Genomic DNA, 168,916 nt, shown 5'->3' with positions numbered 1-168,916 from the left:
TGGTCCCACTCCTTCCCATCCCGAACAGGACAGTGAAACACCTTAGCGCCGATGATAGTGCAGATTACCTGTGTGAAAGTAGGTCATTGCCAGACACCCCATTAGTAGTAAAGATGCTGTAAACAAAACCCCCGTACTCGAAAGAGGCGGGGGTTTTGCTTTGCGCGGAAGAAATGCACGTGTCAGTGCAACTACAAAATCAAGCTTCTGTGGTTTGCTGTCGAGTTACGCGATAAAGCGTTGCTAACCCGACCTACGCGAGGTGAATCTTGCACGTTCAAGCCGTTAACTTGGCCTACGCGAAGTAAATTAGGGATTTAATTGGCGGATTCTTAATGGTTTCTGCAAATGAAATATTAATGATGGTTTTATTGATAAAGGATTGGTGTTTTTATATTGCCATCATTACTCACATAGAGAGATCTGATGGTGAATTTCTTTCAAAGAGTAGTGCTAAGTATTTAGATAAAAAAATGGCTTCCTATGCAGGAAGCCATTTTTATTGAATCTTATATCCGCTTATTTCTGTACTGCTTCTACTGCGATGCTGAGCTTAACGTCATCACCGATATTAGGTACATATGTACTCATACCAAATTCGCTGCGTTTGATTGTTGCGCTAGCATTTGCACCGCAAGCGGGCTTTTTCATCATTGGGTGCATATCACATTTAAAATTGCTAACTACTAATGTGAGTGGCTTGGTTACACCTAGCAAAGTGAAGTTGCCATCAACAGCAACTAATTTGTCACCTTCAAATACCAATTTATTGGATTTGAAAGTCATTGCTGGGAATTTTTCTGTATTGAAAAAATCCGGGCCTTTAACGTGTGCATCACGTTTTTCCCAACCGCTATTGAGGCTGCGTGTATCAATACTGATATCTACGCTGCCGGTTTTCTTTTCTGCATCTAGCGTGATGGTGCCGCTTGATTTATCGAAGCGCCCATTTTGAATTGAAAAGCCCATATGGCTTAATTCAAAGCTAGGGTAGGTATGTGATGGGTCTAATTGGTATACAACAGGTGCGGCAAATGCAGTGCTGGTTAAACCTGCTAATAATGCTGTGGCGATAAAACGCTTCATCTTCTGACTCCAGTGGGTGGGTACAACTTATTTGCCAGCAAGGCCAGCAAGGGTGATTTTAAATTTAACGGTCACTTGGTCTGCTACGGTATCAGTATCTGCCCACATGCCATCACCTAATTTATATTGCAATCGTAAAATAGGTAAATTGCCTTCTACAACCAGATTACCTGCTTCTGGTTTGGCTGTGAGCTGGGTAGTTACATCACGGCTGATGCCTTTAATGGTTAATTTGCCTTTTGCTTCAAATTTATTATTACCCAGCGATTTGACACTGCTGGAAATAAAGGTCGCTTTAGGGAAGCTAGCAACGTCAAACCATGCTTTCTTTTTTGCTTCTGTATTGCCGTCGCTACCACCCACATCGATGCTGGCTAAATCGACGGTAATTTCGGCTTGGGCTTTTTCTGGCTTGGCAGGGTCAAAATCTACTTTGGCGGCAAAGCTTTTAAAGCCGCCATCAACTGAGACGCCCATTTGTTTAAAGTTGAAATCAACTTTACTTTTTTGTGGGACGAGTGTCTGGGCTGCACTTGCAGAGAAGCTCAGTGCGGTAAGTAGTGTAGCGCTAAGAATATGACGAATCACTGTATTCTCCTGGGGCAAATTAAAATGGTTTAGGTAAGTGAAATAGTTGTTTATTTTTTTCGTAAAAAAGGCAGCATTCGGGCCAGAATGGCATCTTTATCAATGAAGTGATGCTTGAGAGCTGCTGCAACATGTAGCCCAATTAATACCAGTAATGCAGTTGCAAACAGGCCGTGGCTATTGGCAAATAATTCGGCAAGTTCTGCATTTTTTGCAATCAGATCAGGCAATTGCCAGAGGCCCAGATAAACAACTGGAAATCCTTTTGCTGAGCTCATAAGCCAGCCAGAAAGGGGCATGGCAAACATCAGAAGATAAAGCAGGTGATGCACGGCGGTGGACAGCTTGCTTTGCCATGCTGGCAGGCTAGGATCGGCGCTGGGTGCACCTTTGATTTTTAACCAGATGAGACGAATAGCTACTAAGCCTAGCACAGTGATGCCTGCCCATTTGTGCCACGAGATGACTTTGAATTTGGCTGGCGATAGTGACATTTCTTCCATGGTCCACGCGAGCCCAAAGGCCGTACAGATGAGGAGGGCTACTAACCAGTGCAGTAGAATCTGGATGCCATCGTATTGTGTTTTACTCATTTTATTCACTATTTAATAGGGTCTGGGTTGGCTAAATGATAATCGCTTAGTCTTGAAACTTGCTGCGAAGTTCCGCGAATGTGTTAGTCATTTCAACCAGTTTTTGCTCAGGCAGATCAGAAAAAAAAGGGCGGATGTATTCCAGATGCCGGGTAAATGTATTTTCAAATAGAACCTCACCTTTGGGGCTTAGATAAACCCGAAAACTGCGTCTGTCTTCGCTGATGGTTTCCCGGTTGATGATCCCGCGTGTTTCTAAGCGATCAAGTACCCCTGTGAGTGTTCCCTTTGTGATGAGTGTTTTTTCACCTAATTCACGGCAGCTCATCCCTTGTGTATTGCCAAGCGTAGCAATGATGTCAAATTGCGCAGGTGTTAAATCCATCGCACGGATGTGCCGATTGGATAATTGCTCAAAAGCTTGATAGCAGCGAACCAGTTCACGGATGGTGACTTGGAAGTTTTCCATGACATAGCGCTTTTATTGTTCGTGTTAGTACTGTTTATATCAGAACAAAAAAAATGCTGCAAGACAGGTGGATCACTCACTAGGAATTAGGATAGATGACTTTGTTGAAATACGAGTATTTCAAGAATGGAGGCCATGAAGCAAAAGATATTGAGATTTTGATATGAAGCGCTGGAAATGCAGCGCAAGCGAGGGCTGCGAAGCGGCCCTCGGGAATAGCTGAATGGATTAATGCGCCATATTAAATGCGGTGCGCAAATGTTTGGCAACACCGGATTCTTCATTACTACCAATTGTTAATACATCAGGCAGGGCGGCCACAAGGCGTGGATTAGCATTGCTCATGAGTCGTGGGTGTCCTGCGGTTTGCAGCAATTCCAGATCATTTTGTCCATCGCCAAAGGCAATACATTGCTCGGTTGAAAGGCCTAAGCGCTCTAAGACTACTTGTAGGGCATGACCTTTGGAGACGCCTGCTGCCATGACTTCTAGGCAATCAGGCATAGAAAAGGTGATATAGAGCGTGTTGCCGAATCGCTCACGTAGTTTTTTTTCTACGCTGAGCAGATGTTCGTGATCGCCAATATAGAGCACTTTCGCGACGCCTTCGCCGTGGTGTTTGGCCAGCTCGCTGATCTGATAGCTAAAGCCAGAGTCCTGATGCATATCGAGTAAATATTGGCTGTGCTGATCGATTAACCATGCATCATCAAGATAAAAATTGAGCAAGGTACCTGCTGCAAATTCGGCTTGTGATAATTCCTGCACGACAGATGCTTGAATATTCTCCGCATGGATCAGTTGGTTTTCAGGGCCATGAATACGCGCGCCATTGGATGTAATCAGGTGAGCGTGGATACCCAGCACATCACGAATACCCATCACGTCTAAATAATGACGGCCTGTGGCAATGACAAATTGAACACCGTTTTTTTCTAACTGTTGCAAAGTGTCTGCGGTATAGGCATCGACCATATGTGCGTTATTAAGTAAGGTGCCATCAAGGTCGGAGGCGATAAGCTGATACATCGTGGGCAATCCGGTTGATTCTGGGAGCATTGATTCTAACTTCTATCGTATAGGCTTTGCGCTTGTAAAAATGCCAAATAAAACTAATTAAAAACCCGATCCCGGTAAAGCGAGGTGGCTTAATTCTTCAACCGTTGAGCTGCGTCCTAACAGGGCATTGCGGTGGGGGAAGCGGCCAAAGCGCTGAATCACGGCGTGATGTTTGACAGCGTAATCATAAAACCCCTGTAATTGCGGCTCATTTTGCCATTGGCTCATCAAGGAAAGCGTCAGCTCTTGGTCGGCTAAGTTTTCGGAATGTTCTAAAGGTAAATAGATAAATAACTGTTCCAGCGCTTGAAGCTCGGTATTCAATCCTGCATGAATCATGCTTTTAGCTGCTTGCAACGCCAGATGATCGTAGGCAAAAGAGCGAGCGCTATTTCTGAAGATATTGCGAGGAAACTGATCCAGCAAAATAATATAGGCCAAACCGTGGTGAGGTGTTTCTAGCCAGTGATTCAGCTCGCCCTGTGCTGCGGCTTCAACTGTGGCTAGAAATTTCGTACTGATTTGGGCATCAAATTCTGCATCTTTTCGAAACCATTCTGCTCGGATGTCTAGTTGCTCGCCAAACCAAAAAGAGAGGACATCATCAGGATTCATCGTTGCACCGTAAGCAGTTTAGATAGTGGGTTACAATACGCCGTTTTAGCCCAGCTTGCGTGGGGAGTGTTATGCAAAATGTTGTAGATGTGATCGTAATTGGGGCCGGCGCGGCTGGAATGATGTGTGCTGCAACTGCCGGGCAGAGGGGCCGAAAAGTCGTGCTGATCGATCATGCTACAAAGCTGGCTGAAAAGATTCGTATTTCTGGTGGTGGGCGTTGTAATTTTACTAATTTGAACACGCTGGCAAGCTGTTATCAATCAGAAAACCCGCATTTTGTAAAATCTGCGCTTAAGCAATACAGCCAGTTTGATTTTATCAAAATGGTTGAATCATATGGTTTGGGCTATTACGAAAAAACCTTGGGCCAGCTTTTTTGCGATCAAGGCTCGCAAGCCATTATCGATATGCTGAAAGCCGAAGTGGATCTGGGCGGTGTGATCTGGCGTATGGATACAGGCATTGTGGCTATTCAAAAGACAGATACTGGTTTTGAGGTGATCACAAGCAGAGAAACCTGGCTCTGCAGCTCTTTAGTCGTTGCCTGTGGCGGTTTATCGATTCCACCTATTGGTGCAACGGGCTTGGGTTATGAGATTGCAAAACAATTTGATATACCCGTACTGCCTCTGGCCGCAGCCTTGGTGCCGCTCACTTTTCAGCCACAAGATTTATGGACTGATTTAGCAGGGGTGGCGATCGAAGACACGATCGTGAGCTGTGGTGGTATGCAATTCAGAGAGGCGATCTTGCTGACCCATAAGGGTTTATCTGGCCCCGCTATTTTACAAATATCCAGCTACTGGCGAGCAGGCGATTCGCTGGAAATTGATTTATTGCCGGATGTTGATTTTGATGAAATTTGGGTGGCAGCCAATCGTGATGCCTTAATCAGCACTATTCTTTCTGAGCGATTGCCCAAGCGCCTTGTGCAGGCATGGATGGCAGAGTGGGGAGATATCAAGCCACTGAAACAATATTCGCCTAAAGAATTATTGGCGATAGCAGAAAGCTTTCATTGCTGGCGCATCGTGCCTTCAGGTTCAGTTGGGTATAAAAAAGCGGAGGTGACGCGCGGTGGGGTGGATACGCAGGCGCTATCGTCTAAGACCATGGAATCGCGCCAAATAGCGGGTTTGTTCTTTATTGGTGAAGTGGTGGATGTGACCGGCTGGCTGGGCGGATACAACTTTCAATGGGCTTGGTCATCAGGTTATGTTGCAGGATTGAATTCCTAGGTGTATAACTAAATCTCCAGCGACAGCAAAAGGAGATCGAATGAATAGTTTCCAAGAAGTGCTGTTTGCGGAGGTGCAGTTGGCCCCCGTTGCGACACGGCTAATGTGTCGTTTTGCTGGATGCCTGTAGTGCAGTGAAGGCACAGAACCAAGCCATCACATGAAGGCCATCAGGTGTCGTAGTAAATGCTCTTTGCGTGTATTAGATGTAAGTACTGTTAAGGTTGTTGTAGCTGTAGATGTGGCCGTACCGTAGTATTTTTTGTACGTGTTTTTCCTGTAGCTGCTGTTGAAGTGAAAGTTGTTTTTATTAACATTAACCTTCAGTTTTGTATTTCATCTGTTTTACCGCAAGAAGCAACGGAGCGCACTCGCGCTCCGTTGTCGTTTCTGCTCGCCGTAAAAAAGGATTAATGTGGGAAGAATAGCGTCATAAGTAGTCTGGCGGTGATTGGCCCCAGCACCAGCATTTTTTCTTTACCGCAGATCTACTGAATAGGCCGCGCTATTTCTTAGCAAAGGTGTTACAGCGGCTGACCGAGCCGCTATCTAATCCCTGTTTAAACCAATACATCCGCTGTTCAGAGCTGCCATGAGTAAATGCATCAGGCGTGATTGCTTGCCCTGCACTCTGTTGCAAGGTGTCATCACCAATGGCATTGGCCGCAGCTAAGCCTTCTTCAATATCGCCAGGCTCAAGCAGTTTATTTTGTGCCGCATAGTGGCCCCATACGCCAGCTAAGCAATCTGCTTGCAGTTCAAGTTTTACAGAGAGAGCATTGGCTTGCTTTTTTGAAACCTGCTGTTGTTTCTGGTGGACTTTGCCAGAAATACCGGAGATATTTTGCACATGATGGCCCACTTCATGAGCCAGAACATAGGCATTGGCAAAATCCCCTGGTGCACCATAACGTTTGGCTAGCTCGTCATAAAAGCTGAGGTCGATATAAATTTTTTTATCGGCGGAGCAATAAAAGGGGCCCATTGCAGACGAAGCGCCACCACAAGCTGATTCCACTTTTTCTCTGAATAAATGTAGCTTGGGCTGCTCATAGGCTGTGGCAAAGGCTTCTGGGTAAATTTTATTCCAGACGTCTTCTGTTGAGGCCAAAATGCTGCTGGCAAATTCGCTGGCTTGATCTTTAACGGCTTCGCGCTTAGCGGGTACTTGCTGAGTGCGTGGCGGGCTGGCGCTTTGATTGGCGATAAGGCCTAAAACTTGCAAAGGATTTTGCCCAAGCAGCAGGCTAATCACAGCCACAATAACCACGCCACCGATACCCAGTTGCCCAATAGGCAAGCCGCCCGCCCTGCCGCTGCTGGCGTCATCATTGCGATGATCTTCGACATTATCGCTACGTCGTAAGTCTTGCCAGCGCATCGCGAGCTCCCAAGTTTTAAATCACTTCGCTTAAACCAAGCACATCCTGCATATTAAACAGGCCTGTTTTCTTGTCATTTAAAAAGCGTGCGGCGCGGACAGAGCCTTGGGCATAAATCGTACGGTTAGATGCCTTATGCGAGATTTCGATCCGCTCACCCATTCCCGCAAAAATAACCGTGTGATCCCCAATTACATCACCGCCACGTAGCGTGGCAAAGCCAATGCTGGAGGGATCTCGTTCACCCGTAATACCTTGCCGGTCGTAAACCGCGCATTCATCAAGGCTACGGCCTAAAGCACTAGCAACCGCATCACCTAGCATCAAGGCTGTACCGGAAGGCGCATCGACTTTCATGCGGTGGTGCATTTCCAGAATTTCGATGTCGTAACCGGTATTGAGTGTTTTAGCTGCTACTTCAAGAAGCTTAACGAGCAGATTAACGCCTGCACTCATATTGTAGGCGTGCACAATCGCAATTTGATGAGCAGCGGCTTCAATGGCGGCTTTTCCTGCCTCCTCAAAGCCTGTGGTGCCAATAATCATATTTACGCCGTGCGTCTGGCAGGCTGCTAAATGTTGCAACGTGCCTTCTGGCCGAGTGAAATCGATTAAAACATCTGCACCTGCCAGACTCGCGAAGTCAGCACTAATGTTTACACCACAACTTTTACCAAGAAAAGCCGCTGCATCTTTGCCGATTGCAGGGCTGTTTTCACGATCCAGCGCAGTAAAAAGCTGGCAATCAGGCTGGGCTAATACGGCTTCAATCAGCATTTGGCCCATGCGGCCGCTGCTGCCAGCAATGGCGATTTTAATCGTCATAAGGCTTATTCCTTGCTGCTGGGGGCGGAGCTTACGCTACTTGCTGCAGAGGCTTGAGCAGGTAGAAATTTGACGGCTGCCGGTAATGTTTCACCCGCAAAGCTCACCAAGCTATCTCCTTCAAAAACAAGGAAAAAGCTCTTTTTTTCTTTTAGCTGACCGCCGCGTGCATCGCTATAAAGGTAGTCCCAGCGATTGGCATGGAAGGGATCATTCAGCAAAGGGGTGCCTAAGAGAAAACGCACTTGCGAGCGCGTCATGCCTTTTTTGAGCTGAGCCACCTGATCGGCTGTAATCTCGTTCCCTTGGGGGATGTCGAGCTTATAAGGTGTAAGAAAATTAGCAACACTGCACGCCGAGGTCATCAGCGCGATAGGGAGCAACAAAATAAGTACTTTTGCCTTCATCATGGGCGATATTCTTCCAGAGCGGGTTGGAGTGACCAACTTAAACGCTATATCATAACCTGATCTGGCCGCTTGCCGAAGCATATAGCCTAAATCAGGGAGATAACACATGAGTAAAGCAAACGAATTAAAAGAGATGGGTCTGAAGGCGACAGGGCCTCGTCTGAAAATTTTGAACTTATTTGAGACAGGTGAGCAGCGCCATATGACAGCGGAAGATGTCTACCGTCTGTTGCTGGCTGACAACTTAGATATTGGACTTGCGACGGTTTACCGTGTGCTGACTCAATTTGAGCAAGCAGGTATTTTGGTACGCCACCATTTTGAAACAGGTAAATCGGTGTTTGAGCTGAGCGCAGGTGGTCATCATGATCACTTGGTTTGCGTGAAGTGCGGTCAGGTTGAAGAATTTTATGATCCAGAAATTGAAAAACGCCAGGATGCCATCGCCAAAGATCACGGCTTTGATATTCAGGATCACGAAATGTATCTGTATGGTATTTGCGCTAAATGTAAGGCCGTATAATTTGTGATTTCATGGCTTGATCATCGTTTGCAATTTCCTGCGCTCTCAAAGGCTTTGCAAGAACCCAACGGTTTGCTGGCAGCCGGCGGTGATTTATCACCTCGGCGTGTGCTGGCGGCTTACGCATCCGGCATCTTTCCTTGGTTTATGCCGGACGAGCCTATTTTGTGGTGGAGCCCCAATCCACGGATGGTGCTTTTTCCCGATGAGCTGCATATCCCCAAATCGCTGGATAAAGTATTGCGTAATCGCTCCTATGAAGTGCGCTTTGATACCGTCTTTAATGAGGTCATGCAGGGCTGTGCTGCACCGCGCGATGGCGAGGCGGCCACATGGATCAGCGCTGAGATCTGTGCCAGCTACGGCGCTTTACACCGCGCTGGCTGGGCGCACTCCGCAGAGTGTTGGATCGACGGCGAGCTGGCTGGCGGTTTATATGGTATTGCCATCGGCAAAATGTTCTACGGTGAATCCATGTTTACCAGAAAGCCTGATGCTTCAAAAATAGCTTTTGTGCATTTGGTGCGTTATTTACAGCAGCAGGGTTTTGGCTTGATCGATTGTCAGATGCGTACCGATCATCTGGCTCGGTTCGGCGCGCGGGAGATTTTGCGCGATGAGTTTATGGAAAGGCTTAAACGGTTGATCCAGGCTCCTCATCTTGCCGGGCCTTGGTCTTATCAACACAGGGTAGATGGATGAATGATTCACTGCGTACGCGCACTACTCAGTTGCAGTTTTATACCACTGCCACTTATGAGTGCAGCTATTTGGATAGCCAGGTGGCCCGATCACAAGTGGCAGTGCCTGCTGAGCTCATTGATCGCCATGCCTATAGCCAGCTGGTGCAGCATGGCTTTCGGCGCAGTGGCTTGTTTGTGTACCGGCCTTGGTGCGATCACTGTAAAGCCTGTGTACCCGTTCGCTTGCCGGTGGCTCAATTTAAGCCGGATAGGGCGCAACGCCGTGCACAAAAACAGCATGCTGGCTTGCAAGTGAGGGTGCTGGGCCTAGAGTATTTAGAATCACATTATTTATTGTACCAGCGCTATCAAATGGCTCGTCATGCAGGCGGTGGAATGGATCAGGATAATCGCGAGCAATATCAAAATTTTATATTAAAAAGTAATGTTACGAGTTTCTTAGCAGAGTTCAGTCAGGATAATGAAGTGCAAATGGTCAGTCTGATTGATCAGTTAGAAGATGGTATTTCATCGGTCTATACCTTTTATAATCCGGATCTGGCAGGAACAAGCTTTGGTGTGTTTAATATTCTTTGGCAAATTAGTCTGGCCAAAGAAATGCAGCTTCCTTATGTTTATCTTGGTTATTGGATTGATCAGTGCCGGAAAATGGCTTACAAAGTGCGCTATAAGCCCATAGAAGGTTTGTTAGATGGTCGTTGGCAATCTTTACCGTTCGCGTCTTTGTTTTAAATAATACCTTTATTATCTATCTTGTTTTTTTGTGGCAATTCGACGGTTTTTTCAATCTTCTATCATAATTGCTACATCTAATTGTGCAACGCAATACAAGATGAATCAGAGCTGCTAACATCTATTTGATGATGAGTGGCTAAGAGACAGCAAAGATGAAGATCCGGGTGGTGTTTAATCAAAAAGGGGGAGTGGGGAAGTCGACCATTACCGTTAATTTGGCCGCGGCAGCTGCAAAAGCAGGCAGGCGCGTGCTGCTTGTTGATCTCGACCCGCAGGGCAATTCAAGCCATTATTTATTGGGCGCAGGTGTCGATCTGGCTAAGCCTGGCTTGTTTGAGTTTTTTGATCAGGTGCTTAATTTCAGTATGTATGCCAAAGCCACTCGTCAGTTTGTGCATCGCACACCTTTTGAGCGTTTATCGATTCTTCCCTCGAATGCCTTGATTGCAGAATTAGAATCAAAATTAGAATCCCGGCACAAAATATATAAATTGCGCGAAGCACTGCATGAATTGGCCGACGATTATGATGAGGTATGGCTGGATACGCCACCTGCTTTAAATTTCTTTACGCTTTCTGCGCTGATTTCTGCGCAAGCTTGTTTGATTCCGTTTGATTGTGATGAGTTTTCACGCCATGCTTTATTGGGTTTGATTGATAGGGTGGCCGAAATTCGTAATGATCATAATGCTGATTTAGTTGTTGAAGGGATTATTGTTAATCAATATCAAGCCCGTGCCAGCTTACCCGCACGAATGGTGGCCGAATTAAAAGAGCAGGGCTTGCCGGTATTAGATGTATTTTTGAGTGCTTCTGTGAAAGTGCGGGAATCTCATGAAAGAGCAATTCCTTTATTAATTCTTGATCCCAGCCATAAATTATCACAGCAGTTTAGTGCTTTATATGACTTACTTAGATAACAATACGTAAGAAAAATTTGCTCAAGCTCCGGCTGTGCTTGTTTAAGAAGCGATAAACAAGCTTGTATGCTAGAAAGCTTGAATAGAGGCTTTGTGCGTAAAGAAGGAGACATCATGCAAGAGCGGGCAAGGGTACTTATCGTTGATGATGAACCCTTTAATCTGGAAATATTGTCCGAGCATCTGGGAGATGCTGGCTATGAAGTGGTCGTGGCTGAAGATGGCGAGGTTGCTTGGGATATTTTATCGCAAGACCGTGCTTTTGATACGGTGCTGCTTGATAGGATGATGCCGCGTATGGATGGCATGGCGTTGCTGGCTCGTTTACGCCAGCAGCCAGAGTTTGAACATCTGCCGGTGATTATGCAAACGGCAGTGGGCGCGGCAGAAAACGTGCGCGAAGGGCTGGCAGCTGGGGCATATTACTATCTGATTAAGCCATTTCAGCGTGACATGTTGCTGGCGATTGTAGCAGCGGCGGTTAATTTTCATCGTGAAAAAAGCCAGCTGGATGCGCAATTAGCCGCTCAAGCCAGCTCTTACCAGCTGCTGATGAAAGGTGAGTTTCATTTCCAAACGCTGGAAGAAGCACGTCACCTTACTTTGTTACTTTCAAATGCTTGCCCGGAACCGCAGCGGGTGGCGTTAGGTTTGTCAGAGTTATTGGTGAATGCAGTAGAGCATGGCAATTTGGCAATTAGCTATGCTGAAAAAACACGGCTTTTACAGCATGGTTGCTGGCAAGACGAAGTGGAAGCCCGTTTAACTTTGCCTGAATATCAAAAGCGTAAAGTAAAAGTCGCTTTTTATCGGGAAGACAAAGATATTATCTTTACCATTACCGATGAGGGAAATGGCTTTGAGTGGCAACCGTTTTTGGAAATGTCACCGGAGCGTGCTTTTGATCCGCATGGGCGGGGAATTTCTATGGCTCGGATGCTCTCGTTTCAATCGGTGGAATATAAAGGCAGCGGTAATCAGGTGATTGCGCGGGTTCACTCTTTAGCTGTGGAATGAGTGATTGAAATCAATTGAAAAACATAAAGCCGGCTTGATGCCGGCTTTATGTTTTCCTTAACCGCCATGCCATTAGCTTGTTTTGTTGTATTAAGCCTTAGGATGCTTACTCTAAGACTTCTACGGCCATTCCTTCACTGATGATTCCGCCCTTTTCGACATTGATATTCTGACCAAATAAAACGCCTGCTGCAGTTCTACGGTATTTAACTAATGTGCGTAATGGTTCTTGATCGCTGGATTTTTCGCCGGTTTGTGGGTCTATGGTGGTAAAGACACAGCGCTCACAAGGCTTGATAAAATTAAAAATCACGTCGCCAATGCGGATTTTCTTCCAGCCGTCTTCTGCAAAGGCTGCGCCGCCACGCACAATTAAATTAGGGCGAAAGCGCTGCATCGACAGGCTGCGGCCAACACGCTCGCTGAGATCCCCAAGGGAAGCTTCGCCAATAAGTAGTAAGGGATGACCATCGACAAAGGCAATAGGCACGTCGGTGGAGCTGTGGCGATTAAGCTCAAAGCCAGCCCAAAGTAACACCACTTGTTCACCCAAATAGGCAGATAGCCAAGCATCTGCATTGCTTGCGCCATGACGGGCTGTGAAGTCGCTTTCCCAAACACTGGCAGGGTGAAGCTGGCTAAATAGCGAAGTGGCAACAAAGAGCGTGGGCATGCCGGGGGCGTTCAGAGTTAGCCCGTCATCGCTAGGTTCTGCAGACAGCAATACCAGCTTGGGAAACTCCCTGCCTGTTACCAGCTTGCCATTAGGCTGGGCGATCATCCATGTGCGATCAAAAGGCAGGCCACTGCTGAGTACTTCGCTCTGTTGCAGGCGTTGCCCCCGGCTAGATTTAATCGGGTAGCGGTAAAGGCCTGTGAGTCTTATTGGCATGGCATAAGCTCTGTAAAAATACTTACGTTAACTGAATATAAGATAACAAACAATAGCTTTTAACTTGCTTAATGGTCTGTGGGTTGATGCCAATAATGTGGATGAGCATGCCGCCAGCGGGTTAATTTAATTTTTTCTCCCACATCAAAAATCAGTGCACCTGTTTGATCTGTGCGTAAATTTTGTGCTTGGGCGGCGGCATAGCGGGCGGTGATTTCTGGCTTAGGATGGCCGAAGCGATTTAAATATGCGGCGGAATAAATGGCGTATTGCGGGGAGGTTTGTTTAACAAATGGGATGGATGAAGATGTTTTACTGCCGTGATGCGGCACAAGCAAAATATCAATTTCCCCTAAACCCTGTTCAATTAAGCGTGCTTCTTCATGCTTGCCGATATCCGCAGGAATTAATAAGCGATGCTGGCCGTTATCGATGAGTAAAACACAGCTTTGGGCGTTGTCACTGCGGGCTGTGTTTTGTTCGTTTGGCCAAATAAAGCGAAAGTGCACTTTATCCCAGACCCATGTTGTACCTGTTTGGCAGCGCTGTCTGTTGGCCTTCTGGCTGGCCCAGAGTGGATGATCGTCTGGCAGGCTGTGCCAAATGAGCGGGCTGGGCATATTTTTAAGCAGTGGCTCGGCTGCGCCAATATGATCGTTATCGTTATGCGATAGGACGAGCGCGTCTAGTTGGCGAATGTGGGCGCTGCGTAAAGCGGGCAGTAAGACACGCTCGCCATTAGGTAACTGGCCTGTATCAAATAACAGCTGATGTTGGGCGGTTTGCACTAAAACGGCGAGACCCTGGCCAACATCCAATACGGTGGCGCGGTATTGTCCTGGCTGGATGCTGCCGGAGCTACTGATAAATAGCGGCAGGCAGCAGATTAGCCCCAGCCGCCTCGCCGGTATGCCACGGGGCAAGAGCAACAGCATCACTCCGAATGCGGCGGGTAAAAGGGTGACGGGGCCGGGCATATTGAAGGCAATGGTGGGCAGCGCTGTACACCATTGCAGCAGATAGTCTGTGGCGGCAAAAAGCCGTTCTGCACCGTAGAGTAAATAGCCGGAAGGATCGAGCAAGCCAGCCAAAGCAAGAGGCGTAATAAAGATGCTGACAATCGGAATAGCAAAAGCATTCGCGAGCGGCGAAACCAATGGTAGTTGGCCAAACACCACTAATAAAACAGGAGCAGAAGCCAAAGTGGCCGCTGCTTGGCTGCTGACCCATGTTTTCCATTTTGCACTCTTGCCCAGTTGATTACTGCCAGCCCAAAGGAGTGCACCCACCGTGAGGTAGGACAACCAAAAGCCAATGGATAAAACGGCAAACGGGTCGATGACAACAGTAACTAAGAGCGCTGCGGCCCAAATGGCACTGATGGCGCTGGCTTGGGCTCGCCACAAGCAGATTGCAGCAATGCTTAGCATAAATAGGGTGCGTTGCGTGGGGATGGCCATCCCTGCCAGCAGGCAATAGCAAAACGCGGTGATGACTCCGGCAATGAGTGCGGCGCGCTGGGCAGCAAAGTGCACAGCAAGCAGAGGAATTCGTCGCCAGAGGCCGTTGCAGATTGCGGCGGCCATCGCGGCAAGCAGGGTGATATGTAATCCGGAAATGCTGATTAAATGGGTGACGCCGGTTGCGGCAAAGCGTTGCCACTGCTCAGGCGGAATGGCGCCCTGATCGCCTACAGTCAGCGCAATAATGACGCCACGATAAGGAGCATCGGGCAGAGCATGATGAATGCGCTCACGTAAATGGGCACGTATCCGGTGCAGCCCGGCGCTTTTTTCTGCAAGTAGCACGCCTGATTTAACGGTGCCTGTTGCTCCAATATTTTGCTGTAAAAACCAGCTTTCCAAATCAAAGCTACCGGGGTTGCTTTGTCCGTGAACTTGCTTGAGCTTGACCAAAAACCGCCAATGCTCCCCTGCTTTAACCCGATCGGCTTGGCCGTACCATTGCAATTGAATTTTGCTGGGCAAGCGCGGGTCGGTCGCATCAGGCTTAAATAAAAAGCGTGTACCAAAACGGCTGGCTTGAGGCAAATCGCTCACAAAGCCTGTTATCTCAATGATTTGTTGCTCAAGGGCTGGATTGAGGCGATCTGCCATGCGGGTTTGCGCACGCCAATTGGCCCATGAAAAGCCGAGTGCTAGCAGGCTGAGCATTAAAAATAGTTGAGAAAACCGCCAGCGGCTGAGCAAAAAAAACAATGCTGCAATGCTGAGCCCAGGCCAGAGCAGGGGCAAGCTGGGCTGGGCTTGCAATAGGCAAACACCACAGATAAAGCTGGCAATCAGCAATAGATAAGTAATTAGCATAAATTAGCTTAGCAGCTGATTACGATACTTTTACTGGAAAGCCTATCCGAGGGATAGGGCGTGATTAATTGATAAAATGTAAGCTGCTATTGTGGGCTTAAAGTCAGCCTGGCAATCGCTACTTCCATGACATAGTCTATTGATTAAGTTGTTTATTGCAGCAGGGTCAAAGGAGTGCGGTTATGTACCAACTGTATATCGGTAGCAAAAATTACTCGTCATGGTCACTACGTCCTTGGATATTACTTAAGCATTTTAATATTGAATTTGTCGAAATGACTGCGCCGCTGGATGGTGAGCAAGCTTATCGCGAATACCTAGAAAGCGGCTTGGTTCCTTGTCTTTATGATAAGGAATTTAATGTGTGGGATTGTTTGGCGATGGCTGAATATTTAGCCGAAAGCCATCCACAAATGTGGCCCGAACATACAAGAGCCAGAGCCAGAGCGCGCTGTATTTCGGCTGAAATGCACTCGGGATTTTCTAATTTACGCTGTGTATTACCCATGAATATTAAGCTTCGTGTACAAGGTGGCGATTTAGCATTGAGTGCTAAGCGCGATATTGAGCGAATTTGCAGCATTTGGCGTGAGGCTCGTCAATTAGCAGGAACCGGGCCTTATTTATTTGGCGCTTTTTCTATTGCCGACGCCATGTACGCCCCCATAGTATGGCGCTTGCATTGCTACAACGTGCCCTTGCCTGATGATGCGGCAATTTACCGGGATGTCATGCTAGCGCATCCGGCAATGCAGGAGTGGGAGCGGGGCGCATTGGCTGAAACTTTGATACTGACGCAAGAAGATATGCTGTCAGAAGCGTTTGGCGGGCGCAGGTAGTTTGCACAATAGAGCGTGCCGGGCTTGCTTCGGGTTTCCAAAGGGCAAAGCGGCCTGATAAACTCCCTCCATGGAAAATTTTGACGCAGATGTCATCATCGTTGGTGGTGGTTTAGTGGGCAGCGCCTTAGCTTTGGCGCTTAAAGACACCGCACTGACGGTTTTGTTAATAGAAGGCCGGCAACCCGCTTGGGATTGGCCTCAGGATTCCTGGGATCAACGTATCTACGCCATTAGCCGCGCAAGCCGGCAAATGTTGCAGCGCATTGGTGCGTGGCAGCGTTTAGATGCCGATCGCTTGCAAGCCACCTCGTGTATGAAAATCTTTGGCGATGCCCATGGGGTTTCCCTGCAATTTGATGCGCTTGAAGCGGGCGTTGATGAGCTGGCATTTATGCTGGAAAATCGTGAATTGCAAAAAGCGCTCTGGCATGGCCTGCAAGAGTCTGCTCAAATTCATATTCGTACCCCCGCTAGCCCTGTAAAGCTCACGACCGATCAAACGGGTGCAACGCTGACGCTGGCTGATGGTCAGCCATTGCGCGCCCGCCTAGTGGTTGGTGCTGATGGGGCTAATTCTTGGGTGCGTAGTCAGTTGGCCATTGAACCGCAGGTGATGCCGTATCAGCAGTTTGGTGTGGTGGCTAATTTTGAGATTGAAAAGCCTCATCTGGGTGTGGCTCATCAATGGTTTATGCCTGATGGTGTGCTCGCATGGCTGCCGCTGGCTGGCCAGCGGATGTCGATGGTGTGGTCTTGTAGCGATGAAAAGCGGGCGGAACTTATGGCGCTTTCGCCTGCCGAATTATGCGAATGCGTTGCCGCTGCGGGTGGCGCTCGTCTCGGTGCTTTGCAATTGATCAGCGCAGCAGCTGCATTTCCTTTGCGATTAAATCATCTGCCTGAAACGGTGCGCGATAAAGTAGTGTTGATCGGCGATGCCGCTCATACTGTACATCCTCTTGCTGGGCAGGGCGTTAATCTGGGTTTTGGCGATGTGGCCGAATTAGCCGCACGATTAGCTCAGACACCTGTAAATCGCATTGGTGATTATTTGTTACTGCGACGCTATGAGCGTGCTAGGCGTGAAGCGGTTTACACCATGCAAGGTGTGTGTCATGGTTTGCAAAAGTTATTTAATAATACAAATCCCCTGCTTAAAACTTTGAGGAATCTGGGTTTAGGGGCCACTAATCAATTACCATGGCTTAAAAGACAATTAATCCGCCATGCCATGGACGCCTGAGGTTGTTATGAATATGAAATCTGTGACTCGTATTTTAATTGCCAGCGGTTTTATCGCTTTAACAGCATGCTCTGCATCTGCTGATAATTCGATTAATCAGCTGAAACAAAAATTGGCAAAGCAATTGCCGGGCCGTGAAATCACTTCGGTTAATACCACTCCTATGAAAGGGATTTATGAAGTGGTCATTGGTAAACGCCAGATTGTGTATACCGATATCAAAGGTGAGTATATTTTAGCGGGCGATATGATTGATCTGGCTAAAAAAAGCAGCCTGACTGAACAGCGCGCGGCTGAATTACAAAAAACCGACTTTAGCAAATTACCGCTGGAGCAGGCATTTAAAGACGTGCGTGGCAACGGCTCACGTGTTCTGGCCGTATTTTCTGATCCAGATTGCCCTTATTGCAAACGCTTAGAGCGCGAAAGCTTAAATGGCCTGACTAATGTCACGATTTATACTTTCCTGATGCCTTTAAGCATTCACCCGGATGCAGAGCGTAAATCAAAAGTGATTTGGTGTGCTGCAGATAAACAAGCTGCCTGGAGCAATTTTATGCTTAAGGATCAAGCCCTAGATGGTAAGGCTGATTGTGAAAACCCAGTTGAAAAAAATATGAAACTGGCGGAAAGCTTAGGAATTACTGGCACGCCTGCGCTGATTTTTAAATCAGGCCAGATTGTATCGGGTGCGATTCCTAAAGAGCAGATTGAAGAGTTACTCTCTGCTAAGTAATTGATGTTGGTCAATAAAAATAGCCAAGCAATGCTTGGCTATTTTTTTGAGCTATTCTATTTTCTTAATTCTTTTTTGCCTGAAGTACTGCGTGTTGGCATAAAAATGATCGTCTTGCTCTGGCCACCATTGGGGAATGCCTAAGTAAGGCAGTGGCGGCAACTGGCGGGGCTTTTGCAATTGATCGTTATTTAAAAAGTGAGCTAATTCCTGATCAAGCAGCAGGCATTGCTCTGTGATTTCTTTTTCAAAGAAATCAGGGTGCACTTTTATAGGCCAGCATTTGCCGCTTAAACCTAAAAAGGGCGTAAGCAGATTTTCATAATTGGCATGGCCAAAGCAAATGGCATTGATTTTACCCCCCCAATCTGCCCGATGCGTGTGAAATAAATCGTGCCAGTGATGATCAATCAGTAATTGCAAAAGCACATCATCACAATAGGGCAGAATCAGCCCGCATTCATCCAGTAATGTTGCTGCATCACGAATGGGCCCGCGTGGGCGATCGGCAGAAAAATGCCGCATATGCAAGGCACTGATTGCACTTTTACTTTGTGGAAATGCACACCAGACCAGCGCATTAAAGCAATCGTGCCAGTTGTTTTCCCGAGTGGCGACCTGACCTTTTTGGGCGATTTCGATCTCGTAATAATCAGTGAGCACTTCAGGGGCCACAAAGCGAATGGCTAAGCCTTGCTGATTGCGGGCAGGCGGGCCAATGGCATCCCAGTCGGCATGGCTGGGAAAATGCTCAAATTGTTTAATGAGTCTAAGCAACGGTGCATAGGGGGCTTGCCGGGAGAAAAAATCAATTGGCCACATAGATATCGATTAAGTACGGCTGCAAAAAAAGTGAGCGGATTAAAACACAAGTCATTAAAAGAACAAAGCCGCACAGGGCGGCTTTGTTGATTATTGCAGCAAGCGTGAGGCAGAACGGCTATTGCCCTGCTTGTTTTGCAATTTTTTACAGTGCAGCAAGCGCTGCTGTGTAGTTTGGCTCTTCTTTGATTTCAGAAACCAATTCTGCGTGTAAGACTTGATTGTTTTCATCAAGTACAACAACGGCACGGGCGGATACGCCAGCTAATGGGCCGCTGATGATTTCAACGCCGTAGTGGCTTAAGAATTCACGGCCACGCATGGTGGATAAGCTGGTGACGTTTTCTAAGCCTTCAGCACCGCAAAAACGGCTTTGTGCAAAAGGTAAATCAGCGGAAATGCACAGCACGACCGCGTTTTCTAAGCCGGAAGCGGTTTCGTTGAAACGACGCACCGAAGCGGCACATACACCGGTATCCACGCTTGGGAAAATATTCAGGATTTTTCTTTTACCTGCAAAAGTAGCGAGGGTGGCATCAGATAAATCTTTTGCAACAAGGCTAAAGTCTGGTGCCGTATCGCCCACTTTAGGGAAAGAACCTTTGATTTCGATGGCGTTGCCGCCAAGAGTCACTGCAGACATAGAGATCTCCGTTTTGTGGCTATTAGTGTATTCATTACGATAACAATTATCTATTGTGAAGGCGCTCAATAGCAAGCTTTAAGAGCATAAGTCTGCAATATGACAGGCGTTTAAATTAAGCTGCCTTTTACTTCTGGAGCGGGTTTATAGGTAGCTAGATGCTTGGATCGTAGCGCTCTAATTGTGCAATTTGCTCGGCATCATCAATGATTTCTTCTTCCGCTTCTTCTTCAATGGGCGGGAATAAACATTCAGCCATCGTGCCGTAATCGGGCTCAAAGCTCAGATCAGAGACTAACTCGCTATACATCACGATATCAGCGGCGTTCACACCAATCAGCGCAGTGGCCATAAAACCAGAAAGCGGGATATCGGTAATCATCACGCCATAGTCTTTGTGAAAATCCCGGCCACGCAACGTGCATAGGAGCTGCACCCGGCGAAAGCGCTCTTGTTCCATTGCCCGGCTTAAGGCGTAAGGGGTGTCAACAGAAATCACTAAGATGACACAATCAGGCCAGTCTACGGACAGGCGCTCCAGCTGGCGGGCAATGATAAGACCAATGGCGCTGTCAATACTGGGGATCACCGCGATCACTTTGGGTTTGCCCGCAAAGCGTGATAGCGGAACGTCGATCATGCCTGAATCGACGAGCAAAAAGCTGTGGGCATATTCGCCTACAACGGGGAAATGGCCCCCAACATTAATTTCAGTATGGTTTAGTAAAATAGTAGCCATGACCGATCCCATGCATTGATTGAGTGATATAGATTAGTTTTAAATACCTAGTCTTGCTATCGATTCAAGACAAAGTTAGGGGTAAAACCAATAGATGGAGTAAGCAGTAGAGTGCAGCTCGCCTAAATCGATTTGCAAAAAGGCACGCAAATCGTCCTGGGCATCAAATTTCAGGCGTTTTTTATCGGCAGCACTCAGGTATTCGCTAGGCTTAAATACTTTTTTGAGTACGATGCGTTCTTGATCGTCGGTCAGCGTGACTTCCAGCATGGGCAGGGCTTGCTCGTACTGAGCCAGGTTTCGCAAGGTGGCATTCAGCTGAATAATATTGGGAAACTCGGGCACATAGCTAAGCTCTGACCATTCTGAGCGCAGCATTTCTGCATTCTCAGGCAGCGGCATAGTGCAGCCCAGCGCTTGGCAGGCAAGAATAAGCTTGGGCCGCAGCCAAGGAAACTCCATCGAAATTTGTGTGCGCTGCTGATAACCCAGCTGCGCTATAAAGCTGAGCATCAGAATAATACTGATCCCGATCAATAGCGCTTGCCATTTGGAGCGGGGTGGCGGCTCAAGTAAGCCCTCTTCGTCACCCGTATAAATGGGGCGATAATCGTGATGGCTTTCTTCAGAGGGATGATTTTCTTCAATTAGAGCTGCCGGTTTACTCACTGGCTCTGGCGGTGCTTTGATTTCAATGTCAATCACCGGTCCGTGGTTGTCGGGGCCTGTGATATCAAAATCCACTTCAATCTGTGGTGCGGGGTCGGGCACGATGCGCTTGGGCCGCGTTACCGGTGGTGCCGGGCTGGCCACAGCAGGGCTTGGCGGCGCTGCGGGTGGTGGCTCGGCCGCGGCTTCGCTTGATATATTGGCTGTAGGCGTAGTAGCGGCTGTGATGATCTGTGCAGCCTGTGGCTTTGCAGTAGCCATAGTGGGCGTGCTGATCGTTTCTGCGACCTGCTCGCTTTCAATGCATTCTTTGGCATTAAAGACAAAGGCGCAGCGCCCACAGCGAACCTTGCCGCGGTGGGCTTGCAACTGCGCTTCCGTTACACGAAAAGCGGTTTGGCAGTTTGGGCAACGGGTAATATCGTTCATTTATTTACGAATGCCTGACAAACACACCCAGCCGTCTTCCTGTTGCGGCGCATTCATGGCAAACCACTGGCTGTAAATGGCGATTACCTCATCTGCCTGCTCGGCCAGAATGCCCGATAAAGCGATGCGGCCAGCTGTTTTCACTTTTGCAGCCAGCATAGGCGCTAAGGCTTTGAGGGGATTAGTCAGAATATTGGCAATCACCACATCATAAGTGTCTGCTGGCTCTGCATCGGGTAAGTAAAACTGCACTTCAACCGCATTTTGCTCCGCATTTTGTCTTGATGCGGTCATCGCTTGTGGATCGATATCGACCCCTGCCGCAGAAGCTGCGCCAAGCTTCATACCCGCAATGGCTAAAATTCCAGAGCCACAACCGTAATCCAGCAGCTTTTCACCGCCAGCAAGATGGCTATCTAGCCATTTTAAGCAAAGGCGTGTTGTTGGATGGCTACCCGTACCAAAAGCCAGGCCCGGATCGAGCTGAATGCTGATTGCGCCTGCATCAGGGCATTCATGCCAGGTAGGGGTAATCCAGAGGCGATCAGAAATAGCAATCGGATTAAATTGTGATTGGGTGAGGCGCACCCAGTCTTGTTCTTCCACACGCACCACATCGTAGGGTGGGACGGCTAATTTCAATGTATTACTCGCCGCGATGACAATCAGGCGGGTATCAATGTCTTCGTCAAACAGGGCGAGCACCACGCTGTTTTCCCACATCTGATCGACCGGCTCACCCGGCTCACCAAAGATCGGCTTTTCTGCATCAGTGCCCGCGGCAGCGTCTTCCACACTGACAGACAATGCACCCAGATCAAAAAGTGCGTCAGAAAAGCGTTCAGCTTGGGATGATTCAGTGGTGATGCGTAGTTCTTGCCAGGGCATTTTGCTTACCTAATAGAGATTCTCGGCGGTATTGTCGCATTCCCGCCTTCTTTTGAGAACGTTTTTGCAGTGTTCTGGTGATTATAGTGCCCCTGCAAAGCGCAAATAAGGCCTTGTTAGTATTTTGCAGGGCGCATCAGGCTTGCTTTTATTTAGGAAACCCAAGGCTTAAACCTTATTCAGGCTTTCCCTAGGCTTATTTAAATATTGATATGGCTCAATATTTAGATGACATTTTATCTGCAAAATTCTTTCTAAACAGTCAGGGAGAGACGCGAAATGTCAGTATTTTTTGAGTGGAACGATGAGTTGTCGGTTGGTATTCAGGAAATTGATGAGCAGCACAAGGTGTTGATCGATTTACTTAATGAGCTACATGATGCCATTCGCTTGCATCATGGCAGCGAGGCATCGGTGCTTATTCTGGGGCGCCTTGCCGATTACACCCGGACGCACTTTACGGTAGAAGAAAGCCTGATGCGTATTTTAGGCTACCCCGATTACGATGCACATAAGCAACATCATGAAGATTTAATAAAGCAAATGAATAGCCTGCAAGCTCGCCTGGCAGGGGGCGAGGCGGTTACTTTTGAATTGATGCATTTTTTAAGAAACTGGCTGACCAATCATATTATGGAAGGCGATAAGCGCTATACCGAGCATTTTTTATCCCGCGGAGCACAAGCAACCTGGCATAAAAAAAGCTGGCTGGAGCGTTTCTGGGCCAAGTAAATGATGTGTTAAGTGGCGGTTTTGTGCGGCAAGCCTCTGTTTTTCTTTATCCTAGGGGCTGCTGATGATTCGCTTTTATCTGGCCGACTATTCTGTTTGGCTAAAGTTCCCTTTTATTTTCGTAAAAAGCAAAGTTGCCTAGGTCAAAATGCAGGACATGCGGTTTTAAAGCGGTTTTGATGACGGCAAGCAAAAAAGCTGGGTAGATTTTGTGTGGTTCACCCGCTAGAATGGGCCGCTTTGCTTTATTGACACGGAACCAACCCGATATGTTCATTGCACCCGCGTATGCAACAGGCGCCGCACCTGCGGCAGGAATGGACTTTATGTCTTTTCTTCCTATGATCGTGATTTTTGTTTTGTTCTACTTTATGTTGATTCGTCCACAACAAAAACGCGCTAAAGAACAACAAGCCATGCTGGCTGCTCTGGCTAAAGGCGATGAAGTGGTTACCAGTGGTGGTATGGCTGGCCGCATCACCAAGGTGAACGAGCAATATGTCACTCTTGAATTAGCTGATGGCGTAGAAATCCTGTTCCAACGTGCTGCAATTGCAGCGCGTTTGGAAAAAGGCACTATTAAAAATAACAAGTAAAGCCAATAAGGCGGTGCAGTTTGTGCTAACAACTGCACCGCCTTTTGTGCATTTCTGGGTCCTGCCATGAATCGCTACCCGCTTTGGAAATACCTAATAATTATTCTGTCCGTTGCTTTGGCAACGCTCTACACCCTGCCTAATCTGTTTGGTGAAAGCCCGGCAGTACAAATTGCCAGCGTTCGTGCCACGGTGAAGGTAGACGCCGCGCTGCAGCAAAGTGCTGAAGCCATTTTAAAGAGCGCCGGTGTAAAAACCGAAGATGTGCTCCTTGATAGCAATTCGGTGAAATTTCGCTTTAAAGATACGGAAATCCAGTTAAAGGCTAAAGAGCTGTTACAAGCTAAGCTGGGCGATGATTACAGCGTGGCTTTAAACCTCTTGTCGGATACACCGTCTTGGCTGACCAAGATCGGGGCTAAGCCGATGTCTCTGGGACTGGATTTACGCGGTGGTGTGCACTTCTTGCTTGAAGTGGATATGAAAGCTGCCGTTGATAAAGCTTTAGAGAAAACCGCAGGTGATGTACGCCGTGAGCTAAAAGAAAAGAAAATTCGCTACGGCCGGATTGTATCAACCCGCGACAGCGTTGAAGTGCAGCTGCGCGATGATGAAACGACCAAAGAAGCGGTTAAAGTTTTACGCAAAGTCTTGCTACAGCGCCAGATTGATGTACGTGAGAATAAGATTGTCATTTCTTATTCTCCGGAAGCATTACAGCAATTAAAAACCGACGCGGTCAAACAAAATATCACCACCCTGCATAATCGGGTGAATGAGCTGGGCGTGGCTGAGCCAGTGATTCAACAGCAAGGTGAAGGCCGTATCGTGGTGCAATTGCCAGGTGTGCAAGATACCTCGAAGGCTAAAGATATTCTGGGCCGTACTGCCACGCTGGAAGTGCGCATGGTGGAAGACGATCAAGCCAAAATGACCGATGCACTGAATGGCAATGTCCCTGCTGGCTTTGAGCTATTAAGCGAGCGCGGCAGCGATGGACAGAATCGTCCAATTTTGCTGAAAAAAGAAGTAGAGCTGACGGGGGATAATATCAGCGACGCGCAAGCGGGCTTTGATGATCAAAACTCGGCTGCGGTACATATTGGCCTTGATTCCACAGGTGCTGCCATCTTTAAAACGCTGACCAAAGAAAACATTGGTAAGCGCATGGCAATGGTTCTGGTTGAAAAAGGCAAGGGCGAAGTGGTTACTGCGCCGGTGATTCGTTCTGAAATTGGTGGTGGCCGCGTGCAGATTTCTGGCTCGATGGGCGTTGCCGAAGCGAACGATACTGCGCTGCTACTGCGCGCGGGCTCGCTTGCTGCACCCATGAATATTGTTGAAGAACGCACCATTGGCCCAAGTCTGGGACAAGACAATATCACCAAGGGTTTTCACTCAACCTTATATGGTTTTCTTGCGATCTCCATCTTTATGATGATCTATTACCGTGTATTTGGTGTGGTATCGACGGTTTCATTGGCTGCCAATTTATTGTTCCTGCTGGCGATGTTGTCCTTACTGGGTGTGACCTTAACGCTGCCGGGTATCGCGGCGATTGCCTTAGCGCTGGGGATGGCAATTGATGCCAACGTGCTGATTAACGAGCGGGTGCGCGAAGAGCTGCGCTCCGGTATGACACCACAAGCCTCGATTCATAATGGGTATAGCCATGCTTTTGCCACTATTTTGGATTCCAATGTCACCACCTTGATCGCTGGCCTAGCGCTGTTGATTTTTGGCTCGGGTGCGGTACGTGGTTTTGCTTGGGTACATTGCATCGGGATCTTAACGTCGATGTATAGCGCGGTGTTTGTATCTCGCGGCATCATTAACCTCATTTATGGCGGCCGTCGCGTTTCTACGCTGGCTGTGTAAGGGTGCATCGCAATGATTGAATTTTTTCATATAAAGCGTGATATCCCGTTTATGAGCTACGGCAAGCTCACAACGGCGATTTCGCTGGCAACCTTTGTTTTGGCGGTCGCGTTTCTGGTGATGAAGGGCCTGAATCTGGGCGTGGAATTTACCGGTGGTACGGTGATGGAGCTGCGCTATAGCCAGTCGGTTGATTTAAACCAAGTTCGGGAAAAAGTAGAGGGTTTAAAGTACGGCGAAGCGCAGGTGCAGTCTTTGGGAACCACGCGCGATGTGATGGTGCGTATTCCTAATATCAAAACCAAAACCAGTGCTCAGTTATCGAACGAAGTGCTGAACCTGCTTAAAGCGGATCGCGCTGATGTAGAGCTGCGTAAAGTTGAGTTTATTGGCCCGTCTGTGGGGAGTGAGCTGGTTACTCATGGCGCAACGGCTATTTTGCTGGTGTGTGTGGGGATTATTGCTTACTTAGCGATTCGCTTTGAATGGCGCTTCGCGGTATCGGCAGTGATTGCCAATATGCACGACGTGATCATTATTTTGGGTTGCTTTGCGCTATTTCAGTGGGAGTTCACTTTGACCGTGCTGGCGGGTATTCTGGCTGTGCTGGGTTATTCGGTCAATGAATCAGTGGTGGTGTTCGATCGGATTCGCGAGAATTTCCGCAAGCCAAACTTGCGTGGTAAAACAGTGCCGCAGGTGATTGATAACGCCATTACTGCCACGATCAGCCGAACCCTTATTACTCACGGCTCTACTGAGTGTATGGTTTTATCCATGCTGATTTTTGGTGGTGCTGCATTGCATGGCTTTGCGATGGCACTGACCATTGGCATTGTATTTGGTATCTATTCATCGGTCTTGGTGGCGTCGCCGCTTTTACTGATGCTGGGTGTCACGCGCGAAAATATGATTAAGCCGGTTAGAATTAAAGAAGAAGCGGTGGTTTAAGTTTTTGCCTTACGCTTAACTCTACGCCGACGAGTATATCGTCGGCGTTTTTGTGTTTAGCAAGCCGTTGAAAAATGAATACCACCATTGATGATGCGTGTTAAAAAAGATTCAGATTATCAAGGAATTGCGGCCCCTTACTATTTTTTGCCTTGTGATATTTTTCAACGGTCTATTTGGAGAGAAAAGATGGAATTTAACCCCATTGATGTTTTTTTACACCTTGATGTGTATTTAGCCCAACTGATTGCTCAATATGGCAACTGGGTTTATGCACTGTTGTTTTCGGTTATTTTTGTCGAAACCGGCGTGGTGATCATGCCTTTTCTGCCCGGTGACTCGCTGTTGTTTGTAGCCGGTATGCTGGCTGGCGGCGGGCATATGAATTTGTATTTACTGATGGGGCTATTATTTACCGCTGCGGTTTTAGGCGATGCGGTTAATTACACCATTGGCCGTTATTTTGGCCATAAGCTCTTTGCCAATAAAGATTCTAAAATATTTCGCCAGGATTATTTGCAAAAAACCCATGCTTTTTATGAAAGGCACGGTGGCAAGACTATTATTCTGGCGCGCTTTGTGCCGATTGTGCGCACCTTTGCGCCTTTTGTGGCCGGTATGGCCGAGATGAGCTATCACCGCTTTTTGATGTTTAATCTGATTGGTGCTGCGGTTTGGGTGGTTTCCTTGCTTTATGCAGGTTACTTTCTGGGTGGCATCCCTTTCATTGCTAAAAATATTGGCTCAATTGCAATTGCTCTGGTGCTGATTCCTGCCATGCCCGTGGTGATTGAATTTATTAAAATGAAATTTGCTAAGACAGAAGCGTAAGTTGGCCTTTTTTAGCCAAGCAATACTCGGATGCTGCTAGGGCATTCGAGGCCGCAGGGGCAGCTTTGCCCTGATTTACGAGTAAATCTTTTTACCCAATAGCAGCCGCGCTAAAGATATAACTTGGATGACTCTGATGCCATCCAGGATCATTTTATATAGTTGTAAATAGTACTTATAAGGACTCAATGAGCAAATCCTTTCATACCGAAAAAGCAGCTATGCGCGCTGCTTTTGATAAAGCAGCAACAAGCTACGATGCGGCCGCTATTTTGCAGCGCGAAGTGGCTGATCGTATGTTTGAACGTTTGGATTACATCAAAGTTAACCCTGTCACCGTATTAGATGCAGGTTGCGGTACAGGCTACTGTGCGCCGCAATTACAAACGCTCTACAAAGATGCTCAGCTGATCGAGCTGGATTTAGCACCGGGCATGTTGCAAGTGGCCAAAGCTAAAGAGGGCGGTGGTTTAAAAAAGCTTTGGGCAAGTTTGCGTGGCCAAGGCGCGGCTTATCTTTGCGCCGATATTGAATCTTTGCCGCTGGCGGATGAATCAGTTGATGTGATTTGGTCTAGCCTTACCCTGCAATGGTGTAATGAGCCGGATGCCGCATTTGCAGAATTTACCCGTGTTTTAAAGCCCGGTGGCCTGTTGATGTTTTCTACCCTTGGCCCGGATACGCTCAAAGAATTGCGCGCGTCTTTTGCTGCGGTGGATAACAAAGAACATGTGAATCGCTTTATCGACATGCACGACCTTGGTGATGCTTTAGTCAAAAATGGCCTGAGCACGCCGGTGATGGATATGGAATACCTCACAATGACTTACGAGAGTGCCAAGGCCATCATGCAAGATTTAAAAGACATCGGCGCACATAATGTAGCGGAAGGCCGCTCGCGGGGCATGCTGGGCAAGGCAGCGTGGCAAAAAATAGTGGCGAAATACGAGACATTTAGGCGAGATGGTTTGCTGCCATGTACCTACGAAGTGGTTTACGGCCATGCATGGAAGCCACTCACCAAGCCTGCCAAAAAGAATGCCGATGGTAGCCAGATTATTGAATTTCGGCCGAGGCAAGCATGATCGGGCAAATGTATTTTGTGACTGGCACCGATACCGATGTCGGTAAAACGATTGCTACAGCCCAGCTCTTGCGTGGTTTTGTTGCTACAGGGCAATCGGCAGTAGGGATGAAGCCGGTGGCTGCGGGTTGCGAGTGGCGGAACGGCAAGCTTTGGAATAGTGATGTGGCTGCGCATGCTGCCGCATCGAATATTGCAGCACCTGCCCATTTGGCTTGCCCCTATCTGTTTGAAGCGCCCATTTCGCCGCATTTAGTCGCTAAAGATGCGGGCCGGGTTTTAGATTTGGATTTGATGGTGAGCGCTGCCGAACAGTTGCAAACGTTAGCCGATGTGGTGCTGGTGGAAGGCGCGGGTGGTTGGTATGCGCCCTTGTCCGAAGATGCATCTATGGCCGATTTAGCTAAGCGCTTGCAAGCGCCTGTGATCTTGGTGGTGGGCATGCGCTTGGGCTGCTTAAACCATGCCATGCTGAGCGCTGAGGCCATTTTAGCGGCAGGTTTACCATTGGCTGGCTGGATTGCCAATCAGGTCGATTCAGAAATGCCGCGTTATGCCGATAATGTGCAATATCTGCAAACACATTTGCCAGCGCCTTTATTGGCAGAAATTGCTTATTCAGTGGATGCACAAAATCGGGCTTTGTCAGCTAAATCAATAGAAGCGCTTGCTTGTAGAGTAGGTGCAAAGCACACTATAAATAATTGAAAGGATATAAACCGGATGCTAAGAGCCTTATTGTGCATGTGTTGCTTTTTCTTATTGGCGGCTTGTTCCAAACCGCAGTTTCAAGGTACAGATATTGGTGGGGGCGCGTTGGGTGGCGAATTTACTTTAAGCGATCACACCGGTAAAACGCGTTCTTTGGCAGATTTTAAAGATAAGGTAGTGGTGATTTTCTTTGGTTATACCCATTGCCCCGATGTTTGCCCGACCACCATGATTGAATTAAAAAACGCAATGCAGCAATTAGGTAGTAAAGCCGATCAGGTACAAGTTTTATTTGTTTCGGTTGATCCAGAGCGAGATACTAAAGAAGTATTAAAGCAGTATGTGCCGGTTTTTGATTCACGGTTTTTAGGCCTGAGCGGTACAGCGGCACAATTAGCCGAGGTGGCAGGGCGCTATAAAATCATTTATCAAAAGCAAATGAGCAGTAGTGGCGATTACACGGTTGATCATAGTGCAGGTAGTTATTTGTTAGATAAAAACGGCAAGCCACGTGTAATGGTAAGCTACGGAGCTGGAGCCAGTGTTTTTGTACATGATTTAACACTTTTGCTGAATGAATAATTAATTAAGGCGAGAAATCCGTGGGTGAAAGCGAGCAAGTCAGTCCGATTTCGGATGGTGAAGAAATTGAGGCTTATCGGATCACCGCCCCGATGGAGATCGGCGCTGTGTTGCGCACGCTGGCGCAGCGCGGCACCTTTATCACCATCTATTTAAACGAAGGTCGGGAATTGATTTTATCTCGCATTCTTGATGTTGATATCAAAGGTAAAACCTTTGTGTTTGATGTTGGGGGAAATGCTGAATCAAATCAGATATTGCTTAATTCTGCTCGCTCTTTAGTACTGGCCGTGCCTGACGGAGTAAAAATACAATTTGCAGTGGGCATTGTACGAAATTGCCAGCACGAGGGCGGGCCCGCATTAAGTACTGTTTTTCCGGCGGATTTAATTAAATTACAACGCCGCGAGTATTATCGCCTGCCTACACCGCTGGCCCGGCCTTATCGCTGCCAATTATTATTTGCTAATGGCACGCGTGAATGGCTGAATGTGCATGATGTTTCTTTGGGGGGAATTGGGGCTTGGGTGCCAAATGAGCTTAAAGCCCTGATTGAAAGAGGCAATGTGTATAACGAAATCTCTTTTGATTTTGGCCCGGCAGGCATCATGAAGCTGAATTTTGAAGTGCGTTCCTTGCGTCAGCTAGAGCAGCGCCCCGGGCATTTTGCTTGGATGATGGGCTGCCAGTTTGTGAATCTGCCAAGGCAAATAGAAGCAAATATTCAAAGATTAATGTCGCAACTGGAAGCAGAAAGAAAGGCATTAACCGGTTAATTTTTTTGATATTCACACAAAAAAGGGGCGAGATAAATCGCCCCTTTTTTTATTTTCCTGATTATGTCTCTTGTTCAAACGTATTATAAATATCGTAGGGCGGGTGAAACCCGCCGAGCTTTGCAATGAAATATGAAAAACGGCGGATTTCACCCGCCCTACAAATTCAAAAATCGAGCACCACCCTCAAAAAATCGATTTACACATAGATGATTGAGCAAGAGGCATAGTCAGGCTTATTTTTGTTTTAGAAATTGCTCAGTCGTGGGCCATTTTAATTGCAGCCTGAGTTCTTTCTTTAAACGGATATTTTTTAGCCGCCGTGATTCATTTAAAAACGACATCAAGCTGGCCGACAATACCGCTGGGGCATCTTGGCGTTGAATGCGTGGCGGATGGGGCTGGCCCAGATAGTCCGCAACTTGATCAAAATAATCGCCCATTTTATGCGGCTGATCGTCCACCACATTAATGGCTCGTAATGGCTTGCCGCGAAACAGCGCAATACTTACCGCATGTGCTAAATCATCAGCATGGATATGGTTAGACCAGCTATCGTCCGAGCTAATCAGCGCAGGTGTGGCTTGCATAATGCGCTGCACAGGTAAGCGCTCGCTGGCGTAAATGCCAGGGGCACGTAAGATCGCTAGTTTGATTTTTTGCGATCTGGCCCACGCTTTCAAGCTGTTTTCTGCCGCCACTCGGCGAATCGCTCTGGCCGATTGCGCAGAGAGGGGCTGGGTTTCAGCCACCCATTCACCCTTGCAATCACCATAAACGCCACTGGTGCTGATGTAGGCAAGGTGACGAGGTGTTAGAATTGCCGACTTATCAAAGCCGGTGTAGCGCTCCATCTTGGCGATAAAGCGCTTGCAGCGCACATCATCCACACCATCACCCGCCGGCGGCGCACTATAAATAACCCAGCGGGCAAGGCCAGATAAGCGCTTAAGGCTTGCGGCCTGATCTAAGTCGCATGACACGGGGATGACCCCAAGCTCACGTAGCTTGGCAGCTGCCTCAGTGCTACGCGCAGTGGCATACACTTTAAAACGTTGAGTTAACCAAGGCAGGGCGCGGATAACAACATCGCCGCACCCTATAATAAGTAATCGATTTTTTCGCATAGCGGATCGCAATGAGCAAGCAACTTACTATTCTACCAAGTGGCCAGCAAATCGCCATGAATGATGATGAAACTATTCTAGATGCGGCTATGCGTGGCGGCTTTAATATGGCTTACGGCTGTAAAAATGGCGCATGTGGCTCGTGCAAAGGTCGGGTGATTACCGGTGAAGTTACCCATGGCGATCATGCTGAAAGCGCTTTAACCGCGATGGAGCGTGAAAACGGCTATGCGCTATTTTGCTGCGCCAGCACCGATGCCGATATCACCATTGAGTGTAAAGAAGTCACCGCCAGCAAAGATATTCAAATTAAAACGCTGCCATGTCGTGTGCAAACTATAGATAAAGTCTCGCACGATGTGGCCGTGTTGTCTTTAAAGCTGCCAAGCAGCGAAAAGCTGGCCTTTATGGCGGGGCAATATATTGATATCCACACCAAAAACGGCAAAAAACGCTCGTTTTCAATTGCGAATGCGCCGCACGACGCTGAATATCTGCAGCTGCATATTCGTCATGTCGCGGGTGGTGAGTTTTCCGATTACGTATGGAACACCATGAAAGAGCGCGAAATCATGCGCTTTACCGGCCCGTTGGGCTCGTTCTTCTTGCGTGAAGACAGCGATAAACCAATTTTACTTATTGCAACCGGCACGGGCTTTGCGCCGATCAAGGGGATTCTGGAGCACGCTTTTAACAACGGCATCCAGCGCGAAATCGTTTTATATTGGGGCGCACGCACTCTGACCGATATTTATATGCCTGAGCTACCGTCTGAATGGCAGCAAACGCATCCTAACTTCACTTTTATCCCTGTTTTGTCTGAGCCTAGCGAAAGCGACGCATGGAATGGCCGCACGGGGCTGGTGCATGAGGCGGTGATGAATGACTTTGCTAATCTTGAAGGCTACCAAGTTTATGCCTGCGGTGCGCCGGTGATGGTGGAAGCGGCCTACACCCATTGTGTTTCACGCAGTTTGCCCAGTGATGAATTCTTCTCTGATGCCTTCTTTACTTCCAAGGACTTAGCGAAATAGTTCGGCTTAAAGCTTGCCTTAATGGGCCTGATGAATTATTCTGCGTGCCGTTGCCGATGTAGCTCAGTTGGTAGAGCACCTGACTTGTAATCAGGGGGTCGCGAGTTCGATTCCTGCCGTCGGCACCAGAAAATATTTAAGGGTAAGTTTTGCTTATCTGGCCGTTTAAGTTGTAAAGTTTTACGCCGATGTAGCTCAGTTGGTAGAGCACCTGACTTGTAATCAGGGGGTCGCGAGTTCGATTCCTGCCGTCGGCACCAGTACTACAGCAGTAAAACCTAAGTATCTTTAGGTGTTGTAAAGTTTATGCCGATGTAGCTCAGTTGGTAGAGCACCTGACTTGTAATCAGGGGGTCGCGAGTTCGATTCCTGCCGTCGGCACCAGTATTAACAAAAAGGCCTCAGCTTATGCTGAGGCCTTTTTGCATTTACGCTTCACGAAAGTTTGGAGAGTCGCCCTGCTCGGGATAGAATCGATCCATCTTGAGTTAATTAAATAAGTGAAGAAAAATGGCTATACGCACTGTCATTAAAATGGGCGATCCGCTGTTGCTTGAGCAAGCTGCTCCAGTCGAGACGTTTGGTACGCCTGAATTACACAGCCTGATTAGCGACCTATTCGACACCATGCAGGCTACCGGTGGTGTGGGGATTGCTGCACCGCAGATTGGTGTGAGCTTGCAGGTGGTGATTTTTGGCTTTGATATGAGTGATCGCTACCCAGAGGCCGAAGCAGTGCCGATGACGGTGTTGATCAATCCTGTGCTTACGCCGCTTAGTGATGAAATGGTCGATGGCTGGGAAGGCTGCTTATCAGTGCCAGGCTTACGTGGCGAAGTGCCGCGTTATACCCAGCTGCGTTATCAGGGATTTGATGCCGAGGGTCAGATCATTGATCGCACCGTCAGCGGTTTTCACGCGCGCGTGGTGCAGCATGAGTGCGATCATTTAAATGGCATTTTATATCCGCAGCGGATTAAGGATTTGCGGCGCTTTGGCTATACCGACACGATGTTCCCTGAGCTAGCCTCATGATGTCCCTCTTTTATACGCGTAAGGACTAAGCATGCGTTGCTGGCTTTTCTTATTACTATGCGGCCACGCCATAGCGGGGCCTTTGATGGTGGAGTCTCGCACTATGGCCTGGAAAGCCAAGGCAGAAGATGCGCCTCTCTACGCTGCGGGCTGGGCCAGAGGCGATATCAAAATGCCGTATCTGCTGGGCGGGACTGATGTGGCAAATCGGATTAACGATGTTTTGTATTTATCGGTAGTGGGTATTGCGGCTCCGCTTAAAGCCGGAAAAACTTTTCAGCTTACTGAAAGCAGCGGTGAGCTGGATGGCACTGCATCACTGGATTTTAGCGTGCTGCGTAATGATGGGCGGATTTTCTCGCTGGCGATGAATGCAGAAGGTTGCGGCGCATATTGCGAATCCTATGTGCGTAGCTATAGCTTTGATACAGCAACAGGGCGGGCACTAAGCGCTGTTGATTTGTTTACGCCTAGCGGCTTAGCTGTTGTAGCAAAAGCGATGCAGGCAGAGCGTAAGCGTCGTTATATGGCGCAGATAAAGGACTTAAAGCGGCAACAAGCTGAGTTGAAGCGCAGCCAGCGGGGTGATTTGAGTGATATTGAAGAGCGGATTGCTTTTAATGAAGAGTGCCTGGGGCGAGAGCGCCAGCAAAATAGCCCGCAGCAGGATGTGCTTCGTTATATGCGGTTTTCATTGCCCAAAAATAAAGCCGCTGTTTTTAGCTCTGGGCGCTGCAGTGCGCATGTGAATCGTGCGCTGGATGACGTGGATGAGGTCGATTTAGTCCTTTTGCCTAAGGACTTGGCTGGCTTGCTAAATGCTTATGGCAAGGCTCTTTTATTAGAGCAAGCCAAGGCAGCGCCTCCCGATGATTTATTTGAGCAGGTTTTACACGGAAAAATCGGCAATGCGGCTATCACCATGCGGCTTAATCGCCCCTATGAGGATGGCTCTTTTTCTGGCGTGTATTACTACGAAAAATACCACAAAGTGCTTTCTTTGCGCGGGATAAAAAAAGGCAGCAATTTAGAGTTGACCGAGCAGCTGGCAGAGAGCGATCAGGCTAAAATCAATTTAGATATCACAGCTGCTCAGTGGTTTGGGCAGTGGCTTGGAAACAATAAGCAAGTGCCTGTCATCTTAGGCTGGTAAAACGCGTTGGCAGATGAGGCTGCTCATCTATCTTGGATAAAGGAAGCTAAATCAATGAGTGCTTTGGAAGTAGTAGAAATTAAAGCGTTTATTCCTGCTAAAGACTATGCAATATCTAAGCAGTTTTATCAGGATATGGGTTTTACTCTGGCCTCTGATACAGAGGGTGTTGCATATTTTCATTACGGTAATTGCAGCTTTTTACTGCAAGATTTTTATGAAAAAGATCATGCAGAAAATTTTATGATGCATTTATTGGTTAAAGATGTGGCGGCATGGCATGCACATTTAATGGCACAAGATATGGTGAGCAAATATCAAATTCATATCTCTGATATAGAAACACAGCCTTGGAAAATGCTCGACTTTACAGTAACAGACCCTAGTGGCGTGCTCTGGAGAATTGGCCAGAATATTGCATAGTTTTACAGGGGTGGCTTTAGCCAATCCTATCAACTTAAGCAAAACCTGCGGGAAATGATGCTTTTGTAGGTTGGGTTAGCAGGTTTATTCGCCTGTTTAAAGGGCGGATAAACCAGCGTAACCCAACATTGATGCGCACACAGAATGTTGGGTTACGCGATAAAGCCCGCTAACCCAATCTACGAATTCTCCTTAAGTTGATAGGAGTGGATAAAAGATGCCACGGCCTCCGAAACATTAATACTTTTTCTGCCATGCCGATTTATTAATCAGCAGCGCCAGCAGCATAATCCCCCCGCCAATCATCAAACGTGGAATATCCTGCGCCTGATGCCAGAAGATTAAATTAATTATCAGCCCCACCGGAATATGCATATTATTCATCGCGCCTAAAGTGCCTGCATCGACTAAGCACGCGCCTTTATTCCACCAGTAAAAACCAAGCGCTGATGCGGCAAGGCCTAAGAAGGCTAATACTGCGAATTCCTCCATATGCTGAGGAAGTTTACTGGCATCACCAAAAATTAAAAATGAGGGCAGGGTAACCAGCAGTGCGCCAAGGAAGAAATAGCCAAAGCTGGCTGATTGCGGCTGTTGATCCGGGTAGTATTTATTTAAATATCGATATCCCACTTGCCCAGCGGCAAAGGTGAGATTAGCCAGCTGCAATAATAAAAAGCCATTTAAGGCATGGCTATCAATTTGATTGTAGCGAATCACCAAAGAGCCTAATACGGCGATTAAAGCTGCGGCTAAGGCGCGGGGATTAAAATGCTTTTGCAATAAATCGTCGAGCAGGGTGATATAAATTGGCGTGAAAATCGTAAACAGCAGCACCTCTGCCACGCTTAAAAATTGGAATGACCGATAAAGGCATAAATAGGTGATGCCAAATTGCAGCGCGCCAGCGGCCATCGTGCCCAATTTGCGTACCGTGCTAATGCCTGCCCAGCGGGTAAAGGGCAGAAAAACAAGGCCCGCGATGGCAACACGGCTAAGCACTGCAAAATCGCTATCAACATGGCCTGCCAGAAATACGCCAATAAGATTAAACGATAGAGCCCAAACAACGGTGATAAAGGCGAGATAAGGCAAGAATCTGATCCTTTTCAGCAAAGCTTCTGATTTTAACCGGTTTGCTGCTTTGTAAGCGTGATAAACCGCCATTCTTTTATCTATTCACTTATTCATGTAAACAGGAATTAAGCCAGCAAAGGAATGCTTACAGAAGTTGCCGTACTGCGGCTTGTAATCTAAAAAGAATGGGTAGTTTTAATAAATTAACATACGCTAATTTAACGTAGTTTCGGCTGAGTTGCCTTGCTGATTGATATAGTTTTGCAGCAGAGTGCGCTGTAAATATAGTCTGATGTCAGCGGGCATTTAGGCGGGGCCTTGTACTCACCATTTTGGAGTGTCATCGCAATGAAGATAAGCCATAAAGTAGGTCTGGCTGCTGCGCTGGTATTGTTGCTGACTGCCAGTTTGCTCTCTATCAGCCAAATTAATCAGATACGCGGCACTTTACGTAGCCAGGCCGAATCCACGATTACAGAATCGAGTAATGTACTCGCTAGGCAAATTGAAAACTGGCTGAATGGCAAATTGCAGCTAATTGATTTGGTGGCCCAAAATATTGATGCCAAATACAGCAATGAGCAAATTGAGCAGTCTTTTGCTCTGCCCGGTTTAAAAGATCAATTTTTATTAATGTTTGGTGGCTTGGAAGAAAATGGTGGTAAGCGGATTACCAATGATCCGACGTGGAATCCACCAGAGTGGGATGCACGTAAACGCCCTTGGTATCCTGTGGCCAAAGCAGCGGCTAAGGCGGTGCTTACCGAACCCTATGCGGATGCAGGATCGGGTGAGATTTTAATTTCTGCGGTGGCCAGATTCTCTGATAAAGGGGAATTTAAAGGCGCTTTCGGTGGAGATTTAAGTCTTAAAACGGTTTCAGATGCGGTAAATACGCTGGATTATAATCATGCGGGTTATGCTTTTTTGCTGAGTAAATCAGGCAAAATTATTTCTCATCCCAAGCCGGAATTAAATGGTAAAAGCTATAGCGATTTATTTGATGGCAGCAGCCCTGCATTGGAAAAAACCTTAAGCTCTGCTCAAGGAAGTGGTAAAAAACTTTTAGTCTCTTTTACGCCCCTGAGCAATCTAAAAGGTATGGATTGGTATATCGGGGTAGTGCTGGATGAAGAAATATTAATGGCAGAAGCCAATGCGCTCAGCTGGCGCTCTGCGGTTGGAACGATCGTTGGCGTATTGATTAGTATGCTGGTTTTGGGTTTTTTAATGGCTAAATTACTTAAGCCACTTGAACATTTAAATCAATCCTTGCATGAAATTAATCGGGGGGAAGGAGATTTAACCAGCCGCTTGCCCATTGTGGGTAACGATGAAATTGCCCATGTTTCTCAAGAATTTAATTACTTTTTACAAACCTTGCAGACCTTAATCAGCGAAGTAAAAAATAGCTCGGTTTTGGTCAGGGAAAGTACGGTTTTTACTTCTGATGCGGCCAATCAAGCGTCCGGGCGCTTGCAAGTGCAATTGCAAGAGCTGGATCAGCTTGCAGTTTCTATGCAGGATATGTCGGCAAAAGCAGAAGAAGTGGCAAGTAATGCACAGGCTGCAGCGCAAGCGGCAGTGACGGCGAATGATGAAACTGAAAGTGGTGTGGCCTTGGTATCCCGCTCTACAGAGGCGATTCAGCGCCTTGCCGATGAAATGAACGACACCAGCCAAGCGATTAATGAATTGGCTAAATTAAGTCAGAATATTGAATCTATTTTATCGGTTATTACCAGTATTGCGGACCAAACGAATTTACTTGCGCTGAACGCGGCGATTGAAGCGGCCCGAGCCGGGGAAGCCGGGCGGGGGTTTGCTGTGGTGGCCGATGAAGTGCGTAAATTAGCCTCGCTTACCCAGCAATCTACACGGGAGATTCGCGAGATGATTGATCAATTGCGCACCGGTGTGAAGCAGGCTGAAGAGAGAATGCAGCAAAGCAGTAATACCGCCAGTATTACGGCCACTGAGGCGGGGGCTGCAAATGAAATGCTAGGCCGAATTAGAGAGGGCATTACCCGGATTAATAATATGAATTTGCAAATTGCTATTGCTGCCGGTGAGCAAAGCTCAACCACCGAAGTGATTAACCGCAATACCACTAATATCCGGGATATTAGTCATGCCGTAGCGAATGGGGCAGATAGCCAAGTGAAGCAATGTGCCGTTATGGTTGATCAGGTCAGTAATCAGGATCAATTATTAGACCGGTTTAAAGTGTAATGATGGGCATCACCGCTACAGATCAGGGGTGATGCCTATTTTATTGATTGTTTAGATTGGAAACGCACCTACGCGTTTTAATGTGCCTGAACCCATCATAGATAAATGAGTTTGCGGATCGCCATAGTACTGAATATTGCCCGAGCCAGCCACGCTGGCACTCAGTTTGTTTTGCGCGGCCACAATAATTTGACCCGATCCCGCTACGCTAAGGCTCACTTCTTTGGCTTTTAATTGTGCAGTATCAATTCGGCCAGAGCCGCCAATAGAAATAGACAGCTTATTTGTCATGCCAGCCGCTTTAAATGAACCGCTGCCGCCTAAAGAGAGATCCAGCCCCTCATTTTTTAATGATTGAATTGCTGCACCACCTGAGCCACCTAAATTGACGCTTAAATCAGCAGCATCTAGTTTGTCCAGCAGGATTTTTCCTGAGCCGCCTACATTAATACTGAATTTTTTTGCACTCAATACAGGGGCGGTGATCATGCCAGAGCCGCTTAAATTAAGGCTATTAATATTCTTGACGTGCACAATAATATTGAGTGTTTTCGTTTCTAAATCAAATTTCTTATGGCGGATTTTAAGTGTGCCATTTTCAATGATGGTTTCAATAACCGGAATAATATTATCGTCGCTTTCAATACTGATGCTTTCGGTATTGTCCTGGATAACTTCTACCCGGCCAGTGGTTTCACTGCTAATGGCTGTAAAAGCAGCAAGCGGGCGAGTTTGTTTTTCTATTTTTCCAGAACCCTGAATTGTTTTAGTGAATAGGGAGAAGGCGTGGGCGCTGCTAAATTGAAAAACAAACAGGCCTAGAAAGATGAGGCGAGCGAGGCGGTTCATTTTTATTCCTTACGTTAGTTGTAGAGATAATCCGCTTAAACTGTTAATAATTATGACATGGTCGTAAGTGTTTGGCTGTAGCAATGCGATGCGCTGCGTAAAGCGTGGCATAGATTGTCGTTTTAGTTGCCTAGTTTGCAACTGGCCTGTAGTTGGAAATCCCTGCAGCCACATGGGCAGTTGGCGCAACGCTGGCGGCTGAATCGCAGTGGCCGGTTTGGTCATCAAAAAATAAATCAGGCGCAAATACTTTGAGGAAAGGCCCTTTTTCTAAGCCACCTAAAAAGTAAGCCTCATCCACTTGAATATTCCAGCTCATCAGGGTGCGGATTGCCCGCTCATGAGCGGGTGCGCTGCGTGCCGTTACAAGGGCCGTGCGGATTTTCATGGGCGAGTCGCCAGCATCTTGTTGCAGGCGGTGCAAGGCTTGTAGAAAGGATTTGAATGGGCCGGGTGGTAAAGGCTGCTGAACTTTAGCGCTTTCATGCGCCTGAAAAGCGAGCAAGCCATCTTGCTGGAAAACACGCTCGGCTTCATCTGAAAACAGCACTGCATCGCCATCAAAAGCGATGCGAATTTCATCGGGGTGTTGTTCGGCGCTGGCCGACTTTGGATAAACCCGTGCTGCAGCAAAATCGGCTGCTAGCGCATCGCGCACATCGGCCTCGTCGGCAGATAAAAACAGATTAGCCTGCAAAGGCTTTAAAAATGACCACGCTGGCCGCCCGCGAGTAAACACCCCCCGCAGCAGTGGCAAGCCGTGGGTGTAGCAGGATTTAAATACGCGTAAGCCGCTAACCGGATCGTTGCGCGAAAGAATCACCACTTCCACCCGCTGATGCTCCGGGCTATTAAAGGCTAGCAGTTTTTTGACCAGCGAATAAGCCATACCGGGCGCAGCAGGCTCGTCGATTTTATCCAGCTGTAAGGCCATATAAGGCTGATCGTCTGCCTGATCAAAGATTTGATTTTCGGCTTCAAAATCAAACAGAGCGCGGGATGAAATGGCAATAACTAACTGACCGTCTAACGATGCAGGCATGGGTTGTCTTTTTATGTGGAAGGATTGAGTTTAGGCAAAAATGTAAGTGCTGTGATGGTTTTTTGCAAGTTAGATATGAGACTTTGGCAGGCGGTATTGTTTACGGTAGCTAGCGGGTGAGTTGCCTTTTAGCTCGCTAAACTTACGATAAAACTGGCTAAGGCTGGGAAAGCCACTGTCTTGGGCTAAAGCAGGAATAGATTGCTCGCTGCTGAGCAAAAGCTGGCAGGCGTGGCTGATGCGTATTTGAGCCAGCAGGGCGCTAAAGCTGGTTTTCATTTGCTCAGCAAACAGACGTTTGATGGTGGTGGTGCTGGCTTTGGCGGCAATGGCTAAATCGTTAAGTGTTACTTGCTGGGCAAAATGAGCTTGTAAATAGCCAAGCGCGGCATTTAAGCGCCGGTCTTGCACATCACGCAGTGGCTCACCTTGCAAAAGCCGCTGTTCTGGGTCTTGTTGTAAGTGGGATAAAATCTCTAGCAGGCAAGTTAGCCGTGCTAGGCCACGTAGCTCGTGCAGTTGAGTAAAACGCGGTGCAAGTTCGGCGCAGATGGTCTGGCTAAAAATCACTCCCATACGGATTTGACCCAACCATTGGCAAAGCGGCAATAGCTCGGGTGCGCCTTGCTTGGCTAAGGTTTGTAACCAGCCAAGCGTAAAGTAAGCCACTTGCACTTCTTTTGAGCCGCCTTCCGCTGCTGAGGACCAGGTATGTGCTTGGTTAGGAGCAACGAGGGCTAAATCTAACTCGGTAAATGGGCTGGCATCGCTGCCGATATAGCGTGTGCCGTAGGCGTGCTGGGTGAAGGTGAGCTCGAACTCTGGGTGGTAATGCCACTGAAATGGGCATATCTGATCTTTGGTGTAATGATACTGCCAGCCTTGCCCCTGAGTGCTTCTCACCCATTCTCTGATTAACATCTTGCTGCTCGAATATGGAATGAGCTGATTGTAGAAGAAATAGATCTGGCTCTGGAACTTTAAGCAAAAAATATAGGGCAGAATTTGCGCATTCAAAGGAGATTTGCATGAGCAATACGATGGTCTTAATGGCGCGCGCTTTTATATTTGATATGGATGGCACACTGGTTGATTCATCAAGCAAGGTAGAAGAGGTCTGGTCTGCTTGGTGTCAGAAGCAGGGTGTGGATTTAAATCAGGTGATGGCGATTCAGCAGGGCGTGCGTTCAGAAGACACGATCCGCTGTGTTGCTCCCCATCTGGATGCCGCTCAAGAAGGGCGCTGGGTTGATCAATACCAGTCGGGTGATTGCGAAGGGATTATAGAAATCCCCGGAGCCGCCAAACTACTTGCCGCCTTGCCCGAGGCTTGCTGGACGGTGGCCACTTCGGCGGGCTTAGCGCTGGCCAGTAATCGATTGGGCTATTGCCAGCTGCCCGTGCCTCCACATATTGTGTGTGCAGAAGACGTCAGCGCAGGTAAGCCAGACCCTCAAGCCTATCTTTTGGCGGCTAGCCGATTAAATTTTGCACCGAGCGATTGCATTGCTTTTGAAGATGCACCCGCAGGCGTAGCCAGTGCCTTGGCTGCAGGCTGCGCCGTGGTGCAGATTGGCGGAGCACATAAATTGCATCCAGATGTCTTGGCGGTGTTGCCAGATTGGCAGGGTGTAACGGTGGCGGTGGATAATGGGTCTTTATTCTTGAGTCTTCCAAAATGAGCACTTTGAATTTACTGGGCTTTGCTGCTGGAGCTTGCACTACTGCGGCATTTATTCCGCAAGTGTGGCAGGTGTGGTCTACCCGCTCTGCAAAAGATATTTCGCTGGGTATGTATCTGGTGTTTGTAATGGGGGTGCTGCTCTGGCTGGTTTATGGCGTATTTACCAAAGAGCTACCGCTGATTATTGCCAACGCCATTACGCTTGCCCTCGCTGGGGCGGTATTGGGAATGAAATTGTATTTTGAGCGGAAGTAATTATGAGGGCGAGCCGGTACTTATTAGGGCGCGCAAGGACTTGCATGCCCTGTACTCGCCTTCTCCTTTGCACTGCTTAATCCAGCACCGCCTCAATCTCAGATGCAAAGGCAATGGCCATTCCGCCAGAGCCAATATTAACCCCGGCGGTGGTGCTCATTTCGCAAAGCAGCAATTGCACGGCGTATTGTTTGCAGGCGTGTTTTAATTTTTGATAGGCAGGCATATCGGTGACTACAGCAGGATCGCCGCCGTAGCTTACGCAAATGGTGGGTGCAATCAGGCCGCGTTCAAGATGAGCTTGGGCTAAAGAAAATAGCTTTTCTACACCCGCATTAAAGCCATGAATGCGTGCAACCGGTGTTGTTTCGCCGCGATAGGCGCGCACAACGGGTTTAATATCTAATGCGCTGCCCAGTGCATAGGATAAAAAGCCCACACTTTTATCGCCTTTACGCCGTGCCTGATGGCGTAATTGGCCTAAATCGGCAGGCATTAAAAAACCTTGTGCGGTTTGTGTTAATCGCTCTATATGCTTGGCTATTTCTGAGCAGGGTGCTTGCAGGCTAATTAAACGGGCCACTTCTGCCACTACTAAGCCTTGGCCGGCAAAAATATTGGCGCTATCAAATACCCGTAATGAAAAAGGCTTGGTGATATGGGCTTGTTCCCGAATAGGCCGGTATTCGGTGAGAACGGTTCTGGCTGCCTGGCTGCAATGATTAAAAATTTGGCTGCGGGATTGCATTACCGTTAAGCAAAATACGGAATCAAATTCTAAAACAAGACGTGATAAAAATAACTCGCGGATTTGCTCGGCGGATAAGGGCTCTGATTCAAAATCAGCAACACCTGCCGCAGCTTGGCGGCGATAAAAATCGCGTGTAGCAGCGGGGTCACGGTTGTCAATAAAAGTGCTGTCATTGCCATGAATGGTAATTGGCAAAATAACAATCTGGTGCTGATCTAAAAAATCGCGAGGTAAATCGCAGCAGGAGTCCGTGACTAAGCCAATACGCATTGTTATCTCCTCAGGGGCATGATTTAGAATGACCGTCTTATGCGGTCTTTAAAACAAGGCAGTGCATTTTAAACGCATGATTTAGAGATATGCGCAATGCAATTTATCACCATCATCTCAGTTCTATTACAGGGATAAACCCTTATAAAAATAATTCGGTCATAAAATCATGTTCTGCTGCTTTGTCAAGATTCGAAAATATGCTTTTAAAACAAGGCCTATTTACTTGCTTTGAGTGTCCGCTCAATATTTGCCCCTGCAACGATGCAGAGGTGTTTTACAATAATCCTTTTTGCCCTTCACGGAGACTTCAGCCATGCCCGTTAATCTGCCTACACTCGATCCTAGCCAGCTTTATCCTGTTGCCGGAGTAGAACTCGGTATTGCCTCGGCAGGCGTTAAAACGGTTGGCCGTAAAGATGTGCTGGTGATGCGATTAGCCAAGGGCAGTCGCGCTGCTGGGGTGTTTACACTGAATAAATTTTGCGCCGCACCGGTGCGTATTTGCCGCAGCCATCTCGCCGACACGGGCGAGATTCGTGCCCTTGTGGTGAATACCGGCAATGCCAATGCGGGCACGGGTTTGGATGGCTATGAGCGCGCTAAAGAAATCTGCTTTGCACTGGCTGAGCGCTTGGATATCAGCCCGGCGCAAGTGCTGCCGTTTTCCACCGGCGTAATTTTAGAGCCACTACCGGCCGCTAAAATCATTGGGGCACTGGATGCGGCCATTAGCGATCTAAAACCAGCGAATTGGTTTGAGGCCGCCAATGCCATCATGACTACCGATGTGGCGCCTAAAGCCGCGAGCAAGAAAATTGTGCTGGATGGCAAAACCGTGACTCTGACTGGGATTAGCAAGGGCGCGGGCATGATTCACCCGAATATGGCGACCATGTTGGGCTATCTGGCCACCGACGCCGCCGTATCGCAGGCCGTGTTGCAAGAATTAGTCAGCTGGTCGGCGGATCGCTCGTTTAACTCGATCACGGTGGATGGTGACACCAGCACCAACGACAGTTTTATTTTGATGGCTACAGGGCAAGCGGGTAACGCCGAAGTGGCAGACACCCGCAGCGCAGATTTTATAACGCTGCGCGATGCGGTATTGGAAATCAGCCAAACACTGGCTAAAGCGATCATTCGCGATGGCGAAGGCGCAACCAAGTTCATCACCATTAATGTAGAAGGCGGCACCACTAGGGCTGAATGCAAGGCCGTTGGCTACGCCATTGGCAGATCGCCTTTGGTGAAAACAGCATTCTTTGCTTCTGATCCTAATCTGGGCCGTATTTTGTGCGCGATCGGTTATTCGCAAGTTGAAAATCTGGATGTGGATAAGCTGGAGGTGTGGCTGGATGACGTGTTGGTCGCCAAAGACGGTGGCCGCTATGCTGGCTATAAGGAAGAAGATGGCCAGCGCGTGCTGAAGCAATCCGAAATCAGCATTACTGTAAAACTAAACCGTGGGCTGGAGTCTGCCACCATCTGGACTTGCGATTTCTCTTACGACTACGTAAAAATTAATGCGGATTATCGTAGCTAAAATGTAGGGTGGGCACGTTGTTGTGCCCACGCATTAACCAAAGTCTGAATGTATGGCGAGTGGCAAATATTCTACTCTAATTAATCTTTAAAGAAGTAAATGGTGAAGTGGTTTTAACTCATCTGTGTATTTTTTTATGTGTTTTTAGAGCGTAATGACTAAGCCGCTTCTATTTTCTGATATCAATCTATTTGACACAAAGATTAGACGAATTCTCGCTATTTTCCTGCCTTAAGATCCCCTTGCTTATTTGTTATTTTAACGCTGTGTTCTCATTCCCTATCTGATATCCCCTGTTATGCGTTAAAAAGTGCAATTAACGTTTAGCGATTAAAAAACTATTTATGTATTTCTCAATTCTTATTTACTCTGCTTGCTTCCAAAAGTATGATGTTTGACTTTATTACTACTTTGGTAATTAGGAATAACAATGAAGCTACATATAGTTTTTTCTAAGCTTACGGCTGTTGTGTTGCTATCCTCTTTGGCTGGATGTGCTACGGAAAGCTCACATTCTTTGTCTGTTGCAAAGGTGGAAAGCGCCGCAAGGCCTTATGCAGGCGTGCGCACACCTGTTTCGGTGGGTAAATTCGAAAACCGATCTAGCTATATGCGCGGTATTTTTTCTGATGGTGTAGATCGGATGGGCAGCCAGACCAAAACGATTTTAATCAGCCATTTACAGCAGACAAATCGATTTAATGTTTTAGATCGCGATAATCTGGAAGAAATGAAGCAGGAATCAGCTCTAAAGAAGCAAGCTCAAAGCTTAAAAGGGGCTGATTATGTGATTACCGGTGATGTTACCGAGTTTGGCCGTAAGGATGTCGGTGATCAGCAGTTATTTGGTTTGCTGGGCCGTGGTAAATCACAGGTTGCTTATGCCAAAGTTAGCTTAAATATCGTTAACGTTACAACGTCTGAAGTGGTTTTTTCGAGCCAAGGGGCAGGTGAATACAGCTTATCTAATCGAGAGATTATTGGGTTTGGTGGCACGGCTAGCTACGATTCGACGCTAAATGGCAAGGTGCTGGATCTGGCTGTGCGCGAAGCGGTCAATCACTTAGTACAGGCGATGGATAGCGGCACTTGGACTCCTAATAAATAATTGATTGGCACAATGATGAAGAATAAATTTATAAAACAGCGTGCTTGCGCTCTTTTGGCGGGTCTTTTGCTTGCCGCTTGCAGTACGCCAGCTAAGACTCTGTATCAGTGGGAAGGCTACCAGCCACAGGTGTATGAGTATTTAAAAGGCCAAGGGCCGGAGGCTCAGATCAGCATTCTTGAAGCCGATCTGCAAAAAATCCATGCCAAAGGCAATCGGCCGCCGCCTGGATATCATGCGCATCTGGGCTTGTTGTATTCCAGTATTGGCAAGCTTGATCGAGTTGAGAAAGAGTTTCAGACAGAGAAAGAGTTGTTTCCTGAGTCTGCGACTTATATGGATTTCTTGCTGAAAAAAACCAAGCTGTAAGAGGGATATGATGTTAAAGATTGTGAAATTAGTTGCTTGTCTATCTGCTCTGATGCTGGCTACAGGCTGCGCTACGCCAAAGAAATATGACTATACGGCACTGAAAGAAAGCCGGCCTCGCTCCATTTTGGTTTTGCCTCCGCTGAATGAGTCACCCGATGTGAATGCAACGTATAGCATGTTGTCACAGGTATCGTATCCATTGGCAGAGGCTGGTTATTATGTATTACCCGTTACTTTAGCCAATGAAACTTTTAAGCAAAATGGTTTGAGTAATGCTGCAGAAATTCATGCCGTATCAACGAATAAGTTAAAAGAGATTTTTGGTGCAGATGCTGCGCTCTATATCACGATTAGCAAGTACGGTACGACCTACATGATTCTTGATAGCGTGACTGAAGTGACTGCAAATGCCAAGCTGGTGGATTTGAAAACCGGCAAGGTGTTATGGACAGGGCTTGCATCCGCATCAAGTGGTGAATCGAGTAATTCAGGAGGGGGCATTATTGCTGTGTTGGTCACTGCGGCCATTAAGCAGATTGTTAATAGTGTGACAGATGCTGGCCATCCGATTGCGGGTATTGCGAGCAATAGGCTGCTATCGGCAGGCCGTCCTAGTGGTCTTTTATATGGCCCACGCTCTGCTCATTATGAAAAGGATGTTATCAATTAATTTTTGATTACAGCGTAAAAAATGCCAGCTCCACTTTGTGTGGGCTGGCATTTTTTTGATTTGCTCAAGAAGCCTGACTTAGTACTGGCATGAGCGGCTTATCACTTGGCGGTGGCTTAAGCCTTCTTCAAAAAACAAGCCTTCAGCATAAAATTGCCCGCATCCATACGGCAATCTACTTCATGATCACCGCCAGACACCAAGCGGATGCTTTTTACTTTAGAGCCTTGTTTCAGCACGGTGGAGGTGCCTTTTACTTTTAAATCTTTAATCAAAACAACGGCATCGCCATCAAGCAATACAGTGCCGTTAGAATCTTTTACGATCGTATCGTCGCTGTCATCGCTCGCCACTTCTTGCATAGGCCACTCAAAACCACAGTCTGCACAAATATAGTTATCTGCGTCCGGGTAAGTGTTTTCTAGGGTGCATTGTGGGCAAGCAGGGATATTAGACATGATGTTGTTTCTACTAAGTTGATTCAGATCTGCTGGATTATAACAGCTGGCCTCATTCAGTATTTTGGCAGCGCTGCTGGTATATATGTGTACTTTGCACTTTTTTGCGGCTGCTCAATGGTTAGATGGGTTTGGATTTATTTTCATCAAACAGAAAAGGGGGTCATTGCTTTAATGGCCCCTTCTGCGCTTAGTTAAGATTATTAGCGTGAGCGGAAGCGAATCCCCAGGCCATTGATGTATTCGCTGCTATGGCCAAAAAAGCCAATGATTTCATTTTGTGTCGGTACAGTAAAATTGAATGGTTTTAAGTTGCTCACGGATTCTGCGTTACCAATTTCTTGTAGCAAGCGCTTATTGGTGCGAATCTTAAGCTGCGCAATACAGGTGACATTGCCAAATTGATATTGGCCATATTGGCCAGATACCTCGGTAATATATTCATCATCGGCAAAAGTGATGGTGATCAGCTGCCCGCCATTGCCGCCATGTTGTGGCATGGTTTGTGTGCCATATACAGCTTGTATTGCATCGATGATCTTGCCTGAACGGATATTAAGCCGCGTGAGTTTGGCATTGGCAGCGGGTTTATCGTCAAAGTTTCTGCTTTGCTCGCCAGCCGGTCCTTCTTGCCAGCGTGCCAGCCATTCTTCATGGATTTGCGCTTTAAAGTCTAAATACGTCCAATCTGAATCTGGATCAAACTGCTTGATTTTCCCATCTTCAATGTAATCAAAGTATTCATAATGCTGGGTGTTATCAGCTTCGTAGCGATAAGACTGGATTGTTGCGCAGAATTGATCTCCCTTGGGTTTTGGGTTAAATAATTGGTGAATCTGATAATAATCAGGAGTCAGAAAGGTGACTTCTTCTGTCTGGACGGTTACTTTTCCCCAAGGCGTTAAAATTTGGGGGCTGAGTGCTGCAAACCAAGACACCTGAATTTGCCCATACAATACTTTAATCACGGCACAGGCATCGCCGTGATCATGAATAGGCGAGCCATTGCCAGCGGGCCATATTTCTAATACATAGGGCTGGCCAGGGGAGTCCCCCAGATTGGTATCGATAGTGACGCGCAAGTAGCCAAATTCGGCCGGTTTTTCAGCTAGTTTTTTGTAGCAAATACAACCAGGTGTCAGGATGGAGCGCTGGATGGCTTCGGGAAAATCAGGGAAGTCAGTAGGGCGCAAGCTCATTCCCTCACCGGCAACATTTGAATAAAGGTGCTGGCAAGCTTCTGGCAGATCCGAGATCACACTAATCTTATTTTCAGCCAGTAGCTCCAGCGTGACCGCATCCATAGAAACAATATATGGGGATGGATCAAGATTTACAGGAATGGAGAGTAGCTGCAGCTTAGTTAACTCGGTATTTTGTACATCAATGTTCTTGATCTCTGCGGTATTAAGCTGCTTATCTGATGTCTGTGCCCAGCTGTATTCAAAGAGCATGAGCGTGCGCAGCATCTCGCCTTTGCCATAGCGAATTCGTTTGTTATTGGTGTCCAAGCTTAGCCAGTAGGGTTGGATCTCACCGCTAGGGTTGAGCCCTATGGCTGCTTGTTTGGCGATTTCCATACCGTTGTAGAGTAGCCGGATTCCGCTGGCTTCAATTTCAAGGCGGATGGCGTTGCTATTGTCGCTTTTTAGTTCGATGGCAAATGCTTTGAAGATGCTGGGCTGAACCGATACCGTTCCTTGCCCTTTTACTGGAAACTTGGCGGTGTTGCTGCCTTCTAGCGAACTATGGATCAGATGCTGTACTTGCTGATATGGCGTGGTAGCGAGCTTCATGTTGACCTCTTAAAAGTTGTTGGTACTTAGCCAGGTTTGAATTATTACAGTGCCGATTGCAGGCATATATCGGTTTACACGGTTTGGTAAGTGAATAAACCCCGCCAATATTTCTATTTTTTGAAAGAATAATATTTACATTAAGTAAGTTTTATTTGTAATTAATTTACAAAAAACTTACTTTAATAAATATTAAAAATGATGATAGTTCTTAATTTTTACTTTGTTAAAAATAAATGAGGCAAGAGAGTCTGGGCGTAGCAAGTCGATCATTTATCCACAGGCTAGGTTGATCTGATGTGGGAAAGATAATATTCAGAGACAGGGGAGCGGGCATAAAAAAACCCCAAGCCTCGCAGCTTGGGGTTTTTAAAGGATTAACTATTCAAGCATTAAAACGCTGGAACAATCGCGCCTTTGTATTTTTCGGTGATAAACGCTTTAACTGCCGGGCTGTTTAAGGCTGCGATCAGTTTTTTCATGGCCGGGCTGGCTGCGTTATCCGGGCGGGCTACCAGGATGTTGGCGTAAGGTGATTGTGCGCCTTCGATGGCCAGTGCATCTTTGCTTGGGTTAAGGTTGGCTGCAAGTGCGTAATTAGTGTTGATCAGGGCGACATCAACCTGAGTCAGCACGCGTGGCAGGGTGGCGGCTTCCAGCTCACGGAATTTCAGCTTCTTGCTGTTTTCTACGATATCACGGCTGGTAGACAGAATGTTTTTGCTGTCTTTTAGCTTAATAATGCCCGCTTTTTCCAGCAGCAAGAGTGCGCGGCCGCCGTTGGTGGCGTCGTTAGGAATGGCAACGGTTGCGCCTTCGCTCAAATCTTTGAGTGATTTTACTTTGCTGGAGTACGCGCCAAATGGCTCTACATGCACCAGAGCAACACTTTGCAAGCGTGTGCCTTTGCCTTTATTGAATTCATCCAAGTAAGGCTTGTGCTGGAAGAAATTAGCATCTAGGCGTTTTTCTGCCAATTGCACATTCGGCTGCACGTAATCGGTAAACACTTTGATCTTTAGCTCTACGCCTTCTTTAGCCAGCTGTGGTTTTACAAATTCCAGCAGTTCTGCATGAGGAACAGCAGTTGCACCAATGGTGAGTGTATCGGCGGCTTGGGTATTAAAGGCTAAGGCCGCGGTCAGTAGTGCAATGATCTTTTTCATAAAAGTTTATTTCCTAGAAAGGTAAACACCAGAGAGCTGTTCATGTTTTAAGACATTCATCAGAGCAAAAGTTCGGCCATCATGCGGGCTGATTATTTGCGGCTAAAGTGCGTGACCAAACGATCGCCCACCATTTGTAAGATCTGTACCAGTATCAGCAGCAAGATGACCGTTACTACCATCACATCGGTTTGAAAGCGCTGATAGCCAAAGCGAATCGCTAAGTCCCCAAGGCCGCCGCCGCCGATCACACCTGACATCGCTGCATAAGAGACTAAGGTAATGGCTGTTACGGTAATGGCGGCTAAAATCCCCGGAAGTGCTTCAGGTAGTAAGGCGCCAAATACGATCTGCCTTGTGCTCGCCCCCATAGATTGGGTGGCTTCGATAATGCCACGGTCTACTTCTCGCAGCGCGGTTTCAACTAAGCGGGCGAAGAAGGGCGTGGCACCGACTACCAAAGGCGGGATTGCGCCAGCTACGCCCAGTGAGGTGCCTGCAATCAGTACTGTAAACGGGATCATGATAATCAGTAAGATCACAAACGGCACAGAGCGCAGCACGTTGACCAGAAATGATAAAACTCCGTAAACCGCAGGCTGATCAAGCAGCTGGCGTTTGCCGGTTAGAAACAGCAAGACACCCAGCGGCAGGCCAAGCACCAGCGTAAATACTAAAGAGCCTGCCAGCATCATCAGCGTATCTTGCCCTGCCAGCCAGATTTCTACCCAATCAATATTAGCGGTCAGTTGATTAAAGAATTCCATTAGCGTAATACCTCTACATCGATCCCTTCCGCGCTAAAGCGGGCGAGAGCCGCGTCTACATCGTGGCCGCTCAGGGCAAGGGTAAGCTGGCCGCAAGGCGTATCTTTAATTCGCTCGATACGGCCAGCTAAAATACTGAAATCTACCGCGCAATCTCTGGCCACCGAGCCAAGAATAGGTTGGTAAGTCGATTCGCCAATAAAGGTCAGGCGCACGATTTTGCCTTCAACATGCTGGTAATCATCGTACTGCTTGTTTTCATCGATATGCTCGGCTTCAAATACAAAGCGGCGGGTGGTTGGGTGCTTGGGGTGCAAGAATACTTGCGTGACCGGGCCTTCTTCCACAATCAAGCCGCCATCAATGACCGCCACGCGATCGCAAATACTGCGGATGACATCCATTTCATGGGTGATTAAGACAATAGTCAGTCCTAGCCGCTTATTAATATCGAGCAATAATTGCAAAACAGATTGTGTGGTTTGCGGATCGAGTGCGCTGGTGGCTTCGTCGCAGAGCAGCACTTTAGGGCGATTAGCCAGTGCGCGAGCAATACCGACGCGCTGTTTTTGCCCGCCGGATAATTGTGCCGGGTATTTATCACGATGATCGGTGAGGCCCACGAGCGCCAGCAATTCATCCACGCGCTGCGCGATTTGCGCTTTATTGAGCGCGCCGGCAATTTTTAAGGGGAAGGCAACGTTTTCGGCTATGGTTTTGGAGCCAAGCAAATTAAAATGCTGGAAAATCATGCCTACTTGCTGACGCAGGCCACGCAGGGCCGAGGCATTTAGCTCGGTGACATCCTCGCCATCTAGCAAAATGCGCCCGCCAGTAGGGCGCTCTAAGAGATTGATTAGGCGAATCAGCGTGGATTTACCCGCGCCAGAATGACCAATAATGCCAAATACAGAACCAGCTGTAACCGATAAAGACACACCAGCAAGTGCCGGGATATCACGGCCATCAACCCGATATGCCTTGCTGACGTTTTCAAGTTTAATCACGGTAATGCAAACCTTGTGGGCTTAATTTATAAAATTGATTGCCCTTGGCAGGCGTTTTTTAAGCTGCTCAGAGCAAGCTGCAAGCAGGCAGGTGGTGATTTTAATGCCCAATCATATAATTCCAAAATCTTTAATATGATATGTAAAGTAGCAAAAAACATAAAACGGCCAGACAGTGTGTTGTCGGGCCGTTTTTTAATGCAGTAGCCCGGCTGGGGCTTGAGTATTTTCGGCGCTGCTAAGCGCTGAATTTGTAAGGATTATACGCGTTTCAAACAGGCTCTCGTGATAAAGGTCATTTTAAATCACTACCGCCTTAAGATAAACAAGCTGTTTTCCCATAAAAGAATACGGGACGATGACTTGGCTTGGTGGCTAAAACACTTGTTCTTGCCATTTTTGCAGCGCAGCCAGCGCCAGTTGATGGTTGGCGATGACTTGCTGCTTGATTGTTGCATCATCGGGCTGGCTTTCCAGCAAGCTGAGGCTATCGCTCAGCTGGTTTGCGGCAATTTGCCCGGCAATGCCTTTGGCACTATGTACATGGCGCTGGCGGGTTTCCAGATTGTTTTCTTGCTCCAGCATGCTAAGCAACTGGCCGATTCTATCTAAGCCTTTTTGCGCCATATGGGCGCATTTTTCTATGGGATAAGCCAAGGCCCTTGCGGCTTGCTCCAGATCTAGTACCGCTGGTTTTGGCTCGTACAGCGGGGCGGTTTGGTTTTGCAGGGCAGCAAACAGTGATTCACGATGAAAGGGTTTGCCTATCCACAGATCAATGCCTGCGGCTGCCAGTTGATTTGCTTGCGGTGAATGTCCGGCGCTTACGAGCAAAATGCGGCCTTTAAATCCCAAAGCCCGAATGCTGCGCGAGACTTGCATGCCATTAAGTAAGGGCATGTGGTAATCCAGCAAAATGGTATCGGCATCACAATGATTCCGCCAGGTGCTGAGGGCGCTCAGGCCATCTTCGCAGGCACTGACTTTGGCTCCTACGCTGATTAATAAGTCGGTTAATAGCTCACGATTAATTTCTTGATCTTCTGCAATTAGAATATGTCGTCCATCTAATCGCCCAATCGCTTTAAGAGGCACATTGGGTTTGCTGCTGCTGGCTTGATTGAGTACGGGCACCTGCACTGTAAAGTGCGCGCCGTGGCCCAAGCTGCTGCTTAATTGAATATTGCCGCCCATTAGCTCTGCAAAATCTTTGCAAATAGATAAACCCAGCCCAGCACCTCCCGCACGCTTACCCAGCCATGTTTGCTCGAAAGGTGAGAAAACTTTCTGGCAGTCTTCGGCGGCAATGCCCGGCCCGCTATCGATGACTTCTGCCCGCATAAAGCACTGGCTGTCTTGCTGCCTAGCGCTGAGTATTAAACACACGCTGCCTGCTTCGGTAAATTTAATGGCATTGCCGATCAGATTGACTAAAATTTGCCGCAACTTACCTGCGTCTAAGACAAAATCGCCTTCTAAGCTGCACTGAATACTGAAAACTAACCCTTTAGATTTGGCTTGTTCTTCAAACAGGGCTTGCAGCTGCCTGATCAGCACATCAATAGATATTGTGCTTTCATCCAGCTCTGCCAGCCCGACTTCCAGCTTGCTGACATTAAGCACATTAGCAATTAGGCTTAATAAATAATCACCGCTGTCGGCAATGCGCAACAGGCTTTGTAATTGAGGTGGATTAAGCGATGTATCGTGTTTTAAGCGATCTACATAGCCCAAAATCGAGGTGAGCGGGGTGCGGATTTCATGGCTTACATGGGCTAAGAAATTGCTCTTGGCAAGGCTGGCGGCTTCAGCATCTCGGCGGGCTAAATCCAGCTCATGAGTGCGTTGCATCACTAGCGCTTCTAATTCAGAGGCTTCTCTTTCCAGCTGCAGGCGATAGGCTTTTTCCAGCCGCTCTTTTTGCCGGTTGATTTCGGCCACGCGCAAAGCCATGGCCGTGCTAAAGAGAATGACTTCAATGGCAATAGAGATTGAATTAAAGCGGGCAGTAAACGCGCTGTGATCGATTAGCGCCAGCCCGCGTAAACCCCAAGTAACAATAATAGATATCGTATAAATGGCCCAGGCAAGCGCAAATAACCTAGCCCCCGAAACGCCGTAGCGCACCGCATAAAGGCTGGCCGCCACATAAAGCAAAAAGCCGACGCCACCGATTTCTAAAGCCAGCAGGGCAAATTGAATAAATCCTGTGAGCGCACCCAGCGTGCTGAGCGCCCCACAGGCAATAATGCCCTTGAGTGCAATATCCAGCCTTGGGGTGATTTGAGGTGTTTTTAGATAAAGCCTTACAAACTGTGCCGAAAAAATATAATACAGCCCGCTTAATGTGTATAAGAGCGTCAGGCTATAGTGCCCTTGCCATAAGAGTAAGGGTAAAACGCCGGTGGCACTTAAATGGGCCAGCGTGAGTGCAAGTAGCTTTAAGCCGTAAAAAAGAAAAGTTTGATCTCTTGCCGCAGAAAAAACGGCAAGGGCCACAAAAGACATCAGGAGCATGATGCCGAGCATGGCTCCCCAGAACAGCATTTCATGGTTATTGGCTTGCAGAAAGTTGCGCTCTCCCCACACCCGGATATCCGACATAACCGGCCCGGCCATCTCTTTATGCTCGCTGTACACCACTTTAATCAGTACTTCTAAGCTGGTTTTAGCAGGAGTTTTCTGCAAAAAAATCGGCCTGATCGTTGCCAGTGGCCTGCTTAGCCCGCTTTGCTCGGTGCGAAAGTGTTGCACCTGCCATGCTTTTTCGCCTTTGTTGCGGGTGTAAAGGCTTACTGCGCCAATTTGTGCTTCGGTATATTCCAGATAATTACTGATATCCCCCCCGCTGGGGTTCTCCAGATTAAAAGAAAACCAGATTGCATTCCGTGAATAGCCAAGCGTATGCATTAGCCCTGCTGGCACTTGAAAGCGCCCTGCATCACGTTGCTGAACCACTCCTTCAAGATCTAGATTTCTGCTGGGATCTTGCCATATCAGTAATTCTTGTTCGAGATGAGCGCCAGCCAGATTGTCACGCACAATCAGGGCAGAGGCGGGGGCCGCCAATAGCAAAGACAGCAGGATGCTGCTTAAGGTTAAAAAAATATTTGTCAGGATATTCAAGGTATATTTCTTAGTAAAAGCATGCGATATGTTTTCTTTTTATGATTAAAAACTTTCTATAAAATAAACATAAAATAACAAAACAGTAATTATTTGCGCTAAAATGACGATTGGGTCGTTATAAATGCGTATGGCATTATTTTGCTCAGTTTAGCTTAATGTTTCAATCTCTTTGAGGCTTGCTTGGCCGCAGTGGCTAAATTGGCCTGTGCCCGCGTAGATTGCTTACATTATTAATGAATATTTATGATGCAGGAATAAGAATAAAATTGTGATGTCAAGAATGAATGCCCCAATCTGGTCTGATGCAACACTCGACCAGCTGAAGATGAGCGCAGATCCGCTGGCTGATCAGTGTATGCGCGATCTTATCCTTGCTGGCAACATCAGCAAGACGAATCAGATTTTAGCTCAACTTGATGTAGACAAAGCTTGGCCGGATGATACCCCGCCTAAGTTACTGGCTTATTTAGAAGCCACTGCCAGCTTGTCTGACGAGGTAGATTTTGCCCGTCTGGAGCGCGCTCAATCCTTTTTTACGGCTTACGGAATCCCCTTTGGTATTAGCCTGATGTGCCGCTCGTTGCCTGTGCTCTATGCTGGCCGCGTAGGCGGAGCGCAGCTATTGGCGGCTACTGGCCAGCTGAGTGGGCATTTTGAGCGCAGGGCCTCGGAAACACTGCGCTTTATTCTGAATGTGGCCGAGCCGGGTAGCCTTAGCCCTCAAGGGAAAGGCCTGCTTACTATCCGGAAAGTACGCCTGATGCACGCGGCCATCCGGCATTTTGCCCGTTCCAAACAAAGAGACTCGCAAGATAGCTGGCACGCAGATTGGGGTATGCCAATTAATCAGGAAGAATTAATCGGCACGATGCTGGCATTCTCTTTTCAGGCGCTTGAAGGCATGCGGGTATTGGGTGTAAAAGTCAGCCAAAAGCAGGAAGACGATCAGCTTTATTTATGGAGAGTGATCGGCCGGGCGCTGGGGATTAATCCGGATGCCATGCCTGTTAACGCTAGCCAGGCCAGAGAAGTATGGAAAGCGCTGGAACGGCGTAATTTTGGTTCATCCGATGCCGGGCATTTGCTCACTCAAGCCCATATTGCTTTTTTACAGGCTAATTTACCGGATCTGGCGGCGGGGCTTGTGCCTGAGCTGATGACAAAACTGCTAGGGCGTCGCAATGCGCATTTTCTTGGTTTGCAAAAAAAGCAAGCCTGGGGTTGGGTGCTAGATTTACTGCGCTTTATTTTTCGCTTGAAAAGCCGTTTAGCCAATAGCTCGCACACTGCTGAGAGCTTTATGCGGGAGTATGGCGAGTTTTTTATGGAAGCATTGCAAAAGCACTGGGCAGGCCCTTATCCGGGACGCGCGTTTCAGATCCCCGATCAATTGCGCGCACCTGCTACTGCCCCGCAGGAATACCAAAGGAGTGAGGTGTGATTTTAGTTGCAAGCGGCATCAATAATCCCGATGCCTGGCTCAATACCGTGAGTGTAGACGGCAGCTTATATACCCCCGTACAGCTCACTTTATTTGCCCTTGGTTGCCTGCTGTGGGTAGTGGCTTATATATTAATTTTATTACAGGCCAAACGGCATCAATGCGTTGAAATGGCGGTGATTGCCGCAGCAAGTAATTTAGCTTGGGAATTTGTATGGGGCGTTATATTGCGCACCGATATGGGTTTATTTTTAGTCTGGACCTACCGGGCGTGGCTGTTTTTTGATTTGTTTATTTTTTGGCAAGTATTAAAGCTAGGGCTAGGCCAATTTACTACGCCCCTGTTTAAGCGCTATTACCAGCCGATTGTGTGGGGCAGCGTGGTTTTCTTTATTTTGCTGTATTGGAGCATGGCGCTTTCCGGTATTGAAACGCCTATCGGCGCACGCTCTGCCTATATCTGCCAATTTATTATCAGCCTGCTTTGCTTAATTCTATTGGTACAACAACCCTCCACCATTGGCTATGCATGGGCGATTGCTTGGACGCGTACTTTGGGGACGGGCTTGGTTTCTGTATTTATGTATCTGCATTACCCTCATGATTACTTTATCTTAACCCTAGCTGTGGCCTCGACATTATTGGACTTGGGGTATTGTGGGTATTTGTTGGGGGTGAGGAAGAGGTAGGGATGAGTGGAGTAAGGCCATTAGTAGTTTGACGGATTAGGAGGGGATTTAAAATGTCAGAAGCTCTTCTTCGTGAGCTGGCCAATCAACTTTTGAGAGAGCAATTTTACGCACTGTGGCCAGTCTATTTATCGATGGCAGCAATAGCTCTAGTTGTTGGTTTTACAGGTTCTTATTTTGGGTCTTATGCGAAAAAACGTGGTGAAGCATTGGCTACTAAATCTGACTTTGATTTTTTATTAACTCAAGTAAAGGCAACCACTGTTGTTGCTGAAGAAGTAAAAGCTAGTGTGGCTCATGCTGATTGGGCAACTCGTGAGCAGAAAACTTTACGTCGTATCAAATTAGAGGAGCTTTTGCACGCTGTTCATGAAGTACAGGCTTGGCAGGAATTAGATTGTAATACCAGACTTTATGACAATAGAAATAATATCAGCCAATCCCCTCTGCCTCGGCTAGAAGTTATTGCGGGCCTTTATTTTCCTGAGCTTCAACAAGCTATATATGACTATGGGAGAAGTCACGGATTGATGAGTCAAGCAGTGAATCAGGCAAAATTAAATCTTTTACGCGTGGGTAATGATCTGCACTTGCAGCAAGAAGTTTTGCAGTCTTTTGCAAATGAACGGCTATTAATCTATCAAGAACAACTTGGTTTTGTTGGGGTGATTCAAATGCAAGCTAGGAAAATCATGAGGCAATTAGTTGGTTTATGAATGGTTTTATGACTTGAATTAAAGAGGCCAGGCTTGATTTAATCATTAATAGTGAATCGGTTTTTTTATAGGGTGTACAACGACGCAGTCGGAGCGCAGAAAGCGGTGCACAAGAAAAACGACTTGCACACCCTATGAAAAGCAGCTTTTTTGTTATGTTTTCACCCTTAGTTTCAGGTCTTTCATTTTGAATCAAAAAAGACCAGCTCCCATTGTTTCTAGTTTTTCGCTCATAGCTCTACAAAAATCTAGTCAAAAAGCCAGCCGATGCTGGCTTTTTGACTTTAAGGCAAGAGCAAATGCTTGTGATGGGTTGCAAAAGGTTTCTTTTTGCGCCATTATAAGACCAATCTACATAGGAGTAGTGACATGTCCATTGCATTGAAGTTATCGGATGAACTGGTCGATTTGGCGCGGGCGCATGCCATAGTTATGCATCGCTCTGTGCCTAAGCAGATTGAGTATTGGGCGCGCTTGGGCAAGATGGTGGAAGAAAACCCTGATTTGCCGCTACCGTTTATTCAAGAAACATTGCTTGGCAAAGCGCAAGCTGAAGCTGGGCAGACTGCTGAATATCAATTCGGGGTTTAGTAAGGATGCGTATTCGCACGGCCCTGACGTTTGATAAAGTCGCTAAAAAATTACACGCTCAAGAGAAAGCCAGCTTGGACGATGCTGTGCGGGCTATTGTGGCCGACCCTAGTGTGGGGGAGGCGAAGAAGGGCGATTTACTGGGTGTGTTTGTGTATAAATTTAAAATAAACCGCCAAGAAACGCTCTTGTCCTACAGCGTAAGTGGGGAGGATTTATTGCTTCTGGCCTTGGGGACGCATGAAAACTATTACCGCGATTTAAAGCGCTTAAATAGCTAAGAGATCATGTGATTACAGAAGCCTGCGAGTGCTGGCTTGTTGCATGTCTGGGGATTGCGTCTGTGGTGGCGTTAATTAGTAATGATAACGGCACTGCGCAATCACCAAAGCTTCATTGTGTATGCAATAAACCAGCCGATGCTCGTCAGTGATGCGGCGTGACCAAAAGCCGCTGTATTGGTGTTTTAGCGGCTCTGGTTTGCCTATACCCGCAAAGGGTTGGCGTTGGGTTTCTTTGATCAGTAGGTTAATTCGTTTGAGTATCGCTTTATCCGTGCTTTGCCAGTACAGATAATCATCCCATGTGGCTTCATCCCACCTAATCTGCATCAAGCAGATTCCGCTCTTGGCTGATTCCTGACCGAATCCGTGTAATGGATTCGTTGAGACGCTGAGCATTGGCGGGGCTGCGTGCTAGATAGGCGGTTTCTTCCATGGCTTCGTAGTCTTCCAGTGCCATGATCACCACAGGTTTGCCGCGCTGTGTAGTCACAACAACGGGGCTGCGGTCATCGTTGACTTGGCGCATGACGTCAGCGAGATGTTGGCGGGTGTAGCTGTAGGTGAGGGCGTGCATGATGTTTCCTGAGCTTGCTATCTATGTACAAAAGATAGTACATCATGGCGCAGAAGTAAAATCAGTGCAAGGTGAACATATTGTTTTTTAAAGGAATATGCGCCGATGTGGTGTGCAATATCCGGCGCAATAAGCTTCTAAGCAAGGTTTACCGCTTAGAAGCTTGATTGACGCCTACACGTGCATGTGCCTAGCCTTTCCCCGCCAACGCCCTTGCAATCTTATTTCTCGGCACGGTGGTGCGTGGCACTTTTCCGCTGAACCATACCCGTACATCATCGTCCAGACCAATGCCGTGCATATAGTTGTACAGCGCTTTATTCAGCGCTACGCCAAGGGCGTCGTGGTCGACCCCGGTTGGGTCGATAAATCCCACATCATTTTTAGCGAATGTCACTTCGGGTAGCGGCAGCAGGGTGATGCCGTATTCTTCCGGGTTTTGGCCCACTGGCGAGTGCACGGTGCAGGCAAAGCGGTGGAAGAAGCCGGATTGGATGCAGCCCTCAGCAAACAGCTGACGCACGTATTCCAGCGCATCGACGGTATCTTGCACGGTTTGCGTGGGGAAGCCATACATCAGGTAAGCGTGCACCAGAATACCGGCGTCGGTAAACGAGCGGGTGACTCGGGCGACTTGATCGATGGAAACGCCTTTTTTCATCAGCGTCAGCAATCGATCTGAGGCGACTTCCAGCCCGCCAGAGATGGCGATACAGCCGCTATCGGCAAGCGATTGGCACAGCTCGGCGCTGAATGATTTTTCAAAGCGGATATTGCCCCACCAAGAAATCGCCAAATTGCGCTTTTGTAATTCTGCCGCCAGTGTTTTCAGTGCTTTAGGCGGGGCAGCTTCGTCAACAAAGTGAAAGCCGGTCTGGCCGGTTTCAGCAATAATTTCTTCGATACGATCGACGAGGGTAGCCGCCGATGCGCCGTCGTAGCGGGATATATAGTCGAGGCTGACATCGCAAAAGCTGCATTTTTTCCAGTAGCAACCATGCGCCACCGTCAGCTTATTCCAGCGCCCATCTGACCACAGCCTGTGCATGGGGTTCAGCATATCTAGGAGAGATAAGTAACGATCAATTGGCAAGCCATCCCACGTTGGGGTTCCGACTTCGGCAAAGGCGATATCTGGCTCTACAAAGTTAATATATTTGACTGCCCCATCGTTTCTGACAAAGGTGCGCACCAGGCGCTGCTGGCTTCGTTTGCCTGCTAGATGATCGAGCAGCGCCAACAGTGGTCGTTCGCCATCATCTAGCGTTACATAATCAAAATAATCAAATACGCGCGGGTCAGACATCTCGCGCAGCTCGGTATTCACAAAGCCACCACCCAGCGCCAGCACGATGCTTGGATCATGTGCCTTAATCGCCTGGGCAATTCTGAATGCCGCGTATACCGCGCCGGGGAAGGGCACAGACACCAAAACAATGGTAGGGGCGTGCTTTTTAATCGATGCCAGCGTAAGTTCCAGCAGCGTGGTATCGACCAAATTCAGCGGCGCGTCCAAGGCTTGCGCCAGCGGATCAAAGCTCGGTTGGCTGGATGCGAGCGATTCTGCATAGCGCACAAATTCAAAACGCGGGTCGACCGCATCGCGCAGCACATCTGAAATATCGTTTAGATAAAGCGTCGCTAAATGCCGTGCTCTATCTTGCATGCCCAGCGCGCCAAAGGCCCATGCCAGAGGGTCTCCACCTTCGTCGTCCACATACACATCTAGCGATTCAAAACGCGAACCCTCGGGCAGAAACTGCCGCGAGCAAATACGGTGGCCCACGGTGGAATCCTTGCCTTGCAAAAAGGCAATGGCGGGGCTGATGGTGGCAAGGTAGAGATCAAACTGGTCAACAAATGCCTGCACCTGAAAAGTGCGTTGATGCTCGGGCAAGGCGTCAATACAGGCTTTAACAGCCAGCAGGCCTGCCTTAGAAAACAACTTGAGTACCAGCGCCAGCGCTAAGTCTTCCTGCACCGCATCGATATTTCTTGAGCGTAAAAAACCGGTGATATAGGCGGTGGAAGGGTAGGGAGTATTGAGCTGAGTCATCGGCGGGATAACAGACAGCACGCGGGGCGTTAGCATAACAAGATCCAGATAGGGGTAAAACGGCAGCCAGAATAGGGGGCCGCCACAACCCGCCATTGTAACCCGCCAGCGGCTCGTCATCGATGTGGATTACTAAGGGCAAAAAGATCTGTAGACACAGAGCTAATAAAGATCACGGAGAACACAGAGAAAACCAAACTATGGGTGTAATGCCGTTCACTTAAGCGGTTTTGTTTGAGTTCCCCCCTTTGTAAAGGGGGGCTAGGGGGATTTGCAGTTGATGTTGGGCTTAAAATAAGCAAAAAACTCAAGGCAAATCCCCCTCGGGCCCCCTCAGCCCCCTTTTTCTAAGGGGGAAGCAAAACCAATACCTTAAGTGAACGGCATTAAAACTATGGGTGGCGTATTTATTCTGTGTGGGTCTTCCAGGCAAGGGGCACGCATTAATCCTATCAACTCAAGTGAAATGTTACTCGCAGGGCGGGTGCACGCCGCGAGCAAAGCTGAAAAGTACGCGGGTTGCACCCGCCCTACGATGATTCAATACTTGCCATTGTGCGGGTAGCACCATGACATCTGGCTAGATTGTGGGGTATGAAGGGGCGCAGACAAACAGGACTCAAGCTTGCCTTAGGTTTTCTCTGTGTGCTCTGTGTTCTCATTGATCTTTGTGTCTGCAGATCTTAGGTTTTAAATCTTTAAAGCTACAGTTTGTTGCGCAATTATTCTTGAGTAAGCAATCCTATATCTATTAAAGTAGCTCTTTGCTGCAGTTCTGGCTCTTTTCTCTGGTTTTTCTATGTCTACTCCCAATACTTCACGCGGTGTTTTGTTTACTGTGCTGGCCTTTATTATTTGGGGCTTGTTTCCGCTTTATTGGAAATCTTTGCATGGCATTGATGCCTTGCAGATTATCTCGCACCGTATTGTGTGGTCTGGGGTTTTTGTGGCGGTGATTTTGATGCTGCAAAAGAACTGGAGCTGGCTGCTACCAAGTATTAAAAATCCCCGCGTGCTGGGTGTATTTGCGCTGTCTTCTTTTCTATTGTCGGTGAATTGGTTGTTGTATATCTGGGCGGTGAACGAGAACAGAGTGGTGGATGCCAGCTTGGGTTATTTTATTAATCCGTTGATTAATGTTTTGCTAGGCAGATTGTTTTTGGGTGAACAGCTTAGCCGCTCGCAAAGCTTTGCCGTAGGCCTTGCTGCGATAGGCGTGCTGTGGATTACCATTGCCGCAGGCACGTTGCCGTGGATTGCGCTGTGCTTGGGTTTGAGTTTTGGCGTGTATGGTTTGCTGCGTAAAAGAGCCAGCTTGCCTTCTTTAGAGGGGTTAGCATTAGAAACTTTCTTAATGACCCCCTTTGCATTGGCGGCTTTGCTTTGGTTTCACTCACAGGGGCAGGGCGCACTAGGCAATATCAGTTTTAATACCGATCTTTTATTAATGGGCGCAGGTGTTGTGACGGCCCTACCGTTGTTGATGTTTGCCTCAGGTGCCAGAACGCTGAAGCTGGCTACCGTGGGCGTCATCCAATATATCGGCCCTAGCTTGCAATTATTGTTGGGGGTATGGCTGTATCAAGAGCCTTTTGGCACGGATCGTATGATTGGCTTTTCACTGATCTGGGCCGCGCTGATTATTTATTCTGCAGCGGGTTTGATGAGCTATTGGAAGTCGACCCGCTTGGCTGATCAAGCGGCGTGATATTGCGTCATTTGTAGGGCGGGTGCAATCCGCGAGCCATGTTGAAAATATGTGGGTTGCACCCGCCCTACGATGGCCTTAGCGTGCATAAGTATCTACACAACTTTAGGTGGTGCTTCAGCTGCAGCTTCCCCCTTTGTTAAAGGGGGATTGAGGGGGATTTGAATTAGCTTTGTTTGCTGCCTTTTTCTAATGATATGCCGTGCCAAATCCCCCCTAACCCCCCTTTTTCAAAGGGGGGAGAAGTACAATGCTCAGCGCGGGCACGTTTTTGTGCCCACGCTAAGCTGCCCTACCTTCCCTTCATCAACAGCTTTCTCACCGGCGTTGGCAGGCCTAATTCCAGCGCTTCTGCTTTACTAAACCAGCCCAGATGATCTTCGTGGGTGATGGCGGTTTGGCTGGTGACGCTGCCCGGCAGTGGGGTGATAGTGAGGCGGAAATGAGTGAAGACGTGGACGAAGTCTTCCCCCGCGCTATCAAACTCTACATTAAGGCCAAAGCGCTGCTGACAGGCGTTGCTGGCGTCCAGCGTGGAGGTGGCTTCCGGCAGGCTCCACAGACCTCCCCAAATACCGCTAGGTGGGCGACGCTCGAGCAGGATCTTGCCGCTACGCTCTACCATCATCAGCACAGTTTGCCGCTCAGGCGATATTTTTTTCGGCTTAGGCGTGGGTAGCTCGGCTTGGCGGCCTTGCTGGCGGGCAAGGCAATCTGCCTGCACTGGGCAGACGATGCAGGCTGGCTTTTTGGGCGTGCAAATGGTGGCGCCCAAATCCATCAGGCTTTGGGTGTAGCGCTCAATACCGCTATCGGGCAGCAGATTTGTCGCTAGCTGCCATAGCTCTCTTTCAACTGCTTTGGTGCCCGGATAGCCGCTGATGCCAGCCCAGCGTGCCAGTACGCGTTTTACATTGCCATCCAAAATGGCGGCTTGTGCGCCAAAGCTGAAGGCGGCAATGGCTGCTGCCGTCGATGGCCCCACGCCGGGTAGCTCGGCGAGCAGGGCCGGCGTACAGGGAAACTGGCCTTCAAAGCGCTCCATTACCATTTGCGCGGCTTTATGAAGATTGCGGGCGCGGCTGTAGTAGCCAAGGCCGCTCCATCTGGCGAGTACATCGTCCGAGCTGGCCGCTGCTAGGCTGGCGACATCCGGAAAGCGTTCTAAAAATTGCTGGTAATAGGGGATGACGGTGGCGACCTGAGTTTGCTGCAGCATAATTTCGCTCAGCCAAACGCGGTAAGGGTCAGACACTTGCCAAGGTAGATTGTGGCGGCCGTGCACGGCCTGCCAAGCGATTAAACGCTGGGAAAAATCGCTCATTTATTGGGCTTTTCTGTCTTTTTAGGTGTGGATTTATTGGTTTTTTTTGCTGCGGCATCCGCTGCTTTTTTATCCGCAGCCGCTTTAGCTGCTTTCTGGGTTGCTGCTTGTGCCAGTGCTTTTCGCTTGGCTGCGGCTTCTGCCGCTTGTGTTTCAGAGGCGGCTTTTTGCTTCAGTAAAATTTGCTCTTTTAAGCTGGCGTAATCGATATGGTATTCGGGGGCATTTAGCGCGCCAGAAAGTTGGATAGGCAGCGTTAACCCTGATAAGCCTTTTAGCTCAGGCACTTTGGGGTTCGCACTGGCGCTCATACTGTAATTGATGGCATTGCTGTTTAAGTCGAGTGTGCCACCGCCATTGAGCTTTAGAATACCGGCCGTAACCGATAAATCGTTATTGCTGGCAACGCCGTGTTTTAGCACAAGGGTAGAGCGTAATTCGCTAAAGCTGGTTTTGGCTTCCAGATTAAGCGAAGGTCGTGCTTCGCCGTTCATTAAACTGATTTGGCGGCTGGCTGTGCGTAGCAGCGCTTCTAAGTCGATACCCCGCACTGCGCCCTGATTTAATAAGAGCCGCACATTGCCACCCGCAGTGCGGCGCAAATCGCTGAGCTGATTGCCCACGGCAGACACGTCTAAATCCAAATGGCCACGGCCTTCAAAACGGCTGGTGTCGATGGCATCGGCGAGCAGGGCATTGATATTCATATTGGCGAGCTTTTGCTGTACGCGGAAAGAAGCGCTTTTCTTGCTGGCGTCGACTTCTAAGCTACCTGTGAGCTGGCCTTCATAAAGGTTTGCAGCCAAAGGGTTTAAATTAAGTTTGCGGTTTTTTGCTGCAAATTCCAGAGAGATATCATTGATATGCAATTTTTGCATCGCCAGCTCGCCAATCTTAAGCTTGCCGCTGGCATCCAGATTATTCAGCCACCAAAAATCAAAAGGCTTATCGGGATTCACTGTTTTTGCCCCTGCTGCTACGACGGGCAAGTAAGGCGATAAATCGAGTTTGTTTAAATCAACGTCTACAGCGTAATGGGGGCGAACAAAGTCTTTGACTTCGATTTGCGCTTTAACCGGCGATTTATCCAGCTGCCCTTGGCTATTAAGGCTGAGCGATTCTGCTTGTAAATTAAGCGTACCTGCGCCGTTTAGATCTAGCCCGATTGCGCCGCGCGGCAGATTACGGTTGGTGTAGCTACCGATCAGGCGATAGGCAGGCAATCTTGCGATACTGCCATTGAGTAATTCTAATGGGCTGGCAAAAGACAGGGCCAAGTTTTGCTCTGGACTATTTAATTTGACTTCAAAGCTGGCCGTCTCTGTGCGCAGCAAGCCTTGCGCCAAGCCTGCCAGCTTAGGAATAGTGGCTTTAGCACTCAGTTGCCCGCTTGGGCTTTGCATATCTACATTTAATTTCAGGCGATTAAGATTAAGCGCGTCTTTAGCAATAATGATTTCCGGCACATCCAGCTCACCCTTCCAGTTTTGTCCGGCACGTTGGCCGGATGCGCTTAATTTAAGCTCACCGCCATTAAAGCGCAGCGGTTGCCAGCCATAAACCAAATTGCCCACGGCGCTGACTTTTACATCTTGCAGGCGCAGCTCTGGTGAGCTGCCCCCTTTTTGTTCTAGCTCAAGCATTAAGTCAGCAAATAGTAAGCGATTGTCCGCCTCGTGGTAACGCATGGCAGCAGTGGCATTTAAGCTGCCTTGCCATTGCACTGGCCGATTGCTGTCACCAATTAGCAACATACCATCTAAATCTAAGCGCCCGGCCTTAGGGTCGGATAGGTTTTTCATGGTGAGGTTGAGGCGTGATATCCGCAGGCTTTCGCCTAAAAACTCATCAGAAAGTTTAAATGCGGCTTCGGTAAAATGAACGGTATCGAGCGAGAAACTCAGCTCTTTAGTCTGTGCTTTAGGTGTAAGTAAATCTTCAAAATTATAAGTGCCATCTTCACGGCGAATCACATTCAGCTCTGGCTTTTCAAAATCCAGCGCTTTGATTTTTCCTTTACCGATGAGCAAAGGCCAAAGGCTTAGCTCTACACGAACCCGATCGGCATGCGAGAAAATAGTGGCTTCGCCAGGCTCAGTCAGCGTGACATTATCTAAAAGTAATGCAGGCTGGGGCAGCAAGACAAAGCGAGCGTCACCGCGTATGGTGAGTTGCCGCTTGGTGTCTTTTTCCAGCATGCCGGATAGCTCACTTTTGATCAGGTCAAAAGAGATAAAATACGGCAAGGTGCCAAGCAGCGTCACAAGCATGACGAGCAAAAGCAGGCAAATTCGGAAGGGGCGAGAGTGTCGCCAATCTATAGTAGGACGATGCATGCGGGGATTATCCCGAAGACATGGATTAATTTCAAAGTTAAGATTGCTAAAAATTTTCACACACGGGAGAAAAACATGGCTCAAGCCACAGAAATCAAGGTTCGCGGCTATCATTTGGATTTATATGGTCATGTTAATAACGCACGCTATTTAGAGTTTTTAGAAGAAGCTCGCTGGGCATTAGTTGATGAAAGTGGTGGTTTAGAGTGGTTTACTCAGGAAAAGCTGGCTTTAGTGATTAGCCGGATTGATATTCGTTATAAGCGCCCGGCCACGATGGGTGATGTGCTGAGAATAGAAACACGTATGGTTCATTTAAGCGAAAAAGAAGGGATTATTCATCAGCGTATTGTGCGGGTAGATAATGATAAATTGGTGGCCGAAGCAGATGTAACCATTGCGGTTATTCATGCAAATACGCCCGGTGCTATGCCGCTTGATGGTGAATTGGGCCGTCGTTTGCAAGAGATGATGAATGTTTAAAAGATTGCACAGCGGCTTATTACTGCTTGCGCTACTGACAGGCTGCGCTAGTTTTCCCAGCCAGTTTGAAAAGCCTACCGTCAGCCTTGCAGGCTTGAGTGTGGCTGAAATTGGCTTACTAGAGCAGCGTTTTGTGCTGAATTTGCGAGTGACCAACCCTAATGATATTTCTGTGGTGATTAATGGTGTGCAGCTCAGCCTTGATGTAAATGGCAAGCCTTTTGCGGATGGCGTTTCTAGTGATGCGGTCACTTTACCTAAGCTAGGCTCGGTTGTGGTGAAGCTGAATGTCACCACCTCTTTGAACACTTTTATCCAACAATTTAATGCTCTGCAAGCAAGTGGCAAGCCAATCGCCTATCGTATTAAAGGTAAACTGTTTCTACCATTACGTCCTGATGGTGTAAGCTTTGAGCGTCAGGGAGAAGTAAACTTACCTTAATCTGGAAACAAAACAATGAGTGATCATGCTGCAGCACCGGCAAACCCACATGAAGGACATGAGGTTGATGGCTCTCCCAGCCCTTCTTTTTTGGAGAAAAACCGCCTGAAGCTGATTATAGGGGGTGGTTTTATTGGCTTTCTTTTAGTGCTTATTATTGGTATTGCAATTGGCATGACTAAGCGTAATTTTGAAAGAACGCAATATATCGAGCAAATTGCGCGTTTGAAGGTTTCTTTTGAAGAAACCATTGAGACGCGCAAAGAGTTGGAAACAAAAATTAATGAATTAAAAAAAGAAGTAAAAGAAAAGAAAATTGAAGCAGAAGAGCTCGAAGTTAAAGTCGAAGATTTAGAGCGTCGTAGCGGGGCTAAAGCGGGTAGCAGCAGCGAGCACGCTGCTCCTGCTGCGCATGGTGAAGCGCCCAAAGCGGGGGCAGATATTAAGCCAGCTGGCGGCGGCTATGTGAAGTTTGGCGGTGGTGATTGTGTGCTGCCAGCGGGAGGCGGTAAGGGCAGTGCGGCGTGGAAAGAATGTATGAAGCAAAACAGCAGTACTCCTGCCAAACCTGCAGAAAGCACTGCTAAACCAGCGGCTAAGCATGAAGAGCCTGCCGGGCATTAAATGATTGATGGTGGGGTTAGCGTGTGTAGAGGCTGTTGATTGTGTCTAAGCTGGGCGGTGTGGCACCGTGGTGCATGCAGGCGGCGGCACCGCTGGCGATTGCAAAAAAGAGATGCTCGCGGGTTTCGCGCTCCGGCCAGCTTATCAGGCTATAAATTAGCCCGCCTATCGATGCATCTCCTGCGCCAACACTATCTGCTACCTGCACCTGAATAGCGTCTGCAGTAACGATGTCATTAGTGGTAAACAAAGATGCACCATTGGCGCCTCTGGTATACAAAATATGCGCTTGTGGATTCCAGCTTCTGAGTGTTGTAAACGCGTGATCAAGATCATTGCTACGAAATAATCTGACGAGATCTTCGTCAGACACCTTAATTACATCGGCCAGCTCGCTCATTGTTCTGAAAGTGTCATCGTATTGCTCATCCATCAGAATTCTGTGATTAGGATCGTAGCTAATCTTTACCCCTTGGGTTTTTAAGTTTTTTGCCAGAGTAACTAGCTTGGTGGCTAAAGGCTGGCGAGCAAGGCTGATCCCGCCAAAATGCACCCAGCGCACATTGTTTTGCCAGCCGGAGGGCAAGGTTTGCGGGTCAAAATATAAATCGGCCGAATCGTTGCCCACAAAAAAGTATTGTGGCGGCTTGGCGGATGGCACTATGGCCATTAGCGGTGCTTTATCCCGCTGCTGTAAAAAACGTAAATCCAGCCCAGCTGCGAGCGATGCCTGATACAGATCCTCGCCAAAACAATCTTTGCTGATTGCGCCAGCAAAAGCACTAGGCAGGCCAAAGCTTGCCAGCACGCGCGCTACATTCCACGTTGAGCCACCCACTTTACTGACCCAGTTTTCGCCATCAAGGCGAATCATATCGGTGAGCGCTTCGCCAGCGGCTATAAAAATAGGGAAAGTGTGAGGGGCGGAGGAGGGCATGCAGAGGCCTTGTAATCATTAGAAATAGTGTGTTGAGTGGAGCTAGGTTTGATCATATTTATAATCTGAAGCAAATAGCTTAATTTAGATCTAGTTTTTCTTTGTGTTCTCTGTGGTTCAAAATTTTGGTTAAGCTATTAAGGCGGTGCGCAAGAAATGCGTTTGCACACCCTATAAAATCACTTTTTTCATGACATGAAGTCTCGTTTTTCTCTGTGAAACTCCGTGCCCTCTGTGTTCTCCGTGGTTCAAGATGTGGGTTTTGTTCCGTAATCTTGAGTTAGCCATCTAGTTTTAAAAACAAATCGCGGTCAGGGGCAAAGTTGGCGTAGAGCGGCAGCAGTGCGCCTCCTAAGGCGCGAGCGTCAGATCCTATCGTGCCTGCCAAAACTTGCGGCGGCACGACGCCTTCCCAGTTGAAATCTTGCATGGAAGTGACCACGGCTTGAATCAGTGCTTCTTTGACGGCGCTACAAAAGCAGCCGTCTAAAATTACGCCTTCTAAATCCAGTAGGCAGCTGCTGTTCAGCATGGCAAAGGCAATGGGCGGGGCGGTTTCGGCTATCCAAGCTTGGGTATGCGGCCAATAGGCAGCGCTGGCGGCGCGCTCATCACTGGTGGCTCTGCCATCCAACCCCGCCGCGATAAAGCGGCTTTCCAGTTTGTAGAGCGAGGCCACATTCAGTAGTTGTGGGCTGTTCGCGCTGCCTGTTATTCCTAGCGATAATGACCCTAAAGCACCCGCATTGCCGTGTTTGCCGATATGTAAATGGCTGTCTAGCACCAAGCCGCCGCCGATAAAAGTATCGACAAATACATAGATAAAATTACGCACATCGCGTCCGCGCCCAGCCACTAGCTCGGCTACGCAGGCGGCGGTGGTGTCTTTAATCGATTGCACCGGCAGGCCGGTGAGGGCGGCGATTTCTGTCTTGAGCTGAAAACGCTCCCAGCGGGCGACAACGTCTGCATCCAGCCCTAGTAGCTGCTGCCAGCCGCCGATATGCAGTGGTGCTGCAATGCCTATACCCTGCACGCGCTCCCACAAATGAGGGCTGAGCTTGGCTTTGATTTTGACTAGGCAATCGGCAAGATGCGTCAGAATTTGTTCGGGATCAGCAAAGCTATAGCTTAGATTCCAGCGTTCACGCACCGTGCAGGTAAAATCTACCAGTAAGATATCTAAGCTGCGGCGGCCTACTTTTACGCCGATGGCAAACGCGCCATCGGGGTTGAGCGCTAGTGGCACCGAGGGCTGGCCTACTTTGCCGCGCAGTGGGGTTTCTTTGATAAGTAATTCGTCTTCGAGCAGCCGCTTGGTAATCAGCGAGATCGATTGCGCAGTTAAGCGGGTAAGCCTGGCAATCTCTGCCCCCGGCAGGCGGCCATTGAGCCGAATCGCTTGCAGCACAACACGTTCGTTGTACTGGCGCATGCCGCCTTGAGACGAGCCCCTTGGCTTGAGATTACTGGCTGCGGCGGATGCTTTATCCGGCGAGAGGCTCACAAATCACTCCTTTTTTAAGTATGAAATTGCCGTAAGGCTGCAATTCGCCCGTTAGCACAATCGCGTAAGCTTGCTTCACGCGTTCATAGAAAGCAAATCGCTCTATCGCTTCGCATTGGCTTTCTTGTGCATGGCCGTCATCGTATAGCTCGCTAATCACATGCTTTTGTAGTGCGCTGCACCATCCGGTGGGTTGATGGCTGACTTGCATAAAGGCAATCGGCTGGCTGACATCTTGATCAAGGGGCAGTAAGCTCATCACCGCTTTTACCGTACGGGCAATACCGACGCCAGAAAGGTGGATCAGGGGCTTGCCCGCTGCCAGCGAGGCCGCTGTAAAGTTGGCATCGGCAATCACAATCTCGTTACCGTGGCCCATTTCAGCCAGTACCTTGAGTAATTCTGGTGTGAGGAGTGGGTCTATTCCTTTAAGCATCGTGTTCTCCTTGGGGTTTTCTGGCTGGGGGCTGAGCTTGCGTAGGGCGGGTGAAACCCACCGTGTTTGCTGTATTTCATAGGGTGTGCAAACGCTTTTCTTGCATATTGTTTTTACAATTCTGCGGCTTTTGCCACGGTGCGTAACGCCTCTGGCGTTTTGCACCCTATAAGCTCAAACACCGGCGCGGCTAGGTTTTATAGGGTGTGCAAGTTGTTTTTATTGCGCACCGCTTCTAAGCAAACCCAATCTGCTGAATACACACGGCTGCAACTGCTTGTTTCCCTCGTTATTTATTCTTATCTTGTGCCTAATTCGCTAGCCACTCTGCCGGTATATCTTCGGGCTTCATGGCACCCGTCATCACCGCTACGGCGTCGCTCATGGTGATGGCTTTGGGGTTGAGGATGGCGGCGCGGCGGCCTAAGCGGGCGACGTGGATGCGGTCGGCTATTTCAAAGACATGCGGCATATTGTGGCTGATTAAAACCACCGGCAGGCCGCGGTCGCGCACATTGCGGATGAGTTCTAGCACCATATTGCCTTCTTTTACACCCAGCGCTGCGGTGGGTTCGTCCATGATCACTACGTGGCGGGCAAAGGCTGCGGCACGGGCGACGGCAACGCCCTGGCGCTGGCCACCAGAGAGCGTTTCTACGGCTTGCGTCATCGAGCGAATGCCGATTTTTAGCGCTTGCATATAGTCAATGCTGTCTTTAAGCATGCGTTTTTTATCCAGAAAACCAAGGCTGCCTAGAAAGCCTGCGCGGCGGATTTCGCGGCCCATAAATAAGTTTTCGGCAATGGTCATGGCGGGGGCCACGGCTAAGTCTTGGTAAACGGTTTCGATGCCGGCACGGCGCGCTTCGATGGGGCTTTTAAAGCAGACGCTTTGGCCATCGAGCAAAATTTCGCCACTATCTGGCGTGGTAGCGCCAGATAGGGCTTTGATTAGGGAGGATTTACCCGCGCCATTGTCGCCAATCACGGCCAGAATTTCTCCGGCGCGCAGCTCAAAATCAGCGCCATCCAGGGCGACGACTTGTCCATAGTGTTTGACGAGGCCTTTGGCTTCAATTACCAAAGGGGGGCGTTCTGTGTTCTGGCTCATTAGCGGCCTCCTTTGCGGGACAATTGATCGGTGGCCACAGCCAGAATAACCAAAATGCCGGTAATTAAAATTTGGTAAACCGACGACACGCCCATCAGCGTGAGGCCATTACGGAATACACCCACAATCATTGCGCCAATTAAAGAGCCAATAATCACGCCACGCCCACCAAACAAGCTGGTGCCACCAAGCACCACGGCGGTGATGGCATCAAGGTTTTCTGTTTGCCCGGCGTTGGGGTCGCCCACGCCAGTACGCGCTACCGAAAGCACCGATGCCACGCCGTAGCACAGCCCTGCCAGCACATACACCATCAGGATGACGCGGTGGGTGGCAATGCCGGTGAGGCGAGTGGCTTCCGGGTTATTACCCACGGCATAAATATGGCGGCCTTGTGCGGTTTCCCTTAACCAGATCCAGCTGAGTGCATAGCAGGCCAGCATCAGCACGGTGCCATAGGCGACTTGGGTTTGGCCGATGCCAAAAGTGTTGCCAAAAAAGGTCATGGCGACGGGTAAATCGGTAATGGTTTGTGAGCCTGAATAAAGCTGGGTAATGGCAAAAGCGATATTCATGGTGCCGAGTGTCACAATAAAAGGCGGCAATTTAATACGGGTAACGAGCAGGCCATTCAGTAATCCAAAGCCTGCGGTCACGGCAAGACCGATTGAAATGGCAACAATAGGGTGTAAGCCATAATCATTCGCCACTTTGGTCATCACCACGCCGCCAAGCGCCATCACCATGCCACAGGATAGATCGATGCCGGCAGTTAAAATAATCAGTGTCTGGCCAATTGCAATCAGCCCCACCACCATAATTTGCTGCAAAATTAGCGAAAAATTCGCGCCGGTTAAAAACTGCTCGCTTTGAAACGAGAAAAAACCGCAAGCCAGCAGCAGAGCCAAAAATGGCCCTAGAGTACCGATAGACGGGATGTGATCTTTCCAGCTCGGCATAGATAACCTCTATATGTTTGAAGTGCGGCAGGCATACCGATCAGCTATTGCTGGGCCTGTATGCCTGCAGATGGCTGTTTACTTATTGCCCCAGCACATATCCATGCCGGTTTTACTGTCTTTGCTATCTACGCCAGCAACCGCTTTATTGGCGATCAGGGTGACACCGGTATCGGTATAGCCCGATGGTTTTTTGCCGGTTTTTGCGTATTCAACACCCGCAGCTACGCCCATTGCGGCCATTTTTAGCGGGTACTGCTGCGAGGTAGCGGCGAGCTTGCCGTTTTTAAGATCTTTAATCCCTTGGCAACCACCATCTACCGAAACAATCAGTACGCCTTTTTCTTTACCGGCTTTTTTCAGTGCATTAAATGCACCGGCGGCGGCTGGCTCGTTAATGGTGTAAACCAGATTGATATCCGGATTTTTTTGCAGGCAGTTTTCCATGGCGGTCTGGCCTTTGGCCTGATCGCCAAAGCTGTCTGCCATACAAACCACACCGGCGGGCTTGGCTAATTCATTGTTTTTGGCGTCAAAGGATTGCAAGCCAAAGCCTTGTAAAAAGCCATTGTGGCGTTGCGCACCGACGGGGTGGCCGGGCAGTAAATCGAGTGTGGCGATTTTGGCTGGTTTGCCCGCAAACGTGGCCTTGGCATATTCACCGATCAATACACCCGCTTTAAAGTTATCGGTTGCAAAGAGCGCATCGGTAGCGTTTGCTGGGTCGGTTGGGCTATCAAGCGCAATAATCAGCACGCCTTTTTCGCGGGCTTTTTTTATGGTGGGCACAATCGCTTTGGAATCACTCGGGGTAATCAGAATGGTTTTGGCCCCAGCAGCAATCATGTTTTCAATGGCGGTGACTTGGCCTGCATTATCGCCATCGGCCTTGCCCGAGGCAGAAAGCAACTTTGCACCTTTGGCTTTTGCCTCGGCAGTGGCTCCCTCTTTCATTTTTACAAAGAAAGGATTGGTTTCAGTTTTAGTAATCAGGCCAATGACTGGCTCGCTGGCAAAAACGGGTGCGGCGATAAAGGCAAGGGCAATACAGATACGGGTTTGCAGCATTTCTCTTCTCCAAAGAATAGGCAGTCTGGCCTGAGGGTTACCCCATCAAATCGGCGTTTTTGATAAATCACTCGGTTTGATTTAATCGATACTAAGCTCGGGTTTTTAATAAATCAATAGGGTTTATTTATAGGAAAACCCTTATAAAACAGTTGTTTAATTGTGTATTGCTTAGCAATTAATCAGATTGAAATAATAGAGAAACTGAGGCCGCGCGCGGCTTTAGCGGCTAGAGGCATGCAATAACCTAGTAGAAAAACGAGGGATAATATTTTTTCGTATAGGCCAGATAAACGGCAGAATACTGTGGTTTATTTAGCTAAGCGGAGTAAGCCGATCATTATTTATGCCTAAGAATAAAGGGCAATGGATCGTTTGCAGGGGGATTGAACTAATGGGGCAGCAAGGCTGACGGCTATAATGTCCTGCTTATGGATGAGCGATTTGTTTTTAAGGTTTATGTATGAAAATTTCACTTTTATTATGGGTTTGCTTACTTGCTACGCCCGCTTTTGCTGCCAAGGTTTATCAATGGCGAGATGCAGATGGCCGGGTGTTTTATTCAGATCAGCCTGCGCCGGGTCAAAATGTACGGGAAAGGCATATTCGCGTGCAAAGCAGCGCAGCTAGCCAGCCGCAAGATCAGGCCGCTATGGTGCTGTATGTTGCACCAGAATGTGGCAAGCCTTGTAGCGATGCGGTAGAGCTGCTCGATAGCCGTAAAATTAATTACGAGCTAAAAAACCCCAGCCGTTCAGAGCCACAGATGATTGAGTTTATTAATCTGGTTGGCAGCCTTTCTGTTCGTACCCCTGTGCTGGTGATGGGCAAAAAAGTGCTTAGCCCTTGGGATAAGCTGATTTGGAGCGCAACGTTGAATAAAGCGGGTTTTCCTGTGCTAGAGAAGAAAAACGCCTCGCAAGCAAAATAAATCTAGCTATACCTATGTGATGCCCTGAGCTTTGTTGATGTTGTTTGGCTTAGCGCAAATCAACGTCAACAGAGCTCGCCAGGATCATGATCTATGCACAAATCGATCCGTATTGTGTTGGCAAGCTGCGCGGTGATAGGGGCCAGCTGTCTGGGCTTGCATTTTTGTGCGGGGGCCGATGAGTTATATCGTGATGTATTTCATCGGCTGGCTGGGGCGCGTGCACCCGCATCGCACGTGGTTTTGCTGACGGTAGATGACGCTACGCTGGCGCAATATCCCGATACCCCTCTTGCATTTTTTTCCCCTTTATTTGCTCGTGCAGCTCAAACCGCTATTGATGCGGGAGCCAAAGTGATTGCGCTCGACTTTATGCTCGGCATCAGCGCAGAGCAATGGTTGGCCGAACATGAAAGCCCCAAGGCGGGGGATTTTGATCAGCCCATACGCGCCTTGATTGGACAAGAATCACTCTTACTGCCTGCACTGAAACAGGCCGATCGCTTACAGCTGCCTGCTACGGCTTACACCATTGCCGTTCCTGATTTTGATTTAGCCCACCATCTGGGGCGGGTTGATTTACCTGCGGATGGTGACGGTATTGTGCGGCGTATTCCTCTAGTTTGGCATGACGAGGCTGAAGGAAGCCCTGTGCTATCCATGCCCTTGCTGTTGGCTTTGCGCTACAGCAATCAGCAGGCTAAGGCAAAAAACTGGCACTTGGGCGGGCAGGTGATTGATCGAAGCTCATCACCGCAACGCATTGCATGGCTGGGGCCGCCTGGCACCGTGCCGCAAATTGCCATGCACCGTTTATTGGCTAAGCAAGCTTTACAAGATCCGCAAGTTTTAGCGCTCAAAGGTAAGGCTTTAGTGCTGGGCGGCGCGTATACGGGGATGCAGGATTGGCATCTCACGCCTTATGGCATGGGCATGGGTCATGCCCTGATGAGTGGCCCGGAAATACTGGCGCAGAGTGCCGAAATGTTGCTCTCTGGCAGGCGATTGATGACGTCCTCCATCTATTGGCAATATCTCAGCTTGCTGTTGATTGCGCTGAGCCTTTTATACGGATTTATTTTGCTTAATCATAAATGGCTGCTACCAACGGGAATACTGATTTTACTATTACCTATTGCTGTAGCTTATCTGGCGTTTTTGCAAGATCTACTTTGGCCGGTATTCCCCGTGCAAATCGCCATTGCCAGCGCAATGCTGGCAGCCATTTTATTAAAGCTGAACAGAGCCGCGCGTAAACAACGCTATTTAACTGAATTATTTGGCCGTTTTGTGTCCCCTGCGATTGTGAAGCAAATGGCCGAGAGCGATACCATGCCGGTGATGGGTGGGGAGCGCGTGGTGGCGACGGTGCTGTTTTGTGATATTCGCAGCTTTACCAGTTTGTCTGAACTCTTAAAGCCCGAAGATGTGGTGGAGCTACTGAACGCGTGGTTTGAGCGTGCCTGCGCCATCGCCTGGCAATACGGCGGCACGGTAGATAAGCTGATTGGTGACGCGATGATGGTGGAATTCGGCACGCCGCTGCGCCATCTTGATCATGCCCACCGAGCCGTTGCTGCTGGTTTGGCTCTGGAAGCCGCCGCACATGAGATGTCGGCTTGGGTAGATCAGCGCTTCCCCGCTCATTCTTTTTCTGACTTTGCGATTGGGGTGGGCTTACACACCGGCCCCTTAGTGATTGGCAATATTGGTTCTAGCTTAAAAACTGATTACACCGCCATAGGAGACACGGTCAATGTGGCGGCACGCTTAGAAGGCTTGGGTAAAACACTGGGCTGTGTGGTGGTGGCAAGCCACGAAACGGTGCAGGCCGTGGCGGGCATTGTTACGGGCGATGCCACTACTTTATTGGTGAAGGGCCGGGCTGAGCCGGTGGTGGTTTATGCCGTGCATGGTCTGGGTATGGCTTCCAATAAGGAGCAAGAACATGAAATGGATTCACGCTAGTGTATGGCTATGGCTGGCTATGGCGAGCTTTGCTGCTGAAAATATTGTGGTGTTAAAAACAAGGCAAGCCTTACAGCTTAGCAATAAGGGAGAAGCCAAAGTATTAAAGCCCTATGTAAAGCTACTTGCCGGCGATCAGCTGCTGTTACCGGAGGCTGCCGAAGTGCAGCTAGTGTGGATCGATTCTGGCCGCCATGAAATCTGGCAAGGCCCCGCACGCTTAAAACTCTTGAGCGATGCAGCAGAAGAGAGCAATCACAAGCCCGCAGCACAGATTAAAACCCTGCCCGCTACGCTGCGTAGCCATTTGGGGCAGGTGGGCGGCACGCTTACGTCGATTAAACAAATGGGCGGCATTATTAATGTGCGGGCCGTGAGTGAGTCGGATGAAAGCGGCGCCATTGCAGAGCAGGCTCGTAAGGAATTAGATGCGGATAATCCATCTGCCGATTTGTTTTTATTACAAGAGCAATGGAATGCCCAAAATTGGAGCGCCGTTTATAAAACCTTAAAACGCTTGCAAGTGCTTGACCCCAAAAACCCTGAGCTGGCGGCGGTACTGAAGCACTTAGAGCAGAAAATGGCACGCTAGTCGGGCTGGGCGTGTGCGGTTTTTTACAATGTATAAGCTGATGATGCCTCTTGCTCAATGGACACTGTGTAAATGGGTTTTTTGAGTGCTGGAATTGGTTTTTGAATTTGTAGGGCGGGTGAAACCCGCGAGCGATGCCGAATAAATACGCGGGTTTCACCCGCCCTACGATATTTATAATGAGATTGAGCAAGAGGCATAATCAGGATGTATAAAGCCGCTACTAAGTGCATTTAAGGATGGTTTTGTTATTACCCTCGTACGGGGTTTTTACCGATTAAGTGAGTGGATGCTGTCTTGTTTGTATATATAGTGGTCAGATTTTTTGATTAATTACACGTAATTTTGTAATGTAAGTTATTGAAATTATTAAAAATAATGTCAGCAAGCCGCCCATCATTAATCTATTGGAACATGGCTTAAACATTACTAACCTCCAAAGAACTTTATTCGCCCAACTTGGCCAGTGATCCTCGCTGATGCCAAGAGCATCTTTGGAGAGCACGTAATGAAAGCGACACTCGCATTATCTATCTTGGCAGCGGCCGTTCTTAGTGCATGTGGCGGAGGTGGTGGTGGCTCGGATACGGCCTCTGGAGCCGCCAGTGCCGATGTGCCGCTTCGTATGCAAGGTGGTGGTGGTGCGTGTGGCAATGGATGCGGGGGTAATTCTGGGGGAGGTAGTACCGGCGGCGGGGTGGGTGGCGGCGGTGGCCTATCGATGATGCGTAATGTTGTTGTGAGTATTAGCAAGGTTGATGGCACGGTGCTGGCGAGTGCTGATCTTACCTCAGGGCTCGTTTCTATTTTCCCAGGTACGCAAGCCGGGCCGTTTATCGCAACGTTTACGCCTAAAGCCAATGGCGAATATTTTGATGAAGCCCGCCGTGAATGGGTGTCTTTAGGTACCAGCTCCTTACGCGTTTTATTGCCTAATTTAACGAGCAACTTTAGCGCAAATCCTTTTACCGAAGCCGCATATCAATACGCCATTAAAAAAGCCGGTAGCGAAGCTGCATTGACAGCCACCAGCATGCAAGAAGCCAATGATTACATCAAAACCGAATTCAATATCAAGCTGGCCGAACGCAATAAAATCACGGATATCACCCTCTTGCCTACCTTTATTGATGATACCAAAGGCTTGGCAACCCTTGCTGCCACCCCTGCGGGCCGCTATGGCGCCTTACTTTCAGGCTTAGCTTTTGCGGCTCAGGCGTTTAACAATAAATTGACTACCCCTGCGCTGGCCTTTATGAAACAGCTGGTTGAAGACGTCAAAGACAATAATAAAATTGATGTTTCAATTAAACCCAGCGATTTAGCCTACGGCGCAGATTTACCCGCGCAGCTTGATGCCAGCATCAACCAAGCCACAACAACCTGGGGCGGGGCTGAATTGCAAACCGAAGTGCTAAGCGAAGTCACACCTACAACCGCCGCCTTGATGGCTGCCGATGGCAACGCCTTTATGCTGAGTTTTTTATCGGATACCAATTTATTTGGTAATGGCAGCTCGGGGCAGGGGGCTCGTCTTCCAAGTAGTAATAAAGCGGCGGGTAGTTTTGCTGCTGCAGGCTCTTCTGCAAGTAGTGTGGCTACTGCAGGCGTATTTACTTGCAGCTCTGGCGGTACGCGCACCGTGACGGTGGTAGACGCCAATAATAATCGCCAGCTTGATCAAGCGGGCGACATGGAAAAAACGGTATATGCCAATTGTAATAGTGGCAGCTCGACTCAGAATGGCTTTGAAGAAATGGGAGCGCTTAGCAATGTGACTTTTAGTTCTTCTTATAAGCTATCAGGCACGCTTTATTACAAAAAAAATACCACTACGATAGGTGCAGATAATTCAAGCAGTGTATTCCAAGAGGATTACACGGATGAAACAATCCAGCAAGTTGATGCAAACTTTGTATTGCAAAGCCTGAAAGGCAAAAAAACGCTGAATAGTTTTTCCTACCTAAATAAAAACAGCGCAGGCGTGGTGATCTATCAGGAAGCCAGCCTAAGCGCCCCCGGTGCGGTATATACCTTTGATTTTACAAGACAGGCAGATGGCACTTATCAAGGGACAACAACCCAAGTATGGGGAAAATACTCATCGCTAACCGAAACCGCTGACAAGATGGAAAGAACTGCTACAGGTAATAGATCGATTGTGAATGGCAGCAATCTTTTCTGGAGTGGCTGGAAGAGCGTGACACGTAACTCAAAACTCACAAATTACGCTCATACAGCGACTGTACTTGGCGTAAGTATTTATCATAAATCTGATCTGGCTCTTGAAGATGAAGTCCTGACATTTGATGGCAGTTTTAATCAGCTTACAGGGCAAATGACCTACAGCGCCTCGCGAGTGGATGTCACGGTGACTAGCCCGCTTGGCGTAACCAGCCAACTGGTTAATAACTATAAGCAAACTCAAAACTGGCAGAAGGATGTGAGTGACACCACCAGCTACACTGCAGAGAGCGTGCGCCTCGTTAACGCGCTGGGCACGGCTTCAATCTCCAGTGTGAAATCCACGCAGGTTATCGGTTTGGGAGCAAGCAACACGGGGAAAAATAGCTTCTCCCTCGCGGGCTTATTAACCACCAGCAAAGGCTATACCTTTAACGTGGATAGCATGGTGCCAGACACCAAACTCACCTGGACATCCGCCGATAAAATTTACCCCGTATCCGGCGATCTGCGTGCCTTTGGCGCAAAAAACAGCAGCTTAATCATCAGAGCCAAAGGCGGAAATAATATGGACGTGGTTTACACCACCAGCGCCGGGCAAACAGGCACGATTGCCAGCCGGTGGAAATAATGGTTTTTTCCGTGAAGCACCATGCTCTCTAATATTTCTGCATTCTAAGATTTAGGGGGTATGGCATTTTGTAAAAGAATGGCAGCAGAAGGCGAGCTAGTTTGAGTGCTCTGGTTCAAAAGGAGCGATGTTATTTACTAAAGGCCACTTTTATAAGTGGCCTTTTTTTACGGAGGGTGGCGAGAAAGCTTACGGCGCATAGCAGGTGGTTACAGGGGATAAACAGCCGGGCACGGCACTTGGTGGCGTTTGGGCACAGATACCACCATGACGTACCCACTGATCCTAGACTCGTGCTAGTTTCGCGGATTGAAAAGCACCAGCACGTCTGTGGGTGAGGGTGACAGATGCGATTTCGTTTCTTGCTCCGTTTAAATAAATATTATGTGCATTAAGGCCTGGTGGTGTGCAGTATAAATTTCTTTTAAATAACAAAAACTTATTTATTTTCTGTCTTTATTTGTAAATTCTATACGGAGAATGAGAGGCATTTGTTTTATGACGTGGTACTATGCCGTCGTTTTGAATTACTTACGGGTATTTGATTTTCGTGCTGCATATAAAAAAGGAGCTATTTTTATGGATTTTTACTTAAGAAAGGATGAGCTACAAAAGATTTTTGCATCCTTGGCTCTTATATTTAGTTGCTCCTTTTCTTTTGCTGGTGGCCAGTTTTGTGCTGGAAAAGTATCAAATTTATTTGTAAGTAGTTCAGGTGATGTGACTGCTAACTTTGCTTTTCGTGGTGATTTTCTAACCGTGTGTAATTTAAATGCTGAGTGGAAAGGGGTTTCCATTACAACATGTGCCGCATGGTTTTCTGTATTGAAGGCAAGTGTTTCCAGGCAGAGTGAAGCGACTTTACATTACCTTGATGCCCCAAGTTGCAATGTGATTCCCATACATCAAAGCGCCCCTGCCCCATACTATGTCATGTTAAATAACTAAATTCTTTATAAATTTGTGAGTATTTAAAATAATGCTTAAGTTTATTTGTCATCTTTTATTCGCATTTTTAGCTTTAAGTTTTAGTGCTGTTGCACTGGCAGGCACACAAAAAGGATTGGTAACCAAGCTTCATAAGCGCAGCAGTGATGGGCTTATTTATTTTGACTTAATAGGCCCTTCTGATGGAAAGCCTGCTTGTGCTAGCTATCCGTACTGGATGATAAAGGATGAGAATTCTAATACAGGTAAACAGCAGTTAGCATTGCTGCTTGTAGCAAAGGCATCCGGGCAGCTTGTGTCTGTTGTGGGGAATAACACCTGCTCTCGGTGGAAGGATGGCGAGGACGTTGAAGATATTATGCTGGAGTAATGTTTTTTTATTAATTAACTGATTGTGTATATAGATTTTTTTATGATTTCACGATGGCTACTTATTCTTATTTGTATCAATGTTCATGCTCAGTCCCCTGAGCAAAAACTTGGCGAAGCATTATTTTTTGATACTCGCTTAAGTAGCAATCAGCGCATCTCGTGCGCAAGTTGCCATCATCCGGATAAAGCATTTAGTGATGGGCTTGCAACTTCAGTTGGTGTAACTGGACAAGCCCTTAATAGAAAAAGCACTTCATTATTTGATGTGGGGAAGGCAAAGTTTTTGTTTTGGGATGGTCGGCGTGAGAATTTAAAAGATCTTATTTTTGATCCGCTGACAAATCCAATGGAGCATGGATTTACGAGTGATGCAGAAGTATTGTTAAGGTTAAATTCTTTATTAGACATACAGCAAGCTTTTTATCGCCTAAATGGGCGTAAGACAATTGATAAGCAAGATGTTCAAAATGTAATGGTTGCATATTTGCAGGGGCTTAAAGCGCCACAGACGGCATTTGATCGCTTCCGCTCAGGTGATAAAAATGCCTTGAGCGCATCACAATTAAAAGGCTACAAGCTATTTACCGGCGTAGCAGCGTGTGTGCAATGTCATCAGATTAATGAAGGGCGTTTTACCGATGATGCATTTCATGCTTTAGGGGCTGAATCTGGAAAAATTTCGAAGAAATTACCGCAGTTGTTAGCACAAACTGAAATTGCCAGAAAAAATGGAACGCTAGGCGTATTGATTGCGACCGATGCAGATGTAGCTGAATTGGGGCGTTATCTGGCAACCGCTAATCCAATGGATATTGCCGCATTTAAAACACCATCATTACGGCAAGTAAAAAAATTAGCCCCGTATATGCATAACGGCAGTGTAAGCACATTATCAGAGGCTGTTCGTAGAGAGGCATATTACCGTGCCAGCATGGAGGGAAAATCATATTTTCTGACTCCAGAAGAGGTGGAGGTGATTGTGGATTTTTTAAGGGTATTGTAATGACACATTGCCGTGAAATAGAAAACTAATTGATTATATTTTATATAAATTTCATAAGTAAATTTTATCCTAAACATAAAATAATGACTTGAGAAAAACGAAACTATATGGCTAATATTTTTATGGGGAAGCTAGTGCGTAAGGTAGCAATAAGTTTGATGTTTAGTGTGTTAGCGGGAGGTGTTTCCGCAGATACAGTTCAATATGACTATGATGCAGGGAGTCGTTTGCAACAGGTTGTTCGATCTGCTGGGGATTTGGCAAACTATACTTATGATGATGCTGGTAGTCTTTTATCTGTTAAATCAGGCACTGTTGCTAATAGCTTATCTTTAAACTATTTGGAGCCAAGTCAAGCGCCAATTGGTAATGTTATTACTATTCAAGGATCAGGATTTAGCTCTGTTGCTGCTCAAAATTCAGTGATATTCAATGGGGTATCTGCGCTTGTTCAGGCTGCAAGCAATCGCTTTCTAACTGTTGTTGTGCCTGTGGGGGCAACAACAGGTAAAGTGAAGGTTAGTAATCAAAATGGCTCAGTTATAAGTCGTAATGATTTCATTGTAGGCCCATTAGAAGGGCCGAAGATTAGTGGTTTCACACCTTCGCGAGCAGCTGCTAAGTCTAATGTGACGATTAATGGGGCTAATTTTTCTGGATTGGCAATTGGTAATACTGTGCGTTTTAATAATTCGATTGCTGCAGTGCAATCAGCTTCAAGCTCTGCGCTAATTGTTAATGTACCTAATAAAGCAACATCGGGACCTATTTCGGTGACCACTTCTAAAGGAAGCCACATTAGTGTGGATGACTTTTTTATACTTCCTGATGGCCTTTCGAATGATGCACTAGCTATAACTGAACGTATTGTTAGTGATATAGCTAAAAATATTACATTAACCAGTAGCAAGAAAATAGCATTACTAACCTTTAAAGCTAATGCAGGTGAATTATACACACTAGGAATTAGTAAAGTAACGCAAGGGCCAATTTCGGTTCGCATAAATAGGCCGGATGGAACTGTATTAGTTTTAAATAATACAATTTCTGAAGCAGGTGCTTTGCAATTGCCTTCATTGCCAGAATCTGGAGTCTATTCAATAGTTATTGATAGTTTAGGAAAAAACAGTAGTTTAACAATTAATTTAGTAAGCCCATTAAAGGGCCTGTTAGATATAGATGCCCCTGCTCAAACATTTAATGCTGATCCAGCAGGGCGTCGTGCCGTGTATGAGTTTCGTGGGCAAGCGGGAACAATAGTTGAAATTGCTCTAGAAAATGTGATGAAATTTTCTGGCAAAGTAAAAGTATCTTTATTGGCGCCAGATGGCTCTACTATACAAAGCAAGGAAATGCTGGAAGCTGAAAGTTGGAGTTTCAAGCCCGAGTTAAACATAAGTGGGGTATATAGGATTTTAATTAATCCTTTGACGACTAGTAATGGAGCTGTTTCTGTTCAACTGAAAAGTGCGGGTGATGCGGATTTAATTGCAGATGGAAATGAGAAGAAAATTGATTTGGCAGCAGGTGGAAAAAAACTATCGTTTTTTGCTGCTAAAGGATCTACATTATCTCTTCGTATCAGCAAAACATCTGGTTTTATTCAAAAAATTAGCTTGATTATGCCAAATGGTCAAAAGTATGATTTAAATCAACAAGGAAATGAGAAGTTTTGGTTTGATTTACCAGTGATCAAACAAGGTGGAAAATATAGCTTGGAATTCATTAATTCTATTCCATCTTCTGCTTCAGTTAGCATTGTACCGGCTATAAAAAAAACATTAGTTGTTGATGGTGCTGTTGTTAAAGTGAGTAGTCGTGTTTTGGGCCAAAGTGCTTCATTTCAGTTTGATGGAAAATTTGGGCAATTTCTTAGCTTCTCACAGTTAAATGCTAGTACATCAAACTTTGCACAACAAATTTCAGTTTATAAGCCCGATGGTGAATTATTGCTGGATAATGCTTCAGTAATTAACTCTTTACCTGCTAATGGTATTTACACGGCAATTTTAAGTCCTCCAGCCATATTTGAGCCTTTGGGTGAAAGGCAATTGAGGGCAAGTTCGCAGTTGGTAACTGCTCAATTAAAGCAAGATACTGATATTCCATTGGAAGTGCAGACCAATGTGCTTGGTCAAGCGGTGAAGTTGACCTTTTCAGGAGTGGAAGGCCAGCAGTTGGTTTTTGGTGCTCAGTTAAATTGGAATGTAAATAACTCGCCTAATATTAACTACCAAGGAGAGCTTGCTCAAATTTATGTAAATAGTCTGGATTCTGGCAAACAAATAGCGATAAACAGTATTGGTTATTCTTTAGCAGGAAATAGTCGCATCTCCCAGAACTCATTTGGTTATAAATTTACGCTGCCAAAAACAGGGGTGTATATTATTTATGTACTTCCTAGTTTACGATTTTCTACAGAAAGCTTGTATTCGACTAAAGCAAATTTTTGGCTTTCTTCAGCACCAATTACGTCTAAAGAAATTGCAGCCGTAGATGGTGGTCCTGTTAGTGTGAAAGTAAACCGGGCAGGGGCTGATGTAATAATCCCTTTTACAAGGGATTCAACTAAATTTTCAAGGCACGTAGGGCCAGTTTTATATATAGAAACTACAGGCTCTATTGGTGAGGGTATAACAAATGCGCCATCGCCGTTACTCCCTGAGGGCTGGAGTTCTACTGGGGTTGGTTTTTCTTATGATGTTATTGGACCTGATGGCTCGCTAATTATTCCACGTACAGCTAGTTTAACGCATCATGAAGCGGTTGATACTAAGGCCTCAAATATGACGGGGGTGTATTTATTAAGGGTTTATCAAAGCAGTGCAGGATTGGGAGAGGTAAAGCTTTCTGTAATAGATCCAGCTACATATTTATTGGTCGGAGGAGATAAAAATTACCGTGCCTCTGTTAATTTTCCAGGGCAGACAGTTGAATTAAAGGTAATGACACAAAAAAATATTGAACATGTGGTTGATATTAGCTCTGGTAATTTAGTATCAGATATTAAAGTAGTTGGCTCTGATGGAAAGGTCACTTCATATGGCCCTTATAATCCTAAGGTAAGATCTGCATCTATTGTTTTACCAATGAAGGATTATGATGGGATGAGTACCATTTATATTCAGCATAAAAATCATTTAGGGACTAATCCTGTTTATATTGAAGTACAGGGTGGAGAGCCGATGGCAACGATGGGCCCAATCGAGACTATAACTATTAATAAGCCAGGTGTGAGGTTTTTTGATAAAATTGGTTTTTATGGATTTGCGGGTATGGTGATTAAGATCGATGAAGTCATTTCTAATCCAAAAATAAATTTAGAATTGAAAGTGCTTGCACCAGATGGATCGTGGCTAATACGTTCAGGTAAAACAGTAACGTTACCAATGGATGGGCGCTATGTAATTCTGTTGCAGAGCATGAGTCCTCAAAATATAGCTGATGGCTCAGTTAGCATCACAAATACAATGCCAAATATTATTGATATAAATGGTGTGGCAAAAGATATAGATCTTCGCCCTGATGCTAAACAGGCTAATTTGTACTTTTCCGGGCAACAAGGTCAGCAGCTTAGTTTTGCACTGGATTATGCATTGTATAGTGCAAGGGATTATGTACCACAAGGCGGTGTAATGAATATATATGGCCCTGATGGGCAGTCACTATTCTCTGCACCATGGACAGTACAAACAAAAATGAGTGATGGTTATACGCGTTTTATAGCAAATGCCTTATGGCAATTACCTGCTTTACCTGCGAGTGGTAACTATAAGGTTAACCTTAAAAAAAATAATACAGCAGTGCTGTATGCCAATATTGGGACCGCTTACTCTCCAGATTCATTTAAATTAAATTTAACTGCCCCGCAGACTGTTTCATTAGCTTCTTCGGCAACACCATCTACGCTATTTTTACAAAATGGACAGAGCGGAGTTTGGTCATTTTCAGGTACTGCGGGTCAAAAAAACCTTCAATTAAGCTGGACTACAAGTGAGCTTACACAGCCAGGAAAACTTACTGTTCTGGTACCTAGTGGGGCTGTGTTGTATGGCGGGCTGTTAACTGCGTCAAATACCGTGATGCTACCTGTATTGCAAGAGTCAGGTATTTATCAGGTTAAAGCTGTGCCTGCGACGGCTGATGCTTTAACTGTAAATATGTCATTAAAAGGGTTGACTGAGCAGGATATTGCAAAGCAAATCATGCCGATTTTGATGCTGTTGTTAGAAGATTAATTAAATTTCATATGTAATTTATTCAGGCTGGTATTTACCAGCCTGCCTGTATCGACTCTTGTAAGAATAAAAATGAACTCACCCTTCTTATCTTTACACAAGCTCTTGGCTGGCTTGTTGATTGGCTTTTCTGCGTGCTCAGCAAGCGCTGATGTGCGGCTTACCATGCCTGGCGGGGATATATTATCCAGCTCAGGTAAAGAGTTTCAGTTGCGTTTATCGGGGCAGCAGCAGAGTAAAACGCTTGCCCTTGAATTGCCTTTGGCGCGCACGGGTCATAGCCTGACGGTATTACCTTCAGGGCTTGTGTGGGTGCATGGCGGAGCCGACGAGCAGGGGCGATTGATTGAGCAGGATGTATTGCTGAATATTGCAACGGGCACGATAACATCACTGGCAGATAGCAAGTTATTGGCTCGTCGCGGGCATACAGCGACTGTGCTTATGGATGGGAAGGTATTGATTGCCGGGGGCTCGGATGCCAAAGGCAAGATGAGTGGCGTGGCAGAGATCTGGGATCCTGTCGGCAATACCACTATTACTTTGGCGGCTAAGCCACAAGCACGTCTTGGTGGGGTAGCTCAATGGCAGGCTGATGGCCGTATTTTGCTATCGGGGGGCAAAAACGCGAAGGGTGAGTCTGCTCTTTCAGAGCTTTTTAATCCACTAAGCCAAACTTTTAGTACGCAAGCAGATCTTTCCGTAGCTGCTTCTTCCGCACCCAAGGTTGCTTTTACAAACCCTGCTGAAGGCAGTTTAGGCGTGCCAGTACAGCCACAGATTGCCTTGCTGTTTAATAAGCATTTTGATAGTGCCAGCATCAGCGTAAAGACAGTCACATTATGGGGTGTTGATGGTGTTATCCCATTAAAAGTGACGGCGGCAGAAAATGGCATGCTGGCATTTATCCGCCCAAGCCGTGCTTTACTGCCGGGGCAACGCTACACCTTGTTTGTAAGCGGAGCTCAGGATACAAATCAAGCCCCTCTGGAGTTGTTTTCTTTATCGTTTGATACCGCATTACTTAATGGCGAAAAGAATAAGCCTGAATCTGCAGAGTTAGCCGCGAATAAGCTAACAGGCCTGTCTGTAAATCAGCCAGCGATTAATGCTGCGCCTCGTTCTGCTTTTAATGATCAGGATGATGAAAGCTGGATACCTAATTCTAAAAACTATTTTGGCGCTTGGCGCAGCACACGTCAGCCTGCCAGTGACGTGTTGCAAAAAAGAATGGCTTTGTTCTCGTACCGGGCCAAAGCAGGCTTGCTTAAGCCTGCCGCACCAGAAAGCACTGAGCGGATGATGCTTCGCTCGGCTGGTGTACAAATGAGAGCAAGCTCGCAAACCAGCGTATCGGGCACTGTCTTACGCTTAAATGGTAAGCCTTTGGCTGATGTAAAAATCACTGTGGGTGGTGTTAGCGGTAAAACGAATGAGGAAGGCCGTTTCACCTTGAATGGCGTGTTGCCAGGTACTCAGGAAATTGTAGTAGATGCCACACAGGCAGGCGGCCAGCCTGGGCGCTATGGTCAGTTCGTTTTGGTGGAGCCACTTGCAGATGGTAAGGCCAATGAACTTACGCATATGGTGTGGATGCCAAAAATTGATCAAAGCAATATGGTCACGATTTCATCACCCACTACGCAGGAAGTAGTGCTTAAGCATCCAGCCATGCCAGGGCTGGAGGTGCGTATTCCTAAAGGGATGGTGATTAGAGATCGTGAAGGCCAGATTGTGACCCGTGTGGGTCTCACGCCTATGCCTATTGATACTGCACCTTTTGCTACGCCAGGTAATTTCCCCGTTTATTTTACGGTGCAGCCAGGTGGTGCTTTTTTGCAGCAGATTACGGCAGGCGGTGAGCTGGGAGCCAGAGTCATTTATCCCAATTACAGTGGATTAAAATCCGGCGAAAAAGTAGATGTATGGAATTACAGCAGCGCCCGTGGGGGATGGCATGTTTACGGTAATGCCACGGTTAGCAGCGATGCCAAGCAAATTGTTCCGGCCCAAGGCGTCGTATTAAATGATTTTATGGGCTACGGTTTTAGTACCCCAGAGCCTGCATTGCCAGGGCCTTTAGATCCGCCTGATAGTCCTTCATGTGAGGCCGATCCTATTACATGCCATGATGGTGCGTTTTTGCACAATCAGACAGATATGGCTGTGCAAGATATTGTGCCTTTGTCTGTTTCTCGCAGCTATCACAGTATATTGGCGCAGAATCAGCGCCTGCAAAATACAAAAAAAGTACTGCCTTTTGGTTTAGGTATGTCGTTTCCTTATGGCTTACGGGTAAATGTGCCTGGCAATAGTACAAATAAGCTTTATTTAGAAACAGCGAGTGGTGCGGTATATACCTTTTACAGTGCTGAAAAAGATGCAATGACTGCTGTTTATAAGCACACAGCAACAAATGGCTCATTGCGAAATGCCACAATTAGCCATTTTAATGATAATTGGCGCCTAGTTTTACCTGGTGGCAGTCTGTATGTGTTTTCTGCACATGGCAATAGCACAAGTAGTGGCTATGCTCCTTGGGGATATGCAATTTATATGCAGGATCCCCAAGGGAATACCGTTAATTTTTCATATACCGGTAATAATCTGACTCAAATCATCAGCCCATCAGGCCGTTGGATTAATTTTACCTATGATAAAAACGGCCATATTAAATCAGCTTCTGACATGCTTAATCGCACGGTGGAGTATGTTTATGAATCAGAAGATTTATATCCTGGCCGCCCGGAGCTAATCCGCCTGAAGGCTGTTAATTACCCAGATAATACTTCCGAGCAATACCTGTATAACGCCAATCTGGCTGTAGTAGGTATTGAAGGTGTTATTAATCGTCTTGGTAATACCATGATGAGTAATAAGTATGAGCAGGTAACAGACAGGGCCGCGCGGATTACTCAGCAGACATTAACCAATGGTGCTCTGTTTGAGTTTAATTATGAGCTGGATGGTAATAAGGTCAAAAAAACGCTTATTAATAAGCCACGTAAATTTAATGGCCTTAATGATGCAGGCAACTTTAAAAGAGTCGTTACGTTTGATGCTTATGGCCGCACTCTGACAGAGAGCATTGCAGATTCAAGCGATATTAATCAAACCACCCGTTTTGATTACGAGACAGCCAGCGGCAGGCGCTATCAGATTACCGATGCTGCCGGGCGTATTACCCGTTATGGCTATGATGAGCAAGGCAATACCAGCAGCATTACCCGGATGTTTGGAACAGCAGAAGCAAATACCACCGTGCTGCGCTATGACCCGCGTGGGGGCAAAGATCCGCGTTTTGCCGGATTGCCCGCCGCAATCTGGAATGAGGCCCGCCCTGCGAGCGTAACGCAGTATGCTTACAATGATCAGGCTCAACTGGAAACCATCACCAGTGCCCAGGGTAAGCAAACCATTCTGACTTATACAGCGCAGGGGCAGCTGCAAACAGTAACAAACCCGCTTAAGCAAACAACCCGCTACGATTATCGCCTGGGGGATTTGTATTCTGTCAGTGATGCTTACGGCAATACTACGGTGTACGAAACCGATGCCCAAGGCCGTGTTTTGGCTAATCGTGATGCTTTAGGGCATTCCACATTTTATGAATATGACAGCAACGATTATCCGCAAAAAGTAACCGATGCAAATGGCTTGCCTACCAGTACAAAATACGATGCATTAGGCAATTTGCGCTTATTAACAGATGCCCGAAATAATCAATTTATTTGGGATTATGATTTTATTAAGGATGTTTATACCCGCACGGATAGAGACAATCTGCAAGATATTTATCGCTACGATACACACGGCAATTTGCGCAGCGTCACTGATCGGGCCAAGCGCACCACCAGCATGACTTACGATGCACTTAATCGTGCAGTCACAAGCGCTTACCCAGATGCCGAGCTGGCTTATGCCTACGATGCACAGAAAAATACGCTGCAAATGGTCAGTGAGCAATTGCCGGGGCAAGCCTTACGCCAGTATCGTTTTACTTGGGATAACTTTGATCGGCTTAAAAGCGAAACCAATGCACAAGGTGTGCTGGGCTATGAATATGATGGTTTGTCCCGCCGAAACCAGCTAACGATCGCAGCCTTAGGCCAGTCAAAGCGCAGCTTAAATTATGAATATGACGATGATGGTCGTTTGTACTCAATCGCAGAAAATGGCGAGGCAGTGCAATACCAATACAATGATGCGGGCCGTCTGGCTGGGCTAAACCTGCCTAAGGGATTATCAATTGCCTATGACTGGTATGACAATGGTGATCTGAAGCGGATTGAATATAAAAGCACTAATAACCTGCTGGGCGATATTAATTACCAGTACGATAAAGCGGGGCGCCGTACAGAGCAACGCGGCAGCTGGGCCAGACAATTATTGCCCACACCTATGGAAGCAGAAACAGATCGGGCAGACCGTTTAAAAAAATTCAATGGTCAAGAGCTTGAATATGATTTGCTGGGTAATTTAAGCAAGCAAGGCGGGCAGAGTTATATCTGGGATAGCCGCAATCGCCTCGTGCAAATCAACAATGCCAATGGTCCTGTTGCACGCTTTGATTACGACGCTTTTGGCCGCCGCATTGCTAAAACCATTGCAGGCAATAGCACCCAGTATTTATACGATGGTGGCAATGCTGTTAGCGAGCTAGGCAGCAACCCAGCGCAGATGCTGGTTGGGCCGGGCCTAGATAGCTGGCTGGCAAGAACAGACAGCCAGGGCCGCCGCTGGATGATGCCAGATGCGCTGGGCAGCATACTGGCGCTGGTGGATGATGCCGCTAATGTAAAAACACAATACAGCTACGAAGCCTACGGCGAAACCCAAGCCAGTGGCGAAGTAAGCAGCAATCCTTACCAATATACCGGCCGGGAAAACGACGGCAACGGCATGTATTATTATCGTGCCCGCTATTACAATCCACTGATGAAACGCTTTATTAGCCAAGACCCTATTGGGGTAATGGGGGGCGTGAATTTATATGGGTATGTTGGGGGGAATCCGGTTAATTATGCAGATCCGACAGGGTTATTCGCGATAATTATAAGGAGACCTGGTGGTGTTCCTGGTTTTATGGGCCCTTCTCCATCAAGCAGTGATGAAGAACTGCTAATCCCTCCTAAGCCTTTTTCAGAAAGACTGAAGGGCTGGTGTAACGACAATCTTTCTCCGGGTGGTGCGATTGAAGGTGCGAAGAATATTTGGGATATTATTTCTTCGAAGCCACCTGAAGATGCACATGATCCTCAAGGTGCTAAGGCTCCAGGTAAGCCAGGAAAAGATGAAGGGTTTTCCGACCCTAAAGGTGGTGAGGATTGGGTTAAAAATCCTAATGGAAGAGGGAGTGGCTGGAGAGATGCGAAAGGGAATGTCTGGGTGCCAACGGGGCCCGAAACGCCTGGTCGTGGTGATGCTCATGGTGGCCCTCATTGGGATGTACAAAAGCCTAAAGGAGGTTACATAAATGTTTATCCAGGAGGGAAACAGCGTTGATTCGACCCAAAATTGTAGAGCTTAAGGCTTACGAAATTACTTACTTTTCGCAATATGATGAAGAGGCTTTTTTTGAATGGCTTACAAAAATAGTTTGTGTTGAAAGTTATGTTGGTAGAGGGAATATATTATTTATAAAGGTTAATTATGATGTTCTTGATGAGGATGGATTACGTGATCTTGTAGCACTTTTTTACCGTTACAATTTAGATATGCATCAATTAAAGTTATTTGATCATGAGAGGTTTTCTGAGTGGTTTAGGGATCCAAAAAAATATTGGTTTAATGAGGTGTTTGGTTGAATTGGTTGAGCCCTGTAGGGCGGGTTAGTTTTATCAACCCGCCCTAACGCCCATCAAGCAGGCTGCCTTTATTAATTACCATCCCGACTGTGATGAATATCGAATTTAGAGCGTGACAGATGGCTGGAAACGATTTGACAAAAAAGGTCGTAGAACAGGGACGTGGAATGCAGACCTTACAGATCGACTAAAGGATTAAAAGTGAAAATAAATTTTAATTTAAAGATATCAAGTGAACCAATGCTGATAGATGGGGAGAGCATGTTGAAATCGTCAATTGAAATAGGCGATTTTGATGAGAGTTTTTTTGTCCTCTTACATACTGGAATCGCTCCAATTATGTAGATCAATGGCGAGAGGGCTTGATGCGACTGTTACATGGAAAACTAAAATCTGCAATTGTTGTAGAGATGTATCAGCCTGATCTAGCTAATTATGTCAATTGGTGGGTTTTTTATCGTGTAAATCAACAGGTTTATATTCAAAATCATTTTCTATTTATGGATGAAATTGGTGATGAATTCTTAGAGAAGAAATTGTATGACTATATTCCAGATAGAGAGACTGAAACTGAGGATGGGGAGCGCATATCTGAGTGGAGTATTGAATTGAATGATATCGAATATTTTTGTCAAAAAATACTTTTTAAAAGTTGAGTTATATTTTAGCCTTGTAGGGCGGGTTGGTTTTATTAACCCGCCCTAACGCCTATCAAGCAGGCTGCCTTTATTAATTACCACCCCGGCAGTGATAAATATCGAATTTAGAGCTCGTGTTTTACTGGCAGCGCAGAATGTTTTGCTTGGGGCCATTGGCAATAATATTCGTGCCGTGATAGGTCATTTAACGACTACACGCATTAAATTAATAGTGGTTTTTGGTGGAGTGATAAGGGATATAGCTTTTGTGTCTATGAGGTGAGGTTGAGACAGAATGAATGTCTCACTTCCCTGTGTATATAACGACAGAACGTATTCAGATTGATCTGCCTAAGAAAATGAATTGCATGGCACTGATATGTTCAGGCGCAGAGAGGATGGATGTTAATGTTTAAATGGCTTCAAAAATTAGCACTAATCACTTTATTGCTTTCGGCATCAAATGCTTATGCATTTTATTATTGTTATGGAAAAATAACGGGTTTGGTCACTCGTACTTTCGCATAGATTGTTTTTCGATCTCTATTAAAAATAATGAAGGCTATTAATATGTTGCGTGCTTTTCTATCTTTAATTTTAATACTTATTGCCCCTGCTGGATTTGCGGCGATAGAGTCATCCACTACTTTGGCCCCAACAGATGTGATTTCTTTTCGTTCACATTCTGTTCGTCACACTTTTCCTTTAGTTCACAATATGCATATGCTCTGGGCTAATGGATTAGCTGCAGGCAGTACCAGCGTCTATTTATATGCTTCTGATGATCCGTTTTTATACGCAACTACTTTAAAAGCGGTTACATCGCGTGAAAAAATGCTGGTGATTTATGATACTGATCCAGCCACCCGTGGCCCTTGGGGCGATGCAAGTTCTAGTATGTTAACGTCTATAACTATACTTAAGTAGCTCTTTGGTCATTCTGAATATAAAAGAAACCGACTATTCTGTCTGATTTATTTGTATTTCCTTGATGTTTTATCTGCACTACTTGTGCAGAGATGACTTCAGATATTAAATTTCAATATTGTCATTTAAATTAAATGGATCAGGCATGAGTGATACTTTATTTTTAAAGGTTTTATTGATTTTTTTATGCTTTGTTTATTTTGAATTAGGTTAGCTAAGTATGCTAAAGGAGTGATTGTGTATTTGTCATTTTTTGTAAGGTTTTTTGTTTTTTTGAGCATTGCACTACAAACAAACACCCTATACGCAGGGTATTTTCCAAATAAATCTATTTCATTAATTAGAAGTGATGCACGGCCATGTACATTATTTATGCTGGAAGGGGTTACTTCGGCAGATACGGCAACATCTGGGTCCCCTTGGTTCGCTTTAAAAAAATCTCAGCCAGCGTATAAGGAAAATTTGACTTTATTAATGAGTGCAAAGCTAACTAATAAAACAGTGCATATCACAACAAGCGATGCCTTGGTGGCAGAGTGCGGGCATATCGAGGCTGTCGTTGTAGAACTTATATAATCAGGAAAATAGACAATGAAATATAAATTAATTTTTTCATCCACGCTTTGTTCATATCTAGTGTTTGCTCCTGTGTTTGCTCAGCAGCAAATGGCTGATAATGTAACCATTAATTCTCTATCTGTGAATGGCGGATTGGATAGCCCTAATCAGGGTACAACATGCGTGACAGTGTCTGCCGGGGCGCAGATGTGCCCGGGTGGATATGTAGCCATTCCAAATAACAATAAACAACTGATTGCTGCTGCACTTGCTGCAAAAGCAAGCGGAAGTAAAGTGTGGCTTTATTTTGAAGATGCCTCAGTTTCTTATCATTGCCCTGGCAAAGTATTCACGCCTTGCGGTGTAAATAGCATTGAGGTTAAGTAAATGATGGCTTTAATTTATAGAATGGTTTTTTGTGGTTTTGCAGCGTTTTTTTTGACGATATCAATGAATGCGGATGCTGCGGGAGGATCTCAAACTGGACTTTCAATTAAGAAAATACGAGTAGTTGGGGATTATCAAGGGGAAATGTATGATAACTCTATTGAGCTTTGGGTCTCTCCTAATTTAAGTTTGCCAAGCCACTTGAAATGTACTTCACCAACGATTGTGTATATTGATGCCAAGAATAAACACCTTATAGCCGCAGCGTACCTTGCGTTTTCAATGGGGAAGAAAATTGATATTTACGTTGACGATGTATTACCAATCAGAGGCATGTCGTGTGAAGTGTCGTACTTGGATATATCTGATCAATAGATATGTATAGCCTTTAGAGTGGGCTCTTGATTTTAGAGCTCACTCTAAAGTAGAAATGATTCCAAAGTATCAATTGGTTTATTGCGCTATTGCTCCCCATACCAAGCTGCATCTGCCATGAAATGCAGTGTATGCAGGATCGTCCGTAATTCTAAGGTGAACGGGCTGCTTTGTGCTTTGGGCTAGCAATAGTAACGAGTAAAGGCGTTTATCTGCATCTGTACTTTTCAAGGTTGTAATGTATGTATTATTACAATTAAGGCCCTGCGGAACAACAAAACTATCTTTGATTTGAATCTCAAGATTCCCGGCAGAATGCCCGCCTGAAGCTAGAGCAATAACAATTACTTTTTCAAGGTAAACAGGGCCAATGTCTCCTTGTGCTGCGAATAAACTTCCACTTGAAAGTAAAATAAACAGCGTTGTAATGAGTTTAATAGAGTATTTCATAGAGATTGGGCTTTAAAAGTGTTTATGGATTAATTCTGGCTATTGTATTGAAAAATATAACTACAGTCTGCTTGTTATTGAATTTGTTGCATTCATATTAGGTATCGCTTCAATCTAGCGTGTATCGCCTAAAGCACAGCATAAAAATATCGCTTGCCAATCCGATTGTGTTGCAAAATGTCAACGGCATAGTCTTGTTTGAAACAATCTGGTACTTCTGTAATAACAATCACTTAGCTATTTTTTTGCCCTGTTCAGGTGCAGTTTTTGGCTGCTTTCTTTGCGCTTCCTTACATTATATTTCCCCTGTTGCCCTACGCTGCATTAGGATTTTAAATCACTGCTTGCAGTGCTTGTCATGATTAGGGCTGGAATTTTGCCCATCAATCCTCAGCGCATCAGTCAACTACGGGACTGTCTATGAAGCAAAAAACTCTGGCAACGGCGGTTAGCCTTGCCCTCTCTCTGCTTGTTCTTGATGCTTACAGTGCCACGCCGGTTCAGGATCGTTATTACCCGCTTACTCCGGGTGATCCTTTGCTTAGCCAGCAATGGTTTTTGCAAAATACGGGGCAGAATGCGTTTTCTAAATCGGGTGGTGTGCCCGGCATGGATTTGAATTTAGATTTCACTACTCAGCGCGGTATTCGTGGTGTTGGGGTGACGATTGCGGTGATTGATGATGGTCTGGAAATTAAGCACCCGGATCTGGCCGCTAATATTAAGCGTGGCTCTAAGAATTTTGTAACGGGATCGGACGATCCTAGCCCAGATAGCCCGCACAATGCACACGGTACTGCTGTGGCAGGGATTGCAGCAGCGGTGGGTTTTAATGGCATTGGTGGCCGGGGTGTTGCACCTAAAGCGGGCTTAAAAGGCTATAACTGGCTGCTGAATCAGTCATTCGAGGGCTTTTTGCACTCGCATGGCAAGCTGCCGGGCGATCCGCCATTGCAGGCGCATACTGATTCGCGGGTATTTAATCAGAGCTATGGCTCGCCTTCGCTTGCATCCAATAATGGCGATGTAGTCAGCAATTTGCAGCTGCAATTAGAAGAGCAGGTGTATGAAGAAGTAACGCGTCATAGCCACTGGGGCCGTGGTGCTTGGTTTGTAAAATCTGCGGGTAATGATTATCAAGCGGTGAGCGTGTCTTTAGATGATGGCTCGCCCGCTTATCTGCTGCCTTTTGTGCGTGGCAATGATGGCTTGCCAATGCAGGATGCCGGCCTTGATCCTACTAATTCTAATTACTGGAATATCGTTGTTTCTGCCATGAATGCTAGCGGCGTGCGCTCGTCCTATTCCACGGTTGGGGCGAGTGTTTTGCTGACGGCTCCGGGGGGCGAATATGGTACGGATTCTCCTGCCATGGTCACCACCGATCTGACAAGCTGCGAAAGTGGCTGGAATATCAAAGGCGATAGCAGCACAACGTTGCATGGCGGCAATGCGATTGATCCAAATTGCAATTACACCTCGCGCATGAATGGCACATCGTCTGCGGCACCGGCTACATCGGGCGCACTGGCCTTGGTGGCATCGGCCAACCCGGCGTTAAACTGGCGTGATATTCGCCATATTCTGATTAAAACCGCGCGTAAAGTAGATGCTAGTCAGCCGGGTGTGCAGTTGAGCTTTAATGGCAAGGATGGGGCCGCCCAAAAGTATCTGGCGATTCCGGGCTGGCAAAAAAATGCGGCGGGTTATTCATTCCATAATTTCTATGGTTTTGGCCTGATTGATGTGGATCGCGCAGTAGAAGCGGCCTTGTCTTATGCTCGCCCCTTGCCTGCGCTTGAAATCAGCGACTGGAAGCAGATTGATGCAAATGTCAGCATCCCGGATGCCAGTGTAAAGGGGGCAGAAAGCAGCTATCAGCAGTATGAAAATTCGACAGTTGAAGCGGTGCAAGTGCGCTTGAATATCGATCACGAGCGGGCTAAAGATTTGTCGGTGGAGCTGATTTCGCCATCGGGCACACGCAGTGTGATTTTATCTGCGCGTACCGGCTTGGTGCTGGAATCCAAAGGCTTTACCGAGCAAAGGCTTTTATCTCATCACTTCTACGGTGAAAAGGCGAAGGGGCAATGGAAGCTGCGCGTGATTGATACCAATGGTGCTAATGCACCATATAACGTGCTGATCCCTAACCCGCGTAGTGTTGAAACGGTAGATCAAGTTAATAACAGCCAGGATGGTTTCTTAAAATCGTGGTCCATCCGCTTTATCGGGCATAAATAAGGAGCCGAATATGAATCGTTATTCAATCATCTTGCTATCTGCACTGTGCACAGCCAATGTGGCTGCAATTGCCGCACCTTCTGTTTTGCTGCCACCTGTAAGTGGGGAAGCGGTGCAAGTGAATGGCAAAACGTATTTTAAGCAGGGCAATACAGCGTCTGCGCCAGCGGCTTCGCTCGCTTCTGAGCCACAGATTATGCGCCGGATGGCGGCAGAGCCAGAAGCAGGGCTGTATGCGGGCGATGTGCTGGGCTCTGCGCAGGAGCGCTTGCCTGCTACGGTGAGTGGCGCAGTTTTATTGCAGCTGAAAAACACGGTGGATGAGCAGGCGCTTGTCAGCCAGTACGGCTTGAGCGTTAAATTTCGCACTCAATCCGTATTATTGCTGCAAGCTGCACCAGGGGCAGAGCTATTGCAATTGCTGGCCCAGCTGCAAGCTGATCAGCGTGTGAGCCGCGCAGAGCTGGAGTTAGTACGTAATAAAGCGCTTACTCAGTAAGCTGGTTGCCGCCTCAGCGGCAATCGCTGGGGCGGCTATTTATAGTGGACAAAGCTTATCGTCATGAGTATGTCATCGTAGTTGGCTAGATTGGGCTACCTTTCATTTTCGATACCCTATCTATGTTGCCTATTAAATTAACAACGCTGTCTACCGCTACATTATTTGCTATCGCACTGGGCCTTACAGCATGCGGTGGCGATGATGCCGATCCATTGCCAGTGATTACGCAAGCAGTGGCAACCCCTCTTCCGGCCAAGTTAGTGATTGGCCATCGCGGCGCATCGGCTTTGCGGCCAGAGCATACGCTTGCGGCTTATACCAAGGCGATTGAAGCGGGCGCTGATGTGATCGAGCCTGATTTGGTGAGCACTAAAGATGGCGTATTAGTCGCAAGGCATGAGAACGAAATCTCCGGCACCACCAATGTGGCAGATAAGCCCGAGTTTGCTGCTCGCAAAAAAACCAAAAAAATTGATAATGTAGATTACACCGGCTGGTTTACCGAAGACTTTACTTTAGCCGAGCTAAAAACACTGCGAGCCAAAGAGCGTATTCCGGCTAATCGACCGGAAAACACCAAATACGATGGGCAATTTGAAATACCTACATTGCAAGAAGTGATTGATCTGGCGAAAGCCAAGACTAAAGAAACTGGCCGCACGATTGGCATTTACCCTGAAACCAAGCACCCTAGTTATTTTAAGTCGATTAGCCTTCCGCTTGAAAAACGCTTGGTGGACATGCTGCACGCCAATGGCTATAAGGGCAAAACTGCGCCGGTGTTTATTCAGTCTTTTGAAGTGAGCAATCTGAAAGAAATTCGCACACTGACTGATCTGCCGATTGTTCAGCTTTTGTCAGCCGCTGGCCAGCCTGAAGACTTTCGCTTAGCAGGGGATAAGCGCAGCTATGCTGATATTGCCACTGCTGCAGGTCTAAAAGAAGTTGCCACTTACGCTAATGGCGTCGGCCCATCTAAAGACATGATTATCCCGCGTGATGCGAATAATAATTTGGGCGTACCAACAAGCTTGGTGAAAGATGCGCATGCTGCCAATTTAGTCTTGCATCCTTATACCTTCCGCCCGGAAAACCCATTTTTGCCGGCTAATTTGCGCAAAGGTGATGTTAAATCGCTGAGCGAGCGCGGCGATTTGGCAGCAGAGCTTACGGTCTTTCTGCAAGCAGGGATTGATGGTTTCTTTACCGATGATCCATCAATTGGCCGTGCGGCATTAGATGCTTATTTAGGCAAAAAATAATCTAAGCGTTAAGGCGCCATTTAATGAGGCAGATTACAAAAGTATAAATCATTTCTTGAACCGGCAAATAAAAAAGGCATCACCGAGAGGTGCTGCCTTTTTTATTAAACAATTCTAGCAAAATAAATGGGCAATCTGTAATGCATTTTTAAGTGGCATTGTAATTACATAAGAATGATTTTTATATTACAATATGCTAATATTCATGCTGTTCAAGGATTTTCAATGCTTCGTGCTGTCTTTTTAAGTTTATGCCTGATATTTTTTGGCTCTACAGCGATTGCAAAGACCGATGAAATTATCCTTACAGTAAGTGGTAAAGCGGGCTTAGCTCCCGTAATTAAATTAAATGATGTAAGCTTTGCCAAAATACCGCATATCAGCATGACCGTGATGACACCTTGGTATCCCACCCCCCAAAAATTTGAAGGCCCACTGCTTCGTGATGTGCTAAAACTGGCTGGCATAAATGATGGCAATATTAAATTAATTGCACTCAATGATTATGCAATATCAATTCCCGTGAGCGATGCATTGCAATACGATGTGATTTTAGCCCGCAAGCTAAATGGAAAAATCATGTCGGTGCGCGATAAAGGGCCGTTGTTTTTAATTTATCCATTTCATCAGCATAAAGAGCTAATCAGCACGCAATATTTTCGCCGCTGCAGCTGGCAATTAAATAGCATTAAGGCGGAATAATTATGACCCGGTTCAGAATTATTCTAAGCGCAATTTGTATTGTTCTGTTGATGAATTTTAGCTTGATTGTGCATTTTGAATTAGAGCAAAAAAGAGAATTAGACCGGGCTAATCAATTTGGCATGGATAACCAGCTCTGGCAGTTTTTTCAGCTGAGTAATGAATATTATCGTTTACGCGAGGTTGTGCAGTATGGTGATCGGCATCAGCTGGATAATGTGAATTTTCGTTTTGATATTTACTTTAGCCGGATTGATAGTTTTTCAAAAAATGAAATTGAATCTTCGGCTTTATTTAAAGATAAAAAACTACAATTAAAATTACTGATGCCCTTGGTTGATTTTATTCATTATAGTGATAAAAAATTAAACAAAGGTTTTTCTTCTGAAAAAGAATGGTATATCTTTCAAGATGAAATAAAGCAACAGCAAGATGCTGTAAATAATCTGATTCAGGAAGCCAGAACACAGGATGCAAGGGGGATTGATGAGTACCGGGAAAACATTACTCATTGGGGCGAATTGAGAATACTGCTCGCCACCACACAAATCTTGCTGTTAATTATTTTTGCTTCTCTGGGTATTTATGCCTTATGGAAATCAGAACAAAACCGTAAAAAATTAGCTGAGTTGGCAGAAACTCTGGTAGAGGCAAGGCAGCAGGCAGAAATAGCAAATGCAACTAAAAGCCGTTTTTTAGCGCATATCAGCCATGAGATTCGTACACCACTGACTTCTATTTTGGGCTATGCGGATCGCCTACTACATAATAAAAATTTAGCTTCAAACGAAAAACGTGAGGTTGGCTATATTGCAAATAGCGGCACTCATTTATTAAGCCTGCTTAATAATGTTTTAGATTTGTCAAAATCAGAGCAAAATAAAATACTGTTGATTATTGAAACGATTAACTTAAAAATGCTAAAAGTAGAGTTAGAAACCATGTTCAGCATGATGGCGAAGGAAAGAGGCGTCATCTTTAATGTGGTTTTAGCGGCAGATCTTCCTGTTCATTTAAGCCTTGATGCAGGTAAATTGCGGCAGATTCTGATTAATTTATTAGGCAACAGCCTTAAATTTACTCAAAATGGCACAATTACTCTAACGCTTTACGGTGAGTCTTTAAGACATTGTTATTTACTGCACGCTGTGGTGGCTGATAGTGGTTGCGGCATTAAAAAAGAAGATCATCCTCGTATTTTTTCTCCTTTTGAGCAAAGCAAAGAAGGCCAATTAGCGGGCGGAACAGGGCTGGGTTTGTCATTAAGCCGTGATTACGCACGCCTTATGCAAGGCGATATTACTTTTATCAGTGAAGAGGGTAAGGGAAGCGAGTTTATTGTGTCGCTAGAGACGCAGCCTGTTGTGGTTTCTGCCGCTCCTGAGCAGCTTATTCGGCCTAAGCCACAATCTTTACTTGGGCAAACCATTCTGGTGGTTGAAGATGAAATTATTAATCGTGAAATGATCTGCGGTATTTTGCAAGATTTTGGTGCTCATACGATTGAGGCAAAAAATGGTTTAGATGCCATTATGCAAGTGAACCGGTATTCAGGCATTGATAGCATTATCATGGACTATCAAATGCCAGAAATGGATGGAATGACTGCCGCCGGTATTCTACGTGAGCAAAAATGGAAAAAACCTATTTATCTTGTTTCTGCCAGCCCTTTAGAAGAGCTGCAAAAAGCGGCTGGCTTTAGTGCATTTAGTGCGCATTTAAGAAAACCATTTAAAATAAATGAATTGATTAAACTGCTGGGTCACCGTCAGGAGAGTCACTTTAATCTGAATAAAGTGCTGCTTAATCATCATTCGGCCATTAAAGCGCTGGGCTTTAAATTAGACCGCTATTTAGTATTAAGCCAGAAAGGGTTGAATCGGATTGCCGAATTAGAAGTACTTTATCAAACGGCACTCGATCAGCAAGCAGGGCAAGATGCGGTGCGTTATGCACATAGCGCCAAAGGAATTGCCTTGCAAATTGGTGCAGAAACGCTAGGCGAGCATTGGGCCATGCTGGAAGCCCAGCCTAAAAAAAGTGAAGTAATCAAACTAAGCCAGATTCGCCAGGATACGCAGAATGAATTAGAAAAACTGCAATCTATCCCGGCCAATTAATTGGCTTAGCAGCACACGTTAAGTAACTTAGCTGCCAATTAAATGACGTGGCTGATTCATGCTAAAAACAGCACTTTGCTCTGATTGCGAAAGGTGTGCGTTTTTTGCAAAAATAAAGCGGCTATTTTGCAAGGCTTGAATAACCACCGGATCTGTACCCTCGATCTGCCATTTTTGCCCGCATTCCAAAATAACATCACGCCCATCGTGGCTAAGCCAGATTTGACCTGCAGCACAATGAATCCATGTTTTGATGGCCCGGATAGAAAATACTTCTGCGGCTTTTAGATGAGTAATTTGCATGATGCCCTCGACGTTCACCGAATTACATCACTATACGAGGGTTGATACTTTGCGTTTAGTCACAAACTGCCACTGATTTAATCGTACATATTGGCAGTTTATGCAATTGTAATGCTGAGTTTAAGTAGCTTCTGTGTGCTTCTGTCGCTCGCTATTTGGCTTCGGCGCATTCTTTTTCCTGATTATGCCTCTTGCTCAATGGACTCTGCGTAGATGAATTTCTTGAGTGCGGGATTTAGTTTTAGAATTTGTAGGGCGGGTGAAACCCGCGAGCGATGCCTAACAAATACGCGGGTTTCACCCGCCCCACGATATTTATAATGTTGTTGAGCAAGCGGCATAATTAGGTTCATTTTTATTAAGGTCTCGCAGCGTAGTTGTTCTAGGTGGTTCAATATTTGCGTTTTTCTTCGCCACGCTTTTATTTAAAAAACTCACTCGGTGCCACGCCAAACTGGCGTTTAAACATGGCGGTGAAGGCGCTGGGGCTGGCGTAGCCGGAATCGAGGGCGATATCAATCACGCGATCAAAGCGGGCCAAGCGCTCTAGTGCTTTTAATAATCGGGCTTGCCGTCGCCATTCGCCAAAAGTCATGCCGGTGCTTTTATTAAAGCGGCGTTGCAGCGTTCTGGCGTCCATCCCTATTTTGCTCGCCCAAGCACTGCTGCTGCGTATATCGTCGGGCGCGGCGAGTAGCTCGTCGCAAATCAGGCGCAGGGTTTTGTCTTCCGGCATCGGCAACACCATGGGCAAGGTGGGAATGCTGATGATTTCGTCGAGCAGCAGCCGGATAATGCGGCCTTCGCGGCTGTCATTGGGATAGGGCTGATCAAAATTTACCGCAGCTAGGATCAGTTCGCGCAGCAGCGGGGTGATGGCCAGCACGCAGCAAGGCAGATTGGGCAGGGCATCGGGGTGGATATACACCGTGCGCATTTCTACAAAAGCCAGCATATGCACCTCATGCCACACACCGGCAGGCAGCCAGATACCCCGGTTGGGCGGCACAATCCATTGGCCGTAAGGCGTAATCACACGCATTACGCCGCTGATGCCATAGAGCAATTGCGCCACTTCGTGCTGATGGCGAATGGTACTGGTGCCTGATTCGCGCTCGCCCGATTTACCGATCAATAGTGCATTGCCCAGCTCGCGGGGGGGGCCTAAGTTTTGAATTGTTGCTGTCATGTCGCTTTTGCAATAGTTATTGCCTTATCTGCGTAAGACAGGCGTGATTAATGACCTTAACATGCTTCTATAAAACAACAAAGGTAAATGTCATGACCACGGCAATGATGGAGATCAAGCCCGCGATCGAGGCCACGCGCTATCGCGTATTGGCGGCAATCAGCAGCGCGCATTTTTTAAACGATATGTTGCAATCCTTAATTCTGGCGCTGTATCCGCTGCTAAAAGGCAGTTATCACCTGAGCTTTACCCAGATTGGCTTGCTTACGCTCACCTACCAAATTACCGCGTCGATTTTGCAGCCGCTGGTGGGCAGCTTTACCGATAAGCATCCGCAGAAATTTGCGCTGGTGGTGGGAATGGGCTTTTCAATGTGCGGGCTGTTATTGCTTTCGCAAGCGTCCACTTTTGGCTTGTTGTTATTGGCGGCAGGGCTGACTGGCACCGGTTCGGCGATTTTTCATCCTGAATCGTCCCGTGTGGCAAGGTTGGCTTCGGGCGGCAAGCATGGGCTGGCGCAGTCTATTTTTCAGGTTGGGGGAAACGCGGGCAGTGCTTGCGGACCTTTGCTGGCGGCTTTGATTGTGATTCCGCTGGGCCAAGGCAGCTTAGCGTGGTTCTCGCCTGCGGCTTTATTGGCAATGGCAGTGCTTTGGCAGATCAGCATCTGGAAGGCACATCAGCAAAAAAATGTGAGCAGTAAAGCCCATCTTGCGATTCAGCCATTGCCGCAGCGCCAGACGCTCTATGCGATGGCGGTGCTGATTGCCTTGGTGTTTACCAAGTATATCTATATGTCTAGCTTTCATAGCTATTACACTTTCTATCTAATTGAGCGTTTTGCCCTCAGTGCGCAAGCGGCGCAGCTGATGTTGTTTATCTTCTTATTTGGTGTGGCCTTGGGGACGATTCTGGGCGGGCCGATTGGCGATCGGATTGGCCGCAAGCGGGTGATCTGGTTTTCTATTTTAGGCTCGGCACCGTTTTCGCTGGCGCTGCCCTATATGGATTTAAACGGCACGATTGCGCTGAGCTTTATTATTGGCGTGGTGATGTCATCGGCGTTTTCGGCGATTTTAGTGCTGGCGCAAGAGCTGCTACCGGGCAAGGTGGGCATGGTCTCGGGCTTGTTCTTTGGGCTTGCCTTTGGTGTGGCGGGCATCGGTGCTGCGGTGATTGGCAGCTTTGCCGATCAATATGGCATTGCCAGCGTTTACCACGTTACGGCGTTTTTACCGCTTGGGGGGATGATTGCCTTGCTCTTGCCTGATATGAAAAAGGTGCATTAGAACAGTTAATTGGAGGCTTAGTTAAGGCGAGCACATGGCTGCTTGAGCTGGGAAAGAAACATCGATCATTGAGTTTCACTCAGCCTAAATCATGATTTAGGCTGAGTGATGATGAGCTGAGCTTTTTTACTTAAGCTACTCAATGCCTTTTGATATGAGCCATCAATGAGCGTTTTAATTAGGTCTGTTTCGTGTAATTCAATATTAACAATACTAATCCAGTGAAAGCGCTGCATATAGCGGGCAGGTTTAATGCCCGCTTGATCGGTTAATTCTAGAAAACGCTCTGCCGCCACACGGATGCTAAAGCGCCATTGTTCTGGCTGGCTGGTTTTAAAATAGGCAAATTGCTTATCTCCAACATAAAAAACTAAAACATGAGAAGGGGCGGCAAATTCCTTTTCGCTTACTCCGGCAAGCGATCTGCAATAGTCTTTTGTGGCTTTGATATTCATGATTGGCTATCCAAGGATTGCCCGTTCTGCTTTGGGCTAGAAAACAGAACGGCTGATTAGGTAGAAATTAGAGGGCGGGCGAGGGTTTTACCGGCGCTAATTTCGCAGGGATATTCAGTAGCTTATCTACTGTTGTAAATTGATAGCCCTGCTTTCTTAGCTCAGGAATCAGGCGTGATGTGGCCATGATGGTGGGCTTACGGCCACGGCCACCGGAATCGTGCATTAATACAATTGCTTCTGGGTGGATATATTGCTTGATGACGTTTTCGATGGCGTTGCTGGCTAGCTCGTCCATTTTATTTTGATAAGTATGAAACCAATCGGCACTATCTACCGACCATAAAATGGCTTTCATGCCTTTATCCCGCAGACTTTTAATTTGGCTATCGTTTAAAAAGCCATAGGGTGGGCGCATCATACTGGGCTGAAACCCGACTACGTTTTGGTAGGCTTGCTGGGTTCTTTCAATCTGATCTTTCCACCAGACACCGTTTTCTTCCAGTTTGCTTAAATCGGGGTGGTTATAGCTGTGGTTAGCTAGCATATGCCCTTCGGCCAGCGCACGGCGCACGGTATAGGGGAACTGCTCAATCTGGCTGCCTTGCCAGAAAAACGTGGCTTTTACATTCTCTTTTTTGAGTAAATCAAGCAGGTCGGGGGTATCCAAGCTGGGGCCGTCGTCAAAAGTGAATGCAATTTCTTTACGCTCTCCCGGCCCTTCCAGAAAGTAAGTATCTGCAAATTCTTTGGCTTGTCTGTCTAATACTGCCGGTGGCACTTGCCCCCAGTTTTCCACAAAAGGCGTGCGTAGCCGGGGTGGTGTTTGCGCCTGAGCAGTGCCTACAGTAAGCAGAGCGCCCATCATCATGCTGATATATTTCATATTTGATCCTTTGAGTTGGGTTTTACGGGTAGCGCTTAGCTCAATCATGGGCTGTGCTGAATTTGTAGTAATACACCGTGGGCCGCAGTGTGCCATCGGGGCTGGCTGCATAGTCGGGGATTTCTCCCACTCGTTGCCAGCCTAGGTGGCGGTAAATGGTTTCTGCCAGCGAGCCTGCTTCCGTATCCAGCACCAGCAAGCTGCGCCCAAGCTGGTGTGCAAAGGATTCGGCGGCTTTCATCAGCAGGCTGGAAACACCCTGGCCACGGTGCTCGCTAAGCACAAATAGCTTTTGAATTTCGGCCCGGTGGCTGCCATTTTGCTTAGTGCAGATCGAAAGCTGTACCGATCCCACCACCTTGTCTTGCTCTTTTGCTACCCATAGATAAAGCCCATCATCCAGTGATAAGTAAACATGCTCCCAGTATTGCCTTGCATCCTCCGGGGATAGGGGCGCAAGAAAACCAAGCGATGCCCCGCCATGTACGGCATCGCTCAAGAGTTGGCACAAGCCTGTGAGCAAGGGCTGATCTGTAGAGCGGATTGCAGTAAGCGTGATCATGCTGATGGCCTGTGGTTAGAGCGACCTGATGATTAGATAATACAAATGGTCATGTGTGCTGCTCATGTTTAAATTCGGCTAAATAGCGTTGCTTTAATGCATTAAGGAGGCCATCTCGTTTTATTTTATTAAGCACACAATTCATTCGCCGCACAATAGCCGGATCAGCATGCAGGCTGGTTTGTAAAATAAAGAAGTAAAAAAATAGCTTATGTTTTTTAGATATAGCCATATCGACTCATCAAGTGCTAGCGCTGTACGATAGAAGAGGAGTGAGGTGTTTCTGATTAAAGCTTAATCAGAAAAATCATTCTGTACTGACGTATTTATAAAATATATTGCATGCTGGTGAGGCTAAGGTATTGGTCCCGGTAGATTGAGGCGATGATTATAAGGCGCGTGGGTTCTAAGAACACACGCGCCCTGGATACTATATTTTGACTAGAAACCACTTAAGCTGATTTGTATCTAATCTTAAAATAGCTATTTTATCCTGCAAAAATATTTTGCTCAAAAATAGTGCTGCATGCCTTAGCTGCAGCAGTTAATTTTTCTTTTAGCAATGATGCATTATTCGCGGTAAGTTGATCATAACTTGCAGCTGTTTTTTCATCATCTGATACATAAGTGCATGGAACTTGTGCAATTATTTTCCCATCTAGTGGATCAAGTAAACGGGCACGAGCACTGTAAATCACTCTGTAGTGCGTCCAATTAGTAGGAAAGTAGTTAAATGTCCAGCCCAGTGTTTTGACATCAAAGACTAAGCTGCCTGCCTCTACTGTCTTTTTTATTTCATTCGTTGAATCATCACTTAAATTAATAACCTCTTTGATTTCTTTTGATTTCAAGCGATCAGCTAGTTTATTTTTAAGCTCTTTGGTAAGCATCACTGCAGGGTCATCAATATTATTATTTTTAACTAGGTCATTGCCCGCTGAAACCATAGCAATTACGCCTAAAACGCCAAACATGGCTTTTTCGGGCGTAAACGCAATAAAATCAGGTTTTTCATAGTTAACGGTGGTTAACGTTTTTCCATTGATTGAGCTTATTTTTTCAGGTGATGCTTTGATTATTTCAACAGATGCACAACCCGTCATCATAAGCAGAGAGATAAGAGCAGCTAATTTCTTCATTAAAATTTCTCGTAGGGGTTAGACAACTTAGTTATTTTTTAGAACATTGTCATTATTTCATTTTTTGAGTTACTAAAGATTACTTTTTAAAAAATTATTTTTTAAATCATGCTGAGTTTAAGTAAGTAATTTTTTTGTAACAAAATTTCTATTACACGATATCGCCGCAGAAAAAAAAGCACGGCTAAGCGTGCTTTTTTGTAAATGAATCAAGGTCTTATTTTTATTTTGAATTTTTATCTAATTCAAGGTTTAATCAATTTTCAATAAAAAACTCAAATGGCACCAGTAGCTCCAGCTCTTCAGGTCGATCGGCGGGGATGCGGGGGAGGGGGGCTGCGCGGTTGAGGGCTTCCATGGCGGCCTTGTCGAGCGCAGGCACGCCAGAGCTGCGTTCTAGCTTGGCCGAGAGCACTTGCCCTTCGCGATTAATCAGAATACGCAAATAGACCACGCCCTCAAAGCCGCGCATACGGGCGGCGGTGGGGTAGCGGCGAAAGCGCTCTAGGCGGGCAAGCACTTTGCCTTCCCAGCTATTACTGCCGCCGCTGGCTTGTTGCTGAGAGGCGGGAGGGGCTGCCGGGGCTGCGGCGATAGCTGCGGTTTTATTGAGCGGGCCCACTTCTTTACTGCTGGCTTGCTCGCTGGCTTTTTTCTCAGGCTGGGCTGAGGCTGAAAGCGTTGATTCGGCCAGCGTTTTGCTCACAATCTGCTCACTCGGCTGAGGTATGGCCTTGGGTGTGGGCTTGGCTTCTTTGGGCGCTTGTTTGGCCGCTGCCTGGCTGACGTGTTTGGCTTCGGTTTGCTCAAGTGGGATGGCAGGCGCTGCGGCTTGCAGCAGGGTGACTTCCATTTTTTCGCTAGCAAATTTGGGGCTGACTGGTGTACTGGCCCAGTTGCTTACAAAATAGCTGAGCAGGCCCATATGTAGCAAGAGGCTGATGACAAGGCTGCGTTTTAAGCCTTGCTCTACTGATTGTTGAGTACAGGGAGTGGCGGTAGGTTTTGCTTCATCATTTGCCAGATTGGGGCGGCGGATGATGTAAATGGCAACCATAAGCTCGCACAGGGCGACGCTTGCCACGGCCCATTTGGGGACGGGGGAGAAGGCTAGAATGATCAGCCCCAGCAACATGCCGAGGCAGGCCAAAATTTTAGCCCGCTTCGGTATAGCACGATGCTCCCGCCAGGCGCGAAGCGACGGGCCAAAACGCGGATGCTGCAGCAGCCATTGTTCAAGACGTGGTGATGATTTGCTAAAGCAAGCCAGTGCCAGCAGCAAGAAAACAGTGGTGGGCATTACGGGTAAAAATGCACCGATAATACCCAGCAGCACCATTAAGCCACCAAGCACAAGATAGGCCCAGCGTAATGGCGCATGCAGTCCGCGTTGATGCATTAATACACCTGATCTAAATGGTTGTTCATGCGGGTGAAAGCGGCTTTGGCACCGGCTACTGCGCGTGCTTCTTCGGTTGCGCTTAAGGCAATGCCATCAAGTACCGCTACAAATTCGCGCCAGTTTTTAGCGCGCCCTTCTGGCGCTCCGGCTAAGTGACGAGCGCCAAACTCTTCGGACAAGCCTAAGCTTGCCGCCATTTTTAATAAAATAGCCGCGCCAAGTTTAGAGCCTTCGGTGACATACATCCAGCCCAAAGCGGTGGGAATATCTTGAGTATGCTCAAGGGCGGGCAAAGTATCGTGTTCCGGCAGGCTACGTTCTAAGTCGGTGATATCGGCAGCAATGCGATCATAGCGGCGGCGCTCGGCTAAGTCAGGAAAAAGAGCGGCCAGCTGCGGGTTGTCATAAAGCGGATCGCAATCACGCAGAAAGCCATACTGGGCAATCAGAAAGCGAGCGTAATTATCACGGTTTGCAAAAGGCTTATTGGCCATGATGCGCTTATCCAGCTGATCGTGTGTGTCAGTTGTTAAGGCTTTAAGTTGTTGGGTACGGCTTAATTCGGCAACAGCATTCATAGTGGTTTGTTTACTCTAGTCATAAAGGTTGATTAATATTTAAAAATTGATGCGGGGTGTGGCGGCTTTTATGGCGTATACGCATTAAGTTAGTTATTTGTCAGAGCGTTGCCACATGTTTGCAAACATTGAATCATTGTAGGGCGGGTGCAACCCGCGTATTTATTTAGCATTGCTCGCGGCTTGCATCTGCCCTACAAAATTGATGAGCGTTTAAGCTCGCCTAGTGGAAAGCTCGTCAATTAAGCAGCAAAGCGTTTTAAAACTTCATCCCTACAGACAAGCGTACGGTGCGTCCTGGGCCTGGCATCAGGCTAAGTGAGAGCGGATCGAGGTAGTAGCGATCGGTGGCATTGTCGATAGTCATATCGACTTGGGTATCGGCGTTGATTTTATAGCTGGCAAACAGATCAACCAAGCTGTAAGGCAGGGTTTTGATTTGTACTGCTGAGCCACTTGAATATTGCCAGGTTGCGTCTTTTTCTGTGGTGTTTAATGGGCCGCTCACATAGCTGGCACGCAAACCCATCGTGAGTTTTTGATCCAGTAAACGTGCACCGAAAGTAGCATTGGTACTGATTTTTGGTGGAATCATATTGCTGACATAGGATGAGGTGAAGCCAACTGGCGAGCAGTCAGGCGTTGCACTCATATTGGGTATGAATTGGGCTTTAGTGCGTAAATAGCCTGCCATTTTTGAATCGCAAATCATGGCTTTATGATTTAGTGTGGCGGCTAATTCACCAAAGAAATCACCCCTGTCGTAAGACGATTGCAGCTCAAAGCCAGAAACGCTATAGCTATCTATGTTTGCCATAGAAAAATTCTGCTCCCACGCTTTTTTGCCTGATATTTGTACGCGAGTAATGTAGTGATCGGTGGTGTTATTAAAGTAAGCCACTTTCAGACGCAGCTTATCGTCTGCGGTAAATACGCCATCTTTAATAAAGCTAATCCCCGTTTCCCAGTTTTTGCTGTGCTCGGGCTCTAGCGGCGAAGAGAAGGTGGCCGAGAATCCGAGGGTAGATTCATACAGGCTAGGCATGCGCAGCCCTTCGGTGTAGCGCAGATAGCTGCTGATATTATCGCTAAGCTTAAAGCTCAGGCCAAACGCAGGCGCAAAGCCGCTGCCTTCACGCTCAATAGGATCGGTGCGGCTAAAGGCGCCGGGGATATCGTTGTGATAAACCATATCGTCGACGGAGGATTCGTGAACTTGGCTGCTACTGATTTCTACCGGATCCTCGTCTTTGTCATGCTCTAGAACAATTTTGCTGGCTTTAAGCGGGTTTGTTGCATCGCTAAACTGGCCGTTTTGATCCTGATGCCAGAGCACTGTACCGATCCGATCATTTTTATCGTCATATAAGCTAATACGCTTCCAGCCTAGCGGCTCTTTGAGCTGGGTGGCGGTGACATTGCGATCCTGGCTGCGATAACGTAAATAGCGGCCACCGGCTTCTACAGTCAGCCAGTTTGTGGGCTGCCATAGCATATTAAGAAAGGCGCTTTCCTCATTACGCGTGCCGCTGCGCAAGGTGCGGTTGTGGTTTAAATCATCAATATCTATTTTTACGCTATCAGATGGGGCGATATCTTCTTTTTGTAGTGAAAACCCATAGTTCAGGCTAAAAGCACCGTAGGCGCTATCAAAGCGTGAGGTATTGCTTAAATCGGCACCATAGCGCTGCGATTGGTTTTTAGCCAGATAGAGTGTTTCTATGCATTGCTCGCATTCGTGATCCCAGCTGGTGGGCTTGCCCTCGTGCGGATTACGGAAAACATCACCGTTGCGGGCTGCGCTTTCCATGTCGGTATACCATAGATTGGCTTTCAGGCTAATCAGCGGGTTGTCAGTTGGCTGATATTTATAGCGTGCGGTCCAGGCATCGGTACTGACTTCGCTCGGCTTCCATTGCTTAATAATACCGGTGTTATTGCGCAAGATTTGCGAAGGCATAATTTCGCCATAAGCACTTTTAAAATAGCGGTAGCCCAGCTCTAAGGCTTGGTCGTCGCTTAAGTTGATGGTGGTTTTTAGCAGGGCGGAATCGGTGGTGTTTGAGGTATTGAGCACCTCATCGCCAGCGTGATAAAACTGGGTGATACCGTCATCTTGACCCGATTCATCGATATTTTGATAGCTGTTAAAGCCGTTTTTACCCGCAAAGTAATTGCCGATACTGCGATGGCTGATGGCGGCAACCAGATCAAAATAGTCTTGCTTGGTGGCGTAGGCAAGGCTTAAAAAGCCACTGCGTGGGTCCAGCAGATTGTTGCGATCGGTGCGGGGTGTGGTTTCAAAATCAGTGGGTGCTTCCTTGCTATTGTCTTGCAGGCCGGTGCGGATTCTAAAACCGCTACGCTCACCCGGCTTTAAAATGTCTTCGCTGCGCAATGTTTGCATGCTGACCAAGCCACCAATCGCCCCCGCGCCTTCAACGCCCATACTTGGGCCTTTGGCGATATTGATCTCACTGATTAGCTCTGGATCGATATAGCTGCGGTCGGCAATCCCTGCGTAGCCGCGGTAAACCGTGGATGCTTGCAAGCTGCCATCAATGAGCACGGGCACACGGCCTTGGCCTTGCATGCCACGGATATTCACATCCACCGCGCCGCTATTCCTTGCATCGCCTACCACCACGCCGGGCGTGCCCTTAAAAATATCGGCGGGAGAGCTGCCTCGAAAGCGATCAATATTTTCGCGGCTGATATGCGCCGACGAGCCCGGCTTTACATAGGGGCGATCGCTGGCTTCGATTTGCTCATCACTTAAAAACGCCGTTGCCGCGCCGCTGACTTTTACCGCGCCAATGGCAACGGCCTTATCAGCTTGCGGCTCCGGCTTTAAAACAATCGTGCCATCGCTATTTACTTCGGCGCGCAAACCACTGCCGCTCAGTAATTGGCGCAAAGCATCGCGCACGCTATATCGGCCTTTGAGCGCAGGGCTTTGACGACCTTCTGTGAGTTTGGCATCAACCAGTAAAACCATGCCTGCTTGGCGAGCCAGCTCATTCAGTGCATGGCTCAGTGGTTGAGTACTAATATTAAATTCTGCGGCAGCAGGCTGGGCTGCGTGGCTGGGCAGTGCTGCAAAAGCCAAGCTAAGTGCCAAAATCAAAGGACGAAGCGCAGTGCGGCGGGATGATTTCATGGGTTTCTACTCTCTCTCATAGATGATTTTAAGAATCATTCACAAGTAAAACGAATGAAACGCCGATACCCTGATGTGTTGGGGAAAATATTTTTAAATAGGAATGTGTAGGGTGGGCAGGTTGTTATGCCCACGCGCATCAATAGACCCTAATGAGCTAAACCTTGAACCACAGAGTCATCGTAGGGTGGGTTAGGCTGCTCTTGGTGGTTCTTAAGGACGTTGATTTATTTCGGCCGCGTACCCACCGTGACACTACGCTACGGTGGGTTACGGCCAAGAAGCAGTTTTATCATTATTTAGCATTTCAATTGGCCTAACCCACCCTACGAGGGAGGAGCCGCACTTTCTATCTGCCCGCTATTCACACGTACCGGTAAAACCTGCGGCAGAGCGGTGGTGAATTGTTTGAGTTTGCTCACTTCAAAGCTGCCGCTAATGCGTAATTTAGCAAGGCTTGGGGTGGCAAAAGAGAGGCCGGTTGGGGTGTAGCGCTCAAATTCGGCCAGTGCGTCGGCCAGCGTAGTGTTATCAAAAGTCAGCCGCCCTGTTCGCCAGCTGGCCACCGCTTCGGGCACGATATGTTTAATGGCCAATAAATCACCCGCTGCCAGATTGATGGCGTCACCTGCTTGCAAAATAGCGGTTCCGCTGGTTTGGTCTTCACGCTGATTAAATGCAGTGACGCGTACCTTGCCTTCCTTCACCGCTACATTGACTTGCTCGTTAATATTGCGCACGGCAAATTGCGTGCCAAGCACAGTAATACGGGCGTGGTTCGTTAGCACATGAAAGGGTTTTTCAGTGTCTTTGCTGACATGAAACATGGCCTGACCATGCAGCAAGCGCACCTCGCGCCGATCACGATAGAGTGCAACGTGCAGCTTGCTGCCAGTATCGAGCTCTACCTTGCTGCCATCGGGCAGTGTTTGCGAAATAAACTGGCCACGGGCTGTGGCAAAGGTGTGTTGATAATCGGCTTGCTGCCGATCAAACCACAGCAAGCTGCATACGAGTACCACCATCGCACAGGATGCAATCGCCACAGATGGCAGTGAATTGCCAAGGCGCTGCCAGCAGCGGCTCCAGAATGAGGGTTCAGAGCGCGTGACAAGCTTGGCACGTACATCACGGCATAATTTGTTGGTTTGGCTGGAGGAGAGTTGATTAAGCATCGCATCCACGTCCATCATTTCTGTCCATGCGATTTGGTGGCTGGGGTGGGCTGCCAGCCACTGCTGCAATGCAATTTCGCCAGCTTGATCGAGGCCTTGTTCTTGCTTGAGCAGCCATTGAGCCGCTAGATAATCCGTGCTCATTTTCCGCTCTTGCCAGAGTCGCCATTGGACCGCTGGATAGTTCTTGCCCGCCGTCATTTTCCACCTCGCGCGGCCATGCCTTTTTTGCAGCTCACCATGGCATTAATAATGTGTTTTTCCACCATATTGATCGAAATCCCCATTTGCTTAGCAATTTCGGCATGGCTTAAGCCATCAAATTTATACAGCACAAAGGCTTCTTTGCTGCGGGGGGGCAGGGTATCGATTAGCTCAAGCAAATGGTTCATAGATTGCCTGCCCGCAGCGCGGTGCTCCGGCTCGTCGGCGCGCGATGCGGCCAGCTCGAGCTGTTCATAATTATCGTATTGGCGCGATTTATTCTGCCGGTATTGATCAATCACGATATTTTTAGCGGTGGTATAGAGCAAAGCGCCTAATGCGCCATCGCTGCTGCTTTCTGCCTGCTTGCTGGCTAGTACGCGCGCATAAGCCTCTTGCACCACGTCCTGTGCCTTATCGCGGCAGCCGATGGAACGGGAAATAAAGTGATGCAAATCGTGATAATAGCGCTCAAACACCGAACACAACCTAAAGCAGAAAAACCGCGAATCATACCGTTTGAATTTAAAGATAACAAGAATCATTATTGTTTATATAAATGACAAGTGATTTGTAAGGTGGGGTAAGGAAATAGTTGATTTCTCGTTACTTGATTAGTTTGGCATAAATTATCAGGCATTTTTAAATGCAAAAACACGTGATTTTCATAGAGTGCGCAACGACTTCGTTGTTACACACACTATGAAAACCTATTGTTTGAAATTTTAGCCAATCGTACTTGGCATTAAACGAGGAGGGATATTCCATTGCAGCGCTTGCAAAGTAGATTTCATACTTTTTTGATAGCTCGTATATCACTTCTACGGCATTTTCAATCACATTTAAATCTCGAAAAAAATCGGGGTGATGAGGAAAAGAGTGAACTGTATTTAAATGCTCTTTCAAAACCACATCATAGATTTTTTTCCCACGAAGCATCTCTTTGGAAAGCGTAATTCCAAATTCATTTTTGTACCAGTTGAGATGGTGTTGCAAGGTATCTGCAACCGTGTCATCCATATCAATAGCGATACTTTTTTTACTGTGTATGCCTTATATAGCTAGTGGGATGAATGTTACTTGGCCACGTTAATTGCTTACTGTATTTTTTCGTAATTTTATCATTTTACTTAAACTATTTGGAAGTTTGTTTGCAATCTATGGCCAGAATGAATGACCTGACCTTACCAATCAGCCCGCTACTTCCTCATATTTAACCGCGCACGACCGGGCTTTTTATTCAATAATCAATCCATCCTGCCCACGTCAGTTTGTTGATGAGGTTTACTGTTTTTTCCTTGCTCGAGTCCATCATGAAAAACACCCTGGATGCCGCCACTAAGCAAATGGCGAGTCAGATTATTTATCAGATTTTTCCTGAGCGTTTTGCCATTGGCGGCGGGCTTGCAAGTAGCGCAAAGCTGGCGCAGGCGGCGTATGCACATCCTGATGTGGTAAAGCGGGGCTGGGACGATACAACGCTGGATCAGCCTTGGGGCATGCAGTTTTTTGGCGGGGATTTGGATGGTATTCGGGATCACCTAGATTACCTCGTCGAGTTAGGCATCACGGGGGTGTATTTAACGCCGGTGTTTACCGCCCCTAGCAATCATAAATACGATGCGGTGGATTTCTTTGCCATCGATCCTATGTTTGGTGGCGAGCCTGCCTTGCTGCGGCTGATTGAGGCATTACACGCCAAGGGTATGAGCCTGACACTAGATGCGGTGCTAAATCATGTATCCGACAGCCATCCGTGGTTTTTGGCGGCCAAGGCGGGGGATGCGGCTAAGCGCGATTGGTTTAGTTTTGCCGACGATAGCGCTTATCTGTGTTGGCAGGATTACGGCCTGATGCCGGAGCTGAATTTAAGCAATCCCGCCGTGCGCGATATTTTATACCGCCAGCCCGATAGCTTGGTGCAGCACTGGCTGGCGAAGGGCATCGACAATTGGCGCTTTGATGTGGCGCAGGATGTGGGGATAGAGGTGGCGCAGGAAATGGCAGCCATCGTCGCCCAGCGTTTCCCTAAGGCCGGCCTGCTTGGCGAATTGAATGGCTTTTCGGGTAGCTGGTTTGAGGCGGGCGGCGGTTTTAAAGGCATGATGAATTACTGGTATCGCACCGCCACGCTGGCTTGGCTGGCGGGGGAAATTGATGCGTTGCAAATGAATTATGCACTTAAAGACGCCAGAGAAGCTTACGGCTTAAGTGGTTTGCTCTGCTCGTGGAATATGCTTTCCAGCCACGATACGCCAAGGCTGCTGACTACCGTGGGCAGTGTAGAAAAAGCCCAGCTCGCAATGATTATGCAGTTCACCTTACCCGGCATCCCGCTGATTTATTACGGCGAAGAAATCGGCATGGAAGGCGGGGCGGACCCCGATTGCCGTCGCCCTATGCGCTGGAATCAGACCGATTGGAATCATGGGCAGCGCCAGTTTGTGCAACAGCTGATTGCGATTCGCCAGAATAATCCAGCACTGCAATATGGTGATGTGCAGGTATTGGGCGATAGGCTGGCAGGCAACGCGCTGATTTTCTTACGTGTTACTGAGGTGATCGGTGAGGCGGCTTTAGTGATTGTGAATTTATCCGCCCAGCCCTTACATGCCAAGCTACTAATCCCTTACTCACACTGGTACGACGGCGTGCCTTTGCATGATGCACTGGGTCATGCACCTGCCACCAAAGTACAGGCGGGCAGTGTGATGCTGGATATTCCAGCGCAAGCTGCGGCAATTTATTTACCCAGCGAGCCTTACCAGCATTACACCTTTTTTAAAGCGAGGAATCGTTGAGCTTGGTGCTTAGGCAGAAGTAGGTATTTTATGCGGATCAATTAGGCGCTTTGCTTGATTGATCCGCTTGCGTTTTAAGGTAGGTTCGGTGTGTTTTCAACAAAATACTCGTGCGAATCGGCATTCATAATGGCTTTGGCCGGATCGCTGATGGCGAGCTTTTTAGCGCCGGATTGCCCGTAAACATTATCTTTGGTAGAAGCCACGGCATAAAAGTGGCTCATTTCATGCACCAAAGTGCCACCTTTGGAGTCGGTGCCCGTCATTGGGGCTGGCCAAAAGGCTTTGCATACATAAATTTTGTAAGGCTGGCTAGGGTAAACGTAGGCATAGTAAGAATCTGTGCAGCTGCAATCTACGGTAACCGCTTTATTCTGGAGGGCATCTTTGATCGCTACAAAATGGGTTTTTACCGTGGCATAGCGGGAAGAGTCGTATTTGCCAAACCAGGTGGTATAGCGCTGGCCGGCAGTGCCTGTGGATAGATAATCATTGCCGCCCGTCGACATATTTTGCGCGGCGGTAAAGGCTGATTTCACTTGCGTTGCCTGGGATGCCGAGCATTTGTTGAGGGTTAAGCCACCGGCTAGAGAGGAGGGGGCTTGTTCTTCAATGACCGTGCCGCGTGGCAAGCTGCCGTCTATCCATACCGAGATGGCATCAGAAGGAGCTACAAGGCCTTTTGCATCAGGCTGAGTATGGGGCGTATCAATCTGATATTGAATGGTGTAATGACCCGTGGTGCGCATATCGTAGAGCGCAGATAACTCCACTTTTTGCTGATAGATTGCGCCCGGTTTCAGCTCAAAATAGTCACTGGCTTTGGGCGTAGGGCGTTTAACCATTGGGCCTAGGTAAGTGACCGGCACACCATCACGGTAAATCTCAAATAGTGGCTGTTGGGCGGCAATAAATGGGGTATGCCATTTTAGAATATATTGGGATGTTGATGAGGTGTTTTTCATCGTGACATTAAGCAATACATCATCGCTTTCAATTAAAGTACTTTTATCTGTACTTAGGCTAACTTGTATATCTTTTGCTGCCGCATGGCTGCTGAAAGATAATAAACCCGCCAGTATGCTGGCGCAGATGTGTAGTCCATTTTTTATATTCATTCTTTACTCCGCTGATTAAGTGATTGACTAAAGCAAGGAATAGGTCTCTCTGCATATTTAAAAATAATTTAAAAATTAAATTGAGATATGCCAGATCACCTTAGCAAACAAATGCAGTAGAAGTGATGAATAACAATTAATTGATTTAATTTAATGATTGTTGCTATTTTTATATCTTAATAAGATAGCATTTTTTATTTTATTGCTAATTTTTTGGTTGCTTGCATGGGATTGGAATATTATTTTAATCTAATTCATACTTTGAAAAATGAAGCCTTAAAGCTTGTTTTTTTACTTTAAAAATCCTGATTATGCCTCTTGCTCAATGGGCTCTCTGTACTTCGTGTCTGCAGATCTTTGTCATATAGGGTGTGCAAGTCGTTTTTCTTGCGCACCGGTTTTCTGCACTCCGACGGCGTCGTTGTGCACGCTATGAAACTGTTAGAATTGCTGCTTTACCCCGCCGGATTTTCCCATGCCTTTTTCCCAATTTGCTGCCAAGCTTGCCGAGCGCCAGCAAGCAGGTTTACTGCGTAGCCGTCGTCAAATTGATAGCCCGCAGGGCGCGCATATTCAGATTGCTGGGCGGCAGCTGATTAATTTTTGTAGCAATGATTATCTGGGTTTGGCCAATCACCCCGCCGTGGTGCAGGCGGCGCAACAAGGCGCGGCGGAGTGGGGCGTGGGCAGCGGCGCGGCGCATTTATTGGCCGGTCATTTTGGCCCGCATCAGGCGCTGGAAGATCGCTTGGCAGCCTTTGTAGGCATGCCCGCAGCGCTGGGCTTTTCGACCGGCTATATGGCCAATCTAGCGGTGATTACCGCGCTAATGGGGCGCGGCGATGCGGTGTTTGCCGATAAGCTGAATCATGCTTCTTTGAATGACGCAGTGGCCTTATCGCGGGCCGATTTTAAGCGCTATCCGCATCAGGATTTGGCGGCGCTAGAGCGATTGCTGGCAGCCAGCACTGCGCCACGTAAGCTGATCGTGGCCGATGCCGTATTTAGCATGGATGGCGATATCGCACCTGTGGCGGCACTCTTGGCCCTAGCCGAGCAATACGATGCTTGGCTGTTTTTGGACGATGCCCACGGCTTTGGGGTGCTTGGCGAGGGGCGAGGCACGCTGGCGGAGTTTGGCGTGGTATCGCCGCGTATTATTTATATGGCTACCTTAGGCAAGGCTGCTGGCGTATCAGGAGCCTTTGTCGCGGGTGAGCAGGTCTTATGTGATTGGCTGCTTAATACCGCACACAGCTATGTATACACCACAGCCATGCCGCCGCTTTTATCCTGCGCCATGCAGGCCAGCCTTGATTTAATTGAGGCAGAGCCTTGGAGACGGCAGCGTTTGGCCGAGCATATCGCGGCGCTTAGAGCGGGCTTACAGGATTGTTGTGAGCTGCTCGATTCTAATACGGCTATTCAGCTGGTGTTGCTGCCTGATAACGAAACCGCAATCCGCATCGCTAAAGCCCTGTTTGATCACGGCATCTGGGCAGGCGCAATCCGTCCCCCCACCGTCCCCACCCCGCGCCTACGCATCACCTTATCCGCGGCGCATTCCAGTGACGATATTGCTGCCTTGATCAGCAAGTTAAAAGCGTTAATGGCTAAGCCATAATCCAAAAAATCAGGGGTAAAAATGAATAAAGTCATTTTGATTACCGGCGCCAGCCGGGGCATTGGCGCGGCCACCGCCAAGCTAGCGGCGCAGCGCGGCTATGCCGTCTGTGTGAACTACCTGAAAAATCAGGCCGCAGCTGCAGCGGTGGTTGAATAGATTCAAACCTCTGGCGCAAAGGCTATCGCGGTGCAAGCCGATGTGTCGCAGGAGGCCGATGTATTACGCCTGTTTCAAACTGTAGATACGGAATTAGGCATGATTAGCACACTGGTGAATAACGCTGGCATTTTAGAAACCCAAATGCGCGTGGACGAAATGGACGCCGCACGGTTAAGCCGCATCTTTGCCTGCAATATCACTCCCTATTTTTTATGTGCTAAAGAAGCGGTAAATTGAGCGGGGTAGAAAGTGGGAGACTAATCATCCGGATCAGTAATTAAATGATAATTCGACTCCTGCTGTGAAAATAATAGGTGTAAAGGTGAGAGTATTTCTAATCATGAGTAATGATATATTGCTTTGAGTAGGTTTTTATAGATCTGTGCGTTAAAATTTTTATACTATAATTTGGTGTCAGTTACTTTTATATTGGAAATTCCATGAAAATAGAGCAAATTAAACAAGCACGTAGCAATCGTAAAACACGATACGCTAGGCCATTTTCAAATTTTTTTGAATCTTCTGAACAATGTCTTGCTGCTGGTAATTTACTATTAGAAGGATCTCTAGATGCAAAGATTGTTAGTTTAATTGAACGATCTGTTATTATTTCAACTGTTACGGCTATTGAAGTTTATTATCGAGATATACTTGATTTTATTTTTAAATATTGCGATCCCGTGTTTTTTAAGTCGCATTTGAAAAATTTGTATCCGGATAAATTTGATATTTATGATTTGATTGATATTCATGTTCATAGTGTTCATCCATTGGAAATTGTCTCGGCAGCTCAGTCGTTTCAAAATGTAAAAAGAATTAATGAAGTTTTTTCTAAATTAATGGGTGGTAAGGATCTCTGGACCTCTATTTCTAATCTTAAGTTAAGACTTAAAGACCAGCCAGAAACAGAAACTTCATTTTCAGGAGATGGTTATAAATCGCTGGATCGTATTTTTAACTTAAGGCATGAGTTAGTACATGATCCAGCAAGACATTCATTTTATAGTGCAGATATACACAAGGATTTGGAGGCATCTATAAGCATAGTTTTTGGGTCGGATGTTATATTAAGCCAGCTTATCGAGGAAAATAAAGACCCAGAGTTGTTGAATTAATATATTTTTTATTGAGTATTAAACTTTAAGAGGTCTTTTAGTGGTTTTATCGTTTGATTTTTATGTACATAAGGGGGAGTGAGTGTTCATTGCAGCGCAATGCAGAAAACGCAAATTAATACTGTTAGTAGCTTTAAATTATTTATTAGAAGCTTAGATAAAGAATAATGGCAAAGGATTGAAAGCGTTAGTTCTAGAGTTATCTGTGAAATTGCCGAATTTATTATTTAGTAATAAATTTGCGATTATTTCAGGGAAGGATGCGCATCGTGTTGCCATTGTGAAGCGCTTGGATCCTTTGCTCAGGCGGGTGTTGCTAGTCGTAACTTACACTTGACTGGATGGTGGAGGATGCTTTGGAAGGCTACGTCGCTAAAAGCTAAAGCTTGCTTTTTGCCTCTTTTGAGGCTTGTCGTTCGCATAGACGATGGCTGAACTTATTTGAGAGGGAAGTGTACCGCTGATGATGATCAGTGATTACATTCGGAACAGGAATGGTAAAACTTGAAACCCCACTCGATCTTTGGTTGTGCGGAATCAGAATGTAGTTAGAGAGGCAGGAAATTTTCCGGCTTTTTTTGTGGGCGGCAGGCAACAAAAAACCCGCTAAGCCTTAAGGCATGCGGGTTTGAAGTTTTACTGTTTGAGTGTGGTGCCCGGGATCGGACTTGAACCGATACGCCATAAGCGAGGGATTTTAAGTCCCTTGTGTCTACCAATTTCACCACCCGGGCTACAAGCAATAACAACTTGTATCTTTCACTTCAACTAGCTGGTACTGGAGGCGGAGGCCGGAATCGAACCGGCGTAGACGGCTTTGCAAGCCGCTGCATAACCATTTTGCTACTCCGCCATGGTTACTAAAACAAAGGGTATTTTCTTTATTTTTAAAATTTGGAGCGGGAAAAGAGACTCGAACTCTCGACATCTACCTTGGCAAGGTAGTGCTCTACCAACTGAGCTATTCCCGCTTGGGATACTGCATACGTGAAGTGGAGCGGGAAAAGAGACTCGAACTCTCGACATCTACCTTGGCAAGGTAGTGCTCTACCAACTGAGCTATTCCCGCATACATCATGCATTGTACAACAACCAAGCAAATGAGTGGAGCGGGAAAAGAGACTCGAACTCTCGACATCTACCTTGGCAAGGTAGTGCTCTACCAACTGAGCTATTCCCGCATCTGCACATCTACATCGGTATGACTGGAGCGGGAAAAGAGACTCGAACTCTCGACATCTACCTTGGCAAGGTAGTGCTCTACCAACTGAGCTATTCCCGCATCACTGTTTTGTTGCGTTTTCTTTTCTGCTGTTGCACCAGAAGAGGAGTCGCATTATGAAGATGAGGCCTTGCTTCGTCAAGCACTATCCACACCTTTTTTAGCCAAATGGCGCAGTAAATAGATAGTGTATTGATATTTAAAGGCTAAGTTATGTTACGCTTATATCCGCTGACGCTTGCTAGGGATACTGGTGATGTTGTTTGTCGTTAGCAACACTTTATTTTTTATGCTGCCGGGATGACGGCGGCTTCACATTGGAGGATTTCCCATGTCCAAACGTGTAGTCACACTTGCGCATTACTATACCCAGCCCGAAATCCAACAAATGGCCGATAAAGTCGGCGATAGCTTAGAGCTGTCTTTATACGCTAAAGAATGCGGCGCAGATGTCATTGTGTTTGCTGGCGTGCGTTTTATGGCAGAAACAGCAAAAATTCTTAACCCGCAGGCCGAAGTGATTTTGCCAGCCAGCGGCTCCACTTGTTCATTAGTCACTCAAACCGACGTGACCGCATTACAAAAATGGCGTGAAGAGCACGCAGATTATGTGCATGTTTCTTATATTAACTCCTCTGCCGAGCATAAGGCTTTATCGGATTGGATTGTCACTAGCCGTAATGTGGATGACATTATCGCCAGCCTTTATGCCGAAGGTAAAAAGGTGGCGTTTTCGCCAGACCGCAATATGGGCGCGTATTTAAACTTCCAGTATGGCTACGATATGCCGCTGTGGAGCGCCGTGTGCGAAGTCCACGATAAATTCAACCAAGCCGCGCTAGATGAAGCATTCGCAGCAGTAGCAGGCGCTAAATATCTGATCGCTCACCCAGAAAGCCCCTTGCCTGTGTTGCAACAGGCCGATTATGTGGGCTCAACATCGGGTATGCTGAACTGGATTAAAGCGTTTGATAAAGAGCCGGATGCGGTCATTTTTGTCGCGACAGAAGACGGCATTCTCTACAATATGGGCCTTGCCCGTCCTGACTTGAATATCAAACAAGCACCGATTTATGCGGGCTGTCAGTGTAATTCTTGCCCTTATATGAAGATGAATACCATTGATGCCGTAAAACGCGCCCAAGCGGGCGAGGGTACGCGCATTGATTACCTGAGCGCGGAGCAAATGGACAGCGCCCGCCTGCCGATCGAACGCATGCTGGAATTCTCCAAGCGTTATTACCAGTAAGCAGCGTTTAAGAAAGAAGGGCGGGTCTGTTACCCGCCTTTTTTTGCCTTTTAAGTTTGAAGCTTGTGATTTATTTCGAGCTTCTTTCCGATATCAGATTAAATGACGGGTGATTGAATAATGCTGGATTACCTCGTATTTATTGGACGCTTTCAGCCTTTTCATCTTGGGCATTTGCAGGTGGTTAAGGCGGCCTTAGAGCGAGCGGGCAAATTGATTGTGATTTGCGGCTCGGCTCGTCAGGCAAGAAATCCTCGCAATCCTTGGACAGTGCCTGAGCGCGAAGCGATGCTGCGTGCTGCATTGCCGCCAGAAATGCAGGATAGGGTGTTTGTAGTGGGCTGCTCGGACAGAATGTATAACGATCAGCAGTGGGTTACCGAGGTACAAAGCCTTGTTGATAAAGTGATTGCGGTCGATACCGCTAGCCTTGGCAGCCGTGAAGCGCAATTTAAAGTGGGCATCGTGGGTAGTAGCCGCAGCAAGCATACTTATTATCTTGATCTTTTTCCGCAGTGGCAGCGGGTGGAGGTGCCTGAAATAATGGGCATTCATGCCTCGCAAGTGCGCCGTAATCTATTTGCAGACGGTGGAGCAGGGCTTTGTGCTGATAAATTGCCCGCGCCTGTCTACGCGCATTTACAAGCGTTTCGCTCAGGCGAGGTTTACGCCAATCTGGAGGCAGAGTGGCGCTTTGTGCAGGATTATCGCAAAGCGTGGTCTGTTGCCCCGTATCCGCCTACTTTTGTGACCGTAGATGCGGTGGTGATTCATTCTGGGCATATCTTGTTGGTGCGGCGTAAAAACTTGCCGGGGCGTGGGCTGTGGGCCTTGCCGGGTGGCTTTATTAATCAGGATGAATTGGTTAAAGACGCCGTGATCCGCGAGCTGCGCGATGAAACACGTTTAAAAGTGCCTGCGCCCGTGCTGGCGGGCTCGATTCGCTCTTCACGGGTATTTGATCATCCGCATAGATCCTTGCGCGGCCGAACCATTACCCATGCTTTTTTAATTGAGCTAACGCCAACGGGGGAGGGCTTGCCTAAGGTGCGCGGCGGGGACGATGCAGATCGGGCTAAATGGGTACCGTTATTTGAATTTAACCGCATGGAAGCCGAGTTGTTTGAAGACCATTTCTATATTGTGAATTGGTTTTTAGGGCAGATTTAATGTTAAAAGAGCATTTACATGTTTATGTTTGCTGATTTAAAGTGATTTTTTTGTATTTGAGTGTGTGGGTATTATGAAAGCATTTGAATTGGTGAATAAAGAATTTTGGGTTGGTTTGCTTGCTAACTTTGATTTAGGTGAATATAGCGAAGAATTTGTTATTGAATATTCGGCGCTTAGCATGAGTTTGGATGCTCAAATGGGGATGATGTTTTTTGAAGCTGACCATAATGAACCAGATGTTAAAATTAGCTCATCCAGTGCAAAATTGAAAACAATAACTGATCCAAATCATAGCTCCTTGGTGGAGTATGCATTTGATGAAGATGATCTTATGCTCGCTTTTGTTCTGCCATTAACAATAGAGAGTGAAGTCTTTTGGAAAAATAAGGAAAATGAGCAATATCATAAGCTTACTTCTTCTGACCGTATGGCGCTTGTTGCTGCACAGATTATTTTGAATCAGAGCGCTTCAGCTGTTGTGGCTAGTGAGTTAAAAGAAATGGGCGAGTTTTGATTGAGATTAATTAAAAAAAGTCTGCATCAGGAAGGGGCCAGTATTTTGTATAAACGGTAGAAGCTTAGATCTGATAGTCTTTGTATTGATTGGTGCCGAGATTGTCAGATTAGTTTAAATAATCAATCTTCTCTTTCCGTGGTGATTTATATAATGCCCCGGGTAATTTTCAAAATCATCCGGGCATTATTTATTTTGCTTAAGCCGCGAGACTTTAAAACTGTAATTTGCGGCGGCGTACTAATAGCACAGACACGCCAAGGACGACGAGCACATAGGTTTCTGTTCTAAGTAAGCTGGAGCTGCTGCCAATGTGGCTTAGCGAGTCGTTTAGCTTGGTTTTCCAGATACCTTGGCTAAAAGAGCGATCCGCTTTATTGGTGTTGGGCAGATTAAGGTTTGTCGCGATATTTTGCTCATTAAGCCGCAGCCACGTTTTGCTGCTATCTGCAGTGCTGATTGAATAGAGCGATTCAAACTGCTCGTGCGAAGTAAGCACGCTGGCATGGCTTGGGCTGGCAATCAAAAGGCTTAAGGCTAAAAAGAGCATACGCATGGCTGATTACTCTCTGATTAAGTATTTCAAATAAAACGTAACTTTATTACGTATCATTTTCCATTTCTTAACATCAGCTGACAATGGTAATTATTACAATTTCGTACTATTTACTTATTCGTGGCTTTCAATTATTGCACTAAAAGGTAATTTTTGTAGATTTGGCTTGTATTTGTTTGCTTTTATGCCTTGTTTTATCAAACAAAGCGCAAAAAAAACCTGCATCATACGGATGCAGGCTTTTTGTTCTTTTACGATTTACTTAACAAGTTCTAAAGGCACAGGGATGTTTTTCTCTGGAGTTTGGCCGTCGATGATCTTTTTCGCCGCTTCAATCCCCATTTTGCCGATTAGCTCAGGTTTTTGTTGCACAGTAGCGGCCATTTTGCCGGCTTTCACAGCGGCAACCGCGTCTGTTGTGGCATCAAAACCCACCACAATTACATTCTTCAGGCCAGCCGCTTCTAGTGCTTGCACCGCACCTAAGGCCATTTCATCGTTGTGGGCAAATACGGCTTTAATCTTTTTATTGCCTTGCAGGATGTTTTCCATCACAGACAAGCCTTTAGCGCGATCAAAGTCGGCAGGTTGCTTGGCGGCTACTTTTACGCCTTTTTCTGCATCCACCCCAGCATGAAAGCCTTGACCACGTTCGCGCGCTGCGGAGGAGCCGGCAATACCTTCTAGCTCGGCGATTTCACCTTGTTTGCCGATTTTTTCTAGCAGAAACGCAGCTGCCATTTTGCCGCCAGCCACATTATCTGAAGCGATATGGCTGATGATTTCGCCACCACTGATGCTGCGATCCAGCGTAATCACGGGGATTTTTGCTGCATTGGCTTGTTTAACGGCGGACACCAGTGCATCAGAATCGGTAGGGTTAATCAGAATTACTTTTACTTTTTTCTGGATTAAATCTTCGATGCTGGCAATTTGCTTCGCCGCATCGTCTTGTGCGTCCACGGTAATCAGCGTCAGGCCATTGGCCTTAGCCGCTTCCTCAGCACCTTGTTTTAAGGTGACAAAGAAAGGATTGTTTTGGGTGGAAATAGCCAGGCCAACGGTGTTATTGCTGGCTGCCGCGGTAACAGGAGGCGCAGATGCCTCAGGTGCTGCACTTTCCGGGCCTTGCTTAGAGCAAGCCGAAAATGCCAGAGCCATTGAAGCGATCAGAAGGGGTTTTAGCCAAGTTTTCATGTTTAAAGCCTTGTGTGTGAAGGACAACAAAATGACACCTGGCGTCTTTTCTGCGCCATTGAGTGCCTGTTTAAAGCCAAGCGATGGAATGCTTGATTTGAAAAGTAGCCACATGTAGGGCGGGTGCAACCCGCCGTTTTTACCGTATTTCATCTCAAAGTCTGGCGGGTTGCACCCGCCCTACGATGACGCAATGCTTGCAATTGATATATGTATCTAGCCCTTTATTTCTTTGCACTTCTATCTAGTAATACAGCCAGCAGGATCACGCTTCCCTTAATAACTTGCTGGTAAAATGATGACACAGATAGTAAGTTTAAGCCATTATTGAGAACACCAATCAATACCGCACCAATCAGTGTGCCGACGATCCAGCCTCGGCCACCGGATAAGCTGGTGCCGCCCAAAACCACGGCTGCAATGGCGTCTAGCTCGTATCCCATGCCGGCATTAGGCTGGGCGGAGTTAAGGCGAGAAGTGAGAATCACACCTGCTAGGGCGGATAAGCCACCAGAGAGGGTGTAAACCCAAAGCTTGACGCGATTTACTTTTACGCCAGAGATCAGCGAAGCTTCTTCATTGCCACCCACTGCATAAACATGGCGGCCAAAGACGGTCTTTTTTAAGATAAACCACAGTGCTACAAAGGCGATCAAGGTGGTAATCACGGGCACAGGAATCAAATTGCCGATATAGCCTGCGCCCAGCATAGAGAAAAAGTCGCTATTAAAACCGGTGATTGGGCGGCCATCTGATGCCACCAGCGCCAAGCCGCGAAATACCGTCATCGTGCCAAGGGTGGCAATAAAGGGCGCAACTTTGCCACGGCTGATAATGATGCCGTTCACCGCTCCAAGCGCGGCTCCTGCCAATACGCCAAATAATGTTGCGAGCACTGGATCAACACCCGCCGCCATCATGCTGGCAATGGCGACGGACGAAAGCGCCAGTACCGCGCCTACGGATAAATCAATCCCGCCTAGCAAAATCACAAAAGTCATACCAAAGGCGATCAGGGCATTGATCGATACTTGCCGCAGCACATTCAGCAGATTATTTACGGTAAGAAAATCGCGGCTCATCACTGACAAAACACCAGATATAAGCAGCAGTGCGAGTAGGGGGCCCAGCTTTTGTAGCGTGGCTTTTTGGCTTTGGTTCATGATTATTGGCCTCCGGTGGCGGCGTGCATAATTGATTCTTGGGTGGCCGTTTTAGCATCGAAAATACCGGCGCTTTGTCCTTGGTGCATCACCAGGATGCGATCGCTCATGGCGAGCACTTCAGGTAGCTCGGATGAAATCATCAAAATGGCGACGCCACTGGCGGCCAGCTCATTAATAATGTGGTAAATCTCGGCCTTGCCACCCACGTCGACCCCTCGGGTGGGCTCGTCTAAAAACAGCACCTTGGGATGAATCCCCAGCCATTTGGCAAACACCACCTTTTGCTGATTACCGCCTGATAGTGATTTGACTTCTAAATCAGCATCACGGGTGCGGATAGACAGCTTGCGTATCATTTCGCTGACGTTTTTGCTTTCGGCATTGTGATCAATCATGCCCATTTTATTGGGGGCATTGGTCAGGCTGATGTTTTCTTTTACGGATAAACCCAGCACCAAACCTTGTGATTTTCTGTCTTCAGTGACATAGCCTATGCCGTGAGCGATGGCTTCAATGGCTGATTTGCAATGAATAGGCGCACCATCCAGCCAAATTTGCCCCGCCGATTTGGCAGAGAGGCCAAATAGACTACGGGCAATTTCGCTACGCCCAGCCCCCATCAAGCCCGCCACGCCTAGCACTTCGCCTTGGCGAATTTCAAAGTTAATGTTGCTGATGGTGTGATCGTCGGCGAGGTTTTCTACCTTAAAGCGCACAGGACCAAGGGCGCTGCTTCGCTTAGGGTAGCGATCGCCAATTTCACGCCCCACCATCATTTTGACGATTTCATCAAAGCGCGTTTCTTTGATCACACGGGTGCCCACAAATTGCCCGTCGCGTAAGACCGAGATGCGATCGCAAACCTGAAAGATTTCTTCCATCCGGTGCGATACGTACACAATGCCTACACCACGTGCTTTTAAATCTTGCATCAGCTTAAATAAAACTTCGATTTCTCTATTGCTGAGCGCCGCCGTTGGCTCATCCATAATCAGGACTTGCGCGTTAAGCGACAGCGCTTTGGCAATCTCGACCATTTGCTGCTGGCCTATGGATAAGGAGCCTGCTTCTTGATCGGGGTCGATATTACTAATGCCTAGCAGCGCCAGATATTCGCGGCAAAGCGCGCGCATCTCGCCCGATTTAAGCCAGCCGCCACGGGTTTTTTCACGCCCTAAAAACAGATTATCCATCACCGATAATTCACGAATCAGGTTCAGCTCCTGATGAATGATGGCAATGCCCAGTGCTTCGGCTTCTTTGGGGCTGTGGATCGCCACTTCACGGCCATCCACATGAATACGGCCAGCGTCGCTTGGGTAAATGCCAGTGAGGATTTTCATCAGCGTCGATTTACCCGCGCCGTTTTCACCCATCAGCGCATGAATCTCGCCACGCTCCAGCGCAAAATCCACGCCTTCCAGTACCTTAACCGGGCCAAAAGATTTATTGATGCCTTGCATTTGGATCAGCATACGAAAGCCTTGGTTTTTAATGAGTGAAGGTTTTTAAAACATGAATACATAAAAACAGCAGGAAATAATCGTAAAACTCAGCTGCATATAAAACCCAGGTCTTGAACCACAGAGAACACGGAGGACACAGAGTTACACGGAGGAAAACTAAAAGGGAGTTTTCCGGTTTTTGCTTGAGCTTTGGTGGCGTCTGCTTCGTGTCGAAAAAAACCATGAGCACCTTGTTTTCTCTCATGTTTTTCCTCCGTGAGACTCCGTGTTCTCTGTGTCCTCCGTGTTTCAAGATCTGGGTTTAGGGCTGTACAGAGCCTTAAAAAATCACGCCTGAATGCAAGATGATGTTGGCGTAGGGCGATGCTTCGCCGGTGCGGATCACGGCTTTGGCATCGTGGCACAGCTGTTTGAATTCTTCATGGCTGACAAAATCAATACTAATGCCTGACGATTGCATGGCTTGTGCCTGAGCTGCAACTGTTGGATTTGTTGCCAAGCATTCTGTGGCAAACACAGCACGTTCTACCTGCATGTCGCTAAGGATTTCTTGCAGCGTGTCTACAAAGCTAGGCTGGCCTAGTTTGAGCGCCAGATCGATGCGCTCTACATGGTCTGGAATCGGCAGGCCGCAATCGGCAATCACAATGCTATCGGTGTGGCCCAATCGGGCGAGAACGCGAGCGAGCTCGCTATTTAATATGCCGTGCTTTTTCATGATTGCGTCTTTAAAAATTGTTCGAGTTCTGCCAGGGTGGGCATGCCGCCCTGTGCGCCAGCACGGGTGACCGATAAGGCACCTGCTGCGCTGGCCCTTTTTGTGGCCTCGCTGATGCCTAATTGCCAGAACGTGGCGAGCGCGCCGTTAAAGGTGTCGCCCGCTCCGGTGCTATCGACCAGATCAACCTTAAAGCCTGCTTGATGCTGAAGCTCTCCATCTTGATTAAACCAAGCGCCATCACTGCCTTTGGTCATCACCGCTGCGTGCTTGGCCAATACTGCTTTCCAATCACCATCTGCTTCCCCAAGGGCTTCTAGCAGCTCAAATTCATTAGGGGTGAGTAGGGTGCAAAGCGCCAGTAGTTCGGCAGGCAGCGCTTGTGCAGGCGCGGGGTTCAGAAAGAAAGGTTTGCCGTGCTTTTGGGCGAGGCGGGCGGAAGCCATTACGGTATCTAAGGGGATTTCAAGCTGGGCCAGAATCACATCGGCATCGATAAATGCAGCTTCTGCGGCATTGATATCGCTCGGGCTAAGCTGATGATTTGCTCCTGGCACCACTACAATGGCGTTATCCCCAAGGCAGAGCGTAATCAGTGCCACACCGGTAGCGGTGTCTGGGCTGGTTTTTAGCCAGCGGGTATCAATGCCTTCAGCCACAAGGCCCGCTTTTAGCGCTTGGCCGAATTCGTCATTGCCGATACAGCCCACCATCGCAACCGAGGCGCCAAGGCGCTGCGCAGCCACGGCCTGATTCGCTCCTTTGCCACCCGGATGCGTTGCAAACTGCTCGCCAATTAGCGTTTCACCCATACGGGGAAACTGCTGGGTGTGGACGACTAAATCCATATTAATGCTGCCAACGACGACTACTTTTGTCATGTTGTACCCTTATTTTTTCTGATGGCTACGTGATTTGCGAGCAATGCTAAACCGTACGCAGCAAAAAATATAGATCTAAATCAAGAAAATGTAGTGCTTTTTATTGAACTACGGGATTTTCCTGATGGGGATAGCTCTGGGGTGGTCTTTTGAGGAATGTCTTTGACATCAATGGCTTTGGGAGGGCGTGTTAAGCGGAGCGAGCAAGGGAATTGGCTGGCGATTGGGTCGTATGTAATAAACATGTAAGGTGTGGGGTGCTATATTTTGCCCACGTAGAGAAGGTGCAAAACCCATATCAAAGATTTTAATTTTGCATCTGTATTTCTTCGTGAAGCGCTGCGTTCTGCTGTGAGCTGCGTGTTTCAAGGCTTGGGTTTTGCCGCGTAATATCCTTTACTTTGCAACCTCCACCCGATTACGTCCGCCTGCTTTTGCGCGGTAGAGCGCCAGATCGGCTCTATGGAGGGCCGCTTCAAAGCTTTCGCCTGTTTGCCGCTCTGCCACACCAAAACTGCAACTTAGGGTGATTTCTGACGGCCAGTTTTGGCTAAAGAGCCATAAGCGTAGTTTTTCTGCGAGCAGCTCAGCTTGTGCTAAGCCGCTGTACTGGCAAAGTAAGATAAATTCTTCGCCGCCAAAGCGGATTAGTTTTTCGCTTGGGCGAATTTGCTGCTGAATATGCTGGGCCAGCAGGCAAAGCACTTGATCCCCTGTGCTGTGGCCATGAGTATCATTAATTTTTTTAAAGTGATCGATATCAATGAAAATAATGCAGAGCGAGGCATTGAGAGGCTCACTGGCAAGCAAAACGTTGAGCCCTTCCCGATTAAATGCCGAGGTGAGCGGATCACGCATACTGCGCTCTGTTAGTAATTGATTCGTTTCTTTTAAGCGTTCTTGTGCATTTTTTAAGGCCTGCTGCTGCTTATTACTACGCTGTAAAGCCTGCATCGAACGGCGTAATTCTGTAATCAGCCAGAAGGCGGCGCTGCCTCCCCATAAGAGGAGGAGCAATAATTGCAAAGTATTATTACTAATCCATTTTCCATTTAATTCGATATAGGCCAAATCAATCTGGTGATTGGTTTTTTTGGGGAAAAGGCCGGTGGCCACGCGAATTTCCCTGATGTTGCTAAATTCATTATCTGCCCATTTAGGCGGTATTTTTTTGTCTGCAATCCACCAGGATGCCACATTAAATTGGCGCCAGCTTAAGGCATGCGTGCTCCAGCCCATGGCACCGGGCAGGTAAATTTCTGTAAATTTCTGGCTACGGTAATCATTCTCCACGCTATATTCGGGATTAAAATTAATCATGACCAGATTCACTTGTTCACGCGCATCCTGATAGCGGTAGTGGATGGTGATTTGTGTGTATTTGGAAAAATCAATACCTTGGCTACCATTGCTTAAATCCAGATCAATTGAGCAGTAAGGCGAGCGATGCCCCTCATTGAGCTGGCAGTCCAAGCGCCAGTAATCTGCGGTGTAGGTAAGCAAGCCTATGCTTTTACCACCTTCGGTATCTCTATCATCACTGGCACTGATTTTCGTAAAATTGCTGGGATCAAAGCGTAAAGATAAATTCATGCCATAGTGCTGCCACAGCAATAAAGTGATGGTCAGCATAATTAATAAGCCAAGCACAAAATGGATGGGTTGAAGAATGCCCCATTGGGTGATGATTTTTTGCGCTGGCATGTTCAAACCTTATATTTGTATTAGCTTGCAGTATTGATTTGAAACGCGCAAATGGCTAGCCCAAATAGGTCACTTGTTGGGATTTGCTGAGTGTGAAAAACAGCATTTTGATGGTTTTTATGCAGTTTAATCTTGCTATTGATTATGTTGATCGATGCAAACAGTGTGTGCTGGTTATTGCTAATGTTATTGAATGGATAAGGGGCTTTGTTTTAGATTTAGGGAAGATGGTTTTGCACCCCCCTCCCGAGCCAAATATTATAAATTGATTTGCCCTTTCAGCCAAAGCGTTCTGCCTGGTTCGTTGATTTTACTGGTTTGCAAATAGCCACCCACCATCGCGCCCGCACGGCTGATGTGCTCGGCGTAGCTACGATCAAACAGATTATCTACACCGATGCTCAGCTGGCTATTTTTGCTGGGCTTGTAAGCGGCGTTGAGCGAGAAGATCGTAAAGCCTGCCGTGCTGCCAGTATCTTGCCCAACGATATTGCCCTTGCCTAAGTCGATTCTATTTTGTGCCGCCACCGCACGGATCAAGCCACCTACATTCCAATTGGCCTCATTCCAGCTGAGATTGACGCGGCTTTCTAGTGGGGGGATTTGGGCAAGGGCGCTGTGATCGGTTTGATTATTGCCGCGCACAAAGGAGAGCGCTAACTCACTTTTTAGTTTAGGGCTGAGTTGATAAGCCAGCCCCATTTCACCGCCCCAAGTACTGGCATCCACATTGCGGCTAATGGTTTTTGTGCCCATACGCCCATTAGGTACGCCAGATTGAATCAAAATATAGTCGTCAATCTGGTTATAAAACGTAGAGGCGCTGAGTGATAAGGGGCCATCGTGATGGATTGCGCCCAGATCGAGCTGGCTGGTTTTTTCGGTGGCGGTGTTAAACGCAGAATTGCTGTCTGCGCTTTGCTTGCTGATCAGCTCCCAGTAATCTGGCGCTCGCTCGCTGCGGCCTAAGCCTGCATAGACCATCGTGCCCGCACTGATATCTTGCTCAAAGCGCACAAAGCCGCTGCCCAGTATTTCCTTGCGTTCTTGCCTAGCGCTTGCGCTGCTCAGGCGTCTATCGTTGGCTTGCCAAAAATCGGCGCGCGCACCACTAATCAGGCGTGATTGCTCGTTGATAAAGTAACTGAACTCAGCAAAGATGCCGCTGTTTTTAAAGCGAGCATCATCGATACGCGGCTTATCTTGATAATCTTTGCCGGTGCGTAAGCTATGCTCATCCTGCTGAAAATCCAAGCCGGTCTTTAGCTGACTGTCATCGCTGGTATTGAGCGTAGCCATCATGCGCCCGCCCCATGTTAGGCGGTCTGGATTACTGGCCATTTCTTTGCCCTGTGTGTAGGGGCGCAGGCTGTAGTTATCCATCACATGATCGATATAGGCGTGTGAAAGCTGTGCTTCAATTTGCTTAAGCCACGGGGAGATATTCTTTTTGCTGAATTTAAAGCTCAGGCTATTCCTAGCAAACAGGCTGCCATCCATACCGCGATCGGCATAAGCGGCTTCGCCATCACTTTGGGTGGCAGAGAATTGCAAGCGGGTATCTTCATCGGGCGTCCAGCCTAGGGTAAGGTTGGCGCTGTGCCTTTGGTAATTTGAATGCACGGCGTTGCCATTGCCATCTTTGTAATCATCTTGCTGGGAGTGAGTGGCAATCACGCTGACATCGGCCTTGCCATTGCCGGTAGCAAGCTCGCTCATGGCATCAAAGCGGCCAAAGCTGCCGACGGTGAGCGCGGCATTGGCCTTGATGCCGCCCTGTGGAAATGCTGCGGCTTTACGCTCAAACAGCACCGTGCCTGCAGAATTACCTGGCCCATACAGCACAGTCTGCGGCCCTTTGAGTAGGCTCACTTTGTCGTAAGAGTCAGCAAAAATATAAGCCGTGGGCGGGTCCATACGGCCACCGCAGCCGCCCAGAATTTGCTCACCATCGAGCAAAATATTCAGCCTAGAGCCTGCCATGCCACGAAAAACCGGATCGCCATCAATCCCGCCTTTGCGAATCACATTCATGCCTGGAATGGTTTTTAAAAAACTGGCCCCATCGGTGGCAGGCAAAGGTTGCTGTGGGTTTCTTGCATCAAACTCCACTTTTAGCGCCTCTTGCATGGCAGGCGCGGTGACAATAACAGGGGAGAGCTGAATGGTTTCTGCGTTGGCAAAGTGCGCTGAAAATGCAGCGCTTAATGCGAGGACAATTATTTTTTTCATTAGTGAGCTTCAATCATTGAATTAATGTGTTGTTTAGAAATGAATTTGTTTTTTTAATAAAACAATAAGGATTTATGCAAATAGGGTATTAAACCATCGTAGGGCGGGTGAAACCCGCCATTTTTCGTGTTTCAGCAAAGCTCGGCGGGTTTCACCCTCCCTACGAAAAACATTTCGCTTAAGTTGATAGAATTGGCGGGAGAGCCGCCATATAAAAGTATTTATTTGTCATTGTGGTTTAACAGCGCTTCCTAAGTGCGTATTAATACGATTGGCTATAAATTGGCTTTAATCGTCGCCAGTATTTCTGGATCAGGCGTAATGCTGAGTGTGTCACTTGTTTTAATAATGATGCCCTGCTGGTTCATTAATACAAATCGGGTATTGTGATTAATTTCGCCATTGGCTGAACGGCGGTATTTAACGCCTAAGGAGGCGGCAATTTGCCTTGTATGACTGTCGTTATCACTGACGGCTAAGCGATAAGTTGTTGGATCAAATTGATGAACTTTTGCTAATCCAGCCAAGGATTTTGGCGTATCAATCCCCGGGTTTAGGCTAATTAATAGCGCTCTGATATTTTTACGCTGGACAAGGGGTACGGCCTCAATAGTGCGTTTTACGTTTTCCATCACAATGGGGCAAGATAAATTGCAATCGCCATAAAACATACTAATGATGGTCATTTTAGCCTGCTCATCAGCCAGCTTAAATGAATTGCCCTGTTGATCCATTAATGGGGCATCGATTTGATAGAGAGAATTTCCACTAGGTATTGCCACGGCACTGGCGGCCTTATGTGCGGCATGATCATCGCAGGCGATACTTGCCGCACTGATGGAAAGTAAAATACTAAGCAAGATTGGTTTCATTAACATGATTGCTTCCTATTAAGAGCCTTAATAAAAGTCTTCGAGCTTCGTTATCCTTCCTCGCCGTATTATTTACACTGTGTTCGTCAGGATGCCTTGCTCGAAAATTTTTACATTAAGTACTTAACTAATTAAATATGCTTGGCACAACGAAAGCCAAGGGTATTGACCGTATCGGTGCCATTTAATGCGGCCAATAAGGCAATGCGCATTAAGATGGCGTAATTTTCTTTATCCCCTAACGATAAGCTGGCCGCGCCACAGGTTTCTAATAAGGTTTGATCGCCTTGGCCTCGGCTATCTGTTGTGACAAATAGGCCATTAAAATCTTCTACCCATTCCCAAATCGATTGGTGCATATCGTAAACACCATAGATATTGGCGATTTGCTGGCCTGATTGGGCTAATGGCGTGATGGCGGGCTCGGCATACCACCTTAATATCTTGGCTCGCCAGAGTGGATCATTTCTGGCGTCTTTACGCAGGGCGTCGGCAGCGGCGGCAAATTCCCATTGAGACCATGTGGGTAATTGCGCCTTTTCGCTGGCGCAATAGGCATTGGCGGCAAACCAGCTAATTTGGGTAACTGGGGCGAGGGGATGATTAGGTGAATAATCTGTGGCCGATTGCCAATTGGCTAAATAGTCCAAATTTGCAAAGAGTGGGGCAATCTGCCCACGTTGCCACTGCGGATTATTTTTCAAAAAATTTAAATAATCCTGATTACTCACCGGCTTAGACCTTAAGCGATAAGCCACCACTTGCACCGTTTCGCCATCGGTTGGCAAAGCGGTGCGCAAAGTGCCTCCTGCGATAGGCATATAATCAGCAGCAAATACGCTGCTGATTAGGCTGAATGCCAATAAGGCTCTCATTTTGGTATTCTTAATTTTTTAACTTGATCCACTTTAAAGATAGGCTTGCCGCTATTCATGGCTACGCTCACATAATTTAATACATCCGTTATTTCTTGATCATTTAAATTTTGTGCAGGCATGGCAGAGATATACTTTTGCCCATTGACTGTAATTTCACCATTTAAACCTTGATCTATAATTTTAATGAGTGCGCTAGCGTTGGTTTTTTTAAAGTAATCAGATTTATTTAAAGGAGGAAATGCACCGGCTAATCCATCGCCATTGGCCATATGGCAGCTGGTACAGGTTTTTTCATAAACGGCTTTGCCTGCGCTCACATCGATGGCTAATGCTTGAAATGATGCAAAGGCCGTTAATATAAATAATAGCGGTTTCATAATGATCATCCTGTTGTATCTGAAAGAGATAATTTGATGTCTGATGCACAGTGCGGAGTGCCTGCTCTATTCACTCCGCCGCCTTGGCTATATTTATTCCGCTTTTAATTTGCTATGGATGCCCTTGCTATAAATTTCGGGCTGATCATCCCCCGTGACCGACATAATGCCAATCGCCCCTTTATGAAAGGCACGGCTTAGGGCGTGATCAACAAGAGTTAAATTGCCGGGTACTTTTGGGGTGAATTCGACGATTGTTGCACCGCCAGGAGGCACGGCGGTGGTTTGTACTTGCTCTTGGAATTTTAATCCGCCTTCAAAATAAACCTTATCAAATACCGCGCCAATAATATGGAAGCTAGATAATAAATTTGGTCCGCCATCACCAAAGAAAATACGCACTTTGTCATTTACTTTGGCGGTGAGTGCATTTTTGCCGGTGAGTGAATTAGAAGCGCCATTAAATAAAACATAACTGGCTTTTTCATCAATTGATTTTTGCATATCAAAAGGCTGCATCCCGCCAGCGCCAAATACACCAGGGGTATAAAAATCACCCTGCATCACGTAATACTCTTTATCTACCGGCGCTAAGCCTTCTTTAGGCTCAACTAAAATCATGCCGTACATGCCATTGGCAATATGCATGGCCACTGGGGCGGTGGCGCAGTGATAAACATAGAGGCCAGGGTTGAGTGCTTTAAAAGTAAATTTAGCCTGATTGCCCGGCGCAATGAGGGTTTGTGAAGCGCCGCCACCTGGGCCGGATACGGCGTGCAAATCAATATTGTGTGGCAATTTGCTGCTGGCTAAATTCTTTAAATTAAGCTCTACCGTATCGCCTTCACGTACCCGAATCATTTTGCCTGGTACGGTGCCGCCAAAAGTCCAAAACATATATTTGGTGCCGGGGGTAATTTCGCGCACCATTTCTTCGACGGTGAGATTAACAATGACTTTGGCTGGGGTTTTACGGGTAATAGCAGGCGGTACATTGGGCGGTGCTAATAACACGGCGGTTTCTATTGGCAAAGTGGCTTCTGTTTCAGCCAATGCCAATGGCGCGGTTAAAGCGCTGCAAATAAGCAAAGATTCAAATGCCCACTTGGTATTTAAATAACAGGATTTTAATTCCATGATGAAGCTCCATTTGCCATGTTGTGTGTGTATGTTTTATATTTTTCTATCCATATATTGTATTTAGTATGCATATTTAACATTGATAAAAATCAATAAGCGGCGTGATCTTTTTATACTTCTTACAGGCGTAAAAAAACGGTGCATCTAGGCACCGTTTTTTAGGATAAATCATTTTTTTTTAGAATATATACTTTGCCACTTAGACGTTTAGAATTTCAATATCGTCCCCTCCGATTGTTTTTGTCGGGGGACAGCAGTGCTGCTGGATTCCCGATAAAACCACTCGGGAATGACGCGTTTATAAACGATCCAGATTATGCCGCTTGCTCAATAACATTATAAATATCGTAGGGCGGGTGAAACCCGCGTATTTATTCGGCATCGCTCGTGGGTTTCACCCGCCCTACAAATTCAAAAACTAAATCCCGCACTCAAGAAATCCATCTACACAGAGTCCATTGAGCAAGAGGCATAATCAGGTAAACGATTATTAAAAGTTGAGGTTGTTATATTGCGTATATCTAGCCTAGCTTTATTCCCCGCTACACGCACATCCACCGCTACCACAGCCTTCACTCGCTGCGGCTGGTTTAGGTTGAATTGAAAAATCAATCACAATCGCTTCATGATCGCGTTGAATATAATTAGCTTTAACTTGGCCTTGATAACGCTGCTCAATTTGCGCTAATAAAGGCAATGGATCGTGATCATTAATAAAGCGCATTGTTTCGCCTTCATTGAGTGACTCGATCGCCCCAAAGATCGCCGCATGGCGAAAGCGCTTGGCGACACCGCGCGCATCAAAGCCATATACGCCGTCTAATTGATTGGGGAGGCTACAGTCATGCATGGTGATTCCTTTAATTAAAAATAAGAGACTAGATTGCTGGGGCGCACTCGAGTTGAATACCGCGCACTCGAATAAAACACCGTAGGGCGCACTCGAAGCTCTGCATGCGACAGTTTTTAGTCGCATCGTGAGAGCGCAGTGCGCCGTTTGCCCGTGCCCGTGCCCGTGATATATGGTGTGTATGGCGTGGTTGGCGTACTGCGCTGGGCGATAAAGCTGCCCAGCTTCGAGTACGCCCTACGTTGGGGGGCAACTACCCCAACTTCATTTCAATGACCTTTATGCATCAACCAACTTGCCCGCTGGCACAGGCAAGCTACGATCTCTGCCCAGTAGTTTCAGGGCAAATACGGCCAGATATACTACGCCTACCGAGAACACGATATCGCCCGGCACGCGCAGCCAGACTAAGGTTTCCATCACAGGTGAGTGGATAATTTCGGCAGATCGGGCATACCACAGGCCGTGTTCTACGCTGGCAATGGCTTGGTAAATACCGGATGGCAGTAGCGACATAAACACCATCATAAACAGGCCAATATTTAGCGACCAGAAAGCTGGTTTCAGTAGCTTGTCATTCCAATTAGCAGCAGGAGCAAGGCCGCGTAAGCAGAACAACATCAGGCCGATGCCGAGCATGCCGTACACACCAAATAGCGCGGCGTGAGCGTGGGCGGCGGTCATATTTAGGCCTTGTACGTAATACAGCGAGATAGGCGGGTTAATCGCAAAGCCCAGTAAGCCCGCGCCGACGCTATTCCAAAAGCCGACCGCCACAAAACACATGATTGCCCAGCGATATTTAGCCACCCACGGTGCGGCTTGGTTGTGGCGATAAGTTTGATAGGCTTCTGCACCAATCAGCGCTAAAGGCACTACTTCAAGCGCTGAGAACATCGCGCCGACCGCAATCACCGAAGTCGGTGAGCCGGTAAAGTACAGGTGATGCAGCGTGCCTAAAATACCGCCAAATAAGAACACAATCGTTTCAAGCACAATGGCGCGGTTGGCCGATGCGGCGCGGATCAAGCCTAGACGGCTGAGCAGCAGGGCAATCACAGCGGTGGCAAATACTTCAAAGAAGCCTTCTACCCACAGATGCACCAACCACCAGCGCCAGTATTCAATCAGCGCGTAATGGGTTTTTTGCCCCCATACCAAAGATGATGCGTAAAACAGGCCGATACATACTGCAGAGATAAACACCATGGCGATCAGGCCTTGGCTTTCGGATGGTTTACGCAGCGCAGGCCATAAGCCACGGCCCAATAAGCCAACCCAAATCAGCAGACCAATAAACAGTAGCACTTGCCAGACGCGGCCCATGCTGGTGTATTCCAAACCTTGATTACCTAACCAAAAACTATAGCTAGTGCCCAAGCGTTGTAAGGTGCCGACCCAGCCACAGGCAATCGATCCAACCACAATCAATAGCAGGGCATAAAACAACACATCCACACCGAATTTTTGAAACTTAGGCTCTTTGCCGCCTAATACTGGCGCTAAAAACAGGCCCGTTGCCAGCCATGCGGTGGCAATCCATAACACGCCAAGCTGGGTATGAATGGTGCGGCTAATGGTAAACGGTAGTACTTCTGCCAGCGGAATGCCAAAGAAGCTACCGCCTTCTACTTGGTAATGCGCAGAAACAATCCCCATCCCCACTTGCACTAGCAGTAAACCAATCACCACATAGAAATACTTCATGGTGGCTTTCATCGATGGTGTCAGCTTCAACGTGACTAGCGGATCATTTTCTGGGCAAATCACCGGCTCTTCATCACGGTGCATTTGGTGAAACAAGATCATCGCTGCAATACCCGCCAGCAATAAAATAATGCTGGCAATCGACCAAACGCTGGTGCCGGTGGTTGGGGTATTGGCTACCAGTGGCTCGTGCGGCCAGTTGCTGGTGTAGGAAATATGATCAATGCCGGGGCGATTGGTGGTGGCCGACCATGCCGACCAAAAGAAGAACGCGGGTAGGGCTTTCAAGTCGTCAGCATTTTTAATCGAGCCAGCAATCATCGCGTATTGCTCACGCAGCTTATCTTGCGAAGCATCGGTACCAAACAGGCCCATATAGTGCTGGGCAACTTGCTCAATCGCTACGGCTCTATCGGCTTGAATAGTCAGCGTATCACTGGCTTTATCGTAAGTATTGCTACGCATCACCGAGATTAAACGTGCATCCAGCGGTACTTGTTCTTCGCGGCTCAGCTGGCTGTAATCTTTTTTAAACTGCTGCTTAGCCCAAATATCACGCAGGGTAATTGCCTCGCGGTGCAGCCAATCGGCCGACCAATCAGGAGCGACATAACTACCATGCCCCCAAACCGAGCCCACCTGCTGGCCACCGGCTGACAACCAAGCCTCTTGTCCCCGCTGAATTTGCTCGCCGCTATACAGCAGCTTGCCGCTGCTACTTAAAACTTGTTGGGGAATCGGCGGTTTCTCAAGGTAAATTTCCCGACCTATCCAGCCGAGCACGGCAAAAGACAGGAAGAAAATAACCGCAAGCGTGCGCCAGAGATTACGCGTTTTATGCATGATGTGCTCCGGATGGGTGAGGCGTGTTGGGATTTATATATGCATAATATATACCTATTTTAGAAAGATGCAAATAATATGCATGTTTAATGTGCGTGGGCAGGGAGCGGGGGTAAAAGTGAGTGGGGTGTAGGCAATCCCCACTTCACCTTCTAAGTAAGTGCAGCAACACCGGGTAAGCCACGCCACCCGTCTATGCCGCTTATTATCTCGTGCTTTTGAAGCGATTTACTTCAGAATTGGCAAGGTGAGCGTGGCTTTAATGCCGCCGTTTTTATGCGGGCTTAATTCGAGCTTCCCATTAAAACGTTTGGCGATGGCGGCTACGATGGATAGGCCAAGGCCGCTGCCTTTGGTGCTGCTACGCCGCCAGAAACGCTGGGTGACTAAGGCTAGCTCGGCGGGCTGCAGCCCCGGCCCTTGGTCGATGATGCTGAAACACATTGCCGATTCTAAGCGCTGTGTTTCCACTCTTACCACGCTATTGGCTGGGGAGTAATTCAGTGCGTTATCTAGCAGATTACGCAGCGCCGTTACGGCAAGGGCTTGGGGTAGGGCAAGCTGAGCTGTGGCTATTTCGCCTAACTGCACTCGCTCTGGCTGCTGGGGGGCGGCGTCTCTGATGGCTAGTTTTAAGATCTCGTGGGCGCAGGTGCTTTGCCCGTCATCCCAGCAAAAATCGCCTTCAATCTGGGCCAGTGTCAGCAATTGCGTCAGCGTATGCTGCAGCCTTGCCACACTTTCTTCGGCGTAATCTAAAGCGGTTTTTGCTTCTTCTCCCTCGGTAATGCGGGCGACTTGCAAATGGATTTTGATGGCGGTGAGCGGGGTGCGTAATTCATGTGCGGCATCGCTGGTCAGCTGGCGTTCCCGCTCCAGCGTTTGCTCTATGCGGCTTAATAATTGATTTAAGCTGTTTACTAAAGGCAGCAGGTCTTTGGGAATATGCTGGGTAGAGAGCGGGCTTAAGGTTTGCGGTGCTTGGCCTGCAAGGGCTTGGCGAATTTTCTCTAGCGGCAGCAGCCCTTGTCTTACGCCAAACCAAAGTAAAAGCAGGCTGCCAACAAGTGCAACCATAAAGGGCAGCGTGGTGGCAAATAGCACATCGTGCAGCATTTGATTTCTTTCGCTTAACCGGTCGGCGGTGGTGACGCGCAGGCCAAAGGCTTCGATGGTGTAGCTGCGCCATTGTTCTTTATTGATGGTTAAATCAGTAAAGCCCAGCGTTTCAGAGCGAGTGGCATCGGGATGCGTATGATCGGTGCGCGCCAGCACTTCGCCACGCAAGGAGCTGATCTGGCAGGCTAAGCCTTTGCCTGCTGGCAGCAGTAGCGTGTCGCGTTTTTTGCCTTTGGCCGCCGCATCCCAAGCGGCGACGTTTTGCGAGATGAGCCCTGCTACCATTTGCGCCGACATGCTTAAGCGTTGATCCAGCGTATTGCGTATTTGCCGGTCCAGATTATATAAGGTCCAGGCCGTTACGCCGCCCCAGAGCAAGCTCAGAGAAATACCAATCAGCAGTAATAAGCGCAGGCGCAAGCTCATGGTTTTATTCCGCCATAGCGATAGCCCATGCCGCGGATGGTCTCGATAATCTCGCCGCCTAATTTACGGCGCAGGTGATAAATATGCACATTAAGGGCATTGCTTTCGATTTCTTCGCTGAAATCATAAAGCCGGTCTTTGAGCTGCTCGGCGCTAAGTATTCGATCCTTGGCTTGCATCAGTGCAGCCAGCAGCGCCATTTCCCGACGGGATAAGGCAATGGCTTGCTCATGCAGGCTGACATGGCCCGTAGCGGGGTTGAGTTTTAATGGCCCATCTGTAATCAGATCAATGCAACGCCCGGCTACACGCCGCTGCAAGGCGTGTAAGCGGGCGACTAATTCATCTAAATCAAAAGGCTTCAGCAGATAATCGTCAGCGCCTAGTTGCAATGCCATTACTTTGTCTTTTACTGAATCACGTGCGGTCAGCACAAGGATGGGTAAAACGATGCCTTTTGCTCTTAAACGCGGCAGGAGTTTCATGCCGTCTTCATCAGGCAAGCCAAGGTCTAGAATCAACACATCGCAATTTAAGGTGGCAAGCGCGGCCTCTGCCATTGCAGCACTGGCCACGCTGTCTACCGTAAATTGATGGGCTCGCAGGCCCGCTTTAATGCCATGGGCAATTAATTCGTTGTCTTCTACCAGCAGCACGCGCATGGGCGATTTTTCCTTGCTTCGCATTCAGGCCGCAGATTATTGCACAGTTAATGTTGCCTTAATCCGAAGGCGACATCCTTACATTTCCGGTTTTGATTTTGGAGTGATTAATGTTGCGTTCATTATGGATAGGCCTGCTACTGGCCCTGCTATGGCTGCCTTTTGCTCAGGCAGAGGAAAATTTTTTGCCGCCAGAGCAAGCTTTTAAACTGGTGGTGAGCAAGGAGAAATCCGGCCAGATCAAGCTGCATTGGGATATTGCCCAAGGCTATTACCTTTACCGTAAAAATATAAAAGTAGAGAGCCTGCCTGCGGGGCTTATCGAAAAAACAGAGTTACCCGCCGGTACACCTAAAACGGATGAATTCTTTGGCGAAACCGAGGTTTATTTTAATCAGGTGGATGTGCAGCTTAAAGCGCCTCATGCTAAGGAGCTGGTAATCGGCTGGCAGGGTTGCGCTGAAGCGGGGCTGTGCTATCAGCCGCAAACACGGCAAATTAAATTGGATCAGCTGGATGCCTTAGACAGGCCTTCATTACCCAACTCGCTTAATCTCAGTGATAGCCAGCCGCCTGTGTCTGAAGACTTACCTGCAGGCGAGCTGGCTGAAGATCAGCAAATTGCACAGCGATTAAGCCAGGCGCATTTGGGATGGATGCTGCTGATGTTTTTGGGGCTGGGTTTACTGATGACTTTTACCCCCTGCGTGTTACCGATGGTGCCTATTCTCTCTAGCCTGATTGCAGGTAGTGGGGCCTCACCTCGGCGTGGTTTTATGCTTTCACTGGCTTTTGTTTTACCTATGGCGCTGACTTATGCGGCATTGGGTGCTGCTGCGGCAATGGCAGGGGCTAATCTGCAGGCCTTTTTGCAAAATCCTTGGGCGCTGGGGGTGTTTGGCATGATTTTTGTGCTACTGGCGCTGGCGATGTTCGGGGTGTACGAGTTGCAGCTGCCCGCCGTGGTGCGTGATCGGCTATCGGCTGCCAATCAGAAGTCGCAAGGCGGAACAATAGGCGGCGCGGCCATCATGGGATTTTTATCGGCCTTGCTGGTGGGGCCGTGCATGACTGCGCCATTGGCGGGGGCTTTACTTTATATCAGCAATACCGGCGATGTATTGAAAGGGAGCTTGGCCTTGCTCTCGATGGGGCTGGGAATGGGATTGCCGCTGCTGCTGGTGGGCACACTAGGCGCACGTTTTCTGCCGCGCCCCGGTGTATGGATGAATCGAGTCAAAATGGTGTTTGGCTTTGTATTGCTGGGTATGGCTATTTTGTTTCTGGCCCGCATCATGCCGCCAGCGCTGGCTTTGGCGCTATGGGGGGCTTTATTGCTGGCGATGGCTTTTTGCCTCTGGGCTTTATTGCCGCAAAGCGAAGCTTGGGCAATCCGTAGTCTTGCTGCTGTGATGGCGCTTTGGGGCGCGGCAATGGTGCTGGGCGCTGCCGCAGGTCATCATAATCCGTATCAGCCCTTAGTATTTATGCAGGCAACAGCGGCGAATCCCCTTGAGCGGCCTTTTCTGGAGCGTTTTACCACAGTAAAAAGCGCGGGCGAATTGGCTGCAGAAATCCAATCGGCCAGCGGGCAAGGGCAGTGGATCTTGGTGGATTATTACGCGGACTGGTGTGTGGCTTGCAAAGAAATCGAGCGCGATGTGCTGGGTGATGCCCGCGTGCAGCAAGCCTTAGCAGGCATGCGATTAATCCGCCCGGATGTGACCACATCTGGCGATCAAAGCCAGGCACTACTCTCTGCTTATCAGGTGCTTGGCCCGCCTACGCTCTTGCTTATTGGCCCCGATGGTAAGGAGCGGCGAGCACAGCGGATTGTGGGCAAGCTGAGCGCCGATGCCTTTCTTGCCCGCTTAGCGCAAGCCAAGTTATGAATAGCATGATGAGTATCGGCCCTTTTCCTTTGGCCTATGCAGTGTTAGGTCTATCGCTCTTGATCGGTGCAGGCGTGGGGCGTTATCTGGGGAAAGGCCAAGGCATTGCCTCTCTGCTGCTTGATCTTTTATTGGCAGGGGTGCTGGGCGCACGTTTGGTGTTTATTGCCCTGTGGTTTGATCTTTATCCCTCGCTCTGGGCCATGATCGATTTACGCGATGGCGGCTACAACCTATGGGGTGGTTTGGCGGCGGCCTTGTTGTATGCAGGATGGCGGGTGAGATTAAACGTGCCCTTGCGTCGGCCCCTTGCTTGGAGCTTGCTGGCCAGCGTATTGGCCTGGGGAGCGATGACGACCATGCTAAGCATGCAAAAGAGCGCGCCACTTTCTGCTTTGCCCTTGCAGCATTTAGCCGGCACAAAGACCACGCTGGCTAAATTGGCCGAAGGCAAACCACTGGTGCTTAATCTATGGGCCAGTTGGTGCCCGCCTTGCCTGCGTGAAATGCCGGTGCTGCAAGCCGCTCAAGCGGCAGAGCCCAATATCCGCTTTGTGTTTGCCAATCAGGGAGAAGCAAATGCCGTTGTTGAGCAGTATTTGCACAAAAATAAACTGAATCTAAACCATGTGCTGGTCGATCCTTTTAGCCAGTTGGCTAAGGAATACGGCACGGTGGCGTTTCCAAGCACTTTGTTTTTTAGTGCAGATGGTCAATTGCTGGGCTCTCACCTGGGTGAGCTGTCTGCTGCTTCTTTAGCTAGTAAGCTTCAATTACTGCGCTCTGCCCAGCCAGAATAGGAATAATCAAATGAAAGTAATCATCACCGTATTAGTTAGTAGCTTATTAATGATGAGCCACGCTCAGGCCGCATCTGATTGGCCTGCTCCGATTAAAGCTTTAGAAAGCAAAGGGATGGAAGTGCTGGATAGCTTTAAAGCCCCCGGCGGTGTAACAGGCTATGCCGCCTTATATCAGCAGCAGCCGGTTACGGTTTATCTAACGGCCGATGGCAAGCAGGCGATTATTGGCTCGATGGTCGATAGCAAAGGCGAGCCGCTTAATCAGGCGCATGTTGATCAGCTATTTAGCAATAAGCTCTGGAAGCAGCTAGAAGACAGTCATTGGATTGCCGATGGCAATAAAAATGCACCAAGGGTTGTATATACCTTTACCGATCCTAATTGCCCCTATTGCCATAAATTATGGAACGATGCCCGGCCTTGGGTGAACGCAGGCAAGGTGCAGATCCGGCATATTTTAGTGGGCATTATTAAAAGCGATAGCATGGGCAAAGCCGCTGCATTGATTTCTGCCAAAGCGCCAGAGGCCGCGTTTTATCAACATGAAATACAGCACGCTAGCGGCGGGATAAAGCCTTTGGCTCAGATCCCCAAAGACGCGCGCAGTAAGCTAGATGCCAATTATCAATTGATGCAGCGATTTGGCGCTTTTGCTACACCCGTGACGTTTTACAAAGACAGCGAGGGCAAAATGCAAAAAACACAGGGTGCACCACCGGCAGAAATGCTGCCCAAAATATTTGGCCCGCGCTGATTTAGGATCTTTTAAATATAAAAAGGTGGGGTAAAAAATAGAGCCGCTTAGATTAAGCGGCTCGAATGAGTAAATTGAATGCGCTGCAGGCTTAGCGGCGCATTCTGGCATCTAGCTCTTCTACCTTGGTCCGCGCCCAAGGGGTGCGGCGCAGGAAATTTAAGCTGGATTTAATTGATGGTTCTTTTTCAAAGCATTGAATTGGGATGCGGCGGGCCAGCTCTGGCCAGCCAAAATGGTCGACTAAATCGGTGAGGATTTTTTCCAGCGTGATACCGTGCTGGGGATTATTTATTTGGGTCATGGCGTTAATTTCTATAAATAGTGAGGGCTAGTTTTTTATTTGCAGTAAGGGAATGCTAAAAATCGCATTAAGCTCAACTGGGTTATTAATTAAATCTTGCAGGGTATAGCGATCTAGCACGCTATAAAACGCCTGCATGGCTTCATTGAGTACGCCTTTTAAGCGGCAAACCGCGCCAATGCTACAGGTGGAGTGTTCACGATCAAAGCATTCTACAACGGGGCTATCAAGCTCGCTCAGGCGCACCAAAGCACCGATGCTAATCTGATCTGCAGGGCGAGATAAACGCATGCCACCGCCTTTGCCACGGGTGGTGTCCAGAAAACCATTGCGCGCCAAAAAGCTCATTACTTTCATCAGATGATTGTCAGAAACGCCATAGGCCGATGCAATCTCCCCTCGCGTCACAATGCCATCATTCTGTACGCCAACGTAAATTAAAGTGCGCAAACAGTAATCAGTAAAAACATTCAAGCGCATCGCTGTTGTCCGGACTTTATAATAAGCATTTATAGTACATCTTTAGGGTAGATAAGAATACGGCATTTAATGCCAGTGGGTTTGGGCAGGCTTAGCAAGCTAAGTTCTGGTGGGTTTTCCTCAGGCAAAGACTATGGCGCGATAGCTATTGGCCCTGTTTTGGTAAAAATGAAATTGGTTGGAGCTAACCCAATCCTATCAACTTAAGGGGAGTTCGTAGGTTGGGTTAGTAAGTTTTATCGCGTAACCCAACATTCTTTTGCGCCTAAATGTTGGGTTACGCTGGCTTATCCGCCAAAAATAGGCGAATAAACCAGCTAACCCAACCTACAAAAGCATTACTCCCCGCGAGTTTTGCTTAAGTTGACAGAATTGGGGGCTAGCCGGGTAAAACAATGTATAAGTGTAAATTATCGTGAAAGCTATTGTAGTTGCTTAATGACCTATTATTTAAAGAGGGTAATTTGAATATCAATCTGGATCAATCTCAAGATTTATCAATTACGCTGAGCCCATTATCTAAAGCCAATTGGCTTGCCTGTGCAAATCTAACACTCCCGTCCGAGCAAGCAGATTTTCTGGCTCCTAATATCTATTCTATCGCCGAATCAAAATTCGAGCCCCATTATCAGCCGCGTGCTATTTGCTTGGCTGGCAAGGTGATTGGGTTTTTGATGTATTGCCCTGACATCGACCTGCCAGACCCCGAGTTATATTGGCTATTTCGTTTTATGCTTGGCGCTGAATATCAAGGTAAAGGCTATGGTGCGATAGCCATTCGCCTTGCTTTGGATGAAATGAAAATGGCAGGGGCTCGCCGAGTAATCACCATGCATAAACCCTCAAACGAAATTGCCTCACGTCTTTATCAGCGAATGGGTTTTTGTAAAGTGGGCTATGCGGAAGATGGCGATATTGAGTTGGAATTGGTTTTCTGATTTTAAAAGTGGGAGTAGGCTACAAGTAAAATAAGCCAATTAACTGTGGTGTTTTTTCTGCTTTTTTCGTAGGTTGGGCTAATGCTTTATCAGCCCAACAATTTATCAAGTATCACAACCCTAAAGACAACGCGACAAGAATTATTACGTGCATTAAATCTGCTGCACACCCCATTCTTCATCAATATCACCTAATCTAATTGCTCTATGGATGGATGAATAAGGCCAATCAACAGCCTTGGTGACATAACCATGCTTTACCGGATTGAAATATATGTAAGCAACATGTTTTGCTAAATCTTCATCGTCTCTGATTAAGTGTTCCCAATAACGGCGTTGCCAAATTCCACGCTCTCGTTTTAATTTTCTGCTTTTTATAATGACTTCGGTTTTTTGAATTGACCGAGAAAATGTGGCCTTAATTAAGGCCCAGCGCAATGGGAAATCGGCATCACCAACGGGTAAGCGCCAAATTGCATGCAAATGATCGGGCAACACCACGATGGCAATAATCTTGAAAGGATGTGAATGTCGTATTTTTCGAATTGCTTCACGCAGTAAGTCAATTTGCTCAAGCAATAGAGCACTTTTTCGATTGGCAAGGTTCACGGTAAAAAAATAAGTAGCACCCGCTATATTTGCTCTTCGATACTGCATGAGGCGACCTTGATGAAATGTTGGGCTGATAAAACTTTAGCCCAACCTACGGTATTTATGTAGTCCTCCCCTGTTTTTCTCCGTGTTTCAAGAATGGGTTTTCAACTCTGCGCCATCCTCGTTTTCGCCAGCGGTGGATTTTTAGCGAAGTAGCGTTTGATGCCTTTGTGCAAGGCACCGGCCATTTTGTGTTGGTAGGCTTCGTCGATGAGTTTTTGCTCTTCCTGCGGGTTAGAGATAAACGCGGTTTCAACTAGGATCGACGGGATGTCGGGTGCTTTGAGTACGGCGAAGCCCGCTTGTTCGATGTTTTGTTTGTGCAGGCGGTTGATATTGCCGATCTCGCCCAGCATGGATTTGGCGAGTTTCATGCTGTCGTTATTGGTGGCGGTTTGGGTTAAATCCATCAGCGTATGCGCCAGCGCTTTGTCTTTAACGTCGATTTTTACTCCGCCAATCAAATCGGCATCGTTTTGCGTTTGTGCCAGCCAGCGTGCGGCGGTGCTGGATGCGCCTTTTTCAGACAGCATAAATACCGAGGAGCCATTGGCATCGGGTCGGGTAAAGGCATCCGCATGGATGGAGACAAATAAATCGGCCTGCACGGCGCGGGCTTTTTTAACGCGCACGCCAAGCGGTACAAAGAAGTCGCCATCACGCGTGAGCACGACGCGCATATTCGGCTCGTTCTCTAACAGCGCTTTCAGTTTTTTGGCAATGGCTAGCACTACGGTTTTTTCATGGTTGCCGCCGGGGCCAACTGCGCCGGGATCTTCACCGCCGTGGCCCGGATCGAGCACGATGGTAATCAGCCGATCGACTTTCATTTTGCTGCGATCAACTGTGCCGTCTTTGTTTTCCTCGGGCTTAGTTGGGGCTACGGGTGCAGGTGGGGCAGGTTTGATATCGCTGGTTTGATCATCCAAAAACGCCAGCAGCGGGTCATTTTGCGAAGCAGGGTAGAGATCAATCACTAAGCGATGCTTGTATTCGCCAACAGGATTGAGCGTAAAAATTTGTGGTTTGATTTCGGTTTTTAAATCCAGTACCAAGCGCACCGTACCGGGCTTATTGCGTGCGGCGCGCAGCTGCTGGATATAGGGATCATCACCGCCCACTTTGCTGGCCAAGCTTTGCAATTCATTGTTGATATCAATGCCTTCCAAGTCGACCACCAGCCGTTCAGGGTCTTTAAGCGAGAATTGCTTAAAGGTGAGTGGAACGGTGGATTCGATGGTGACGCGAGTGTAAGCCTGCGCAGGCCAAACACGCACGGCTACCACGCTGGCGGCGGGCGCAGCAAAGCCAAAGGGGGTAACGGCCAGCAGCAGGCTGGCGCTCGCTCCACGCAAAATATCGCGGCGCGCTAGCTGGGGCAGGTTTTCTAAACCTGCTGAAGACGATTGAGGCATGTTTGGCCTTGCTCACTAAATGCTTGGATATGGGCCATGCGGCTCGTTTGATCGGACACTAAAGAAGCTTCGGGCGTTAAAGTAATGATCCAGTCGGGGGTAGGTAAAAGACCTTCCGCCTTATCTGCCCATTCGATCAGGCAAATAGATTCGGGGTTAAAGTAGTCTCTAAAGCCTGCATCTTCCCATTCGCTGGCGTCATTAAATCTATACAAATCAAAGTGATATAAGTATAAGTTAGAAACAGTATAAGGTTCAACCAGCGTATAGGTGGGGCTTTTTACTCGGCCAGCAAAACCCAGCCCACGAAGCAAGCCTCGGCTGAGCGTGGTTTTGCCTGCACCTAGGTTGCCTTCCAAAAAAATCACCATGCCCGCCGCTACGCTTTGCGATAAGCGTGCGCCCAGCGCCAGCGTGGCATCTTCATCGGCTAAAAAACATTTGAAATCAGTATTGTGTGGCATGGGCTATGACATCCATTGGCTTAACGCTCATACGGTGAATTGGGGCCTAGCAGCCTGCTCGCAGGCAAAAAACGCATGAAGTCGGTATCATCGCGGCTATGCATACGTCTCTACCCTCATTAGATTATCAAAAACTCGCTCAGCAAATTAAAGGCTGGGCGCAAGAATTAGGTTTTGCTCGGGCCGGAATTACCGGCATCGATTTAAGCCACGCCGAAGCCGGTTTGCAAGAATGGCTAGATGCGGGCTTTCACGGCGAGATGGATTATATGGCAAGGCACGGCATGAAACGTGCCAGACCTGCAGAATTACACCCCGGCACTATTTCACTTATTTCGGTTTTTTTGCCTTATTTGCCTCCGGCAGCGGCAAATTCAGAAGAAATTCTGGCGAACGGCAGCAAGGCCTATCTTTCCCGCTATGCGCTGGGGCGTGATTATCACAAGGTATTAAAGGGCCGTTTGCAGCAATTAGCAGATCGCTTAACCAAAGAAATTGGCCCTTTCGGCCATCGGGTATTTGTGGATTCCGCTCCGGTGCTTGAAGTGGAAATCGCTAAACAGGCAGGGCAGGGCTGGCGGGGCAAACATACTCTGCTGATTAACCGTGAATATGGCTCTTACTTTTTTATTGGCGAGTTATTTACCGATTTGCCGCTGCCGCCTGATCCACCGCAGGAAGAAGAGCACTGCGGGCGCTGTACCCGTTGTATTACGGCCTGTCCGACCGGTGCGATTGTGGCACCGTATAAAGTGGACGCACGGCGCTGTATTTCCTATTTAACCATCGAGTTAAAAGGCAGTATTCCGCTGGAGTTTCGCCCCATGCTGGGCAATCGCGTGTATGGCTGCGATGATTGCCAAATGGTCTGCCCGTGGAATCGCTTTGCTGTGGATAGCAAAGAAGCCGATTTTCATGTGCGCCATGGCCTTGATGATGTCACGCTGGTTGAGCTATTTGCCTGGTCAGAGGCCGATTTCAAACAAAAAATGGCCGGTAGCGCTATTTACCGCATTGGTTACGAGCAGTGGCTTAGAAACATGGCCGTTGGCCTTGGCAACGCGCCCACTTCGCCTGAGGTGATTGGGGCACTGGCGGCTAGACGCGACGACCCTAGCGATATTGTCAAAGAGCATGTGCTGTGGGCTTTGGGGCAGCATGGGCAGTAAGCTGGCTTGTGGTAATACGGCAGGCAGCACGGAAGTCAGAACGCATACCACTTTTGGCGCAAGCCGAGATCAAGCTCGCTTTAAACCATGGCAAAAGTTTAAAAGTAGACACTCTGCGAATTTAGTTTGGATGACATCGGGCTATGCCAATATAATCTCATCTTTCTATGCACTTTCTGCCTCATGACAAGACGCTGCTATCAGCTCGGCATTCGCATTGCCTTTTTGGCGATCATGCTGCACGTCTTGATGCCCTTGCTGCATGCTACCTTGCCGCAGTCTGCTCTACGCAGTAGTGTATTTTGCGGCACGCTTACACCGCTTGTGGAATACCAGCTCAGCCAGCTGCCCGGTAGTAAATCCGAATCTGTTTTAGCGAAAGCCGCGCCTGCCTGTGTGCTTTGCGCCCATGCGGATCAAAGCCAGGCACCTGCTGTTGATGTGCTTGCGCCAAAGCTGGCGGTGGCGATGTTGCCGCATACTTTTGGCCTGCCCGCACCGCCAGTACTGCGCCCGCATCGCAACTCCGCCCTTCCTCCCCCCAGCCAAGCCCCGCCTATTTTCTCCTAACAGATTCTTGAATGCGTTGAAAAAGGTCTGTAGACACAGAGCCAAATAAGAACACAGAGCGCACTGAGAAAACCTAAGGTTGGTCCGTGCGCCTTGCATGCTTATCTTTACGTCTATTGGCTTAAGGTAAAAAATTGCTGAAGCTTGATGAATACAAGCCTCATGGGGGAATCTTTAAAGGTTTTCTCCGTGTGCTCTGTGTTCTCACCGATCTCTGTGTTCACAGATCTGATGTTTTTCAGCCTTTGTGCCTAAATACTCACGCGTTTTCAATAGATCTGTTAAGCCTTTTTTGCACCCAGTTTAGCTGGCGTGCCCTTTTATGCTGTCTGGAGAAAACCATGCGTTTATATGCAATTCTTGCCGTACTTATTTTATCTGCCTGCAATTCTAGTGGTGATAACGAAGCCCCCCCCGTGCTTCCTGCGCCTTTGGCTGATCAAGCCGTTTCGGTGCAATTTGCGCTGAAAGCAGGCGGGCAGGCGGTGGAATGTAATACCACCTTGCCGAGTCTGGGCCTAGTGGCAACACCTGCTAAATTGCGCGATGCGCGGCTGTATGTGCACGATATCAAGCTGATTAATGCGCTGGGCAAGGAAGTGCCTTTGGCGTTGACGCAAAACGATCATCAATATTTGAATGTGGCCCTGCTGGATTTTGAAAATAAAACGGGTCAGTGCGTGGGCTCGGCGGGCTTAAATACTCAGGTCAGCGGCATTGTGCCGGGTGGTCAATATATTGGCCTGAGCTTTAAAGTGGGCGTGCCTGATACGGCTAAAGATGCAGCGGGTAAAGACGTGGTGCTGAATCATTCCGACACCATGGCAGTGCCTTCGCCGCTCAATAATATGGCGCTGGGCTGGAGCTGGCAGGCGGGCCGCCGCTTTGTACAGCTGGAGTTAAATCCTGATGTGCCAAGCGTAAATGGCAAGGCGGTGAACTGGTATTTCCATTTAGGCGCAACCGGCTGCACGGCCGATGCAGTGGATGCCAATCGCTTTAGCTGCAGCAATCCCAATCTTGTGCCGGTGCGTTTAAGCAGCTTTGATGTGGCTAAGCAGCAGGTGGTGCTGGATTTGGCAGCCCTGTTGCAAGGCGTAGATATCAGCAGGGATGCGGGCGGCGCGGTGGGTTGCATGAGTGGGCCGACCGATCCGGAGTGTGGGCAAATCTTCGCTAATCTGGATTTAAATCTGAATGAATCGGCGGCGGGTAAAAAGGATGCGGGCCTGCCTAAGGGCGATGGTAGTTTTTCTAAAGTATTTAAGGCCGCTCTGAAATGATTAAACGCTGCCTTTTGGCAGCGTTAGTGCTCGGCGGCTGCGTGCAGTCGGGCACTTCCACCTCAGATCCAGTGCGCACAAATGCAAGCTGGAGCTGGGAGCTGCCGTTTTATTTTCCTACCCCCAAAGTCCCTAGTAATAATCCAATGAGCGAGGCCAAGTTTCAGCTGGGCCGCAGCTTATTTTACGATGTGCGGCTTTCAGGCAATAGCCAGCAAAGCTGCTCATCCTGCCATGATCAGAGTAAGGCATTCACTGATGGGCGAGCGGTTTCGCTAGGCTCTACCGGCGAGAGCACACCCAGAAACGCGCAAGGTTTGGCCAATGTGGCCTGGCATAGCACTTACACATGGGCCAACCCCGCATTGGCGACGCTGGAGCGGCAAATGGAAGTGCCGCTATTTGCCGAGCATCCGGTGGAAATGGGTGTCACCGATCAAAACAAGGCCACCATCTTGGCGCGCTTTCAGAGCGACACCGCCTTAGTGCAGCGCTTTGCCGAAGTCTTCCCCGGTGAGCCGATTGGATTCCCGCAGATTATTAAAGCGATTGCCACATTTGAGCGCGGTTTGATTTCTGCTTCGTCTAAATATGATCAGTATTTGCAAGGCAAGGCGACGTTGTCGATCGCGGAGCTGCGCGGCAAGGATCTGTTTTTTGGTGAGCAGGCCGAGTGCTTTCATTGCCATGGCAGCTTTAATTTTAATGATCAGGTGCGCCACGCAGGCTCTAATACGGCAGAAACGCTGTTTCATAACACAGGGCTTTATAACATCGATGGTAAAGGTGGCTTTCCCGAGCCTAACCGTGGCTTGTTCGAGCTGAGCGGTGTACCAGCGGATATGGGCATGTTTCGTGCGCCCAGCTTACGCAATGTGCAGCTTACCGGCCCCTATATGCACGATGGCAGCATCGCCACGCTGGAAGAGGTGCTGGATTTTTATGCTGCAGGTGGGCGCGAAATCAAAACCGGTCCGCATGCAGGGGATGGCCGCCTTAACCCGTTTAAAAGCGATTTGATTGTTCGTATTCAGCTTAACGAGCAAGACAAAGCCAATATCGTCGCTTTTTTAAAGACACTCACCGATGAAAAATTTATTACTGATCAGCGCTTCGCTGATCCTCGCCGCAGCAAATAGCGCACTGGCCCACGATGGGCCGCATGATGATGAGACCGCAGGCAATACGCAAATTAATCTGCTGACACATGTACGCTACCTAAGCGGCGATTCGGCATGGCCCAGTGCCTTGCCGGTATTGGGTGCCAGCACGGAAGACAGGCGTGGCGCGTGGTATAGCGGTTCTGGTATTGAATGGCGTCAGCGCTGGACGCCAGAAATGGATACGCTGCTGATGGCCGCTTATGACGAACACGAGCAGCGAGTGGTGCTGGATCATGCGGTGATTCGTTATCAAACTGAAAGCGCGCAGCTGGCTCTAGGGCGGCAGTCACCTGTGTTTGCCGATGCCGGGTTAAGTGCTTGGGCACTGCCTGATTTATGGCTTTATACGGTATTGGGTGATGATCATTGGCACGAAGATGGCTTAGCCCTGCGTTATACCACGGGTAATCTGACTGGCCACGCCGGCGTTTTTAATGGCCGCCACGGCTATCCGGGGGCAGAAAGCGCCATGTGGACGGCAGGCTTAGCATGGCAGGATGGCCCTTGGTTTGTGGCAGGCCATGCCGCGTATTTACCGGATGTAAATCGCGCCTTTGCCACAGATGCACATAGCGGGCATAGTCACCTAGGGCAAGCTGTGGGCTGCGGTAAGTTAACAGATTGCCTAGCTGGAAAATCAACTCTGCTGCGTGCTAAGGCAGGCTGGCTGGGGGCGCGATATTGGCTGCAATCGGCATGGAGCTGGCAGCGGCAGGATGGTCAGCTTGATAGCACTTTGGGCCGCGTTGCCTATCAGGGGGAGCTAAACAGCTTGGCGCTTGAGGGCGGAGCCAAAATCACCGACACCATAAAACTGGCGCTGCGCCATGAATGGATGGGAATTGCTCATGAATTAGCAGGTGTTAACGCCGCACAAATTGCCAGCAAAAACGGCATTGCCAATAGTGACGAGCAGCCAAGGCAAACAGGTATACGTCTGAGTTGGCAAGCCCATCCCGTGCATTTGCTGGCGGTGGAGCTGTACCAAACTCGGCGTAATGGTGAGTCGAATCATCTGGCGATGCTGCAATGGCAGATGAATGCGAGGCTGTATTGATGGTTGATAGATATTTTTTGTAGGGCAGGTGCAAGCCCATGTGCGCAAACTAATGGGGTCTTAGTAGCAAACAAAGAAAAAAAATTGACGATTATGCTCTCGGCACGGGGCTTAAATCTCCCCTTGAAACACGCCGTAGCGAGGAACAAGCGGGGCGGGGGATCGCTTGGGAGCGAGGCAGCGAGCCAATCCCGCCCGCCGCCGACTCGATTGTCCGCAGCGCAGGGGCCTTCGTGTTTCGTAGGGGTGGCCTTCTTTGGCTTCGTTTCTTGGCCACACAAGAAAGGAAGGTCCAGCGGGACGCCCGCACCTAAATCAACGTGCCGAAGGCACTAAAAAGATCTTTTTGACTTTGGTTAGTGCATACGCGGGTTTCACCCGCCCTACGAATGTTGCAACGCGTGTGTTTTACTCCGGCAGGCCATGGGCTTGCCTCTTTTAAGGGAAATAAAAATGAAGAAAATCGCTTTATTACTGGCCGCTTCTTGCGTGTCTTTTGCTGTTTTTGCCCATGAATATAAAGCTGGGGAGATTCGGGTGGTGCATCCTTTTTCAGTGCCGACTTTACCGGGCAAGGATGTGGGGACGGTGTATATCGGCCTTGAAAATAAAGGCGCTCAGGCGGATCAGTTAATCGCAGCGACGAGTGATCGTGCTGCCCGGGTAGAGATTCATATTATGAGTATGGAAGGCGATGTGATGAAAATGCGCCAGGTGCCTGAGCTGGAAGTGAAGGGCGGCGAAACGATCAAGATGAAGCCGGGTATGGGCTATCACCTGATGATTTTTGGCGTGAAGCAGCCTTTAAAGGTGGGGGACAAATTTCCGCTGAAATTGCAGTTTAAAAAATCAGGCGCAGTTGAGGTGTCGGTGATGGTGCAAGAGCGGGACATTGGGGCAAAAGCGGCGGAAGGGCATTTTCATTAGCCTTGTAGATTGAGATGAAGTGGCTAAGGAGGCGGCTCGAAATAATTTTTTAAATCACTATCAACGCAAAACAGTCATTCCCGCGTGCCTTTGGCGGGAATCCAGCCGCGCTGCTGGATTCCCGATAAAAACACTCGGGAATGACGATGTGTCGAAAGCGATAGATTTAGCCGCCTTGTAAACTTGCTTTCTGCCCGCTTAATTATTTTCTATGTAAGTAAGGTTTATGTACGTATTCTCACTTAATTTTTTCTTATGGCATTAGCAATTATTTGCTAAGCAATATTTGATTATTCAAATTTATTTGTGATTATGCATTTATCATAAGCATAAAAAGCCAATATCTGCGCTAGATCAAGCAATCTTATGTCATTAAAAGCCAAGCTCTTGCTTGGCCTTCAATATATTGCCCTAGGCATATTCCCTTACCTTAAAAATAGCGGCGCTAAAAGTGAGTATTTACGCGGCATGACGGGGATTTTGCACATTAAAAATCTATAAAATTTACGTCGCTTTAGAGCTTATTTTAATAATGTAGTTCATTTGCTGTGAAAATTACCCATAAAAAAATGGTCCTTTTTAGTAACGCATCCGTTGGTTTGTAAGGTATTAATAGTAGCAACATAACACTGACACTTACTTAAAGGATGCCCTGATGGCAAATCAGTCTAGCCACCCTAAAGGCCTCTATCTTTTATTTGCCACAGAAATGTGGGAGCGCTTTTCTTACTACGGTAATCGTGCCTTACTCGCACTGTTTATGATTTCAGCTTTGTCGTTTGACAAGCACTTTACCTCGGCGCTGTATGGCCAATATACGGGCCTAGTGTATTTGGCGCCCTTGGTGGGGGGGTATGTTGCCGATCGATTCTGGGGCAATCGTCGCTCTATTGTGGTTGGCGGCATATTAATGGCCATTGGCCAGTTTTTCTTATTCTTTGCAGGTACTTGGTTTCAAGAAGCTAAAATTGCAATCCCGCTGTTTTATAGTGGCTTAGGTTTTATTATTGCGGGTAATGGCTTTTTTAAACCCAATATCTCGACCATGGTTGGCCAGCTTTATGAGCCCAACGATAGTCGCAAAGACACTGCCTACACCATTTTCTATATGGGGATTAACTTAGGCTCGTTTATGGCACCGCTGATTTGTGGCGCTTTGGGCGATACCGGTAATCCCGCTGATTTCCGTTGGGGCTTTTTAACGGCTGGTGTGGGGATGCTGGTCTCTTTGGTGATTTTTATTACTTTCCGTGATAAATATTTGGTTGATCCAGCCGGTAAATTGATTGGCCTAGCGCCAAGCAAAATCAGTGCAGCAGAGCGTGCTAAGCGCGATACGCCGCTGACCCCGGTCGAGATCGAACGCATTATCGTGATTGGCGTATTGTCATTCTTTGTGATTTTCTTCTGGTCTGCATTTGAGCAAGCAGGTGTATCGCTGACTTTCTTTGCGGCCGAATCCCTGGATCGTGAAGTGCTGGGCTTTGTTGTGCCTACATCATGGTTCCAATCGCTGAATCCTGTGTTTGTGCTGATTTTTGCGCCAGTATTGGCTTCTCTTTGGACTTTCTTGTCGAAAAGAGGCGCAGAGCCTAGCTCTCCGACCAAAATGGCTTGGGGGCTGTTATTTCTTGGCTTTGGTTATATCGTGATTGCAATGGCGGTAAAGCATATCGAGCCGGGCGTGAAAGTATCGATTATGTGGTTGGTCACCATGTACTGGCTGCATACCATGGGCGAGTTATGTCTTTCCCCGATTGGTTTGTCTTTGGTGAATAAGCTCGCGCCTGCACGCTTTGCATCGCTTTTGATGGCGGTTTGGTTTACCGCTAGTGCGGCCGCAAACTGGTTTGCCGGTATCTTGGCGGGTTTCTACCCAGAATCCGGCCAAGCCATACCAAGCTTTATGGGTTACCAAATCAACGGCATCTACGAATTCTTTATGCTGTTTGTAGGGATGGCGATGGCCGCTGCGGCACTCTTGCTCTTGTCGACCAAGAAACTGCAAAAAATGATGCACCCAGAAGTGGTTTAAGTTTTCTTAAGTATTGATATGCAAGTGGTGGCCCGTTTCAATGAAACGGGCCATTTTTTCGCGAAACGCTGCGCCTTCTTTTGGAGGAAGCCATCGTAGGGCGGTTGAAACCCGCCGTTTTGTAGCTGTCCAAAAGCAGCTTAGGGTAGGCACAGGGTTTATCGTGCGCACGCGGTGAGTTGTACACAGAACGCGTGGGCATAAAGGCTTGCCCACCCTACACTGCTGCTCGTTCCGGTTTTATTACTAAAAATATTTGATATAAGCGCGCATTAGCGAACTTCTAGCTCGCCCAGATCGGCACTCCGGCGTAAAATGCCATCCCATGCAAAATCCATCTCTTCCTTCTCATCCAATTGGTGTGTTCGATTCTGGCGTAGGCGGTTTAACCGTAGTGCGCGCTTTGATGGACAGACTGCCGTTTGAAAATATTATTTATTTTGGTGATACCGCCCGCGTGCCCTATGGGGTGAAATCGGTGGATACCATTGCCCATTTCACGCAGGAAATCGCCCAGTTTCTGCAAAATCAGCAGGTAAAGATGCTGATTATTGCTTGTAATACCATGGCAGCGGTGGCGGCAGATTTGGTGCGGGCTAGCGCCAATGTGCCGGTGCTGGATGTTATTGAGGCAGGAGCCAAAAACGCGGTAGATGTAAGCTGGACCGGCGGTATTGGTGTGATTGGCACACCGGCCACGATTAATTCCAACGCCTATGCCCGCGCGATTCACCAGTTGAACCCCGGCTACCGTGTGTATTCGCAAGCTTGCCCGCTCTTTGTGCCGCTGGTCGAAGAGGGCTGGCTAGATCATCCGGTAACTAAGCTTACGGCGCAGGAATACCTAAAGCCCGTCTTCGTAGAAAAAATCGATACGCTGGTTTTGGGCTGTACCCACTATCCACTGATTAAACCACTGCTCTTAGATGTGGTCGGTGGCCGGATGAAGCTGGTGGATTCGGCTTTATCTATTGCCGATCAGGCGGCTGATTTACTGCAATCCTCCGGCATGGCAAATCCATCCCATCAGGCCCCAGATTATCGTTTTTATGTGACCGATGTGCCGGTGAAGTTCCAGAGTATCGGTGAGCGCTTTTTAGGGCGTAGCTTGAACAAGATTGAGCGGGTGAATCTTTAACAGAGCCACGTGGCTGGCTGAGTTTTCCATAAACAAGATCGTCATCCCGGGGCATCCATTTCTTGTTGCAGTTTTTCTAGCTCATCCAGAATATGAAGAAATTTTTGCCCGAATGCTGTAACGCCGTATTCAACGCGCGGCGGCAGCTCTGGGTAGACGGTTTTTTCTAAAATGCCGAATTCCATATTTTTGCGCAAGCACTCATTCAGTACTTTGGTGCTTAGGCCTTCCACACAGCGCACCATTTCGCCGGGTCGATTAATGCCTTTGGCTAAGAGGCTAAACACGGTAAGCGACCATTTGCAGCCGTAAATGGTTTCAACCATGCGCGCACTGCGCTCTGGTGCTGTTTTCTGAGAAATTCTTTTGCTCTGATCAATCATCAAGATGTACCTGTTTGTGCCTACCCTACCGTTTTGTGCTTGGTTTTCAGGGGCATAAGGGGGAAATAAACTCTGTTTACACATCTTACTGATTCACGGAGCAATACCAATGAAAAACTTAAATCAAACGATTGCCCTTATTGTCGGCGGCTCTAGCGGTATGGGCCTAAGCACGGCAAAGCGTTTATTAGAGCAAGGCATTAAAACGGTGATTGTAGGCAGCTCTGCCGCCAAATTGGCGCAAGCGCAGCAGCAATTGGCCAGTTTAGGTGATCTTGAAACTATGCAGGTTGATTTATCCAATACAGGGGATATTGAGCGCTTGATTGCCTTTGCCCGCAACCATGAGCAGGCGATTAAATATTTAGTTAATGCGGCCGGATCATTCAATCCCAAGCCATTTCTGGAGCATGAGCAGCAAGATTACGATCAGTATTTAAATTTAAATCGCGCTACTTTTTTTATTACCCAGGCTGTGGTTAAAAATATGGTGGCCAATGGCGGCGGATCAATTGTTAATATTGGCTCAATGTGGGCTAAGCAAGCGATTAAAGCCACGCCTTCATCGGCTTATTCAATGGCAAAAGCAGGCTTGCATTCTTTAACGCAGCATTTGGCGATGGAATTAGCAGAGCACCATATTCGTGTGAATGCGGTTTCGCCCGCTGTAGTGCAAACGCCGATTTATCAGTCATTTATTGCTGCCGACCAAATCGATTCCGTCTTGGCTTCATTCAATGATTTTCACCCTATTGGCCGTATTGCTCAGCCAGATGACGTGGCTAAGGTGATTGAATTTTTACTGAGCGATAAAGCCAGCTGGGTAACGGGGGCGGTTTGGGATGTAGACGGCGGAGTGATGGCGGGGCGTAATTAAGGCAAAGGGGCGGCAGATAATTTAAATCTGCCGCTGCAAGCTGGCTTAGGCGTCTTATTTTCCGTAGCCTAAGGTTTCTATCCGGCTTATTTTTTGATCGATGGCATATACCCGCATCATGAGCCGGTTTGAGCCAAAGTTATATGTCCATTCTTGATGCTGAATTGGCGATTTGCTTGGGTCGGCCACTAAATCTCCTGCTGAATTACGATAAGTAGCCGGCAGGCTGTATTCACGTTTTTCAATGGGCGGGCCGCATTTTTCAGCGGCGCTGATTAATGGATCACCACTGCTAACAAGCTGCTGATCGCAGCGCATGGTATCGGCATGGGCGGCCATGCTGGCTAAAAGACTAAGCGCGCAGAGGTATTTCATGGTTGTGCCTTGTGAAGTGTCGGGGTTTATTCAGCGCCGTATATCGAGCTTTATTATATACGGGCTGATTTCTTTACCTATTTTCTGCAATCACTTTTAAAAAGTCATCGCCGTATTTTTCTAGTTTTCTATCGCCAATGCCCGAAACGCGGGACATTTCGTAATGATCTCCCGGGCGTAATCTCACCATTTCTTTGAGCGTGGCATCGCCAAAGATAATATAGGCGGGCACATTTTGCTCGTCGGCTAATTCTTTGCGGCGGCGGCGCAGTGCTTGCCATAGGGCTTGATCGGAACTCGTTACAAAGTCGCTGTCTTTTTCGCCTTTGTAATTAAATTTCTCGGTGCGCTCACGTAAAAACAGCGGTATTTCGCCCTTGAGCAGAGGCCGCGCAGCATCAGTGAGCTCTAAGCCGCCGTGGCCGGATGCATTTAAGCGGATGGCGCCACGGGCCAAGAGTTGCCGAAACACGGCGCGCCAGCTGGATTCGTCCACATCTTTACCGATGCCAAAGGTGGTGATGCGATCATGAAAATGCTCTTTTACCTTGGGCGTTGCCTTGCCTTGCAAAATATCTACCAAATGGCCAACGCCAAAGCGATTGCCGGTTCTAAATATACACGACAGCGCTTTTCTGGCCGCCTCGGTCATTTCCACCAGCTTGGGTGGGTTGATGCAATTATCGCAATTGCCGCAGCGCTGGCTTTCTTCGCCAAAATAGCCCAGCAAGGTTTGGCGGCGGCAGGCGGTGGCCTCCACCAAGCCCAGCATGGCGTCGAGCTTGCGCCGTTCCACCAGCTTTTGCATATCAGGCGAATTGGAATTATCGATCATGCTATTGAGCAAAATTAAATCTTGCAGGCCGTAAGCCAACCAAGTGTTTGCAGGCAAGCCATCGCGCCCCGCACGGCCGGTTTCCTGATAATAATTTTCTATGCTCTTGGGCAAATCAAGGTGGGCCACAAAGCGCACATCGGGCTTATCGATGCCCATGCCAAAGGCAATCGTCGCCACCATCACCACGCCTTCTTGTCTAATGAACTGCTGCTGGTTTTTGGTGCGCACACTGACATCCAGCCCAGCATGATAGGGCAGGGCGTTGATTTCCTTGCTTCGTAGCCAAGCTGCGGTGTCTTCAACCTTTTTGCGGCTTAAACAATACACAATGCCTGAATCGCCCTCGTGCTCGCGGCGGATAAAGGTGAGTAGCTGATCGCGAGCGTTTTTTTTCTCCACCATGGCATAGCGCAAATTTGGCCGATCGAAACTAGAGACAAACTTCTGTGCGTCTTCAAGGCGCAGCCGCTCTATCATCTCGGTGCGCGTGGCGTGATCCGCCGTGGCGGTGAGGGCAATGCGTGGAATGCCGGGGAATTCATCGGCAAGTAAGGATAGCGCCAGATATTCTGGCCTGAAATCATGGCCCCATTGCGATACGCAATGCGCCTCATCAATCGCAAACAAGCCAATCTGTGCACGCTTGAGTAGCGCCATAAAGCGCGCTGTGACCAGCCGCTCTGGCGCTACATACAGCATCTTGAGCTGACCATTGATAAACGCGTTTTCTACATCACGCGCCTCTTCCTGATTTAAGCTTGAATTTAAATAAGCCGCTGCAACACCCAGCTCTTTTAAGGCATCCACCTGATCCTGCATCAGCGCAATCAAGGGCGACACCACCACGCCGCAGCCATCTCTGAGCAGAGCGGGGATCTGATAACAGAGTGATTTCCCCCCGCCAGTAGGCATCAAAACCAGCGCATCCCCACCCCCCGCCACATGGCTAACAATAGTTTCCTGCTCACCGCGAAAACTGCGGTAACCAAAGACGTGTTCAAGGACTGAATGGGGGGACATGGCGAATCTTATGTGCAGCAAAGCGAGGATTGTACCCCTGTGTGGGGCGAAGCTAAAACTTGGCTGGTTTTGTGGGGAGGATTTACGTGGAATAAGTAATGTAGGGCGCACTCGAAGCACTGCGTGCAACAGTTTGTTAGTCGCTGAGCGATAAGCGCAGTGCGCCGTAAAGTCATTGCAAGATAATGGCGTACTGCGCCGGGCAATAAAACGCTGCCCAGCTTCGAGTACACCCTACAAAACTATGCATTACGGGATTGGATTGGATTGAATTCTATTTGCTCAGCCGGTATTGCTTTAACGCGTGGTCCGAAGCTGCTTAGATTTGAAAGCGTGACATTGTGATGTGCAGAAATTTGTGCGGCAGACAAAATTTCATTGTCCATTGTGGAATGGCCGTCAGCAATTAGCGTAACAGGGTAGCCCAAGGCAAGAGCGCGGCGGATGGTGGTGTCTACGCAAAATTCGCTTTGTAAGCCGCAAATAATTAAGTGCTCTGTACCAAGGTCTTTAAGCATGGCGTGCAGGTTGGTGTTGTGGAATGAATCTGAGGCGCTTTTTCTAATGTACAAATTGTCCGAGCGAGTTTGCAGACCCGCTGCCAGCTGCCAGCCATCCGAGCCATATTCAAGCGGACCACCATTTTCTTCATGCTGGATATAAATAACAGCAACACTATTCTGGCGTGCTAATTGGGCCACAGCATTAATACGGCTAATTACTTGAGCGGCTTCAAAGGCTGCATATTTGCCATTGCAGAGGGCTTCTTGCACATCAATCACGAGCATTGCGGTTTTCATAGTGGCCTTGTGGTGATTTAAAAAAGATGAACATCAAGAGTATAGAACGAGCGCTTGAAGGTATAAGCAGGACGTACTTGAAGATTAAGTAGGGCGCAATCGAAGCTCTGCGTGCGACAAGTTTGTTAGTCGCTCAGCGATAAGCACAGTGCGCCCTATCGTGATATGGGCGAGAAGGTTCATGGCGCACTTGTGCTGGGCGATCAACCTTGCCCGGCTTCGAGTTCGCCTTTGCTGCGGGGTAAGCTTCTTCTGATTTCGAGCTCTGCAGAGCTGTAGTTCTGAATAAAAATTAACCGGGGCCAGAGAAAAGATAAATTTTCTTGTTTCGGCCCTGAGAGTATATGAGGCATAGCGGTTAAGCGTTGCAGGGTGAGGGGCTAATAATTATAAGTAACTGACGTATGCCTGTAGTCCCCGCTGTCTACCGCCTGAAAAGATATTACTATGACTTAGCTTGATCGTTATTTAAAGCGCCTTTCGCTAACAAGCTGGCTAACGCTCGATCAAGCAGGTCTGGCGTTTTTGCAACGGCGGCATGTTGAATCGATTGCATTTGGTAATGTTGATCTGTTGCTGGGCAATACCCCAAAGCTAAATCATGACGCTTTAGTTGAAAAACTATTAGTTCAAGGCCGCCCGGGATATTGCTACAAGATTAAATACATCACACCAGATGATGCTGGATTTGGGGCCGTTTATTTTACGTAGCGTTTCAATACTGCAATTACTTTGGGTGAATACAAGCTATTATATTTTGTATTCATTTCATCCTTTACCGTTTTACCCTCTGAAGTTTTTAACTTTGGATTTGCACCCGCCTTCAATAAAGCCTCAACACATTCAGGATTGTCATATTTGATATTTTGCATCAGAACGCTTTCAGCCGTATCCGTACGCACTGCATTGATATTACCGCCATGTTCCATAAGTAGCTTGATTCGCTCTGCCGCTTTGGGATCGGGCCTATCTTTTATATTGGATGATTTACGATCACATACATTGTGTAAGGGTGTTAAACCGTCAATTTTCGATACCAAGCTTGCATCAGCTCCTGCTTGCAGTAACGCTTTTAAGCTCTCTAAATCAGGGCTTCCTGTGTTCAATGGGCTGTAATTATTAGGTGTTTTTTGCTTCGCATTTGCACCTGCGGCGAGTAATTTCGAGACCAAATGTGGCCATGAAATTTGGCTCCTCATCCCTGTTGCCAACATCAACGGAAATTCAATTTGGTTTGGATCCATTTGATTTACGTCCGCCCCTGCTTGCAATAACACATCAACGAGCGCTCGGTCTGCCGCTTCGTCTTTATAGCTTTGTAATGCGGCAATCAGCGGCGGTGATTGCGTAGAGCCAAGTGCATTTACATTCACTTTATTCACTAATAGCGCTTTCGCACCCTCAGGACAATGATGATAAATCGCTATTTCAAGTGGCGTCATCTCTTGTGAATTGGGCTTATGTGGATTTGCCCCTTTTTTTAGTAGCGCATTGATTTTATTGAGTTCTTTAGCGTTTTTATTCTGGCAATAATTATCAACCGCAACCATTAAATCTTCGTTAACACCCGCATAAACAGGCGCGGTGATGGCTGCAGACAAAATAAGCGCCGCAGGGAATAAAAGATTATTTTTCATCGAGTAGTTCCAAAATAAACACAGAATATAATTTTGAAGTCAGTTTTGATTAATGTAAATACACAGAAACCACATAAAAGTAGGTAATCCCCCTACAAAACCAGCTCATTTTTAAGTAGAATTTTCTCGCAGTCTTTGAGGAGCTCTACATGAAAGCAGCACGTTATTCCGATAGCCAGATTATGGCGATTTTAAAGCAAGCTGAAGCCGGC

At 47.6% G+C, this 168,916-nt stretch carries 160 protein-coding genes, 9 tRNA genes, 1 rRNA gene and 2 pseudogenes; 86 read left to right on the top strand and 86 right to left on the bottom strand.

Going from position 1 to position 168,916, the window contains the following annotated elements:
• Nucleotides 1-95, top strand: a 5S ribosomal RNA gene (gene rrf / locus ACFQNF_RS13655); the annotation flags it as partial.
• 424 nt (nt 96-519) lie between these two features.
• Here the strand turns inward: rrf and ACFQNF_RS13650 are convergent.
• From ACFQNF_RS13650 to ACFQNF_RS13625, 6 genes are all read right to left on the bottom strand, one after another.
• On the bottom strand, nt 520-1,086 hold the full coding sequence (locus ACFQNF_RS13650; RefSeq protein WP_380188496.1) for a YceI family protein: 567 nt from the start codon (nt 1,084-1,086) through the stop codon (nt 520-522).
• A 27-nt stretch (nt 1,087-1,113) separates the two neighbouring features.
• A complete protein-coding gene (locus ACFQNF_RS13645) occupies nt 1,114-1,674 on the bottom strand; it encodes a YceI family protein (RefSeq protein WP_380188495.1) in 561 nt (186 codons plus the stop codon).
• 50 nt (nt 1,675-1,724) lie between these two features.
• Nucleotides 1,725-2,267, bottom strand: coding sequence for a cytochrome b (locus ACFQNF_RS13640; RefSeq protein WP_380188494.1), 543 nt, complete (start codon nt 2,265-2,267; stop codon nt 1,725-1,727).
• 46 nt (nt 2,268-2,313) lie between these two features.
• Nucleotides 2,314-2,736 carry a MarR family winged helix-turn-helix transcriptional regulator gene (locus ACFQNF_RS13635; RefSeq protein WP_380188493.1) on the bottom strand — a complete coding sequence of 141 codons (423 nt, stop codon included), beginning with the start codon at nt 2,734-2,736 and terminating at the stop codon, nt 2,314-2,316.
• A 228-nt stretch (nt 2,737-2,964) separates the two neighbouring features.
• Nucleotides 2,965-3,765 (bottom strand): Cof-type HAD-IIB family hydrolase, encoded by an 801-nt coding sequence (locus tag ACFQNF_RS13630; protein WP_380188492.1) that lies wholly within the window; start codon nt 3,763-3,765, stop codon nt 2,965-2,967.
• An 87-nt stretch (nt 3,766-3,852) separates the two neighbouring features.
• On the bottom strand, nt 3,853-4,410 hold the full coding sequence (locus tag ACFQNF_RS13625) for a DUF924 family protein (protein ID WP_380188491.1): 558 nt from the start codon (nt 4,408-4,410) through the stop codon (nt 3,853-3,855).
• Nucleotides 4,411-4,481: 71 nt separating this feature from the next.
• Between ACFQNF_RS13625 and ACFQNF_RS13620 the strand changes: the two genes are divergently transcribed.
• A complete protein-coding gene (locus ACFQNF_RS13620; protein WP_380188490.1) occupies nt 4,482-5,651 on the top strand; it encodes a BaiN/RdsA family NAD(P)/FAD-dependent oxidoreductase in 1,170 nt (389 codons plus the stop codon).
• Nucleotides 5,652-6,156: 505 nt separating this feature from the next.
• Here ACFQNF_RS13620 and ypfJ read toward each other — a convergent pair.
• From ypfJ to ACFQNF_RS13605, 3 genes are read right to left on the bottom strand one after another with little or no spacing between them, the layout of a single operon-like run.
• Nucleotides 6,157-7,032 carry a KPN_02809 family neutral zinc metallopeptidase gene (gene ypfJ / locus ACFQNF_RS13615; RefSeq protein ID WP_380188489.1) on the bottom strand — a complete coding sequence of 292 codons (876 nt, stop codon included), beginning with the start codon at nt 7,030-7,032 and terminating at the stop codon, nt 6,157-6,159.
• Between the two features lie 16 nt (nt 7,033-7,048).
• On the bottom strand, nt 7,049-7,858 hold the full coding sequence (gene dapB, locus ACFQNF_RS13610) for a 4-hydroxy-tetrahydrodipicolinate reductase (protein ID WP_380188488.1): 810 nt from the start codon (nt 7,856-7,858) through the stop codon (nt 7,049-7,051).
• 5 nt (nt 7,859-7,863) lie between these two features.
• Nucleotides 7,864-8,268, bottom strand: coding sequence for an outer membrane protein assembly factor BamE (locus ACFQNF_RS13605; RefSeq protein WP_380188487.1), 405 nt, complete (start codon nt 8,266-8,268; stop codon nt 7,864-7,866).
• Between the two features lie 106 nt (nt 8,269-8,374).
• On the opposite strand from ACFQNF_RS13605, the gene fur reads away from it, so the two are divergent.
• The 5 genes from fur to ACFQNF_RS13580 all read left to right on the top strand — a co-directional run bounded on the left by fur (nt 8,375) and on the right by ACFQNF_RS13580 (nt 12,167).
• Nucleotides 8,375-8,791, top strand: coding sequence for a ferric iron uptake transcriptional regulator (fur, locus tag ACFQNF_RS13600; protein ID WP_380188486.1), 417 nt, complete (start codon nt 8,375-8,377; stop codon nt 8,789-8,791).
• 3 nt (nt 8,792-8,794) lie between these two features.
• Nucleotides 8,795-9,493: a leucyl/phenylalanyl-tRNA--protein transferase gene (gene aat, locus ACFQNF_RS13595; protein ID WP_380188485.1), complete on the top strand. Its 699-nt coding sequence runs from the start codon at nt 8,795-8,797 to the stop codon at nt 9,491-9,493.
• A complete protein-coding gene (locus ACFQNF_RS13590) occupies nt 9,490-10,227 on the top strand; it encodes an arginyltransferase (protein ID WP_380188484.1) in 738 nt (245 codons plus the stop codon). Before aat ends, ACFQNF_RS13590 begins: the two co-directional genes overlap by 4 nt.
• Before the next feature lie 155 nt (nt 10,228-10,382).
• Nucleotides 10,383-11,150 carry a ParA family protein gene (locus ACFQNF_RS13585; protein WP_380188483.1) on the top strand — a complete coding sequence of 256 codons (768 nt, stop codon included), beginning with the start codon at nt 10,383-10,385 and terminating at the stop codon, nt 11,148-11,150.
• 93 nt (nt 11,151-11,243) lie between these two features.
• The gene (locus ACFQNF_RS13580) at nt 11,244-12,167 is read left to right on the top strand and encodes a response regulator (RefSeq protein ID WP_380188482.1); all 924 of its coding nucleotides are present in this window, start codon (nt 11,244-11,246) and stop codon (nt 12,165-12,167) included.
• A gap of 106 nt (nt 12,168-12,273) precedes the next feature.
• Here the strand turns inward: ACFQNF_RS13580 and ACFQNF_RS13575 are convergent, their stop codons facing one another.
• Together ACFQNF_RS13575 and ACFQNF_RS13570 are read right to left on the bottom strand one after the other, a co-directional pair.
• Complete coding sequence (locus ACFQNF_RS13575; RefSeq protein WP_380188481.1) at nt 12,274-13,059, bottom strand: MOSC domain-containing protein; 786 nt, start codon at nt 13,057-13,059, stop codon at nt 12,274-12,276.
• A gap of 68 nt (nt 13,060-13,127) precedes the next feature.
• Entirely contained in the window at nt 13,128-15,386 is a 2,259-nt protein-coding gene (locus tag ACFQNF_RS13570) for a DNA internalization-related competence protein ComEC/Rec2 (protein WP_380188480.1), read from the bottom strand.
• A gap of 182 nt (nt 15,387-15,568) precedes the next feature.
• Here ACFQNF_RS13570 and ACFQNF_RS13565 point away from each other — a divergent pair, with 182 nt between their 5' ends.
• From ACFQNF_RS13565 to ACFQNF_RS13555, 3 genes are all read left to right on the top strand, one after another.
• Nucleotides 15,569-16,225, top strand: coding sequence for a glutathione S-transferase (locus ACFQNF_RS13565; protein ID WP_380188479.1), 657 nt, complete (start codon nt 15,569-15,571; stop codon nt 16,223-16,225).
• Between the two features lie 70 nt (nt 16,226-16,295).
• Nucleotides 16,296-17,471, top strand: a complete 1,176-nt coding sequence (locus tag ACFQNF_RS13560) for a UbiH/UbiF family hydroxylase (RefSeq protein WP_380188478.1) — start codon at nt 16,296-16,298, stop codon at nt 17,469-17,471.
• Between the two features lie 7 nt (nt 17,472-17,478).
• On the top strand, nt 17,479-18,207 hold the full coding sequence (locus ACFQNF_RS13555; RefSeq protein WP_380188477.1) for a DsbC family protein: 729 nt from the start codon (nt 17,479-17,481) through the stop codon (nt 18,205-18,207).
• Nucleotides 18,208-18,258: 51 nt separating this feature from the next.
• Here the strand turns inward: ACFQNF_RS13555 and ACFQNF_RS13550 are convergent, their stop codons facing one another.
• From ACFQNF_RS13550 to prmA, 5 genes are all read right to left on the bottom strand, one after another.
• Nucleotides 18,259-19,029, bottom strand: a complete 771-nt coding sequence (locus ACFQNF_RS13550; protein WP_380188476.1) for a DUF3025 domain-containing protein — start codon at nt 19,027-19,029, stop codon at nt 18,259-18,261.
• A gap of 145 nt (nt 19,030-19,174) precedes the next feature.
• Nucleotides 19,175-19,672: a thiol peroxidase gene (gene tpx / locus ACFQNF_RS13545; protein ID WP_380188475.1), complete on the bottom strand. Its 498-nt coding sequence runs from the start codon at nt 19,670-19,672 to the stop codon at nt 19,175-19,177.
• A 154-nt stretch (nt 19,673-19,826) separates the two neighbouring features.
• Nucleotides 19,827-20,411 carry a thiol peroxidase gene (locus ACFQNF_RS13540; protein WP_380188474.1) on the bottom strand — a complete coding sequence of 195 codons (585 nt, stop codon included), beginning with the start codon at nt 20,409-20,411 and terminating at the stop codon, nt 19,827-19,829.
• Nucleotides 20,412-20,486: 75 nt separating this feature from the next.
• The gene (locus ACFQNF_RS13535) at nt 20,487-21,509 is read right to left on the bottom strand and encodes a DUF3426 domain-containing protein (RefSeq protein WP_380188473.1); all 1,023 of its coding nucleotides are present in this window, start codon (nt 21,507-21,509) and stop codon (nt 20,487-20,489) included.
• Complete coding sequence (prmA, locus tag ACFQNF_RS13530; RefSeq protein WP_380188472.1) at nt 21,510-22,397, bottom strand: 50S ribosomal protein L11 methyltransferase; 888 nt, start codon at nt 22,395-22,397, stop codon at nt 21,510-21,512.
• Between the two features lie 279 nt (nt 22,398-22,676).
• Between prmA and ACFQNF_RS13525 the strand changes: the two genes are divergently transcribed.
• From ACFQNF_RS13525 to ACFQNF_RS13485, 9 genes are all read left to right on the top strand, one after another.
• The gene (locus ACFQNF_RS13525) at nt 22,677-23,129 is read left to right on the top strand and encodes a bacteriohemerythrin (protein WP_380188471.1); all 453 of its coding nucleotides are present in this window, start codon (nt 22,677-22,679) and stop codon (nt 23,127-23,129) included.
• Nucleotides 23,130-23,455: 326 nt separating this feature from the next.
• Entirely contained in the window at nt 23,456-23,725 is a 270-nt protein-coding gene (gene yajC / locus ACFQNF_RS13520; RefSeq protein WP_465262215.1) for a preprotein translocase subunit YajC, read from the top strand.
• Between the two features lie 66 nt (nt 23,726-23,791).
• The gene (gene secD / locus ACFQNF_RS13515) at nt 23,792-25,603 is read left to right on the top strand and encodes a protein translocase subunit SecD (protein ID WP_380188469.1); all 1,812 of its coding nucleotides are present in this window, start codon (nt 23,792-23,794) and stop codon (nt 25,601-25,603) included.
• Nucleotides 25,604-25,618: 15 nt separating this feature from the next.
• Nucleotides 25,619-26,554: a protein translocase subunit SecF gene (gene secF, locus ACFQNF_RS13510; protein ID WP_380188498.1), complete on the top strand. Its 936-nt coding sequence runs from the start codon at nt 25,619-25,621 to the stop codon at nt 26,552-26,554.
• A 189-nt stretch (nt 26,555-26,743) separates the two neighbouring features.
• Nucleotides 26,744-27,385: a DedA family protein gene (locus tag ACFQNF_RS13505; RefSeq protein ID WP_380188468.1), complete on the top strand. Its 642-nt coding sequence runs from the start codon at nt 26,744-26,746 to the stop codon at nt 27,383-27,385.
• 188 nt (nt 27,386-27,573) lie between these two features.
• Nucleotides 27,574-28,470 carry a malonyl-ACP O-methyltransferase BioC gene (gene bioC, locus ACFQNF_RS13500; protein WP_380188467.1) on the top strand — a complete coding sequence of 299 codons (897 nt, stop codon included), beginning with the start codon at nt 27,574-27,576 and terminating at the stop codon, nt 28,468-28,470.
• On the top strand, nt 28,467-29,177 hold the full coding sequence (bioD, locus tag ACFQNF_RS13495; RefSeq protein WP_380188466.1) for a dethiobiotin synthase: 711 nt from the start codon (nt 28,467-28,469) through the stop codon (nt 29,175-29,177). The genes bioC and bioD overlap by 4 nt, the downstream gene beginning before the upstream one ends.
• Nucleotides 29,178-29,192: 15 nt before the next feature.
• Nucleotides 29,193-29,762: an SCO family protein gene (locus tag ACFQNF_RS13490; protein ID WP_380188465.1), complete on the top strand. Its 570-nt coding sequence runs from the start codon at nt 29,193-29,195 to the stop codon at nt 29,760-29,762.
• A gap of 20 nt (nt 29,763-29,782) precedes the next feature.
• Nucleotides 29,783-30,538 (top strand): flagellar brake protein, encoded by a 756-nt coding sequence (locus tag ACFQNF_RS13485; RefSeq protein WP_380188464.1) that lies wholly within the window; start codon nt 29,783-29,785, stop codon nt 30,536-30,538.
• Between the two features lie 236 nt (nt 30,539-30,774).
• Here ACFQNF_RS13485 and ACFQNF_RS13480 read toward each other — a convergent pair whose 3' ends face one another.
• Nucleotides 30,775-31,665: an NAD-dependent epimerase/dehydratase family protein gene (locus ACFQNF_RS13480; RefSeq protein ID WP_380188463.1), complete on the bottom strand. Its 891-nt coding sequence runs from the start codon at nt 31,663-31,665 to the stop codon at nt 30,775-30,777.
• A gap of 11 nt (nt 31,666-31,676) precedes the next feature.
• Between ACFQNF_RS13480 and ACFQNF_RS13475 the strand changes: the two genes are divergently transcribed.
• The 7 genes from ACFQNF_RS13475 (at nt 31,677) to ACFQNF_RS13445 (ending at nt 35,310) form a co-directional block, all read left to right on the top strand.
• Nucleotides 31,677-32,699: a CDP-6-deoxy-delta-3,4-glucoseen reductase gene (locus ACFQNF_RS13475; protein ID WP_380188462.1), complete on the top strand. Its 1,023-nt coding sequence runs from the start codon at nt 31,677-31,679 to the stop codon at nt 32,697-32,699.
• Nucleotides 32,700-32,751: 52 nt separating this feature from the next.
• Nucleotides 32,752-32,827 (top strand) — tRNA-Thr (locus ACFQNF_RS13470).
• A 56-nt stretch (nt 32,828-32,883) separates the two neighbouring features.
• Nucleotides 32,884-32,959: transfer RNA gene (locus tag ACFQNF_RS13465), tRNA-Thr, on the top strand.
• Nucleotides 32,960-33,007: 48 nt separating this feature from the next.
• Nucleotides 33,008-33,083: transfer RNA gene (locus ACFQNF_RS13460), tRNA-Thr, on the top strand.
• 126 nt (nt 33,084-33,209) lie between these two features.
• Nucleotides 33,210-33,734 (top strand): peptide deformylase, encoded by a 525-nt coding sequence (gene def / locus ACFQNF_RS13455; protein ID WP_380188461.1) that lies wholly within the window; start codon nt 33,210-33,212, stop codon nt 33,732-33,734.
• Between the two features lie 31 nt (nt 33,735-33,765).
• On the top strand, nt 33,766-34,887 hold the full coding sequence (locus ACFQNF_RS13450; RefSeq protein ID WP_380188460.1) for a hypothetical protein: 1,122 nt from the start codon (nt 33,766-33,768) through the stop codon (nt 34,885-34,887).
• 6 nt (nt 34,888-34,893) lie between these two features.
• Entirely contained in the window at nt 34,894-35,310 is a 417-nt protein-coding gene (locus ACFQNF_RS13445) for a VOC family protein (protein ID WP_380188459.1), read from the top strand.
• Nucleotides 35,311-35,547: 237 nt separating this feature from the next.
• Here the strand turns inward: ACFQNF_RS13445 and ACFQNF_RS13440 are convergent, their stop codons facing one another.
• Nucleotides 35,548-36,405: an EamA family transporter gene (locus ACFQNF_RS13440; protein ID WP_380188458.1), complete on the bottom strand. Its 858-nt coding sequence runs from the start codon at nt 36,403-36,405 to the stop codon at nt 35,548-35,550.
• Between the two features lie 330 nt (nt 36,406-36,735).
• Between ACFQNF_RS13440 and ACFQNF_RS13435 the strand changes: the two genes are divergently transcribed.
• Nucleotides 36,736-38,619: a methyl-accepting chemotaxis protein gene (locus ACFQNF_RS13435; RefSeq protein WP_380188457.1), complete on the top strand. Its 1,884-nt coding sequence runs from the start codon at nt 36,736-36,738 to the stop codon at nt 38,617-38,619.
• Nucleotides 38,620-38,670: 51 nt separating this feature from the next.
• On the opposite strand, the gene ACFQNF_RS13430 is transcribed toward ACFQNF_RS13435, so the two are convergent.
• The 3 genes from ACFQNF_RS13430 to ACFQNF_RS13420 all read right to left on the bottom strand — a co-directional run bounded on the left by ACFQNF_RS13430 (nt 38,671) and on the right by ACFQNF_RS13420 (nt 41,431).
• Nucleotides 38,671-39,468, bottom strand: a complete 798-nt coding sequence (locus tag ACFQNF_RS13430; protein WP_380188456.1) for a head GIN domain-containing protein — start codon at nt 39,466-39,468, stop codon at nt 38,671-38,673.
• A gap of 130 nt (nt 39,469-39,598) precedes the next feature.
• Entirely contained in the window at nt 39,599-40,510 is a 912-nt protein-coding gene (locus ACFQNF_RS13425) for a 5'-nucleotidase (RefSeq protein WP_380188455.1), read from the bottom strand.
• A 69-nt stretch (nt 40,511-40,579) separates the two neighbouring features.
• Nucleotides 40,580-41,431: an AraC family transcriptional regulator gene (locus ACFQNF_RS13420; RefSeq protein WP_380188454.1), complete on the bottom strand. Its 852-nt coding sequence runs from the start codon at nt 41,429-41,431 to the stop codon at nt 40,580-40,582.
• A 107-nt stretch (nt 41,432-41,538) separates the two neighbouring features.
• On the opposite strand from ACFQNF_RS13420, the gene ACFQNF_RS13415 reads away from it, so the two are divergent.
• Nucleotides 41,539-42,192, top strand: coding sequence for an HAD-IA family hydrolase (locus tag ACFQNF_RS13415; protein WP_380188453.1), 654 nt, complete (start codon nt 41,539-41,541; stop codon nt 42,190-42,192).
• Entirely contained in the window at nt 42,189-42,449 is a 261-nt protein-coding gene (locus ACFQNF_RS13410; protein WP_380188452.1) for a SemiSWEET transporter, read from the top strand. The genes ACFQNF_RS13415 and ACFQNF_RS13410 overlap by 4 nt, the downstream gene beginning before the upstream one ends.
• Nucleotides 42,450-42,525: 76 nt before the next feature.
• On the opposite strand, the gene ACFQNF_RS13405 is transcribed toward ACFQNF_RS13410, so the two are convergent.
• Nucleotides 42,526-43,470, bottom strand: a complete 945-nt coding sequence (locus ACFQNF_RS13405; RefSeq protein WP_380188451.1) for a DegV family protein — start codon at nt 43,468-43,470, stop codon at nt 42,526-42,528.
• A 316-nt stretch (nt 43,471-43,786) separates the two neighbouring features.
• Here ACFQNF_RS13405 and argJ point away from each other — a divergent pair, with 316 nt between their 5' ends.
• The 4 genes from argJ (at nt 43,787) to ACFQNF_RS13385 (ending at nt 47,166) form a co-directional block, all read left to right on the top strand.
• The gene (gene argJ / locus ACFQNF_RS13400; protein WP_380188450.1) at nt 43,787-45,016 is read left to right on the top strand and encodes a bifunctional glutamate N-acetyltransferase/amino-acid acetyltransferase ArgJ; all 1,230 of its coding nucleotides are present in this window, start codon (nt 43,787-43,789) and stop codon (nt 45,014-45,016) included.
• A gap of 430 nt (nt 45,017-45,446) precedes the next feature.
• Nucleotides 45,447-46,124: a CsgG/HfaB family protein gene (locus ACFQNF_RS13395; protein WP_380188449.1), complete on the top strand. Its 678-nt coding sequence runs from the start codon at nt 45,447-45,449 to the stop codon at nt 46,122-46,124.
• A 12-nt stretch (nt 46,125-46,136) separates the two neighbouring features.
• Nucleotides 46,137-46,493: a DUF4810 domain-containing protein gene (locus ACFQNF_RS13390; protein ID WP_380188448.1), complete on the top strand. Its 357-nt coding sequence runs from the start codon at nt 46,137-46,139 to the stop codon at nt 46,491-46,493.
• Nucleotides 46,494-46,512: 19 nt separating this feature from the next.
• A complete protein-coding gene (locus ACFQNF_RS13385; RefSeq protein WP_380188497.1) occupies nt 46,513-47,166 on the top strand; it encodes a DUF799 domain-containing protein in 654 nt (217 codons plus the stop codon).
• A gap of 116 nt (nt 47,167-47,282) precedes the next feature.
• Here ACFQNF_RS13385 and ACFQNF_RS13380 read toward each other — a convergent pair whose 3' ends face one another.
• The 6 genes from ACFQNF_RS13380 to ACFQNF_RS13355 form a co-directional block, all read right to left on the bottom strand.
• Complete coding sequence (locus tag ACFQNF_RS13380) at nt 47,283-47,624, bottom strand: zinc ribbon domain-containing protein YjdM (protein ID WP_380188447.1); 342 nt, start codon at nt 47,622-47,624, stop codon at nt 47,283-47,285.
• A 203-nt stretch (nt 47,625-47,827) separates the two neighbouring features.
• Complete coding sequence (locus ACFQNF_RS13375; RefSeq protein ID WP_380188446.1) at nt 47,828-49,420, bottom strand: jacalin-like lectin; 1,593 nt, start codon at nt 49,418-49,420, stop codon at nt 47,828-47,830.
• Nucleotides 49,421-49,812: 392 nt separating this feature from the next.
• The gene (locus ACFQNF_RS13370) at nt 49,813-50,586 is read right to left on the bottom strand and encodes a MetQ/NlpA family ABC transporter substrate-binding protein (protein ID WP_380188445.1); all 774 of its coding nucleotides are present in this window, start codon (nt 50,584-50,586) and stop codon (nt 49,813-49,815) included.
• A 92-nt stretch (nt 50,587-50,678) separates the two neighbouring features.
• Complete coding sequence (locus tag ACFQNF_RS13365) at nt 50,679-51,353, bottom strand: methionine ABC transporter permease (RefSeq protein ID WP_046353438.1); 675 nt, start codon at nt 51,351-51,353, stop codon at nt 50,679-50,681.
• The gene (locus ACFQNF_RS13360; protein WP_046353437.1) at nt 51,353-52,360 is read right to left on the bottom strand and encodes a methionine ABC transporter ATP-binding protein; all 1,008 of its coding nucleotides are present in this window, start codon (nt 52,358-52,360) and stop codon (nt 51,353-51,355) included. The genes ACFQNF_RS13365 and ACFQNF_RS13360 overlap by 1 nt, the downstream gene beginning before the upstream one ends.
• Nucleotides 52,361-52,735: 375 nt before the next feature.
• Entirely contained in the window at nt 52,736-55,486 is a 2,751-nt protein-coding gene (locus ACFQNF_RS13355; RefSeq protein ID WP_380188444.1) for a hybrid sensor histidine kinase/response regulator, read from the bottom strand.
• A gap of 283 nt (nt 55,487-55,769) precedes the next feature.
• Between ACFQNF_RS13355 and ACFQNF_RS13350 the strand changes: the two genes are divergently transcribed.
• The 5 genes from ACFQNF_RS13350 to ACFQNF_RS13330 all read left to right on the top strand — a co-directional run bounded on the left by ACFQNF_RS13350 (nt 55,770) and on the right by ACFQNF_RS13330 (nt 59,207).
• Nucleotides 55,770-56,930: an oxygenase MpaB family protein gene (locus tag ACFQNF_RS13350; protein WP_380188443.1), complete on the top strand. Its 1,161-nt coding sequence runs from the start codon at nt 55,770-55,772 to the stop codon at nt 56,928-56,930.
• Nucleotides 56,927-57,619 (top strand): transmembrane-type terpene cyclase, encoded by a 693-nt coding sequence (locus ACFQNF_RS13345; protein WP_380188442.1) that lies wholly within the window; start codon nt 56,927-56,929, stop codon nt 57,617-57,619. The genes ACFQNF_RS13350 and ACFQNF_RS13345 overlap by 4 nt, the downstream gene beginning before the upstream one ends.
• A gap of 53 nt (nt 57,620-57,672) precedes the next feature.
• Nucleotides 57,673-58,335 (top strand): hypothetical protein, encoded by a 663-nt coding sequence (locus ACFQNF_RS13340; RefSeq protein WP_380188441.1) that lies wholly within the window; start codon nt 57,673-57,675, stop codon nt 58,333-58,335.
• A gap of 369 nt (nt 58,336-58,704) precedes the next feature.
• Nucleotides 58,705-58,926, top strand: coding sequence for a TA system antitoxin ParD family protein (locus ACFQNF_RS13335; protein ID WP_380188440.1), 222 nt, complete (start codon nt 58,705-58,707; stop codon nt 58,924-58,926).
• Between the two features lie 5 nt (nt 58,927-58,931).
• Nucleotides 58,932-59,207, top strand: a complete 276-nt coding sequence (locus ACFQNF_RS13330) for a type II toxin-antitoxin system RelE/ParE family toxin (RefSeq protein ID WP_380188439.1) — start codon at nt 58,932-58,934, stop codon at nt 59,205-59,207.
• Between the two features lie 75 nt (nt 59,208-59,282).
• On the opposite strand, the gene ACFQNF_RS13325 is transcribed toward ACFQNF_RS13330, so the two are convergent.
• The 3 genes from ACFQNF_RS13325 to ACFQNF_RS13315 form a co-directional block, all read right to left on the bottom strand.
• Nucleotides 59,283-59,537, bottom strand: a complete 255-nt coding sequence (locus ACFQNF_RS13325) for a Txe/YoeB family addiction module toxin (protein ID WP_380188438.1) — start codon at nt 59,535-59,537, stop codon at nt 59,283-59,285.
• On the bottom strand, nt 59,527-59,784 hold the full coding sequence (locus ACFQNF_RS13320; protein ID WP_380188437.1) for a type II toxin-antitoxin system Phd/YefM family antitoxin: 258 nt from the start codon (nt 59,782-59,784) through the stop codon (nt 59,527-59,529). The genes ACFQNF_RS13325 and ACFQNF_RS13320 overlap by 11 nt, the downstream gene beginning before the upstream one ends.
• A gap of 190 nt (nt 59,785-59,974) precedes the next feature.
• Nucleotides 59,975-61,876: a B12-binding domain-containing radical SAM protein gene (locus tag ACFQNF_RS13315; protein WP_380188436.1), complete on the bottom strand. Its 1,902-nt coding sequence runs from the start codon at nt 61,874-61,876 to the stop codon at nt 59,975-59,977.
• A gap of 763 nt (nt 61,877-62,639) precedes the next feature.
• Between ACFQNF_RS13315 and rarD the strand changes: the two genes are divergently transcribed.
• Entirely contained in the window at nt 62,640-63,548 is a 909-nt protein-coding gene (rarD, locus tag ACFQNF_RS13310; protein ID WP_380188435.1) for an EamA family transporter RarD, read from the top strand.
• Between the two features lie 292 nt (nt 63,549-63,840).
• Here the strand turns inward: rarD and mutY are convergent, their stop codons facing one another.
• A complete protein-coding gene (mutY, locus tag ACFQNF_RS13305; RefSeq protein WP_380188434.1) occupies nt 63,841-64,872 on the bottom strand; it encodes an A/G-specific adenine glycosylase in 1,032 nt (343 codons plus the stop codon).
• Nucleotides 64,869-67,208 carry an AsmA family protein gene (locus ACFQNF_RS13300; protein WP_380188433.1) on the bottom strand — a complete coding sequence of 780 codons (2,340 nt, stop codon included), beginning with the start codon at nt 67,206-67,208 and terminating at the stop codon, nt 64,869-64,871. The genes mutY and ACFQNF_RS13300 overlap by 4 nt, the downstream gene beginning before the upstream one ends.
• 75 nt (nt 67,209-67,283) lie before the next feature.
• Between ACFQNF_RS13300 and ACFQNF_RS13295 the strand changes: the two genes are divergently transcribed.
• From ACFQNF_RS13295 to ACFQNF_RS13285, 3 genes are read left to right on the top strand one after another with little or no spacing between them, the layout of a single operon-like run.
• Nucleotides 67,284-67,691 (top strand): acyl-CoA thioesterase, encoded by a 408-nt coding sequence (locus ACFQNF_RS13295; protein ID WP_046353430.1) that lies wholly within the window; start codon nt 67,284-67,286, stop codon nt 67,689-67,691.
• Entirely contained in the window at nt 67,684-68,133 is a 450-nt protein-coding gene (locus ACFQNF_RS13290) for an LEA/WHy family protein (protein ID WP_380188432.1), read from the top strand. The genes ACFQNF_RS13295 and ACFQNF_RS13290 overlap by 8 nt, the downstream gene beginning before the upstream one ends.
• 15 nt (nt 68,134-68,148) lie before the next feature.
• On the top strand, nt 68,149-68,757 hold the full coding sequence (locus tag ACFQNF_RS13285) for a hypothetical protein (RefSeq protein ID WP_380188431.1): 609 nt from the start codon (nt 68,149-68,151) through the stop codon (nt 68,755-68,757).
• 16 nt (nt 68,758-68,773) lie between these two features.
• Here ACFQNF_RS13285 and ACFQNF_RS13280 read toward each other — a convergent pair whose 3' ends face one another.
• The 6 genes from ACFQNF_RS13280 to ACFQNF_RS13255 form a co-directional block, all read right to left on the bottom strand.
• A complete protein-coding gene (locus tag ACFQNF_RS13280; protein ID WP_380188430.1) occupies nt 68,774-69,694 on the bottom strand; it encodes a carbohydrate kinase family protein in 921 nt (306 codons plus the stop codon).
• A 280-nt stretch (nt 69,695-69,974) separates the two neighbouring features.
• Complete coding sequence (locus ACFQNF_RS13275; RefSeq protein ID WP_380188429.1) at nt 69,975-71,201, bottom strand: ROK family protein; 1,227 nt, start codon at nt 71,199-71,201, stop codon at nt 69,975-69,977.
• Nucleotides 71,182-71,637, bottom strand: coding sequence for an RbsD/FucU family protein (locus tag ACFQNF_RS13270; RefSeq protein ID WP_380188428.1), 456 nt, complete (start codon nt 71,635-71,637; stop codon nt 71,182-71,184). Before ACFQNF_RS13270 ends, ACFQNF_RS13275 begins: the two co-directional genes overlap by 20 nt.
• A 310-nt stretch (nt 71,638-71,947) precedes the next feature.
• A complete protein-coding gene (locus ACFQNF_RS13265; protein WP_380188427.1) occupies nt 71,948-72,748 on the bottom strand; it encodes an ATP-binding cassette domain-containing protein in 801 nt (266 codons plus the stop codon).
• Nucleotides 72,748-73,707 (bottom strand): ABC transporter permease, encoded by a 960-nt coding sequence (locus ACFQNF_RS13260; RefSeq protein ID WP_380188426.1) that lies wholly within the window; start codon nt 73,705-73,707, stop codon nt 72,748-72,750. The genes ACFQNF_RS13265 and ACFQNF_RS13260 overlap by 1 nt, the downstream gene beginning before the upstream one ends.
• A 78-nt stretch (nt 73,708-73,785) precedes the next feature.
• Nucleotides 73,786-74,775, bottom strand: coding sequence for a sugar ABC transporter substrate-binding protein (locus tag ACFQNF_RS13255; RefSeq protein WP_380188425.1), 990 nt, complete (start codon nt 74,773-74,775; stop codon nt 73,786-73,788).
• A gap of 463 nt (nt 74,776-75,238) precedes the next feature.
• Between ACFQNF_RS13255 and ACFQNF_RS13250 the strand changes: the two genes are divergently transcribed.
• The 16 genes and pseudogenes from ACFQNF_RS13250 (at nt 75,239) to ACFQNF_RS13180 (ending at nt 96,334) form a co-directional block, all read left to right on the top strand.
• The gene (locus ACFQNF_RS13250; protein ID WP_380188424.1) at nt 75,239-75,706 is read left to right on the top strand and encodes a DUF4124 domain-containing protein; all 468 of its coding nucleotides are present in this window, start codon (nt 75,239-75,241) and stop codon (nt 75,704-75,706) included.
• Between the two features lie 93 nt (nt 75,707-75,799).
• Nucleotides 75,800-77,674 (top strand): CHASE2 domain-containing protein, encoded by a 1,875-nt coding sequence (locus tag ACFQNF_RS13245; protein ID WP_380188423.1) that lies wholly within the window; start codon nt 75,800-75,802, stop codon nt 77,672-77,674.
• The gene (locus tag ACFQNF_RS13240; protein WP_380188422.1) at nt 77,655-78,266 is read left to right on the top strand and encodes a hypothetical protein; all 612 of its coding nucleotides are present in this window, start codon (nt 77,655-77,657) and stop codon (nt 78,264-78,266) included. Before ACFQNF_RS13245 ends, ACFQNF_RS13240 begins: the two co-directional genes overlap by 20 nt.
• Nucleotides 78,267-78,774: 508 nt before the next feature.
• Nucleotides 78,775-81,081, top strand: a complete 2,307-nt coding sequence (locus ACFQNF_RS13235) for a hypothetical protein (RefSeq protein ID WP_380188421.1) — start codon at nt 78,775-78,777, stop codon at nt 81,079-81,081.
• 498 nt (nt 81,082-81,579) lie between these two features.
• Nucleotides 81,580-82,029, top strand: a complete 450-nt coding sequence (locus ACFQNF_RS13230) for a hypothetical protein (RefSeq protein ID WP_380188420.1) — start codon at nt 81,580-81,582, stop codon at nt 82,027-82,029.
• Between the two features lie 31 nt (nt 82,030-82,060).
• A complete protein-coding gene (locus ACFQNF_RS13225) occupies nt 82,061-82,399 on the top strand; it encodes a hypothetical protein (protein WP_380188419.1) in 339 nt (112 codons plus the stop codon).
• Nucleotides 82,400-82,441: 42 nt separating this feature from the next.
• Nucleotides 82,442-83,404, top strand: a complete 963-nt coding sequence (locus ACFQNF_RS13220; RefSeq protein ID WP_380188418.1) for a cytochrome-c peroxidase — start codon at nt 82,442-82,444, stop codon at nt 83,402-83,404.
• A gap of 107 nt (nt 83,405-83,511) precedes the next feature.
• On the top strand, nt 83,512-87,642 hold the full coding sequence (locus ACFQNF_RS13215) for an IPT/TIG domain-containing protein (protein ID WP_380188417.1): 4,131 nt from the start codon (nt 83,512-83,514) through the stop codon (nt 87,640-87,642).
• A 72-nt stretch (nt 87,643-87,714) separates the two neighbouring features.
• The gene (locus ACFQNF_RS13210) at nt 87,715-93,147 is read left to right on the top strand and encodes a polymorphic toxin type 37 domain-containing protein (RefSeq protein ID WP_380188416.1); all 5,433 of its coding nucleotides are present in this window, start codon (nt 87,715-87,717) and stop codon (nt 93,145-93,147) included.
• Nucleotides 93,144-93,449 carry a hypothetical protein gene (locus tag ACFQNF_RS13205; RefSeq protein WP_380188415.1) on the top strand — a complete coding sequence of 102 codons (306 nt, stop codon included), beginning with the start codon at nt 93,144-93,146 and terminating at the stop codon, nt 93,447-93,449. Before ACFQNF_RS13210 ends, ACFQNF_RS13205 begins: the two co-directional genes overlap by 4 nt.
• Nucleotides 93,450-93,772: 323 nt before the next feature.
• Nucleotides 93,773-94,105: pseudogene (locus ACFQNF_RS13200) on the top strand (hypothetical protein); the annotation flags it as partial.
• A gap of 91 nt (nt 94,106-94,196) precedes the next feature.
• Nucleotides 94,197-94,370 carry a MafI2 family immunity protein gene (locus ACFQNF_RS20855; protein ID WP_465262214.1) on the top strand — a complete coding sequence of 58 codons (174 nt, stop codon included), beginning with the start codon at nt 94,197-94,199 and terminating at the stop codon, nt 94,368-94,370.
• Nucleotides 94,371-94,657: 287 nt separating this feature from the next.
• Nucleotides 94,658-95,014 (top strand): hypothetical protein, encoded by a 357-nt coding sequence (locus ACFQNF_RS13195; RefSeq protein WP_380188414.1) that lies wholly within the window; start codon nt 94,658-94,660, stop codon nt 95,012-95,014.
• Between the two features lie 237 nt (nt 95,015-95,251).
• The gene (locus ACFQNF_RS13190) at nt 95,252-95,590 is read left to right on the top strand and encodes a hypothetical protein (protein ID WP_380188413.1); all 339 of its coding nucleotides are present in this window, start codon (nt 95,252-95,254) and stop codon (nt 95,588-95,590) included.
• A 15-nt stretch (nt 95,591-95,605) separates the two neighbouring features.
• A complete protein-coding gene (locus ACFQNF_RS13185; protein ID WP_380188412.1) occupies nt 95,606-95,959 on the top strand; it encodes a hypothetical protein in 354 nt (117 codons plus the stop codon).
• Complete coding sequence (locus ACFQNF_RS13180; protein ID WP_380188411.1) at nt 95,960-96,334, top strand: hypothetical protein; 375 nt, start codon at nt 95,960-95,962, stop codon at nt 96,332-96,334.
• Nucleotides 96,335-96,412: 78 nt separating this feature from the next.
• Here the strand turns inward: ACFQNF_RS13180 and ACFQNF_RS13175 are convergent, their stop codons facing one another.
• The gene (locus ACFQNF_RS13175; protein WP_380188410.1) at nt 96,413-96,784 is read right to left on the bottom strand and encodes a hypothetical protein; all 372 of its coding nucleotides are present in this window, start codon (nt 96,782-96,784) and stop codon (nt 96,413-96,415) included.
• A 420-nt stretch (nt 96,785-97,204) separates the two neighbouring features.
• Between ACFQNF_RS13175 and ACFQNF_RS13170 the strand changes: the two genes are divergently transcribed.
• From ACFQNF_RS13170 to ACFQNF_RS13150, 5 genes are all read left to right on the top strand, one after another.
• The gene (locus tag ACFQNF_RS13170) at nt 97,205-99,028 is read left to right on the top strand and encodes a S8 family serine peptidase (RefSeq protein WP_380188409.1); all 1,824 of its coding nucleotides are present in this window, start codon (nt 97,205-97,207) and stop codon (nt 99,026-99,028) included.
• Between the two features lie 10 nt (nt 99,029-99,038).
• On the top strand, nt 99,039-99,527 hold the full coding sequence (locus tag ACFQNF_RS13165; protein ID WP_380188408.1) for a hypothetical protein: 489 nt from the start codon (nt 99,039-99,041) through the stop codon (nt 99,525-99,527).
• A 122-nt stretch (nt 99,528-99,649) separates the two neighbouring features.
• Nucleotides 99,650-100,792 carry a glycerophosphodiester phosphodiesterase gene (locus tag ACFQNF_RS13160; protein ID WP_380188407.1) on the top strand — a complete coding sequence of 381 codons (1,143 nt, stop codon included), beginning with the start codon at nt 99,650-99,652 and terminating at the stop codon, nt 100,790-100,792.
• A 225-nt stretch (nt 100,793-101,017) separates the two neighbouring features.
• Nucleotides 101,018-101,494: a putative pterin-binding protein gene (locus tag ACFQNF_RS13155; protein WP_380188406.1), complete on the top strand. Its 477-nt coding sequence runs from the start codon at nt 101,018-101,020 to the stop codon at nt 101,492-101,494.
• Between the two features lie 2 nt (nt 101,495-101,496).
• Nucleotides 101,497-103,614, top strand: coding sequence for an ATP-binding protein (locus ACFQNF_RS13150; protein ID WP_380188405.1), 2,118 nt, complete (start codon nt 101,497-101,499; stop codon nt 103,612-103,614).
• A 27-nt stretch (nt 103,615-103,641) separates the two neighbouring features.
• On the opposite strand, the gene ACFQNF_RS13145 is transcribed toward ACFQNF_RS13150, so the two are convergent.
• Together ACFQNF_RS13145 and ACFQNF_RS13140 are read right to left on the bottom strand one after the other, a co-directional pair.
• Complete coding sequence (locus ACFQNF_RS13145) at nt 103,642-103,917, bottom strand: DUF2917 domain-containing protein (RefSeq protein ID WP_380188404.1); 276 nt, start codon at nt 103,915-103,917, stop codon at nt 103,642-103,644.
• A 421-nt stretch (nt 103,918-104,338) separates the two neighbouring features.
• Complete coding sequence (locus tag ACFQNF_RS13140) at nt 104,339-105,106, bottom strand: AraC family transcriptional regulator (RefSeq protein WP_380188403.1); 768 nt, start codon at nt 105,104-105,106, stop codon at nt 104,339-104,341.
• 92 nt (nt 105,107-105,198) lie between these two features.
• Here ACFQNF_RS13140 and ACFQNF_RS13135 point away from each other — a divergent pair, with 92 nt between their 5' ends.
• Entirely contained in the window at nt 105,199-106,395 is a 1,197-nt protein-coding gene (locus ACFQNF_RS13135; protein ID WP_380188402.1) for an MFS transporter, read from the top strand.
• An 89-nt stretch (nt 106,396-106,484) separates the two neighbouring features.
• Here the strand turns inward: ACFQNF_RS13135 and ACFQNF_RS13130 are convergent, their stop codons facing one another.
• From ACFQNF_RS13130 to ACFQNF_RS13080, 11 genes are all read right to left on the bottom strand, one after another.
• Nucleotides 106,485-106,850 (bottom strand): MmcQ/YjbR family DNA-binding protein, encoded by a 366-nt coding sequence (locus ACFQNF_RS13130; protein ID WP_380188401.1) that lies wholly within the window; start codon nt 106,848-106,850, stop codon nt 106,485-106,487.
• 67 nt (nt 106,851-106,917) lie between these two features.
• The gene (locus tag ACFQNF_RS13125; RefSeq protein WP_380188400.1) at nt 106,918-107,736 is read right to left on the bottom strand and encodes a polysaccharide deacetylase family protein; all 819 of its coding nucleotides are present in this window, start codon (nt 107,734-107,736) and stop codon (nt 106,918-106,920) included.
• Nucleotides 107,737-107,776: 40 nt separating this feature from the next.
• A complete protein-coding gene (locus tag ACFQNF_RS13120; RefSeq protein ID WP_380188399.1) occupies nt 107,777-108,298 on the bottom strand; it encodes a GNAT family N-acetyltransferase in 522 nt (173 codons plus the stop codon).
• 49 nt (nt 108,299-108,347) lie between these two features.
• The gene (locus ACFQNF_RS13115; protein WP_380188398.1) at nt 108,348-108,530 is read right to left on the bottom strand and encodes a hypothetical protein; all 183 of its coding nucleotides are present in this window, start codon (nt 108,528-108,530) and stop codon (nt 108,348-108,350) included.
• A gap of 256 nt (nt 108,531-108,786) precedes the next feature.
• On the bottom strand, nt 108,787-109,437 hold the full coding sequence (locus tag ACFQNF_RS13110; protein WP_380188397.1) for a hypothetical protein: 651 nt from the start codon (nt 109,435-109,437) through the stop codon (nt 108,787-108,789).
• Between the two features lie 256 nt (nt 109,438-109,693).
• Nucleotides 109,694-110,836, bottom strand: a complete 1,143-nt coding sequence (locus tag ACFQNF_RS13105; RefSeq protein ID WP_380188396.1) for a TonB family protein — start codon at nt 110,834-110,836, stop codon at nt 109,694-109,696.
• Entirely contained in the window at nt 110,836-111,417 is a 582-nt protein-coding gene (locus ACFQNF_RS13100) for a biliverdin-producing heme oxygenase (RefSeq protein WP_380188395.1), read from the bottom strand. The genes ACFQNF_RS13105 and ACFQNF_RS13100 overlap by 1 nt, the downstream gene beginning before the upstream one ends.
• Before the next feature lie 259 nt (nt 111,418-111,676).
• Entirely contained in the window at nt 111,677-114,577 is a 2,901-nt protein-coding gene (locus ACFQNF_RS13095) for a TonB-dependent receptor (protein WP_380188394.1), read from the bottom strand.
• Between the two features lie 326 nt (nt 114,578-114,903).
• On the bottom strand, nt 114,904-115,896 hold the full coding sequence (locus tag ACFQNF_RS13090) for a FecR family protein (RefSeq protein ID WP_380188393.1): 993 nt from the start codon (nt 115,894-115,896) through the stop codon (nt 114,904-114,906).
• A 53-nt stretch (nt 115,897-115,949) separates the two neighbouring features.
• A complete protein-coding gene (locus ACFQNF_RS13085) occupies nt 115,950-116,435 on the bottom strand; it encodes an RNA polymerase sigma factor (RefSeq protein WP_380188392.1) in 486 nt (161 codons plus the stop codon).
• A 163-nt stretch (nt 116,436-116,598) separates the two neighbouring features.
• Complete coding sequence (locus ACFQNF_RS13080) at nt 116,599-116,976, bottom strand: 5' nucleotidase, NT5C type (protein WP_380188391.1); 378 nt, start codon at nt 116,974-116,976, stop codon at nt 116,599-116,601.
• A 293-nt stretch (nt 116,977-117,269) separates the two neighbouring features.
• On the opposite strand from ACFQNF_RS13080, the gene ACFQNF_RS13075 reads away from it, so the two are divergent.
• Complete coding sequence (locus tag ACFQNF_RS13075; RefSeq protein WP_380188390.1) at nt 117,270-118,757, top strand: glycoside hydrolase family 13 protein; 1,488 nt, start codon at nt 117,270-117,272, stop codon at nt 118,755-118,757.
• 74 nt (nt 118,758-118,831) lie between these two features.
• On the opposite strand, the gene ACFQNF_RS13070 is transcribed toward ACFQNF_RS13075, so the two are convergent.
• Nucleotides 118,832-119,875 carry a M35 family metalloendopeptidase gene (locus ACFQNF_RS13070; RefSeq protein WP_380188389.1) on the bottom strand — a complete coding sequence of 348 codons (1,044 nt, stop codon included), beginning with the start codon at nt 119,873-119,875 and terminating at the stop codon, nt 118,832-118,834.
• 475 nt (nt 119,876-120,350) lie between these two features.
• On the opposite strand from ACFQNF_RS13070, the gene bioF reads away from it, so the two are divergent.
• From bioF to ACFQNF_RS13055, 3 genes and pseudogenes are all read left to right on the top strand, one after another.
• Entirely contained in the window at nt 120,351-121,499 is a 1,149-nt protein-coding gene (bioF, locus tag ACFQNF_RS13065) for an 8-amino-7-oxononanoate synthase (RefSeq protein WP_380188388.1), read from the top strand.
• 21 nt (nt 121,500-121,520) lie between these two features.
• A pseudogene (locus tag ACFQNF_RS13060) lies at nt 121,521-121,898 on the top strand (SDR family NAD(P)-dependent oxidoreductase).
• Between the two features lie 203 nt (nt 121,899-122,101).
• Nucleotides 122,102-122,776, top strand: coding sequence for a hypothetical protein (locus tag ACFQNF_RS13055; protein WP_380188387.1), 675 nt, complete (start codon nt 122,102-122,104; stop codon nt 122,774-122,776).
• Between the two features lie 650 nt (nt 122,777-123,426).
• On the opposite strand, the gene ACFQNF_RS13050 is transcribed toward ACFQNF_RS13055, so the two are convergent.
• The 6 genes from ACFQNF_RS13050 to ACFQNF_RS13025 form a co-directional block, all read right to left on the bottom strand.
• Nucleotides 123,427-123,510 (bottom strand) — tRNA-Leu (locus ACFQNF_RS13050).
• Between the two features lie 45 nt (nt 123,511-123,555).
• A tRNA-Cys gene (locus tag ACFQNF_RS13045) sits at nt 123,556-123,629 on the bottom strand.
• 42 nt (nt 123,630-123,671) lie between these two features.
• Nucleotides 123,672-123,747 (bottom strand) — tRNA-Gly (locus ACFQNF_RS13040).
• 22 nt (nt 123,748-123,769) lie between these two features.
• Nucleotides 123,770-123,845 (bottom strand) — tRNA-Gly (locus ACFQNF_RS13035).
• A 36-nt stretch (nt 123,846-123,881) separates the two neighbouring features.
• Nucleotides 123,882-123,957, bottom strand: a tRNA-Gly gene (locus tag ACFQNF_RS13030).
• Nucleotides 123,958-123,982: 25 nt separating this feature from the next.
• Nucleotides 123,983-124,058: transfer RNA gene (locus tag ACFQNF_RS13025), tRNA-Gly, on the bottom strand.
• Nucleotides 124,059-124,329: 271 nt separating this feature from the next.
• On the opposite strand from ACFQNF_RS13025, the gene nadA reads away from it, so the two are divergent.
• The 3 genes from nadA to ACFQNF_RS13010 all read left to right on the top strand — a co-directional run bounded on the left by nadA (nt 124,330) and on the right by ACFQNF_RS13010 (nt 126,934).
• Nucleotides 124,330-125,247, top strand: coding sequence for a quinolinate synthase NadA (gene nadA, locus ACFQNF_RS13020; RefSeq protein WP_380188386.1), 918 nt, complete (start codon nt 124,330-124,332; stop codon nt 125,245-125,247).
• Between the two features lie 120 nt (nt 125,248-125,367).
• Nucleotides 125,368-126,417 (top strand): bifunctional nicotinamide-nucleotide adenylyltransferase/Nudix hydroxylase, encoded by a 1,050-nt coding sequence (locus ACFQNF_RS13015; protein ID WP_380188385.1) that lies wholly within the window; start codon nt 125,368-125,370, stop codon nt 126,415-126,417.
• Nucleotides 126,418-126,490: 73 nt separating this feature from the next.
• Entirely contained in the window at nt 126,491-126,934 is a 444-nt protein-coding gene (locus tag ACFQNF_RS13010; protein WP_380188384.1) for a hypothetical protein, read from the top strand.
• A 214-nt stretch (nt 126,935-127,148) separates the two neighbouring features.
• On the opposite strand, the gene ACFQNF_RS13005 is transcribed toward ACFQNF_RS13010, so the two are convergent.
• From ACFQNF_RS13005 to ACFQNF_RS12930, 16 genes are all read right to left on the bottom strand, one after another.
• Nucleotides 127,149-127,490 carry a hypothetical protein gene (locus ACFQNF_RS13005; protein WP_380188383.1) on the bottom strand — a complete coding sequence of 114 codons (342 nt, stop codon included), beginning with the start codon at nt 127,488-127,490 and terminating at the stop codon, nt 127,149-127,151.
• Between the two features lie 258 nt (nt 127,491-127,748).
• On the bottom strand, nt 127,749-128,687 hold the full coding sequence (gene rbsB / locus ACFQNF_RS13000) for a ribose ABC transporter substrate-binding protein RbsB (RefSeq protein ID WP_380188382.1): 939 nt from the start codon (nt 128,685-128,687) through the stop codon (nt 127,749-127,751).
• Nucleotides 128,688-128,911: 224 nt separating this feature from the next.
• Nucleotides 128,912-129,850, bottom strand: a complete 939-nt coding sequence (locus tag ACFQNF_RS12995; RefSeq protein WP_380188381.1) for an ABC transporter permease subunit — start codon at nt 129,848-129,850, stop codon at nt 128,912-128,914.
• Nucleotides 129,851-129,852: 2 nt separating this feature from the next.
• Nucleotides 129,853-131,328 carry a sugar ABC transporter ATP-binding protein gene (locus tag ACFQNF_RS12990; RefSeq protein ID WP_380188380.1) on the bottom strand — a complete coding sequence of 492 codons (1,476 nt, stop codon included), beginning with the start codon at nt 131,326-131,328 and terminating at the stop codon, nt 129,853-129,855.
• A gap of 310 nt (nt 131,329-131,638) precedes the next feature.
• Nucleotides 131,639-132,037 carry a D-ribose pyranase gene (gene rbsD, locus ACFQNF_RS12985; protein ID WP_380188379.1) on the bottom strand — a complete coding sequence of 133 codons (399 nt, stop codon included), beginning with the start codon at nt 132,035-132,037 and terminating at the stop codon, nt 131,639-131,641.
• Entirely contained in the window at nt 132,034-132,918 is an 885-nt protein-coding gene (gene rbsK, locus ACFQNF_RS12980) for a ribokinase (RefSeq protein WP_380188378.1), read from the bottom strand. The genes rbsD and rbsK overlap by 4 nt, the downstream gene beginning before the upstream one ends.
• Before the next feature lie 396 nt (nt 132,919-133,314).
• A complete protein-coding gene (locus ACFQNF_RS12975) occupies nt 133,315-134,622 on the bottom strand; it encodes a GGDEF domain-containing protein (protein WP_380188377.1) in 1,308 nt (435 codons plus the stop codon).
• A gap of 258 nt (nt 134,623-134,880) precedes the next feature.
• Nucleotides 134,881-136,854, bottom strand: coding sequence for a TonB-dependent copper receptor (locus tag ACFQNF_RS12970; protein ID WP_380188376.1), 1,974 nt, complete (start codon nt 136,852-136,854; stop codon nt 134,881-134,883).
• 275 nt (nt 136,855-137,129) lie between these two features.
• On the bottom strand, nt 137,130-137,732 hold the full coding sequence (locus tag ACFQNF_RS12965) for an SCO family protein (RefSeq protein WP_380188375.1): 603 nt from the start codon (nt 137,730-137,732) through the stop codon (nt 137,130-137,132).
• A 125-nt stretch (nt 137,733-137,857) separates the two neighbouring features.
• Nucleotides 137,858-138,601, bottom strand: coding sequence for an SUMF1/EgtB/PvdO family nonheme iron enzyme (locus ACFQNF_RS12960; protein WP_380188374.1), 744 nt, complete (start codon nt 138,599-138,601; stop codon nt 137,858-137,860).
• Complete coding sequence (locus ACFQNF_RS12955; RefSeq protein ID WP_380188373.1) at nt 138,598-138,990, bottom strand: c-type cytochrome; 393 nt, start codon at nt 138,988-138,990, stop codon at nt 138,598-138,600. The genes ACFQNF_RS12960 and ACFQNF_RS12955 overlap by 4 nt, the downstream gene beginning before the upstream one ends.
• A gap of 84 nt (nt 138,991-139,074) precedes the next feature.
• Complete coding sequence (nirK, locus tag ACFQNF_RS12950) at nt 139,075-140,118, bottom strand: copper-containing nitrite reductase (RefSeq protein ID WP_380188372.1); 1,044 nt, start codon at nt 140,116-140,118, stop codon at nt 139,075-139,077.
• A gap of 535 nt (nt 140,119-140,653) precedes the next feature.
• A complete protein-coding gene (locus ACFQNF_RS12945) occupies nt 140,654-140,971 on the bottom strand; it encodes a DUF2249 domain-containing protein (protein WP_380188371.1) in 318 nt (105 codons plus the stop codon).
• Nucleotides 140,972-141,250: 279 nt separating this feature from the next.
• Nucleotides 141,251-143,521, bottom strand: a complete 2,271-nt coding sequence (locus ACFQNF_RS12940; protein WP_380188370.1) for a nitric-oxide reductase large subunit — start codon at nt 143,519-143,521, stop codon at nt 141,251-141,253.
• A 228-nt stretch (nt 143,522-143,749) separates the two neighbouring features.
• A complete protein-coding gene (locus ACFQNF_RS12935; RefSeq protein ID WP_380188369.1) occupies nt 143,750-145,066 on the bottom strand; it encodes an ATP-binding protein in 1,317 nt (438 codons plus the stop codon).
• Complete coding sequence (locus ACFQNF_RS12930) at nt 145,063-145,728, bottom strand: response regulator (RefSeq protein WP_380188368.1); 666 nt, start codon at nt 145,726-145,728, stop codon at nt 145,063-145,065. Before ACFQNF_RS12930 ends, ACFQNF_RS12935 begins: the two co-directional genes overlap by 4 nt.
• 110 nt (nt 145,729-145,838) lie before the next feature.
• Here ACFQNF_RS12930 and dsbD point away from each other — a divergent pair, with 110 nt between their 5' ends.
• From dsbD to dsbG, 3 genes are read left to right on the top strand one after another with little or no spacing between them, the layout of a single operon-like run.
• Nucleotides 145,839-147,620 carry a protein-disulfide reductase DsbD gene (gene dsbD / locus ACFQNF_RS12925; RefSeq protein ID WP_380188367.1) on the top strand — a complete coding sequence of 594 codons (1,782 nt, stop codon included), beginning with the start codon at nt 145,839-145,841 and terminating at the stop codon, nt 147,618-147,620.
• Nucleotides 147,617-148,420: a redoxin family protein gene (locus tag ACFQNF_RS12920; RefSeq protein WP_380188366.1), complete on the top strand. Its 804-nt coding sequence runs from the start codon at nt 147,617-147,619 to the stop codon at nt 148,418-148,420. The genes dsbD and ACFQNF_RS12920 overlap by 4 nt, the downstream gene beginning before the upstream one ends.
• 10 nt (nt 148,421-148,430) lie before the next feature.
• Nucleotides 148,431-149,177 (top strand): thiol:disulfide interchange protein DsbG, encoded by a 747-nt coding sequence (dsbG, locus tag ACFQNF_RS12915; protein ID WP_380188365.1) that lies wholly within the window; start codon nt 148,431-148,433, stop codon nt 149,175-149,177.
• Nucleotides 149,178-149,268: 91 nt separating this feature from the next.
• On the opposite strand, the gene ACFQNF_RS12910 is transcribed toward dsbG, so the two are convergent.
• Nucleotides 149,269-149,481 (bottom strand): VF530 family protein, encoded by a 213-nt coding sequence (locus ACFQNF_RS12910; protein WP_380188364.1) that lies wholly within the window; start codon nt 149,479-149,481, stop codon nt 149,269-149,271.
• Between the two features lie 27 nt (nt 149,482-149,508).
• Nucleotides 149,509-149,961: an RrF2 family transcriptional regulator gene (locus tag ACFQNF_RS12905; protein WP_380188363.1), complete on the bottom strand. Its 453-nt coding sequence runs from the start codon at nt 149,959-149,961 to the stop codon at nt 149,509-149,511.
• Between the two features lie 464 nt (nt 149,962-150,425).
• On the opposite strand from ACFQNF_RS12905, the gene ACFQNF_RS12900 reads away from it, so the two are divergent.
• A complete protein-coding gene (locus ACFQNF_RS12900; RefSeq protein ID WP_380188362.1) occupies nt 150,426-150,899 on the top strand; it encodes a GNAT family N-acetyltransferase in 474 nt (157 codons plus the stop codon).
• A gap of 153 nt (nt 150,900-151,052) precedes the next feature.
• On the opposite strand, the gene ACFQNF_RS12895 is transcribed toward ACFQNF_RS12900, so the two are convergent.
• The 3 genes from ACFQNF_RS12895 to tsaE form a co-directional block, all read right to left on the bottom strand.
• Complete coding sequence (locus ACFQNF_RS12895; protein ID WP_380188361.1) at nt 151,053-151,556, bottom strand: REP-associated tyrosine transposase; 504 nt, start codon at nt 151,554-151,556, stop codon at nt 151,053-151,055.
• Nucleotides 151,557-151,657: 101 nt separating this feature from the next.
• Nucleotides 151,658-152,968: an N-acetylmuramoyl-L-alanine amidase gene (locus ACFQNF_RS12890; RefSeq protein ID WP_380188360.1), complete on the bottom strand. Its 1,311-nt coding sequence runs from the start codon at nt 152,966-152,968 to the stop codon at nt 151,658-151,660.
• Complete coding sequence (gene tsaE, locus ACFQNF_RS12885; protein WP_380188359.1) at nt 152,941-153,432, bottom strand: tRNA (adenosine(37)-N6)-threonylcarbamoyltransferase complex ATPase subunit type 1 TsaE; 492 nt, start codon at nt 153,430-153,432, stop codon at nt 152,941-152,943. Before tsaE ends, ACFQNF_RS12890 begins: the two co-directional genes overlap by 28 nt.
• A gap of 98 nt (nt 153,433-153,530) precedes the next feature.
• Here tsaE and queG point away from each other — a divergent pair, with 98 nt between their 5' ends.
• From queG to murI, 9 genes are all read left to right on the top strand, one after another.
• Nucleotides 153,531-154,601, top strand: a complete 1,071-nt coding sequence (queG, locus tag ACFQNF_RS12880; RefSeq protein ID WP_380188357.1) for a tRNA epoxyqueuosine(34) reductase QueG — start codon at nt 153,531-153,533, stop codon at nt 154,599-154,601.
• Nucleotides 154,602-154,784: 183 nt separating this feature from the next.
• Nucleotides 154,785-155,171 (top strand): hypothetical protein, encoded by a 387-nt coding sequence (locus ACFQNF_RS12875; RefSeq protein ID WP_380188355.1) that lies wholly within the window; start codon nt 154,785-154,787, stop codon nt 155,169-155,171.
• A gap of 341 nt (nt 155,172-155,512) precedes the next feature.
• Nucleotides 155,513-156,454, top strand: a complete 942-nt coding sequence (locus tag ACFQNF_RS12870; protein ID WP_380188354.1) for an MbnP family copper-binding protein — start codon at nt 155,513-155,515, stop codon at nt 156,452-156,454.
• Nucleotides 156,451-157,593, top strand: a complete 1,143-nt coding sequence (locus tag ACFQNF_RS12865; RefSeq protein ID WP_380188353.1) for an MbnH family di-heme enzyme — start codon at nt 156,451-156,453, stop codon at nt 157,591-157,593. The genes ACFQNF_RS12870 and ACFQNF_RS12865 overlap by 4 nt, the downstream gene beginning before the upstream one ends.
• Entirely contained in the window at nt 157,541-158,674 is a 1,134-nt protein-coding gene (locus tag ACFQNF_RS12860; protein WP_380188352.1) for a hypothetical protein, read from the top strand. Before ACFQNF_RS12865 ends, ACFQNF_RS12860 begins: the two co-directional genes overlap by 53 nt.
• Nucleotides 158,675-159,127: 453 nt before the next feature.
• On the top strand, nt 159,128-159,601 hold the full coding sequence (locus tag ACFQNF_RS12855) for a copper chaperone PCu(A)C (protein WP_380188351.1): 474 nt from the start codon (nt 159,128-159,130) through the stop codon (nt 159,599-159,601).
• Nucleotides 159,602-159,967: 366 nt separating this feature from the next.
• Nucleotides 159,968-160,102: a hypothetical protein gene (locus tag ACFQNF_RS12850; RefSeq protein WP_380188350.1), complete on the top strand. Its 135-nt coding sequence runs from the start codon at nt 159,968-159,970 to the stop codon at nt 160,100-160,102.
• Between the two features lie 154 nt (nt 160,103-160,256).
• Entirely contained in the window at nt 160,257-161,636 is a 1,380-nt protein-coding gene (locus ACFQNF_RS12845) for a peptide MFS transporter (protein WP_380188349.1), read from the top strand.
• A gap of 325 nt (nt 161,637-161,961) precedes the next feature.
• A complete protein-coding gene (murI, locus tag ACFQNF_RS12840; RefSeq protein WP_046353366.1) occupies nt 161,962-162,774 on the top strand; it encodes a glutamate racemase in 813 nt (270 codons plus the stop codon).
• A 41-nt stretch (nt 162,775-162,815) separates the two neighbouring features.
• Here the strand turns inward: murI and ACFQNF_RS12835 are convergent, their stop codons facing one another.
• Entirely contained in the window at nt 162,816-163,157 is a 342-nt protein-coding gene (locus ACFQNF_RS12835) for a winged helix-turn-helix transcriptional regulator (RefSeq protein WP_380188348.1), read from the bottom strand.
• A gap of 109 nt (nt 163,158-163,266) precedes the next feature.
• On the opposite strand from ACFQNF_RS12835, the gene ACFQNF_RS12830 reads away from it, so the two are divergent.
• Nucleotides 163,267-164,034 (top strand): SDR family NAD(P)-dependent oxidoreductase, encoded by a 768-nt coding sequence (locus ACFQNF_RS12830; RefSeq protein WP_380188347.1) that lies wholly within the window; start codon nt 163,267-163,269, stop codon nt 164,032-164,034.
• A gap of 54 nt (nt 164,035-164,088) precedes the next feature.
• Here the strand turns inward: ACFQNF_RS12830 and ACFQNF_RS12825 are convergent, their stop codons facing one another.
• From ACFQNF_RS12825 to ACFQNF_RS12815, 3 genes are all read right to left on the bottom strand, one after another.
• Nucleotides 164,089-164,409 carry a DUF2845 domain-containing protein gene (locus ACFQNF_RS12825; RefSeq protein WP_380188346.1) on the bottom strand — a complete coding sequence of 107 codons (321 nt, stop codon included), beginning with the start codon at nt 164,407-164,409 and terminating at the stop codon, nt 164,089-164,091.
• A 73-nt stretch (nt 164,410-164,482) separates the two neighbouring features.
• Nucleotides 164,483-166,267 carry a DNA helicase RecQ gene (gene recQ / locus ACFQNF_RS12820; RefSeq protein WP_380188345.1) on the bottom strand — a complete coding sequence of 595 codons (1,785 nt, stop codon included), beginning with the start codon at nt 166,265-166,267 and terminating at the stop codon, nt 164,483-164,485.
• A gap of 242 nt (nt 166,268-166,509) precedes the next feature.
• Nucleotides 166,510-167,067, bottom strand: a complete 558-nt coding sequence (locus tag ACFQNF_RS12815) for a cysteine hydrolase family protein (protein ID WP_380188344.1) — start codon at nt 167,065-167,067, stop codon at nt 166,510-166,512.
• Between the two features lie 525 nt (nt 167,068-167,592).
• Here ACFQNF_RS12815 and ACFQNF_RS12810 point away from each other — a divergent pair.
• On the top strand, nt 167,593-167,778 hold the full coding sequence (locus ACFQNF_RS12810) for an arylamine N-acetyltransferase (RefSeq protein WP_380188343.1): 186 nt from the start codon (nt 167,593-167,595) through the stop codon (nt 167,776-167,778).
• Here ACFQNF_RS12810 and ACFQNF_RS12805 read toward each other — a convergent pair.
• Nucleotides 167,766-168,704 carry an ankyrin repeat domain-containing protein gene (locus ACFQNF_RS12805; protein ID WP_380188342.1) on the bottom strand — a complete coding sequence of 313 codons (939 nt, stop codon included), beginning with the start codon at nt 168,702-168,704 and terminating at the stop codon, nt 167,766-167,768. The genes ACFQNF_RS12810 and ACFQNF_RS12805 overlap by 13 nt on opposite strands.
• Nucleotides 168,705-168,916 lie beyond the last annotated feature (212 nt).

It is taken from the genome of Iodobacter arcticus (assembly GCF_042664895.1).
Taxonomy (GTDB): Bacteria; Pseudomonadota; Gammaproteobacteria; order Burkholderiales; family Chitinibacteraceae; genus Iodobacter; species Iodobacter arcticus.
This window is presented reverse-complemented; position numbering and strand designations above follow the sequence as displayed.

Coding starts and splice junctions, on each gene's coding strand:
- ACFQNF_RS13055 (WP_380188387.1), top strand. CDS start 122,102: ATGAAAATAGAGCAAATTAAACAAGCACGTAGCAATCGTAAAACACGA.
- ACFQNF_RS13390 (WP_380188448.1), top strand. CDS start 46,137: ATGATGAAGAATAAATTTATAAAACAGCGTGCTTGCGCTCTTTTGGCG.
- ACFQNF_RS13270 (WP_380188428.1), bottom strand. CDS start 71,637: ATGCTTAAAGGAATAGACCCACTCCTCACACCAGAATTACTCAAGGTA.
- ACFQNF_RS13080 (WP_380188391.1), bottom strand. CDS start 116,976: ATGGATGACACGGTTGCAGATACCTTGCAACACCATCTCAACTGGTAC.
- ACFQNF_RS13255 (WP_380188425.1), bottom strand. CDS start 74,775: ATGCTGCAAACCCGTATCTGTATTGCCCTTGCCTTTATCGCCGCACCC.
- ACFQNF_RS12975 (WP_380188377.1), bottom strand. CDS start 134,622: ATGCCAGCGCAAAAAATCATCACCCAATGGGGCATTCTTCAACCCATC.
- ACFQNF_RS13415 (WP_380188453.1), top strand. CDS start 41,539: ATGAGCAATACGATGGTCTTAATGGCGCGCGCTTTTATATTTGATATG.
- ACFQNF_RS13420 (WP_380188454.1), bottom strand. CDS start 41,431: ATGTTAATCAGAGAATGGGTGAGAAGCACTCAGGGGCAAGGCTGGCAG.
- ACFQNF_RS12940 (WP_380188370.1), bottom strand. CDS start 143,521: ATGCATAAAACGCGTAATCTCTGGCGCACGCTTGCGGTTATTTTCTTC.
- ACFQNF_RS13290 (WP_380188432.1), top strand. CDS start 67,684: ATGTTTAAAAGATTGCACAGCGGCTTATTACTGCTTGCGCTACTGACA.
- ACFQNF_RS13125 (WP_380188400.1), bottom strand. CDS start 107,736: ATGAAATATATCAGCATGATGATGGGCGCTCTGCTTACTGTAGGCACT.
- ACFQNF_RS12920 (WP_380188366.1), top strand. CDS start 147,617: ATGAATAGCATGATGAGTATCGGCCCTTTTCCTTTGGCCTATGCAGTG.
- ACFQNF_RS13340 (WP_380188441.1), top strand. CDS start 57,673: ATGTCAGAAGCTCTTCTTCGTGAGCTGGCCAATCAACTTTTGAGAGAG.
- bioD (WP_380188466.1), top strand. CDS start 28,467: ATGATCGGGCAAATGTATTTTGTGACTGGCACCGATACCGATGTCGGT.
- ACFQNF_RS13225 (WP_380188419.1), top strand. CDS start 82,061: ATGCTTAAGTTTATTTGTCATCTTTTATTCGCATTTTTAGCTTTAAGT.
- ACFQNF_RS13540 (WP_380188474.1), bottom strand. CDS start 20,411: ATGGCTACTATTTTACTAAACCATACTGAAATTAATGTTGGGGGCCAT.
- ACFQNF_RS13170 (WP_380188409.1), top strand. CDS start 97,205: ATGAAGCAAAAAACTCTGGCAACGGCGGTTAGCCTTGCCCTCTCTCTG.
- ACFQNF_RS13550 (WP_380188476.1), bottom strand. CDS start 19,029: ATGTGGCCAATTGATTTTTTCTCCCGGCAAGCCCCCTATGCACCGTTG.
- ACFQNF_RS13490 (WP_380188465.1), top strand. CDS start 29,193: ATGCTAAGAGCCTTATTGTGCATGTGTTGCTTTTTCTTATTGGCGGCT.
- ACFQNF_RS13370 (WP_380188445.1), bottom strand. CDS start 50,586: ATGAAAAAGATCATTGCACTACTGACCGCGGCCTTAGCCTTTAATACC.
- ACFQNF_RS13435 (WP_380188457.1), top strand. CDS start 36,736: ATGAAGATAAGCCATAAAGTAGGTCTGGCTGCTGCGCTGGTATTGTTG.
- ACFQNF_RS13265 (WP_380188427.1), bottom strand. CDS start 72,748: ATGAGCCAGAACACAGAACGCCCCCCTTTGGTAATTGAAGCCAAAGGC.
- ACFQNF_RS12905 (WP_380188363.1), bottom strand. CDS start 149,961: ATGCGCTTGAATGTTTTTACTGATTACTGTTTGCGCACTTTAATTTAC.
- nadA (WP_380188386.1), top strand. CDS start 124,330: ATGTCCAAACGTGTAGTCACACTTGCGCATTACTATACCCAGCCCGAA.
- dapB (WP_380188488.1), bottom strand. CDS start 7,858: ATGACGATTAAAATCGCCATTGCTGGCAGCAGCGGCCGCATGGGCCAA.
- ACFQNF_RS12960 (WP_380188374.1), bottom strand. CDS start 138,601: ATGAGAGCCTTATTGGCATTCAGCCTAATCAGCAGCGTATTTGCTGCT.
- ACFQNF_RS13100 (WP_380188395.1), bottom strand. CDS start 111,417: ATGAATGCTGTTGCCGAATTAAGCCGTACCCAACAACTTAAAGCCTTA.
- ACFQNF_RS13630 (WP_380188492.1), bottom strand. CDS start 3,765: ATGTATCAGCTTATCGCCTCCGACCTTGATGGCACCTTACTTAATAAC.
- ACFQNF_RS13010 (WP_380188384.1), top strand. CDS start 126,491: ATGAAAGCATTTGAATTGGTGAATAAAGAATTTTGGGTTGGTTTGCTT.
- ACFQNF_RS13005 (WP_380188383.1), bottom strand. CDS start 127,490: ATGCGTATGCTCTTTTTAGCCTTAAGCCTTTTGATTGCCAGCCCAAGC.
- ACFQNF_RS12865 (WP_380188353.1), top strand. CDS start 156,451: ATGATTAAACGCTGCCTTTTGGCAGCGTTAGTGCTCGGCGGCTGCGTG.
- ACFQNF_RS12895 (WP_380188361.1), bottom strand. CDS start 151,556: ATGCAGTATCGAAGAGCAAATATAGCGGGTGCTACTTATTTTTTTACC.
- ACFQNF_RS12850 (WP_380188350.1), top strand. CDS start 159,968: ATGTCATTAAAAGCCAAGCTCTTGCTTGGCCTTCAATATATTGCCCTA.
- ACFQNF_RS13260 (WP_380188426.1), bottom strand. CDS start 73,707: ATGCCGAGCTGGAAAGATCACATCCCGTCTATCGGTACTCTAGGGCCA.
- ACFQNF_RS13330 (WP_380188439.1), top strand. CDS start 58,932: ATGCGTATTCGCACGGCCCTGACGTTTGATAAAGTCGCTAAAAAATTA.
- ACFQNF_RS13620 (WP_380188490.1), top strand. CDS start 4,482: ATGCAAAATGTTGTAGATGTGATCGTAATTGGGGCCGGCGCGGCTGGA.
- ACFQNF_RS13430 (WP_380188456.1), bottom strand. CDS start 39,468: ATGAACCGCCTCGCTCGCCTCATCTTTCTAGGCCTGTTTGTTTTTCAA.
- rarD (WP_380188435.1), top strand. CDS start 62,640: ATGTCTACTCCCAATACTTCACGCGGTGTTTTGTTTACTGTGCTGGCC.
- ACFQNF_RS13155 (WP_380188406.1), top strand. CDS start 101,018: ATGCTTCGTGCTGTCTTTTTAAGTTTATGCCTGATATTTTTTGGCTCT.
- ACFQNF_RS13135 (WP_380188402.1), top strand. CDS start 105,199: ATGACCACGGCAATGATGGAGATCAAGCCCGCGATCGAGGCCACGCGC.
- ACFQNF_RS13300 (WP_380188433.1), bottom strand. CDS start 67,208: ATGCATCGTCCTACTATAGATTGGCGACACTCTCGCCCCTTCCGAATT.
- ACFQNF_RS13120 (WP_380188399.1), bottom strand. CDS start 108,298: ATGATCACGCTTACTGCAATCCGCTCTACAGATCAGCCCTTGCTCACA.
- ACFQNF_RS13425 (WP_380188455.1), bottom strand. CDS start 40,510: ATGCCTGCATCGTTAGACGGTCAGTTAGTTATTGCCATTTCATCCCGC.
- ACFQNF_RS13295 (WP_046353430.1), top strand. CDS start 67,284: ATGGCTCAAGCCACAGAAATCAAGGTTCGCGGCTATCATTTGGATTTA.
- ACFQNF_RS13095 (WP_380188394.1), bottom strand. CDS start 114,577: ATGAAATCATCCCGCCGCACTGCGCTTCGTCCTTTGATTTTGGCACTT.
- tpx (WP_380188475.1), bottom strand. CDS start 19,672: ATGTCTGCAGTGACTCTTGGCGGCAACGCCATCGAAATCAAAGGTTCT.
- murI (WP_046353366.1), top strand. CDS start 161,962: ATGCAAAATCCATCTCTTCCTTCTCATCCAATTGGTGTGTTCGATTCT.
- ACFQNF_RS13625 (WP_380188491.1), bottom strand. CDS start 4,410: ATGAATCCTGATGATGTCCTCTCTTTTTGGTTTGGCGAGCAACTAGAC.
- ACFQNF_RS13380 (WP_380188447.1), bottom strand. CDS start 47,624: ATGTCTAATATCCCTGCTTGCCCACAATGCACCCTAGAAAACACTTAC.
- dsbG (WP_380188365.1), top strand. CDS start 148,431: ATGAAAGTAATCATCACCGTATTAGTTAGTAGCTTATTAATGATGAGC.
- bioF (WP_380188388.1), top strand. CDS start 120,351: ATGCCTTTTTCCCAATTTGCTGCCAAGCTTGCCGAGCGCCAGCAAGCA.
- ACFQNF_RS13185 (WP_380188412.1), top strand. CDS start 95,606: ATGAAATATAAATTAATTTTTTCATCCACGCTTTGTTCATATCTAGTG.
- rbsK (WP_380188378.1), bottom strand. CDS start 132,918: ATGACAAAAGTAGTCGTCGTTGGCAGCATTAATATGGATTTAGTCGTC.
- ACFQNF_RS12860 (WP_380188352.1), top strand. CDS start 157,541: ATGAAAAATTTATTACTGATCAGCGCTTCGCTGATCCTCGCCGCAGCA.
- ACFQNF_RS13280 (WP_380188430.1), bottom strand. CDS start 69,694: ATGCCCTCCTCCGCCCCTCACACTTTCCCTATTTTTATAGCCGCTGGC.
- ACFQNF_RS12935 (WP_380188369.1), bottom strand. CDS start 145,066: ATGAGCTTGCGCCTGCGCTTATTACTGCTGATTGGTATTTCTCTGAGC.
- ACFQNF_RS12825 (WP_380188346.1), bottom strand. CDS start 164,409: ATGAAATACCTCTGCGCGCTTAGTCTTTTAGCCAGCATGGCCGCCCAT.
- ACFQNF_RS13240 (WP_380188422.1), top strand. CDS start 77,655: ATGAAATGGATTCACGCTAGTGTATGGCTATGGCTGGCTATGGCGAGC.
- ACFQNF_RS13575 (WP_380188481.1), bottom strand. CDS start 13,059: ATGCCAATAAGACTCACAGGCCTTTACCGCTACCCGATTAAATCTAGC.
- ACFQNF_RS13215 (WP_380188417.1), top strand. CDS start 83,512: ATGGCTAATATTTTTATGGGGAAGCTAGTGCGTAAGGTAGCAATAAGT.
- ACFQNF_RS13410 (WP_380188452.1), top strand. CDS start 42,189: ATGAGCACTTTGAATTTACTGGGCTTTGCTGCTGGAGCTTGCACTACT.
- ACFQNF_RS13220 (WP_380188418.1), top strand. CDS start 82,442: ATGATTTCACGATGGCTACTTATTCTTATTTGTATCAATGTTCATGCT.
- ACFQNF_RS12930 (WP_380188368.1), bottom strand. CDS start 145,728: ATGCGCGTGCTGCTGGTAGAAGACAACGAATTAATTGCCCATGGCATT.
- ACFQNF_RS13175 (WP_380188410.1), bottom strand. CDS start 96,784: ATGAAATACTCTATTAAACTCATTACAACGCTGTTTATTTTACTTTCA.
- ACFQNF_RS13395 (WP_380188449.1), top strand. CDS start 45,447: ATGAAGCTACATATAGTTTTTTCTAAGCTTACGGCTGTTGTGTTGCTA.
- argJ (WP_380188450.1), top strand. CDS start 43,787: ATGCCCGTTAATCTGCCTACACTCGATCCTAGCCAGCTTTATCCTGTT.
- rbsB (WP_380188382.1), bottom strand. CDS start 128,687: ATGAAAACTTGGCTAAAACCCCTTCTGATCGCTTCAATGGCTCTGGCA.
- tsaE (WP_380188359.1), bottom strand. CDS start 153,432: ATGCCACACAATACTGATTTCAAATGTTTTTTAGCCGATGAAGATGCC.
- yajC (WP_465262215.1), top strand. CDS start 23,456: ATGTCTTTTCTTCCTATGATCGTGATTTTTGTTTTGTTCTACTTTATG.
- ACFQNF_RS13570 (WP_380188480.1), bottom strand. CDS start 15,386: ATGCTAATTACTTATCTATTGCTGATTGCCAGCTTTATCTGTGGTGTT.
- rbsD (WP_380188379.1), bottom strand. CDS start 132,037: ATGAAAAAGCACGGCATATTAAATAGCGAGCTCGCTCGCGTTCTCGCC.
- ACFQNF_RS13150 (WP_380188405.1), top strand. CDS start 101,497: ATGACCCGGTTCAGAATTATTCTAAGCGCAATTTGTATTGTTCTGTTG.
- ACFQNF_RS12890 (WP_380188360.1), bottom strand. CDS start 152,968: ATGCCTCAATCGTCTTCAGCAGGTTTAGAAAACCTGCCCCAGCTAGCG.
- ACFQNF_RS13475 (WP_380188462.1), top strand. CDS start 31,677: ATGAGCAAGCAACTTACTATTCTACCAAGTGGCCAGCAAATCGCCATG.
- ACFQNF_RS13110 (WP_380188397.1), bottom strand. CDS start 109,437: ATGAAGAAATTAGCTGCTCTTATCTCTCTGCTTATGATGACGGGTTGT.
- ACFQNF_RS12845 (WP_380188349.1), top strand. CDS start 160,257: ATGGCAAATCAGTCTAGCCACCCTAAAGGCCTCTATCTTTTATTTGCC.
- ACFQNF_RS13315 (WP_380188436.1), bottom strand. CDS start 61,876: ATGCTAACGCCCCGCGTGCTGTCTGTTATCCCGCCGATGACTCAGCTC.
- nirK (WP_380188372.1), bottom strand. CDS start 140,118: ATGGAATTAAAATCCTGTTATTTAAATACCAAGTGGGCATTTGAATCT.
- ACFQNF_RS13565 (WP_380188479.1), top strand. CDS start 15,569: ATGTACCAACTGTATATCGGTAGCAAAAATTACTCGTCATGGTCACTA.
- ACFQNF_RS13335 (WP_380188440.1), top strand. CDS start 58,705: ATGTCCATTGCATTGAAGTTATCGGATGAACTGGTCGATTTGGCGCGG.
- ACFQNF_RS13480 (WP_380188463.1), bottom strand. CDS start 31,665: ATGCGAAAAAATCGATTACTTATTATAGGGTGCGGCGATGTTGTTATC.
- ACFQNF_RS12995 (WP_380188381.1), bottom strand. CDS start 129,850: ATGAACCAAAGCCAAAAAGCCACGCTACAAAAGCTGGGCCCCCTACTC.
- ACFQNF_RS13635 (WP_380188493.1), bottom strand. CDS start 2,736: ATGGAAAACTTCCAAGTCACCATCCGTGAACTGGTTCGCTGCTATCAA.
- ACFQNF_RS13210 (WP_380188416.1), top strand. CDS start 87,715: ATGAACTCACCCTTCTTATCTTTACACAAGCTCTTGGCTGGCTTGTTG.
- ACFQNF_RS13365 (WP_046353438.1), bottom strand. CDS start 51,353: ATGGAATTCTTTAATCAACTGACCGCTAATATTGATTGGGTAGAAATC.
- ACFQNF_RS12855 (WP_380188351.1), top strand. CDS start 159,128: ATGAAGAAAATCGCTTTATTACTGGCCGCTTCTTGCGTGTCTTTTGCT.
- def (WP_380188461.1), top strand. CDS start 33,210: ATGGCTATACGCACTGTCATTAAAATGGGCGATCCGCTGTTGCTTGAG.
- ACFQNF_RS13555 (WP_380188477.1), top strand. CDS start 17,479: ATGAATATGAAATCTGTGACTCGTATTTTAATTGCCAGCGGTTTTATC.
- dsbD (WP_380188367.1), top strand. CDS start 145,839: ATGTTGCGTTCATTATGGATAGGCCTGCTACTGGCCCTGCTATGGCTG.
- ACFQNF_RS13505 (WP_380188468.1), top strand. CDS start 26,744: ATGGAATTTAACCCCATTGATGTTTTTTTACACCTTGATGTGTATTTA.
- ACFQNF_RS13590 (WP_380188484.1), top strand. CDS start 9,490: ATGAATGATTCACTGCGTACGCGCACTACTCAGTTGCAGTTTTATACC.
- ACFQNF_RS13165 (WP_380188408.1), top strand. CDS start 99,039: ATGAATCGTTATTCAATCATCTTGCTATCTGCACTGTGCACAGCCAAT.
- ACFQNF_RS13230 (WP_380188420.1), top strand. CDS start 81,580: ATGACGTGGTACTATGCCGTCGTTTTGAATTACTTACGGGTATTTGAT.
- ACFQNF_RS13245 (WP_380188423.1), top strand. CDS start 75,800: ATGCACAAATCGATCCGTATTGTGTTGGCAAGCTGCGCGGTGATAGGG.
- secD (WP_380188469.1), top strand. CDS start 23,792: ATGAATCGCTACCCGCTTTGGAAATACCTAATAATTATTCTGTCCGTT.
- ACFQNF_RS13075 (WP_380188390.1), top strand. CDS start 117,270: ATGAAAAACACCCTGGATGCCGCCACTAAGCAAATGGCGAGTCAGATT.
- ACFQNF_RS13145 (WP_380188404.1), bottom strand. CDS start 103,917: ATGCAAATTACTCATCTAAAAGCCGCAGAAGTATTTTCTATCCGGGCC.
- ACFQNF_RS12945 (WP_380188371.1), bottom strand. CDS start 140,971: ATGCATGACTGTAGCCTCCCCAATCAATTAGACGGCGTATATGGCTTT.
- fur (WP_380188486.1), top strand. CDS start 8,375: ATGAGTAAAGCAAACGAATTAAAAGAGATGGGTCTGAAGGCGACAGGG.
- mutY (WP_380188434.1), bottom strand. CDS start 64,872: ATGAGCGATTTTTCCCAGCGTTTAATCGCTTGGCAGGCCGTGCACGGC.
- ACFQNF_RS13320 (WP_380188437.1), bottom strand. CDS start 59,784: ATGCACGCCCTCACCTACAGCTACACCCGCCAACATCTCGCTGACGTC.
- queG (WP_380188357.1), top strand. CDS start 153,531: ATGCATACGTCTCTACCCTCATTAGATTATCAAAAACTCGCTCAGCAA.
- ACFQNF_RS13450 (WP_380188460.1), top strand. CDS start 33,766: ATGCGTTGCTGGCTTTTCTTATTACTATGCGGCCACGCCATAGCGGGG.
- ACFQNF_RS12965 (WP_380188375.1), bottom strand. CDS start 137,732: ATGTTAATGAAACCAATCTTGCTTAGTATTTTACTTTCCATCAGTGCG.
- ACFQNF_RS12830 (WP_380188347.1), top strand. CDS start 163,267: ATGAAAAACTTAAATCAAACGATTGCCCTTATTGTCGGCGGCTCTAGC.
- ACFQNF_RS13650 (WP_380188496.1), bottom strand. CDS start 1,086: ATGAAGCGTTTTATCGCCACAGCATTATTAGCAGGTTTAACCAGCACT.
- bioC (WP_380188467.1), top strand. CDS start 27,574: ATGAGCAAATCCTTTCATACCGAAAAAGCAGCTATGCGCGCTGCTTTT.
- ACFQNF_RS13070 (WP_380188389.1), bottom strand. CDS start 119,875: ATGAATATAAAAAATGGACTACACATCTGCGCCAGCATACTGGCGGGT.
- ACFQNF_RS13160 (WP_380188407.1), top strand. CDS start 99,650: ATGTTGCCTATTAAATTAACAACGCTGTCTACCGCTACATTATTTGCT.
- ACFQNF_RS13605 (WP_380188487.1), bottom strand. CDS start 8,268: ATGATGAAGGCAAAAGTACTTATTTTGTTGCTCCCTATCGCGCTGATG.
- ACFQNF_RS12970 (WP_380188376.1), bottom strand. CDS start 136,854: ATGAAAAAAATAATTGTCCTCGCATTAAGCGCTGCATTTTCAGCGCAC.
- ACFQNF_RS13235 (WP_380188421.1), top strand. CDS start 78,775: ATGAAAGCGACACTCGCATTATCTATCTTGGCAGCGGCCGTTCTTAGT.
- ACFQNF_RS12805 (WP_380188342.1), bottom strand. CDS start 168,704: ATGAAAAATAATCTTTTATTCCCTGCGGCGCTTATTTTGTCTGCAGCC.
- ACFQNF_RS13535 (WP_380188473.1), bottom strand. CDS start 21,509: ATGAACGATATTACCCGTTGCCCAAACTGCCAAACCGCTTTTCGTGTA.
- ACFQNF_RS13525 (WP_380188471.1), top strand. CDS start 22,677: ATGTCAGTATTTTTTGAGTGGAACGATGAGTTGTCGGTTGGTATTCAG.
- ACFQNF_RS13375 (WP_380188446.1), bottom strand. CDS start 49,420: ATGAAGCTCGCTACCACGCCATATCAGCAAGTACAGCATCTGATCCAT.
- ACFQNF_RS13015 (WP_380188385.1), top strand. CDS start 125,368: ATGCTGGATTACCTCGTATTTATTGGACGCTTTCAGCCTTTTCATCTT.
- ACFQNF_RS13285 (WP_380188431.1), top strand. CDS start 68,149: ATGAGTGATCATGCTGCAGCACCGGCAAACCCACATGAAGGACATGAG.
- ACFQNF_RS13140 (WP_380188403.1), bottom strand. CDS start 105,106: ATGACAGCAACAATTCAAAACTTAGGCCCCCCCCGCGAGCTGGGCAAT.
- recQ (WP_380188345.1), bottom strand. CDS start 166,267: ATGTCCCCCCATTCAGTCCTTGAACACGTCTTTGGTTACCGCAGTTTT.
- ACFQNF_RS13090 (WP_380188393.1), bottom strand. CDS start 115,896: ATGAGCACGGATTATCTAGCGGCTCAATGGCTGCTCAAGCAAGAACAA.
- ypfJ (WP_380188489.1), bottom strand. CDS start 7,032: ATGCGCTGGCAAGACTTACGACGTAGCGATAATGTCGAAGATCATCGC.
- ACFQNF_RS13560 (WP_380188478.1), top strand. CDS start 16,296: ATGGAAAATTTTGACGCAGATGTCATCATCGTTGGTGGTGGTTTAGTG.
- ACFQNF_RS13180 (WP_380188411.1), top strand. CDS start 95,960: ATGATGGCTTTAATTTATAGAATGGTTTTTTGTGGTTTTGCAGCGTTT.
- ACFQNF_RS13195 (WP_380188414.1), top strand. CDS start 94,658: ATGTTGCGTGCTTTTCTATCTTTAATTTTAATACTTATTGCCCCTGCT.
- ACFQNF_RS12875 (WP_380188355.1), top strand. CDS start 154,785: ATGACAAGACGCTGCTATCAGCTCGGCATTCGCATTGCCTTTTTGGCG.
- ACFQNF_RS12835 (WP_380188348.1), bottom strand. CDS start 163,157: ATGATTGATCAGAGCAAAAGAATTTCTCAGAAAACAGCACCAGAGCGC.
- ACFQNF_RS13405 (WP_380188451.1), bottom strand. CDS start 43,470: ATGCGTATTGGCTTAGTCACGGACTCCTGCTGCGATTTACCTCGCGAT.
- ACFQNF_RS13350 (WP_380188443.1), top strand. CDS start 55,770: ATGAATGCCCCAATCTGGTCTGATGCAACACTCGACCAGCTGAAGATG.
- ACFQNF_RS13130 (WP_380188401.1), bottom strand. CDS start 106,850: ATGAATATCAAAGCCACAAAAGACTATTGCAGATCGCTTGCCGGAGTA.
- ACFQNF_RS13105 (WP_380188396.1), bottom strand. CDS start 110,836: ATGCATCAACGCGGACTGCATGCGCCATTACGCTGGGCCTATCTTGTG.
- ACFQNF_RS13250 (WP_380188424.1), top strand. CDS start 75,239: ATGAAAATTTCACTTTTATTATGGGTTTGCTTACTTGCTACGCCCGCT.
- ACFQNF_RS13325 (WP_380188438.1), bottom strand. CDS start 59,537: ATGCAGATTAGGTGGGATGAAGCCACATGGGATGATTATCTGTACTGG.
- ACFQNF_RS12990 (WP_380188380.1), bottom strand. CDS start 131,328: ATGCTGATCCAAATGCAAGGCATCAATAAATCTTTTGGCCCGGTTAAG.
- ACFQNF_RS12955 (WP_380188373.1), bottom strand. CDS start 138,990: ATGATCATTATGAAACCGCTATTATTTATATTAACGGCCTTTGCATCA.
- prmA (WP_380188472.1), bottom strand. CDS start 22,397: ATGCCCTGGCAAGAACTACGCATCACCACTGAATCATCCCAAGCTGAA.
- ACFQNF_RS12815 (WP_380188344.1), bottom strand. CDS start 167,067: ATGAAAACCGCAATGCTCGTGATTGATGTGCAAGAAGCCCTCTGCAAT.
- ACFQNF_RS13585 (WP_380188483.1), top strand. CDS start 10,383: ATGAAGATCCGGGTGGTGTTTAATCAAAAAGGGGGAGTGGGGAAGTCG.
- ACFQNF_RS13115 (WP_380188398.1), bottom strand. CDS start 108,530: ATGGCTATATCTAAAAAACATAAGCTATTTTTTTACTTCTTTATTTTA.
- ACFQNF_RS13640 (WP_380188494.1), bottom strand. CDS start 2,267: ATGAGTAAAACACAATACGATGGCATCCAGATTCTACTGCACTGGTTA.
- ACFQNF_RS12910 (WP_380188364.1), bottom strand. CDS start 149,481: ATGACCCAAATAAATAATCCCCAGCACGGTATCACGCTGGAAAAAATC.
- ACFQNF_RS12870 (WP_380188354.1), top strand. CDS start 155,513: ATGCGTTTATATGCAATTCTTGCCGTACTTATTTTATCTGCCTGCAAT.